At 48.4% G+C, this 222,545-nt stretch carries 214 protein-coding genes and 1 pseudogene (1 of these 215 running past the window's edge); 167 read left to right on the top strand and 48 right to left on the bottom strand.

Annotated features, from left to right (window positions below; translation table 11 throughout):
- Positions 1 to 256: 256 nt before the first annotated feature.
- Positions 257 to 1,639: a YheC/YheD family endospore coat-associated protein gene (locus V8F51_RS10885; protein WP_337100226.1), complete on the bottom strand. Its 1,383-nt coding sequence runs from the start codon at positions 1,637 to 1,639 to the stop codon at positions 257 to 259.
- A 91-nt stretch (positions 1,640 to 1,730) separates the two neighbouring features.
- The gene (locus tag V8F51_RS10880) at positions 1,731 to 2,483 is read right to left on the bottom strand and encodes a YheC/YheD family protein (RefSeq protein ID WP_337100225.1); all 753 of its coding nucleotides are present in this window, start codon (positions 2,481 to 2,483) and stop codon (positions 1,731 to 1,733) included.
- A gap of 243 nt (positions 2,484 to 2,726) precedes the next feature.
- Here V8F51_RS10880 and V8F51_RS10875 point away from each other — a divergent pair, with 243 nt between their 5' ends.
- The 3 genes from V8F51_RS10875 to V8F51_RS10865 all read left to right on the top strand — a co-directional run bounded on the left by V8F51_RS10875 (position 2,727) and on the right by V8F51_RS10865 (position 6,474).
- On the top strand, positions 2,727 to 3,767 hold the full coding sequence (locus V8F51_RS10875; RefSeq protein ID WP_337100224.1) for a YheC/YheD family endospore coat-associated protein: 1,041 nt from the start codon (positions 2,727 to 2,729) through the stop codon (positions 3,765 to 3,767).
- Between the two features lie 160 nt (positions 3,768 to 3,927).
- Positions 3,928 to 5,184: a C40 family peptidase gene (locus tag V8F51_RS10870; protein ID WP_337100223.1), complete on the top strand. Its 1,257-nt coding sequence runs from the start codon at positions 3,928 to 3,930 to the stop codon at positions 5,182 to 5,184.
- Positions 5,185 to 5,391: 207 nt separating this feature from the next.
- Positions 5,392 to 6,474 (top strand): CapA family protein, encoded by a 1,083-nt coding sequence (locus V8F51_RS10865; RefSeq protein ID WP_337100222.1) that lies wholly within the window; start codon positions 5,392 to 5,394, stop codon positions 6,472 to 6,474.
- 101 nt (positions 6,475 to 6,575) lie between these two features.
- On the opposite strand, the gene V8F51_RS10860 is transcribed toward V8F51_RS10865, so the two are convergent.
- Positions 6,576 to 7,097 (bottom strand): C40 family peptidase, encoded by a 522-nt coding sequence (locus V8F51_RS10860; RefSeq protein ID WP_337100221.1) that lies wholly within the window; start codon positions 7,095 to 7,097, stop codon positions 6,576 to 6,578.
- A 331-nt stretch (positions 7,098 to 7,428) separates the two neighbouring features.
- On the opposite strand from V8F51_RS10860, the gene map reads away from it, so the two are divergent.
- Positions 7,429 to 8,172: a type I methionyl aminopeptidase gene (map, locus tag V8F51_RS10855; protein WP_337100220.1), complete on the top strand. Its 744-nt coding sequence runs from the start codon at positions 7,429 to 7,431 to the stop codon at positions 8,170 to 8,172.
- An 82-nt stretch (positions 8,173 to 8,254) separates the two neighbouring features.
- Here the strand turns inward: map and V8F51_RS10850 are convergent, their stop codons facing one another.
- On the bottom strand, positions 8,255 to 10,051 hold the full coding sequence (locus tag V8F51_RS10850) for an ABC transporter substrate-binding protein (protein WP_337100219.1): 1,797 nt from the start codon (positions 10,049 to 10,051) through the stop codon (positions 8,255 to 8,257).
- A 126-nt stretch (positions 10,052 to 10,177) separates the two neighbouring features.
- On the opposite strand from V8F51_RS10850, the gene V8F51_RS10845 reads away from it, so the two are divergent.
- Positions 10,178 to 11,674, top strand: coding sequence for a DUF4153 domain-containing protein (locus V8F51_RS10845; protein WP_337100218.1), 1,497 nt, complete (start codon positions 10,178 to 10,180; stop codon positions 11,672 to 11,674).
- A gap of 51 nt (positions 11,675 to 11,725) precedes the next feature.
- A complete protein-coding gene (locus tag V8F51_RS10840) occupies positions 11,726 to 12,589 on the top strand; it encodes a metallophosphoesterase (protein ID WP_337100241.1) in 864 nt (287 codons plus the stop codon).
- Positions 12,590 to 12,750: 161 nt separating this feature from the next.
- Here the strand turns inward: V8F51_RS10840 and V8F51_RS10835 are convergent, their stop codons facing one another.
- Entirely contained in the window at positions 12,751 to 13,782 is a 1,032-nt protein-coding gene (locus tag V8F51_RS10835) for a ParB/RepB/Spo0J family partition protein (protein WP_337100217.1), read from the bottom strand.
- A 68-nt stretch (positions 13,783 to 13,850) separates the two neighbouring features.
- Positions 13,851 to 14,678 carry a hypothetical protein gene (locus V8F51_RS10830; protein WP_337100216.1) on the bottom strand — a complete coding sequence of 276 codons (828 nt, stop codon included), beginning with the start codon at positions 14,676 to 14,678 and terminating at the stop codon, positions 13,851 to 13,853.
- A 276-nt stretch (positions 14,679 to 14,954) separates the two neighbouring features.
- On the opposite strand from V8F51_RS10830, the gene V8F51_RS10825 reads away from it, so the two are divergent.
- From V8F51_RS10825 to V8F51_RS10810, 4 genes are all read left to right on the top strand, one after another.
- Positions 14,955 to 15,863, top strand: a complete 909-nt coding sequence (locus V8F51_RS10825; RefSeq protein WP_337100215.1) for an aldo/keto reductase — start codon at positions 14,955 to 14,957, stop codon at positions 15,861 to 15,863.
- A 287-nt stretch (positions 15,864 to 16,150) separates the two neighbouring features.
- On the top strand, positions 16,151 to 16,549 hold the full coding sequence (locus V8F51_RS10820; protein WP_337100214.1) for a VOC family protein: 399 nt from the start codon (positions 16,151 to 16,153) through the stop codon (positions 16,547 to 16,549).
- A gap of 87 nt (positions 16,550 to 16,636) precedes the next feature.
- A complete protein-coding gene (locus V8F51_RS10815) occupies positions 16,637 to 17,095 on the top strand; it encodes an RrF2 family transcriptional regulator (protein WP_337100213.1) in 459 nt (152 codons plus the stop codon).
- Between the two features lie 122 nt (positions 17,096 to 17,217).
- Positions 17,218 to 18,240, top strand: a complete 1,023-nt coding sequence (locus tag V8F51_RS10810; RefSeq protein WP_442956416.1) for an LLM class flavin-dependent oxidoreductase — start codon at positions 17,218 to 17,220, stop codon at positions 18,238 to 18,240.
- A 317-nt stretch (positions 18,241 to 18,557) separates the two neighbouring features.
- Here the strand turns inward: V8F51_RS10810 and V8F51_RS10805 are convergent, their stop codons facing one another.
- On the bottom strand, positions 18,558 to 19,187 hold the full coding sequence (locus V8F51_RS10805; RefSeq protein WP_337100211.1) for a M15 family metallopeptidase: 630 nt from the start codon (positions 19,185 to 19,187) through the stop codon (positions 18,558 to 18,560).
- Between the two features lie 218 nt (positions 19,188 to 19,405).
- Between V8F51_RS10805 and V8F51_RS10800 the strand changes: the two genes are divergently transcribed.
- The 5 genes from V8F51_RS10800 (at position 19,406) to V8F51_RS10780 (ending at position 23,674) form a co-directional block, all read left to right on the top strand.
- Complete coding sequence (locus V8F51_RS10800; protein WP_337100210.1) at positions 19,406 to 19,849, top strand: MarR family winged helix-turn-helix transcriptional regulator; 444 nt, start codon at positions 19,406 to 19,408, stop codon at positions 19,847 to 19,849.
- Between the two features lie 30 nt (positions 19,850 to 19,879).
- Positions 19,880 to 20,854, top strand: a complete 975-nt coding sequence (locus tag V8F51_RS10795) for a ring-cleaving dioxygenase (protein ID WP_337100209.1) — start codon at positions 19,880 to 19,882, stop codon at positions 20,852 to 20,854.
- A gap of 49 nt (positions 20,855 to 20,903) precedes the next feature.
- Positions 20,904 to 21,518, top strand: coding sequence for an alpha/beta hydrolase (locus V8F51_RS10790; RefSeq protein ID WP_337100208.1), 615 nt, complete (start codon positions 20,904 to 20,906; stop codon positions 21,516 to 21,518).
- A 156-nt stretch (positions 21,519 to 21,674) separates the two neighbouring features.
- Complete coding sequence (locus V8F51_RS10785; protein WP_337100207.1) at positions 21,675 to 22,139, top strand: hypothetical protein; 465 nt, start codon at positions 21,675 to 21,677, stop codon at positions 22,137 to 22,139.
- 89 nt (positions 22,140 to 22,228) lie between these two features.
- On the top strand, positions 22,229 to 23,674 hold the full coding sequence (locus V8F51_RS10780; RefSeq protein ID WP_337100206.1) for an amidase family protein: 1,446 nt from the start codon (positions 22,229 to 22,231) through the stop codon (positions 23,672 to 23,674).
- 12 nt (positions 23,675 to 23,686) lie between these two features.
- Here the strand turns inward: V8F51_RS10780 and V8F51_RS10775 are convergent, their stop codons facing one another.
- The gene (locus V8F51_RS10775) at positions 23,687 to 24,586 is read right to left on the bottom strand and encodes a DUF6999 family protein (RefSeq protein WP_337100205.1); all 900 of its coding nucleotides are present in this window, start codon (positions 24,584 to 24,586) and stop codon (positions 23,687 to 23,689) included.
- Positions 24,583 to 26,448 (bottom strand): 3-oxoacyl-[acyl-carrier-protein] synthase III C-terminal domain-containing protein, encoded by a 1,866-nt coding sequence (locus V8F51_RS10770; RefSeq protein WP_337100204.1) that lies wholly within the window; start codon positions 26,446 to 26,448, stop codon positions 24,583 to 24,585. The genes V8F51_RS10775 and V8F51_RS10770 overlap by 4 nt, the downstream gene beginning before the upstream one ends.
- Before the next feature lie 162 nt (positions 26,449 to 26,610).
- Between V8F51_RS10770 and V8F51_RS10765 the strand changes: the two genes are divergently transcribed.
- The 3 genes from V8F51_RS10765 to V8F51_RS10755 all read left to right on the top strand — a co-directional run bounded on the left by V8F51_RS10765 (position 26,611) and on the right by V8F51_RS10755 (position 28,779).
- The gene (locus V8F51_RS10765; RefSeq protein ID WP_337100203.1) at positions 26,611 to 27,156 is read left to right on the top strand and encodes an RNA polymerase sigma factor; all 546 of its coding nucleotides are present in this window, start codon (positions 26,611 to 26,613) and stop codon (positions 27,154 to 27,156) included.
- Complete coding sequence (locus tag V8F51_RS10760) at positions 27,104 to 28,201, top strand: DUF4179 domain-containing protein (protein ID WP_337100202.1); 1,098 nt, start codon at positions 27,104 to 27,106, stop codon at positions 28,199 to 28,201. Before V8F51_RS10765 ends, V8F51_RS10760 begins: the two co-directional genes overlap by 53 nt.
- Before the next feature lie 137 nt (positions 28,202 to 28,338).
- A complete protein-coding gene (locus tag V8F51_RS10755) occupies positions 28,339 to 28,779 on the top strand; it encodes a disulfide oxidoreductase (protein WP_337100201.1) in 441 nt (146 codons plus the stop codon).
- Positions 28,780 to 28,845: 66 nt separating this feature from the next.
- Here V8F51_RS10755 and V8F51_RS10750 read toward each other — a convergent pair whose 3' ends face one another.
- Entirely contained in the window at positions 28,846 to 31,263 is a 2,418-nt protein-coding gene (locus tag V8F51_RS10750; RefSeq protein WP_337100200.1) for a hypothetical protein, read from the bottom strand.
- Between the two features lie 90 nt (positions 31,264 to 31,353).
- A complete protein-coding gene (locus V8F51_RS10745; RefSeq protein ID WP_337100199.1) occupies positions 31,354 to 32,409 on the bottom strand; it encodes a M42 family metallopeptidase in 1,056 nt (351 codons plus the stop codon).
- Positions 32,410 to 32,546: 137 nt separating this feature from the next.
- On the opposite strand from V8F51_RS10745, the gene V8F51_RS10740 reads away from it, so the two are divergent.
- Entirely contained in the window at positions 32,547 to 33,410 is an 864-nt protein-coding gene (locus V8F51_RS10740) for a DUF4362 domain-containing protein (RefSeq protein ID WP_337100198.1), read from the top strand.
- A 6-nt stretch (positions 33,411 to 33,416) separates the two neighbouring features.
- Here V8F51_RS10740 and V8F51_RS10735 read toward each other — a convergent pair whose 3' ends face one another.
- The gene (locus V8F51_RS10735) at positions 33,417 to 33,725 is read right to left on the bottom strand and encodes a thioredoxin family protein (RefSeq protein ID WP_337100197.1); all 309 of its coding nucleotides are present in this window, start codon (positions 33,723 to 33,725) and stop codon (positions 33,417 to 33,419) included.
- 97 nt (positions 33,726 to 33,822) lie between these two features.
- Between V8F51_RS10735 and V8F51_RS10730 the strand changes: the two genes are divergently transcribed.
- Entirely contained in the window at positions 33,823 to 34,119 is a 297-nt protein-coding gene (locus V8F51_RS10730; protein ID WP_337100196.1) for a hypothetical protein, read from the top strand.
- 89 nt (positions 34,120 to 34,208) lie between these two features.
- Positions 34,209 to 34,727 (top strand): hypothetical protein, encoded by a 519-nt coding sequence (locus V8F51_RS10725; RefSeq protein ID WP_337100195.1) that lies wholly within the window; start codon positions 34,209 to 34,211, stop codon positions 34,725 to 34,727.
- Between the two features lie 230 nt (positions 34,728 to 34,957).
- Here the strand turns inward: V8F51_RS10725 and V8F51_RS10720 are convergent, their stop codons facing one another.
- Both V8F51_RS10720 and V8F51_RS10715 read right to left on the bottom strand, forming a co-directional pair.
- On the bottom strand, positions 34,958 to 36,592 hold the full coding sequence (locus V8F51_RS10720) for a response regulator transcription factor (RefSeq protein WP_337100194.1): 1,635 nt from the start codon (positions 36,590 to 36,592) through the stop codon (positions 34,958 to 34,960).
- Positions 36,582 to 38,387 carry a sensor histidine kinase gene (locus V8F51_RS10715; RefSeq protein WP_337100193.1) on the bottom strand — a complete coding sequence of 602 codons (1,806 nt, stop codon included), beginning with the start codon at positions 38,385 to 38,387 and terminating at the stop codon, positions 36,582 to 36,584. The genes V8F51_RS10720 and V8F51_RS10715 overlap by 11 nt, the downstream gene beginning before the upstream one ends.
- Positions 38,388 to 38,615: 228 nt before the next feature.
- Here V8F51_RS10715 and V8F51_RS10710 point away from each other — a divergent pair, with 228 nt between their 5' ends.
- The 15 genes from V8F51_RS10710 to V8F51_RS31555 all read left to right on the top strand — a co-directional run bounded on the left by V8F51_RS10710 (position 38,616) and on the right by V8F51_RS31555 (position 59,334).
- Entirely contained in the window at positions 38,616 to 39,983 is a 1,368-nt protein-coding gene (locus V8F51_RS10710; protein ID WP_337100192.1) for an ABC transporter substrate-binding protein, read from the top strand.
- 98 nt (positions 39,984 to 40,081) lie between these two features.
- The gene (locus tag V8F51_RS10705; RefSeq protein WP_337100191.1) at positions 40,082 to 40,966 is read left to right on the top strand and encodes a carbohydrate ABC transporter permease; all 885 of its coding nucleotides are present in this window, start codon (positions 40,082 to 40,084) and stop codon (positions 40,964 to 40,966) included.
- Positions 40,967 to 40,994: 28 nt separating this feature from the next.
- Complete coding sequence (locus V8F51_RS10700) at positions 40,995 to 41,888, top strand: carbohydrate ABC transporter permease (protein ID WP_337100190.1); 894 nt, start codon at positions 40,995 to 40,997, stop codon at positions 41,886 to 41,888.
- A gap of 495 nt (positions 41,889 to 42,383) precedes the next feature.
- The gene (locus tag V8F51_RS10695; protein WP_337100240.1) at positions 42,384 to 43,268 is read left to right on the top strand and encodes an ABC transporter permease; all 885 of its coding nucleotides are present in this window, start codon (positions 42,384 to 42,386) and stop codon (positions 43,266 to 43,268) included.
- Between the two features lie 49 nt (positions 43,269 to 43,317).
- Positions 43,318 to 44,220 (top strand): carbohydrate ABC transporter permease, encoded by a 903-nt coding sequence (locus V8F51_RS10690; RefSeq protein WP_337100189.1) that lies wholly within the window; start codon positions 43,318 to 43,320, stop codon positions 44,218 to 44,220.
- A gap of 101 nt (positions 44,221 to 44,321) precedes the next feature.
- Positions 44,322 to 45,989, top strand: coding sequence for an extracellular solute-binding protein (locus V8F51_RS10685; RefSeq protein WP_337100188.1), 1,668 nt, complete (start codon positions 44,322 to 44,324; stop codon positions 45,987 to 45,989).
- Positions 45,990 to 46,081: 92 nt separating this feature from the next.
- The gene (locus V8F51_RS10680; protein WP_337100187.1) at positions 46,082 to 47,224 is read left to right on the top strand and encodes a response regulator transcription factor; all 1,143 of its coding nucleotides are present in this window, start codon (positions 46,082 to 46,084) and stop codon (positions 47,222 to 47,224) included.
- A 42-nt stretch (positions 47,225 to 47,266) separates the two neighbouring features.
- Complete coding sequence (locus V8F51_RS10675) at positions 47,267 to 49,057, top strand: sensor histidine kinase (protein ID WP_337100186.1); 1,791 nt, start codon at positions 47,267 to 47,269, stop codon at positions 49,055 to 49,057.
- Between the two features lie 224 nt (positions 49,058 to 49,281).
- Positions 49,282 to 50,082 carry a TerC family protein gene (locus V8F51_RS10670; RefSeq protein ID WP_337100185.1) on the top strand — a complete coding sequence of 267 codons (801 nt, stop codon included), beginning with the start codon at positions 49,282 to 49,284 and terminating at the stop codon, positions 50,080 to 50,082.
- A gap of 110 nt (positions 50,083 to 50,192) precedes the next feature.
- The gene (locus V8F51_RS10665) at positions 50,193 to 50,798 is read left to right on the top strand and encodes a thymidine kinase (RefSeq protein ID WP_337100184.1); all 606 of its coding nucleotides are present in this window, start codon (positions 50,193 to 50,195) and stop codon (positions 50,796 to 50,798) included.
- Complete coding sequence (locus tag V8F51_RS10660; RefSeq protein ID WP_337100183.1) at positions 50,791 to 51,270, top strand: MEKHLA domain-containing protein; 480 nt, start codon at positions 50,791 to 50,793, stop codon at positions 51,268 to 51,270. The genes V8F51_RS10665 and V8F51_RS10660 overlap by 8 nt, the downstream gene beginning before the upstream one ends.
- A gap of 360 nt (positions 51,271 to 51,630) precedes the next feature.
- Positions 51,631 to 52,347 (top strand): hypothetical protein, encoded by a 717-nt coding sequence (locus tag V8F51_RS10655; protein WP_337100182.1) that lies wholly within the window; start codon positions 51,631 to 51,633, stop codon positions 52,345 to 52,347.
- Complete coding sequence (locus V8F51_RS10650) at positions 52,340 to 53,080, top strand: hypothetical protein (protein ID WP_337100181.1); 741 nt, start codon at positions 52,340 to 52,342, stop codon at positions 53,078 to 53,080. Before V8F51_RS10655 ends, V8F51_RS10650 begins: the two co-directional genes overlap by 8 nt.
- 199 nt (positions 53,081 to 53,279) lie before the next feature.
- Positions 53,280 to 55,928: an NPCBM/NEW2 domain-containing protein gene (locus V8F51_RS10645; protein WP_337100180.1), complete on the top strand. Its 2,649-nt coding sequence runs from the start codon at positions 53,280 to 53,282 to the stop codon at positions 55,926 to 55,928.
- A 232-nt stretch (positions 55,929 to 56,160) separates the two neighbouring features.
- Positions 56,161 to 59,334, top strand: a complete 3,174-nt coding sequence (locus tag V8F51_RS31555) for a fibronectin type III domain-containing protein (RefSeq protein ID WP_442956415.1) — start codon at positions 56,161 to 56,163, stop codon at positions 59,332 to 59,334.
- Positions 59,335 to 59,412: 78 nt separating this feature from the next.
- Here V8F51_RS31555 and V8F51_RS10625 read toward each other — a convergent pair whose 3' ends face one another.
- The 7 genes from V8F51_RS10625 to V8F51_RS10595 form a co-directional block, all read right to left on the bottom strand.
- Positions 59,413 to 59,949, bottom strand: a complete 537-nt coding sequence (locus V8F51_RS10625; protein WP_337100179.1) for a superoxide dismutase family protein — start codon at positions 59,947 to 59,949, stop codon at positions 59,413 to 59,415.
- Positions 59,950 to 60,060: 111 nt separating this feature from the next.
- Positions 60,061 to 62,331 carry an arylsulfatase gene (locus V8F51_RS10620; RefSeq protein WP_337100178.1) on the bottom strand — a complete coding sequence of 757 codons (2,271 nt, stop codon included), beginning with the start codon at positions 62,329 to 62,331 and terminating at the stop codon, positions 60,061 to 60,063.
- Positions 62,332 to 62,380: 49 nt separating this feature from the next.
- Positions 62,381 to 63,166 (bottom strand): ABC transporter permease, encoded by a 786-nt coding sequence (locus V8F51_RS10615; RefSeq protein WP_337100177.1) that lies wholly within the window; start codon positions 63,164 to 63,166, stop codon positions 62,381 to 62,383.
- Positions 63,167 to 63,193: 27 nt separating this feature from the next.
- Positions 63,194 to 63,982 (bottom strand): ABC transporter ATP-binding protein, encoded by a 789-nt coding sequence (locus V8F51_RS10610; protein ID WP_337100176.1) that lies wholly within the window; start codon positions 63,980 to 63,982, stop codon positions 63,194 to 63,196.
- Positions 63,983 to 63,986: 4 nt separating this feature from the next.
- A complete protein-coding gene (locus V8F51_RS10605; protein WP_337100175.1) occupies positions 63,987 to 65,027 on the bottom strand; it encodes an ABC transporter substrate-binding protein in 1,041 nt (346 codons plus the stop codon).
- Positions 65,028 to 65,060: 33 nt separating this feature from the next.
- Positions 65,061 to 65,999 (bottom strand): formylglycine-generating enzyme family protein, encoded by a 939-nt coding sequence (locus tag V8F51_RS10600; protein WP_337100174.1) that lies wholly within the window; start codon positions 65,997 to 65,999, stop codon positions 65,061 to 65,063.
- Positions 65,986 to 66,486: a MarR family winged helix-turn-helix transcriptional regulator gene (locus tag V8F51_RS10595; RefSeq protein ID WP_337100173.1), complete on the bottom strand. Its 501-nt coding sequence runs from the start codon at positions 66,484 to 66,486 to the stop codon at positions 65,986 to 65,988. Before V8F51_RS10595 ends, V8F51_RS10600 begins: the two co-directional genes overlap by 14 nt.
- Before the next feature lie 236 nt (positions 66,487 to 66,722).
- Between V8F51_RS10595 and V8F51_RS10590 the strand changes: the two genes are divergently transcribed.
- Positions 66,723 to 67,676, top strand: a complete 954-nt coding sequence (locus V8F51_RS10590) for a DUF72 domain-containing protein (protein WP_337100172.1) — start codon at positions 66,723 to 66,725, stop codon at positions 67,674 to 67,676.
- A 280-nt stretch (positions 67,677 to 67,956) separates the two neighbouring features.
- Positions 67,957 to 68,277: a MazG-like protein gene (locus V8F51_RS10585; RefSeq protein WP_337100171.1), complete on the top strand. Its 321-nt coding sequence runs from the start codon at positions 67,957 to 67,959 to the stop codon at positions 68,275 to 68,277.
- 58 nt (positions 68,278 to 68,335) lie between these two features.
- Here the strand turns inward: V8F51_RS10585 and V8F51_RS10580 are convergent, their stop codons facing one another.
- Positions 68,336 to 69,205 (bottom strand): AraC family transcriptional regulator, encoded by an 870-nt coding sequence (locus V8F51_RS10580; RefSeq protein WP_337100170.1) that lies wholly within the window; start codon positions 69,203 to 69,205, stop codon positions 68,336 to 68,338.
- A gap of 157 nt (positions 69,206 to 69,362) precedes the next feature.
- On the opposite strand from V8F51_RS10580, the gene V8F51_RS10575 reads away from it, so the two are divergent.
- The 3 genes from V8F51_RS10575 (at position 69,363) to V8F51_RS10565 (ending at position 75,797) form a co-directional block, all read left to right on the top strand.
- Entirely contained in the window at positions 69,363 to 71,696 is a 2,334-nt protein-coding gene (locus V8F51_RS10575) for a glycoside hydrolase family 95 protein (protein ID WP_337100169.1), read from the top strand.
- Between the two features lie 170 nt (positions 71,697 to 71,866).
- A complete protein-coding gene (locus tag V8F51_RS10570; protein WP_337100168.1) occupies positions 71,867 to 74,926 on the top strand; it encodes a CBM35 domain-containing protein in 3,060 nt (1,019 codons plus the stop codon).
- A gap of 382 nt (positions 74,927 to 75,308) precedes the next feature.
- A complete protein-coding gene (locus V8F51_RS10565) occupies positions 75,309 to 75,797 on the top strand; it encodes a hypothetical protein (RefSeq protein WP_337100167.1) in 489 nt (162 codons plus the stop codon).
- Between the two features lie 87 nt (positions 75,798 to 75,884).
- Here V8F51_RS10565 and V8F51_RS10560 read toward each other — a convergent pair whose 3' ends face one another.
- From V8F51_RS10560 to V8F51_RS10535, 6 genes are all read right to left on the bottom strand, one after another.
- Positions 75,885 to 76,652: an ABC transporter permease gene (locus V8F51_RS10560; RefSeq protein ID WP_337100166.1), complete on the bottom strand. Its 768-nt coding sequence runs from the start codon at positions 76,650 to 76,652 to the stop codon at positions 75,885 to 75,887.
- On the bottom strand, positions 76,653 to 77,414 hold the full coding sequence (locus V8F51_RS10555; protein WP_337100165.1) for an ABC transporter ATP-binding protein: 762 nt from the start codon (positions 77,412 to 77,414) through the stop codon (positions 76,653 to 76,655).
- A gap of 12 nt (positions 77,415 to 77,426) precedes the next feature.
- A complete protein-coding gene (locus V8F51_RS10550) occupies positions 77,427 to 78,296 on the bottom strand; it encodes a pentapeptide repeat-containing protein (RefSeq protein WP_337100164.1) in 870 nt (289 codons plus the stop codon).
- A 15-nt stretch (positions 78,297 to 78,311) separates the two neighbouring features.
- Positions 78,312 to 78,641 carry a PadR family transcriptional regulator gene (locus tag V8F51_RS10545; protein WP_337100163.1) on the bottom strand — a complete coding sequence of 110 codons (330 nt, stop codon included), beginning with the start codon at positions 78,639 to 78,641 and terminating at the stop codon, positions 78,312 to 78,314.
- Positions 78,642 to 78,841: 200 nt separating this feature from the next.
- Entirely contained in the window at positions 78,842 to 80,587 is a 1,746-nt protein-coding gene (locus V8F51_RS10540) for a sensor histidine kinase (RefSeq protein ID WP_337100162.1), read from the bottom strand.
- 21 nt (positions 80,588 to 80,608) lie between these two features.
- Positions 80,609 to 82,234, bottom strand: coding sequence for a response regulator (locus V8F51_RS10535; RefSeq protein ID WP_337100161.1), 1,626 nt, complete (start codon positions 82,232 to 82,234; stop codon positions 80,609 to 80,611).
- A gap of 198 nt (positions 82,235 to 82,432) precedes the next feature.
- On the opposite strand from V8F51_RS10535, the gene V8F51_RS10530 reads away from it, so the two are divergent.
- The 4 genes from V8F51_RS10530 (at position 82,433) to V8F51_RS10515 (ending at position 88,588) form a co-directional block, all read left to right on the top strand.
- On the top strand, positions 82,433 to 83,419 hold the full coding sequence (locus V8F51_RS10530) for an ABC transporter permease (protein WP_337100160.1): 987 nt from the start codon (positions 82,433 to 82,435) through the stop codon (positions 83,417 to 83,419).
- A gap of 24 nt (positions 83,420 to 83,443) precedes the next feature.
- Positions 83,444 to 84,331, top strand: coding sequence for a carbohydrate ABC transporter permease (locus V8F51_RS10525; RefSeq protein WP_337100159.1), 888 nt, complete (start codon positions 83,444 to 83,446; stop codon positions 84,329 to 84,331).
- Between the two features lie 218 nt (positions 84,332 to 84,549).
- Complete coding sequence (locus tag V8F51_RS10520; RefSeq protein ID WP_337100158.1) at positions 84,550 to 86,172, top strand: ABC transporter substrate-binding protein; 1,623 nt, start codon at positions 84,550 to 84,552, stop codon at positions 86,170 to 86,172.
- Between the two features lie 358 nt (positions 86,173 to 86,530).
- The gene (locus V8F51_RS10515; RefSeq protein ID WP_337100157.1) at positions 86,531 to 88,588 is read left to right on the top strand and encodes an alpha-galactosidase; all 2,058 of its coding nucleotides are present in this window, start codon (positions 86,531 to 86,533) and stop codon (positions 88,586 to 88,588) included.
- A 741-nt stretch (positions 88,589 to 89,329) separates the two neighbouring features.
- On the opposite strand, the gene V8F51_RS10510 is transcribed toward V8F51_RS10515, so the two are convergent.
- The 3 genes from V8F51_RS10510 to V8F51_RS10500 are packed head-to-tail and all read right to left on the bottom strand — an operon-like array spanning position 89,330 to position 92,414.
- A complete protein-coding gene (locus tag V8F51_RS10510) occupies positions 89,330 to 90,475 on the bottom strand; it encodes a DHHW family protein (protein WP_337100156.1) in 1,146 nt (381 codons plus the stop codon).
- A gap of 14 nt (positions 90,476 to 90,489) precedes the next feature.
- Positions 90,490 to 91,872 carry an MBOAT family O-acyltransferase gene (locus tag V8F51_RS10505; protein WP_337100155.1) on the bottom strand — a complete coding sequence of 461 codons (1,383 nt, stop codon included), beginning with the start codon at positions 91,870 to 91,872 and terminating at the stop codon, positions 90,490 to 90,492.
- 5 nt (positions 91,873 to 91,877) lie between these two features.
- Complete coding sequence (locus tag V8F51_RS10500; RefSeq protein ID WP_337100154.1) at positions 91,878 to 92,414, bottom strand: DUF4358 domain-containing protein; 537 nt, start codon at positions 92,412 to 92,414, stop codon at positions 91,878 to 91,880.
- 236 nt (positions 92,415 to 92,650) lie between these two features.
- On the opposite strand from V8F51_RS10500, the gene V8F51_RS10495 reads away from it, so the two are divergent.
- The 5 genes from V8F51_RS10495 (at position 92,651) to V8F51_RS10475 (ending at position 99,424) form a co-directional block, all read left to right on the top strand.
- Positions 92,651 to 94,447 (top strand): cache domain-containing sensor histidine kinase, encoded by a 1,797-nt coding sequence (locus tag V8F51_RS10495; RefSeq protein ID WP_337100153.1) that lies wholly within the window; start codon positions 92,651 to 92,653, stop codon positions 94,445 to 94,447.
- A 5-nt stretch (positions 94,448 to 94,452) separates the two neighbouring features.
- Positions 94,453 to 96,042, top strand: a complete 1,590-nt coding sequence (locus V8F51_RS10490; RefSeq protein ID WP_337100152.1) for a response regulator — start codon at positions 94,453 to 94,455, stop codon at positions 96,040 to 96,042.
- Between the two features lie 143 nt (positions 96,043 to 96,185).
- Entirely contained in the window at positions 96,186 to 97,538 is a 1,353-nt protein-coding gene (locus V8F51_RS10485) for an ABC transporter substrate-binding protein (protein WP_337100151.1), read from the top strand.
- Positions 97,539 to 97,684: 146 nt separating this feature from the next.
- Positions 97,685 to 98,566, top strand: a complete 882-nt coding sequence (locus V8F51_RS10480; protein ID WP_337100150.1) for a carbohydrate ABC transporter permease — start codon at positions 97,685 to 97,687, stop codon at positions 98,564 to 98,566.
- 15 nt (positions 98,567 to 98,581) lie between these two features.
- Entirely contained in the window at positions 98,582 to 99,424 is an 843-nt protein-coding gene (locus V8F51_RS10475; RefSeq protein WP_337100149.1) for a carbohydrate ABC transporter permease, read from the top strand.
- Positions 99,425 to 99,427: 3 nt separating this feature from the next.
- Here the strand turns inward: V8F51_RS10475 and V8F51_RS10470 are convergent, their stop codons facing one another.
- Positions 99,428 to 100,591, bottom strand: coding sequence for a hypothetical protein (locus tag V8F51_RS10470; RefSeq protein ID WP_337100148.1), 1,164 nt, complete (start codon positions 100,589 to 100,591; stop codon positions 99,428 to 99,430).
- Positions 100,592 to 100,718: 127 nt separating this feature from the next.
- Here V8F51_RS10470 and V8F51_RS10465 point away from each other — a divergent pair, with 127 nt between their 5' ends.
- From V8F51_RS10465 to V8F51_RS10445, 5 genes are all read left to right on the top strand, one after another.
- On the top strand, positions 100,719 to 101,372 hold the full coding sequence (locus tag V8F51_RS10465; RefSeq protein ID WP_337100147.1) for a pentapeptide repeat-containing protein: 654 nt from the start codon (positions 100,719 to 100,721) through the stop codon (positions 101,370 to 101,372).
- A gap of 128 nt (positions 101,373 to 101,500) precedes the next feature.
- Positions 101,501 to 102,895: a threonine synthase gene (gene thrC / locus V8F51_RS10460; protein WP_337100146.1), complete on the top strand. Its 1,395-nt coding sequence runs from the start codon at positions 101,501 to 101,503 to the stop codon at positions 102,893 to 102,895.
- A 440-nt stretch (positions 102,896 to 103,335) separates the two neighbouring features.
- Positions 103,336 to 103,815, top strand: coding sequence for a DUF2975 domain-containing protein (locus V8F51_RS10455; protein WP_337100145.1), 480 nt, complete (start codon positions 103,336 to 103,338; stop codon positions 103,813 to 103,815).
- 35 nt (positions 103,816 to 103,850) lie between these two features.
- Positions 103,851 to 104,333 (top strand): DUF2975 domain-containing protein, encoded by a 483-nt coding sequence (locus tag V8F51_RS10450; protein ID WP_337100144.1) that lies wholly within the window; start codon positions 103,851 to 103,853, stop codon positions 104,331 to 104,333.
- Between the two features lie 10 nt (positions 104,334 to 104,343).
- Positions 104,344 to 104,565, top strand: a complete 222-nt coding sequence (locus V8F51_RS10445; RefSeq protein ID WP_337100143.1) for a helix-turn-helix domain-containing protein — start codon at positions 104,344 to 104,346, stop codon at positions 104,563 to 104,565.
- 296 nt (positions 104,566 to 104,861) lie between these two features.
- Here V8F51_RS10445 and V8F51_RS10440 read toward each other — a convergent pair.
- A pseudogene (locus V8F51_RS10440) lies at positions 104,862 to 106,388 on the bottom strand (ABC transporter transmembrane domain-containing protein); the annotation flags it as partial.
- A 59-nt stretch (positions 106,389 to 106,447) separates the two neighbouring features.
- Complete coding sequence (locus V8F51_RS10435) at positions 106,448 to 108,220, bottom strand: ABC transporter ATP-binding protein (protein WP_337100141.1); 1,773 nt, start codon at positions 108,218 to 108,220, stop codon at positions 106,448 to 106,450.
- A gap of 140 nt (positions 108,221 to 108,360) precedes the next feature.
- Between V8F51_RS10435 and V8F51_RS10430 the strand changes: the two genes are divergently transcribed.
- Positions 108,361 to 110,793: a UTP--glucose-1-phosphate uridylyltransferase gene (locus V8F51_RS10430; RefSeq protein WP_337100140.1), complete on the top strand. Its 2,433-nt coding sequence runs from the start codon at positions 108,361 to 108,363 to the stop codon at positions 110,791 to 110,793.
- 351 nt (positions 110,794 to 111,144) lie between these two features.
- On the opposite strand, the gene uvrA is transcribed toward V8F51_RS10430, so the two are convergent.
- Complete coding sequence (uvrA, locus tag V8F51_RS10425; RefSeq protein WP_337100139.1) at positions 111,145 to 114,003, bottom strand: excinuclease ABC subunit UvrA; 2,859 nt, start codon at positions 114,001 to 114,003, stop codon at positions 111,145 to 111,147.
- Positions 114,004 to 114,010: 7 nt separating this feature from the next.
- The gene (locus V8F51_RS10420) at positions 114,011 to 114,967 is read right to left on the bottom strand and encodes a nucleotidyltransferase domain-containing protein (protein WP_337100138.1); all 957 of its coding nucleotides are present in this window, start codon (positions 114,965 to 114,967) and stop codon (positions 114,011 to 114,013) included.
- A 160-nt stretch (positions 114,968 to 115,127) separates the two neighbouring features.
- On the opposite strand from V8F51_RS10420, the gene V8F51_RS10415 reads away from it, so the two are divergent.
- From V8F51_RS10415 to V8F51_RS10335, 17 genes are all read left to right on the top strand, one after another.
- On the top strand, positions 115,128 to 115,790 hold the full coding sequence (locus V8F51_RS10415) for a lysoplasmalogenase (protein WP_337100137.1): 663 nt from the start codon (positions 115,128 to 115,130) through the stop codon (positions 115,788 to 115,790).
- A 104-nt stretch (positions 115,791 to 115,894) separates the two neighbouring features.
- Entirely contained in the window at positions 115,895 to 117,502 is a 1,608-nt protein-coding gene (locus tag V8F51_RS10410) for a response regulator transcription factor (protein ID WP_337100136.1), read from the top strand.
- 19 nt (positions 117,503 to 117,521) lie between these two features.
- Positions 117,522 to 119,378: a sensor histidine kinase gene (locus V8F51_RS10405; RefSeq protein WP_337100135.1), complete on the top strand. Its 1,857-nt coding sequence runs from the start codon at positions 117,522 to 117,524 to the stop codon at positions 119,376 to 119,378.
- A 42-nt stretch (positions 119,379 to 119,420) separates the two neighbouring features.
- A complete protein-coding gene (locus V8F51_RS10400; RefSeq protein WP_337100134.1) occupies positions 119,421 to 120,821 on the top strand; it encodes an ABC transporter substrate-binding protein in 1,401 nt (466 codons plus the stop codon).
- Positions 120,822 to 121,217: 396 nt separating this feature from the next.
- A complete protein-coding gene (locus tag V8F51_RS10395; RefSeq protein WP_337100133.1) occupies positions 121,218 to 122,849 on the top strand; it encodes an ABC transporter substrate-binding protein in 1,632 nt (543 codons plus the stop codon).
- A gap of 194 nt (positions 122,850 to 123,043) precedes the next feature.
- A complete protein-coding gene (locus V8F51_RS10390) occupies positions 123,044 to 123,901 on the top strand; it encodes an ABC transporter permease (protein ID WP_337100238.1) in 858 nt (285 codons plus the stop codon).
- 49 nt (positions 123,902 to 123,950) lie between these two features.
- Positions 123,951 to 124,811, top strand: coding sequence for a carbohydrate ABC transporter permease (locus V8F51_RS10385; RefSeq protein ID WP_442956419.1), 861 nt, complete (start codon positions 123,951 to 123,953; stop codon positions 124,809 to 124,811).
- A gap of 236 nt (positions 124,812 to 125,047) precedes the next feature.
- The gene (locus V8F51_RS10380; RefSeq protein ID WP_337100131.1) at positions 125,048 to 125,986 is read left to right on the top strand and encodes a 5'-nucleotidase; all 939 of its coding nucleotides are present in this window, start codon (positions 125,048 to 125,050) and stop codon (positions 125,984 to 125,986) included.
- 247 nt (positions 125,987 to 126,233) lie between these two features.
- The gene (locus V8F51_RS10375; protein ID WP_337100130.1) at positions 126,234 to 126,635 is read left to right on the top strand and encodes a contact-dependent growth inhibition system immunity protein; all 402 of its coding nucleotides are present in this window, start codon (positions 126,234 to 126,236) and stop codon (positions 126,633 to 126,635) included.
- A gap of 175 nt (positions 126,636 to 126,810) precedes the next feature.
- A complete protein-coding gene (locus V8F51_RS10370) occupies positions 126,811 to 127,815 on the top strand; it encodes a DUF4062 domain-containing protein (protein WP_337100129.1) in 1,005 nt (334 codons plus the stop codon).
- Positions 127,816 to 128,052: 237 nt separating this feature from the next.
- Complete coding sequence (locus V8F51_RS10365; RefSeq protein WP_337100128.1) at positions 128,053 to 128,700, top strand: YEATS-associated helix-containing protein; 648 nt, start codon at positions 128,053 to 128,055, stop codon at positions 128,698 to 128,700.
- Positions 128,701 to 128,934: 234 nt separating this feature from the next.
- A complete protein-coding gene (locus tag V8F51_RS10360) occupies positions 128,935 to 129,408 on the top strand; it encodes a hypothetical protein (RefSeq protein WP_337100127.1) in 474 nt (157 codons plus the stop codon).
- 253 nt (positions 129,409 to 129,661) lie between these two features.
- On the top strand, positions 129,662 to 130,765 hold the full coding sequence (locus V8F51_RS10355; protein ID WP_337100126.1) for a GTP pyrophosphokinase: 1,104 nt from the start codon (positions 129,662 to 129,664) through the stop codon (positions 130,763 to 130,765).
- A 229-nt stretch (positions 130,766 to 130,994) separates the two neighbouring features.
- Complete coding sequence (locus V8F51_RS10350; protein WP_337100125.1) at positions 130,995 to 131,627, top strand: hypothetical protein; 633 nt, start codon at positions 130,995 to 130,997, stop codon at positions 131,625 to 131,627.
- Positions 131,628 to 131,843: 216 nt separating this feature from the next.
- Positions 131,844 to 132,134, top strand: coding sequence for a hypothetical protein (locus tag V8F51_RS10345; protein ID WP_337100124.1), 291 nt, complete (start codon positions 131,844 to 131,846; stop codon positions 132,132 to 132,134).
- Between the two features lie 898 nt (positions 132,135 to 133,032).
- Entirely contained in the window at positions 133,033 to 133,755 is a 723-nt protein-coding gene (locus tag V8F51_RS10340) for a hypothetical protein (RefSeq protein WP_337100123.1), read from the top strand.
- 266 nt (positions 133,756 to 134,021) lie between these two features.
- Positions 134,022 to 134,681, top strand: a complete 660-nt coding sequence (locus V8F51_RS10335; protein WP_337100122.1) for a hypothetical protein — start codon at positions 134,022 to 134,024, stop codon at positions 134,679 to 134,681.
- A gap of 39 nt (positions 134,682 to 134,720) precedes the next feature.
- On the opposite strand, the gene V8F51_RS10330 is transcribed toward V8F51_RS10335, so the two are convergent.
- Entirely contained in the window at positions 134,721 to 134,897 is a 177-nt protein-coding gene (locus tag V8F51_RS10330) for a hypothetical protein (RefSeq protein WP_337100121.1), read from the bottom strand.
- A 112-nt stretch (positions 134,898 to 135,009) separates the two neighbouring features.
- On the opposite strand from V8F51_RS10330, the gene V8F51_RS10325 reads away from it, so the two are divergent.
- From V8F51_RS10325 to V8F51_RS10200, 26 genes are all read left to right on the top strand, one after another.
- Positions 135,010 to 135,219, top strand: coding sequence for a hypothetical protein (locus V8F51_RS10325; RefSeq protein ID WP_337100120.1), 210 nt, complete (start codon positions 135,010 to 135,012; stop codon positions 135,217 to 135,219).
- 422 nt (positions 135,220 to 135,641) lie between these two features.
- A complete protein-coding gene (locus V8F51_RS10320) occupies positions 135,642 to 136,079 on the top strand; it encodes a hypothetical protein (protein ID WP_337100119.1) in 438 nt (145 codons plus the stop codon).
- A gap of 256 nt (positions 136,080 to 136,335) precedes the next feature.
- Positions 136,336 to 136,665 carry a hypothetical protein gene (locus V8F51_RS10315; RefSeq protein WP_337100118.1) on the top strand — a complete coding sequence of 110 codons (330 nt, stop codon included), beginning with the start codon at positions 136,336 to 136,338 and terminating at the stop codon, positions 136,663 to 136,665.
- A gap of 219 nt (positions 136,666 to 136,884) precedes the next feature.
- Positions 136,885 to 137,691 carry a DUF5984 family protein gene (locus V8F51_RS10310; RefSeq protein WP_337100117.1) on the top strand — a complete coding sequence of 269 codons (807 nt, stop codon included), beginning with the start codon at positions 136,885 to 136,887 and terminating at the stop codon, positions 137,689 to 137,691.
- 818 nt (positions 137,692 to 138,509) lie between these two features.
- Complete coding sequence (locus V8F51_RS10305) at positions 138,510 to 138,959, top strand: hypothetical protein (protein ID WP_337100116.1); 450 nt, start codon at positions 138,510 to 138,512, stop codon at positions 138,957 to 138,959.
- 217 nt (positions 138,960 to 139,176) lie between these two features.
- A complete protein-coding gene (locus V8F51_RS10300; RefSeq protein WP_337100115.1) occupies positions 139,177 to 139,593 on the top strand; it encodes a hypothetical protein in 417 nt (138 codons plus the stop codon).
- Positions 139,594 to 139,835: 242 nt separating this feature from the next.
- On the top strand, positions 139,836 to 140,366 hold the full coding sequence (locus tag V8F51_RS10295) for a hypothetical protein (RefSeq protein ID WP_337100113.1): 531 nt from the start codon (positions 139,836 to 139,838) through the stop codon (positions 140,364 to 140,366).
- Positions 140,367 to 140,527: 161 nt separating this feature from the next.
- Positions 140,528 to 141,100, top strand: coding sequence for a hypothetical protein (locus V8F51_RS10290; protein ID WP_337100111.1), 573 nt, complete (start codon positions 140,528 to 140,530; stop codon positions 141,098 to 141,100).
- Positions 141,101 to 141,397: 297 nt separating this feature from the next.
- Positions 141,398 to 142,093, top strand: a complete 696-nt coding sequence (locus V8F51_RS10285) for a hypothetical protein (RefSeq protein WP_337100110.1) — start codon at positions 141,398 to 141,400, stop codon at positions 142,091 to 142,093.
- 330 nt (positions 142,094 to 142,423) lie between these two features.
- Entirely contained in the window at positions 142,424 to 142,945 is a 522-nt protein-coding gene (locus tag V8F51_RS10280; protein WP_337100109.1) for a hypothetical protein, read from the top strand.
- Between the two features lie 213 nt (positions 142,946 to 143,158).
- The gene (locus V8F51_RS10275; protein ID WP_337100108.1) at positions 143,159 to 143,440 is read left to right on the top strand and encodes a hypothetical protein; all 282 of its coding nucleotides are present in this window, start codon (positions 143,159 to 143,161) and stop codon (positions 143,438 to 143,440) included.
- Positions 143,441 to 143,450: 10 nt separating this feature from the next.
- Positions 143,451 to 143,708 carry a hypothetical protein gene (locus V8F51_RS10270; protein ID WP_337100107.1) on the top strand — a complete coding sequence of 86 codons (258 nt, stop codon included), beginning with the start codon at positions 143,451 to 143,453 and terminating at the stop codon, positions 143,706 to 143,708.
- 250 nt (positions 143,709 to 143,958) lie between these two features.
- Complete coding sequence (locus V8F51_RS10265) at positions 143,959 to 144,375, top strand: DUF7674 family protein (protein WP_337100106.1); 417 nt, start codon at positions 143,959 to 143,961, stop codon at positions 144,373 to 144,375.
- 259 nt (positions 144,376 to 144,634) lie between these two features.
- The gene (locus tag V8F51_RS10260) at positions 144,635 to 145,402 is read left to right on the top strand and encodes a nucleotidyltransferase domain-containing protein (RefSeq protein WP_337100105.1); all 768 of its coding nucleotides are present in this window, start codon (positions 144,635 to 144,637) and stop codon (positions 145,400 to 145,402) included.
- Between the two features lie 169 nt (positions 145,403 to 145,571).
- Positions 145,572 to 146,045 (top strand): DUF6882 domain-containing protein, encoded by a 474-nt coding sequence (locus V8F51_RS10255; RefSeq protein WP_337100104.1) that lies wholly within the window; start codon positions 145,572 to 145,574, stop codon positions 146,043 to 146,045.
- 602 nt (positions 146,046 to 146,647) lie between these two features.
- Positions 146,648 to 146,980 carry a DUF3024 domain-containing protein gene (locus V8F51_RS10250; RefSeq protein WP_337100103.1) on the top strand — a complete coding sequence of 111 codons (333 nt, stop codon included), beginning with the start codon at positions 146,648 to 146,650 and terminating at the stop codon, positions 146,978 to 146,980.
- Positions 146,981 to 147,216: 236 nt separating this feature from the next.
- Entirely contained in the window at positions 147,217 to 147,714 is a 498-nt protein-coding gene (locus V8F51_RS10245) for a hypothetical protein (protein WP_337100102.1), read from the top strand.
- Between the two features lie 162 nt (positions 147,715 to 147,876).
- Complete coding sequence (locus V8F51_RS10240) at positions 147,877 to 148,521, top strand: hypothetical protein (protein WP_337100101.1); 645 nt, start codon at positions 147,877 to 147,879, stop codon at positions 148,519 to 148,521.
- 113 nt (positions 148,522 to 148,634) lie between these two features.
- On the top strand, positions 148,635 to 149,087 hold the full coding sequence (locus V8F51_RS10235) for an SRPBCC family protein (RefSeq protein ID WP_337100100.1): 453 nt from the start codon (positions 148,635 to 148,637) through the stop codon (positions 149,085 to 149,087).
- 159 nt (positions 149,088 to 149,246) lie between these two features.
- Positions 149,247 to 149,792, top strand: a complete 546-nt coding sequence (locus V8F51_RS10230) for a GNAT family N-acetyltransferase (protein ID WP_337100099.1) — start codon at positions 149,247 to 149,249, stop codon at positions 149,790 to 149,792.
- Between the two features lie 227 nt (positions 149,793 to 150,019).
- Positions 150,020 to 150,646, top strand: a complete 627-nt coding sequence (locus V8F51_RS10225; RefSeq protein WP_337100098.1) for a DUF3885 domain-containing protein — start codon at positions 150,020 to 150,022, stop codon at positions 150,644 to 150,646.
- Positions 150,643 to 151,209 (top strand): histidine phosphatase family protein, encoded by a 567-nt coding sequence (locus tag V8F51_RS10220; RefSeq protein ID WP_337100096.1) that lies wholly within the window; start codon positions 150,643 to 150,645, stop codon positions 151,207 to 151,209. The genes V8F51_RS10225 and V8F51_RS10220 overlap by 4 nt, the downstream gene beginning before the upstream one ends.
- A gap of 45 nt (positions 151,210 to 151,254) precedes the next feature.
- Positions 151,255 to 151,704 (top strand): GNAT family N-acetyltransferase, encoded by a 450-nt coding sequence (locus tag V8F51_RS10215; protein ID WP_337100095.1) that lies wholly within the window; start codon positions 151,255 to 151,257, stop codon positions 151,702 to 151,704.
- A gap of 152 nt (positions 151,705 to 151,856) precedes the next feature.
- Positions 151,857 to 152,369: an 8-oxo-dGTP diphosphatase gene (locus V8F51_RS10210; protein ID WP_337100094.1), complete on the top strand. Its 513-nt coding sequence runs from the start codon at positions 151,857 to 151,859 to the stop codon at positions 152,367 to 152,369.
- 192 nt (positions 152,370 to 152,561) lie between these two features.
- Positions 152,562 to 154,385, top strand: coding sequence for a histidine kinase (locus V8F51_RS10205; RefSeq protein WP_337100093.1), 1,824 nt, complete (start codon positions 152,562 to 152,564; stop codon positions 154,383 to 154,385).
- The gene (locus tag V8F51_RS10200; RefSeq protein ID WP_337100092.1) at positions 154,382 to 155,311 is read left to right on the top strand and encodes a response regulator; all 930 of its coding nucleotides are present in this window, start codon (positions 154,382 to 154,384) and stop codon (positions 155,309 to 155,311) included. The genes V8F51_RS10205 and V8F51_RS10200 overlap by 4 nt, the downstream gene beginning before the upstream one ends.
- A gap of 83 nt (positions 155,312 to 155,394) precedes the next feature.
- Here the strand turns inward: V8F51_RS10200 and V8F51_RS10195 are convergent, their stop codons facing one another.
- Positions 155,395 to 160,509, bottom strand: coding sequence for an S-layer homology domain-containing protein (locus tag V8F51_RS10195; protein WP_337100091.1), 5,115 nt, complete (start codon positions 160,507 to 160,509; stop codon positions 155,395 to 155,397).
- 409 nt (positions 160,510 to 160,918) lie between these two features.
- On the opposite strand from V8F51_RS10195, the gene V8F51_RS10190 reads away from it, so the two are divergent.
- The 13 genes from V8F51_RS10190 to V8F51_RS10130 all read left to right on the top strand — a co-directional run bounded on the left by V8F51_RS10190 (position 160,919) and on the right by V8F51_RS10130 (position 168,614).
- Positions 160,919 to 161,743, top strand: coding sequence for a YwqG family protein (locus V8F51_RS10190; protein ID WP_337100090.1), 825 nt, complete (start codon positions 160,919 to 160,921; stop codon positions 161,741 to 161,743).
- A gap of 81 nt (positions 161,744 to 161,824) precedes the next feature.
- Positions 161,825 to 162,208 (top strand): DUF5071 domain-containing protein, encoded by a 384-nt coding sequence (locus tag V8F51_RS10185; RefSeq protein ID WP_337100089.1) that lies wholly within the window; start codon positions 161,825 to 161,827, stop codon positions 162,206 to 162,208.
- Positions 162,209 to 162,248: 40 nt separating this feature from the next.
- Entirely contained in the window at positions 162,249 to 162,674 is a 426-nt protein-coding gene (locus V8F51_RS10180; RefSeq protein WP_337100088.1) for an NUDIX hydrolase, read from the top strand.
- A gap of 17 nt (positions 162,675 to 162,691) precedes the next feature.
- A complete protein-coding gene (locus V8F51_RS10175) occupies positions 162,692 to 163,165 on the top strand; it encodes a GNAT family N-acetyltransferase (protein WP_337100087.1) in 474 nt (157 codons plus the stop codon).
- 47 nt (positions 163,166 to 163,212) lie between these two features.
- On the top strand, positions 163,213 to 163,863 hold the full coding sequence (locus V8F51_RS10170; protein WP_337100086.1) for a cysteine peptidase family C39 domain-containing protein: 651 nt from the start codon (positions 163,213 to 163,215) through the stop codon (positions 163,861 to 163,863).
- Positions 163,860 to 164,525, top strand: a complete 666-nt coding sequence (locus V8F51_RS10165; protein WP_337100085.1) for a hypothetical protein — start codon at positions 163,860 to 163,862, stop codon at positions 164,523 to 164,525. The genes V8F51_RS10170 and V8F51_RS10165 overlap by 4 nt, the downstream gene beginning before the upstream one ends.
- Positions 164,526 to 164,544: 19 nt before the next feature.
- Positions 164,545 to 165,024 (top strand): arsenate reductase/protein-tyrosine-phosphatase family protein, encoded by a 480-nt coding sequence (locus V8F51_RS10160; protein ID WP_337100084.1) that lies wholly within the window; start codon positions 164,545 to 164,547, stop codon positions 165,022 to 165,024.
- Between the two features lie 55 nt (positions 165,025 to 165,079).
- Positions 165,080 to 165,550: a GNAT family N-acetyltransferase gene (locus V8F51_RS10155; protein ID WP_337100083.1), complete on the top strand. Its 471-nt coding sequence runs from the start codon at positions 165,080 to 165,082 to the stop codon at positions 165,548 to 165,550.
- A gap of 246 nt (positions 165,551 to 165,796) precedes the next feature.
- A complete protein-coding gene (locus V8F51_RS10150) occupies positions 165,797 to 166,276 on the top strand; it encodes a DinB family protein (RefSeq protein WP_337100082.1) in 480 nt (159 codons plus the stop codon).
- A gap of 78 nt (positions 166,277 to 166,354) precedes the next feature.
- A complete protein-coding gene (locus V8F51_RS10145; protein ID WP_337100081.1) occupies positions 166,355 to 166,900 on the top strand; it encodes a GrpB family protein in 546 nt (181 codons plus the stop codon).
- 54 nt (positions 166,901 to 166,954) lie between these two features.
- Positions 166,955 to 167,239 carry an NUDIX hydrolase gene (locus V8F51_RS10140; protein WP_337100080.1) on the top strand — a complete coding sequence of 95 codons (285 nt, stop codon included), beginning with the start codon at positions 166,955 to 166,957 and terminating at the stop codon, positions 167,237 to 167,239.
- A 30-nt stretch (positions 167,240 to 167,269) separates the two neighbouring features.
- The gene (locus tag V8F51_RS10135) at positions 167,270 to 167,749 is read left to right on the top strand and encodes a DinB family protein (protein ID WP_337100079.1); all 480 of its coding nucleotides are present in this window, start codon (positions 167,270 to 167,272) and stop codon (positions 167,747 to 167,749) included.
- Between the two features lie 205 nt (positions 167,750 to 167,954).
- Positions 167,955 to 168,614: an SGNH/GDSL hydrolase family protein gene (locus tag V8F51_RS10130; RefSeq protein WP_337100078.1), complete on the top strand. Its 660-nt coding sequence runs from the start codon at positions 167,955 to 167,957 to the stop codon at positions 168,612 to 168,614.
- Positions 168,615 to 168,724: 110 nt separating this feature from the next.
- Here V8F51_RS10130 and V8F51_RS10125 read toward each other — a convergent pair whose 3' ends face one another.
- The gene (locus tag V8F51_RS10125; protein WP_337100077.1) at positions 168,725 to 169,378 is read right to left on the bottom strand and encodes a suppressor of fused domain protein; all 654 of its coding nucleotides are present in this window, start codon (positions 169,376 to 169,378) and stop codon (positions 168,725 to 168,727) included.
- A 102-nt stretch (positions 169,379 to 169,480) separates the two neighbouring features.
- Between V8F51_RS10125 and V8F51_RS10120 the strand changes: the two genes are divergently transcribed.
- The 6 genes from V8F51_RS10120 (at position 169,481) to V8F51_RS10095 (ending at position 172,915) form a co-directional block, all read left to right on the top strand.
- The gene (locus tag V8F51_RS10120) at positions 169,481 to 169,885 is read left to right on the top strand and encodes a VOC family protein (RefSeq protein WP_337100076.1); all 405 of its coding nucleotides are present in this window, start codon (positions 169,481 to 169,483) and stop codon (positions 169,883 to 169,885) included.
- Positions 169,882 to 170,517 carry a histidine phosphatase family protein gene (locus V8F51_RS10115; RefSeq protein ID WP_337100075.1) on the top strand — a complete coding sequence of 212 codons (636 nt, stop codon included), beginning with the start codon at positions 169,882 to 169,884 and terminating at the stop codon, positions 170,515 to 170,517. The genes V8F51_RS10120 and V8F51_RS10115 overlap by 4 nt, the downstream gene beginning before the upstream one ends.
- A 25-nt stretch (positions 170,518 to 170,542) precedes the next feature.
- A complete protein-coding gene (locus V8F51_RS10110) occupies positions 170,543 to 170,839 on the top strand; it encodes an antibiotic biosynthesis monooxygenase family protein (protein WP_337100074.1) in 297 nt (98 codons plus the stop codon).
- A gap of 318 nt (positions 170,840 to 171,157) precedes the next feature.
- A complete protein-coding gene (locus V8F51_RS10105) occupies positions 171,158 to 171,688 on the top strand; it encodes a nucleoside-triphosphatase (protein WP_337100073.1) in 531 nt (176 codons plus the stop codon).
- A complete protein-coding gene (locus V8F51_RS10100) occupies positions 171,685 to 172,245 on the top strand; it encodes an AAA family ATPase (protein ID WP_337100072.1) in 561 nt (186 codons plus the stop codon). The genes V8F51_RS10105 and V8F51_RS10100 overlap by 4 nt, the downstream gene beginning before the upstream one ends.
- Before the next feature lie 25 nt (positions 172,246 to 172,270).
- A complete protein-coding gene (locus V8F51_RS10095) occupies positions 172,271 to 172,915 on the top strand; it encodes a pyridoxamine 5'-phosphate oxidase family protein (protein WP_442956418.1) in 645 nt (214 codons plus the stop codon).
- Positions 172,916 to 172,983: 68 nt separating this feature from the next.
- Here V8F51_RS10095 and V8F51_RS10090 read toward each other — a convergent pair whose 3' ends face one another.
- Together V8F51_RS10090 and V8F51_RS10085 are read right to left on the bottom strand one after the other, a co-directional pair.
- Entirely contained in the window at positions 172,984 to 173,757 is a 774-nt protein-coding gene (locus tag V8F51_RS10090) for a VWA domain-containing protein (RefSeq protein ID WP_337100070.1), read from the bottom strand.
- Between the two features lie 347 nt (positions 173,758 to 174,104).
- Positions 174,105 to 175,064 (bottom strand): helix-turn-helix domain-containing protein, encoded by a 960-nt coding sequence (locus V8F51_RS10085; protein ID WP_442956414.1) that lies wholly within the window; start codon positions 175,062 to 175,064, stop codon positions 174,105 to 174,107.
- Between the two features lie 79 nt (positions 175,065 to 175,143).
- Between V8F51_RS10085 and V8F51_RS10080 the strand changes: the two genes are divergently transcribed.
- The 8 genes from V8F51_RS10080 (at position 175,144) to V8F51_RS10045 (ending at position 183,062) form a co-directional block, all read left to right on the top strand.
- The gene (locus V8F51_RS10080; RefSeq protein ID WP_337100069.1) at positions 175,144 to 176,202 is read left to right on the top strand and encodes a Gfo/Idh/MocA family protein; all 1,059 of its coding nucleotides are present in this window, start codon (positions 175,144 to 175,146) and stop codon (positions 176,200 to 176,202) included.
- Positions 176,199 to 177,056: a sugar phosphate isomerase/epimerase family protein gene (locus V8F51_RS10075; RefSeq protein ID WP_337100068.1), complete on the top strand. Its 858-nt coding sequence runs from the start codon at positions 176,199 to 176,201 to the stop codon at positions 177,054 to 177,056. The genes V8F51_RS10080 and V8F51_RS10075 overlap by 4 nt, the downstream gene beginning before the upstream one ends.
- Before the next feature lie 27 nt (positions 177,057 to 177,083).
- Positions 177,084 to 177,974: a sugar phosphate isomerase/epimerase family protein gene (locus tag V8F51_RS10070; protein WP_337100067.1), complete on the top strand. Its 891-nt coding sequence runs from the start codon at positions 177,084 to 177,086 to the stop codon at positions 177,972 to 177,974.
- A gap of 161 nt (positions 177,975 to 178,135) precedes the next feature.
- The gene (locus V8F51_RS10065) at positions 178,136 to 179,860 is read left to right on the top strand and encodes a methyl-accepting chemotaxis protein (protein WP_337100066.1); all 1,725 of its coding nucleotides are present in this window, start codon (positions 178,136 to 178,138) and stop codon (positions 179,858 to 179,860) included.
- 183 nt (positions 179,861 to 180,043) lie between these two features.
- Positions 180,044 to 180,976 (top strand): manganese-dependent inorganic pyrophosphatase, encoded by a 933-nt coding sequence (locus tag V8F51_RS10060; protein ID WP_337100065.1) that lies wholly within the window; start codon positions 180,044 to 180,046, stop codon positions 180,974 to 180,976.
- A gap of 96 nt (positions 180,977 to 181,072) precedes the next feature.
- Positions 181,073 to 181,381 carry a DUF6509 family protein gene (locus V8F51_RS10055; protein ID WP_337100064.1) on the top strand — a complete coding sequence of 103 codons (309 nt, stop codon included), beginning with the start codon at positions 181,073 to 181,075 and terminating at the stop codon, positions 181,379 to 181,381.
- Between the two features lie 187 nt (positions 181,382 to 181,568).
- Positions 181,569 to 182,537, top strand: a complete 969-nt coding sequence (locus V8F51_RS10050) for a phosphotransferase family protein (protein WP_337100063.1) — start codon at positions 181,569 to 181,571, stop codon at positions 182,535 to 182,537.
- Between the two features lie 30 nt (positions 182,538 to 182,567).
- Positions 182,568 to 183,062, top strand: a complete 495-nt coding sequence (locus tag V8F51_RS10045) for an SRPBCC family protein (protein ID WP_337100062.1) — start codon at positions 182,568 to 182,570, stop codon at positions 183,060 to 183,062.
- Positions 183,063 to 183,161: 99 nt separating this feature from the next.
- Here V8F51_RS10045 and V8F51_RS10040 read toward each other — a convergent pair whose 3' ends face one another.
- Positions 183,162 to 187,271, bottom strand: coding sequence for an S-layer homology domain-containing protein (locus tag V8F51_RS10040; RefSeq protein WP_337100061.1), 4,110 nt, complete (start codon positions 187,269 to 187,271; stop codon positions 183,162 to 183,164).
- 420 nt (positions 187,272 to 187,691) lie between these two features.
- On the opposite strand from V8F51_RS10040, the gene V8F51_RS10035 reads away from it, so the two are divergent.
- The 3 genes from V8F51_RS10035 to pruA are packed head-to-tail and all read left to right on the top strand — an operon-like array spanning position 187,692 to position 191,416.
- Entirely contained in the window at positions 187,692 to 188,921 is a 1,230-nt protein-coding gene (locus V8F51_RS10035; protein WP_337100060.1) for an ornithine--oxo-acid transaminase, read from the top strand.
- Positions 188,918 to 189,832: an arginase gene (gene rocF, locus V8F51_RS10030; RefSeq protein WP_337100059.1), complete on the top strand. Its 915-nt coding sequence runs from the start codon at positions 188,918 to 188,920 to the stop codon at positions 189,830 to 189,832. The genes V8F51_RS10035 and rocF overlap by 4 nt, the downstream gene beginning before the upstream one ends.
- A 36-nt stretch (positions 189,833 to 189,868) precedes the next feature.
- The gene (gene pruA / locus V8F51_RS10025) at positions 189,869 to 191,416 is read left to right on the top strand and encodes an L-glutamate gamma-semialdehyde dehydrogenase (RefSeq protein WP_337100058.1); all 1,548 of its coding nucleotides are present in this window, start codon (positions 189,869 to 189,871) and stop codon (positions 191,414 to 191,416) included.
- 224 nt (positions 191,417 to 191,640) lie between these two features.
- On the opposite strand, the gene V8F51_RS10020 is transcribed toward pruA, so the two are convergent.
- Both V8F51_RS10020 and V8F51_RS10015 read right to left on the bottom strand, forming a co-directional pair.
- Entirely contained in the window at positions 191,641 to 192,285 is a 645-nt protein-coding gene (locus V8F51_RS10020; protein ID WP_337100057.1) for a metal-dependent hydrolase, read from the bottom strand.
- A 36-nt stretch (positions 192,286 to 192,321) separates the two neighbouring features.
- The gene (locus V8F51_RS10015) at positions 192,322 to 192,483 is read right to left on the bottom strand and encodes a hypothetical protein (RefSeq protein ID WP_337100056.1); all 162 of its coding nucleotides are present in this window, start codon (positions 192,481 to 192,483) and stop codon (positions 192,322 to 192,324) included.
- A gap of 148 nt (positions 192,484 to 192,631) precedes the next feature.
- On the opposite strand from V8F51_RS10015, the gene V8F51_RS10010 reads away from it, so the two are divergent.
- From V8F51_RS10010 to V8F51_RS09985, 6 genes are all read left to right on the top strand, one after another.
- Positions 192,632 to 192,997 carry an ArsR/SmtB family transcription factor gene (locus V8F51_RS10010; protein WP_337100055.1) on the top strand — a complete coding sequence of 122 codons (366 nt, stop codon included), beginning with the start codon at positions 192,632 to 192,634 and terminating at the stop codon, positions 192,995 to 192,997.
- 198 nt (positions 192,998 to 193,195) lie between these two features.
- Complete coding sequence (locus V8F51_RS10005; protein ID WP_337100054.1) at positions 193,196 to 194,227, top strand: LacI family DNA-binding transcriptional regulator; 1,032 nt, start codon at positions 193,196 to 193,198, stop codon at positions 194,225 to 194,227.
- A gap of 30 nt (positions 194,228 to 194,257) precedes the next feature.
- Entirely contained in the window at positions 194,258 to 194,833 is a 576-nt protein-coding gene (locus V8F51_RS10000; protein ID WP_337100053.1) for a glycerol-3-phosphate responsive antiterminator, read from the top strand.
- Between the two features lie 24 nt (positions 194,834 to 194,857).
- Positions 194,858 to 196,348, top strand: a complete 1,491-nt coding sequence (gene glpK, locus V8F51_RS09995) for a glycerol kinase GlpK (protein WP_337100052.1) — start codon at positions 194,858 to 194,860, stop codon at positions 196,346 to 196,348.
- A gap of 181 nt (positions 196,349 to 196,529) precedes the next feature.
- A complete protein-coding gene (locus V8F51_RS09990; protein WP_337100051.1) occupies positions 196,530 to 198,221 on the top strand; it encodes a glycerol-3-phosphate dehydrogenase/oxidase in 1,692 nt (563 codons plus the stop codon).
- 162 nt (positions 198,222 to 198,383) lie between these two features.
- Positions 198,384 to 199,490 (top strand): cation diffusion facilitator family transporter, encoded by a 1,107-nt coding sequence (locus V8F51_RS09985; RefSeq protein ID WP_337100050.1) that lies wholly within the window; start codon positions 198,384 to 198,386, stop codon positions 199,488 to 199,490.
- Positions 199,491 to 199,650: 160 nt separating this feature from the next.
- Here the strand turns inward: V8F51_RS09985 and V8F51_RS09980 are convergent, their stop codons facing one another.
- Positions 199,651 to 200,781, bottom strand: coding sequence for an ABC transporter permease (locus V8F51_RS09980; RefSeq protein WP_337100049.1), 1,131 nt, complete (start codon positions 200,779 to 200,781; stop codon positions 199,651 to 199,653).
- A 1-nt stretch (position 200,782) separates the two neighbouring features.
- On the bottom strand, positions 200,783 to 201,712 hold the full coding sequence (locus V8F51_RS09975; RefSeq protein ID WP_337100048.1) for an ABC transporter ATP-binding protein: 930 nt from the start codon (positions 201,710 to 201,712) through the stop codon (positions 200,783 to 200,785).
- Positions 201,713 to 202,090: 378 nt separating this feature from the next.
- Here V8F51_RS09975 and V8F51_RS09970 point away from each other — a divergent pair, with 378 nt between their 5' ends.
- The 32 genes from V8F51_RS09970 to V8F51_RS09815 all read left to right on the top strand — a co-directional run bounded on the left by V8F51_RS09970 (position 202,091) and on the right by V8F51_RS09815 (position 220,998).
- Positions 202,091 to 202,684, top strand: a complete 594-nt coding sequence (locus V8F51_RS09970) for a hypothetical protein (RefSeq protein ID WP_337100047.1) — start codon at positions 202,091 to 202,093, stop codon at positions 202,682 to 202,684.
- Positions 202,685 to 202,718: 34 nt separating this feature from the next.
- Positions 202,719 to 203,225 (top strand): HIT family protein, encoded by a 507-nt coding sequence (locus tag V8F51_RS09965; RefSeq protein ID WP_337100046.1) that lies wholly within the window; start codon positions 202,719 to 202,721, stop codon positions 203,223 to 203,225.
- A gap of 426 nt (positions 203,226 to 203,651) precedes the next feature.
- Positions 203,652 to 203,963 carry a hypothetical protein gene (locus tag V8F51_RS09960; RefSeq protein ID WP_337100045.1) on the top strand — a complete coding sequence of 104 codons (312 nt, stop codon included), beginning with the start codon at positions 203,652 to 203,654 and terminating at the stop codon, positions 203,961 to 203,963.
- Between the two features lie 36 nt (positions 203,964 to 203,999).
- The gene (locus V8F51_RS09955; RefSeq protein WP_337100044.1) at positions 204,000 to 204,539 is read left to right on the top strand and encodes a hypothetical protein; all 540 of its coding nucleotides are present in this window, start codon (positions 204,000 to 204,002) and stop codon (positions 204,537 to 204,539) included.
- Between the two features lie 97 nt (positions 204,540 to 204,636).
- Positions 204,637 to 205,110 carry a VanZ family protein gene (locus V8F51_RS09950; protein WP_337100043.1) on the top strand — a complete coding sequence of 158 codons (474 nt, stop codon included), beginning with the start codon at positions 204,637 to 204,639 and terminating at the stop codon, positions 205,108 to 205,110.
- A 21-nt stretch (positions 205,111 to 205,131) separates the two neighbouring features.
- Complete coding sequence (locus V8F51_RS09945) at positions 205,132 to 205,542, top strand: DUF1801 domain-containing protein (protein ID WP_337100042.1); 411 nt, start codon at positions 205,132 to 205,134, stop codon at positions 205,540 to 205,542.
- A gap of 23 nt (positions 205,543 to 205,565) precedes the next feature.
- Positions 205,566 to 206,093: a GNAT family N-acetyltransferase gene (locus V8F51_RS09940; protein WP_337100041.1), complete on the top strand. Its 528-nt coding sequence runs from the start codon at positions 205,566 to 205,568 to the stop codon at positions 206,091 to 206,093.
- 59 nt (positions 206,094 to 206,152) lie between these two features.
- Positions 206,153 to 206,581, top strand: a complete 429-nt coding sequence (locus V8F51_RS09935) for a GNAT family N-acetyltransferase (protein ID WP_337100040.1) — start codon at positions 206,153 to 206,155, stop codon at positions 206,579 to 206,581.
- 45 nt (positions 206,582 to 206,626) lie between these two features.
- The gene (locus V8F51_RS09930) at positions 206,627 to 207,469 is read left to right on the top strand and encodes an aminoglycoside phosphotransferase family protein (protein ID WP_337100039.1); all 843 of its coding nucleotides are present in this window, start codon (positions 206,627 to 206,629) and stop codon (positions 207,467 to 207,469) included.
- Positions 207,470 to 207,486: 17 nt separating this feature from the next.
- Positions 207,487 to 208,002, top strand: a complete 516-nt coding sequence (locus tag V8F51_RS09925; protein WP_337100038.1) for a GNAT family N-acetyltransferase — start codon at positions 207,487 to 207,489, stop codon at positions 208,000 to 208,002.
- A 33-nt stretch (positions 208,003 to 208,035) separates the two neighbouring features.
- Complete coding sequence (locus V8F51_RS09920; protein WP_337100037.1) at positions 208,036 to 208,524, top strand: GNAT family N-acetyltransferase; 489 nt, start codon at positions 208,036 to 208,038, stop codon at positions 208,522 to 208,524.
- Positions 208,521 to 209,102, top strand: coding sequence for a histidine phosphatase family protein (locus tag V8F51_RS09915; protein WP_337100036.1), 582 nt, complete (start codon positions 208,521 to 208,523; stop codon positions 209,100 to 209,102). Before V8F51_RS09920 ends, V8F51_RS09915 begins: the two co-directional genes overlap by 4 nt.
- An 81-nt stretch (positions 209,103 to 209,183) precedes the next feature.
- The gene (locus tag V8F51_RS09910) at positions 209,184 to 209,660 is read left to right on the top strand and encodes a hypothetical protein (protein WP_337100035.1); all 477 of its coding nucleotides are present in this window, start codon (positions 209,184 to 209,186) and stop codon (positions 209,658 to 209,660) included.
- Positions 209,661 to 209,774: 114 nt separating this feature from the next.
- A complete protein-coding gene (locus V8F51_RS09905; protein ID WP_337100034.1) occupies positions 209,775 to 210,281 on the top strand; it encodes a hypothetical protein in 507 nt (168 codons plus the stop codon).
- 17 nt (positions 210,282 to 210,298) lie between these two features.
- Complete coding sequence (locus V8F51_RS09900; RefSeq protein ID WP_337100033.1) at positions 210,299 to 210,703, top strand: GNAT family N-acetyltransferase; 405 nt, start codon at positions 210,299 to 210,301, stop codon at positions 210,701 to 210,703.
- Positions 210,704 to 210,727: 24 nt separating this feature from the next.
- Positions 210,728 to 211,051, top strand: coding sequence for a hypothetical protein (locus V8F51_RS09895; RefSeq protein WP_337100032.1), 324 nt, complete (start codon positions 210,728 to 210,730; stop codon positions 211,049 to 211,051).
- Positions 211,052 to 211,072: 21 nt separating this feature from the next.
- Positions 211,073 to 211,624 (top strand): nucleotidyltransferase family protein, encoded by a 552-nt coding sequence (locus V8F51_RS09890; RefSeq protein WP_337100031.1) that lies wholly within the window; start codon positions 211,073 to 211,075, stop codon positions 211,622 to 211,624.
- Between the two features lie 55 nt (positions 211,625 to 211,679).
- The gene (locus V8F51_RS09885; protein WP_337100030.1) at positions 211,680 to 212,267 is read left to right on the top strand and encodes a hypothetical protein; all 588 of its coding nucleotides are present in this window, start codon (positions 211,680 to 211,682) and stop codon (positions 212,265 to 212,267) included.
- Between the two features lie 17 nt (positions 212,268 to 212,284).
- The gene (locus tag V8F51_RS09880) at positions 212,285 to 212,869 is read left to right on the top strand and encodes a hypothetical protein (RefSeq protein ID WP_337100029.1); all 585 of its coding nucleotides are present in this window, start codon (positions 212,285 to 212,287) and stop codon (positions 212,867 to 212,869) included.
- A gap of 41 nt (positions 212,870 to 212,910) precedes the next feature.
- A complete protein-coding gene (locus V8F51_RS09875; RefSeq protein ID WP_337100028.1) occupies positions 212,911 to 213,567 on the top strand; it encodes an HAD family hydrolase in 657 nt (218 codons plus the stop codon).
- 21 nt (positions 213,568 to 213,588) lie between these two features.
- The gene (locus V8F51_RS09870; protein WP_337100027.1) at positions 213,589 to 214,089 is read left to right on the top strand and encodes a GNAT family N-acetyltransferase; all 501 of its coding nucleotides are present in this window, start codon (positions 213,589 to 213,591) and stop codon (positions 214,087 to 214,089) included.
- A gap of 27 nt (positions 214,090 to 214,116) precedes the next feature.
- Entirely contained in the window at positions 214,117 to 214,698 is a 582-nt protein-coding gene (locus V8F51_RS09865; RefSeq protein ID WP_337100026.1) for a DJ-1/PfpI family protein, read from the top strand.
- Between the two features lie 21 nt (positions 214,699 to 214,719).
- The gene (locus V8F51_RS09860) at positions 214,720 to 215,232 is read left to right on the top strand and encodes a hypothetical protein (RefSeq protein ID WP_337100025.1); all 513 of its coding nucleotides are present in this window, start codon (positions 214,720 to 214,722) and stop codon (positions 215,230 to 215,232) included.
- A 21-nt stretch (positions 215,233 to 215,253) separates the two neighbouring features.
- The gene (gene pgsA / locus V8F51_RS09855; RefSeq protein ID WP_337100024.1) at positions 215,254 to 215,847 is read left to right on the top strand and encodes a CDP-diacylglycerol--glycerol-3-phosphate 3-phosphatidyltransferase; all 594 of its coding nucleotides are present in this window, start codon (positions 215,254 to 215,256) and stop codon (positions 215,845 to 215,847) included.
- Between the two features lie 47 nt (positions 215,848 to 215,894).
- Positions 215,895 to 216,611: a class I SAM-dependent methyltransferase gene (locus V8F51_RS09850; RefSeq protein WP_337100023.1), complete on the top strand. Its 717-nt coding sequence runs from the start codon at positions 215,895 to 215,897 to the stop codon at positions 216,609 to 216,611.
- Between the two features lie 4 nt (positions 216,612 to 216,615).
- Positions 216,616 to 217,161 (top strand): GNAT family N-acetyltransferase, encoded by a 546-nt coding sequence (locus V8F51_RS09845; RefSeq protein ID WP_337100022.1) that lies wholly within the window; start codon positions 216,616 to 216,618, stop codon positions 217,159 to 217,161.
- A 37-nt stretch (positions 217,162 to 217,198) separates the two neighbouring features.
- Positions 217,199 to 218,080 carry a class I SAM-dependent methyltransferase gene (locus tag V8F51_RS09840; protein WP_337100236.1) on the top strand — a complete coding sequence of 294 codons (882 nt, stop codon included), beginning with the start codon at positions 217,199 to 217,201 and terminating at the stop codon, positions 218,078 to 218,080.
- Positions 218,081 to 218,152: 72 nt separating this feature from the next.
- The gene (locus V8F51_RS09835; protein WP_337100021.1) at positions 218,153 to 218,527 is read left to right on the top strand and encodes an NUDIX domain-containing protein; all 375 of its coding nucleotides are present in this window, start codon (positions 218,153 to 218,155) and stop codon (positions 218,525 to 218,527) included.
- Between the two features lie 25 nt (positions 218,528 to 218,552).
- Positions 218,553 to 219,488: an acetamidase/formamidase family protein gene (locus V8F51_RS09830; RefSeq protein ID WP_337100020.1), complete on the top strand. Its 936-nt coding sequence runs from the start codon at positions 218,553 to 218,555 to the stop codon at positions 219,486 to 219,488.
- Positions 219,489 to 219,520: 32 nt separating this feature from the next.
- Complete coding sequence (locus tag V8F51_RS09825; protein WP_337100019.1) at positions 219,521 to 219,931, top strand: NUDIX hydrolase; 411 nt, start codon at positions 219,521 to 219,523, stop codon at positions 219,929 to 219,931.
- A 12-nt stretch (positions 219,932 to 219,943) separates the two neighbouring features.
- Positions 219,944 to 220,537 (top strand): GNAT family N-acetyltransferase, encoded by a 594-nt coding sequence (locus tag V8F51_RS09820; RefSeq protein ID WP_337100018.1) that lies wholly within the window; start codon positions 219,944 to 219,946, stop codon positions 220,535 to 220,537.
- Positions 220,538 to 220,581: 44 nt separating this feature from the next.
- Positions 220,582 to 220,998: a hypothetical protein gene (locus V8F51_RS09815; RefSeq protein ID WP_337100017.1), complete on the top strand. Its 417-nt coding sequence runs from the start codon at positions 220,582 to 220,584 to the stop codon at positions 220,996 to 220,998.
- Between the two features lie 79 nt (positions 220,999 to 221,077).
- Here the strand turns inward: V8F51_RS09815 and V8F51_RS09810 are convergent, their stop codons facing one another.
- Both V8F51_RS09810 and V8F51_RS09805 read right to left on the bottom strand, forming a co-directional pair.
- The gene (locus V8F51_RS09810; RefSeq protein ID WP_337100016.1) at positions 221,078 to 221,971 is read right to left on the bottom strand and encodes a hypothetical protein; all 894 of its coding nucleotides are present in this window, start codon (positions 221,969 to 221,971) and stop codon (positions 221,078 to 221,080) included.
- Positions 221,972 to 222,122: 151 nt separating this feature from the next.
- On the bottom strand, positions 222,123 to 222,545 hold the 3' portion of the coding sequence (locus tag V8F51_RS09805) for a ribose-phosphate diphosphokinase (protein ID WP_337100015.1). The gene runs 519 nt beyond the window's last position; the window shows 423 of its 942 coding nt (coding positions 520-942); the start codon falls outside the window, past its right edge; it ends in the stop codon at positions 222,123 to 222,125.

Below are 222,545 nucleotides of genomic sequence, written 5' to 3'. Positions count from 1 at the left end.
TTGAGACAGATAGAGATAAAAAGTATCTCTATCTTCCAAGGTTGGCGGCGAAAGTGAGCATACGATGGTGCTGCTGAGCGGAATAGAGCTAGAATATAGCTCTATCCAACAAACTGTGGTGTGTTGAAGACAGATAGAGATAGAAAGTATCTCTATCTGCCAAGATGGGCGGCGAAAGTGTGCATTCGCATACGGGAGCGGCAATCGAACGCAATAAAAAGGAGCGTGCCCATATCGGCACGTTCCTTTCCCCGCTCTACCCCTTGAAACCGGAGACGAAGAAGGCGTATTGGACGAACTTCTTCACTGACGGGCGGGCTTTGCCGCTGTCCGGGTCAAGAGGGGTGGTGTCCTCCTTGGACGGCTTGGCGTTGACCTCGATCAGCCATACCCTGCCCTGCGTGTCGATCGCCAGGTCGATACCGAGCTCGGCATAGTGGCCGACGATCTGCGATTCAATCCCTTTGGCGATCAGCAGCGAGGCGCGCCGCAGCTTCGTCAAGCCGCCTGCCGCCGAGGACGAGCCCGTTCGCGCCAAAGCGGCCTTGACGGTGCTGATCGTTCCGCCCCGTGCTACGTTCGAGACGAATTGATTATTGTCGGCAATCCGCGCAACGATCGAAGTAACGGTCCATTGCCCGGTCTCGCCCCGCTGGACGAGCGACCGGAAGTCGAGCGGCCGGCCGCCCACCGACAGCAGCTTCAGTCCGCGCTGGATCTGATGCTCGCTCTTCTTCAGCTTGGCGGCAAGCGAGCCGTACAGCTGATCCAACGTTGCGAAGGTTTGCGCACGAATGCCGGTCACATTGTTCATATTGCTCGTATAACCAGTCTCGGGAAATTCGCTCCGGTACACCTTCACGATGCCTTTGCCCAGGCTTCCGTTAATCGGCTTGATAAAGACAACATCGTGTTTGCTGCACATCGACTTCAGCAGCTTAGCCCCCTTCAGCGGATAAGACTCAGGCAGGTAGGCGCGCAGCGAAGGCTCCTTGATTAGAGCTCCGAATACTTCCGTCTTATTCAAATATTTCTCATTGAAAAATACGGCATTATGCCGTTTCTTCGCATTTCTCACGAACCTCTGCACGACCGGCAGCTTCTCTTTCTTACGGGACGTAATTCGGTTATAGATGACATGGGGGACGGGAAAGCGCCCTCGCACCCATTTATCCGTGTAATGCCACCCCTTAACTGCATCGCCCGTGCTGACGATATCTTCCCCTGTGAAGAAGAAGATGGAGGCTCCATAGCTTTTGCACAGCTCGGATAGCTCTTGGCAGAAAGTCGTATTGGGACCGAACGGCAATACGGTCGAGTGCCGGTTAAAGCGGCTGACAATGACCCCGATAAGCGGACCCAGCTGCACCGTCTTAGAGGAGCTTTTATAGTTGAAGCTTAGCACCTGGTCATGTACGACGCCCCATCTGGCGGCAAGCGCTGCATCGATTTGCAAGAAGCTGCCGTCAGGCGATGGCTCAGCCGTTATCTCTTGCCTGGCCGAGCCGAACGATAATGTCAGGGGCGTGCGAAAGGGGATGCTCCATTTCTTGGCATGTGCTTCGCAAAGCAACAGTATGGGCTCGCCTGCTGCGAACTCTTCCTGAGTGATGCGCAGCGTTACCTTTGTACTATTCATGAATACTCCTTCCCAGCACCGACTTGTTCAAACGATTCCTCTGCAAGACAGCGGAGTCGTTTAAGGCCGATATAGCAGCCGGCAGGTGCTGTTAGGCGGATGTAGATCGGATAGCGCGAACGGACGCCGCGATCTGACCGTACAAACGCGGGTTTGAATGATAGCGGAACAGCTGGTATTGAGGCTTCGTATTGGCTTCTACCAGCCATATTTTGCGTTCCGTGTCGATAGCGATATCTAGCCCAAGCTCGGCAATCTTCGGAAAATGCTCCTTCATCGCAGATGCGATCAACAGCGATATATCCTTAATTCGCAAATACCACTCCTTGCCTTCTTCCTTCGATACGCCAAGCGCGTCGTATAGCCGAATGGCTTTGCCGCCATTGCTATGGTTAGTCACGAAGCTGTTCGGTGCGGCAACCTTGCCCATAATGCCGAAGAAACGCCAATCTCCTTCCGACTTAAGATGCAGCAGAGCGCGAAAGTCGATCGGTTTGTCTTCAATCTTAATTAGTTCTATGCCTTGCTGAACGATATAGCGCTTATCGCCGATAAGATGCTTTAGCTTCAGCGCAGCCAGCTTCTTGCTTGGATATTTATGTGTGTAGGAAGCGGTTCGGATAATATAGTCTTCTTCCTCGTGCGATACCTTCATTACGCCTTGCCCTTTCATCCCTAGATCCGGCTTGAGGAAGAGGACGGTATATTTATCGATCATTTGGATAAAATTTTTCGGCGTGAACAGCATCGTGTCGGGCAAATATTCCCTAAGCAGCGGTTCACTCCAAAGCGACTCATGCTTTAGCCACTTTCTTCCGGGATACCTGATCTGTTTGGCCTTCATGGTGAAATCTCCTCCGTGCTTCGCGTAAAAGCGACTGTACGAGCGTGCAATAGGCTTCGATCGACGTCCTTTATGTTATTCGCACAGCTCCCAATGCGTACCTATCCACTGTCGCATTCATGAATTGGGTTATCGCCTAAGGCTCGCCGGGGGGCGAATCTCATAGGATAATGTACGGCTCCAAGCTGCAAGCCATTAGCTTCCAAGCAGAAGAGCAGATTGAGACAGGAGAGCGAATCCATCATGACAAAAATATTAGGCATAATGACGCATCGGGTGTCCCGTCCGCAAGTGTTCAGCCGCCATGCCAAGTCGGCAATCGCGGAGAAGTTCGACGGCTTGCTGATGTACACGCCAAAAGACGTGAATATGAAAAAACGGCAGATTAGCGGCAGTCTATATAAGAACGGCATTTGGTCAAGAGCGAAGGTCCCTTTTCCGCCAATAAATCTTGACATCGGCTTCTACTCGCCTGAGGATATGCACAGAGCAACGATCGTGAAGAAGAGCAGTCAACTGCCTTTCACGGGCTATGGTCTCGGCAACAAGTGCAAAATTCAGAGTCATCTGGTGCAGTCCTCCTATTTGAAGCCCTATTTGCTTCCAACAGAACAAGTGAAGACAGCCGAAGCATTCGTCGCCTTCGCGAAGAAGCATGAGAGTGTCATGCTGAAGCCGATCAACGGGTGGGGAGGAAGAGGGATCATTCGCGTCACCCTTCATAAAGATCATTTCACCGTACAGCGGGACGGCAAGGACAATCAGCAGCTGCCGCGCGCGGAGCTAGCGAAATATGTTCGAGGCGTGCTGGGGAGCGGCAGGCATCTCATGCAGAAGTGGATTGATATTCGCAATACGAAGGGAAGCGTATTTGATATTCGCGCTCTTTTGCAGAAGGATGGGGCGGGAGATTGGCAGACGAGCGGTATGGCGGTACGTGAAGGGAAACGAGGCAAGATTACATCGAACATCAAAAGCGGCGGCGACGCCTACGGCGTTTCCCAGTATCTCACAAATGAATTCGGTGCTGAGATGGGGGAAAAGCTTACGGAAACGGTGACGGAGATCGCAGAGTACATCCCTTCGTTCTTGGAAAAATCGTACAAATCAAGACTGTCAGAATTAGGGATCGACCTTGCGGTCGACAGGAGCGGCAAGCCGTGGCTGATCGAGGTTAACATAAAGCCCGGGAAGATGATCATGAAGCGGGTTTACGGGCAGAAGGCATGGGAGCAAAGCCTGCATATCGGTTATCAATACGCTCGTCAATTATTAGAAAAATAAGAAAATTTTCGCCCGAAATCGCTTTCATTAGGAGACGATGGACGGCTTACATATGGAATAGGCTTACAGGAATAAGGCCGTTGGTTAGATATACCAAGGAAAAGGAGGCGTAAATCTTGCTATTATAGGGATACATCTCAACGAGGGAGCTGATAGATGGATGAAGAAGAAGATTATCGTATTATCGTTGGCACTATCTCTAAGCGCGACGGGCGTTGCATTCGGCGCAGCAAGTTCAACGAAGGCGGACGCTGTAGCCAAATACAATAAGTATATTAATGCTGACAGTTATGTAAAAGATGAATTGTATAACGTAGCAGACTTCCGAGCCAAATACGCAGGACAATCGGGCACGCTAGCATATAAGCTTGTAGAGCGGGCAATATGGTATATGGAAAACGGATATTTCGTTTATGGTCATGGAAGCAAGGCGTATGCTAAATACGGCTACGAGGATTGCTCTGGATTCACAAGTCTCGTATACGGCGACTTCGGCTATAGCATTACCGAAACGTCCAAAAATTATGACAGCGTCGGCACCAAAGTAGCAGGCGTAGGCAAGAAAAAAGTGAACGGCAAATGGCAGCTGACTGGTATTGAAAATTTAAGAATTGGCGATTTGCTGACATGGCAAACAACCGACCATATTATGCACGTAGCGATCTATATGGGTACGAATCGTGATGGACAGCCTGTCGTAATCGGTACGCGCAGCGATGGCAACCCAACCGCGCTTGGAACGGTAGACAGCTGGTCCTACTGGTGGGGAGAGAACTTCCATTCGGCAAGACGCGTTCTGCCTGACGCCGCCTTCACAGGCATGGCAGGCAAGACAGAGCAGGCGCCAGTAATACCGAAGTCCTACATACTTCCGCCCCAAAAATCGATCCCAAAGTGGGATAGCCCTATCGTACAACAACCGGACCCGACACCGCAACAGCCGGAAATTGTCAATCCAGGGGAAGAGCAGTCGGACAAGCAGTATGTGGTAACAAAGAACGGCTGGGTTTCGCTGAAAGCGTCGGCAAGCTCAAGCTCGGCAACGGTAGGGCGACTGGAACTAGGACAAAAGGCTGAACTTGTGAAAAAGGTGAACAGCTACTGGTATCAGGTCAAAGTGGACGGGAAAACGGTCTACATTACGACGAGCAGCACGTATACGGACGTCATCGGAGGGTCGTCATCCGGTTCCACAACGCCGCAAGCGCAGAAGAAGGATTATGTGACGACCGTCAAAGGGTGGGTTTCGCTGAAAGCGTCAGCAAGTTCGAGCTCGGCTGCGGTCGGCCGTCTTGAGCTAGGACAGAAAGCGGAGCTAGTGAAGAAAGTGAATAGCTATTGGTACGAGGTCAAAGTGGACGGCAAGAGCGTCTATATTACGACAAGCGCTACGTATACGAAAGTAATCAACGAGTAGAGCAACAAGAGGAAGTGATGATGTTTCCGCCGATATCAGCGGGGCTTCATCCCTTCCTTATTTTTTTTTGACGGACAAATTATGATCTAGGCACTTATCCATACGGAGTCATTCGCCTATTCATATACTGTGTTGTGTTGCGGTCTCGACCCCGTGGGGGACCGCTCACTTTCACTTTAGGCAAAGGTCATAGAACGGAGATGAATCATGAGCACGGACATTACGATTGCCGCGGTCGGGGATTTTCTAATGAAGACGAGAATTATTAATTCAGCGAAGGTGTCAGGCGATAAGGGATACTCCTTCGATCCGATATTCGAGCCTGTCGCTTCCCACCTGTGGAGCGCGGACTTTACGATCGGCAACCTGGAGACGAACTTCGGCGGACCGAAGGCCAGCGACTATTCCATTGTTAAGCGGCATCCGAAGACGAATTGGCCGATGTTCAATTGTCCCGATCCGTTCGCCGATACGCTTAAGAACCTGGGCTTCGATGTGCTAACGACGGCCAACAACCATTGCATGGATTGCGGGATAAGCGGACTTAGGCGCACATTGAACGTTTTGGATAAGGTAGGCATCGCTCATACGGGAACGTTCCGTTCACAGAGTGAGTCGCAAGAAATGCTTATTCATGAGGTCAAGGGTATTAAGATCGGCGTACTCGCTTATACGAAGACAACGAATCAAATTCCCGTTCCAGCCGATCATAGCTGGGCAGTCAATCTCATTGACAATGCCAAGATCGTAGCCGATCTGAAGAAGCTGAGAGCGGCGGGCGCGGAGCTTATTATTGTATGTATGCATTTCGGCAAAGAATACGGCATGTATCCGATCGAACAGCAGAAGACTCTCGTTCCGTTATTATTTAAGAACGGAGCCGATATTATTCTGGGCGCGCATTCGCATGTCATTCAACCGGCTTTATTTGATGAATCACGAGATATATGGGGCGCGAGCAAACGCAGATTCGCGATCTATTCCCTGGGCAACTTTATTTCGACGAGGCTGTATTACAATGACCATACGCTGACGGGTCTTATTACGCACATTCAAGTTCGTAAGAACGACAAAGGCAAGATCGAGATCAGAGGCGTAGAATTCATACCGACGTGGACACGAATTACGCGAAATGGGGCGAGAAGCAAGTTTCGCATATTGCCGCTGGCTGAGACGATTAAAGCGCAGTCAGGAGGCAGCAGCGAGCTGATCCGGATGAAGAAGATGCATGAGCATGTGAAGCGGCATCTGAAGCGCAGCTCCGACGCGCCAGAGCTGAAGGTTATTTAAAAATAATATTACCCTATTAAAGCATGGTCTTATTTACCGCGCTTAATAGGGTAATATCGTTTTATGCCCTTAATGGCTATGATTGCGTTTTCGGAGAACGTTTACTTAATGACGCGTCTCGCAACGACGAATCTGTCTTTGTAGTAGCTGCCGCTGTAAATGTTGGAGATGACAACGTCTTGGCTGACACTTGCGTTGTGGATCATTTTACCGTCGCCGATGTAGATGCCTACATGACCAACGTCGCTTTTGTTTTTCGAGCCGCTATTCCATGTGAAGATCAGATCGCCTTTCTCGAATTTGCCCCATGAGACCTTCGTTCCAACCTTTGCTTGAGCGTCGTCGTCTCGATTAACGAGTGTTACGCCGACATTCGCAAGTCTGTATGCCAAGTATGTGAAACCGGAACAGTCCGTTTTGTATGGAGGCTTGCTCTCTTGACGCTGATTCCAGTGTACGTAATCCACTTTGTTTTTAAGGGAAATAGCTGTTTGGACAACTTTGTTTCGTTTTGCCTCCACGGATGCAGATGCTGCGAAGCTCACATCGTGTAACAATGCCGCAGCAGGAATGCTAACCGCCATCATGAGTACCGCAAGTTTTGTTTTGAATCCTTGTTTCATTAGGGTATCGCTCCTCTTCAGTAGTGTCTCACGTATTATAAATTTAAAAAATAAGCCGCGAAAACCCTGCAAAAATTGGCATGGAAACCTACTCTATTCCTGTTGCCTTGGTGCAAGACGAGCGCTGGCGCAGGTTTGACGCGTTATGCCCAATGAAGATGAGATTGTATGAATAATTTTTTACTTGTTATCGAGCTAGCGCTATGTTAGAATGCCGCATTTCCGTTTTTTGACGGGTCAGATCAGGTAGTAAGCAGCTGTAATCAGTGATACGATTAGATAAGAAAGAGAAAATTGAAGCCAACAACTAGAGATGGGAGTGGAAGGAAATATGACAGCAGACACACAGAAAGATATAGATGGACTTAAGGAGATCGGACGCATTGTTGCGATTACGTTGAATGAGATGAAGCGGCAAGCGCAAGCGGGAATGACGACGAGAGAGCTGGATGAGCTTGGCGGACAGTTGCTGGGGAGCCACGGTGCTTTCTCCGCGCCGAAGAAGGCGTTCCAATTCCCAGGACACACTTGTATTAGCATCAATAATGAAGTGGCGCATGGCATACCGGGCAGCCGCAGAATCGAACCTGGCGATCTGGTCAATGTCGATGTATGTGCGGAGAAGGACGGATATGTAGCGGATACAGGCACATCTTTTCAAATAGCGCCTTATACGGAGGAAATCCAGAGGCTCTGCAGCTTCACGCATGAGACGATGATGAAGGTCATTTCTTCGCTCAAGCACGGGGTAAAGGTGAATCAGATTGGCAAAATGTTCGAGCAGCAGGCGAAGCTAGGCGGCTATCAGATCATCGGCGATCTGTGCAGCCATGGCGTGGGCCGAGCGGTGCATGAATGGCCGCAAATTTCGCCTCTCTATAATAAGAGAGATAAGCGGGTGCTTCGCGAAGGGCTTGTTATTACGATTGAGCCGTTCCTTTCCACCGGCGCGGATTACGTCGTTCAGCAGGCGGACGGTTGGACATTATGTTCGCCGGACAACAGCGTTGCGGCCCAGCACGAGCATACGATCATTATAACGAAGGAAGCTCCGATTATTTTGACGGTGGCTTAGCATATTGCGGGAAATGATGAAGAAGCTGTTCCAGGGCAAGTATGGTCGCCCTCGGCAGCTTCTTTTTTTTGGTTGCCAACTGTCACGTAAACCAAATGTCGCGAAAACGAACCCAGCCGAGCGACTCGAGCGAAATTCCTCGTATGGATGGGTGGAAAGCTGTCTTCAAATGCTTCCTGTATAGAAACAATAGGCTATGCGTGTTCTTTAGCTCATCCTCGATCGCCAGAAACAGCTCTTTTCGCTTCTTCGGATCGGCCTCTGACAAAATCGACTGAAGCTGCTCGCCGAGCGTTGCGTACATGGCCGGCAGCATATGCTGCTGAATGCTTTTGTACAGGTCGACGAGCCGAAGCTCCCTATGCTCGTCCAGCATGACGGCGAACAAGAGCAGATCGGCTTCGAGCCTTGCTTTCCCCTTGAAATGTTCGGCAGCAATAAGTGTTATTTCAATGGAGACACCTGCTTCCGCGCATACTTGCTGGATAAGCGCGGCATCCGCTTCATACTGCGGGATCGTCGCCAGCACAAGCGTTTCCCCGTTATAGCCGGCCTCGGCTAGCCGTACGCGAATATTGGCAGCAGTCAAGGCGGGTTTGAGTTCGACATTCGAAGCAGCTGCAGACTGCTGCGGCCAGAAACTATCCCCTTCCTCAATGACATCGCCGGAGAGCAGCTCTAATAATCGTTCACGGCTGATGGCCTCATCGATTGTTTCACGGATCGCGGGATTCGCAAGCGGACCATGCTTTAGCTCATTAACCGTTATGAACTTGCAAGTCATGCCGGACTGGCGAACCTGCTGCCACTGCTCGCTCGCCGCTTCGCTCATTCGCACATTATGCATGAGCTGGAAGCTCTCCAGCTCGGGCTCCATCAATCCGCGTTCTGTCGTCACCTCTACCGTCCATATTTCTACCCGATCGAGAAAGGCTCTCCCCTGGAAATAAGGAGCGAACGCCTCCAGTACCCATACGCCTTGTTCTTGGCCAGCCAGCTTGAAAGGTCCGGTGCCTATAGGGCTGCCGAGGAATTGCCCGCTCTCCGGGTCGCATCCGTTTTGCGGTACGATAGCGGCGCGATTCGTTGCGAGGAATGCCAAAAATGCTTCGTTCCGTTCGGATAACCGAATGCGAATTGTCGTATCATCCGGCGTCTCCATCGAAGCAATCCCGGCGTAGACCCATCCGTGAAGCCCGCTCGGGGCGAGTGCGCGGAGACGCTCCAGCGAATATTTCACATCGGATGAAGACAGCTCCCTTCCATTATGGAACAATACTCCCTTCCGCAAGTAGAAGGTCCACAACGTTCGACTCTCATCAACGTCCCACGCATGCGCGAGATGCGGCAGAATCGACTCGCCCTTCGCATCCATGCGGACAAGTCCGTCGAACAACTGATTAACAAGATGCGATTCACTCGTATAATGAATAGCCGCAGGGTCAAGGGAATGGATGCGCTGCGGAAGCGGGAAGCGAAGGATGTCGGTACGACGATTGCCCTGCACCTCGGAGTGAAAGCCGAACTGTCCAGTAAGCCATTGTTGGAAGCGGTCTTGTACGCTTGTGGATTGCTGCGCCGACTGCACGATCGCAAGCGCGCCTTGCAGATCCTGCTTATGGACAAGCTCTTGCGCCTCTTGGAGCAGCAGGGCATCAGCGCCTGCTAAGAAGGTGAGCAGAGAGCGGTTGCCCCGGCCGCGCTTCGGCTGCCATTGCAGCCAATTCTCCTGCTGCATCCGCTGCAGCAGCATGACCATATTGCGGTGCGTGCATTCCAGCAATTCGGCGAGCTCCTGCGTCGTGGCCTCTACCTCTGCTCCCTCTTGCACATGAGCGTATGCGCGCCTTAACGTTATGTAATGACGGCGTATTTTCACCAGTGAAACACTCCCGTTCTTAAAATATGAAATTTCCAGTTTCGAACTTGCACTTTTTGTTCTTGTTTTCTAGGTTACAATAAAAGGAGCTTCATCACAAATTGTGCAAAAGTAGAGGTGTAACCAATGAGAGATCCGGCGCCTTGGCAGAAGAAATACGATAGAATGGTCGTACTAGCCTGTGTATTCGGACTTCTGAGTCAATATTTGTTCATAGATACGAGAGCAGGTCTGTCCATGCTGCTGGTTGTTGCCGCTTTTTATGGACTGTTTTTCTATGCAGTGAAAGGACGAATTGGCGGCTTCGAGAAGTGGAGGGGACAATTCAGCTCAGCGTGGATTTTATTTGTGCCGATTGGCTTGCTGACATTGACCTACAGCTTGTTCGCAAATGACATTTTCCGTGTATTAAATCGATTTGTTCTATTCGCGCTCATTATCTCGCAAACGGTGCTGCTGACGAAGAGCAGCGCCCTTCCTTGGTATCGCGGGAAATTTTACAGCGAGCTGCTGTTCTTGAGCCTCATAAAACCATTCTCCTATGTGAAAGTGCCATTCGGCTTGATTGTCAGCCGGCTGAAGGATCAGGAGAAGGGTGATGCGAAGCATGCCGCGTTCAAAAAAGTCATCATCGGACTGCTGCTCGCCGCACCGCTGCTTATTGTCGTCATTACGCTGCTGGCGTCGGCAGATTCGATATTTCAGTCGTGGCTGAACAAGATTCCCGAGCTGTTCCAGCTAAGCTCTGTAGACGAATTAATCGGCCGCAGTCTGTATGGCGCAGTTGTCGCCCTTTACGCTTTTTGTTACATATGGGTGCTGCTGTTCCGTAAGTCCAGCGGAGATTCGAAGGATGCTCCGCTGCAAGCTGCAGGCGCAGGCGATCGGGGGAAAATCATGCTCGATCCCGTGACCGCAGGTACATTTCTTCTAAGTATTAATGCGGTATACTTATTGTTTGTGAGCATCCAATTCTCTTATTTGTTCGGCGCGGCAGGCGGGATGCTTCCCGGAGGTTCTGCTTATGCCGAGTACGCCCGCAGAGGCTTTGTCGAGCTTGTTGTCGTGTCTGTTATTAATGTATGCCTGCTTCTAGGAGGTCTTCATCGAATACGCCGAGCTGGCCGAGGCGCGGAGTTGGTACGGAAGCTGTCGTTGACATCGCTTATCGGCTGCACGCTCGTTATGCTCATTTCTGCTTACAGCCGCCTGTCCTTATATGAAGAAGCATACGGATATACGCAGGTTAGGCTACTCGTACACGGCTTCATGATCTATTTGACGGTGCTATGTGTCATAGCCGTGTTCCGTATTTGGAAGGAACGCTTCTCACTCGCCAAAGCATACATCGGCGTATCGATCGCGGCGTACGTACTCATGAACTATTTGAATATCGATGCGAGAATCGCGGGCAACAACATAGAACGATTCCAACAATCAGGCATTATTGATATGACGTATTTAAGCACGCTTTCCTTGGACGCAGCTCCTGCGATCTATCGATTGGAGAAGCAGCATCCTGAGCTGGAAGGCATAGACGCGGCTGTATTGAATTGGAGGCGCGAGGCAAGCTCGCATGGCAAGTGGCAGTCATGGAGCGTGGCGATACAGAGGGCTAAATAAGAGTTGGGTAAGAAAGGAGACGAGGGACCTATGCGTTTTGCAAGGCTGCGAATGACGAAGAAGAAATGGTTGATTGCAGTTATTGTCGTCATTGGATTAGGAATTCCGTTCCTATATTTCGAAAATAACGCGATCACGACGACGACATTCCGTATGCAATCGGATAAGTTGCCCAGCGGCTTCGATCGATACCGCATCGTACAGTTATCAGATTTGCATAGCAAAATGTTCGGCGATAATCAAAGCCAATTAGTCCGCAAGGTGGCAAAGCTGAAGCCTGATCTCATTGTCGTGACCGGCGACTTGGTGGACGCGAGGCGGTATAACGCGGAGACTAGTTTGACGGCGATGCGCGAGATGATGAAGCTTGCCCCTGTCTATTACGTGACCGGCAACCATGAATGGGGTTCGGGACGCTACGGCGAGCTTGAGGATGGTCTGATTGAGCTCGGCGTTCAAGTGATGCGAAATGCAGGCGAAACCATTAAGCTGGGAGATGGAAGTTTCCGCTTAATCGGCATAGATGATCCGACGTTCGACGGTAGAACATATCGGGGGAGTATAGGCGCTGACGAGAGAATACGGAAGGTGCTGGATTCATTCGATGAAAAGACAAACAACACGCAGGAGGGACCTTTCACGGTTCTGCTGTCCCACAGGCCTGAGATGTTCGCCGTCTACTCCAACAACCGAATCGATCTGACATTCTCCGGCCACGCGCATGGCGGACAGATTAGGCTGCCGTTCATAGGCGGACTGCTTGCTCCCAACCAAGGTTTGTTTCCCCGTTACGACGCGGGCAAGTACGTGAGTGAATCATCAACGATGATCGTTAGCCGCGGATTAGGAAACAGCACCTTTCCGCAAAGGGTATTCAACCGTCCGGAAATTATTATGGTTGAGCTGACACGATAGGTGGAAAAGGGCAAAAAGAGCCCCGCAGCAACGGGCTGCGGGGCTTAAAGTATTTCTATATTTCAAAAGGGGGTTGAGACTTATTATAGCCCTCTATTATTAAAGAGGGATGAAAGAAATATTTCAATACGATTACAAATTATTGCTAATGTACTGTAATGTTAGGCTTGAACTTCATTCGCAGCCGATATAAGCTGCTTCACGGCGTTCCATTCGGCGAGATGCTTCTCCAGCGTGTCGATCAACTGATCGAGCATATGCGAGAAGCCAAGCTGATCCGCGGCATCGATGTTCTGCACGGAGGCTAGCAACGAGCTGCTAAGCGGGCTATGGCTCGGTATGGACGAAATAAGCTTGTAAAGCTTCGCTTCAATTGGAGCGGCAGCAGCGGTGGCGGTCTGTGCGCTGCCTTCATGGAAGGTGATGTCCGCAGCCCCGGCCACAGCAGGGGCAGGCTTAGACTCGGCGGGCTTAGCGCGTTCCGCCTTGTTCTGCTCATGGGTCGCCCAAGTCTCGAGTAAGCCGCTGCCTGTCTTGAACAGAAGCTTCGCTTTCGTGCTTTCCGAGATCGTCTTGTCCTTGAACAGCTTTGCGATCTTCTTCACATCGCTGACCGGCAGCTCATCGCGCGCCGCGATGAGCGCAATCGGATCGCGATGCTCCATCGGCAAGTCCTTAAGCGGTAGAAGCTGATCCTCGGTCAGCTTGTCTTTCCGAATTTCTGTTCCGCTTACGATAAGCTTCTTCACGGCATTGCTGAACTTCAGCAGCTCGCACTTGTTCTTAATATACGATTCCGGCTTGCCAAGCTTGCCTGACAAATATTTGGTAGAGCTGCGGAATTTTGGGTCGTTCAGCAGCTTGTTGAACGCTTCCGCCTCTTCGATCGGAGAGAACCCTTCCCGTGTTAAGTTCTCCGCGATTTGCTCCAAATAAATTTCCAGCTCGTCCGTCACGGTGGACACGATACACGGCATAGTAGGCAGTCCAAGCATTTTGCAAGCTTTGTATCTTCTATTGCCGTAAATAATTTTGTAACGTCCGTCGTCGGTCGTTCTCACTTTAATAGGAGACAACAGACCGATTTCCCCGATGCTCTTCATAAGCTCCTGCAACGCTTCATCATCGAATTGGTATCTAGGCTGATCTTTATCCTCGTCAATTAAATCCGTAGCTATTTGTATAATATCCATATCATTTCTCCTATCGTTAAGTTAGGCTAACCTATTATAACCTACATAACGACATCTGGAAATTAAACTCAAACGATTTGCTTGCCGGTTGCCGCGATAATTGCCGCTATTTGTCCCTCGTAGCCATAGATTTTTGTTTTGTTGTCATTGATTTGCTTCGAGTAGCTCAGCAGCTTCGCGAACGAATCAAGCGTCCATTTCAATTCGCCTCTCTTAATCGCGTCCTTTACAATTCGAGTCTCCGCGTCGAACAGCTTCTTGGTGCTGCTGTTCGTGCTTTTGGCCGCCTTGATCTTCGCTTCATAAGGCTCGATACCCGAAAGCGTCTTTTTGTAGGCTGCGATCTTCTTCGCGGCAGCCGCTTTCGCTGTCTTATAGGCGGCGTCCTTGCCGCGAATTTCCTCGCGAGCGATGGCGACGGCAATCTTAAGACTGTCCACCTGGGGCTTCAGCAGCGCGACAGCCGTTTTGCTGTCGATGGACTTCGCCAGTCGCATCTGGCTGTTCTTCTTCTCGTACAGCGCGAATAAGTCAGCGTATTTGTCGCGAGTTTGGTCTGCTTCGGCCTTCAGCTTCGCAAGCTTGGAGGCGTCTACCTGCTTGATCTTTTCCTTCACGGCAGTCTCGGCTGCCGTGTTGCGGTCATGCAGCCCGATTATAAGCTTGTCCCATGACACCTCTTGCTTCTGAGTTGCCAGCAGGTCGGTATATTGCTGCTTAAGCTTGGCAGCGGTTGTCTTGTCGGCGCTCGCGGTCATTTTGTCAAAGGCGGTTTTGTACGTGACGGTGAGCTCGAACGGGGCGGCGAATGCAGCTGGTACAGCTGTGGTAACTGCGACGACAATCGCAAGCAGCATCGTGGCAAGCAGAATCGGCCATCTTGAATTCATAATCATTAATGTTAACCTCCTCGGAATTTGACCCGCGGCAGAACGCCAAAAAAAGCACCAACAAGAAAGGGCGCGAGCGCGCCTTCTCTTACGGGTGCTTCCATCGTAAGCGGGTCGGTATTTGGTTAATTTCCACCAATATACAGGACGGGCAGGAGATTCGTCAAGCGAAATAGAAATGGATTTTAAGCGGTCAACCGTCTAAAATTAAGTTCTATCGTTTGGTATATACGGGATGTCATTTAGGCTTCTATAAGAAGCTACTAGAGGAGGGAATTACGGGTGAGAAAAAATCAATTAGGAAGCTCGGATCTGCTTGTTAGCGAGATCGGTCTCGGCTGCATGTCGCTTGGAACGGACAAGCAAGCGGCAATGAGGCTGGTCGAGCAAGCGCTGGAACTTGGCGTCAACTTCTTCGATACGGCAGATCTGTATGATGACGGCTTGAACGAGTCGATCGTAGGCGAGGCCATTCGCAGCAGACGGCAGGACGTCGTTCTGGCTACGAAGGTTGGCAATCGGCGCGTGCCGGGGCAGGAGGGCTGGGTATGGGATCCTTCCAAGGCATACATCAAGGATTCGGTAAAGGGGAGCTTGCAGAGGCTTCAAACGGACTATATCGATTTGTATCAGCTACATGGAGGGACATTGGACGACCCGATCGATGAGACGATTGAGGCGTTCGAAGAGCTGAAGCAGGAAGGACTCATCCGTTATTACGGCATATCGTCGATCCGTCCGAATGTTATTCGAGAGTATGCGAAGCGTTCGAATATGGTGAGCGTGATGAGCCAGTACAGCATTTTAGATAGACGGCCTGAGGAAGAAGTACTGCCGCTGCTTGCCGAGAAAGGGATTAGTCTGATCGCCAGAGGACCGGTCGCGAAAGGGATATTGACCGGCAACGGAAGAGCCAAGGCGGACAAAGGTTATTTGGACTACGGCAAGGATGAGGCGATTCACGTTCGGGAACAGCTCTTGGAGCTGGACTTGCAGGAGCGCAGCCTGTCGCAGTCAGCGATTCGTTATGCGCTGTCGCCTCCGGCGGTCGCTATCGCTATACCGGGCGCAAGCTCGTTCGAGCAACTGCGGCTTAATGTTGAGGCTGGCAACGCTGCGCCGCTATCGGATCTTGAGCTTGAAGCGATTCGTCGCATCTCGCGCGCTAATCGTTACGAGCAACACCGTTAATAAGCAAGGCTTTCAGGCAGAAAAATGGGGCAAATCTCGTTAAAGAGATTTGCTCTTTTTTGTTGTTTACAGAACAAATGTTCTGCGTTAATATGATTTTGTGGTTATCTTTTCCAATACTTACAATCGGCTGAGAATAGGCTATCGCATGGCAGAAGCAGGCGCAAACAGCCGAGACGCGAGGCGTCGCTATATTGGAACGTTTGCTTCATTTTATGAAAGGATATCATTCGGAGACTTGGGTGAACTGATTCGCTGATTCGCCTAAGCTATGAGGAGAGAATAAGATGATTAAACGAATTGAATGCGCGTATGTCCCTGTATCGGATGTGGAGAGATCGGCCAAATGGTATGAAGAAGTGCTCGGCATGAAGCTTCGGTCAGCGATCGAGCCAGGCAGAGGGGCGATTATGATTATGGGTGACGGCGGATGGTTGTTTCTGCAGCCAAGCCCGAATATGACGCCGCTTACTTTTGCGACAACAGGCTGGACGGAAGTGGGCGAGACGTTCGAAATGTTCCCGATCTGCTTCGAAACGGACAATATTCAGAAGTTGTATGAATCGCTGCGGCAAGCTGGCTTATGGCTCGAAGCTGAGGTTCGTGATGAAGGAGTCTGCGGGCATCAGCTTAACTTCAAGGACCCGGATGGGAACAAATATCAGGTGTGGCAGCAGCCGGAGTAATCGGAAGGCAAGCGTAAGACAAGAAGATTGACTTCATTAACTGTATGAAATAGAATTACAGTATCCTTCATAGGAGGCGTTGCATCGATGAATAGTGAATTCACAGTCGCTGTTCACAGCCTTGTGCTGCTGGCTTACTTGCCGGAGCATATGGCGAGCAGCGAGACGATTGCGCGGAATGTATCGACGAATCCGACTCGTATTCGCAAGATTATGGGCATATTGCGCAAGCATGGATTTGTGAGCACGAAGGAAGGCATTGGCGGCGGATATATTCTGAATTGCGAGCCGCAGCAGGTCACGCTTGCGGAAGTATACAGAGCTTTCGGCGGCGGCGCGCTTAAGCCGCACTGGTGCTCGGGCAATCCGGACGAGGAATGTCTCGTGTCCGCGAATATCGAAGGCGTAATGGATCATTTCTTCCATGAAGCGGAGCAATATTACGTATCGTATTTGGAACAGAATACGATCCAAACGGTGCTTGAACGAATCCGGCTTTGTCAACAGAGTCAGAAGAAGTTATCCGAGCAGCCGCAGCAATCGTAACTGGAGCAGGCATAACGAAGCGGGCGCAACCGCAGCCGGTTATGGCCTACTCCCGGATATAATGTATTTTTATTTCATACAGTTACTGTATCTACAACCAATACAATAAAGCAGGTGAACGTATGTCCATAGGTAATGAACAAATGCAACACAGATCGATTCCGTTGTCAGTATTGGACGTCTCCCCCATTATAGAGGGCGGCACAGTAGCCAATTCGCTGCATAATACGCTGGATCTTGCCCGCCATGCGGAGCAATGGGGCTATAACCGCTTTTGGCTCGCGGAGCATCATAATTCGCCGAGTATCGCAAGCTCGGCAACCTCTGTCGTAATCGGCCATGTAGCTGCCGGCACATCTACGATTCGCGTCGGTGCAGGCGGCATTATGCTGCCCAATCATGCGCCGCTCGTTATTGCCGAGCAATTCGGTACGCTTGAGGCGCTATTTCCAGGGCGCATCGACCTTGGCTTAGGACGAGCGCCAGGCACTGATCAACTGACTGCGGCAGCGCTTCGCGGCGGTCGACGCAGCAATGGGCTCGACTTCCCGGATCAGTTGGAAGAGCTGCGCGCCTTCTTAGAGCCGGGCGGCTCCACGGTTAATCGCGGCGTAAGAGCGATTCCCGGCGAAGGACAAGACATCCCGATCTGGCTGCTAGGTTCCAGCGATTTTAGCGCGAATCTAGCCGGACAGCTTGGATTGCCTTTCGCTTTCGCAGGACATTTCTCTCCGGGCTTCACGGTACCGGCGATGAATCTGTATCGAAGCAGCTTCCAGCCTTCCGAAGTGCTGGTGAAGCCTCATGGCATGGTGGCGGTCAACGTAATTGCCGCCGATACGGATGAGGAAGCGATTCGACTATCGACGTCCATGCAGCAGCTATTCCTGTCCTTCGTCCGCAACCGTCCAGGCCCGCTTAAACCGCCGGTCGACAATATGGATGAAGTATGGAGCGAACAAGAGAAGGCTGCTATCCAGCAGCAGCTTGGATCGTCCATCATCGGCAGTCCCGATACGGTTAAGCGAAAGCTGGATGACTTCATAGCCGCGACAGGCGCGGATGAAATCATGATAGCGGCTCATATTTACGATCATCAGGCTAGATTGCGTTCGTACGAAATCGTCTCGAGCTTGTACCAATAAGTGAGAAAGAAACCTCCAAGTGGGCTGCAGCTGCGCAGTCGCTTGGAGGTTTCTTTTGATGTAATTGAAAAATTTCAACGACCAACCATTAGGAGAATGGATTTCATCCAATCAAAAAGAGCAATTGGCGGCGGGAGCGGTGTTTGCATGGAATAAGTACAGCCTAATGCGGGTGTGTAGGCTGAAACGAGTACAAATGACGAATTAGACTGTATTGTTTCCACTCAAAAGTAACTTTTTTACCAAAGTGACCTATTTGATTGTACAAAATCCACTCTACCTCGCCTCAATGTGCCATTCATGCCAAACCGGTTGTTCTATTCCACCAGAGGACGCTTGCCTCGCAGCAATTCGCGAATGGAGTAGCCGAAGTCCATCTGTAGATGGGGATAGTCCTTGAAGTTGTCCCAGTCTCCGCCCCAAGTGAAGCCAAGCTTCTTCGCGATCGCGACAACCTCCATCCAGTCGGATTTACTGTTCCCGTTTCCATCATATTTCATATCCCACACGACATCGCCTTCCTTCGTTCGAAGCGCGAAGTCGATCGCAAGGCCGTAATTATGGTACGAATGACCGCCGCGAACTTGCGTCACGACAAGTCCATCCAATGATCTTCCTTGCTCGTACAGCGCATTTTGCTCCTCAGTGGAACGGAAGCCGTCTGTAATCAATATCGTAATGCCAGCCGCGGCAGTCTGCGTGATTAGCTCTTGCTGTTTGGCTGCAACAATCGGATGTAATTCCGTAACGGGAGGCACATTAATTTCAGGTGTGAAAGGCAGCTCTGCGCCTGATCGTTGAAGCAGCTTCCAAGCTGTAACTGCTATAAGGAAAGTAATGATGAATATAAGGAACTGATTGCGTCTGCGCCTGCTTGCCGACTTCCGACTAGAGGGAAGCGGAGGCTGAGGCATCGTGCCGGGCGTAAAGGAAGTGCGTTCAATCATTCGTGTTCTCCTTCAAATGTTGCCGATAAATATCGGAATTATGGCTGTATAAGTATGCTGCAAAAGTGGGATAAGTTATCCGCTAATATTATCATACGAGCTATGTTTGCGCCCTAGTCTTAAGTCTAAAGTAAGAAATGATAATGAATAGTTAAGTAGTTGACAAATTATCAGTTTAGATCTAAACTGAGTACAAGAAGAAGAAACGAGGTGATAAGTTGGAGCCAAACGATACAGCGTCTGATTACAGCAAGCAAGACGAACGGTTAGGGTTGTTGATCTGGTACCGCTTGTCCCGGGTATACGGTCATAACGTTCGCGAGACACAGCAGCATTTGAAAAAATGGGATATGACGGTTGCTCAATTCGATGTGATCGCGCAGATTGGCGAACAAGGAAAGCTTACGCAACAGCAGCTTGCGGATAAGCTGTTCGTTACTAAAGGGAATATTACGCAGCTGTTAGTGAAGCTGGAGGAGCAAGGGCTCATTACTCGCGAGCAGCAATGGAAGATCAAGCTCGTATCGCTAACCGACAAAGGCAAAGCGCTATATGCCGAAGTTGTTCCTAAGCAGGAGCGGTTCCAAGTATCGCAATTCGATGCTTTGACGCGGGATGAGAAGAAGCAGCTCGTACGACTATTGAGAAAAATTCAGAAGTAAAAAATACATCCATTTCGGGAGGTCCATATTATGCAATTAAAAGGTATCCACCACGTATCGGCAATTACTGGCAAAGGGTCTGCGAACTTCGATTTTTATACAAGAATATTAGGCCTTCGTCTTGTAAAGAAAACCGTCAATCAGGACGACACTTCGGTGTACCACTTGTTCTATGGAGATGAGAAAGGCAATCCGGGAACGGAATTGACGTTCTTTGAATTTCCGGGTGTACCGCAGAACCGCGCAGGCGTGAGCAGTATCTCGACAACTTCATTGCGAGTTTCAAGCGATGCGGCACTTACGTACTGGAAAGAACGTTTCACCGAGTTCGGCGTCGAGCATGACGATATTATCGAACGCGCCGGCCGTCAGACATTAGCTTTCCGCGACTTCGAGCGTCAGCGTCTCGTGCTTGTCTCCGACGAGAACAACGTAGGCGTCGCAGGCGGCATACCGTGGGAGAAAAGCCCTGTCCCAGCGCAGTATGGCATTATCGGCTTAGGTCCGGTTCAACTGACGGTCCACAATGCAGAACAGACCGCTCTCGTGTTGACCCAGCTTATGGGCTTCCGTCAGAAAGGCCAATACGCATCGACTGTCGCGGGACAAAAGGATATTGTCGTCTATGAGACCGGAGAAGGCGGTAGCGGCGCAGAGATCCATATCGAGGAGCGGAACGATCTGCCTCGCGAGGTGCAGGGCGTCGGCGGTGTCCATCACGTTGCCTTCCGCGTCGACAATGACGATGAGCTGCGCGAGTGGATTGAGCACATCCGCGGCGTAAGAATTCCAAACTCGGGCTTCGTGGATCGGTTCTACTTCCGTTCGTTGTACTTCCGCGAGCCAAACGGCATCTTGTTCGAGCTTGCGACTGACGGACCAGGCTTCGATACGGACGAGGACATTCATCATCTCGGCGAAACGCTTTCCTTGCCTCCATTCTTAGAAGGCAGAAGAGCACAGATCGAAGCGGGCTTGCAGCCGCTCAGCACGCCAATTGGCTAACGATTAGAATAGCAATCAAAGATTGAAAATATAGAAAGGTGTGAGGAGTATGAAACATATTTTTGAGCAAGGCGATAATCCGAATGCGCCGACGCTGCTGCTGCTGCATGGAACGGGAGGCAGCGAACAGGATTTGCTAGGAATCGGGCGAATGATCTCTCCCGGCTCATCGATGCTAGGCGTGAAGGGCAACGTATCCGAGAACGGCGCTGCGCGTTTCTTCCGCCGGCTGGCAGAAGGCATCTTCGATGAGGAAGACCTGATCTTCCGTACGGAGGAGCTGAAGTCGTTCGTCGACGAGAGCGCGGAGCAATACAAGTTCGACCGGAACAACGTTATCGCTATCGGCTATTCGAATGGCGCAAATATCGCAGGCAGCTTGTTATTCCACTATAAAGACGTGCTGAATGGCGCGATTCTTTTCCATCCGATGGTGCCGCGAAGAGGCATTACACTGCCCGATCTTGGCGGAACCGCAATCTTCATCGGAGCAGGCGACAACGATCCGATCTGCCCGCCGAGCGAAACGACTGACTTGGCTGCTTTGTTGCAGGGCGCATCGGCTGAGGTGACGCTGCACTGGGAAAGCTACGGCCATCAACTGACGCGCGGCGAAGTGCTCGAAGCGGCAAAATGGTTCAATACGAACTATGTTACTAACTAAATAGTGTTCACAAGTGGGAGCCCGATGCTGCAATAGAGCATTGGGCTATTTTACATTTATGGTAAGTTCTATAAAAGATAGAACTGCGACAATCTGCTCTTAGGGATTATACTGAACCTATTAAACAATATTCGGGAACCTGAGAGGAGCATGAATATGGTTCAGTCATGGCAAGGGAAGCACATTCCTCAATATGCTGCTTCGAAGCTGATAGGTTCAGGCGTGCTTTATTTGGTGACGATTCTCATCACGAATGGTCTCCACTTCGACAAGTGGCCGGAGACGGCCACCAGGCCGTATTATTGGATTATATACTACGGATATGCAACGATCATTTCGCTAATCGTCGATTATTTAACGCGCAAAACGATCCCCGAAGATAAGATTCTGTATAAGCTTCCTCTTTATTTTTTAGGCGGTGCACTGCCATTCCTTTATTTCATCATAATGAGCGGGTTTAATGGATTTGTTATTCTGGCCAGTCTGTTTGGAATAGTTGGTGCCAGTCTCTATTACGGTGTCTCGAACTATGCTTATCATGCTAAGAAATTATGGCCGTATTCGGGCATCCTGTCGCTTGCGACGACTGTTTTTCTCATTGTGTTGGTTTTTCTGAAATAAAGTATTTTTTGATTTGAATCAAATTTTATCTTCTTCTCTGCCACTCTGTTTTCTATGATTAAAATAGTAGTCAAGAGAGGATGCGTCTTATGTGTGAAAACGTCAAGTTGGAACAATGGATAATTGAAGCAGATATAGGGAGTATGAGGCTCGCTATGGAAGATGGAAGGATAAGCTCAGAGCGGTTGACTGAGGCTTATTTGAATCGGATTAAGAAGTTCGACGGCAAGCTTAGGTCGGTGCTGGAAGTGAACCCGGATGCGCTAGAGATTGCTAGAGAGCTTGACCGGGAGCGGATAGAGAAAGGCAGCAGAGGGCCGCTTCATGGCATACCGATTCTGCTCAAGGACAATATTGCAACCAAGGATCGGATGCATACAAGCGCTGGATCGCTGGCATTAGCCGAATCTGTAGCCGGTGCGGATGCCGCACTGGTCGAACGATTGCGCCATACCGGCGCTGTCTTACTCGGGAAGACGAATATGACGGAATGGGCGAACTTTATGGCGGACGGAATGTGGTCGGGCTATAGCGCAAGAGGCGGGCAGACGCTGCATCCGTACGGCCCGGGCGAGCTGTTCGTCGGCGGATCAAGCTCCGGGTCGGCTGTTGCTGTTGCGGCTAATTTGGCTGCGGCTGCAATCGGAACGGAAACGGACGGCTCGATCATTGAGCCGGCTAGTCAGAACATGGTCGTCGGCATCAAGCCGACGATCGGCCTTATTAGCCGCAGCGGCATCATTCCGATCTCTCATAGACAAGATACGGCAGGACCCATTGCGCGGACGGTGACGGATGCGGCAATATTACTAGGGACATTAACCGAAATTGACTATACGCCGTACTTGGATGCGACGTACTTGAAGCAAGCGCGCATAGGCATTCCGCGTTTCTACTATCGTCGTCTGCATAAAGAAAGACTTGCGATTATGGAAGAAGCGATCGCAATGTTGAAGGAGCAGGGGGCGACAATCATTGACGATGTGAAGCTGCCTTGCGAGGACGCTGAATGGGAGGATGAGCTGCTCGCGATTGAATTCAAGCAAGGCGTGAATGATTATTTGTCTGCGTTGCCGATAACACCAGATGTGTCCGTAAGAAGTTTGCGTGACGTGATCGCCTTCAATAAGGAGCATGCGGAAGCCGCATTGAAGTACGGACAAGGCGTGCTTGAATGGTCGGAAACGATGACCTTAACGACGAATGACCCTGCTTACTTGGCAAGAGCAGCCCGCACGAAAGAGAGAGCTCGGGAGCAAGGGATCGATTATGCGCTGAATGAGCATCGGCTGGATGCGCTGCTGCTGCCGGCGATGCATGACGAGCAAGATCCTGCTGCTAAAGCAGGTTATCCGCTCATAACCGTTCCTGCAGGCTGGTCCGAGAATGGCTATCGCCATCCGAACGAATTCTCGACGAGAGGACCGTTCGGCATTGCCTTCGCTGGAACGGCATATAGCGAGCCGACATTAATTCGGCTCGCCTACAGCTTCGAGCAAGCGACGAAAAGCCGCTTCCCGCCTGATCTGGAATAATCGCGCTCCGCGTTAAGCTGGAAGCTCCGATCCCGGCTTTTGCTCCTGCTTATGCTTCAGCTCGACGAGCAGCGCGTGCAGCTGCTCCGTCGCGAGGCCGTGCAGGACGAGCCGGAAACCGGCTCTTAGCGTCGTCAGCGGCACCATCGGATGCTTGTTATTAATGAGCGCAAGCCTATCGTTGCTGCCGATAATTTTCGAAGCGAGAATGCCGATCGTTTCATCCAATTGCAATGAATTAGTAGCCCGCCAGAAATCGTTGTCAGTCAGGAATAGCTGATACACGGGAGTGAAGCATTCAATCGCCGTCGTCAAATCCATGAAGTTCGTCCATCGCCTCGGCATGGGTTCGATGGGCAGCGGACTTGCTGTAATGGCCGCAAAGTTAAGCCGATCCTGCTTCGTCACCTCAAGCTTGTTGTCGCGCAATTCCTTGTTCAGATTGATGACGAAGTTGTATAAGTTGAGGTCATGGATGAGGAACAGATCATCCTTCACCGGTTCCAAATTCGTTGGCTTGAGCGGATTCATTGTGATGTTCACGCCCGGCACATTGTCGCGAATGAACTGCAGCACCTCCGATCCGAGGTAGAAGTGGCGCAGGATCATATAGTTGGCGCTCGGGCTGACGAATGTTTTCATGCCCCAATGCAGCACACGGTGAAGCAAGCGTGAGGACGTGAGCGCCTTCGGTACGATGATCTTGTAGATTTGCAGCAAAATAATCAATAGACGGGCAAGCGGGCGAAGCAGCGGAAGCAGAAACTGCCGCGACCTGCTGGAACAGTCCTTCAAATAGGCGGCCTTCGCCTCTTCATTGAAAGGAATGCTCTGATCGAGATAGATCGCGAGAAAAGGATTCGGATCATTCCGGTCATGCTTCATATTGCGGAAATAGTCGGCCTCGCTCATACATTATTCAGCTCCTCTAACTGCAGCAAATATAACCGTGCCGTTGTCTTGGCCGTCTTCACGATACGTGCTGCAATGTCCGCTGTCAGCAGCGGATGCTGAACGACCGTCTCCAGCCGCTCGAAGTGCAGCTCGTCGGAGTCGCTATGATACAGCAAGAAAGACACCTGCTCGTCGTTCAGCCCAAGCTGGTCGCGAATCATTTCACCCCAATAACGCGCCATCCGGCAGCCGAGTCCCTCGATAATCCACATCGCGCCGATGAGGTCGACGGGATTGTCGCGGCTCGCGCGCTGGAACAGGTAGGCAGACAACGCCTCGCTGCCGATATTTTTCTCCCCTGATTGAATAGCTCCCAGATCGCCCCCCACCGCCACATAATTACGCTCCAATATTTGAAAATCGCGGTGCTCATCGCGGGCATGCGCTATGAACGTCGAGCGAAGGTCGATATGTTCGATGGGGATGTAAGACGCTGCCCGCGCGATCCATTGCGAGCCGTCGATGACCTGCTGGCGAATATTTTCCATTAATGCTTTGTAGTCATTCATCGTGAACTTGCCCTCGTACAGCTTGCGGATAACGGGTACGCGGGCCAGCTTCTGCTCGAAGTCGATCCATACGCGTACAAGCTGGCGAACGAGCTGCGCCTGCACATCAATGGACGCGTCATACGCAAGCTGCGGGGCTTCGGGCATGCGTTCCTCGAACGGAGCTTTACTTGCTGCGTCCTTCGAACCGACAACCGTCATCAGCATATACGAGGTTTGGAATCGGCCGCTCTCCGGCACCATGCACAGCACCTTTTCGCCTGGCGACAAATTGCCGCTGCTAAGCAGCTCCTCCAGCATAATGTAGATCGATGCTGCTCCCGTATTGCCCCTCGTGTATAGATTCGTGAACCATTTCTCCTCGGGAATCGTTAAGCCGCCGAGCTTCAACAGCCGGAATATTTCGTCGCGGAAGAAATGCGAGGAATAGTGGCATACCATCCAGTCAATCGAGGAAGGATCGACGGCGCCTTCCTCCACAAGCTCGAAGAAACGATCGACGCCAACCTTGGGCATTTCATTCACAAGCCGAATGTCTTGCTTCAGATTCATCGCCCCGTCGTCGGATGCTTCATGTACCGAAGGATAATCCTTCCAGCCGGTATGCTCTTTGTTGTCCTTGTTAGATCCGGCGTACATGCACACGTCATAGCTGTTCGCATACGACTTGTTGTCGATCCATTCGATGCGCAGCGACAGGCCGCTCGCAGCAGGCGCGTTCTGCAGGACGGCCGCGCCTGCGCCGTCCGACAGCATGAAGCGCAGGAAATCGGTATCGAACGGGACGGCGCTATCGCGATACGTCTGCTGCGCCTCGAACCGTGTATGCTTGAAGACGCGGCTCGGAAATTCGCTTGCGCACGATATGGCAATGCGGCTCTCGCCGGACAGCACTTGCAGATAGGCGTTCTTCATCGCCTGCATACCGCTGGCGCAAACACCGTGATGCGTAGCGATTTCCATGACGGGCAAGCCGGTCTCGGCATGAACCATACTTGCGAAGCCGGGCACGAGCAAATCGCCCTGCGTTGTGCCGACGGCGAGGAAGTCGATCCCTTCATCCAGCGCGTTCGAATTGCGCGCTAGTGCATCGTGAATAGCTAAAGCCGCCATCTCGGCGTTGCTGTACAAGCTCCGCTGCTGCTTATCGATTGCATAATGACGGTAGCGTATTTTATTTTGCTCGAGGATGCGGCGCTTTGACTTGGAGCTCTTGCCGTTGATTCGGCCAAGATAGTCTTCAATCTCTTCATTGCCGACAGGCTCTCCCGGCAGAAATTTTCCCATGCTCGTTACATAGACGTGATTCATCCTGTACACCTCCTGAAGGATATGGTATATATCCCATAATCGCTTAAGGGGCTAGTAACGGATAGTTCCAACTTTTTATGGTACTGGTGCGTTACCCTAATTTTTGATGAAACCATTTCGGTTCTCATGTGTCATTGTAGTAGGGAAGAGGGTGAGAGACAGTTGGAGATTGATAAGCAATTAAAGGAATGGATGGAGCAATATTATGATCGGCTCTGCTATGTAGCCTATACGTATGTGCGGGATCGGAGCAGAGCGGAGGATGTCGTGCAGGAGGCATTCGTAAATGCGTATCTCAAAGTGCGGCAATTGAAGGAAACGGATCGGCCGTACCCGTGGCTCGTTCGAATTGTCATTAATCAATGCCTGAACACGATCCGGAATCAGAAGCGGGAGAAGCTGGCTGAGCATGTTCCGGACATAAGTATTGCCAGCACGGAGGACGTGTACATGCAGCGCAGCAGAGATAAGGAAGTGTACGCAGGCATTATGGGCTTGGCAGACAAATTCCGGATACCGATAATTTTGTATTATTTTGAGGAGATGTCTGTCAAAGAAATTGCTTATGCGCTGAATATGGGTGAAGGTGCGGCGAAAACGCGACTGGCAAGAGGACGGAAACAGTTAGAGAACCTACTAAGAAGAGGTGATAGCGATGAATTTGGAGAGTCGTATTCGTCAGGCCAAACCGGCTTATCTCCGCGCTAACAGTGATCAAGCGGTAGAGGCTGTATGGGATAAACTGCAGCAACGGGAGACAGCCCCGGTTCAAAAGAGAAGCCGCATAGGCAGAGGCAGTATCGCTGTTGCAGCCGCGGCGGCGGTCATCATTTGCCTCATAGGTTCAGGCTTCGTGTCGCCAATGATGGCGAGCGCGCTTAACCAGCTGCCGCTGATCGGCGGGTTGTTTGGTCAGGCAGGCGATGCCGGGCTGAAGACGGCGGCCGAGCAAGGGATGATTCAGAATGTGAATACGAGCGTAACCCATGACGGTGTGACGTTCACGATATCGGATATGATGTATGACGGCACTCGCATTTCGATGGTGCTGACGAGAGAGACGAGTGACGGCAAGAACCCGCCGCTTAAGAAGTGGGTGGACAAATCGAGGGATGTGTATATTGCTGCCCTGAAAAAAGGCGAGACGCCAAGCGATGTCATCGAGGTCCGCGCGAATGGAGAAAAGCTTGTGGTTACGCGCCATTTGGCCTCTGATATTGCGTATCATCATTCCTCCATTCTAACGATACAGCCGGACGTAGGAGCAACCGGGTCATCGTCGTTCGATTTGCCGGAGACATTCGAATTCGAGGTTAAGATTCAGGATGCGACGATTGATCAAGAGTTCAAGCTGACGTTCCCTGTCGAGAGGACGACGAATCAATATATCGTGCTTGCTTCGGAGGACGTGAAGTCGCATGGCGATTTCGAGATGAGCATCAACAAGCTGGAAATGACTAATGCCACGATGCAGTTGGAGGTTCTGCTGCACTTCCAAGCAGGCCATGAGATGGATCCGATCGGCGATCGCATCAGCTACGACATCGAGAATGAAAGAGGAGAGGTCGTAACAGAGCTTGGAGGCAGCACTGGCCCGGGAGCGGACGAGAACACATATGTGAACGTACGGATGTTCGAGCCGTTCAAGGAATTGCCAAAGACGCTTATCGTTAAGCCTTACAAATCGGAGAACACAAGGGAGAAACACTACTTAAAAGATTTAGAATTTACCCTTCACGTCATCGCAAAATAATGAGATGCCAGTATGAGCAGCATGTGGCGGGATGATGTCTGCTTCTGGCTGCGGATAGCTCGATCGAGTCATGTGCGGAAGCGGCTTTTTAAGCGAAAATAGGAGAGAGTTCGTTTAGAGAACAAGGAGGGCTTGGCTTGACCGAAGAGCAGGAGAAGAAAGTATCGTTTTGGCTGTTTACCGCTTGGGCAGTTGCCGTATTGGCTACGGCGGGAAGCTTGTATTTCAGCGAGGTGCAACATTTCGTGCCTTGCAGCTTATGCTGGTTCCAACGCATATTCATGTATCCGCTGACGCTGCTGTTCATAGTCGCGTATGCCAAGGGGGATAAAGGCATCGTGTCGTATGCGCTGCCCCTCGTCGCGATCGGAGGGGGTTTCTCGCTGTACCACACGATTTTGCAGAAGCTTCCTCATGATTCCACGCTTAATGCATGCGGTCCGGTTTCGTGCAAAGGCGATTATCTGAACTGGTTCGGCTTTATTACGATACCGATGCTTGCGCTAACTGCGTTCATCATCATCTTGGTCGCGCTGCTTCGTATCAGAGCAGTTGTGAAACAATCGGAACAAATATGAGATTGTCTAAGAAACCCAACGTTCGCAAGAACGCTGGGTTTCTTTGTTTTTATGGATGCCTATTGATTAGTTATAGCCTGTTAAAACGAAAGAAGGCTCATCGCCGGCGTTGCCTTCCATTTCGAAGGTGCTATAGTAGCCATCGACGACAGACCGGCTGACCGCCTGAGTTTGCATATCGATTTTCACGACTTCGGTATATAGAGGTCTGCTAGTCTCTTCTTGTTGCACAAGCTGGCGATAGCGCTCTTCCAGGTCGCTATGCAGCACGAAGTAAATGTTGTTCCCATGCCTCATAAGCGGACCTATATCGGCATAGTTTTGACGGAACACCGTATTCACCTCATTATGAGCCAAATCAATGGCCAAAATCTTATAGCCTTGAATTAAATAATGCAATTGCGATGCTTCATCGACCATCAAGTTGCCTTCCCCCCGCGTTGTCATACCGTAGAGGCCGTCAGGAATGGAACGCGGATACGCGAGGGTGCTTAACCAATTTCCTTGTCGATCGAACCGTTCGAGCCGATGGTCAAGCATTACAATGATCTCATCCTTGTAAGGGACGATCTTCACTTGCGCTTGCGCGTTGATCGTGTAGCCTATATAAAGGGAGCGTGACTTCTGTTTCTTGGCTTCATATTGATAGAGGGAACCGTCCAAATAGTACCAAGTAAGCCCTGATGATGTATCCTCGTACAATTGATGCGGCATGAAACCCTCGAACATCGTTTTTTTCTTGTTCGCGGTGGATTCGAATTGTAATGATTTCGTATTCAGAAGCTTGAATTGATCATCAACCGTAGATCGGCCGGCGATCGATGTAATATGCAATTGTTCGCCATCCGCGGTTAAATGATAAGGAGTATGAATCGGGAATTCGGCTTCAAGCTCCAGCTTGTCATTCAGCTTGATGACGCGTGAAGCTTCGGTATCCGCGATCCACCAAGCCTCTTTCCAACGAACGAAGTCCATCGCTCCCCGTCCGCTAAACGCTTCTCCGGTCGAAACCGTAACTGTGACTGGAAGCTCTCCAATCTCGCTTAACTCCCCATCTATATATTTATAGAAATAACGATCGTATAACATGAACCATTGTGCCCCAAGCTTGCGAAATACTTTTGCATAACCGTAATCTTCTCCTGGTCTTACTTCTCGCATTGTATCAATCAGCTCTTCCGGAACCGGCTTGTTCGTATTGTAGTCCTGATAGCTCCATTCGGGAATCTCGTAGCTGAAGTGTGCGGGTGTATAAGCGGGACGCTCTTCATTCTTGACGGCGAACTTTTTTAATGGCGAAATCCATAGATGGCCGGGAGACGCCTCTTCCGTGTTCACGAAATCATATAAGGAAATATATTCGGTCTTTCCTCGCACGTTGTACTCCGCAAGCGCTCCTTTCGTCGTGATCAAACGGGCTTCTCCCGTTGGAAAGGCGGCATACGTCGGCGTATTGGCATCAAAAGGCGTCTGTTCTTTATACTGAATGACTTCAATTTTCTCTGACGCAGCACGGGTGAAAGTATAGTTGTTCAAGGTTTGCCACGCGCCTTCCCATAGCCTCGGCTCATAGGGCATATACTCAAACGATAGGTCGAGAAAGGAGAGCGCCTCATCGCCAACTTCATTGCTGAAGCGCCCTACGAGGCGGTTCCCATGTTCATTGAGAGAGAATACCTGTCTTACATCGGTTAGGCTATAGTCTATATAACGCAGTGCATAAGGATGAGCGGATTGAAAATAGAGAAGACTGCTGTAATCATCGGCAAAGCTATAGATGCTCGAGCCTTCAGGTAAAGGAAAGACATGGACATTAGAGAAATAACGAAGCTGATTGTTTGTCCCAGGCTCATTCGGATCTGGGGTAAACGATATTCGTCTGTCGTTCGAGATCCATTCTTTATGGGAGGGTGCGACGATATATTCGGAGAAGTTGGATACGCCGTTGCGCGCCATGACAAGAAAGATACGAGGTTCATTGGCGGCCGTGACGGCTAGCACCTGCTGTGGTCCGAAGTAGATGTTGTCCAGCTCCGTAATTGCAGGCGCAGGTTGCGTCTGCACCGAGATCCATGCGCCGCGATGTCCTTCTTGCTCGGAGCTGCTGTCGATAAGCTGAGTGCCAATAAGCAGAGCACTCTCGCTAACCCACGCTTGCGTGGGGAGAGCCTTCTCCCAAACATAGAGAACTTGCTCGTCTACTCCGTCCGATGAGTAATAGAGTTGCGAGTTCTGTACGTAAATGCTGCTTTGTTCCTTCCTCCAAAGTACAAGCGGCTCCGCCGTATCGGGAGCAAACGGTTCGGCGGGAGGGCTCCAGTCCGGCGTTGCGTCAGCAAGGGGCTTTACCTGGACAGGAGGTGTTGCGGCAGGAATAACTGACTCGCTCTTCGTATCGGATGCCCATACAAGATAAAATATAACCGCCAGCACCGGAATACCGATGCTGACGATCGTTATAATACGCCGTCTGCGCAGCTTCATAATAGCCACTCCCTCATTCGATCACATAATTTATTCCATTTATAGACGAATGATGCAGATCGAATGTTGCTGTCGGCGGTGTTATATTTTCTATTCCGACTCCATCACATAAGCAAGCAGCAGCGCCGCCGTGTTGACGACCGCGTCGGCATGTGTCCGTTCCATGCCGTGCGAGGCATGAACGCCTGGACCGATGAGAGCGGCACGGATATTGCTTCCTCCGCGCAGCGCGGCGGAAGCGTCCGAGCCGTAGTGCGGATAGATGTCGACGGCGTATGGGATCTGCTCGCGCTTCGCCAGCTCGATCAGACGGCTCGTCATATTATAATCGTACGGGCCGGAGGAGTCTTTGGCGCAGATCGATACATCCTGCTCTGTCGTGGTTAGATCGTCGCCGATCGCCCCCATATCGACGGCGATCATTTCCGTAATGTCGCTCGGAATGTGGGAGCTGCCGTGCCCAACCTCTTCATAGGTGGACAGTATGAGCTTGAGCGTATGGGCCGGAGTCTGGCCGGTCCGCTTCAGCCATTCCAGCAAGCCGAATAACGCAGCTACGCTAGCTTTATCATCGAGATGGCGCGACTTGATCCAGCCGTTAGGCAATACGCGCGTTCGAGGGTCCCACGAAATGAAATCGCCGACGGCGATGCCCAGCTTCTCGGTATCTTCCTTGGATTTCACGGATTCGTCGATCCGAATCTCCATATTCGCTTCCTCGCGTTTCCAATCGCGCGCATCGGTATACACATGAACGGAGGTTTTGGATGATAATACCGTTCCTTCGTATGTGCGGCCGTCACGGGTATGAATCAGACAGTACTCTCCCTCAACGGTATGCATATTGTATCCTCCAACAGGCGTGAAGCGGATCATGCCGTTCGGTTTGATGGAGCGAACCATAGCCCCGAGCGTATCGACATGGGCCGATAATCCGATGACTCGTTCGGTACCCGGTCCTGGCAGTGTAATGATTGCATTGCCTTTTGGCGTCATTTCGAGCGCGTAACCGAGCCTTTCGATCTCCTCTTGCACGTATTTCATAATGTCCATGCAGTACCCGCTAGGACTCGGAATTTGCAGCAGTGCCTCCAGCTGGTCAACGATATAAGGTCGGTCAAGCTGTGTTGCATAGGTCTCAGACATAGTCAGCGCTCCCCTTTCTGCTTTCTGAAATTCAATATACTGTAACAATTGCCTGCAAAGCAACGTCTAGCCTAGTAAAGATAATGTTCGAAGGGATGAGAAGGATGCGAAGCTTGAAAATGACATGTATTGCGATAATGATGCTTCTACCGCTCGCATTAGCTGGCTGTGGAAAGTCGGGTAAAGAGTCAGGGACGGATTCTACTCAGCCGCAAGCCGAGACAGGAACAAAGAGCGGTGGCTTAGAGTGGAGAGACGATTACGATATCAATGAATCAGATGATGTGGTTGCGATGCATAACAGCGTCAGCAATTGGGAGAAGCTTGATTCGTTCACGAGCGGCAAGGAGGGCATGCAGCGGATCGTACATTACACGATCGAAGGAGACCCTATCTTTTATGATTTAAAATATAGCAAAAGCGGCTTCCAGCTTCGTTACGATACGAGCGAAGACAAGTTCGGCTCGCCACTCGTGAAGGTATACGATTGCAAAGGCTTCGAGAAGCGCGAATCGGAAGTCGATCTTCGATATACATTAACCGGCTGCAAAGGCGAAAGCAACGAAATTGACGTGTTAACGCTAGACTATGACGTTGCAGAGCAGGATTTGTTCGAATTCACGCTGCTGTACGGCATAACGGAGAAGAACGAGATCCATACGGCAGAGAAGAAGCTCGTCAAAGATCTTCAGAATGGAGAGGTAGCAGAGCTATCTGACTTCAAGCTTACGCGTGAAGAACGCGGTCTCATCTATAAGGATATGGTTCTTGCTAATTATTTGGAAGAGAAGAAGCTGTCGGCCGCATGCGACGTGAAGCCTCATGCCAGCTACAACTTGACCGTTCGCATTAATGGCGGCGAGAGGCACTATGAATGGTCGGAATGTAACAGCGGCGAGGATAATGAGGCGATGACGAAGATGGTGCAGAAGGTTATCGCCATCGTAGAAGGGAAGGATGAGTACAAAGCGCTGCCGGAGGTTAAAGGGGGTTACGATTAAGGCATGTTAGCGAAGAAGCGAATACAGATGCTGAGTGGATTGCATCGCATATTCCTTGCGTATAGGGGAGCCGCCCTCTAGCACCACGAGGCAAGGGACGCTAGCAATCTGCCAACGGTCGCGCAACTTCGGCGCATAGTTGATGTTTATTTTGTAGAGCGGGGTCTTAACGCCCGTAGCTTCGGCAATTTCGAGCATCCGCTCGCCGACCATGCAGGTACCGCATAACGGCGTGAAGAAAAAGACGCCAGCCTGGCCGCCGTTTTGTTGGATTCGATCTAATAATGCAGCCTCTTCGAGCTCTTGGATAGCCATGTTTACGCACCTCTTTACTTCACTTATTACTTGTAATTTACGCTATTCTGTCCAGATATTCAATCTATTCGAGCCATAATAAGGGGAGTAGAGCTTCATGAAGATGAGGAAAAGAACGATCGGAATCGCGGTTGCAGCGGTTATTGTACTATTATGGGCAGCGAGCTTCCTGTCGCCGGAATGGACGATCAGAAGGCATATTTTGGAGAGTCTGCAGCCAATCAACAGCTTGAAGGCGAATATTTCGACGACGGGCAGGGTGGATCCGAAGTATGGGTACTTATATAGTGTGGACGGCTTTATGCATAGGGCAACAGGCGACGAGCTTGGAGCGGTTTATTTGAAAAAAGCGGGCATCTTCTGGTACGTGGCTAGCGCAGGCACAGGGCCTTGATGTTATAGGATGCTTAGAATAGGGACATGAATGGAAAGTGAAGTGAGCCGCAGCGGTTCTCGAAAATGATTAGATGAGGTGATGAAATCGTGGTATCCCGAACTCGGAAATTCGTATGGCTTGGCATCATTGCGGCGGTACTATGCGCAGCTCTTCTCACATGGCTGTTGCTGCAAAAGGGGAGACAGGTTGAAACTCTCGCTCATCTAAATGAGAACCTATCCGCTGCGAGTGTGCATTTAGCTCAAACCGAGGAGAAAATAATCGCTTCGTTCGGTGAAGGCGATTATGTGGAAGGCTTCGGCGGACATCTTCGGACATACGAGGGGAAAGGCATCCGTATCGGATTCTCCGGAGATAAGGACAATGATCTTTATGGCCAAGTTAGCTCCATCGCCTTCTGGGAACCAGCCTATGCCGTGTATGGCATTAACATTGGAGATGATAGGCGGACTGCGATCGAGATGCTGTTGTCGCAAGACTATGAACATCTGACGGAGGGATTATATCGCAATGGCGAATACGTCATTTCTCTGAGCGGCGCCGCTACGGTAGAGCTCATCCAAATTTGGTTCGACGATAAGGATCTGAGAGATAGGCAGTATTAGCGTGAGCTAGTGGACTAGTTAGCTTTGGAATCGTAGAGACGCTATTCGTGTTCTCCGAGTCTACTTTGGAATGTTGCGAATCGTAGTAGCGCTATTTGTGCAAAATAGCGCTTTTTTCGTTGAATCGATGGAAATAAGGCGTCCTAGATTCGCAACTGCTCCAAATGGAGGGGATTCGGCAATATAGCGATGCTGGAATTCCTAACGGCAGGCGTACGGGCGGACCGATTCTAAGCCTGCTTCGAGGCGTAGTTTTTCTGGTACTGCCGTGGCGTCAGCCCGGTCCACTTCTTGAAGGTGGAGCTGAAGTGGCGCTCCTCCTGGTAGCCGACGAGCTTGGCGACGGCGTATATTTTGTAGCTCTCGCGGAGCAGCTCCTTCGATTTCTCGACGCGGAACTGATGCAAGTAATCGAGGAAGCCGACGCCGAGCTCTTGCTTGAACAGCGAGCTTAAGTAGCTGTTGCTGACGAATGTCTCCTTCGCGGCTAGCTCCAGCGTCAGGTTCGTATTGTACTTCGCTTTTATAAGTTCAATCGTGGCTTGCACGGTGCGATGAACCGTCTTCTGCTTGGAGACGGCTTCCACGATGCTTTGGACGATCTTCTGCAGAATCGCCGCGCACTCATCTAAAGTCTCCATCCTCGGAATGCTGTCTACGCCATTTACCACACTATCTTGCCATTCGATCGACGGGGCGCTCCGCTCTTGGGCGAACTTCTGGAGCTCCAGCAGGAGGCCAGTCGCCCGCAACACAACATCTGCCTTCGTATAGCGTGTATTGTCCCTAATGTAGCCGAAGATGGCTTCGATTACGTCGACCGCGGCGCCGTATTGTTCATTCTGCAGAAAGGTAAGCAGCTCCTTCTCCACACGGTGCAAGTAAGCGTCGTCGAGAATGGACGTCCGTGAGGTCGACTTTTCCGGAGATTCGTTATACAGATAGATGCCGCCCTTGCCTTGGTAGAATCGTCCCTCCATCGCAGACAACGCTTGTTGATAGCCGGTATGCGCATAGTCGACGGAAGCTTGGATAGAGCTAAGCGACAAAGAGATGGACAGCTTTAAGAAAGCTTCCAGATTCGCTTGCAGCGTGCGCAACGACTGCTCAACCTGCCAAGCAGGCATGTCAGGCCCGCAATTGCCGATCCATAACATCTCATCGTCATGGCGGAATACTTCAATCTTGCCGCCATATAGAGGAGCTAACGATTCGCCGGTTATATTCAGCATGGCGTAACGAATGAGCTCAAGATCCTGCATCGTCTCGAACGCTCTTGTGCTGCCGCCCGAATCGATCTGGAGCATGCCGATCTGGATGGGTCCATTGCCGAGAGAGAGGGATACCTCCTGCATGGCAATGGAGCGGTTCTCAAGCGGCATTAGCGGCTGTTGAACCCATTGGGACAGAATTTGATTTTTGAGCAGATGGACATTTCGCTTCCACGTCCGGTTGAGCGCCTTCACCTCGTTGCCGCTCGATTCCATCGCCTCGATCTTGCCCTTCACGTCAAGAATTACGCGTATAATATCTGCCGGCATGCACGGCTTGAGCAAGTAGTCGGAAACGCCAAGCTTGATCGCTTCCTTCGCGTATTCGAATTCGTTGTAGCCGGTAAGCAGCACCGTATGGAACTGGGCGCCGGTCGCCCGCGCCTCGCGAATAAGATCTAGTCCGTTCAAGTACGGCATCCGTATATCCGTCAACAGGAGGTCGGGCGGATCGGAAATAATCATATCCAGCGCTTCGCGGCCATTCGCCGCTTCGCCCGAAATCTCAATGCCGTAGAGCTGCCAATCGATTAAACGAACGATTCCTTCGCGGAATGACTGCTCATCCTCCGCCACGATCATTTTAAGCGACATGTCCGTCGACCCCCTGTTTAATTCGAACTTGAACTCTCGTACCGATGCCTTCCTTGCTCTCGATATCGAATACCGACTGCTCATAGAACAATGCAAGCCGCTCCTTAATGTTGGACAACGCCATCCCCGAATGCGAGACGACCGTGTTGCTGTTGCGGACTGGTATGCCTCCCTTGCCAAGCAGCCTATTCACCTGCTCCTCAGGCATGCCCGGTCCGTTGTCCGTCACCTCGAGAACAGCCCACTCCTGCTCGGCATACGCCCGAACATAGATGACGCCGTTGCCTTCCGACGGCTCGATGCCATGAATAATGGCATTCTCGACGAGCGGCTGCAGCAGCAGCTTCGGCATTTGCAATCCGGCAATAACGGGATCCATCTCGATCTCGAAGCTGAACCGGCTCGTATACCTTTTTTTCTGAAGGAACAAATAGTGGCGGACAAGCTCCATCTCCTGCTCCAGCATGGCGTATTCATTGCCGCTGTTAAGACTTAACCGGAACACCTGCGACAGCGATACGACCATCTCCGATATTTCGTTATCGCCCTTCTGAACGGCGCTCCAGTTAATCAGATTTAAAGTGTTGTATAGAAAATGCGGGTTAATCTGCGATTGCAGCGCTTTAAGCTCCGCTTCCCGCTGCTTAAGGCTGGATGCGTACACATCGTCGATAAGCATCTTGATCTGGCTGACCATTGAATTATACAAGTAGCCGAGCCGCCCGATCTCGTCATTGCCGGTAAAGCTGACGCGCTGCGAGAAGTCGCCGATCTGAAGCGCTTTCATCGAATGCATCAGCTTTTTCATCGGATTTGTTACAACGCGGGCGATCACCCAGGAAAGCAAGATCGCGATGATGCTCACGATCGCCATGATCGTTACGGTAGCCGATCCGATATGGTTCAGCTCGGCGACGAGCGTGCTGCGGTCTTGTATGACGACCGTATGCCAGCCGGTTATCTCGGAATAAGAGTCGGATACGATGAAGCTGTCGTTCCGCTGCAGCGCATCCAGCGCCATGCCCGGCTCGATATCATCGCTGAGCTCCTGCTTGACGAGAGGCAGGCTCGTAATCGGCTTGCCGATCCACGATATATCGGTAGCGGCAAGCACGATCCCTCGCTCGTTCACGATGAACTGCGCGCCATCGCCATCGCTTTGGCCGTAACCTTTGTCGTGGAACAGACTTCGGCTGAGCTTATCGGCGTCGAGGCCGAGGATGAGCACGCCGTTTTGCTTATAGTCGTAGAAGCTCTTGAAGTTCTTAATAAGGACAAGCTTGTAATGGTTGTCGCCCGTCAATATATTGTCGGAGGGGATCAGCATATCCCATATCACTTTGCTCTTCGATGCGTTCAGTCGTTCGTAGTAGGAGGTCAGCTGGAAGGATGGCAAGCTAATGGCGCTTGCAATGCCGGTCTGCGTAATGGTGAACGGCTGTCCGTTGGAATCGTCGCCGGGTACGGGGTACAAGATGAGCGATTGTATCGTCTCGCCCGTTACCATAAGCGGCAGCAGGCTCTTGTAGACCAGGTCGCGGCGCTGCGGCGTGTCGCCGTTCATGACCATGCCCTGCACGGTCGGATTGAGAAACAGGTAGTTCGCGAAGCTGAGCGTATTGTTCGCTACGAAGTCGAGCTGGTCCTTCGTCTTGAGGGCCATGCTCATCTGGGCTTGTCGAATCTTATCGACAACCTCGCCGGAGGCGATCGTATACGAGTAGAAGCCTGTAATGCCGACAGTGACGATCAGCAGCGGGATGACAAGCGCCAGCAGCTTGCGCTGCAGCGGCATATTTCGCAGGGAGGGAGACAGTAGCTTCATACGCTTCACCTTTTTTAATAGAAATGTAAGAGTAAAATCAGTATAGCAACAATTTTCCTTCATGCGTCGGTTTTTTCCAATCATCCAAAAAATGAAGCATCTCTTCTAAATTATGAAGCATATTTTGCCGAAACTTAACACGATATAATGAGTGCAGAACAGGGCATGCCTGGTCAAACAAATGAAGGTGGGGTTTGGATGAAAAGATTACTGCTCGTATTCGCAGCCGTTATTCTCGTGTTCACGATGGCGGCCTGCAGCTCAGGCAAAGAAAACAACGAAGGCAATAACAAGAGCACGAACGCTCCGAAAGCGACCGACAAGCCGGCGGCTACCGAAGAGGCCAAAGAGCCGGAGCCGGAACAAATTACGCTGAAGTTTTTCACGGCGCTTGCCGATCGCGCAAGCGGTTCAGGCAAGATCGAACAGGACATTATCGATGCCTATATGAAAGAAAATCCGAACGTGAAGATCGAAGTAGAGGCGCTGCAGGATGAGCCCTACAAAGCGAAGGTGAAAGTGTACGCTTCGACGGATGCGTTGCCAGATATTATTCAATCTTGGGGTCAGTCCTCCTTCATCAAGCCGCTCATCGACAGTAACATGCTGCTTGAGCTGAACCCTGGCGATTTCACGGAAAACAACTTTGTAGCGGGCGCTACCGACGGCTTCTCGCAAGGCGGCAAGCTGTACGGATTGCCAAGAAGCACGGACTTCCTGGTCATCTACTACAATAAGAAGCTGTTCGCCGATAATGGCCTTAACCCGCCGACAACGAAAGAAGAGCTGATCGAAGTATCGAAGCAATTCAAGGCGAAAGGCATCAACCCGATCACGACAAACGCGATGGAAGGCTGGTCGCTGCCGATCTGGTTCGAATATGCGGCTCAGCGCGCAACGGGCGATTTCAACAAGATCGACCAAGTTCTTGAAGGCACTGGCAAGTTCGCAGGCGATGCGGACTTCCTGACCGCAGCACAAGATTTGCTTGCGCTTGCGGAGAATAAAGCGCTTGCCGACGGCTTCCTGACGGCAGACTACGGCACGTCCCGCAACTTGTTCGGCCAAGGCCAAGCCGCGATGTACGTCATGGGCAACTGGGAAGCGGGCCTCGCGCTTGACGAGAACTTCCCGGAAGACTTCCGCAATAACGTAGGCGCTCTTCCTTATCCTGCATCCGATAAAGGCAAAGCATCCGATGTAGCGGCGTGGTTCGGCGGCGGTTACTCCGTATCGAGCGCATCCAAGCATCCGGAAGCGGCAGTCGCTTTCCTGAAATATTTCTTCAAGCCCGAGAACTGGGCGAAGCAAGTATGGCAGACAGGCGCAGGCACGCCGGCGCAGCAATTCGAAGCGTTCCTCACCGGCACGGAGACTTCGCTTCAGAAGGAGCTCGTCTCGATATTCAGCTCGATCTCTTCCTCCAGCGGCACGCCAGTGCTCGATAAAGGAACAGAGGAGTTTAAGACGAAGGTGATTGAGGCGCACCAGCAGCTGTTCGGCAAGCAAATAACGCCAGAGCAGTTCCTTGATCAGATGGATGCGGCAGTAGCCGTATTGAAATAGCAAGCCGGATAAGGGGCAGGCGAATTCAGGTTCGACTGCTCCTTTCCTTGTCTTTACTACATTTTCTCATTAAGTAAGGTAAGGGAGTAGGAGAGGCCATGCATAAGCTGCTGAGCAATCGATTGACGATATTATGGCTTGTAGCGCCTGGATTATTGTTGTTTCTGTTCATGGTTTGTTTTCCGATCGCCATGAGCGCTTATTACGGTACGACCAATTGGACGGGGCTTGGCGATTACGAATTCGTCGGCTTTAAGAACTATTCCAATATTTTGTTCCATGATCCTGTCTTCTGGCGTTCATTACGGAACGCTCTGCTGCTGCTCGCTGCGACACTGCTTATTCAGCATCCGATCGCGCTGCTGTTCTCCATTCTCGTTACGCATGCCGGGAGGCTGGAGAAGCTGTTCCGGACCGTATTCTTCATTCCGGCCGTTATTTCCGTTGTTGTTACTTCGAAAATGTGGGTTAGCGTATTCCATCCGAACTACGGGATGTTAAATAAAGCACTCGACGGGGTAGGGCTCTCTGCCTGGAAGCAGGATTGGCTCGGCGACCCTCAGCTAGCTATCTGGTGCATTATCGTTGTCGTCATGTGGCAAGGATTCGGTTATGCGCTGCTGCTCTATTACGCAGGCTTGCAAGGCATTCCGAAGGATTTATTCGAGGCGGCAGAGCTGGATGGAGCAGGACCGGTGAAGCTGTACACGAAGGTGGTCATTCCCCTGCTGACGCCAATGGTCCGCGTCGCGGTCGTTATAGCAGTAACCGCTTGTCTCAAGCAGATGGAGACGGTCTTCCTAATGACGAACGGCGGACCGGCCAATACGACCCAGTTCATCGGAAACTATTTGTATAAGTCTGCTTTCACGTCATCTTTGTACGGCTACGGCAACGCCATATCCGTCGTATTCGTAATCATCTGTTTATTAATAACCGTCGCGATGAACAAAGCGTTCAAGAAGGATGTCGGCGAATTCTAACTAGACTAGCTAAGGAGAGAGTATGTCTATGGAAGCTATTAAACCAATCACGGCGACTCCGCGGCATCCTAAGAAGTTGAGACAGCGGTTGACCGTAGGTGCGCTGCTCGGTCGAACGACTCTTCATGCCGCATTGTGGATCGTCGCGCTGATACAGATTTTTCCCCTCGTATGGCTCATCAACTATTCGTTTCTAAAGAGCGGCGACTTCTTCGGCAACAGTCTGCTGAAGTGGCCGAAGTCGCTCGAGTGGCAGAACTATCATAATGCGTTTACCTACGGCAGCGTACCGCGCTTTCTGCTGAACAGCTTCATCATTACAACGATTACGATACTCGTAGCCGCCGTGCTATCGCTAATGTTAAGTTATGCCTTCTCGCGAATGGAATGGAAGCTGCGCGGCACGACGCTTTCTTTCATCATGCTGGGCATGATCGTCCCGATCCATGCGACGCTGCTGCCCAACTTCATCCTGTTCGATCAGCTTAGTCTCATCGATAATCCATTGTCGCTTATTTTGCCGTATATCGCCTTCTCTCTGCCGATCAGCACGCTTATTATATCGGGCTTTCTGGAGACGATTCCGAGGAGCATCGAGGAGTCCGCCGTCATGGACGGCTGCTCGGTGTTCGGCGTGATCTTCCGCATTATATTGCCGATGACGAAGCCGGCGATTGCTACCGTGTGCATTATGAATTTCATCAGCTGGTGGAATGAATTCATTATGGCGAATACGTTCCTGACGTCGGAGAGCTTCAAGACGCTGCCGTTCTCGATCATGAAGTTCGCCGGGCAATACTCGTCTAATTACGGCGCCCAGTTCGCTGTTATGACGATGATCGCGCTGCCGACAGTCATTACGTATCTGCTGTTTACCGAGCAAATGTCGCGCGGGATTACGGCGGGAGCGGTCAAAGGTTAACAAATAGAGAAACGGCCGTGCAGGCACTTGTCCCTGCGCTGCCGTTTTTTTGTATGTTCGGATTATCCTTCTTGTTTGCCTGTATTTCATACAGTCTAATCGACCCAAAACACATAAAAATCACTTTTGAGTGGAAATTATACAACCAAAACCGGCAATTCAGCCGTCAACAACCTTTTCCCGTCCATTTTGCTGTACAAAATCCAACCAAACTCTGAAATCTTCTCATTCCTAGTCATTTGATTGGATCAAATCCATCCAAAAGGCTAGTGAGCCTCTAAGAGATCCCCTTCAAAAGCTGACTTGACCATAAAAATGAAAGCGTTGTATTTCGATACATTCCGTTGTTTTGTTGAGTAGAATGAGGGCGCTTACAATATTAGAATTACAGTATCAAATAGAAATGGGGGGTAATCATCCTTGCAGTCACCTGTCTCCGTTAACACGCCTGTTAAGGCAGCCAGAACGGAAAAGCCGGCTTGGAAGCGATTTCTGATGCAATGGCAAGTTCAAGTCATGATCTTTCCGGCGCTTCTATTCATACTCGTATTCAACTACATTCCGATGTACGGCGTGCTGATGGCGTTCCAGGATTACAACTTGTACAAAGGCTTCCTGAATAGTCCCTGGGCAGGGTTCAAGCATTTCGAGATGTTCTTCAACTCCCCTGACTTTTTCCGGGTTATCCGCAACACGATCGTAATCAGCGCCCTGAAGCTAGTCATCAACTTCCCGGCTCCGATCGTTCTTGCGCTCATGCTTAACGAAGTGAAGAACATGGTATTTAAGCGGATCGTTCAGACGATCAGCTACTTGCCGCACTTCCTGTCGTGGGTAATCGTATCGGGCTTTACGATTTCGATGCTGTCCGTCGATAACGGCAGCTTGAACATTTTGCTCCAAGCGCTCGGCATTATCGATAAGCCGATCAACTTCTTGTCGATGCCGGAGAACTTCTGGGTCATCATCATCACGACGAACTTGTGGAAGGAAGTCGGATTCGCGACGATCGTCTACTTGGCTGCGATTGCGGGGGTCGATCAGAGCATGTATGAAGCAGCTTCCATAGACGGCGCGAATAAGTTCAAGCAAATTTTTCTCATTACGCTTCCGTCGATTACGCCGGTCATTATCATCTTCTTAATTCTTAGCATCGGCAACCTGCTTAACGCGGGTTTCGACGATCTGCTCCTGCTCGGCTCAAGCCCGATGCTCCGCGACGTCGCGGATGTAATCGACACCTATGCTTATCGAACCGGCATTATTAACAACCGATTCAGCTATGCAGCCGCGGTCGGATTGTTCAAGGCCATTATAAGCGTCGGCCTTCTTACAGGCGCGAACTATATCGCAAGAAAAGCAGGATCGAGCCTATGGTAAGCGCAAGTGTGAACGACGTTATTTATTTTCAGAAAAGTGGTGAATCCTTGTGAAACTAAGCAGCGGAGACAAAACCTTGCATACCTTCATCTATATATTCCTCGTCCTGCTTGGAATCGCAACGCTGTATCCGTTCTGGAACGCGGCAGTCATTTCCTTCAACGTCGGTATGGATACCTCGAGAGGGGGCGTCACGTTCTGGCCCAGGGCGTTCACTCTGGACAACTATCGAATCGTATTCCAAGACGGCAGAATCGTAACTGCCTTCTATATCTCGGTGCTGCGGACGATCTCCGGCACGATTCTATCGATTTTTATGACGGCGATATTCGCTTACGGCATGTCGGTCAAAGGCGTCATGGGCAAGAAGTTCTACATGGTGTTCGCCGTCATTACGATGTATTTCAGCGGCGGCCTCATCCCTTACTACCTGCTTAACGTCGAGCTTGGCCTTATGAACAAGTTCATGGTTATGGTTATACCGACCGCCGTCAGCGTCTTCAATATGATTATATTCCGCACATTCTTCATGGGCTTGCCTTCGGGCCTTGAGGAATCGGCGCGAATCGACGGGGCCAGCACGTTCGGCATCTTCTTCAAGATTGTGCTGCCGCTGTCCGGACCCGTGTTGGCTACTCTATCATTATTCACGGCTGTCTATCACTGGAACGATTGGTTCACGCCGACGATCTTCATTACGAAGACGGAGCTGTTCCCGGTACAGACGATGCTGCAGCAAATTCTGAACTCGAACATCATGTCGGAGCAGCTTTCCATTGCAACGAAGGGCAACGCTTCCGCAGCCGACGCGCTCAGCCGGATGCAGAGCGTAACGACCAAATCGCTGACGATGGCGACAATGATGGTTGCAACAATCCCGATTATTATGGTATATCCGTTCGTACAGAAATATTTTGTGAAAGGCGTGCTCGTCGGCTCGCTGAAGGAATAGGCGCTGGAATGGGAGTATTCAATCCTGCCGCCTAGCTACCGGCGGGTTATGAATAGATAAATGAAAGTTAAGAGTACAAACATAACGGGAGGGTTTAAAAGATGAAAGGAAAACAGCTGCTCGTTCTACTTACGGCGCTAACTGTTACTGCAAGCATGACCTTGGCTGGATGCTCGTCGAACAACGACAAGCCTGCTAACGACCGGAAGCCTGCGCAAGGCAGCAACAACGGCGGCAACAAGGAAGGCGACAAGAAGGAAGAAAGCGGTTTTGTATTCGGCGATGAGCCATTCACTTTCACATATTATGTTAACTACGATTGGTGGACAACCGAGCCGTGGGGTGCTAATCCGAACAGTAAATGGGTTCAAGAGAATAAGAAAGTGACGGTTGAGCCGATTCAATCCGGCGGCGCAGCTGCACAGAAGCTAAGCACGATGATCGCATCCAAAGAGCTTCCTGACGCAATGATGATGGATCGCGGTCCGGACGTTGAGCGTCTAAGATCAGCAGGCGTGCTCGTTCCGTTAGATGACTTCATCGATAAATATCCGAACCTGAAGAAGTGGGCAGGCGAAGAGACGCTGAACATGCTTCGTTCCAGCGACGGCAAAATCTATCAGTTCCCGAACTGGTTCACGGCTGCTCCAACGGGCAACGGCGGCTGGTTCGTCAACTCGAAAATTTACAAAGAGCTTGGTTCTCCGAAACTTGAAACGACGGATGACCTGTACAGCTACTTGAAACAAGTGAAAGCTAGCTATCCGGACGTTGTGCCTCTCGAAGTAGGAAGAACGGCAGAGGGCGTGGAAGTCATGTTCCCAGGCTTCGGCGAAGGCAATACGACGACTTACAGCCATATGAAATCTTATCCGGACGGAGACAAATTCCGCACGATCTATGATAATGAAGCTTGGAAAGAAAATATGGTATACGCTAGCAAGCTTTTCAGAGAAGGACTTATTACGCAAGACGCAATGACGCAGAAGGAAGATCAAGTGAAAGAGAAGCTGGCTACAGGCCGCGTAGCGGTATATGTAGGCGGCAATGCAACGAACGTCGGCAGAGAAGGCCACAATACGTGGAAAAATGCCGACCCAAGCGGCGGCTATGAATTCATCTGGCCAATCGTTAAGCCGGGCGTAGACAAAAACAATGTATTCCCGAACGGCTACAACGCGCTCGGCTGGAACGTCAACGTCATTACAACGAACGCGAAAAACCCTGAAGCGATCTTCGCATACCTCGACTGGATGGCGGGCGAAGAGGGGCAACGCATTATGTTCTTCGGTCCGCAAGGCTTGTATTGGGATGAGTTCGACGCAGACGGCGCTCCGATTCCGAACGACAAGTGGTACAGCACGCCGCAAGAGCAGAAGGATAAAGAGAAACTCGAAGCATACGTATGGGCAGGCAATGCGACTTATGTAGATACTTCGAAAACGAAGATCGAAATGATGCTTCCTAAGGAACAGCAAAACTGGGGTGCGATCGCCCAATTCAATGTCGCTTGGAAGACGTCGCACAACAACACGGAGTACAACAATATCGATCCGGCTCCGGAAACAGAGGAAGGCATTATCAATCAACAAGTAACCGAGCTTGCGGCTGAATACTTCGGTAAAATGCTGTTTGCGAAGAGCGACGATGAAGTGCTTAGCTTGATCGAGCAAGCGAAAAAAGAGACGGACGGTCTCGGCTTCCAAAAGGTTCTTGATTACCGCACGACGAAATGGCAAGAAAACGTTGCGAAAATTAACGGCAAGTAATATTTTCATGTAGGCTTCAAGGTCAAGAGGGTGTACGCCGCCAGGCGTATGTCCTCTTCTTTGGGCTTAACGGCGCTTGAGGAGGCGGGACCATGTACAAAGTGTTGCTAGTGGACGACGAGGAGCTAGAGTTGAAAGGCATACGTATGCTCGTCCCATGGAACGAGCTGCAGATGGAGGTTGTCGGCGCATGCAACGACGGATTCTCGGCGCTTCAATTTCTTAACGAGAACGAGGTCGATGTGCTCGTATCCGATATTCGGATGCCGATCATGACCGGCATCGAGCTGGCAGGCAAGGCGCAGACGATACGTCCGGGCCTTAAGATTGTATTCGTAAGCGGGCATGAGGATTTCAATTATGCAAAAGGGGCCATTGCGGTCAATGCGAGCAGCTATGTGCTCAAGCCGGTCGGCGATGCGGAAATATTCGAGGCGTTATCTGGCGTGCGCAGCACGCTTATCCGCGAGCGCAATCAGCAGCAGTGGGAGCAATCGCTTAAGCAATCGATGTCGTATTTCCTATTCAGAGGAAAGAACAGCGGTACAGGCTTCGCTCCGACATTCGATATTGCGCAAGCAAGCCCCGCTAATTTGGATGCCATCGTAGAGAGCCTGCTTGTTGCGATGGCCAACCATGAACTGGAGCGGGTGAAAGATTTTCTTGATGAGCTGCTCTTTAATGTAAAGCAGATTGGCAACGACAAGGCGGCATTGCAAGGTTATGTGACGTATATCGTATCGAAGCTCGATATGTTCTTGAGCGATTTGAACGAGGATTTGAGCGTAATTCTGGAACGTGACGCTATGCAGGTGGATCAGCTGTTTCAATATGACGACATTCACGCCTTCCATGGTTGGCTGACGACGACGGTAAGCCTTCTAGCCGACAAGCTGCAAAGCAAGCAGCAGCGCAAAAATATGAAACTAATCCGAGAAATCGAATTATATATAGATACTAGATTGCATCAGAACGTGACATTGAAGGAGCTGGCAACCGCATTCAGCTTCTCGCCCAATTATTTAGGGCAGCTCTTCAAGGAGGAGATGGATGAGCATTTCAGCGACTTCATGACGCGCAAGCGCGTGGAGAAGGCGAAGCTGCTGCTTAAGGATACGAGTCTCAAGGTGTACGAGGTTGCCGATCAGATCGGCTGCGGCAGTCTTGCCTATTTCAGTAAGCTGTTCAAGGATGCAACCGGCATGACGCCGGGCGATTATCGCAAACGAAGCTAACTTAAGGCGATCAGCCCGCAGAGGGGACGAGGAGACGAAGCAATGGCAGCAGCCAGCAAGAGACAGAGACGAATGATTCCTTTCGGTTACAAGCTTATGGCATCGTATGTCGTTATTGTACTTATACCCGTTATTCTGATCGGTTACTTTGCCTATACGACTTCCGTGAAAGCGATTACGGAGCATGCGAAGTCGACCATTCAAGGCACTCTCACGCAGACGAAGGAAAATATGATGTATCAGATTGATCAGCTTCAGCGAACGTCCGATCAGTTGTACTGGGACTATGCGCTGCAGGATGACCTTCGGCTCAATGAATACAACTGGACAATTTACGACAAGACAATGAAATCGATCGTGCCGAAGCTGCAGAACGCCATTAACTTAACGCCGAACCGGGCGCTGCTTAAGTTTTATATTACGAACAAGACGTATCCGGAAATATACGCCGTGCCGACGAAGGGGAGCGACCCGCTGCTATTGGTCGATTCCTTCGAGCTGTTCCATATGGATCGGATCATGAATACGTATTGGTTTAAATCGTTTCAGACGAGCGAAGTCGACGGGGAAAAAATTGAGAGCCGATCCTACTGGCGCCAGATCGAGGAGGATGCGAGGTACGACAATATTTCGTTGCTTCGTCCGATGTTCGACTACAAGAAGCAGAAGCAGATCGGCTTCATGCGCATTATCGCTCGGATGAAGGATATTGCCGGCAGCGCGGATTATCGGAAATTCGGCGACAAGAGCAGCGTTATTATTTTGAACGAAAACGATCGGATCATTCATGCCTCCTCCAAGGAAACCTCCTACCCGGCATACGCGACATGGACGGAGGAGCTGACACGCGGGCATCTGACTGTTGTGGAGAAGCTTCCGAATGTCGATTGGACGATTATTGCCTTAATTCCGCATAAGGATCTGTCGAAGGAAGCCGATAAGGTGAAATGGCTGACCGTTTTAATATGCTTAGGCAGTTTCATCGTGCTCTCGAGCATCAGCCTGTTCATTTCGCGTTTCTTCTCCGTTCGCGTAACGAAGATCATTCGCTCGCTTAATGCCTTCCGCGAAGGTCGCTTCGATAAACGAATTCAATATTCGGGCAATGACGAGTTCTTCCAAATCGCTGAAGCGTTCAACGATATGGGACGGCATATCAACTCGCTCATCAAGGAAGTGTACGAAGTTCGGCTGGAGAAGAAAGAGGCGGAGCTTGAAGCGCTTCAAGCGCAGATCAATCCTCATTTTCTCTACAACACGCTGTCGTCGATTAGCCGCCTAGGCAAGTTCGGCGAGATCGACAAGCTCGATCAGATGGTAACGGGCCTCGCTAAGTTTTACCGGCTGACGCTCAATCAGGGGAAGTTCATTATTCCGGTGGAGAAGGAAATTGAGCAGGCAAAGACGTACATCGAAATTCAGAAGATCAAGTACGGCAGCCGGGTTGAGGTTATGTATGACATAGAAGCGGACGTCTACGGGTATGATACGGTTAAGCTTGTTTTGCAGCCTTTTATCGAAAATATTTTGGAGCATGCCCTATTTCAAAGCTGCATAACGATCAAATTATGCGCATATCGGGAGAAGGACGCGATTGTGTTTAAAATAATCGATGACGGCGTCGGCATGAAGCCGCAGCATGTTCATGCAATCAATCAGCGCAGCGGCGGAGATCAAGCAGGCTATGGCATTCGCAACGTCGATGAGCGAATCAAGCTGCAGTTCGGTCCGCAATATGGCGTCGAGATCGGTAGTCGATTTGGCGCAGGCACAACCGTCCTTATCCGCATTCCGTTATATAAGGAAAAAAAATTTAAAAAAACTGAAACCTAAATATTCTGGGCTTCGTAACTATACGGTAATCAGAATGCTACACAATTGCATAGCGTACTGAACACTCCAAAGGGGAGTAGCTTTTACAGTAAAGTCGTCATTACGAGAATGACCTTCTCCGGCTTTATTGGCAACGTCAACGTTGTTAGCCAGACCTTTGCCTATTTAGGCAGAGGTTTTTTTTATGCCTCGGGAGATACTACAAACTAAATGGAGGGATCAGCATGGAATTATCACTGTTGTTGGAGTACGGTTGGGTATTGCTAGTATTGATCGTACTGGAAGGCTTACTTGCGGCGGATAACGCGCTCGTATTGGCGATTATGGTTAAACACTTGCCTGATGAGCAGCGCAAAAAAGCATTGTTCTACGGTTTGGTCGGAGCATTCGTGCTTCGTTTCGGTTCCTTGTTCGCCATCTCGTTCTTGGTGGACGTATGGCAAGTTCAAGCAATAGGCGCTTTGTATCTGTTGTTCATTGCGTGTAACCACATCTTCCGAAAGCTTCTCATCAAGAAAGCCGAGGACGAAGCTGACGAGGCGGCAGGCAAGCCTGCTAAGCAGAAAAAAGGCAGCAGCTTCTGGATGACGGTCGTTAAGGTCGAGATTGCCGACATCGCTTTCGCCGTTGACTCGATTCTTGCGGCAGTTGCGCTTGCGGTTGCGCTTCCGGCAACCGGATTAGGTACATTCGGCGGTATGGACGTTGGTCAGTTCACCGTTATTTTCCTAGGCGGATTTATCGGACTTCTGATTATGCGTTTCGCGGCATCTGCATTCGTTAAGTTGCTGGAGCGTAAACCAGGTCTTGAATTGGCAGCTTTCTTCATCGTAGGCTGGGTAGGCGTTAAGCTGGCTGTTATTACGCTTGCACATCCGTCCATCGGCGTTGTTTCCGAGCACTTCGCGCATTCGACGGGCTGGAAGCTGACGTTCTACATCGTGCTCATCATCATCGCGGCACTTGGCTGGTTCTTGTCGAGCGACAAAGAGGAAGAAGAAGGAAAATCGAAAGCTACTGCTTAAGTTAGAAGCAGTATTGGAATAAGAAGAGCAACCGAATAAAGTTGTTGTCCGTTGCGCCGTTATCTTCCTGTATAATAGTTCTACTGATACGTTAAGTGGAGGAGATACGCGTGGCACAGCTTTATTACAAATACGGAACGATGAACAGCGGCAAGTCTTTCGAGATTATTAAGGTCGCCCACAACTACGAAGAGCAGGGCAAGCCGGTCCTTATATTCTCGCCGTCAGTCAGTGCCAGAGGCGAGGTAGACCGAGTTGGTTCGCGCGTAGGCTTCGAGCGTGATGCGATACCGGTTCACGACGAAACGGATCTGTTCGAAAGCGTGAAGTCGTTCCTGAATCCGGGCACGCAGCACAAGCAAATTTATTGCGTTCTTATTGACGAAGCTCAATTTCTGAAGAAACATCATATATTGGAGCTGACGAGGGTTGTAGACGATCTGAACATACCCGTCATGGCTTTCGGGCTGAAGAACGACTTTCAGAATCAGCTGTTCGAGGGAAGCTACTATTTGCTCGTGCAAGCGGACAAGATTGAGGAGATCAAGACGATCTGCTGGTATTGCGACCGCAAGGCGACGATGGTCATTCGCTTCCGCGACGGCCAGCCGGTCAATGCGGGTGAGCAGATTCAAGTTGGCGGCAACGAGGATTATAAGCCGGTATGCAGACGCTGCTATAACAATGCTTTCCGCGGAGGCGCTAGCAATGAATGATTCGCTGCGGACAGGCGTTGGAGCAACGGAGGCACATGCGCTGTTGCTAATGGACAGCTACTTGCGCTGGACAGGCAGGGAACTCGTCGACCGAGAGTCGCTAAGCGGTATGACGTCAGCAGCGGACTTGTTGTTTCAAGCCCCAAGAGTAATTTTGTCGCATGGCACAGAGGCCGACCCTGTATTAAACTTCGGCAATGCGCTTGCGCTTAAGCTGTGGGAAATGGAGTGGGACAAGCTGACGAGCATACCTTCGCGCTTGACTGCGGAACCGCTGGAGCGGGAGGAACGCGACCGATTCTTCACTTTGGTGACGGCAAACGGTTATGTTGATGATTACACCGGTGTGCGCATTTCCAGCTCGGGGCGGCGCTTCTATATGAAGCAAGCTACCGTCTGGAATCTGATTGACGAAGCAGGCGTCTACAGAGGACAAGCCGCTACGTTCACGGACTATAGTTACATCGAGTAAGATGGGCAAGAGGAGATAGGCTGTACCGAGAGTGACGAAAGTTGCCGACGGTACGGCCTTTTTTTTGGCTGTAGGCTATATTGGATTTCTGCAACAACTTTCATCGTTTTTGGGCGTTCAAACAGGCTACATTGGATTTTGGCAGTAACTTTGGTCCACTAAGCCATGGAAACACGAGATTCGGATAAAGTTGATGCAGAAATCCAACATAGCTCTCCATGCTTCCTTTTATTGAAGGAAGTTAGTGCAGATATCCAACATAGCCGATGACCCCCGTGCACAAAAAGGATTACATTCCCAAAACAGGCGTGTTAGAGTAAAAAGAGGGGTTGTGAGCGACTGCCAGGAAGGGGAGATCAAGTGCTGTTATTTCGAATGGAGTGGTTTGATAACGTTGTAGCGGTTATCGGATTATTGCTTGGATGGTCAATCATATTGGCGCTAGTCTGGCAAAAGTATCGGCGAGCGATCGAGAAACCACGTTTATGGAGGGCTTTGATCGTTTTTTTCATAAGCATCATTGCTTTCAGTATTCAGGTGACAATAGGGGGAACGACGGCGAAGTTTGCGGTCCTGCCGCTCGGTGTGTGGGTAGTCTATCTCGTTACGGCAAAGACGACTTGGAAGCGGTATCGTGCGATAGCTTGGATTGGCTTTTTGGCAAATTATATTTTTATGGCGTTGCACTTGGCTTCTTATTATAGTCATGAAGTTGTTTATCCGAAACGCGAGGTTGCTACCTATATTGCGAATGTGGAATCCGCTGGCATTGCATCCGTCCACCCGTCAGCTCCGGAAGCTGTCTTCGATCGGTCCTTATTCCAGTCGAAGCTTAGTTCCTTGCGGCCGGAGGAAATGAATCTAAGCATGGACTGGTATTATGAATCCAGGGACAGCGGACGGGAGCGGTTTCCATACGCATTAATAGGCGTGGAACCGAGATGGGGAAGCGGCATTCATGCTGAAATTTTTATCCAGTCTGACGGCAAAGCTTTATTAGTCTCCAGGGGAGATCAGTATTATTACTACGTCTCTGAGGAGCCGCTCATTGAGCTAGGGGGGCGTGCCGATGAATAAGAAAATCGTACTGGCGACGCTGCTGGCCGTTATTGCCGGGGTTGTCTTGTTTTTACAGATTGGAGTAAAACCGAAGGAACTGCCGAGTGTCGAGCAGGCTGCGGCAGCCATTCTCAAACATTATCCAGAGGCTAGCGTGAAGAGCATTCAAGACATCGTCAAGCTGGACGCTCGACATGCTTTCGTTCCCTTCGTAACCGATCAAAGCGAGCATGGCATGAGCTTTTGGGTTTGGGGCGGATTCAAGTGGGAGATCAGCGCGATTCAGATTAATGTTTATCCGCATATATGGGAGCTGCGGGAGAACGATCCGTCCAGCCAATACATCGTATGGAACATGAGTCCGGGATCGACGATTCAAGACCTGACCTTTTATTTAATACGGGATCGGAACGGCGGACGGACGAACGGAATGGACTACTATAACCCGCGCATTCAGATGGAATGGAAAGCTAGTCTTGCGGAACGGTCGTATGGCGCCGTGAAAATCCCAAAGGAATGGGCGGCTATGCTTGAGACCGATGGGCGTATGCAAAGCGCTAAGCTGCGGAGACCGTTCATGTTCGAAGTTAACCCTCGGATTTCTTCGTATTATATCGGATATATACCCTCCTTATCGGGGGAGAAGGCGACGCCTTTCGCCCATAACGTTAGCGGAGGCTGGAACAACGGCTCCATTAATTTGGAATTCGTACGTATTCTGAATGAGGCGGAGCTGGAGTACCCCCGTTGATTGCTCGACAAGCCTCGACAGCGGGAATGGAAATAATACAGCTATTAGCCATATGTACAGCCTGCAAGTAAAGTAAATCGAGAATTGAACAGTTTCGAAGCGTTATGCCGATAGTGCAAGATAGAAGGGCGGAAGCAAAGTACCCGGGCAGGGTACTGCGTTCCCGCCCTATTCTATTGGCAAGGGAGAGATAGTAGTGATGAAATCCAAACGAGCGCGGGTCGGCCTATTGTTGTCGCTGTCGCTGCTGTTGACGGCAGGACCGCTGCCGGGGGTACAAGCATCGCCAGGCTCTGCGGGAACGGTAAGGTCCATCGCCGAGTACGGCGCGAACGGCAAGGATACGTTGGACGACAAGGCAGCCATACAAGCAGCCGTCGATGCCGCATCGCCAGGAGACACGGTTCTCATTCCTAAAGGTACGTATTATTTGTCTGGCACGGTGTATGGCAAGTCAGGGGTTGCTATTAAAGGCGCGAAGCAGAATCAGTCGATTGTGAAGTTCACCTCAGAGTCGGATACATACATGATCTATTTGCAAAATGTAACGAATGCTTCCGTATCGGATATGACGCTTGACGGCAATAGCAGCTTAATCGCGATGTCGGCCGTCGCGGTGTCGGGCGGCAGCGACAATAGCATGAAGAACCTTCGGGTGAAGGACTTTACCGCCACCGAAGGATTCGGCCCGCATGCGCTGTTCGTTGATAACTCGACGTACGTAACGATTTCAGGCAATCACATCACTAATATTGGAATCGCTTCCATATGGGGGGCTGGCATTCGTGCCGGCTGGGGCTCTTCGCATGCCACGATTGAAGATAACGTCATTGCCGATACGGGCCGCGGCGGTATTCTCGTGAACGACAACAGCCCGTGGGCCGTCGTTCGCAGCAATAAGATTACGGGTTCCGGGCTGAAGGAGCATGGTCTCGCCATTGAATTGCACACAAACGTGGACAATTCCATTATTGAAGACAACCAAGTCGACTTCTGGATCAGCGCGGTTCGCTCCAGCAAGATCGCGGTTCGGCGAAATATCGTTCAGCCGAAGGACGGCCGAGTCGGCAACATCGGCTTGGAGATTATGGCAGACGACGCGATTACGACCGATAACCTCGTGAACGGCGGGCAGCAGGTCGGGATTCAGCAATCGCCGGGAACCGGGCATCAATATTGGGGCTATAACATCGTGAAGGACATGATCATGTGGGGCATGCAGCTCCAAGGAGAAGGCTCCGGACAGACGGAGCAGTTCCAATACTTCTATAAGAACAGCTTCATTAATACGCAAGCAGGCAATCCGAAAGCGAATTATCCGGGGTATGACGGCAGCGGCGTCCGGATTCACGGAAGCTCGCAGAACTTATCGTTCGACAGCAATCTGATTGCGGGTAACGGTCGCAAAGCGATTGAAATAACGGGTGCCGCCGGGGTTGATCGGCTGAGCTTCACGAATAACCTCATTACCGGGAACAAAGGGATAACGATGGATCCGTATCCTGCTGCAGCCGGGCATCTGGAATGGTCCGGCAATATCGTGCTCCGCAACGGCAGCAATGTGCAGCCGCAGTCGCGCGGCTTCCAAAATAAGAAACCGGCGGCCGACTTCTCTGCTCCTGTTCTGATCCGCGTAGGAGAACCCGTAAAGTTCGCTGACAGCTCGATCGACAGCGACGGTACGATCGCACATCGTCTATGGGACTTCGGCGACGGTCTGCCAAGCACAGCCGTCTCGCCGACCTATGTGTATGATAAAGCGGGTATTTACCGCGTAACGCTGGTCGTATGGGATAACGAAGGGCGATCCCACCTGAAGGAGAAGAGCTTGCTCGTTAGGCCGGGAATGCCGGATCGCCAAGCACCGGCTGTGCCGACAGGCCTGGCATCGCCGTCGCAGACCGATGAGACGGCAGAGCTGAGCTGGCAAGCGGCATCTGATAATGTAGGCGTCGTTCGCTACGACGTGTATGTCAACGGAGCGCTTGCAGGCTATACGGCACCTGGCGAAATATCGTATACGGTGACAGGTCTAGCGCCATTAACGACTTATAACGTGACCGTACGTGCAAGAGATGCGGCGGGTAATGTATCGGGAGCAAGCTCGGCGCTTTCCGTGACGACGGAGGCACCTGACTCGTCACCGCCTACGGCGCCCGAGAACCTGACGGCTGCTGCAGCGAGCGCAACAAGTGCCGCCCTCACATGGTCGGCAGCTGCGGATAACAAAGCCGTAACGGGTTACGAAATTTACCGAGGCGGGAGTCTGATCGGATCAACGTCGGGAGCCTCCGCTACATCCTTTACGGCTAAAGGGTTGCTGCCGGGCACGACGAGCAGCTTCACCGTGAAGGCGAAGGACGCGGCCGGCAACCGCTCGGATTCGAGCGCACCGGCATCGGCCACGATGGACGCGCCGACATCGGCTGTTTATCTGAGCGATTATGCTTGGGATTCCGGTACGGCAGGCTGGGGCAACATCCAGCTCGATAAGTCTTCGGATGGCCGGCCTATTACGTTGAACGGCGTTGTCTATGCGAAAGGTTTTGGAACGCATGCCGCTTCTGAGATTGTATACACGGTAGGCGGTGCGTATGAGAAGTTCCAAGCAAGCGTAGGTGTCGATGATGAGACGTATGGCAACGGCTCTGTCTCCTTCGAGGTATGGCTGGACGGGGTGCTTGCTTACGACAGCGGCGTCATGGATGCGAATTCGGAGACGATCGATATCGATGTCGATATTAGCGGCGCGCAGCAGTTGAAGCTCGTCGTCACGAACGGCGGCAACGGAACGGATTGGGATCACGCGGATTGGGGCGACGCCCGGATCCTATTTCAAGCGGAGTAAGCAGGAATCAGATACTTAAAGCGAACGGGCCGCCCGTTGATCGAGTGGCCTGACGTTTGTTGAATAATCGGCGGGATATAAGTTAAGGAGGTGAGGCTTAAGGACATGTCATGCAGATCTACCAAGGGGTAATCGCATCATGACAGGGATAAAGACAGAAACCATTCTGTAACAAATCCAATTTAATTGAAGCGAGGGATTACTAATGACCAAATCAAGCAAGCGACCGAGGATGAAGACACGCGTATTCAGCGCTTTGTGCGCATTGTCTATGCTGCTTCCGATCTTGCCCGTACCGGCCGCATTCGCCGCAACGCTCGATATCACTTCTTATGGAGCCGCCGGCAATGACACGGTATCCGACAGCGCCGCCATACAAGCCGCCGTTGACGCCGCATCCAGCGGCGATACCGTCCTTATTCCCGCAGGCACCTTTTACTTAACGAGTACGGTTAACGGCAAGTCTGGCGTAAAAATAACGGGTGCGAACCGCGATACGTCGATCGTTAAATTTAATTCGTCTTCGGCGCTAACCTTCTTCTCCATGTACAATCTAACAGGCGCGGAAGTGTCCAACATGACGCTGGACGCGAACAATAGCACGGTTCCGCAGTCCGTAGTCATTTCGGATAACGGCAGCGGCAACAAAATGTTGAATCTCAAAGTGAAGGATATAGGCACGTCATCGGGCTTCGGTCCGTTCGCCCTATACGGCGTCAATACCGATAATCTGACCATTTCGGGCAATGTCGTCTCGAATATCGGCGTCAACTCCGACTGGGGCGGCGGCGTCCGCGTCGGCTGGGGGTCGGACAATGCGTTGATCGAGAACAACGTTATTCATCTTACAGGCCGCGGCGGTATTTTCGTAAACGACAACAGTCCGGGGGCGATCGTCCGCGGCAACACCATTACCGGTACAGGCAAAAAGATGGAAGGTCTCGGCATCGAGCTTCATACGAACGTAGACAACTCCATCATCGAGAACAATAACGTCGATCACTGGATCAGCGCGGTACGTTCCGCGTATGTCGCGGTACGCAACAATATCGTGAAGGCAACGGACGGAACGGTAGGCAACATGGGGCTGGAAGTCATGGTTGACCACGGCATAACGAGCAACAACCTCGTCGACGGCGGTCAGCAGGTCGGCATGCAGCAATCGCCGGGCACGGGCTATCAGCTCTGGAACTACAACACCGTCAAAAACATCGTCATGTGGGGGATGCAGCTGCAGGGCGAAGGAACGGGACAAACGGAGCAGTTCCAATATTTTTATAAAAACGTTTGGGAGAACGGACCGATCGGTCATCCTTCGGCAGCCTATCAGGGCTATGACGGGAATGCGGTCCGTATCCACGGCAATACGAAGAACATTACGTTCGACAGCAACCAAATCATTAACAATGGGCGAAAAGCGATCGAGATTACGACGGCAGGCGGAACGGATCGCCTCAGCTTCGTGAACAATACGATTACGGGCAACGGCGGCCCTTCCATCGATCAATATCCGTCCTCGGCGGCGGATCTCGAGTGGAGCGGCAACACGGTCAGCGGCAACGGAACGAATACGCAGCTTACGAGCCGCGGATTCAGTGATCCGAAGCCGGTAGCGAACTTCACGGCGCCAATGACGGTTCAACTCGGTCAGTCGGTGACGTTCACGAATACGTCCACGGACAATGGTACGATCGTCGAGCATTTATGGGATCTGGGCGAAGGTCTGCCGATTACGACGGTCAGTCCGACGTACACGTATCAGAAGCCGGGTACGTATCAAGTTATTCTTGGCGTATGGGATAACGGCGGCAGAGCGCATGTGAAGGAGCAGACGATTACAGTTGTAGCCGGACCGCCGGATACGACGGCACCATCCACGCCTGCTAATCTGACATCGCCTGCGAAGACGAACACGAGCGTAACGCTTACGTGGAACGCTTCTAGCGATAATGTCGGCATCGCAGGTTATGAGGTTTACGCGAACGGCGGGCTTGCCGGTACGACGATCGGCGGCAGCTCGACTTCGTATACCGTGACGGGTCTGACTCCGAACACGGCATACAGCTTCACCGTGAAGGCGAAGGATACATCCGGCAATATGTCATCAGCAAGCAGCGCGCTAAGCGTTACAACAGACCAAACGCCGGTTGCAAATTGGGAGCTGTGCGCGGGCGAGAACAATATGTGCAGCTTCACCGGCACGAAGGAAGTCCGCTACGGAGCGGGCAGCAGCTTCAATTACGGCACATACACGAACGGCGTTATGTGCTCCAACAATACGTTCGGTGATCCTGCGCCGGGGCAATATAAATCCTGCTTCGTGAATACGGCATCAAGCGGCGGCGGTGGCGGAGATACGCAAGCTCCGACGGCTCCAACCGGATTAACTTCACCGGCTAAGACCTCGACAAGCGTAGACTTATCGTGGACGGCATCCACGGATAATGTAGGCGTAACGGGCTACGAGATTTATAGAGGTACGACATTGGCCGGCACAACGACCGGGGCTACGACCTTTGCGGCTACAGGGCTCTCGCCTAGCACGGCATACAGCTTTACGGTGAAAGCGAAGGATGCGGCTGGCAACGTATCGGCGGCAAGCTCCGCGCTTAGCGTAACGACGAATGCGCCTGCAGGCGATACGCAAGCTCCTACAGCGCCGACAGGTTTAACATCGACGTCAACAACAGCATCGAGCGTAAGCCTTTCGTGGACGGCATCGACGGACAATGTAGGTGTGACAGGTTACGAGATTTACAATGGATCCTCGCTCGCGGGTACGACGACAGGAGCTACGACTTATACGGTAACAGGCCTGTCGGCAAGCACAGCCTATAGCTTCACGTTAAAAGCGAAGGATGCGGCGGGCAACGTATCGGCTGCAAGCAGTTCCGTTAACGCAACGACTAGCGCATCGGGCGGCCAAACGCCGACGGGATCGATTACGCGCGAATACTGGACGAATATAACGGGACCGACGATTGGCAGCATTCCGGTATCGACAACGCCATCAGGCACATCCTCGCTAACGAGCTTCCAGGCGCCTTCGAACTGGGGCGACAATTACGGTACGCGCATTCGAGGCTATATCGTTCCGACAGTAACGGGAACATACCAGTTCTCGATCGCTGGCGACAACAACAGCGTGCTTTACTTAAGCACCGACAATACGGCGGGGAACAAAGTACAGATCGGCGAAGTCGTGGATTGGGTGGGCGAGCTGAGCTTTACATCCTACACGAACCAGCAATCCGGCCAGATTACGCTAACGGCAGGGCAACGCTACTATGTAGAAGTGCTGCATAAGGAAGAGAGCGGCGGCGACCATGTAGCGGTAGGCTGGAAAACGCCGGTCAGCTCCACGTACTCGGTCATTGATGGTGCGCATCTTGCTCCGATTCAATAAGCTTTAGCTGCATACAAAAAAGCATCTCCTCCTAGCCGTGATGGCAGGGGAGATGCTTTTTTTACTGTAAGCCTACAATTACTTCACAACGCCGCAAGCAATTCGTGCACCTGAATTGCCGGATGGATCGGTTACGTAGTCATCCGCTTTCTCATGGATGACAAGCGCTGCGCCGTCGGCCTTAATGATCGAATTCGGCTGTCCCTGCTTGAGGGTAACGACAGCCGTCTCCAGATCCGCCGTTACTTTGCCGTCAGCGCCGACTTCGATATTCGGCAGGTCGCCTCCGTGGAAGCCCTTCGGATTATTGAAGCCATGCTGCTTTTGCGTCGGGTTGAAATGGTCGCCCGCCGTCTTGAAGTCCGGAGCCTCGCATTTGCCGACCGCGTGAATGTGGATGCCATGCTTGCCCGGCGAAAGCTTCTCCGCTTCAAGGTGGATGAGCACCTTATCGTCTTTCTGAGTCAGCGTCGCTTTGCCGATCGCCTGATTGTCGGCATTGACGATCGTTATCGAAGCGCCGTGCGCCTCGTTGCCTTCATGTGCGGATGCGGCTCCGAACGCTTGCGTTTGAAGCAGGAGCAGCAGTGCCGCCGTAATCGCGAAAATTCTCATCGTAATCGTTCCCCTTCACATACGGATCATGATATGCCAGCCGTTTGGATAAGCAGAGCATCTCTAGTATGTGTATAAATATGGAAACTATTCACGGAGACATACTAATTCTTATTCAGTAGCGAGCTCCACGGCCAGAAGCGATTCCAGGTCGGCGGAATAGCCGCCAAGCGTATATACGACGTTGTTCAGCTTACCGCTGAAGCGGAACGGCGATGCATAGGTCGGGCTGACCGGTGTCGGGTTGTTCTCGCCGACGTGGAATTGCTCGTTCGAGAAGCCGAGATAGCCCGTATGGCCAACATGGCCTTCGCCGATTTTGGCGCCGTTCGCATACAGTGTCGCCACGCCTTCATTGTCTCCGGTCTTGGCGAAACGGAACGACACGGTAACGGCGCCGGCAGGCAGCTCCGAGTCCGAAGTAACGACATACTGGACACCGTAGGAATGATTGTAGAAGAACGTTAGCCGATTATGCTGCACATATAGCGAGTAACCTCCAAAGCGGCCGCCTTGGGCAACGATTACTCCCTCGTCCCGGGTGCTGGATCGATTCAGGCTGGCGTTGATTTCGAAAGGCTTATTGCGAATATCCGGCGCCTTGGCGAACGGCAATCCGAATGATGTTGGATAGAACGTGCGCGATACGACATCTTGCTTAGCCGGACGTGCGGACTCGATGCTTCTAACCTTCGCGATAATCGAACGGCCGTCAAGCGGCAGCACGCCGTTGCGGCCGGCTTCCGCCCACCATAGGTCGACAAGCTCGCGCAGTCTTTCCGGCTGCTCGGCAGCTAAATTGCGCGATTCGGTGAAATCCTCCGCGACATGGTACAGCTCCCATTCATCTTGGGCAAATGGCGTATTCGGCTTATGGATAGCGACAGCCTTCCAGCCGTCCTTCCAAATGCCGCGGTTGCCGATCATTTCGAAATATTGGGCAGGCTTGCGCGACGGGCCGTCCGCATCCTCGAACGTGTAAGCTAGACTGGTGCCGTGAATCGGCTGCTGGCTTACGCCTTTGTACGTATCCGGCGCTTCGATGCCAAGCAGTTCCAGCACGGTAGGCACGATGTCCGTCACGAAGTGGAATTGGCTGCGAACCGTGCCGCCTTTCTTGATGACGTTCGGATAATGGATGATGAGCGGGTCCTGCACGCCGCCGGCATGGACGAATGATTTGTACCATTTCAGCGGCGTGTTGCCTACTTGCGCCCAGCCTGCCGGGTAATGGTTGTTAGCGAGATGGGTGCCGATCTCGTCGATCCTCTGCAGCTTCTCCTCGAACGATTCCTTTAGTCCGAATCCTTCCGCCCAACTATGAACGGTTCCTTCGTCGCCGCCCATGGCGCATGCGCCGTTGTCGGAGAGCAGCACGAGCAGCGTATTGTCGAGCTGCTCGATTTCCTTCAAGAAATCGACAAGCCGGCCGATATGCTCATCCGTATGCTCGAGGAAGCCGGCGAACGCCTCTTGTTGACGCGCGAACAGCTTCTGTTCGTCGGCCGTTAGATCGGCCCATGCCTTCACGCCTGGATTGCGCGGCGGCAATACCGCATCCTGCGGAATAATGCCAAGAGACTTCTGACGCTCGAACCATTCCGTACGGGCAACGTCCCAGCCCTTGTCGTATTTGCCTTTGTACTTGTCGACATACGCCTTAGGCGCATGATGAGGGGCATGAGTCGCACCGTACGCGACGTAGGCGAAGAACGGTTTATCCGGAGCGGCCGACTTCTGATCCCGGATGTACTGAATCGCGCGATCGGTCAAATCCTCGGTCAAATGATAACCTTCTTCGACGGTCTTCGGCTGCTGGACGGGACGGTTATCCTCGACCAGATCCGGATTCCATTGGCTCGTAGCGCCTTCCAGGAAACCGTAGTAGCGCTCGAAGCCGCGTCCGAGCGGCCAATTGTCGAATGGTCCGGCGGCGGAATGCTCGGCTGCCGGAACGAGATGCCATTTGCCCACGGCGAACGTATTGTAGCCTTCTTCGACTAATATTTCGCTCAGAAGCGCCGTTTCTTTGCTTACTTTGCCGCGCGTGTTCGGGAAGCCGCTGTCGAAGCCGGATACGAAGGAGACGCCGGTCGCGTGCGGGTTCCGTCCGGTCAGCAGCGCCGCTCTCGTCGGGGAGCAGACGGCTGTCGTATGGAAGTTGTTGTATCGGAGGCCGCCATGAGCGAGCGCGTCGATGTGCGGCGTGGCAATGTCGGAGCCGTATGAGCCTAGATGGGCGAAGCCAAGATCGTCAAGCAAGATGACGACGATATTGGGAGCTCCCTCTTGCGGCTTCGCGGGCTGCGGCCAATGGGGGACGGAGTCTTCGACGGCTGCGCTGATGCGGCCTTGAAATTTTTCTTTTTTCCAGTTGGACATGATGGATTCCTCCTAAAGGATAATACGAGCCTAAGGTGTGCGGGATAGATTAGAATTGGCGAACGCGGGAGCCGCCCGTATTGACGATGCCGTAGCGGCCAAGAAGTTTCCGTCCGGTCAAGCCGAGCAAACGGTCGGTCAAGAAGCCCATCAGGCCAAGGATGATTAAGCCGACGAAGATCCAGTCGGTCTTGAAGTACAGGCGCGAATTCCAGATCAGGAAGCCGACGCCTTCGTTCGCCGCAACCATTTCGGCTCCGATAATAGCCATATAGGAAGTGCTCATCGCAAGGCGGACGCCCGTGAAGATATATGGAATAGTTGCCGGAATGACGACATGGAACATAATCTGCGTCTCCGATGCGCCCATGCTTCGGGCGGAGCGGATTTTATCCTCTTCAATTGCCATTACCCCGGTCAAGGTGTTAAGGATAACGGTAAATATCGTGCCGTACATGATTAGAATGATTTTGGACTGCTCGCCGATGCCGAACCAAAGCATGAACAGCGTAATGAACGCGAGCGGCGGTATGAATCGGATGAAATTCAAGATCGGCTCGGTAACGGCGCGGATGCCTCGAATTCGTCCCATCAGCAAGCCGATCGGAATCGCGATCAGACTGCCGAGCAGCCAGCCAACGAGCACGCGGTAGAAGCTGTAGGCGATATAAGTGAACAGCGAGCCGTCCTGTGAAAGCTCGACGGCCGCCTTCAGCGTACGATACGGCCCAGGTAAAAAATCAGGATTGGAGGCCATCGCCGCCAGCTGCCAAATAAGCAGCGCTCCGAGCCATGGCAGAATGCCCAGCTTCAGCAGTTGTTTGAATATTGTCATCGTCATGCAGCTCCTTGGGAAAGAACGTTATTCGTCAAAATGATTTTGTATCGTGCCGAGCAGCTCCAGCACCTTCGGGTCGGACAGATCTCTCGGGTATTCAAGCGGAATGTCGTGCAGGTCGGTAATCTGCGAGGAAGGACCGACGGACATGACGCCGACCCGCTGGCCGAGCAGAATCGCCTCCTGAATGTCGTGCGTGACGAAAATAACCGTCTTGTTCGTCTGCCTCCAGATGCGGATCAATTCCTTCTGCATCGTGCGCCGCGTCATCGCATCGAGAGCGCCGAACGGTTCATCCATGAGCAGGATCGCGGGATCATTCGCGAGCACCCTTGCGAGCTGCACGCGCTGCTTCATGCCGCCGGACAGCTCCTTCGGTAATTTGTCGGCATGGCCTCCGAGTCCGACGAGCTCGATATAGCGGCTCGAGATTTCATGGCGTTCAGCCTTCTTGAGCTTTTTCATTTTCAGGCCGAATTCGACGTTCTCGCGTACCGTCAGCCAAGGGAAAAGCGAGGCGTCGGCTTGCTGGAACACCATCGCCCGCTCGCTGCCCGGACGCTGGATTTCCTTGCCGCCCAGCGCGATCTTCCCTTCCGTCTTGCCGATAAAGCCGGCAATCAGATTAAGCAGCGTCGACTTGCCGCAGCCGCTCGGGCCGAGCAGAATGAAGAACTCGCCGCCCTTGATCGTCAGATTGATGTCTTTGATAATATAATGCGGCTCCTTGTTGGCGACGGGAGCATGGAACGATTTGCGCAGGTTTTCGATATGAATCGGTTCGGACTGTCTTAATGGCTGCACGTTGATCATCCTCTCACGGTTTGTAGGTAACGGAGTCAGGGAATGCTTGCTTAAGCGGCTCCAGAGACAGCTTTGTTTTTAGATCGAAATCCTGCTGCAGGATGCCTTTGTCTTTGATGAACTGCTTCATTTCCTCCAAATGGGCGAAATCCTCCTGCGTAAATCCGATCGTATAGGTGAGCTGCTCCAAATCTTTCAAGACGCCTTCCTTAGGCAGCTTCAGCTCCTTGAATGCGAGCTCGGCCGTTTCTTCTTTGTGGCCTTCAACGTAACCAATAGCTTCGGATACCGCTTTTAAAATGTTTTCGACCGCTTCCGGATGCTCCTCGATAAATTTCGTCTGCAGAACGAAGTAGGATGAGATATTGGCTTCGGCGGAAGACAAGTCACCGATCTTCTTAGCACCGTCGAGCGCAAGGAACTTGTCGATGAAGATGCTTGCCGCCCATACGGCGTCGATCTGTCCTTTCTGTACCCCGATAAGCGCTTCGTCCGGCGTGCTGTACGGAACGAACTTGATATCATCGGGATTGATGCCTTCTTTTTCTAGGAATTTGTACCAAATGTACTCGTATACCGTACCTTTGGCCACGCCGAGCTTCTTGCCGACTAAGTCCTTTGGCTCGTTAATGTCGTCGCCCTTGGCGATTAGAACGGTAGCTGCAGCTTGATTCTCGGTCTCGCGGGTCAACGTGCTTACGACCTTGAAGTCGCCTTTGCTGAGCGAGTTGAGGAGAGCGTAATCGGCGGCCGTTCCCGTGTCCGAGCGTTCTACGAGCATGGCGTTGATTGTATCGATGCCGTAAGCGAAGTTGGCTATTTCCGCGTCGATGCCGTATTTGTCGAAGAGGCCTTGCTCCTCGGCAACCCGGAATTGCAGCGAGCCGCCTGCCGCCGTGTCAAGCGCGAAGCGCACTTTGATTGGTTTGTCGTCTGCGGCACCACCGCTTGCAGAATTGGCATTATTGCCGCAAGCTGCCGCGACGAGTGTTACGGACGCCAGTAGGATAGCTGCAGCCGTTTGTTTCCATTTGAATCGGTTAAATGGTTTCATCATCAATCACTCCGTTTATTTGTTATATAAAAATTAGACATCCCGCACGCAGCGGAAGCCCATATGCCCAGTCGAGCTGTCAGGCGTATTAGACGTTCTCGCCGCGACCCTGTACCGGTTGCAATACGATTCGTGGCAGAGATAGGAACCGCCGCGAACCGCCTTCTGCTGATTGCTATTATCGAACCAATTCGAGCACCATTCCCAGACGTTTCCCGACATATTGTAGAGACCGTAACCGTTCGGCAAGTAGGAACGGGCAGGCGCGGTCGTTGCATACCCATCCTCGGCGGTATTGTTGACCGGGAATTGCCCCTGCCAAATGTTGCAGCGATGTTCGCCGCCCGGGGTAAGCTCGTCGCCCCATGGGTATCGTTTCTGCTCGAGTCCGCCGCGGGCGGCGTATTCCCATTCTTCTTCGGTGGGAAGACGCTTGCCGGCCCATTCGCAATAGGCAGTCGCGTCATTCCAAGAAAGATGAACGGCGGGATGGTCTTGCCTCGATTCGATATCCGAATCGGGACCCTCCGGATGGCGCCAATCGGCGCCGTCGACCTTCCACCACCAAGTCGCTCCAGGCACGGCCGCGTCTACCTTCGCTGCCGTTGTCTTCGATACGAATAGATGGAAGACGAACGACCAGCCGTATTGCTCTGCTTCCGTGATATAACCTGTCGCGTCCGTAAATGCCGCGAATTGTTCGTTAGTTACTGCCGTTGCATCGATGTAGAACGGTTTAACCGTTACTTCGCGGACAGGACCTTCGGCGTCGGCGGGAAAACCCTCCTTGCTGTCGGTACCCATTAGGAAGCTTCCCTCAGGGAGATAGATCATGGATTGCGATGGCTCGGGCATGATGGCGGGCGAGGCAGTCGGCGTGCCAGAGGAAGCGGAGAGCTTCTTAATCAGCGGAGCGGCGTTGTCCCGCTTGGCCCCGCAGCAGGATGGGCTGAGCTGCTTAATCTCCTTCACGCACGGCCGCCTCCTTGTAGATTTCATTGAAATGGGTCATCAGCACGTCGGAATAGCCGTGCAGTTGTTCGACGACCCTCCCGCAAAAATCGAGCATCAGAAGTTTCTCGTCCTCTGAAAAATGTTTGAACAAACGGCCTCTCGAATCCGATTTGCTGCCATGCAACTGTTCGATGAAGGCGATTCCGCGATCCGTCAGTTGCAGCATCATGACGCGTCGGTCGCTGTCGGGCCGAGTGCGGAAGACATATCCGCCGTCAACGAGCTTGTCGCAAAGCGCGGTCGTCGCTCCGGGCGAGAAGTCGAGCGCCTCAGACAGCGCGCCGGCCTTCTGCGGTCCTTCCGTGTACAGCTTCGATAGTACGATAAGCTGCGGCGGCGATATTTCGCCGTTGATGAGTACCTTATCGCGCTCGACAACGAATTTTCGGATCATTTTGCGGAATGTCTCGTCCAGTTCTATGTCCAACGGTAGCTTAGCGGTCATTGTCCCTCCTCCAGAAAAGCCCAACAAAAAAGGCTTCCGAACGCATCGGGTATAGGAAGCAGCGCTTTGTGCGCAAGCCAAGCCTCATACCGATATCTGTTCGGAAGCCATTGGTGGTCCAGTAGGCGTTCCTGTTTCCAAATTTATTTTGATGTAAAAATAAAATATCATAATAATTCCTACCTGTAAAGTGGGGAATTAGAAATTTGATTGCGTCCGTATTTCCATTTATAGTAATGGGAAAAGAAAAAACGGTTGAGGTGAAGGGAATGCCGATTGAAATCGGACTGGCCGGATGGGGCGATCAGGATCGGCTGTACAAGTCCGGAACGAGAGTCAATGAGAAGCTGGGCGTATATGCGAAGCATTTTTCGGTAGTCGAGGTGGATAGTACTTTCTACGCGATTCAGCCTAGGGAGCGGTTCGCCAAGTGGGTGGCCGATACGCCGGAGACGCTTCGCTTCGTGGTGAAGGCGTATCAGGGGATGACGGGGCATCTGCGCGGAGCGGGTGCGGCGGCAGCCGTCGCCAAGAACGGAGCGCTGCAGGACGGCATGTTCGGCGCGTTCCGTCATATGCTGGAGCCGGCGATTGAGGCTGGGCGGCTAAGGGCAGCGCTATTTCAGTATCCGCCGTGGTTCGATTGCACGCGCGAGAACGTACAGCTGCTTCGTGAGGCGAAGCGTCGGATGGAGGGCATTCCATGCGCGCTCGAGTTCCGCCATCAAAGCTGGTTCACGCCGGAGATGCGAGCGAAGACGATTGAATTCATGCAGAAGGAGCAGTGGATTCATAGCGTGTGCGATGAGCCGCAGGTGCATCCGGGCTCGGTGCCGACCGTCCTTGAGACGACGGATGAAGAAGTGACGATTGTGCGGATGCACGGGCGCAACGCGTCCGGCTGGAAGCAGAGCAGCGCGCCGAATTGGCGGGACGTAAGATATTTGTACTGCTATAACGAGGCCGAGCTTTCGGAGTGGGCGGAGCGACTTCTTCTTTTGGAGAAGGGCAGCCGTCACGTTAGCGTTATCTTCAACAACAATTCCGGCGGGGATGCCGCCGATAACGCCAAGCAGCTCATGGCGATGCTGGGCCAGCGCCGTCCCGACGGCGGCGATCCGCTCGAGCCGAAGGAGCGGGAGCAGCCAGCCGCGGAGCAGCTTGATTTGTTCGACCTAAATAATTCGTAATCCGGCAAATCGTGAAACATTGGACAAGCTTATCCAACATTGCGCTGCGGTTAAGGACTGAGGAGACCCTAATAGAGCGGAAGTGCGCGTAGTGGGCCGGATTGCGGACACAGAAGACTCTTACGGCTTGAGATTAGGCTGTAGAAGCCGAATTTCTCGTTATTAACGTAATTAAGGCATCTGGTGTCCGCAGCTTGCCTCAAGCCGCGATTAGGACACAGATAAGGGTATCTGTGTCCGTAAACTGAGGTCAGAGTCGTAACGGAAGGAGATGAGAATCATGGAAATGAGCACCGCAGTTGAACGTTCCATTCGGATAAGAAAGCTGTATCACGAATTAGAAAAGCAGCACCATGAAAAGGAATGGTCGGTAGAAGAGGACGCGTTAGCGTTCTTGACGGATGCCGGATTGGTCGGTCGTCTGACCATGTCTCAACAGGGGCGTTGGCCGGCAAAGGGGAAAACCGATTCCGATCTTGAGCATAAGCTGGGAGAGTGTATGTGGTGGCTCATGGTTTTGGCTGAAAGAATGAATTTGGATGCGGAAGCGATGTTAGAAAAGTTTTTAACCAAAACGGAAGAACAGTTAGCGAATAAGTAAAAATAGATCAGCGGCAGCTCGGGACTTATTTCGTCCTCACTGCCGCTTTTTTATTTGGCTACCTATCCGGGCCGGACTGAAGTCTGTAAGCGCGCGGGCTGGCGCCGTGGAAAGAGCCGAACTGACGAGTGAACGGATGGATAGATGTGTAACCGAGCTTGTCCGCGATGTCGGTTACGGAGAGGCTTGTCTCGATGAGCAGATGAGCGGCCCTCTTCATGAGCAGTCGATGCCGGTAGGCGCTTGGCGAGTAGCCTGTCTCACGCTGGAACAGTGAATGGAAATACGAGCGCTTCAACCCGCACATGGCCGACCATGCATCAACGGATGAGCGTTCTTCAGGATGCGCGTCCAGATGGGCGAGCAGCTTGACGATTCGGTAATCGCTCGGCTGACGGGTATGAACGGCGTTATACCAGCTCAGCATCCATGCGTACAGCAAGCTGTTCGCCAGTTCGGCGCGATAGTAACGCGTCTCTTCGAATAGCTTGGCAAGCGTGACGAATGAATCGTACAGCCATGGGAACGGCTGAAGCGAGAAGCGGCTTGGCAGCGTGGCAAGCTCGGGGCAATCCTCCTCGGTGGAGACGGTCTCGAACACGAACGGCTCGGGGGCATGAATGAAATGCCGGTTAAGCGAGACGGGACTCGCCCCATCCGTTGTCCACATATCGCAATACAAATTATAAGAAGAGAGCGGCTGTCCTGCTTTTACGTGGAAGGCATGGGGCTCGCCGGGACGCAAAAAAACAAGTGTTTTCCGCTCGATCGGGTACAGCTTGCCGTTCACTTCCATCTCGCCAGGGCCGTCCTCGAATAAATGAAAAGCATAGACGCTGCATACGCGCAGCTTCTCATTCCAGCTGCCGTCATACAGATAGCGCATGGAATCCCCGAGAAAAGGCTTCAATTCGTTCAATTTTTTCATCAAACGTCTCCTCATGATAGCGGATTATTCGTCAACTTATAGGATGTGCGGTCAAATACGTAATCGCTTTCTCAATGGTACAATAATGGCGAATTTTGCGATAGTGGCTGATTCATGGCAAAGGACGATCAATCAAATGGAAGAGGGGATATGAGCTATGAAATTACTATACAACGGACCGGCAACAGGGTGGTCGCAAGGGCTGCCGCTTGGCAATGGACAATTGGGAGCTGTTTTGCACGGCGGAATTGGCAGCGAAACGTGGAATATGACGGAGATCACGTTCTGGTCGGGCAAAAGCGAGCGTTTCGGCGGCACGCCGGACGCCAAAGAGAAGCTGTCGCAAATGAGGGATGCTTTCTTTCGCGGCGATTACGCCGAAGGAGACAAGCTGGCCAAGGAGACGCTGCAGCCGAAGAAAGGAAACTTCGGAACGAACCTGTCGCTGTGTGACGTCCTCATTACTTATGGGCATGAGGGTGAGGACGTGGTAAGAGAGTTGGACCTGGATACGGCTGTTGCTTCAGTAACCTATCGAGACCAGGAAGGTGCGTCAATACAACGCGAATATATCGCTTCCCATGCCGATGGCATCGTAGCTGCTCGCGTTACGGGTGAGCGGAAGGCAAGCGTATCCTTTTCTTTGCGATTGCAGGGACGGTCGGATACGTTCGCGGTGTGGAGCGGCGAAGACGGAGAGAGCATCGGCTTCCGCTCCCAGGCGACGGAAAATATTCATAGCGACGGAACATGCGGCGTATGGGCGCAAGGGTTGGTGAGTGTTGCCATCGAAGGCGGAAGGCTGCGCAGCGAAGACGGGCAATTGACGGTGGAGGAAGCCGATGCGGCAGTCATTTATTTTGCGGTTGCAACGGATTATGGACGCGATGACGATGAAGGCTGGCTCAAGGAGAGCGAGGAGAAGGTCGATGCCGCGATACATTTAGGCTTCGACAAGCTGAAGGAAAGACATATCGCCGACTATCAGGCGTTATACGGCCGCGTAAGCTTGGAGCTTGGCGGATCGAAAGAGGCTGCCGCGCTGCCTACAGATGAGCGGGTTCGCCGACTGCGGAACGGGCAGACGGACGATCAGGCGCTTATTGCGCTGTACCATCAATATGGACGTTACTTGACGATCGCGGGATCGCGCGAAGATTCGCGGCTGCCGCTTAATCTTCAAGGTATTTGGAACGACGGTGAGGCGAACCGGATGGCTTGGAGCTGCGACTATCATCTCGACGTGAATACGCAGATGAACTATTATCCGACTGAAATAAGCAATCTGGCCGAATGCCATGTTCCGTTGATGAATTATATCGAACGCCTGTCGGTGGCGGGACGGGCAGCGGCTGAAGACTTCTATGGCGCCGAGGGCTGGGTCGCGCATGTGTTCTCGAACGCATGGGGCTTCGCGTCCCCAGGTTGGGAAACGTCGTGGGGGCTTAACGTAACCGGCGGTCTATGGATCGCGATGCACATGAAGGAGCATTACGAGTACGGACAGGATCGTACGTTTCTCGCTCGGCAGGCTTATCCGGTCATGAAGCAGGCGGCTTTATTCTTCCTCGACTATATGACCGTGCATCCCGAGTATGGCTGGCTCGTTACCGGGCCTTCGAATTCGCCGGAGAACAGCTTCTACCCGGGCGCGCAGGAGAATGGAGCGCAGCAGTTGTCGATGGGCAGCACAATGGATCAAATGCTGGTGCATTACCTGTTCGTCTTCTGTCTGGAATCAGCAGAGCTCCTGCAAGTCGATACTGGGCTTCGCACGCAACTGAGGGAAGCAATCCGCCAGTTGCCGCCGCTTATGATCGGCAAGCGGGGACAGCTGCAGGAATGGCTGGAGGACTACGAGGAAGCGCAGCCGGAGCATCGCCATTTGTCCCATTTGTACGGCTTGTACCCGGGCAACCAGATCGATCCGCTGCAGACGCCGGAGCTTGCCGCCGCTACTCGCAACACGCTGATTGGGCGCATGCAGCAAGGAGAGCTGGAGGATATCGAGTTCACGGCGGCTTTGTTCGCGTCGGGCTTCTCGCGTCTGTATGACGGCGACCGCGCCGCGAGCCATGTCCGCCATCTGATCGGCGAGCTGTGCTTCGACAACCTACTCTCGTACTCGAAGGCGGGCGTGGCCGGGGCGGAGACGAACATCTTCGTTATCGACGGCAATTTCGGCGGCGCGGCAGCTATCGCCGATATGCTGCTGCAAAGCCATACGGGAGAGGTTCATCTGCTGCCGGCGCTTCCTCAAGATTGGGCTGGCGGCTCCTATCGCGGTCTACGCGCGAAGGGCGGTATAGAGGTGAATGCGGCTTGGGAGAACGGCAGGCTCACTGAGGCTACCCTTACGGCAAACCAAGCATGCGAGTTGAGCGTAAGATACGGCGGCCAAGTCGTTAAGCTGACGCTTGAAGCTGGAATAAGCCGCAGAGTGGATGGCGGACTTGAAGTCATTATGGATATAGCAGCAAAGATCGACTGAATGGATGGTGCGCTGAGTCTGGGGGCATAAGAGGTATTGCCCCCAAATACGGCGGTTTGAGTTATTGATCGTTAAATATTGGGATTGTTCGGGCCTGTCCGCTGTTTTACATTGGAAGTGCGATTGAAAGCGCTTTACCAATTAACGCGGCGAATAGGAGGAAATGATGAATGATTAAGAACGATAGGGTGCGTTTCACGCGAAGCTGGCTCGTACTGCTCGCGGTTGTATTGCTTATGCAGACAGTTTATCTGTCTCCGTGGAAGAGTGCCGATTCGAATGTTGAAGCTGCTGCTCCGATTGCCGAGGAAACGCAAGACTTGTCGGCAGCGCTGGCTACTGACGGTTACTCGTTCGAAGCAGAGGCGGAAGGCAATGTGCTGTCCGGGAGAGCGGAGCGCAAAACATGCGCGGAAGCTACCGGATGTTCGGGCGGCGGGGTCGTTGGAGGGCTATGGGACAGCTCGTCGGTAACGATGAACGGCATTACGGTGGAGGAAGCAGGCATCTATACGATGACGGTGCATTACATCTCGGGCGATCCGAGGTCGTTCGCCGTCAGCGTGAACGGCGGCGCAGGCGATCATTACGATCTACCGCGCACGGCGGATTGGGAGACGCTTGGGACGTATGCGATCGAGATTGAGCTTCAGGCGGGCAGCAATACGATTCGTTTCGATGACGAGGGCGGTTACTCGCCGGATATCGATCGAATCGTACTCAGCGAATCCGGTACGGGTGAGCCTGGAGGACCGGCCGCCGGCTATGAAGCGGAAGCTGCCGTGAACGTGCGGACGGGCAACGCCGCAGTATCCGGCTGTCAACCTGCTACCGGATGTTCGGGAGGCCTTAAGGTAGGCAATCTATGGGGCGGATCGACGCTGCAATTCCGAGATATAGCCGCAGAGGAAGCTGGCATCTATGCGCTCAGCGTCTCGTATGTATCCGGCGATCCTCGTCCGGTTTCCATCAAGGTGAACGAAGGACAGTCCGAGAACTATGCGCTGCCGAAGACCGCGGATTGGGACACGCTTGGCGTATTTACCGTCGAAGTGGAGCTGCAGGCCGGCATGAATACGATCACGTTCGATGACGACGGTGGCTGGTCGCCGGACATCGACAAGATCGAGCTCGCGAAGACGGGCGGATCGGGAGAGGATCCGGGACCGATCGACGATATAGGACTCATCGGTGCTGTTATCGGTTCGGCAAAGCACGGATCGATTAAAGTGAGCGCGCATGAGAAAGGAGCCGTATTCTCGACCAAGTCGTACAGCATTACGTACAATACGGAATCGGGCTTATCCGCTTATGCATGGGGAGGCAAGACGCTTGTTAAGGGCGCTTATGCAACCGCGCAGTTGAATGAACAACTGCTCGACAGCCGCAAGTACGGCGAGCATCGCTTCAAGCTTAGCGAGGTCGCGAAGATCAAGGATGGACACGGCAAAGGCGTTCGCATCACGGTAGAGAACCGCAGCGAAGGGCTGCCGACGATGAAGCAGACGTATCAGCTGTACGAGGATCAGCCTTATTTCCTCGTTTCGCAGCAGGTTGTCAGCGGTACGACGATAAGCGCTAGCGACATAGCGCCAATCGTTGTTAACGCGAAGGGCGGCGTGGACATCGGCAGCTATGGCGACAACCGCGTGCTCATCACGCCGTTCGACAACGATATGTGGTCCCGTTACCAAGCGCGGACGATCAATACGCCGTTGAATAACAACAATTACGTAAGCTCGGAGATGACGGCGATCTATGACAACGTCAGCCGCGGCGGTCTCGTTATCGGCTCGGTGACGCATGATACGTGGAAGACCGGCATTTACTGGAGCGGGTCGAATGATCGTTTAAACAAGCTGAAGGTATACGGCGGATTTACTTCGCAGACTTCTACTCACGACACGCTGCCCCATGGCCAAGTGTCTGGCAAGACGATAACGTCGCCGCAGATCGCGGTCGGCTATTACAGCGATTATCGCAGCGGTCTGACGAGCTACGGACAGGCGAATGCTGCTGTAGCGCCTCCGCTGGGGTTCGACCGCGGCGTTCCATCGGGCGTACCGGTTGGCTGGAACAGCTGGGGCGCGTATGAGAGCTCGCTGAGCTACGACAAGGTCGTCAGCGTTTCGAATTTCTTCAAGGCTAATTTGCAGAAGACGTTCTCCAACAAAGGGACGGTCTACATCAATATGGATTCGTATTGGGACAATCTGACCGAGCAGCAGCTTCGCGACGCGGTGAAGGTCATCCGCAAGAACGGTCAGAAGGCCGGCATCTATTATGGACCGTTCGTCTATTGGGGCGATAATATGGCGCAGCCGGTCGAAGGAACGGACGGCAAGTATACGTATGGCGACATCATCCTCCGGGATGCGAACGGCAATCCGCTGCCGAAGGTTGACGGCGCATATGCCATCGATCCGACGCATCCGGGCTCGAAGCTGCGCGTCGAATATATTTTCAAAAAGTTCATCGACTACGGCTTCGAATATATTAAGATCGACTTCCTGAGCCATGGATCGTTCGAAGGGCAGCACTACGATCCGAAGGTGCAGACCGGTATTCAAGCGTACAATCAAGGCATGGCGCACATCAACAAAGTGCTCGGAGGCCGCATGTTCATCAGCGCGTCGATCGCGCCTCTGTTCCCAAGCCAATACGCTCATGCGAGACGCATCTCCTGCGATATCGACGGATCGCTTGGACGCACGGAATATCAGTTGAACAACCTGACGTACGGCTGGTGGCAAAATGATACGATCTACCGCTACACCGATCCGGATTATATGACGCTTGTAAAAGGCGGTTCGTATAACGCCGCGCAGACGAGAGTGAACGCCGCCGCGATCTCGGGAACGATCTTCATGAGCTCAGACGACGTTAATGATCCGAATGCGCAGCAGCTTATGAAGTCGCTGCTTACGAACAAGCGCGTGAACGACATTGCGACGATAGGCAAGGCATTCCAGCCGGTCGAAGGCAATACGGGCTCGGCAGCAGCCGACGTATTCGTCATGAAGGATAAGGACGAATCCTATATCGCAATCTTCAACTACACGAACGAAGCGGCAGTGAAGTCCATTGATCTGACGCGCGCGCTCGGCGTCAAGTTGGCGGCGAAGCTGCAGCTGACGGATGCGTGGACAGGCGCGAAGCTGGAAGCGAAGGGAACACTTGAAGTCAGCTTAGAAGGCGCGCAATCGAAGTTGTACAAAGTATCGAGATGAGATCCTTCGCTAGAATGGGTCAACCAGTTTTTACTGGTTGGCCTGTTTTAGTATGCGAACCCTGGTTACGGACTTAGGTGACGCTAATAGGCACAAAATGCTTTGGTTACAGATTTAACGGACCGAGGAGACCTTTACTGCGCCATACTAGTCTTCGAAGTGCCAAAAAACATACTTATAAGACTCTGGAGTCCGTAACGGAACAAACAAGAGGTATATTTCACTTATAAGGTCCATACAGTCCGTAAGATCGTTCAAATCCAATGGTTGAATAAGCTGGATTAAGTCTGATGCTAAGCAAAGGGGAGTGTAAGATAGAGTGTTCGAAAGCGAAGGATCGGCATAAGCTACATAAATGTTAAAAAGGAGGCGAATTTACCCTATGAGATATACAGTAAGGTATATACCTCTCAACCGAATAAAAGAAGGCGGCATCTCGTCTAAGCTTTCCAGGCGGATCAAGGAATTGCGTAAAACAGCCCAGGATTGCATGCACATGCTCATTGTTCGCAAAAGCAAATCAGAAGGCGGGTATATTGTAGTAAGCGGGCACAGTAACTTGGATTACCTCAAAAAGCATACGAAAAAAATAAATGCAGCATGTCTGGTTGATGAAAGCAAGGTATCCTCAAGGCTATTTCCGTTTATGGAACACTTCCGGAAGCAAAAGCTGATTGATCAAGTTCCCCCTATTAAACCCGAACGGTTCGTCGGAAGCAGCTGGTTGATTATAAAAAGATTCCTCAAACAAGATCCTCGCTTCAAAAACTTATCCCGGTCGCAGCAAATCAAAGTTCTCCGATTGGGACTCCAATATAAAAAAACGACAATATCCTCAATGAGAGCCAAAGTCGACGAGTTGCTAAAATAATGTTGGGACTGACAAGGAACCGCTATGGGCGGTTCCTTTGTCATATTGCATAGAGATACTGCGATAGTTAGCTGTAAACCATATTTTTTAAATCCGGTTTTTATACGCCCTCATTGCGAAGAAATAGGCTACGAGCAATATGCCGACGCACCATGCAAGAGCGATCCAAATATCATTGCCTACCGGCTGATCAGACAGCAGCGCACGGATGGCTTCCACGATCGAAGTTACCGGCTGGTTCTCGGCAAAGGCGCGAACGACTGACGGCATTGAATCGGTCGGCACGAACGCCGAGCTGATGAATGGCAGGAAGATGATCGGATAGGAAAAGGCGCTTGCGCCCTCCACCGAACTTGCGGTCAGTCCGGCAATTGCTGCGACCCAAGTTAATGCCAGCGTAAACAGCATGAGGATGCCGGCCACTGCAAGCCACGGCAATATCCCCGCCGGGGAACGAAAGCCCATAATCAACGCTACGAGGATGATGACGACAACCGAGATGGCGTTGGATACCAGTGAGGTCAGCACATGCCCCCACAGTAAGGTGGAACGTGAAATCGGCATGGTGTGAAACCGCTCGAATATGCCTCGTTGCTTATCCAAAAATAGTCGGTAAGCCGTATAGGATATACCGCTAGCAATCGCAATCAGCAGGATACCGGGCAACAGGTAGTTCACATAGTTATCCGTACCGGTTTGGATTGCGCCGCCGAACACATAGACGAACAGCAGCATCATTGCAATCGGAGTAATGCAGACCGTGACGATGGTGTCCATACTGCGGGTAATATGGCGCATAGAACGTCCAAGCATAACGCCCATATCACTGAAAAAATGTTTCTCTATCCGCTCCATTTACTTTCCCTCCTTGTTGCCGATGATCGCGAGGAATATTTCCTCTAAGGTCGGCTGTTTCTCGACATACTCCACCTTTGCGGACGGGAACAACTTTTTAAGATCCGAGAGCGTGCCGTTGGCGATGATTCTGCCCTCGTGCAGAATGGCGATTCGGTCGGCAAGCTGCTCGGCTTCCTCCAAATACTGCGTCGTTAGAAGGACCGTCGTGCCGCCGTCGGCGAGCTCCTTGACTACCTTCCAAACCTCTATGCGCGCCTCTGGGTCAAGCCCGGTGGTCGGCTCGTCGAGGAAAATGATCTGCGGTTTGCCCACAAGGCTCAACGCGATGTCGAGCCTGCGGCGCATGCCGCCCGAATAAGTGGAAGCCCTGCGGTCGGCGGCTTCCGTCAAGCCGAAGCGTTGAAGCAAGTCGTCCGCAACTTGACGCGGATTGCCCAGGTGTCGCAGCTTGGCAATCATGATCAGATTTTCCCGACCGGTCAGTATCTCGTCTACGGCGGCGAATTGTCCGGTCAGACTGATCGCCTGCTTCACATGGTCGGGCTTTGACGCAACATCGAATCCGCCCACGGTGGCGGTGCCGCCGTCTTGTTTGAGCAGCGTGGTGAGGATTTTGACAACGGTTGTCTTGCCAGCCCCATTGGAGCCGAGCAGGGCGAAGATGCTGCCCTTTTCCACCTCGAAATCTACGCCCTTTAGCACTTGAAGCTGCTTGTAGGACTTTTGCAGTCCCTTCACTTGAATCGACTTCGTTTGCATAGGATCTCCTCCTTATTTAATAATGGTAACCTTCGATAAATCGGCTCCCATGCCTTTAAGCCCGGCGTAGGTCAGTTTATCCATCAATGCGCCGTCAAAGCAGATCGTTTTGATAGTACGGTAATACTTATTGGTCAACGAAAAATACGCTTGAAAAGATACATTCTTGAGTGTAGCGCCCCTAAACGAGACGTCGTTTACTGCCGACTTGTCAAATTTAACGCCGGTAAAGGTCTGACCGTCAAAACGGAGCCCGCTAAGATCGGATTTTTCGAAGTCCACGCCGTCAAAGGAACAACCTTCAAAGATCGTTTTTCTAAGGTCGATCATGCTTAGCGTGACGTCGGTCAGTTTGACGCCAGTGAATGTTGTTCCGTCCATTCCCGACTTATTGAAGTTGGTGCGTACAAGGATCGATTTATTGAAGCTTGCATTCGCAAGGTCAACGACGGATAGGCTGCAGTCCGTCAGATTCGCGCCGTCAAAATTGGCTTCGCGTACGTCGCTGGCCTTGAACGAGCTGCCGGTTAAGTCTGCGCCCGCGAAGTAGGAACCGCGTAAGGCGCTAGCGTTAAATTGTCCTTTATGGGCCGTAACGCCGGCAAAATCGCTCTCTGACAGATCGCTCGCGTTAAAGTTCGTCACGAGCTGCCGCTCCAGCGAGCGGGAGAGGTTAGCGACCTCCAGCACCGTTTGCTCAATGTCGCCTATGCTGTCAACGGTCATCTCAAAAGCCGTTTCATCGTCCTTGCCCTCGGCTTTGAGATCACGGTAACGCTCCTGTAAATCGGAGTGCAGGTCGGCCTTTAATTCGGTGACGCTTTTGACCCCATCGTATGGTGCGAAAACGCCGTTCAAGTAGCTAGTCAATTTCTCATTCATAACAATTCAATCCCCCTATAGTAAGTTTTCGAGCACTCGCTTTGCGTACTCCCAATTGCTTTTGTTGCGGACGTAAGCATCTTTGCCTTTCCCGGTAATCCTAAAATATTTACGCCGGCCGCCCTGTGATTCATCGCCCCAATACCACTCGATATCACCGTCGGCTTCAAGCCGCCGGACGCTCGAGTACATGGTGGCTTCTTTTAATTCATACTCGCCTTCGGAACGTTCTGCAATCAGCTTTACAATCTCGTAGCCGTAGCGGTCAGCTTCGGATAAGAGTCGTAAAATCATCGTATCGGTATGCCCTCGCAGCAAGTCGGATGTTATTTTGTTCTCGCTCATGTAATCAACCTCCATGTCTGTATAATACGGCATACTACTATGACTGTCAAGGTAATGTTTTAAATAAAATACTTTGCTTGAAAAATGTTTGTTTTTGACCATGAAAAAGCTCCCCTTGCAGCAGCAGGTTCATTGATTTCACCTGTCTGCCCTAAGGGGAGCCTATGGGACTTGCACAACTTAACTTCTTAGCTTATTGCTCATCTGCCCGGAATGCGAATCATCACGGTCGTACCGATGCCGAGCCTGCTGTAGATCGAGACGCCGTAGGATTCGCCATACAGCAGCTTGATCCGGTTGTCGACGTTGCGAATGCCGTAGCCGGACAGCTTGTCGCCGCTTTGCGGCAGCTCGCTATCGCCTCTAAGGCGCATGCCCATGCCGTCGTCGATCACTTTAAGCACGATATCGCTGCCGTCGCGGCAGACGCGGATCGTAATGTTCACGCCAAGCTCATGATCCCATATCGCGTGATTGATGCAATTTTCGACGAAGGGCTGGAGGGTGAGCTTAATGATCGGACATGGCAGCACCGCTTCATCGATGTCGAAGTGAACGCGAAGCAGGTTGCCGAACCGCACTTGCTGGATCGAAATATAATAACGGGTCAACTGCAGCTCTTCGTGAATGGATAACGTGTTCTTTCCCTTGTTCAATGAAATGCGGTAAAACTTCGCCAGATCGGTCACCATCTTGTTCATGCGCGGGTCCGTGTTGCGAATGGCGAGAGACGAGATCGACGCGAGCGAGTTGTACAGAAAATGCGGATTAATCTGCGCTTGCAGCACGTTTAGCTCCGCTTCCCGCTTGTCGATCTCCTTCTTGTAGACGTCGGAGATGAGCGAGCTTAGCCTTTGGCCCATCTTGCGCAGCGCATTGCCGATCTGGCCGATCTCGTCGCGGCCGAGCGGCCGGATGTCGGCGAGCTCGAATTCTTCCTTCTCGATGCGCCTCATCATGCCGACGAGCGTCTCTACCCGTTTCGTGAACAGCCGTGCCGTAAAATAAATCAGCACCGCCATAACGGCGAGACTGGCGATCGCGTAGATGAAGATTCGCTTGGCGGCCAAGTTTGCTTTGGACAGGAAGCTGCTGTAAGGGATGAGCGATACGCTTTTCCACCCGTATTTGGTCGTGTTATAGACGACGAGCACATTCTGGCCGTTATACGTACTGTCGAATCTCCCTCCGCTACCTTCCGGGAAGGAGTCCGGCAGTGCGAGCGGCTGGTTCAGCAGGCTCTTGTCCTTGGCGGACATGATGATGTCTTGCTCGTTAATGATGAGGACCGTCTTGTCCGACGATTCCTTCTCCATAAGCCGGAAAATATCAGATTCCAATATATTAATCGTCAGTACGCCGTACGCGTTGTTCATACTGTTGATATTCAGCATGCGCGAGAGCGTGAATATAGGCGGCCTATCCGGCTCGGAGGGCGACGTCACGAAGCGAACGTTGCCGAAGCTGCCGCTGAGCGACTTATAGGCAAGCGATTCGCGAAACGGTTTGTCCATTTTTTTGATAAAAAGGTCGTCAGCAGGCAAGGTGTCATTATTAATATAGATGGTCATGGAATCAATATCGGGATTCGTCGTCAGCATATTAACGAACGAGTTATTGATGTATTTGTAAGCATCGACGAACAGGGACGGGTCCTTCGAATAGTCGTTCGTCAGATAGGCGCGCATATTGCTGTCCAAATAAAACGTGGCGGACAGCTTCGTATACGTGTCGAGCTTGTTCTCAAGGTTCGAATTAATCTGTGCCACGGTAGAGGCGCTATTCGTCACCATCTGATCGGACAGCTCGCCGCGAATCGTCGTATAGGAATACAGGACGAAGAACAACAGAGGCAGAATGCCGCCGAGCAGGAACATGACGAACAGCTTCTCGCGGAGCCGCCAGTTGTATAAAGGCTTTATTAGCCAGCCGGACAGTTTTCTCATGCTCGTTCACTCCACTCCAGCCTATAGATGCATTTTGCGATATTCGTTTGGGGTGCTGCCCTTATGCTTCTGGAACACCGAGCAGAAATAGGATACGTTCTCGTAACCGACCTTATTAGCGATCTCGCGTACCTTGAGCGACCGGTCCTTAAGCAGCTCGGAGGCATGCCCCATGCGAATGCGGGTCAGGTAATCGAGAATCGTTTCGCCCGTCTTATCCTTAAAAATAGAGCGAACATAGTTCGGCGACAAGAACACCTCCTTCGCAATGTCCTCGACCGTTATCGGCAGATGATAACGATCGGCAATGAGCTTCGCGATCTGGTCGGCGACCGATTGATTGCGGTCGAGATCGCGTTCGCTGGCCGCCTTCAGAAGCTCTCCGCAGAAGCGCAGCGTATAGGCATGGAAGTGGGCGATCGTCGGAAGCTGCGACAGCTCCTTCCAATGGTCGGCAAGCAGATGGTCGCGGAACGTTCCGGCCATCAGCGTCGTGAAGTGCTGTTCCAAAGCGGTAAGCAGCTGAATATTAGCTCTGACGGCGTAGTTGCGCTCGATTCGCTCTTGCCGCATGGCGGCGAACCAGTCGCCGAGCACCTGTCCGGTCCGATCCGAATCGGACGCTTGAATCGCTCCGATGAGAGCGGCGGCGGCATGCTCCGCGCTCAGCTCCTCCGATTGCTTCACGGGCGTCACCGTTCCCGGGTTGATGACGGCGCCTGCTTGCCGATACAGCTTCTCGTCGTTGCAACGCTTCGACTCCTCGTAAGCTTCCTTGAGCAGGTTGAAGCCTCTGTATGGACTGGACAAGCCGATCGACAAGTCTGCCTTGCCGCCGATTGCTTGCGACAGCTCTTCTCGCAGAAGCTCCCAATAAGCGTGCTCCCATTGCTGGGGCTTGCCTTGGAACAGGACGAACAGCGTATTCGGACTGGTCTCCAGCACAATGGAGGCGTCGAGGCGGGGCCCAAGTACGGCTCGCGCATATTCAGCCGCATCGTAAGCTAGCTCGTAGGCTGCATTTGCTAATTCCGTGTCGGTATCGCCAGCTGCATCACGAATGGCAGCGACGGCGGCTCTCATGCCGTCAGGGAAAGCTGGCGGCTCGAACGTTATATAGGCAGCGCCGTAAGGCAGGTGAGCCGTGAAGCCCGTTGCCTGGCTTTCCCACTGGCGAGTCCATTCGATTCTTCGCTCCGCAAGCGGCTCTCGCACAATGCGAAGCAGCAGCTTCTCCAGCAGCCATCCGCCGCCTTGCCCGGCAAGCTGCTCCTCGTCGCATTTCTTCTTCACCTTCTCAAGGAGGGCTAGCAGCTCCTCCATATCAATCGGCTTCAGCACGTAGCCGGCTGCTTCAATGTTCAGCGCCGACTTAATATATTGAAATTCATTATGACCGCTTAGGTAGATAAGCTTGACGCTCTTGTCGACCTGCTTCGCCCGGCGTCCGAATTCAAGACCGTCCATAATCGGCATACGGACATCGGTAACGATGATGTCGGGCTTGAGCTCGGCGAGCTTGCCGAGCGCCTCCTTGCCGTTGCGCGCCGTTCCGGCTACCCGAATGCCCGCTTGCTCCCAAGGAACGTATTGAACCATCGTTTCCAGCTCGATCGCTTCGTCGTCGACCAGCAGCACACTGTACATCTAGCCACCGCCTTTCTGTGCAAATGATGCTCTTTCCTCCAGTGTAACGGCAATGCCGTTATTCAACAACGGAAGGAGAGGAAGTGTGTGCTTTTGGAGCACGAATTGTTAAATCCTTATATAGAACGGCTCTAGTACCGGACCTATAATGAGGACACGAAGCAAAGAAAGCGCAATCAATTTACGGGAGGCAACACGATGAACATGCTATCGAAAGCGCAACCTAACCAGCGCAGCGCACCTGCCGTCCGTAAGCCCGAAGGGGGCGGACTGCTTGGCAGACTGAAGGAGCAGCGGTTGCTGTACGTGCTCATGCTGCCGGCGATCATTCTGACTTTAATGTTCTCCTACGTGCCGATGTTCGGGCTGTATATGGCATTCATTAATTATCAGCCGGGCGGCGGGTCGTTCTTCAAACAGTTCTTTACAACCGACTTCGTCGGGCTGCAATGGTTCGAATATTTCTTCACGAACGGCGACTTCGTTCGAATCATGCGCAATACGATCGCCCAGAGCTTCCTGTCGCTCTTGTTCGGATTCCCGATGCCGATCATACTGGCGCTCATGATTAATGAATTGCGCAATGGATGGTTCAAGCGGACATTCCAGACCGTCTCCTACATGCCGCACTTCATCTCATGGGTCATCGCGGCGAACATTATCGTTACGATGCTGTCCTCCGGCGGTGTTATCAACAACCTGCTTACGGGACTAGGAATCGTCGACGAGCCGATTCAATTCATGCAGAAGGGGCCGTTGTTCTGGTGGATCATCGCCTTCTCGAATACGTGGAAGGACATGGGCTTCAATGCGATTATGTATTTGGCCGCGATCTCGGCGATCAACCCCGAACTGTATGAGGTAGCCAAGGTGGACGGAGCGAGCAGGCTGAAGCAAATGCTGCACATTACGCTTCCGTCGATCCGGCCGACGATCATTATCCTGGCCATCCTAGCGGTTGGCGGCATTCTGAATGCCGGGTTCGATCAGCAATATTTGCTCCAAAACAATACGGTACTGCAATATTCCGAAGTCATCGATACGTACACGTACAAGTATGGTTTGCAGAATGGCATGTTCTCCTACGGGGCGGCCGTCGGCTTATTCAAATCAGTCGTCGCTTTCATACTCGTCATCAGCGTCAATCAGATGGCCAAAAAAATGAACGAACAGTCACTGTTCTAGCAAAAACGAAGAGGAGAACGCGCCATGGTGAAAGACAAAAAAGATTTTCTCTTTATGACCGCCGTTTATGCGTTTATCGTTTCGGTGTTCGTCGTGACCTTCTATCCATTCTGGAATATATTCATTATTTCGCTGAACAGCGCTGAGGATACGCTGCGGGGCAACTTGTACTTATGGCCGAGGGAATTCAGCTTGGCAAGCTACGCGCAGATCCTGACCGACAGCGAAATATGGACGGCGATCAAGGTGACGGTGATGCGGACGGCAGTCGGTACGCCGCTGGCTGTCATGACGATCAGCATGCTGTCGTTCGCGCTGAGTAAGAGGGAGCTGGTCGCGAACCGCTTCTGGACGCTGTACTTCGTGTTTACGATGTATTTTGGCGGCGGCCTGATCCCTTATTATATGGTGCTCAAAAACTATGGTCTTATCGATAACTTCATGGTTTTCATCGTACCTGGGCTGATGAACGTGTTCTATATGATCATCGTTCGGACGTTCATGCAGGGACTGCCGCAGGAGCTGGACGAATCGGCGAAAATCGACGGTGCGAACTATTTGCAAATTTTTTTCCGCATCATCCTTCCGCTCACGACACCTGTACTGGCAACGATCGGTCTGTTCACCGCTATCAGCCATTGGAACTCGTGGTTCGATTCGTACGTCTTCACTTACGATCCGGAGCTGAAGACGCTGCAGGCCGTGCTCGTGAAGATTTTGAACCAATACCAGACGGGCTCGATGGTTGGAGACGCGCAGCAGATGGCCAACTCCGCTAAGCGGCTTGCCGTATCGCCGGATACGATCCGGATGGCGGCTACGATGGTCGCTACGCTGCCTATCATTATGGTGTACCCGTTCTTGCAGAAATATTTTGTCAAAGGCATGACGCTAGGTGCGGTTAAGAGCTAATCAATCTGCTTTAGACATAGGCTGGCGAATTTCTTTTGGGAGGTGTTGCGGCTACTCGTATTAGGAGTACGGAACGTTTTTCTGCAAATATAGGAAAGTATATAATTCAAGCTATACTAGTCCTATATTTCATCCGCGAAACGATTGCTTACGCCGCCAAAAGACGGCATAGCCGTTTACGCTTGTAAAATGACGACAACGAATAAGGGGGATTTTGCATGAACGCAAAGAAATGGCTGCTCTCGATGCTTACGGCTGTCATGTTGGTATCCGTATTGTCCGCATGCGCTTCGAACTCAACTAATAAACCTAGCAACGGCAACAACACGGAGAACGGTGCCGAAGGAACGAAGGAACCGGGTACCGATCCGATCACGATTACGTACTTCGATAAAAACACGGGCGACAAGTTCGATAACCTGATTGCCAAAGAGATTACGAAACAGACCGGCGTAACGATCGAAATTCAGCAGCCTACCGGCAACCCGACAGAAAAGCTGAACCTGATGCTGGCGAGCGAGGATTTACCGGATATGATCATGTTCGACCGCTCCAGCGATCTGGTAGCGAAGTATATCGAGGCAGGCGCTATCATTCCTCTTAATAAACTAATCGAAGATTACGGCCATGACGTATCCGAAATGTACGGTGATGTGCTGAACAAGACGCGTTACAAGGACGGCAACAACTACTACTTGTCCAACTGGTACGGACTTGAGCATGAGCCGGTATTCGGCTTCAATATGCGCAAAGATATCGTGAAGGAGCTTGCTCCGGACAAAGCCGACGGCGGCGTGCCGTTCACGGCGACGGAATTCAAGCAGCTGCTGAGCGACTTCAAAGCAAAATATCCGCAAATCGAAGGCAAAGATACGATTGCCCTGACGATGGACGGCGAGAACTTCGGCGGCACGATGGGAACGTTCAAAGGCATGTTCGGTCTGACTAACTACTATGAGACGGACGGCAAGCTGCAATATGACGTGAAAAATCCGAAATACCGCGAAATGATTCTGTACATGAACGATTTGTACCGCTCGGGCTTGATGGATAAAGAATGGGCGATCAACAAGCGTCAAGTATGGGAGCAGAAGATTGCGACAGGCACGATTTTCTCCTCGACAGGCGCGTACTGGGATCTTGGCAACTCTAATACAATTATTAAAAAGGACATTGGCGAGGAATCACAGCTGTTCGCTTACAAAGTCGTTGCAGACGGTCTCGATCCGTCGAAAACAACGTACGGCGGCCGCAGCTCCCTTGGCTGGGACGCGATCGCGATTACGAAAAAGAACAAAAATCCGGAACGCACCATGCAGTTCATCAACTTCCTGGCTAGCGAAGCAGGCCAATACTTGCTTATGTGGGGCATTGAAGGCACGCACTGGGATATGAAGGACGGCAAACATACGCCGCGTCCGGAAGTGCTGCAAAGCTTCAAGGACGACTGGGCTGCTTATACGAAAGAAACAGGCATTCGCAAATGGACTTGGTTCATCAAGAACGGACCTGGCGCCGACGGTACGCCGTACGATCTTCCTGGCCGTTACGAGCGTTCCCCGATCGACCAAATGGCGATCAAGAACTTGTCGGACTCGGTGTTCGACACGGCGATCTATGACGGCTTAAGCCCGCAAGGGGGCACGCCGGAAGCGCTGAACGAGCAGAAGATCAACGACATTACGAAGCAGGCGATCACGAAAGCGATCATGGCGCCTTCCGCTGAGGAAGCAGGAGCGATCTTCGACAAAATGTTGTCCGATATGAAAGCAGCCGGCGACGAGAAAGTAGAAGCGGTCTATACGACGAACTTCGCAGCTCGTTCGGAGCTGTGGAACTAAGCAAGCAGTAAGGAGCAAACGTTCGAATGGGGAGGCCAGCATTGCTGGCCTTTTCTATTAGAAGCTTATATTCTGCCTTCGCCTGCTTCTCCTGCCTCTCCTGCCTCCGAAAGGAATCAAGAAGCGCTTATTTGTGACTATCGGGGAGCGGGGAGCTTGCTTAGGAACTTAGGTATTCTTATTTAATCGAAATAGCGTTCGAATGTATGGATAAGAGTGAAATAAGGTGTACTGGATTCGTTAAAATTCGGATTACAGCGTGAAATAGCAAATAAGATTTCTACGATTCCTTACTGCGATTCTACTACGATGAAACATCACAGCTGAGCGAATACAGGTAACGAGGAGAGGATTACACATGGCAACGGTTATTGGGCAAATCAAGCTGGAGAAGGACGGTAACGCTTACGTGGCGGATAACGGCATCGTAAAAGTAACGGCGAATGTTGCGGATGGTACGCTTTCGTATGCATGGAAGGACGGACAGTCGCTAGGCGCTACTTACGCTGAAGCACGTTATGGTTGGGAGACGGCGCGTTCTTCGCTGTATGGCAAGCATGACGTGCCTGCCGAATCGGTGAAGCCGATTGCGGACGGCTTTGGCGAAGGCGTGCGCTTCAACTTCGTGCACGAGGAGCCGGGCAAGCCGCTGCTTCGTCAACATATTCGTTTGTATGAGGGAGTTCCGTATGCGCTCGTCGAGCTGGAAGCGGTGAGTGAGCAAGAATGGGAGACGAACGAGCTGACTCCGATTGCCGCATACTTGAATGACGGCGGCGTGCTGGACTTCGGCGATGAAGCCGGAGAGGCAGAAGTACGGGCGTTGTTCATCCCGTACGATAACGACAAGTGGGTACGCTTTGCTTCGCATGCGAATCAGAACAGCGTACGCAGCTATGAAGTGACGGCGGTCTACCGTTCGGAATCGCGCCGCGGCTTCGTGTTCGGTTCGGTGACGCATGATACTTGGAAAACGGCGATCGACGTGGAGGGCACCTTCACTTCGACGGTTGGCAGGGTGCGAGTGCAAGCCGGTGCCGCGGACCTGCAGACTCGCGATACCGTGCCGCACGGCTCGCTGCGCGGAACGAGCATCGTCTCGCCGACGATATTCGTTGGCGCGTATCTCGATTACCGCGAAGGCATGGAAGCCTACGGCAAGGCGAACGCGATCGTGAAGCCGGCGCTCGGCTGGTCCGGCGGCGTGCCGATGGGCTGGAACAGCTGGTCGGCCGTTATGGCTAAGCTGGATTACGACGTATACACGCATACGTCGGACTTCTTCGCATCGGCGCTTCAAGGCGAAGGCTTCGCCGACGACAACGGCAGCCTGTACGTCAACTTCGACGCCTTCTCGGACAATTTGCCGGCGGAGCAGCTTACGGATGCGGTGCGCCGGGTGAAGGCGAACAGCCAGAAGCCGGGTACGTATTATACGCCATTCGCGTTCTGGGGAAGCAATCCGGATACGCCGGTTGAAGGAACGGACGGCGCTGTGCTGTACCGCGAAATACTGCTCAAGGACGCTGGCGGCAACCCGCTGCCGAAGTTGGATGGCGCATTCCCCATCGATCCGTCGCATCCAGAAGCGATTGCTCGGATTATGCGCAAGCTGGACGAGGTTGTCGCTGCGGGCTTCGACTATTTGAAAATGGACTTCCTCGCGCATGGAGCGATGGAAGGCGTTCATTACGATTCGGCTGTGCGGACCGGCATTCAAGCGTACAACTTGGGCATGGCTGCCATTGCAGATGCGCTCAGCCCAGAGCGGATTGGCCGCGAATTCCTTATCAACTTGTCGATTGCTCCGCTGTTCCCGCATGGTTATGCGCATAGCAGACGCGTATCCTGCGATGCGTTCGGAACAATCGATGATACGGAATATATGCTGAACGCGGTGACGTATGGCTGGTGGATTAGCGACAACTTATATCGCTTCAACGATCCGGACCATATCGTATTGTACAAGAGCGACAACCAGCGAGCCACCTCGGAGCATGAGGGTCGCAGCCGCTTGAATGCGGGCGTCATCGCCGGTACGTCGCTGCTGCTTGGCGATGACTATCGCATGGAGGAGGCCGCTCGCCGCGCGAAGGAATGGATGACGAATACGGCAGTCATGACGCTCGCCCGCCGCGGCGAGACATTCCGTCCTGCGGAAGGCCGCAGCGGCACGAAGGGCGAGGACCTGTTCACGCTGGCCGGCGACGGCGGCGTATACGTAGCCGTGTTCAACTTCGACGCTGAGAACGGTCAATCGAAGACGATCGATCTCGCTCGCGTCGGTATTGACGCCGCTAATGGCGCTGTCGTGCGCGACCTATGGTCGGGCGGCAAATACAGCCTGACGCTAGGCACGGCCGAGCACGTCGTTGCGCTGGAAGCAGCCGAATCCAAGCTGCTGTTCTACAAATAAACATAAGGAGGGCTGTGCCATTAACTGGCACAGCTCTTTATTTCATATGAGAGCTCAATTGCATGGAAATAGCGAAAACTTGTTACGCTATTTGAGAGAAGAGGTGGCGAATGGTGCAAATAGCGAACGGTTTTTTCGCTATTGTGGCGCGGGAGGGTGCTAGGATAGCGGTTGGAGCTCGGTTGGAGAGAAATAGCGAAAATTTGTTACGCTATTTTAGAGAAGAGGCGGCGAATTGTGCAAATAGCGAAAGGTTTTTTCGCTATTGTGGCGCGTGAGAGTGCTCGGATAGAGGTTGGAGCTCGGTTGGAGGGAAATAGCGAAAATTTGTTACGCTATTTTAGAGAAGAGGCGGCGAATGGTGCAAATAGCGAAAGGTTTTTTCGCTATTGTGGCGCGGGAGGGTGCTCGGATAGCGGTTGGAGCTCGGTTGGAGGGAAATAGCGAAAATTTGTTACGCTATTTGAGAGAAGAGGCAGCGAATGGTGCGAATAGCGAAAGGATTTTTTGCTATTGTGGCGTGGGCGGGTGCTTGGATAGCGGTTGGAGCTCGGTTGGAGGGAAATAGCGAAAATTTGTTACGCTATTTCAGAGAAGAGGCGGCGAATGGTGCAAATAGCGAACGGTTTTTTCGCTATGGTGGCGCTGTAGAGTGCTAGGATAGCGGTTGGAGCTCGATTGGAGGGCAATAGGTATAGAAAATATACCTATCGCCCATGAAAGTGACCGTACCAGCCAGCATCAATACTTCAGCTTCAGCATGTTGCGCTCGGTGATGAAGGTTGAGGTGTTGAACAGCAGCAGGACATCCTTGATTCCGTTTTGCTCCATGTAGTCGGCGATGCTGCCGTTGTAGTAACGAATGTCGATGACATGGATTTCGGAGACATGCTGCGTCAGGAATGGCAGCATGCTGTGCGCGTACGAATCTTTGATCACGAGCAGCTTCTCTTTGTCTGCATAGGCCGGATCAATATTCGTTGTCAGCGTCATAAGCGCGTGGACGCCGCCTTGGAAGTAGGAATACTTGTCTTTCTTCTCCAAGTAACTTGCATCGTACATGCTATCGAACGTCTCTTCTGAATCGGCGACATACATTTGCGTAGATGCCTCATTGAGCGGTTTATACACTTCAATCGAGTCCGGCTTCAGGCCGCTGAACTGGCTGCGCGTGTGGTAGCTTCCGAGAAAATCGGTAGTGGCGATCTCGATGCGGAATTCGGATTCCGGCAGCGGTGCCCAGCCCATCTGTTCCGCATATGAAGCATAAGCCAAGTAAGCGCCGTACGAAGTCCAGTGGTGATCAGTCCGGTAATAGATCGGCTTCTCGTCGGCAGCATGCGGCTTTAGAATATCAAAGCCGTTCATGAAATGTAAGCTGTCTGCCAGTTGCTTCTCGACGTAGCCGTTAACGATCGTCTGCGGGTACGCCTCGGCTAGCCAAGGCAACTTCTTTCCGTACATGCCGACAGAATTCGGAGCAAGCAGGAACGACATATTCGCATCGGGATGCGCCTCAGCGAATGCCTTTACAGCGGCCGTCAGCTCGTCGATTTGCTCGAAGTCAGGTTTGTCGAACTTCTCGAACAAGTAGCCGTCCTTGCCTTTGTATATGCCGTTGTTCTCCTGCTGCAGACGAAGCTGCTCCATTGCAGACTTGACGGATACCCAATTGTCCCTGTATGGAAAATGGTCGGTGATGTAGCTTTCCGTCTGCTCCGAAAACTTTTTGTTCCAAATATTGTCCCAAGTAAGCTCAGGCTTGCCTTGCAGACTCCGATTCTCCATGTCGGAGAAAGCTTGCATCGGCAGGGAGAAGAACAGGACCGACATGACGAGCAAGCTGCCGGTGAAGCCCCATACGTAAGCGGCATTTGTCTTCTTCATTGCTGTAACAACTCCTAGAAGCGGAAATATAAAAACGGATTAAACGTTGCATCGACCAAATAAGCGACGGACAAGAAGAACAAAATGCCGTGCCAGACGAGACGAACGCCACCGCCGCTGCTGCTTTCTCTTTTTCTTGCAGGCAGCGATGCTGCGACGAGCAGTATCAATAAAATCGCATTCGTGTACAACAAGTACAAGCTGTTGTTAGTAAGCAGCGGCTGCCCATTGGCGCCGGCCATGGCGGCGAAATAAGCACCCATCTCCCCCAAATCCTCGAAGGCGAAGAACACCCATCCGATTAGGATCAATAGAAGCGCGTACGTATGCCGAACCCAGGCAGGCACGCGTTGCAATAAGCGAAGGCCGATCCATTTTTCGAAAATAAGCACGACCCCGAAGTACAGACCCCACAGCAGGAAGTTCCAGCTTGCGCCATGCCAGATACCCGTCAGCAGCCATACGATCATAATGTTGCGAAGCTGTTTCCAGATGCCGTGGCGATTGCCGCCGAGCGGGATGTACACGTAATCGCGGAACCAGGTGCTGAGCGAGATATGCCAGCGCCGCCAAAAGTCGGTAATGCTTGTCGCCGTATACGGCTTGTTAAAGTTCTCGTTGAAGCGGAAGCCGAACATAAGGCCGAGGCCGATCGCCATATCGGAATAACCGCTAAAGTCGAAGTAGATCTGGAACGCGAAGGCGATAATGCCGATCCAAGCGGTTAATGCGGGCAGCGAGCCCGGACTGCTGCTGGAGATTCCGTCCCAGAGCAGGCCGATATTGTTCGCAAGCAATACTTTTTTGGCAAGACCGATAATGAACCGCTGAACGCCTTCGGCGAACATGTCCATCGTGACGGTACGATGCTGGAGCTGCTCGGCGACCGTCTTGTAATGAACGATTGGGCCGGCGACGAGCTGCGGGAACAAAGCGACGAACGTGCCGAAGTCGAGCCAGTTGCGCTGCGCTTTCGCCGTGCCGCGATAAATGTCGATAATATAGGACATCGACTGGAACGTATAGAACGAGATGCCGATCGGCAGCGGCAGGTCGGTCGGCGGAATGCTCGTGCCCAGCAAGGCGTTCACATTATGAATCAGGAAGTCGGCGTATTTGAAAAAGCCGAGCAGCGCCAGGTTGATAATGATCGAGAATACGACGATGCCTTTGCGCTTTCCTGCGCTCATGTTCGGTCTGCTCAGCAGCAGGCCGAAGCAGTAGTCGGTGACTGTCGACAGCAGCATGATCGCAATGTAGATCGGCTCGCCCCATGCGTAGAAGATAAGGCTTGTCGCGAACAGAACTAAATTTTTGATGCGCCATGGCGAGCTGAAGTAGAGCAGCAATACCGCAGGCAGGAAGATGAATAGGAATAATAGGCTGCTAAATACCATAACGGTTATTTTTGCGCGAAGAAGGTTTCGTATTCAGTTGTTAGCTTATCTGCATCCGCGCTATCGGCGATCACGAAGAAGATGTAATTGCCTTTCGTGATCAGCTTATAGTTTTTGGCATTCTCGTATTGGTCTGGGAGATAAGTCTCGAATTGCTTCTGTACGTCGCCGGCACGTTTCTTGATTGCTTCCTCTACCGTTGCAACGTCTTTGGCATCCTTCACTTTAATTATCGCAATCTCGTTCGTTTTCACATTCATCATCGGCGTCATTATCGTGAATTGGTCAAGCAATGCGGCGTCGAGGTAATACAACTGAGTTAGCATGTCGCCTTGCAGCTCCATCAGTGCCGGTTGCTCGACCTTCGCCAGCAATGCATCCATCATTTCTTTCGTCGTTTGCGTAGTCGTCACTGCAGCCTGTTCTTTATTCGCGGTATTGCCGGAGTTTGCTCCATTATTCGTGTCGGCGTTAGTGCCGCAAGCCGTAAGCATCAATCCCAGCGCGATAACAAGCAAAAAAGCAAAATATTGTTTTTTCATTCTGTTCCATCTCCTTGATGTCTTTTATTTTGTTTTTCAAAGTATTGAAACGAAAATGAATCCGGTAATGTTGCAGTGCGCGTTAGAGTGGAAAAAAGTAACTGCTATAATCCGTAATAGCCAATATACTGTTCAAGTTATAAAAGGAGATTGATTAAGCGCTCCTATTCCCCGTATATTATTTAGTAACATTAACATGAACCCCAATTAGCATACGTTGTTCAGGAGGATAAAGGGTGCTTGCATACGATAGACTGAAACGGCTCTTTCGAAATCGATTAATTCGCAACAAAATTACGCTTGTCTACGTTCCGCTCATTATTATCCCTTTATTCGTGCTGGGCTTCGCCTCCAACCATATTTATACGAATGCGATCGTAGAGAAAACGGTGAAAAACGTATCGGACAACTCCTCGTTGATCATTACGCAAATTAACGGCATCCTGGCGAATGCGACGAGCACGGCGAACATGCTGACGCTTAACTTGAACAAGGTATTGGTCGAGGATTATGCGGAAGCCGGGGGACAAATGTCGGAGCTTCAGCTGTATACGAAAATGACGAACCAGCTGAGCTACGCGCTGGTCGTATTCCGCGACGTGGAATCGGCGGCATTCGTAGATCCGGACAACCGCGTCTATGGATCCAATACGAGCATGGAAAACAACCAGGAGCTGGTCGCCGGAAGCGAGCTGCTGCACCGCTTGCAGCAATCGAACGGGGCCGTTATATGGTTCCCGATGCAGAAGCGGAGCTTCCTCGTTAACGACGCGGAGCAGCCGGTTCTTACGCTTGGCAAGCGCATCGTGAATATTAATACGGGCGTGCCTCTGGGCTATTTGTTCCTGAATGTTCGCGAAAGCGCCCTATCCGCCGTATACGAGGATATCGGCTCGATTAAGGAAGGGTCTTACTTCATCGCGGACGCGGAAGGCCAAGTCGTCTCTTCGCAGCATGCCGAAGAGGTGCTGCAGCCGATTACGGAGCAAGCTCTGCTGCAATGGGTGAAAGGGAGCGCTCCGGGCGGGCGGGTTCAGACCTCGCGGGACGGGGATAGGCTGCTCATCAGCAGCGATATGGACGGACTTGGCTGGAAGCTTATTTCACAGGTGCCCTATGATCTGCTGACGGAGGATACGAGAAAGATCACGCTGCTTATTCTGCTGATCGGTCTTGTATGCTTCGTGATGGCCTTGTTCGTCGCAAGGCTGCTCTCGAATGTCATATCGAAGCCGATCGTTCAATTGTCGCGCCATATGAAGAGAGTGAAGGAAGGCAATCTCGACCAGCAGATCGAGGTCGTATCCGGCGATGAAATCGGCTTGCTGGCGTCCGGCTTTAATACGATGATGGGCAGGGTCAAGGAGCTTCTGGCGAACATTAGCGCGGAGCAGCGAAAGAAACGGGAGTATGAGCTGGCATTAATGCAAGCGCAGATTAAGCCGCATTTCTTGTACAACACGCTGGACGTTATTTATACGCTGTCAGAGATGGGGCGGGCAAGGGACGTGCAGCGAACGACGAAGGCGCTGGCCGATTTCTATCGGGCGGCTCTCAGCCAGGGCAAGGACCAGATTCGACTGGAGGAGGAAATGCGGAGCGTCATGGATTATTTGTCGATTCAGCGAATCCGATACTCCGATGTCTTCGACTTCGAGATCGAGATCGAGCCGGAGGTGCTGCACTGCATGATTCCGAAGCTGACCGTACAGCCGCTGGTGGAGAATGCCATTTATCACGGGCTCAAAAATAAGGCGTCGTTCGGGCGGCTTGTGATTACTGCCAGACGCGAGGATCGGAAGGTTGTCCTAACCGTGAAGGATGACGGGGCGGGCATTTCGGAGGAACGGCTTCATGCGATCAAGGCAAGCATGAACGATCCGCAGCAGCAGGTGGGATATGGCCTGAGCAGCGTACATGAGCGGTTGAAGCTTTACTTCGGAGAAACGTACGGCATACAAATCGAGAGCAAGATCGGACTAGGCACGACGGTAACGGCCGAGCTTCCCTATCTAGCGGAACAGGAGCGATAGATACGATGCAGAAGGTTATGATAGTGGACGACGAGCTTATCTTCCGCGATTATTTGCGAACGGTGCTGGATTGGGAGACGCTCGGCTTCAGCATCTCGCAGGAAGCGAGACATGGGCTGGAGGCGCTGGAGCTGGCCGCCGCAGAGCAGCCGGATATCGCGCTCGTCGATATTACGATGCCGTTCATGGACGGATTGCAGCTGGCGGAGAAGCTGCGGGAGGATTACCCGGATGTAAGTATCGTATTGATTACGGGACATAATGAATTCGAATATGCCCGCAAGGCGCTTAAGCTTGGGGTCGAGGACTATATTCTGAAGCCCTTCTCCAAGGATGAGCTACTGCTTACGCTCGTGAAGCTGAGGCAGCGGCATCAGAAGGCGCAGGAGGAGAAGCTTACGTTGCGCGAGAATACGGAGCTGATGAAGGAGAGCTTCCTGAGCCAACTGATCAGCCGCGAATACGCGCTCTCCGAGCCGGATACGATGAAGCGGCTGCAGCAGCTCGGCATTCAAGCCGAGCCGGGTTATTATGTCGCGGCTTGCATCGAGATTGACCAAATGGATCGCAAGTGGAGCAAGGCCAGCGACCGCCTGCTCATGAAATACGCGGTAACGAACGTGCTGAACGAAGCGATGGAGGAGAGCCGCGATTATTTGATCTTCAACGGTCCGGAGGGGCGGATTATTGCTCTTGCCCGCCACCCTGAGGAGCAGGAGAACGAACTGCCGCAGCTGGAGAGCTATAAGAAGCTGTGCTTTCTGATCAAAAAATATTTGAATTTCACGATTACGGTTGGCGTTGGCCGAAGCAAACACGGCTTCAAGGGTATCGCGGCCTCCTATGGGGAAGCGCTTGAAGCGCTGCAAAACAAATTCGTGCTGGGCAACGACCGGGTCATCGCCTACGGCGAGCAGCTGCCCAGCGGCGGGAACCAGCCCTTCTATCCGACGGAGGCGAATGACGAGCTGCTCGTGCTGCTGCGGCTGAACGTCTGGGAGCCGATCGAAAGGAAGCTTGACGACATTTTTCAGACGATTCGCGAGCGGCGGCTTCCCATCGACTATATTTATGTCATTTGCATGGGGCTCGTATCGGTGAATCTCTCTTATTTCGAAGAGTCCGGCCATCCCGTGGAGGACTGCTTCGGGGATCATTTTTTCCCGTATAACGAAATTCGCAAGCTGGACACGGCGGAGCTGACCTTCGATTGGCTGAAGGAGCTGTTCCGCAAGTCGGTCATTTATAACGGCAAGCATCGCAATACGAGGTCCTCCAAAATCGCCAAATCGGCCAAAGCGTATATGGAGCAGCATTATGCGGATCCGGGACTGCAGCTGGAGCAGATTGCCGCGCATGTCTTTATTAACGCCAGCTATTTGCGCGCCGTATTCAAGAAGGAGATCGGCATTACGGTCAGCGATTATTTGACGCAATACCGGATGCAGAAGGCCAAGGAGCTGCTCGCCCGCAATAGCGCCAGGTTGACCGATATCGCGGAGAAGGTCGGGTACAACGATCCGGGTTATTTCAGCAAAAGCTTCAAGAAGTTCTACGGATATTCCCCCAGCGAATACGAGAAGAGCCGCAGCTAGCGGCTCTTTGTCGTTAAAAACTGCGGATTTTACCAAAAGCACGCAGTTTTTTCATTATCAAAGGCAGGCGCATTCCGTATACTCAGACTTGTAAAGAGCAGGCAGAACGAGATAGGCGAGAACAAATTTTAGGGGGTCAAACAATGAAGAAGCTGGCAATCGCAATGATGAGTTTTTGCATGATATTCATGGCGGCATGCGGTTCTGCGGACAATAACGGCGCTGCAAGCAACGAAGCGGCCAATGAAGGCAATAAGGAAGCGGCGACAAACGCGCCGAAGGAAGAGACGAAGACCGAGGAGGCGAAGCCGGTTAAGCTGCGGATCTACGCGCAATATGCCGACGACGACACGAAGCTTCCTTACGATTACGCGGTGGCGGAATTGAAGAAGGAAATGCCGAACGTCGAGCTGGAGTTGGAAGTGCAGGCGCAGGATGACGGACAGAAGCTTAAGACGTATGCGGCGACGGGCAACCTGCCCGATATTTTCCAAGCGGGCCTTGATATTATTACGACCTTCAAAAAATCCGGCAACATTCTGGAGCTGGACTCCTACGTCGACGAGCTTGGCTTCAAAGACAAAATGTATCCAAGCACGATGAACACGCTGGTAGCCGACGACGGCCACACTTACGCATTCCCTTATGCCGGCAACGAGTTCGTGCTGCTCTACTACAACAAAGAGCTGTTCGAACAAAACGGCGTTAAAGTTCCGACGACCTACGACGAGCTGATGGCGGCGGTTAAAGCGTTTAACGCGGCAGGCATTACGCCGTTGTCGCTGTTCGCGAAAGAGAAATGGCCGACGGTTGCGTTGTTCGACATGTTCGTTACCCGCAACGAGCCGCAAGGCATTCTAAAGCTGGATAAAGGCTTGGCGAGCGCAAGCGACCCTGCTTACAAGGATGCTGCCGAGAAAATTATTGAGCTTGTGAAGGCGGGAATGCTGCCTAAGGGAGCGACAAACCTGAACTATGACCAAGCGGCAGCGTTGTTCCACGAAGGCAAAGCGGCAATGTTCCTCAACGGCCAATGGGAAATCGCGGAGTCCACGAAGCAGCTTGGAGACAAAGCGGGCTGGATGTACTTCCCGGGCACGGACGCGGCGAATTACGAAGCGAGCAAGTTCGCGTTCAGCGGCGGCGGCGGTCCTGGCGGCTACGCCGTCAATCCGGACACGAAGGATAAGGCTTTGACAGCGAAGGTAGCGGCGTTCCTCTCATTGAAATACGCGGAATACAAATATACGGAGCGCGGCAACCCGCTCGTAGCGACGAAAGTGGATAAAGCGATCATTACCGAATATCCGCCGATGATGAAGCAGCTCTCCGAGGATATCGCGAAAATTACGAGCACGACCTCGTTCGCATGGGGACTTGCGGATGCCAAGTTCAAGGCAGCGCTTGAAGACGCATCGCAAAGCTTGATGACCGGCTCGTACAGCGCGGAGCAGTTTATCGAGGACGTTAACAAAGCCCTTCCGGCTGCGAAGTAGCACCGGCGAATCGGCATAGCAGCGAATGAAATAGAGCGTGCATGAGGCGGAACCCACTCCAATCGGAACAGCGGAGTGGGTTCCGGCTCTCTACAAAGGAAAATCGACAATGGATAGTTCGACAGACTTGCAGAGGAAGTGATGAAATGAACAAATTTCTGGGGAACAAGACAGCGATACTTTTGTTTATCATGCCAGCTCTCCTACTTTATACCGTCATGGTATTTTATCCGATCGTCCAGACGTTTTTTCGCAGCATGTACGAGTGGGACGGCCTTTCGGAGGGTACTTTCATTTGGTTCGACAACTATACGAGACTGTTTCAAGACAGCTTGTTTTTCACTTCGGTCAAAAACGGCCTGATCTTTGCCCTTATCATTACCGTAACCCAGATCGGGATCGGCTCGCTTCTTGCCTTTGCGGTTGCCGACGCGAAGTTCAAAGGCCGCAAAATATTGCGGATCAGCTTTTTTATACCGGTAGTGCTTTCGATTACGGTCGTATGCCAGCTGTGGCTGTCGATTTATAACGGGGAATACGGACTTATAAACAAGATTTTTGAATTAATTGGACTCGAATACAAGCAGGACTGGCTAACGAGCAGCAAATCGGCGATTATCGCGATTGCGTTCGTGAATGCCTGGCAGTACATGGGCTATCACTTCGCCCTGCTGCTCGCGGGAGTCAAGTCCGTGCCTGAACAATATATGGAGGCTGCCCGCATCGACGGCGCAACGAAGCTGCAGGCGATTCTGAAGATCAACATTCCGATGATGGCGGAAACGTACAAATTTTGTCTCGTGTTCGCGATTACGGGCGGGCTGAACGCCTTTGCCAACATGTTTATTATGACGAGCGGCGGCCCAGGCACCTCGACCTATACGCTTACTTACCTTATGTATCGTTCGGCGTTCCGAGTAGGAGAGTTTGGTTACGGCAGCGCGGCGGCGGCGATTCTCGTCATCGAATGCCTCATTGCAACGCTCATAATCAACCGACTGATTGCTAGAGAACGCATATCATACTAGAGGAGGCGTGCCAAGATGGCCTGGATGACGAAGCTTAGAAAAAACAACCCCGGCATGCAAATCTTTTTGTGGCTGTATGCGCTGCTGTCGGTATATCCGCTATTATGGATGATCTTTTATTCATTGAAAAACAATGATGAAATCTTCGTGACGAATCCGTTCGGTCCGCCCGTGCATCTGCGGTTCGAGAATTATGTATCGGCGTGGTCGAAATACAATGTTCCGTCTTATTTCTTTAACAGCTTGCTCGTTGCGGCGGCTACGGTGGCGGGGGCGATTCTGCTCGCGGTCATGTTCTCGTATGCGGCGGCGCGGATGCGGTGGCGCTTCAGCAAATTCGCCCATACGTACATTTTGATCGGGATGTTTATTCCGATTCAAGTCATCATGATTCCGCTGGCGATTCTGGTGAGGGATTTGAACCTTGCGAACACGTACGGGGCATTGATCGTGCCTTATATCGCTTTTAATATTTCATTTGCGTCGATGGTGTTCTACGGCTTCTTCCGCAGCATTCCGATCGAGATGGAGGAATCCGCCTGCATCGACGGCGCGAGCATCTACCGGACCTTCTTCAGCATCATGCTGCCGATCATTAAGCCGGCGCTTGCCACGATGGTCATCTTTATTTTTCTTAATTCATGGAACGAGTTCACGATGGCCGTCATTCTGATTACGAAAGAAAGTTTAAAGACGCTGCCGCTTGGCCTGCTGTTCTTCCAGGGGCAGTTCACGACGGACTGGGGCGCGATGGGGGCGGCGATGACGATCGCCAGCTTGCCGACGGTGCTCATCTATATTCTGTTCAGCGAACAGGTTGAGAACGCGCTTACCGTCGGCTCGGCCGTGAAGGGTTAAGCTTTATTTCTTCATATAACTGCGATCCTCGGCATTGCCGAATACAAGCTCGCATTGTCCCATGCCTGCAAGTTTGTCCATGTAGGCGGCAACGGCGATATAGATGGCCGGCTTGCCGGTGGACATCCGCGTATCCTGCACGAGCTTCTGCTCGATGAGAAAGTTGGAAATCGCAAGCGTGCTGATGCGGCCGTATTGAAGAGCGTTATCGACAACGCTTTGCGCAGCGGGCGGCAGGTAGAAGGGGCTTGAGCGCTTGGCGCTTGAGCTGCCGCTTTCCTGCTCGCGAAGCAGCGCTGCCCCGAGCTGCCAGCCTGCTTCCTCGAAGTCGAAGGCATCCTGACGGGGATCGGCAGGTCGCTCTGCCTTCTCTTCCTCGAAGACGAAGGCGCCTTGGCTGCCAAACGTCTCATCAAACACGAAAGCAGCTTGTCCGTTGTCGGCATCCTCGAAGCTGAAAGCGGCCTGCTCCGCATCATTTCCCATTGGCGGGACAAGGTCATCGTCGTTCGGGAAGCCGTCTGCTGCGGGTGGCGGTTGAACATCGACATAAGACATAGCGGCTGCGAGCCGCTTTTTTCTATTTACGGTTTCAAGCTCGCTCAGCCTTCTTCGAATGCGGGCTAACTGACGGCCAAGCAGCGGCAGGTCGGCATCGATCTGAGCCTGGATATCGGGAGGCATATCAAGCTCCTCCGGCAACGGAAGGAATAGATGCTGGCCGAGCTGCCAGCCGTCCCGGTATTTGCTTAACACCTCGTTCATCTCGCCGTCGAGCACGTCGAAGCCTTTCATAATATCGGCTACCGCCTTGGCATCAATGCCCGTATGGAGCTGCAAATGTTCGATGCCGAAATATCGGATCGTATTCGACGGCACATGAAGCACCTTGTGCTGATAGCGCAGCGATCTGCCGCATTCGCATTTGGTCTCGGGCGACACTTCGCCGCTGTCGGTGAAGCCTTGGTAGTCCCACTCTTCTATAAAAGCTTTAATTTCCTCGAATTCGGCATCCTCGGGAATGAATTGGCATTTCACGCGGGCTAATTGCCTGGCGAACAACGTTCTTCTTCCCCTCACGAGCTCGTGGTGGATGAATTGCCGCTGCTCCTCCGTGAGCCGGGCCATAATGGCATCGCGCTGCTCGATCGTTAATTCGTAGTTCATCGCTCTTGCTGCACCCCTTCCTCGTAAAATGATTATCGGATATGTGCTTAGTCTCTTCATCCATTATATAATAAGGGTTGGCACAGCAATCAAGAGGGTTGCCGCTGTGAGAGGAGATTGATAACAAATGTCAGGGTCAAAAGTGAAGGTAGAGGCGCCGAAATTGTCTGCAGCGCTGGAGTCTCGAACGATTGATGCTTATGAGCTATGCGATGAATATGCGATCAGCGATTGTGTCATTCGCGATTGCGATGTGGAGAATCAGACCGGCTATCGGGTATGCTTTGATCGTATTTTATTCCAAAATGTAGCGTTCCGAGGTAATAGTCTGCCGAAGTCGGAATGGACGGACGTCCGGTTCGATAATTGCGATTTGTCGAACATCGATTTGAACGGAGCTATTATGCATAGAGTGTCTTTTCATGAATGCAAGCTGCTCGGGATGGACTTGACCGAAGCAACGCTGCGAAACGTCTTGTTCGATGAGTGTTACGGGGATTACGCGGTGCTGCGCTTCTCGAATGCGAAGCAAGTGAAGTTTGAAACATGCTCGCTGGCCAAAGCGGATTTGTCCAATATGACGCATGCCCAAACCTCGCTCCACGAATGCAATATTGATGGCGTCCAATTCGCTCAAACGAAGCTTCGCGGCGTCGATCTCAGCAATTGCGATTTTGCCAGCTTGAGCGTGAATATCGAGGATTTGCAAGGCTGCATCATTTCGCCGCTTCAGGCGTCGTCGTTCGCCGCGATGTTCGGGTTAGTTGTGAAAGAGGACTAGAAAGCTTACAATACAAAGAAAAAGACGGGGATATTTACGAATAAGCTTGAGATGAAGGGCCTGTCTTACATATAATGATTAAAGCTAATATGTTAACGTTGCATTATGATGTAGGAGGATATAGACAGATGGAATATGTAAGCACGAGGGGTAAGATTGGCAAAATCGGCTTTTTGGACGCGTTCCTAATGGGACTGGCCGATGACGGAGGTTTGCTCGTACCTAGCGAGATTCCGGTCGTTCCGGCAAGCACGCTTGAACAATGGGAAAAGCTTAGCTACCAAGAGCTGGTACTTGCTATTTTCTCATATTACACGAATGGAGAAATTCCAGAGCAGGACTTGAAGGAAATGGTGTACGCCAGCTATGCAACGTTCCGCGATCCGGAAGTGACGCCGGTGCGCAAGCTGTCGGACGAGCTGTACTTGCTGGAGCTGTTCCACGGTCCGACATTCGCGTTTAAGGATATTGCTTTGCAATTCATGGGGCAGCTGTACACGTACGTGTCCCGCAAGCAGGGCAAGAAGATTCACATTCTCGGCGCGACATCCGGCGACACGGGAGCATCGGCGATCGAGGGCGTGAAAGGCAAGGAAGGTATCAAAATTTGTATCCTTCACCCGCATGGCAAAGTAAGCAAGGTGCAAGAGCTGCAAATGACGACGGTATTGGACAGCAACGTGCTCAACTTGTCTGTTGAAGGCAACTTCGATGATTGCCAAGGCATGATCAAGGAGCTGTTCGCCGATCTGGACTTCAAAGCGAACAACCATTTGGCGGCGATCAACTCGATCAACTTCATTCGGATCATGGCGCAGATTGTTTACTACTTCTACGCTTACTTCCAAGTGAAGAAGGAGACGGGTGCAGCTGTTGTGAACTTCAGCGTGCCGACAGGCAACTTCGGCGATATTTTCGCCGGTTACGTAGCGAAGCGGATGGGACTGCCGGTAGGCAAGCTGATCTTGGCGACGAACGAAAACAATATTTTGGAGCGTTTCGTGCTGGAGGGCGTATACAAGCCAGGCGATTTCCGCATGACGTACAGCCCGTCGATGGACATTCAAGTAGCAAGCAACTTCGAACGCTACTTGTATTATGTGCTGGGCGAAGACTCGGCGAAGATCGGCGAGCTCATGAACCAGTTCAAGTCGGAAGGGCAAATCGTCATTTCTGGCGACGCTCTTGCGAAGGTGCAATCGGAGTTCGGCGCTCATGGCGTGCAAGGGCAGGAATGCCTGGATACGATATCGACGTACAAAGCGGATACCGGTTATTTGCTTGATCCGCACTCGGCATGCGGCGTTGCTGCAGCCAACAAATACAACGGCGACGGCGTAGTGACGATCTCGCTGGCTACCGCGCATCCTGCGAAGTTCGACGAGGCGATCCGCCTCTGCGGCATCGAGCAGCAATATCCGGAGCAAATCTCGGCGTTGTTCGAGAAGGAGCAGCGTCAGACTAGGGTCGACGGCTCGCTGCCGGACGTTGTAAGTGAACTGGTTAAATTCTATAACGCATAAGCGCGAGACTGCGCCTATCATGGCCGCTACGTGGGGAGAAATTCCTATGTAGCGGTTTTTTGTGTTGTTGTTGTTGTTGTCGAATGCACAAGTTGATGCCGTAAGTGCACATATGCACTTACGGCACCGAAGCCATCAATGATACCTAGCTGTAAGAGCACATGTGCACTTACAGCGTTCATGAGACTGACCGCAAAGCGCCAAAGCATGCTGTAAGTGCACATATGTGCTTACAGCGCGGAGGTCACATTCGTTACCCGTCTGTAAGAGCACATATGTACTTACAGAGTCCATGAGACTGGCAGTAACATGCTAAATGATCATGGGGCTGAAAAGTGTGACTAACGATAATTATAATTCTAATATCGATTAAAATTTATTGTAAAACGATAAATAATGTGTTAAATTCAATATCGAGATATCGAAAGGAGGTGTGTTTGATGAAACGAGGTTCTACCTTTTTCCTGAAGGGGGTTGTCGTGTTTCTTGGCCTTGGGGCACTTGCGGTATGCATCTTCTTGTTGCCGTGGATTGCGAGCGGGGATGCGGAAGCCCACCCGGAGGACAGTTATTTGCAATATCCGTTTTTAGCGTGTTCGTATTTATTGTCTATCCCGTTTTTTGCCGCATTGGTTCAGACGTTGCAGCTTTTAAGCTGCATTGATCGGGGGTATGCCTTCTCGGAATCATCGATTAGAGCTTTGAGGACGATCAAGCGTTGCGGCATTACGATAAGTATCTTTATAACGCTCGGCGTGTTGTTCGTCATTCTGTTCATAGACGATGAGGTCACGCACATTATTACGCTGGGAGTCCTATTCATCTTTGCTTCAAGCGTCATCGCGTCTTTTGCTGCGCTTCTGCAGAAGGTTTTGCGAGATGTCATAAGGATCAAAATAGAAAATGACCTAACGGTCTGAAGTGAATAAAATTGACAATAAGCGAGGGACTTTTTATGGAACGGGGAACGACACTCTTTTTGAAGGCGGCTGTTATCGTTATAGGTCTGCCGATACTTGCTTTATGCATATTTGCAGTGCCGGAGATAGCGAACTACTTAGTAGAAATGTATCCGGAGCATTCTTATTTGAAATATCTTGTTTATATCGTTTTTTATGGAGCGGCGATCCCGTTTTACGTTGCCCTGTATCAAGCATTTAAGCTTTTGAACTATATCGACAAGAATAATGCTTTCTCGGAACTGTCCGTACGCGTACTAAAAAATATCAAATTCTGCGCTATTATCATCAGCTGCATCTTCGTGTTAGGTTTGCCGATCTTCTATCTTTTTGCGGAGAGGGACGACGCGCCGGGTGTCATCGTAATTGGAATGGTGCTGGTCTTTGCCTCCATGGTGATTGCCGTATTTGCCGCTGTTCTTCAAAGGCTTTTGAAAGAAGCTATCGATATCAAATCAGAAAACGACCTGACGGTCTGAGGTGAATGCTATGGCGATTATTATTAATATAGACGTGATGCTGGCTAAGCGGAAAATGAGCGTGACCGAGCTTGCCGAGCGGGTTGGAATTACGATGGCTAACCTTTCTATCCTGAAAAACGGAAAGGCAAAAGCGATTCGCATCTCCACTTTGGAGGCGATTTGCAAAGCTTTGGATTGCCAGCCGGGGGATATTTTAGAATACAGAAGCGACGAAGCTAGTACGATTTGAATTCAACTATAAATAAAAAGCGAAGCAGCCTGTTCTCAGCGAGAATGGGCTGCTTCTTCTTGTTCATGTTCCTGATTCCATAACAGGCGCATCTCCTGCGAGTGTGCGAGCAGCTCGGACAAAGTTCCTTCGGCCTCGATGCGGCCGTCCTTGAGGACGATTATGTGGTTGGCGCGCTGAAGTGCGGCCCTTCGGTGGGAGACGATAAGGCAGGCCGCATGCGGCGTACGGGCAACGCGCTCCCATAACAGCTGCTCGGTCGCCACGTCGAGCGCGCTCGACAGGTCGTCGAAGACGAGCAGCTCCGGCTCGCGAATGAACATGCGGGCCGCTGCCGTGCGCTGCGCTTGACCGCCGGACAGCTTCACGCCTCGTTGCCCGATTATGGTGTCCAGCCCGTGCTCCAAGCTTGGAATATCCTGATCGAGCACGGCCGTATGGATGGCGCGCTCCCGTTTATCCTCGTTCGCGGCAGGTAATCCAAGTAATATATTCGTTACTAGCGTTTCGCTGAACAGATTCGGAACCTGCGACGTATAGGCGCTTCGCGGCGGAACGAAGAAGGAAGCGGGATCCGTTACGATGCGGCCGTTCCAGCGAATGTCGCCGGCCTCTAGAGGCATAAGTCCGAGTATGGAGCGGAGCAGCGTTGTTTTGCCGGAGCCGATGCGTCCTGTAATGACGGTAATGCCGCCTCGTCGCAGTTCCAAGCTAATGTCTTCGATGCCTCTGCCGGAATCCGGGTAGCGGTAGCTAACATGGCTTACCGTTAATGACTGGAATGGAGCATCTCCGTCTATTCGGCCATTTGCAATGTCGATGGGCACGGCGGGCTCTTCCGACCATTCCCCCCTTAAGTGCAGGGGGCGATGCTCCGTCAGCGATTCGGACGGTGCGCCTTGCAGCAATGCGTACATTCGTTTGAACGATACGCCTGTCTGCTGCAGGTGCGACAGGAAGTTGCCGAAGAACGACGTAAAGTCCGTTACGAACGCCAAGTAATAGATGAACAAGGCGAAGTCGCCTACCGTCAACTCGGAGCTCTGCAACGAAGCTGCTCCAAGCAGCAGGATGAGCCCTGTTCCAACGTTGACGATGTTGGAGAAGACGGAAGCGAGCAGGGAGCTGAACAGTCGGTCCTTCAATGCGGCTTGCCTGCGCTTCAGGTTCAGGTCTCGGAATCGTTCGATGAATCGCTCTTCTGCTCCGGCAAGCTGAATCGCCTGTACAGAGCCGAACATTTCGCCGACATGTCCCGATACCCTGCTCGTCGCCTCACGGCTTTCGGCGCGGTAAGCTTGCACCCGTTTCGTTGCGATCTGAGTGACCGACACGATAAGAATGATCGGAAGGAAGACATAGCAGGTGATCATGGCATCGACACGGAGCAGAAGCACGATGGCTGCTGCTGCAAAGACGATTTTGCCGATGAGATCAAGCGTCCAGCTAATGGCATCCTCGGCTTGCCCGGCGTCGTCGCGGAACTGGGAGAGCGCCTCGCCCGGTGAACCGGGAATTGCCGCTGCTGCCGGCTGCTTCAGTATCTGGCGCAGCATATTCGTACGGAGCAGTGCCCCCATATGAAAGCGATGGAGTGAATCGGTCCAAGCGCCGCCGTATATATTGACGATCCGAGCGACGGATATGGCCATCAATAGCGCTGCCAAGCCGTAAGCGCTCAAGGTCCACGTAGATTGGCCGGTCAGCTTATCGAAAAACTGCTGTATAATTAACCCCGGAAATAGCGGGAATAAGTGAACGCCAATCCATAAAACGGCATTTGCCGAATAGAGAATGGGGCGATAGCGAATGAGCCGCCACATCGATTGCAGCGTTGAAGGTTGGATGTTATTGCCGTTCTTTTTCATACTTCTATTCATGCTCATGCAAGCACCTCCTCGGTCCCCGTTCTTAATAGTTGATAGAGACGCGAGCTGTTGTCTGCTGCCAGCTGAGTACGCGATCCGGCTTCAACTACCGTTCCAGCATCCAGGATGAGTATATCGTCAGCACGCTTGATCGTTGCTAGCCGGTGGGCAATAATAATTGCCGTTCGTCCGGCAAGCAGCTTATCGATGGCTCTCTCCATATGCGATTCCGTCGCTGGATCAAGCCTCGATGAAGCTTCATCCAGAATGACCAGACTTGGATCCGCTAGAAATGCGCGGGCGAACGCAAGCAGCTGCGCTTCTCCGGCCGAGAGGCCGCTGCCGCCCGAAGCGAGCGTAGTGTCGAGCCCGTTCTCAAGCGATGCCAGCCATGAAGCTAAGCCTAGATCGGTCAACACCTCGATAAGTCGGTCATCGGGGATGGAAGAGTCATATAAAGTAAGATTGTCGCGGACAGTCGCTTGGAATAACTGAATGTTTTGCGATACCATGGCGATCTTGCCGCGGAGCTGGGACAAGGCCACTTCTCTGACGTCCTTGCCGCCGATGCGCACAGTGCCTTCCGTTGCGTCGTAAAATCGTACAAGCAGGCGGGCAAGCGTGCTTTTGCCGCTTCCCGTTCTTCCTAACAAGCCGAGTACTCGGCCTGGAGCGAGCTCGAAGCTGACATTGCGCAGCACAGATGCAGAGCTAGTCTCGCTGCTCTCTTCGCCTCCGTAGTTGAAGCTGACGTCCTCGAACTTAACGGCCAGCGCGCCGTCTGCGAACTGCGAGGGGGAGTGCTTTTCCGCGAGTGCAGACTTCGTCGCGAACAACTGGCTGACCCTAACAATACTGGCGTCTGCACGCTGCAGGTCCTGAATTTGTGTCCGGATTTGCTCCAGCGGATGGTTTAAAAGCTCCGTATAGGTGAACACCAAATAGATCGTTCCGAGCGTCATGGCATCGGTAGCCCACAAATAACCGCAGTAAATAAGGGCAAGGGAACGGCTAAGCGCGAATACGAAAATAGTCGATACCCACATCGTGTAACCGCCGAAGCTTGCTTTCATATGGATGGGCAGCAGCTTGCGCAAAATGCCGTGAAAGCGCCGCATGACGAAAGAGCTCGCGCCGTTCGCGCGGGTGTCCTCGGTGCCTGCCATATGCTCGCCAAGGAAACCGTACATTTCGGCATAGGCCTCGCTTGATTTGACCCAAGCGGACGAGAACGAGGAACGGATGCGCTGCAGCACGATAACGGCAGCCATGACGAATACCGTCATTCCGAGCCCAAGGATCCAATCTTCAAGGAACATCATGACTAGCACGCCTGAGATGAGCAGTACATTGGCAGACAAAGAAAATACGAAGCTGGAGAAAAAGTTGGACAGCTCGTTCACGTCGCCGTCTATCCGCTGAATCATTTCGCCGCTCGTTCGTTCCTTATGGAACGACTGGTCGAGATGAAGGCAATGTTTGGCAAGATCGCCCCGCAGCGCATTCGTCGCCGTCCAACCGACCTGCTCGCCCACATATCCGGAGCAGACAGTAACGAGCTGATAGAAAAGAGCGAGCACGATGAACAGGACTGCCCCGCCGATAAGACTGCCGAGCGAGACGCCCGGCTTCGTCGCATCGTCGATAAATTGGCGCATGATTTGGGGATTCCAGAGCTGCAGGCCGATTCCGGCTATAAGCAATAGCGCGAGTGCTGCCAGCTTACCTCGTTCATGCCGCAAGTAGGAGCTGAGCAAGCGCCAATATTGTTTGATAGGTATGTTCAACGTGTTTTCCTCCAAAGAAGACAAATTCATCCAAGTTATGTTCTAATAGTAGGGGGAGACCTATGGAAGGCGCAAGGTAAAAGTTAGATATAAAGTTTAATCTACATACCCTAGCGGAACGATGCCGAAGAGGTGATAAAATGGACCATTTGTTGCAGCAGGCGGAGGCCGTGCTTACCCAGCATAAGCAGGAGCATGTGCTTCATGTTATGAAAAGCTTGGACACGCCGGAGCGTGAGCGATTGTGCGAGCAAGTGCTTCGCGCGGATGTGGATCGGTTAAAAAAAATAGTGGATCAGCATCGCTCTTCCGATAACGAAGACATCGGAACGCTTGCTCCAATCGGCTATGAGCAATGGGACAGCTTCAGCCAAGCGGAGCGCGATGACTATATACAGCTAGGCTGGGAGCAATTACAGCAGGGCAAAATAGCCGCGCTCGTCGTAGCGGGCGGACAAGGCAGCAGGTTAGGCCATGACGGTCCGAAAGGGACAATCGACATCGGACTGCCATCGGGCAAGTCGCTGTTCGAGCTGCAAGCGGATCGGTTGGCGGAACTCTCGCGCAGGGCAGGCGTCACTATTCCCTGGTATATCATGACAAGTCCCGATAATGATGCGGAGACGAGAGCTTTTTTCGAAGAAGCGGAATTCTTTGGTTATCCGAGTCAGGATTGCTGCTTCTTCCAGCAGCATACGATGCCTGCGGTTGATTACAGCGGCAAGCTGCTGTTCTCGTCGGAGTCCGAGCTGAACTTCGCGCCGAGCGGCAACGGGGAATGCTTCTCTTCCTTGCGAAGCTCCGGGGCGCTTGAAGATATGAAGCGGAGGGGCATTGAATGGGCGTTTTATTATAACGTCGATAACGCGCTCATCCAGATCGCGGATCCGGCCTTCATCGGCGTAGCGGCTGCCGGCCGTCATCCGATTGCCACGAAGGTTATTGAAAAAACGAATCCCGATGAGAAAATCGGTATTTTATGCACGAGGGATGGCAGACCGGCGGTCATCGAGTATACCGAAATTCCGCAAGGCATGCTCGAAGCGCGAGAGCTGGACGGCAGTCTTACGTATCATTTAGGCAACATTTCGATTCATCTGTTCCGGCTTGATTTCATCGAGAAGCATGCCGATACCGACCTTCCCTACCATGTCGCGAGGAAGAAAATCGACTATGTCGACGCGGAAGGGCGTTATGTGGAGCCAACCGAGCCTAACGCTTATAAGCTGGAGCGGTTTATATTCGATTTCTTCCCGATGTCGGACGGAATGACGGTGTTGAAGGCAGGGAGGGAAGGGGAGTTCGCCCCCGTCAAAAATAAAGAGGGCGAGGACAGCCCGGCGAGCGCGCGCGAGCTCGTGCTTCGGGCAATGGCGGCGGCGGAGGAGCTGGCGTTCGTGAACGGTCCTTATTTGCAATGGCCGACCGAGCGCGGAATGACGATGATGTGGGAGACGTCGCAGCCGGCGGCCGGGAAGCTCGAGATTTATGAGGCAGAGCGCATACATAGCGGGGAGCGGGGCAATTACGTGCTCCATAATGAACCTATGTTGACCGTGCATAGCGAAGATGGATCCAGTCAGCGAATTCAGAGGCTTACGGTGGATGGTTTGACGCCGGGAATGACTTATTTCTATAAGGCGTATGCGGATACTGCCGAGGGGAGGAGCGTGGAGGAAGGGCCGTACCCGTTCCGTACAGCTGCGCCGATCGGCGTTCCTTGCTCGTTCGTCGTGACGAGCGAAACGGGAGGGTATCATTATTTTGACAAGAGCGGTGGGAGCTTAAATAGGTCGCTGTTCAGTGCGATGAGCCGATATCGGCCCGACTTCGCGCTATTCGTCGGCGATATGGTGGACGATGGACGTAGGCAGGAGGATTGGCATACGTACTTGTTCGGGCCGGGAAAGGAATTGCTCGGGTCGACGCCGTTCTATAGCTGCTTAGGTAATCATGAGTTTAGCAGCTCGCTGTTTCACGAGTATTCCGCTTATCCTCAGCCGGGCAATTATTATTCCTTCAATTACGGAGACGTTCATATTACGGCGCTCGACAGCACCGATTTCATTACGGATGAGCATTATCCGGACGGCGACGGATCGATTGGCTCGGGACATCCGCAATACGATTTTTTGGAACGCGATTTGCAAGAGGCTGCAGAGAATAAGGCTTTGAAATGGCGGATCGTGTTCATCCATTACTCGCCTTACGTATCTGGAGGTTATGAGGTTGAGGCGTTGCGGAAGCTCGCGCCGGTCATGGAGAAGTACGGCGTCGATGTCGTATTAAGCTCGCATACGATCGTGTACGAGCGAAGCCATCCGCTGCGGGAAGGGAAGCTGGATTTCGACAACGGCATTGTCTATGTCGTGGCCGGAGGAGCAGGGGCCATGCCGAGCTGGCAGCTCCCGAAGCGGGAATGGCATACGTCGCAGTCGCTCGCCGTGCCGCATTTTGTACAGGTGACGGCGGCGGGCGACTGCCTGGAGCTTCGGGCAATCGATATCGAAGGCAGGTTGTTCGACACGCTTAAGATCAAGAAGGGGAGCGGCGGGGCGAAGCAGTTCATATAGTAGAGCTGCTGTGTCAGCGGCAGAATTAGTTGCGCGTAATAATAAGCGGCGAAATCCATCTTAAAACAGCCTATCTAGTAAAAGTAGAACGGATAAGATGGATTCCTCAGCTTATTCTTGAACTTATGAGGTGTCAGAAACTCCGAGAGAGATGCGTCATGCAGAATAAGCAGGAGAATCCATCCTATTAGATGCCGAATAGCTAGATTATAATAATAGGATGAATTACGCTGCCTATTATCCCACCATACGGCATCCAAAAAAATAAATCCGACCCGATCCAAGCAAACCTAGCGATAGGTGACTTGGAAAAGGACGGATTTTTTTGGTTACTAGGTTAATATTAGTACCCTATCGAGCGTAAGTATGCTGAGGGGCAAGCATCTCGCGCAAATAGCGGCCTGTTAAGGAGTCGGTGCTTGCCGCAACCTCTTCCGGCGTACCGGAGGCGACGACCGTACCGCCCTTATGTCCGCCGTCCGGACCCATATCGATAATATGGTCGGCGATCTTAATCATATCGAGATGATGCTCGATGATGACGACCGTGTGGCCGGCATCGACGAGCTGGTTCAAGCAGTCGATGAGCCGCTGAATGTCGCGCAGATGGAGGCCAGTTGTCGGCTCGTCGAGCACGTACAGGTTATGCGAGCCGCGCTTCACCTTGCTTAACTCTGTTGCGAGCTTGATACGCTGCGCCTCGCCACCGGACAAAGTAGCCGATGATTGGCCGATCTGCAAATAGCCAAGACCGAGATCGTTCAGCACCGCCAGCTTGCGTGCGATATAAGGCTGATCGTCGAAGAAGGCGACGGCATCCTCAATGCTCATATCGAGCACGCTTTCGTTGAAGCGGGCGCCTTTGCATACCGGACATACGGCTTCGACGTCGGGCATGAACTGCAGCTGCGTCGTGACCGTTCCTTCGCCTTGGCAATGCTCGCAGCGGCCCCCGTTCTTCTGATTGAAGCTGAAGTCATGCTTCGTAAGCGGACTGCCTTCCGCGCTTGCCGCCTCGGCATACATCTCGCGAACGCGGTCGAAGAAGCCGACGTAAGTGGCCGGATTGGAGCGGGAGCTGCGGCCGATCGGCGATTGATCGATCGTGATAATGCCGCTAAGCTGCTCATGTCCTTCCAGCGCGTCATGCTCGCCGGGTACGATACGAGCGTCATGGAACGTCGCATAGAGCTGCTTGCACATGACCTCGTTAATGAGCGTACTTTTGCCCGAGCCCGATACGCCGGTAATGCACACCATAACGCCGAGTGGAATATCGACACTGATGTTCCGCAGATTGTTCGCCCGCGCACCGCGGATGGTGAGCTTCATCCCTTGCGGCTGCCTGCGCTGAGCTGGCACCTCGATCTTGCGAGTTCCTGTCAGGAACGCGCCGGTAATGGAGTTCGGCTCGGCGCGAAGCTGCTCCACCTTGCCTTCGGCGATAATACGTCCGCCGCGCCGGCCCGGTCCAGGCCCGACCTCGATAATATGGTCGGCGCTGCAGATCGTATCGATGTCGTGCTCGACGACGATGATCGTATTGCCGATATCGCGCAGTTTCTTCAGCGTGTCGATGATGCGCATGCTGTCGCGGGCATGGAGGCCGATGCTCGGCTCATCGAGCACGTAAAGCATGCCCATAAGACCCGAGCTGATCTGTGTCGACAAGCGAATACGCTGCGCTTCGCCGCCGGAGATCGAGTCCGAGCGTCTGCCGAGGCTTAAGTAGTCGAGTCCAATATCAAGCAACAGCACGAGCCGCGACTGAATCTCCGCCGTGATCTGACGGCCGATGACTGCGGTCTCTTCCTTGAACCTCAGCCCAGCGAGGAACGAATGCAGCTCTTGAAGAGACATTTGGCATAGCTCATGTATGTCGGCGCCGCCGACTTTGACATGAAAGCGCTGCGGCTTCAGTTTGCGGCCTTCGCAGTCCGGGCATGTGTGCTCGATCATGACGCGCTTGTAGAATTCTTCCTCGGCGGGACTCGCCGCCTTGCGCTTCAAGTACAGATTATACCACCAGTTGATCATATGGACGAGTCCGCCGTAGCTCATCGGCTTGCCGATATGGCGGGCTTGCGTTTTGCTAATTTCATCGCCGGGCGTGAACGGGAATTTCTCACCTCTCGACCCGTAGAAAATAAGGCTATGCGCCCAATCCGGCAGCTCCTTGAGCGGCGTATCGAGGCTGAATCCGTAATGCTTCGCCAAGCTGTTCAGCATCGCCCAGTTCCATGTCGTATTGTTCGTTCCGAGCATCTTCGGATCGAGCGCGCCTTTGTTAATGCTTTTGTCGGCGTTCTTCACAAGAAACCTCGCTTCCGCGCGCATGAACGTTCCGATGCCGCCGCAGGTGCGGCAGGCGCTGTCCGGGTCGTTGAAGGAGAAGTAGTTCGGCTGCAGCTCGCCGAGCGTCAGATGATGCTCCGGACAGGCGAAGCCTCGGTAGAAGTCATCGGCGTTTACTTGCTTGCCTTCAGGAACACCGGTAATCTCGAAGCGGATGAAGCCTTCACCCACGAGCTTCAAGCTGTTCTCGATCGTTTTGGTGAGCGCCTTGAACACGTTTGGCTGCACGACCACTTTATCGATGACGACCTCGATCTGATGCTCGATTTCCTCGTCTAGAGCAATCGGATCGCCTAGGCTGAACCGCGAACCATCAATGATAACATTACGGAAGCCTTTGGAGCGAATCTCGTCGAACGTCGTTTCAAAGTTCTCGCCGTAAATTTTGTAGATCGGCGCGAGCACCTCCAGCTCCGTGCCCATCGGCAACTGTTGAATACGATCGATCATTTGGCCGGGGGTCCGAGCCGGAACTTTGTGATCGCAGAACGGGCAGCCCGCATCGCTTGCGGAGGCGAACAGCAGCCGCAGGAAGTCGTAGATGTCGGTCATCGTGCCGACCGTCGAACGCGGATTGACGATCCCTTTTCTCTGCTCGATCGCAATGACGGGAGATAGACCGAAGACGAAGTCGACATCCGGTTTCTTAAGCTGATTCATTCGGCTCTTCGCGAAGGTGGACAGCGATTCGAGGAATCGCCGTTGTCCTTCGCCGTAAATGACTTCGAACGCGAGCGACGACTTGCCGGAGCCGCTGACACCTGTAATGACCGTCAGCTTGTCGCGCGGAATGTTAACATCGATATTTTGCAAATTGTTCTGCCTTGCTCCGCGTACTTCAATAAATTGCTTCATACGTAGATCACATCCCCCATTGCGGTTCGTCCATATTATCAAATAAATAGGCAGGCTCGCTTAAGCTCACCCGGCTAGCAGGCGTCGCCTTCGTGTCTGACTCCAGCTTAGCGATCAAGCCCAGTTCAGCCAGCCAGTCACAGCCCGTCGTAATCGCTCCCGTATCGAGATCGATGACCGGTTTGAACTTATGCATGATGTCGATGGCGGTACGAGCGTCGGCTTCCTCCTTCAAATAGGCAATCACCGGAGCGAATAGCCGCTCGGCTCGCTCGCTCAAATACGCGTTAATGCTCTTTAGAGCATCGTTCACTTTCTCCTCGTGGGCATTGGTCGCAACGAGCTCTGAATACACCGTCCGGAAAAAATCCGGGTTGTACGTCAGCGCCTGCTGCACGCATTCGCGCATCGGAATATCGCCATTCAGCAGCACCTCGATCTGGGACAGCGTATCAACCATCTTAATGATCCAAAAAGCGCTGTACGTGAAGTCGCGCTTCACGTATTGCCACTTCTCGGCCTTTGCCAGCAGCGCGAGGGAGAAGCAGCTAAGCTGCAGCAGCCGAAGCTGTCTGTCGCGTTCGCCAACATAACGAATCTGCTCGAAATACGACTCGATGGACGAGTCCTTCGTGAACAGCAGTGTGCTGCGCACGAGCATCGAATGACCGAACGAGCCTTGGACGGTGCGTTCCATATCGCGCTTGAAGTCATTCCTTGTCGTAATGCTTGCGTTGATCGGCACATCGTTCTCGACGAAGGTCCGATAGCCGTACTTTAGCTTCTGATCGTGCACGATCAGCTTCAGGTCGATGTCCGACTTCTCCCATACCTGATCGTAGGATAGGCTGCCGAACAAGATGACGGCGATCACTTGATCATCCTGCTTGACCTTATCGACGAAGCTTTGCAATGATGCCCGGAAGACGGCAGTCATGGCTTCCGCTTGCGTGTATTGGTCCATATAATTACCTCCACCCTATAGATGCCGCTGCACCTGGAATGCTATCATTTATATAAGACTTTTTTTCCAAAATAGCGATTTGCTCGTTTCTTGAATTCGTTGCAAGAAATGGAAATCCTGTTTTTCAATACAACACATTTCTGGGAGGTATAAATGATCTATGGCTGGCAAATGGCTCATAGCACTCATTATCTTAATCGGACTTATTCACTTGGCAACGCTGTCGGTAGACAGCACGCCGCTGCACTGGGTATTGAAGCTGACTCCGATGCTGCTTATTATCGCGCTCGCGGTCACTTCCCCGCCTGAGGGAAAGTCGGCCCGCACTTACAAAACCCTCATTGTAATTGGGCTTGTGTTCGGTATCGCAGGCGATGCTTTCCTCCTTGTACCGGGCGATACTTGGTTCATGTTGGGGCTTGCCTCGTTTTTGATTGGCCATTTGTTCTACGTCATCGCGCTGTTGCCGCGCATGCGCTATTCGCTGCTTGGCCTGCTCGCAGGGCTGACGATTGCAGCGTATCTCATCTTCATGATCATCCGATTGCATGAAAGCATCATGGCGGACAGCTCCCAAAGCGGTTTGTGGATTCCGGTTCTCGTCTACGTTCTCGTCATCGGCACGATGTTCTGGGTCGCGATATTGTCGCGTAACGGACACGCGGCAATCGGCTCGCTCCTTTTTGTCGTATCGGACTCGATTCTGGCTTGGAATAAGTTCATTGGTGAAGTCACAATGTCCGACATTCTGATCATGGCGACTTACTTCGCAGCCCAGTTGCTGCTGGCTGGCAGTATTGCGAATGTGTTCAAAAGCAAATAATAATCTCCTTTTCCAATTATTTTCGCCGATTACGCCGTTCTCAAAGGATGTCAGACAACTTACAATGAAGGTACGAGCCTAATCGGCGACGGAGGGGGATACGAATGGATTCGGACAAAATGGAAGTATTGATTGTCGATGACGAGCCCAGACAACGCCGCGGACTTGCCGCGATGGTTCGTTCCTTGCGTCCGGCCTATAAGGTCGGCGAGGCGAAGAACGGTAAGGAAGCGCTCGAATATGCGCGAGGCAGGAAGCTTGACATCGTCTTCACCGATATTCAGATGCCGATCATGAACGGTCTTGAATTCGCAGAGGCGCTTCATGGGTCGTGCCCGAAAGAACCTAAAATTGTTTTTGTAAGCGTATACCACGAATTCGATTATGCCAGAAAAGCAATCCGCCTCGGAGCTAAGGACTACTTGGTGAAGCCGGTGAGCGCGGAAAGCTTGGACGGCGTATTAATAGAACTGGAGAGTCAGCTCTTACGGGAAAATTCAGCACGGGAAGAGACGCAGCTTCTGACCGAGGAGCTTGCCCATACGAAGCCGATCTATCTTGAATACTTATTGCTGAAGTGGATGACCGGTGAGCTGAAGCCTGCGGAAACGAAGGAAATGGAGCAGCATTTCGACATTCGCGGACACGGAACGGTGTTGATCCTGGAGACGCAGTGCGCGCTGTCCTCTGATTCTGTCTTGGAATGGAGAAGCATTCTGAAGCGTGCGGCGGCACAGGCGCTTAGCAAGTGGGCAATCGCCTATATGGTCTCGCCGGAGCATGAACGCGATAAGCTGTATGCGATCATCCAATGGAAGCCGGGCGTCCAAGCGGCCGATGGACTGAAGCAGCTGCAGCAAGCGCTTGCCGGATTGATGACGATACACGAGAAGTCAATCGGCGCGGGCATCGGTCATGAGACCTTTTGCCTGGAGAAAGATGTGAAGTCCTGTTATGAGAGCGCGGCGACGGCTCTTGAATACTTGTATTATTTTCGAGAAGGCAGATGGATGTCCGCTGAGCGGCTCAGGGCCGAGATCGACAGCGGCACTTCCGTTAATGTGAGTTTGAAGGACAACGGACGGTTGGAGCAGGCGGTAGCCGGCGGCCAAGTCGAGCTGTCCATTCATGAATGCATGGCGATTTTGGACAAAATGGCTGCGGCGAGGCCGTCTCCGTTCCGCATGAAATGTAATGCGATCCAGCTGCTGCTCGCCTGCTTGAAGCAAGCCGAGCCCGTCATGGACGATCGTCATTACGCCACACTGGCACAGCAGATCGACGATCAACTGCTGCGGACCGACTCGCTTCCGGCGACGAAGACGGCAGCGGCAAGCCTGCTTGGCGACATTGTCAATCAGATGAAAAAGGATAAGGGATCGCGCAGCGAGCTGATTATGCAGAAGTGCCGCGAATATATCGAGGACAACCTTCATGACGATCTCGGGCTGGAGGTCGTCGCTCAGCATTTCTTCTATAACGCTTCTTACTTCAGCATTCTGTTCAAAAACCACTTCGGCATATCATTCACCGACTTCCTCGTGAAGCAGCGCATGCAGCGGGCCCGCAGCCTGCTGCTGGAATCGGATAAGCGGGTGGCCGATATTGCCAAGCAAGTCGGGTACAAGGATATAAAGTACTTCAACAAAGTGTTCAAAAAAACATTCCTCTACTCGCCGGAGGAATTCCGTCGAATGTTCGCCACTACCTAAGCGCAAATGAGGCCGGCCTATGCTCTTGATTAGAAAGCTCGCAGCCCTGATCGCCAATGCCAAGTTCCGCATTAAGCTGATCGTATCGTATTGTCTGCTCGTAAGCGTCATTATTCTCATTCTCGGATTCACTTATTATCAGATCAGCGCCAGCAATATGCTCAAGAATGTGAGGAGCAGCTTAGGCAATGTCGTCCTGAACAATAACCAATTGCTCGACGAGAAGCTGGAAGCGATTCGCAGCAAAAGCGACGTGCTGCCCGTCGACAGCGATCTCTATGAAGTCATGATCGGCACGAAGATGAACGACAATGAATCGTTATTAAAGGCGGATCGCCGGCTGACGGAAATTTTGTTCCAATATTTCGGCGGGAATGACGACATCTATGCTTCCTTCATTGTCACGAGGGACTACAGCTTCGGCAATGGCGCGAGAATGTATGTGCCGTCCGCGGGCTTCTTCAATTCCGAGCTTCACCTGCTCGCAGAGCGTGCCCAGGGTGATCTCGCTTGGATTCCGACGTATGATTACGCGAGTACGTTCAAGGAGCGGGGCATGGAGGGGCTGAACTTCGAATACAGCCGTCTCGTATCCGCCGTTAAGGAGCTGAATCTCACCTATATCGACGAGGAAGGTCTCTTCCATACGCTTCCACCGGGAATAGAGCATCCGGTGCTGATGATTAATTTTACGACGGATGATTTCGGCAAGCTGTTCGAGGACTATGCGCTTAACAACGAATACCGTAATCTCACCTATGGTATCATTAGCGCGAAAGGCGACGTCATTGTTCATTCCGAGGGAAGCCTGGAGGCAAGCCGCGAAGCGCCGCCATGGCTCGTTGAGGCATACAGGCAAGGAGAAGGAAGCTTCGAGAAAGTGATCGACGGCAAGGAGATGCTCATCAGCTTCGACAAGATGGAGAGCACGGGCTGGATGTCTTATATCGAAATTCCGGTCGAGGATGCGCTTCACGGCTTGAAGGCGCTGCAATCGGTATCGGTACTGTTCCTTGCGGTTATGCTGCTGGTATCGGCGCTGCTTGCCTATCTCATGTCGATCTTCATTACGAAGCCGATCATTCGGATTAAGAAAGCGATGAAGATGGTCGAGCGCGGCAACTTCGATATCCGCATTCCGGAGAAGGGGCGCGACGAGCTCGGACAGTTGACCCGAATGTTCAATCATATGAATGGACGAATCCAAACGCTGATTGAAGAGAACTACGCTTCCCGGCTAAGAGAGAAGGAAGCCGAGCTGATGGCGCTTAATCTGCAGCTTAACCCCCATTTCCTGTACAATACACTGACGACGATGTATTGGATCGCCGTAGAGAACGATCAGCACGAAATTAGTACGATTATGCGCAATTTGGCCGAAATGCTGCAGACGTCGACGCGCAACAAGAACGAGACATGGCCGCTCAAGACGGATCTTGATTGGTTGGAGAAATACATTTACATTATGGCAAGCCGATTCCAAAATCAGTTCGAGGTCATCTTCGAGGTGGACGATCGGCTGCAGGAACTGATGGTGCCGAAGCTGTTCCTTCAGCCCTTCGTCGAGAATGCCATTATTCACGGCTTCGCCGAGATAGATGAGGGCGGTTTAATCGTCATTAAGGGCATCTATGAAGATGGAGAAGTGACATTCTCGGTAGAGGATAACGGCATGGGATTCGGCAAGGACGTCATCGACCGAATTCATTCCGGAGAAATGAGATCGACGGGGATGTCCAACGTCGAGAAACGAATTAAGCTGCTCTACGGAACGAAGCAAGGCATCGATATGTATTCGAGCAACGGAAACGGCGCGAGAATCGTTATTCGCATGGGGCATATTCCGATACCGAATGACAGCAGCCCGGCAGGGTAGGTGCAGCACCGAGAAGATTCGCGATCAAGGAGGGCAACGGAAATGAGAGCAATCAGCGGGAGATTGGCACTAATGCTGCTGCTCTGCGCCGTGCTGGCGACGGCAGGCTGCAGCTTCTATGGCGGGGACAATAGCGGCAGCCGGAGCGATGACGAGGCGACGGATAACCAGCCTTTTACGATCGATGGTCATGAGCGGGTGACGCTTACTTATGCGACTTGGGGATCGCCGAACGAGAAGCAAGTGCAGGAGCGCATCGTGAAAGGATTTATGGAAAAATATCCTTGGATTACGGTGCAATACTTGTTCGTGCCCGGTGATTATGTGAAGCGAATGACGACGTTGTATGCGGCCAATAAAGCGCCTGACGTCTATATGTTGTACAAGCATACCGCGCTTCAATGGGCTGAGCAGGGGAAGATATATAATCTGAACGAATTTCTGAGCCAGGACACAGAAATAAATGAGGCTGATTTCATTCCTAACTCGGTTATGTACTGGGCGCCTGGCAAGGTCGCGGGGATCAAGGTGACAGAAGAGTCGTTCGCGCTCTATTACAATAAGGAAATGTTCGATGAAGCGGGCGTTGATCTTCCGCCTTCGAGGGCGGAGGATGCTTGGACGTGGGAGGAGTTCGTCTACTATGCGAAGCGGTTGACGCTGGACGAGGAAGGCAACAACGCTCTGTCTGCGAGCTTCAATCCGAATGAGATCAAGCAATACGGCGTTAGGTTCAACTCATGGGCATGGCATCTGTTCGTGCCGTCCAACGAGACAAGCGTCGTCAAGCCGGATCAAAGCGGTCTGAATCTAGAGGACCCGGCTGTTATCGAAGCTGTCCAGCGACTGTCTGATCTGATCTATGTTCATCATGTTGCGCCTTCGCCGATTCAGGAGAAGAGCCTGCCTACGCCCGATATTGCGATGCAGAGCAAGAAGATCGCGATGGATATGAACGGTCAGTGGGTACAGCTCGATCTGGCGGCGACAGGCATCGAATATGGAGTCGGCGTGCTGCCGAAGTTGAAGAAGAGCGTTACGGTTCAATTCGGTGAGCCTGTCGTGATGTCCCAGACGACTAAACATCCGAAGGAGGCGTGGCTGTTCTACAAATGGTTGCTTGATGCGGAGAGCGCGCTTGATATGCATGCGAGCGGACTATGGATGCCGACGATGAAAGATTATTATACGAAGCCGGAACTCATCGACAAATGGGCTACCGTAGCGCCCGGACATGCCGAGGGCTACGAGGATGCGGTCATGCGGCAGACGCTGGAGAACGGCGTCAATTCCTTCGACTACTATGTGAAGAACATTGAGAAGATCAACGGAATCTTAATCCCGGCGTTAGACCAAATCTGGCTCGGCCAAAAAAACGTCAAGGAAGCGTTCGAAGCGATCATGCCGAAAATCAACGCGGAGTTCAAGGGAACGTATCCGTAGACAGAAGGCGTAATGGAGTGGAGTTGCTGCGTGCGATATGAGGGACCTCACGAAGGAGTGAGGAGAACCTCAATATATATGGCGATATTCACCCTTCTTGCGAAAATAATGAGGCAAACCTCACTGCTCATGAACCTAGGTTCACGACTAGTGAGGTTTGCCTCATTTATTTGTACAGGAGCTTCGATTGCTCACAATTGTATGAGGGCAGCCTCATAATTAATGAGATGTGCCTCACTTCGTACCCTGCCCCAAACCCAATAAAAACCCCCTAATCCAATGATTTTCCGAATTGTTGTAAATGAAAGCGTTTGCTAATCTAAGGTTGTCATTCGCTGCAGCGTGACGTTTCGTTTCTGAAGGCGGTCCTATAACCGAAAAACTGGAGGAACTTTAATGAAAAAAGCAGTTGCGGGTTTACTTAGCTTTTGTCTCGTAGCGACGACAATAATAGCGGGGTGCAGTTCGAACAATACAGATAATAATTCAGGCACGAATGCAGGCACGGATGGAGCTTCCGGCAGCAAAGTGAAGCTGACGGCGATCATTACGAAGCATCCGCTGACGCAGGAGCTGTCGAAGATGAAGTGGCTCCAAGATGCAGAGGATAGAGCGGGCGTTGACATCGAATGGCAGGAGGTTACGGCTGACTGGGATCAGAAGAAAGGCGCGCTGCTTGCAAGCGGCGATGTTCCGGATCTGATTGTCGGTCCGAACGCGATTACCGATGCGGACTTCGCTCAGTTCCCTGGCTTGTTCCAAGATCTGACGGAGCTCGTGGAGAAGAACGCGCCGAACGTGCAGACGATGTTCTCCGAGAAGCCGGAAACGAAGGTTATCGCAACGCAGCTTGACGACAAAATCTACGGACTTCCGAAGTACCAGCGATTCTGGCCGGGAACGGCAACGAGACAGTTCATTAACCAAAAGTGGCTCGATAATCTCGGCCTGCAAATGCCGACGACATGGGATGAGCTGTACGACGTGCTAATCGCCTTCAAAGAGAAGGACGCGAACGGCAACGGCGATCCGAACGACGAGATTCCGATGGACTTCGCGCCAACGGGAACGGTAGCCTTCGGATTCTTCATGCCGACGGTGCTGCTCGGAAGTCTCGGTATTACATTGACGGACGCGAGCGGCTTCGGGTATTTCGTCGAGGACGGCAAAGTGAAGAACTTCCTCGTAGACGATCGCTATAAGCAGGTTGTGACATTCCTGAACAAGCTGTATAGCGCGGGTCTTATTAGCAAGGAAGCATTCACGCAAGACTATACGAAGTACCAATCCGTTGCTCGCGGCAATGGCGATACGGCGGCCGTCGGCTTCACATGGGGCTGGGAAATAACGGACCGCGTAGGCAATACGCTTGCTCCGCAGTATTCGTTCATGTCGCCGCTTAAGGCAACAGCGAATCAAACGGAACAAGTATCATGGGACTATGATTTCAACGCGCTCAACTATGGCACGAACATGGTTACGATGTCGGCTAGCACGAAGAACAAAGAGGCAGCGATGAAATTCATCAATGAGCTGTATGATCCGAAGGTGAGTATGCAAGTATTGTTCGGCTCGCTCGGCACGAATATTGAAGACAAGGGCGACGGCAGCTACGCTATTCTGCCTCCTGCCGATGCGGCAATGGATCCGGGCACATGGAAGTGGACGTCTTCATGGGCCGACAATGGTCCGATGTACATCTCCGACTCTCTTGACCTGACGCTTGGCACCGATATGCAATCCGTTGGCAAACAGACCGAGCCGTTGCAAGCCGCGCTTGACGCCGTCGACAAGGAGAACGACGTATTGCCGAGCATGTTCATCAAGTACAGCACGGCAGACAACAGCACGCTTGGCATTAACAATACGAATCTGATGAACTTGGCTCTCGCTAAGTGGGCGCAATGGATTACGGCTGGCGGTATCGAGTCCGAGTGGGATGCTTACCTGAGCAACGTGAAGAAAACGGGGCTAGAAGATAATCTTGTAATTATGCAGAAGTATTACGACGAATACATGAGCAAGTAATCAAACGACGGCGTCGCCGAATGCTTCGTTCCGATTTTTATAGCGATGGTCGGGGCATTCGGTTCAGGCGTTAAAGGGAGTAGGGAATGATGGCCGCTCAAACGAAAGTACTCACTCGCAAAAACGTAAGCAACGGCCTCGGAAGGAAGCCGTCGATCGTCCTGGAGCTCGTTCGAGACTACCAGCTATGGCTCATGATACTGCCGGCTATCGTCGTCATTATCCTCTTCAACTACATTCCGATGTACGGCATTCAGCTTGCCTTCCGCGATTATGATTTTACGAAGGGGCTTACGGGCGGCGAATGGCGGGGACTGTTCTACTTCAAGCAATTCATAGACAGCTATATGTTTACCGACTTGATGAAAAATACGATTATCATCAGCTTAGCTACAATCGTGCTCGGATTCCCCGCGCCAATATTGCTTGCCCTGCTTATTAATCAGGTCAAATGGAAACGGGCGAAAAAGACACTGCAGACGACCGTTTATTTGCCCCATTTTATATCGATAGTCGTTATGGTCGGTCTGATGAACGTGCTGCTCTCGCCTAGTTCGGGTATCATCGGCCACCTGCTGTCCTCGCTCGGGATGGGGGAGACGAATGTTCTTGCTTCAACGAATACGTTCGTGCCCGTCTATGTCTTGTCCGATATATGGCAGCATTGCGGCTGGAACAGCATTATTTATTTGGCTGCGCTATCGACGGTAGATCCGCAATTATACGATTCCTCGAAGATTGACGGCGCGAACAGATGGCAAACGATTCGGCACATTGATCTGCCGGCGATATTGCCGACGATTATTATATTGCTCGTGCTAAGCATGGGCAGCGTTCTTGGTACAGGATTCGAGAAAGTATTTCTGATGCAAAATGCGCTCAACCTGCCGGTATCGGAAGTTATCGCAACGTACGTATACAAGATAGGTATTATTTCGAACCAGATCAGTTACTCCTCAGCCATCGGTTTGTTTAATACACTAATTAACTTTGTTTTCTTATTCGCTGCCAATGCGATCTCGCGGCGAGTTGCGAATATAAGCTTATGGTAATGGGGGCAACGCTATGGGATTCACGCGCAAGATTAACATAGGCGATAAAATGTTCGATACAGCCGTCATCGTGTTAGGCCTTTTCGTTTTCCTGATCGTCGCTTACCCGCTATACTTTGTCATTATCGCCTCCGTCAGCGACTCGACGCTTGTGGCTACAGGCAAGGTTACGTTATTCCCGAAGGGGTTCAGCACGTTCGGCTATAACGAGATTATGGGCGATTCGCGAGTATGGACAGGGTACAAAAATACGATTTTGTATACGACGCTCGGCACGTTCGTGAACTTATTGTTCACCCTGCCTGCGGCCTACGTGTTGTCGCGGAAGGAGTTCCGCGCACGGCGAGTGCTGATGCTCGTATTCGTTATTACGATGTTTTTTAGCGGGGGACTTATTCCGACTTACTTGCTAATGAAAGGCCTGCACATGACGAATACGATGTGGGTATTCATCTTTCCATTCTGCGTCAATGTGTACAATCTGATTATTACGCGCACATTCTTCGAGAGCTCCATTCCGAAGGAGCTGTACGAAGCGGCCGCGATGGACGGCTGCTCGCACTTCGGCTTCTTCATGAAGGTGGCACTGCCGCTCTCCAAGGCGGTTATCTCCGTCATCGGACTCTACTATATGGTCGCGCACTGGAATGATTTCTTTACAGCACTCATTTACGTCAGAAGCAACACGCTGCAGCCGCTTCAGATCGTATTGCGGGACATCTTGCTGTCCAACCAGGTATTCTCTGGCGGGGCAGGCGCTGGGGGAGCTTCAGGAGGTTATGCGCAGAAGTATGCGGACCAGATCAAATACGGCGTTATTATCGTATCGACGCTGCCGATCCTGTTCGTCTATCCGTTCATCCAGAAGTACTTTGAGAAGGGCGTTATGATCGGTTCGGTGAAGGGGTAAGAATAAAAACAACGTTTTATTACTTATTAAATAAGTAATCCGAAAGCATCGGAGGTTGCAGAGCCAGTCATGGCTCTGGAAACCTCTTTTTTATTTTCCAACAATTTCAAATATGATATGCTGATGGAGGAGTACTATGGAACTATTTATATCGAAACGAAGCAATCAGGAGCTTGAATTGAAGCTTCGAATTTTCATGGAAGCAGATAATGCAAATATAGAAGGGATAAAACAAAATGCCATATGATATTGATAGTAAGTTTGTAATAGCAGTAGCCTCAAGCGCACTCTTTGACCTTAAAGAGTCCGATCTCGTATTTAGAGAAAATGGAGAGGACGTTTATCGCAACTATCAGAGAGAACATGAAAATGTAATATTGGCTCCAGGTGTTGCTTACCCACTTATTAAAAGATTGTTGAGCATTAACACTTCTAATGATCAAATAGTAGAGGTTGTCTTACTCTCAAGGAATGATCCAGATACTGGATTGAGAGTGTTTAAGTCTATTGAAAATTACGGATTAACAATAAGTAGGGCAGCTTTTGTTACTGGAAATAATCCATTTAAGTATATGGCTGCATTCAATGCTTGTCTTTTCTTGTCTGGAAACCCAGATGATGTTAAGGACGCTGTTGAGCATGGCTATCCTGCAGGATGTATATATCCGTCTGATTATGTTGATAACGACGATGATAATGAAATACGATTAGCCTTTGATTTTGATGGGATTATTGCTGATGATTCAGCTGAATCTATTTTTCAAGGTGGCGCTTTAGATAAATTTCATTCTCATGAGAAAGAATTAGCGAGTCAACCATTACCAGGGGGACCACTACTAAGATTTTTTACGGAAATATCTAAACTTCAACAAAGAGAGGCTCAAAGGAATCAAATCGATCCTGTTTATAAACCAAGAATTAGATTAGCAATTGCTACAGCTAGAAATGCCCCTGCCCACGAAAGAGTGATTACTACACTTAGAAAACTTGATATTAGAGTTGATGAGGCATTTTTTCTTGGAGGAATCGAGAAGATAAGAGTATTAAGTGTTTTTATGCCACATATTTTCTTTGATGACCAAGTAGACCATATTGAGGGTGTTGCAAGAAAATTCCCTTCGGTTCATGTACCTTTTGGAGTCGTTAATAATAGGAGAAATAAAGAAAAGATTTAAAGTTGAGATACGAAAGTGGGGACAATCCATAACACCCACGCCTCGGACATTAGCCCGCGGTCGACAAGAAGTTAGAACTGGAATCGGCGGTGCATTTCAGCAACAGTGAAGTGGATTCAGCCGGACACATCCGCAGCAACTAAGCACATCGCGCCGGTCCACTTCGTCGCCTTATGTCAGTGGGACGTCGTGAATACAAGAACGGTATCTTAAATACTGGTAAACAGAAATAAGACAGGAGACAGTTATGACTGAGAATCATGATTTCAATAGGACATTAGAAGATCTTGAAGGAGAAGTATGGGGCGAAGCTGATTTTAAGTCTTCATTAGTCTTAAAGTCTCATGCTTTAAGAAAGAAGCCAATCAATTCATTAACAAATGAAGACTTACGACTACTTATTTCTCAAGATCTTGGATTAACATACGTGATCTCAATTGCTATTGAAAGATTGTCTATGAACCCCTTCAATTCTGGAGATCTTTTCGTAGGTGATCTTCTAGCAACTATATTGAAATTGAATAAAAAGTTCTTAAGTGATAACCCAGAAATTGCGACCGAAATAGATTTAATAGTGAAAAACGCAAAAGAGATAATTAAAGAAATGGAAACTCGATTGGAGAATCATAATACAACTCAAGAATATTAAGTTCCTAGTAAGTAATTCAAGAGGGCCGGTATTTCAGACAATACCATATTCACGCATCGGGCATTCGCCCTCGGTCCGGCAGGGAAGAATTTGCAGCCGGACACATCCGACTTTGTCAGACGTCATGAATACAAGAACGTTATGCCAAATACCATGAGAAAGGAAGTTTCAGTATATGATCCCTAATATTTTTATAAGTTCAACTATATTAGATCTACATCACTTAAGAGATGCTGTAAGAGATTCTATACAAGAACTTGAATATAATCCAGTTATGAGTGAGTATGGTGATATTGGGTACCTCCCCAATATTTCTGCAGAAGATGCCTGTTATCAAACTCTAAAAGATTGTCAATTAGCAATTATTATAATTGCGAAAAGGTATGGAAGCTTATCGCAAAATGGTTACAGTGTGACTCATAATGAATTTAGGACTGCTAAGCAAAGCAATAAACCTGTTGTTTGTTTAGTTGAAAAGGAAGTTTTGTCGTATAAACAAGTTTTTGACCTAAACTATTCGTCATCTATCCTGAATTTTCCTGGAATGGATAACCCCGAAAAGTCTTTTGAATTTTTAGATGAATTTATTAAGTCGCCAGTTAACAATGGATTTTTAGAGTTTTCGAATGTTGCGGATGTCAGACGTAATCTCAAAAGACAAATGGCTCATATTTTTGGTGATTTTTTAAGAAATCATTACGACAGTATAAAAGTTGAAATTCACGATATCCTCTCCGAAGTCAAAACTTTAAGGTATGAACTGTTGAAAGGTCAGAAAAGTAATTACGAGCCAATGTTAAAAACATATAGATTTTTGCTCAAAGAACGAAACAGTGAGTTGAAAGAACTCTTAGTAAAATTAGCGAGTGATATTGATAACGCCGTTCCGTACATCGTGGCGTCAACTTCTTTTAAAGATTTCTTGGATAAACTTGGGGTTGAACTAGTGGTAGAAGTAGATGACTTCTTTGCGGAACATTTAAAAAGGAATAAACAGTATGATTACATGACATCTTTCACCCCCGATAATTATGAAGATTTGTACCTTGATGATGAGAAGAAGAAGCTAAACTATTATCAATATATTATTGGGCAACAAAATCTTTTAATAAATCAAAATACCTATATGTATTTTGATAAGAGATTTTTTCAATTACTAGAAGTTATTAAATCAAAATAGACCCTCTAGTAATTTCGGAGAAGCCATGGCACTTCGCATAACACCGCATTCACACTGAGGGGCTGTCGCCCCTTGGTCCAACCGAGGTTATTCGAGGAAGAGGTATCAGGCGGACAACCCTGCACTGCCTAACCGCATCGCGGCCGCTCCTGTTGGTCGCTTAAGGCAGTGAGGGTTTGTGAATGCCTAAACGTTATGCGAAAGACTGCAAATATTCTATAAAGAGAGGTTAAGTGTATGGATCACATTTTTTTAATTTTTGTAATATTAATTATGTCAGGTTCCTTTGGTGGGTACATTAGTTTCTTATCAACGAAAGCTAATAAGGAGCCTCTTTTTTTAAGTATGGAAGTATTTAAATCAATATTTGTTGGTGTCGCTGCTTCATTACTTGTACCTTTATTTTTGAATACAATTTCAAGTAATTTAATAGCAGAAAGCGAAAATGACAAGTACAAACTCTTGATTATTATTGGATTTTGTTTACTGGCTTCAATTTCGTCAAAGTCTTTTATTCAGATCATGACTAACAAGGTAATGAAAGACTTAAATGAAGTAAAATCTAACCTTAATGAGGTAAAAGAAGAAATGAATGTAATAGTATCCAACGAGACAGAATCTGAGGACGAATTGAGTGACCAAACAATAGTAAGCATTGAGAATCAAAATGATGAAAGGTTCATTATTTTAAAGGCATTATCAGAAAGTGCATATATATATAGATCTGTTGCAGGAATACATAAGCAGGTTGGCCTAAGTAAAGAGACTATTCATAAAGTAATAAATATATTAATACTTGAAGGATATGTTGAACAAACAACAAGAGCTAAAGGTATAAGATTTTATATAACCTCTAAAGGAAGACAAGTATTATTCAAACTATGATTTCCTAGTAAATTCGTGGGAGACACTCCTTCGCATAACACCATATTCACGCTGCGAGCCTGACGGATCTTGGTCTGCAGAGGGTTTTCGAGGAAGTGGAAGCAGCAGACAACCCTGAACTGGCTAAGTCAATCTGTCCCTGGACTGGCGCCCCTTAAGCCAGTGAGGGTTCGTGAATACAAAGAGGTTAGATGAAAGCCCCGTTAATACTTATTGGGAATGGAGTGCTTTGGAGTGGATATTCAATTGTTCGAGGAAGCGTTAGAAGGAATAGAAAACTCAAAAACTATTGAAACAGTATCATTAAACACACACAGATTCTTTGTGGATCATAATATGCCTAATTACGTTATAGAGTTTTATGGAAAATTTTCATTCACAGAGCCTCTAAGGTTCGGTCGTAACTTATTTTACAAGACTAACGATCTATTAGAAGAGAATCAAGACATACCAAACAGTAAATGTATTGATTCAGGGTTACTTATTGTTGGGCATGGATTGAATGGGGATTATATCGTTTTAAATATGAAGACCAATTCAATTGGGTATATTTTTCATGATGAATTATATGAGAATGAAGATATAAGAATTGAAGACATCTATATTGATATGTGTATGAATTTAGGCGAGTTTTTCAACAGATCTGTCTTTGAAGAGGGCTTCCCAGTGGATGGATATCAAGCCGAGGAATATAGAAATTCAAGATAAGCATACTCGAAGAAGTAGGGGCCATCATCTAACATCATATTCACGCATCGGGCATTCGCCCTCGGTCCGGCAGGAGTTAGAAGTTGAATCAGTGAGGCGTTTTCAATAGCGGGGAAGTGGATCCAGCCAGACACATCCACACCGACTAAGCGCATCGCGCCCGGCCACTTTGTGGTCTTAAGTCGGTAGGACGTCGTGAACAAAACAACGTTAGACGAAAATACGAAGAAATATATTCTATGAGGTGATCTCCATGAAGAAGAAGTCAAAAATCATAAATGAATCTTTGAAATGGTATAAAGAGAATCGTGATCTATACCTTAGATTAGCCAAGCGCGTAGAAAATATTATAAAAGATATATTAGAAGCAGAAAAAATTCCTTTTCATACTGTTAATAGTAGGGCAAAGGAAATAGATAGTTTTGAGAAAAAAGCTTCTAATGATAAATATGCTGACCCAACCAATGAGATAAAGGATTTTGCCGGTATCAGGGTTATTACCTATGTAGAGTCTGATGTCCGAAAAATTTGTGATATTGTCGAGAAAAACTTCAATATAGATAAAGAACATTATAATGATAAATCAACAAATAAATTTGGTTATCGTTCAATTCATTATGTTGCATCATTGCCTGATAGCAGAGTTGATTTTCCTGAATTAAGAATCTACAAAGGATTATTTTTTGAAGTTCAAGTTCGTACAATCTTACAACATGCATGGGCAGAAATTGAACATGATAGAAATTATAAGTTACATGGAGTTCTTCCAGAGCAGAACGATATCAAGAATAGATTTGCTGTATTGTCGGGGATCTTGAAGATGGTAGACACAGAATTTGACTCTATAGTCACAGATATAGATCAATATATCTCTCATGTAGAAACGGATACTAAGGAAGGGAAATTGGATATTTTAATCGATTCAATATCACTCAAAGAATTTATGACTAATAAATTCACAAATCAAATAGAATATGCAGGATTAGTACCAACCTTTGGGCATAATAGCGGAAATGGTGGGGAAGTTATCATTTCAGAACTGAAAAACTTTGGGATTGAAACGTTAGAACAGCTAGATTCAATTATTCCTGAAGATTTCTCAATTAAAGCAACAAAAGAGTTTCAAGATTCCAATTTCATGGGAGTCTTGAGATCAATAATGATATTAAATGATATAAATAAGTACTTTGAGAGATCATGGAATCATGGTTGGGCAAGTACTGATATAGATAGCATTGCTACTCTAAATAACTATAAAGTCGATTATCAGAGTGTTTTTCAGAAATATGACATCGATATCTTTTCCAGAAATGATGAATTCTATGAGTTTGAAGAAGAGATTGAAGAAGAGACTTGAGTGTGTATCAAAGTAACTTCGCCTAACACCGTGTTCACGCATCGGGCATTCGCCCTCGGTCTGGCAGAAGGATTTCAGGGAGGCTGTGGCAGCCAGACACATCCGCACCGACTAAGCGCATCGCGCCCGGCCATGTTGTGGCCTTAAGTCGGTGGGACGTCGTGAATACAAGAACGTTATGTGAAATCATCTATAATGCTTAATAAAGAAAGAGAGGAGAGACAATAAGATGCCTCCATATTTTTCAGTCCATTATTCTTTTCCTCATTCATCATTTTCTGAAGAATTTGTAGAGGAAGTATATAAATCATTTTTTCATTACTTTCCTTATAAATCAGGATATTGGGAAGCAGAAGATAACTCACTTGAAGAGATTATTAGATGGAATACCAATCTTTTAGGTAAGAAGTTCCGATTAGGATTCAATGAGCATGTAAAGAACAACTACAAACAAATACTATTAGATTCTGGATTACATAATCACCTGAGATTAATTTGGAGCTGTGACTCCAAAGAAATAACATTACATATGATCACTCCTGAACGAGATGTAGTTCTAGATGATAATACTTGGAGATTCAACGGGAATCAGATCAAATCTTTTATAAATCTATCTGTAGATGTATGGGAAAACCACATAACCAATAATATTCAAACCTATCATGAATTAGATGCTCCAATACCCATAAATAGAATATTGAAAGGCGAACACCCAGCAATAGACCCGTTTTGTATTATTGGTTCAAAAACTTTTGCGAAAATAAAAGATAAAATTGAAAATCGGTATTTTCTTAAAACCATTAAAGATGGAGTTCTTATTTTAGACAAAATATATGCGAGTTTACTCGAAGAAGATAAATGACTTCACATAACAACGTATTCACGCTTCGGGGCATTCGCTCCTCGGTCCGGCCGAGGCAATTCAGGGAAGTGCAATTAGCCGGACACATCCGACTTCGTCGGACGTCGTGAATACAACAACGTTATGTGAAATGATTGTAGTGCGAATAAAAGCAACGAGGGATATACCAGGAAGAATTTATAAGAGATCAGAGCTAATTAAAAAGGGAGATTCATTATGGGATTTAAAGGACGAGATTGGACAGAGCTCGCTATTAGATGGTCAATTCCAATTGATCAGAACGAGGAAATTACATTAAATAAAGTTGATCAAATAATATCAAGTGTAATGGTTGATTTTGAAGTAATAAATAAAGAAGTTCTGATGGATATGAGAGAATTTTTGAGAGAGTTTATTAAATATGAATCATATAAACAGCCAATCTTTGAGGGATTAATGAAGGTTGAGGAACCAAATACATTCATTAAGTATTACAGATACTTATTAAGTCAAATGTGGAATGTTTGAGTTAATTCAAGGAGTCAATCACTTCACATAACACCATGTTCACGCATCGGGCATTCGCCCTCGGTCTGGCAGAGGGATTTCGGGGTAGAGGAAGCAGCCAGACACATCCGCACCGACTAAGCGCATCGCGCCCGGCCACGTTGTGGCCTTAAGTCGGTGGGACGTCGTGAACACAACAACGTTATGTGAAACTCCCGTAAAACTCAATAACAAACCATTAACCGAGGAGTGATCTATTATATTTCAAAGGATAATAAACTTCTTTCTAATTCGAAAACTGAAAAATGAATTAAAAATTGTTAAACCAATATACTCCATTCTTAATGACAACAAAAATATCTTTGAAGAACATTGGCAAGCGCGGTCGGAATCGTATGAATATCTAGTAGAAGAAGATATTCGAAGTGTACTGATTTATACAAAGCAGAAGGTGTCTGAATTGATGGTCTATTTAGATTCCGTAATATCAGATAGAAGATCAAAGGACATCTTATACTTTTACACAGAATACGTGGAACTTTTATCTAAGTACAATAAGAATCAATTCGATATGAAATATCACATGCAGTATATGTATTTATATAGTGAATTACTATTAGGATCAGAAAGATATTTAACAATAAAGAATAGATTAATAGAACTCGGAAGCAGGTTCGAAGAAGACGGGAGCATCACATAACACCATATTCACGCATCGGGCTTTCGCCCTCGGTCCGGCCGAAGTTAGGAGTGAATCGGGGAAGCAGTTTCAGCAGCAAGGAAGCAGAATCAGCTGGACACATCCACACCGACTAAGCGCATCGTGCCCGGCGACATTCGTCGCTTTAAGTCGGTGGGACGTCGTGAATACACGAACGTTAGGCGAAATCTTTGATAAGACAATCTGGAGGTATTAAACGTGAGCATAAAAAAAGAAATTAAAGATCAACTTAAAGCACTCATCGACGAAAGAAAGGATATGTTCAACTTAATAGATGAAGATAAAGTTATAGAATTTGGAACTAAATTTCAAATGTGGTATTCAAAGTCGTTAAGAATATTACAAACACTAGGAAAAGATAGATTAGTAGAATTTATCTCATTGTATCAGGCGGATGCAAAGAGAAAAGCTCTTACAACTATGACTTATAGTATTCAGGATTATATCAGAGGAGTTAGTCCTGTTAGTAGAAATTTTGAACCAAGTGATGTAGCCCAAATTCGATTAATCAATCAATTTCAAATACTGAGTTCATTGTCTTCAAGAATAGATTCAGTCTTAGAAGATGTGGAAGGACATCTGTTTACAGATCTACAAGACTCAGAATTAAAAGCAGCTTCTGAGTTAGTAAAAATAAACCTTCGAGCAGCTGGCGCTCTTGCAGGTGTTGTATTAGAAAGACATCTTCAGAGAGTTGCAATTAATCATGAAATAAAAATTACCAAGAAGAATCCCACCATATCTGATCTAAATGATCCATTAAAGTCAGAGGGGATATATGATGTTCCAACATGGAGGAAGATTCAATTATTAGCCGATATTAGAAATGTATGTAGCCACCAAAAAGAAAAGGATCCTAGTAAAGACCAAGTGACCGAATTAATTGACGGAGTAAATACAATAATTAAATCCGTATTTTAATAATAATGTTATTGTGATTCGGTGAAGTCAAAGACTTCGCCTAACACCATATTCACGCATCGGGTCGACTCCGTCGCCCCTCGGTCCGGCCGAAGTCTGAAGTTAACTCAAAGAGGTATTTCAGTAGCAGTGAAGCGGAATCAGCCGGACACATCCACCACCTAAGCTCATCGCGGTCGCCCTTCGGGCTTAGGGTGGTAGGACGTCGTGAATACAATAACGTTAGGTGATATCGGAGCAAAGTATATTTTAGAAGGTGATCTTCAATGAAGCGCGAGGTAGACCAAATAGTTAGATTGGTTTATGAAATTGCTAACCAATGGATAGATGAAAGTAAATATAAGAGTACATACAATACATTAAGAAGATTAACAAAGAAAGTTTGGTCTCAATACCATAAGGATCTTCTTGACGAACTCAGAAGATTGGATAATCCAAGGGCTGATTATCAATTATTTTGGTTAGAGTGTTTAGGGTATCCACGAAAGAGTCCCAATCTAATTGGTTTGGATAGAATGCCATTATCGTTGCCATATCATGCTTTGCCTTCAGATTTTAATAGTAGTTTAGGTTTGCATGATTCTCGAATAAGTGAAGTGATTTTTTCTGAGAACGATATGATTTTCAATTTAAAATTAGATTCTTGGGAGTACGAATCAGGAGAGTTAACATTCCATAATGTATCTGATTATTGCGTATTAATTGACGACAAAATAGTTGTCGAGGATATGAGTGAAATTATTGACTTCACTGTTATGTCTGACGGTGAGGCACCTAATATTGAATATTGTATAAGTCATTTAAAAATCCCTGATAAATATTCTAAAAATAATAACAGATTATTTTACATCTTCGGAGCTAATAGATCGGATAGAAACGATTCAATCTATATATTTGCAGAAAGTTGGAGTTGGAAGACTTTTTAGCAATTTCGATGAAGTCTCCAACATCACCTAACACCGTGTTCACGCATCGGGGGACAAGCCCCCTCGGTCTGGCAGAGGGATTTCGGGGAAGTAATAGCAGCCAGACACATCCGCACCGACTAACTGCGCAATCGCAGCCGGCGACTTTGTCGCCTTAAGCCGGTGGGACGTCGTGAACACACCAACGTTAAGCGAAAGCACCGGAATAATTATCAATACTTATAGTTCAAAAACTAGATGTACAGATCATAAACTGCATTTACATGTCGGAGGATTAACCGATCATTGTTCTAAAAGAGTCAGTATAAAAAAATGAGGAGAATAAAAAATGAAATGTGAGAATTGTGGTTCAGGTAATGTTATCGAAGGTAAGCTTTCGACTGGCTTTTCTGGCGTAGTATTTACAACTAAAACCTCACAAAAAAAATTGCCATTCACTAAGAATTATTCCGTCATACAGGCTAATGCATGTAAAGACTGTGGACATATTTTTTCTTTGAAATTGGTTACACCTAATAATTTGAATTCCAAAAAATAAGAATTATGCTGGCCGCTGTCTGATCAGGACTAACAATTATACAGAGACTTATATGTACAGAACATAAACAACAAGGTCAAAGCCCATATGGTAAGATTATCGACTTTTAATTACAATGATTTGTTTAGTGAATCGAAGAAGTCGGTGCCATCGCTTAACACCATATTTACACATCGGGTCGACTTCGTCGCCCCTCGGTCCGGCAGATGCTCGAAGTGATTCGGAGAGGCATTTCAGTATACGAGGAAGTATAATCAGCCGGCCACATCCGCACCGACTAACCGCATCGCGGCCGGCTCCTGGCGGAGCCTTAAGTCGGTGGGACGTCGTGAATACAATAACGTTATACAACATGTCTGTAGAATCTATTGAGGAGGCACATGCGAAGAAGTAATCACAAATTGGATGAATATCTTAAACCTATGACCAAATCAAAGTTCAATGAAAGTACTGTACTAATCAATATCGTTTGGCCAACATTTATTGAAGTAGAAGATTGCATATTAATTCAAGACGATCAAGAATCACCAAGAACAGTAAACATTGAGTTTGTTTTAGAGCAGTTTGGAGACCGTTCAGGATTTGAGGCTGCAGAGAGTCATGTACATATGATGGATGTGTCCAGATATTTTATGAAGCACCCTAAAGAAGGATTTAGCTTTGCTCAGAAGATTATGAATATGTGGGCTGTGAAGCTAAAGTTTGATTTTCCTAATTACAATTTTTTGATTATTCTAAGTTTTGATGGAGAGGATAGTATTGTTAGATTTCATAGAATAAGAGAAGAAGAGAATCTTTGGATTGATATAGATAGAATTGAAGATTTCAAGAATGAAGGAATATGTATTGTGAAAGTGTAATCATAGATGTCAGACACGTCGTATAACATCATATTCACGCATCGGGCATACGCCCTCGGTCCGGCACGAAGTTAGAAGTGGGTACGGTGAGGCATTTCAGCTGCAGGGAAGAGGAATCAGCCGGACACATCCGCACCACCTAACCGCATCGCGGCCGCCCTTCGGGCTTAAGGTGGTGGGACGTCGTGAATACAACAACGTTATGTGAAATCATCGAAAGAGATATAAAAAACAAATCTATTGATTGGAGCAATTCATGGAGAAGACTGAAAGGGAAAGACTAAAGAAACGTTATTCTAGTTATTTTAACAATGTGAGAACCATAATTAACGAATATGACCCAGTTGGTTTAATAGCTTCAGGGGCTCCTATCGATGAACATGATACTTTGACTGAGCGTGTGTTGATCTTATTAGTTAATAATGAGATGGATAAAGTTAGACAGCTACTAATTGATTGTTATGAATGGTATGGAATGGGAGGAGAAATAAAAGAAGAATATAAAGAGAAATTCAATAGAAAAGTCGATAATACCTACCAAAAGTTATATGAAATATATAAAGAATATCGAAATTCAAATGAATGATTTGACAGTAATTCATGAAGTCGAAGACTTCACATAACATCGCATTCACGCATCGGGCTTCCGCCCTCGGTCGCCAGGAGTAATTACGAGGAAGAGGAATCAGGCGACAACCCGCACCGGCTAAGATAAGAGCTATCTAAGCCGGTGGGGTTCGTGAATGTACAAACGTTATAAGAAATTGCAACAATAACAAAACTAAAACGTCTGGGACGTGATATTTTGATTCATTTTAAATTGAAAGAGATCAAAGATATTTCCCCATGGGGTAGTGAAGGTAAGTTAATGCTACATTGGTTTGCACTTACTGATTCATACTATTGGTTTAAATTTGGGGATACTGAATTCCCTAAATATACTAAAGAAATCAATATTGAATTTAATCAAGCTAATAAACCTCTTTATATAGATTACCAATTCGCAAGATTTTTTTGGGATATTAGTGAGATCCTTAGACATGTTGAAAGCCCAGTACCGGATGAGATATTTGAATTTATCAATTCGGTAGATAAATTAGAGCTATTTCAACAGTCACTAAAGGATTGGTTAGAAATTTCTTGGGACGAAAGCGAAGAACTAAATGAAGAGATATACGATGAAGCACGAGAATGGCTGTATGTTAGAAAGCTGGATTTCGGATATTTAGTAGGTGGTCCTGAACTGTATTTTATAAGAAACAATGATCGAATTCATATATATTGGATAGCAAATTATAAGACTGAAAATGGCGTGTCCTTCTGGCAAGAAGCAAGAGGGGAATATAGTTGTAATTACTATGAATTTATAGAGGGGTTAATAACAAGCTTTAAATCTTTTGGTATTGGGATGCATAAGCAGATATCACGAATATTCGAGAAAGAAACTGAAAATGTAGAGATTAATAGAGAACAGATATTAATTAATCAGAATCAATTTGACGATCTTGTCAGTTCAATTGAAAGCAAAAAGATGCTATATGCAGAAGAACCGGATTGGAAAAATATCCTGAATAGGATGAAGAGAGTATTAGGGTCCAATTACAACCTGTAGGTTATTCAGGGCTGGCTGCAACTTCTTATAACACCACATTCACGCTGCGTCGCTGACGCTCCTTGGTCCGGCAGAAGTAATGAAGCCAGGAAGCCGAATCAGCCGGACAATCCTCACTGCCTAACCGCATCGCGGCCGCTCCCTTTGGTCGCTTAAGGCAGTGAGGATTCGTGAATCCCAAACGTTAGACGAAACCTGTGAAAATGTAATAAAAACAAATGATAGTAAAATACAAAGAATAAAAAGAAAACTATCAAGAAAACTATCATTTAGAAATGAAGGTTTAATATGAAGAAAGCAATGAATATCTTCTTATTTGTTTTAGGTGGAATTCCTTTGATAGCTTACCCTTTTGTAATGATAGCTAATCTAATGCAAATTGCAGGGGACTATAGTGATCAGAGTCTATGGTCTATAGTATGGATTATTATTTTTATCGCCATTACAACCTCATACCCAATAACCTACATATTATGTTTAATATTTTACTTCTCAAAAAAAAGAAAAAAAATTTATTTTCCTGTATTACCATTACTTCAAATTATTGTAGCAGTATTCTTATTTAATATAGGGCAGTTGTTCGAGAAACACTAAGAAACGAGAAGAAAGAGATATTTTGAATGAGATGTCGAGAAGTCACAGGCATCGTCTAACACCATATTCACACATCGGGCATTCGCCATCGGTCCGGCACGAAGTTAGATGTGGAATCGGAGAGGCATTTCAGCAGTAGGGAAGTAGTAGCAGCCGGACACACTCGACTTCGTCGAGCGTCGTGAATACAAAAACGTTATAGGAAATCGGGGAATGGAGACAATATGAAACTTAGCAAAGCTTTTATAATATTAATTCTTATCATCATATGTAGTACAGGATGTGGAACAAAAGAAATAATAGAAGTCAATTATAACGTGCAGAAAGTACCTAATGAAAATTTTAAAGACACTGTTAATAACTATTTTCAAAACTTTGATGATATTAGGGGATGGAAAGATTATTCGACAGAAACGTTTGTAAATAGAGCCTATTCATGGTGTACGGGAGACTATACGGGAGAAGCAACAATGGATGAGATGGTTGAAATCTATTATGAATTAAATAAAGATTCTCTAAGGTTAAAATCGGTAGATATAAATAACATTGAAGTAAGTGGTAATGATGAGATATTAATTGAAGTAACAAGAACATGGGAAAATGATCAAAAAGATGAATCTACTTATTCATTAGTATTAGAAAATGAGGAATGGAAATTTGACAATAGGATGTGAAAGTAAATTCAATGAAGTCCCCGACATCCTATAACACCATGTTCACGCATCGAGCATTCGCCCTCGGTCCAGAAGAGAAATTTCGGGGAAGTGTAAGCTGCTGGACACATCCGCACCGACTAAGCGCATCGCGCCCAGCGACATTCGTCGCCTTAAGTCGGTAGTACGTCGTGAACACAACAACGTTAGATGAAATCACTCTTAAAGCGAGGTAAAGATGAAAAAAATTGAACCAGACATCGGGATCGACCAGTTTATCCTAGATGCTACTAAAGAAGAACTACTTCAATTAATTGATAATGGCAATTGGTCGGAAGAATATAGAAGTAATGTATCTGTAATAACATATCAGAATTATAAATTTTGGATACATAATGAGACGAAGAAAGTTAATCAGATATTGGTTTTTGGTGATTATTCAGGGAAGTTTTTAGATCAAATTGGAATTGGGGACACTTTAAGCGATATTAAAAATCAGATTGGCACTTATTATTACGAGGAATATGTATATAAATTAGAAAAATATCCAGGTATTTGTTTTGAATTGTTTGATTGTGATATGGAAGAAGAATGGGGTGAGAATAATGCGCCAATTGAATATATCACTGTATATAAAGTAGAAAGTAATATGTGAGGGTAATCGAAGAAGAGAGTGACTTCATCTAACACTATATTCACGCATCGGGCATTCGCTCTCTGTCCGGCAGGAGTTAGAAGAGATTCAGAGACGCCGCACAGTGATCTCGGAAGCGGAATCAGCCGGACACATCCGCACCACCTAACCGCATCGCGGCCAGTCGCTGCGCTCCTTTAAGGTGGTGGGACGTCATGAATACAAGAACGTTAGCTGAAATTTATGCAGGTAGGTGATTGAGGTTGAATCTAGAAGAATATGACGAAAGTGAGCATAGTAAAGAAAGCTACGCGCATTTCGGTTTAGCGGTATATTATTCTCAAGTTTTAGAACATCAGTTAGTTAATATGATTGTTTTACTAAAGCGTTCTCAGGGACTTCTCCCTACAGAAAGTGACTTTGAAACTCTTTATGAAAGAAAGTTTTCGAATACAATGGGGCAATTAATAAATGAAATAAAACAGTTGTTCCAGCTTCATGAAGATGAAATCAATGAATTAAAAGAAGTATTAATACAAAGAAATTTTTTAGTTCATGACTTCTTTAAAGAGAAGATTACTCTCACTTTTACACGAACCGGTAGAGATGAAATGATCAATGACCTCCAAAGATTTGTTAAACGAGTAAGAGAGTTGGACTCTCAGCTTGTATTCTACTCTAATGAGACTATGGGGAATTTAGGAATAACAGAAGAAACATTAGAAGATGAATTAATAAAAATTCGGGAAGAAGATCAGTTGAAGGAATTTGAACGCAAATTCAAGAAGGCCTAGACTTCATCTAACACCGCATTCACGCATCGGGCTGTCGCCCTCGGTCCGGACCGAAGTGGTGAAGCCTGGAAGTGGAATCAGCAGGACACATCCGACTCCGTCGGGCGTCGAGAATGCAACAACGTTATCGGAAATCGGAGTGAAAGCAGGAGGAATAGTTCATGGGAATGAATTTTCATGCATATCTAAGTCATTCTTTGAATCAACAAGACTTATTAAATTATTGTAATGAACTGAATTGTAAAAATCATAAATTTATTGAGACTTTTATTGAAGAACTACTACCATATAATCCTGAGGATATAAATAAAGAGTGGAAATTACGGTTTGATGATTTTAATGGAACCTATGAACTAGATGGTCCATGTGGTCTTGGTTTTACTTTTTCTGAGAAGGTTTGTATGGTTTCGCACTATACAAGATGGCTTACATTTTTACTAAATGATTTAGACTTTGATTTCCAAAAACAATTAAGAAACGTATCGTATGAATTAATGAATAAGATGGAATCTGATTATGTAATATACGTTCCAGATAGCGGGGCAATTGAATCCGCAATCATGGATTTTATGTGGGAAGATGAGAATAAAGATATAGAGTATATGAAAGATTGGCTATTAAGAAAGTGTGGAGAACCTAAAGAGCATATAATAGATATTTATAATGACTTAGGCGATTCTTGGGATTCTAAGGGGTATTATATTGATTTATTTACTGATTATAGGAATGTGTGAGTTTTATCAATGAAGTCTCCGACATCCGATAACACCATATACACGCGTCGGGCCATTCGGCCCTCGGTCCGGCAGAAGTTAGAAGTGCATTCGGAGAGGCATTTCAGTTACGGGGAAGTGGATTCAGCCAGACACATCCTTCCCCCTAAGATAAAAGCTATCTAAGGGGGGAGGACGTCGTGAATACAACAACGTTATGCGAAACCTCGGAAAACATGAAGGCACGGTGCACAATACATAATTATAGAAGAGCTATAAAAGACATAAATCCACATGATTAGTTTGGAGTTGAGAGTTATGTCACAAATTAATGTTGCATATTCAGATGAATATCAGGAACATTTGAAAAAGCTTGATTATATTTTTAATAATAAGTTTATGTCTGAAGATACCGATGAAATTCAATTACCAGACGGGAAGCATATACTTAAAACATGTTATTACTCTGATGATAGCCATCAAGTATTGGAATACAACGTAAGAGCTTCAAAAACTGATGTGTTGGACCTAAAGGGAAATAAAGTAACAGAGTTGAGGAATATTGACTACCATGTCGATTTCTTTTCAATGATTGAGCATTTCGATGGTAAGCATTATCTGTTCTTTTCTACTGGTCTATATGGCTATAGTGTTTTAGATTTGTCTGATTTAAGTACATTTCATTTCATCCCAGCCGAAAGTTTCAAGGAACATAAAGAAACTTTTATTTGGACGAGTGTTTTATACTGTGCACAGAATAATATTTTGGCAGTTGATGGATGTTTTTGGGCGTGCCCTTCAAGTACATACTTTTTTGACTTCTCTCATCCTACAAAATTACCACTTAAAGAATTGTATAATTCCTACGATATGGACGGGGAAGTGAATATTGATACTGATGTAATTCCTTTACGTTGGAATGAGGATGGAAATATAGTTTTAAAATGTTGTATTGATGAGCAAGGCGAGATAGAAGTTGAGAAAACAGTAGATATAGTATCACGTATTAAATAAGTAGTTCTTGTTTATTTGAATAACTTTTAGTCGATTCAGAGAAGTCCGAGGCATCGCATAACACCGTGTTCACGCATCGGGGGACAAGCCCCCTCGGTCTGGTAGTTGGATTTCGGGGAAGTAATGGCAGCCAGAAACATCCCGCACCGACTAAGCGCATCGCGCCCGGTCACTTCGTGACCTTAAGTCGGTGGGACGTCGTGAACACACCAACGTTAGATGAAAGTCCTGTAATCCTTGAAAGAGGGGTGAAAGAATGTTTAAGTGGTTCAAGTGGAAAAAATCAATTTCAGGAGATGAACAATACAGTAAGCTTAAAGAGATAGGATTATGCTTATAAAACAAGGATATATTGATCTGAGTAAATCGGAGTACAAGAAAAATCCCTACATACAATTATTAATTTCAATGGGTTCAGAAGTTGAAAATAGTAATAATTTTATGTATCCAAGCAATAACGTTTGGTATTTCGATAGAGAGTGTATTGAGGATCATGGTGATTACGTAAGCATAGTTGAAAGAATAGCTGAAATAATAAAAGAAGAAGTTGTTATTTCTAATATTCGAGATTATGTAGATATAGAAAATAAAAAAGCTAGAATCTCATTTCTATTGAATGATGTTAATTATGAATACGAACTCAATGTTATCAACGACTGGGTAGATCTAAGTATTCTCGAATATTTCTCTAAGTTGCTAGCAGAGAATGGGAGTGAATACAGATTCTTTTTCTCAGATATAGATCAAAGTGTATTGGTCGTATTCATAAAGAAAGGATACTATTATCAACTAAACAAACTGCTCAACATCTTTATTCCATCGTATCTCAGAGAAGGCAGGCCCATCATCTAACAACGCATTCATACATCGGGGCATTCGCCCCTCGGTCCGCAGAAGTATTTTCTAAAGTAGCAAAATCAGCGGACAACCCTGCACCGGCTAAGTCTGACGACCCGCGCTTAGGCGCTTAAGCCGGTGAGGGTTCGTGAATGCAGAAACGTTAGATGAAATCATTGCAAATAACATAAGACCTCTCAAAACCAAACCCTTTTAAGGAGCATATTTGTGAATTGGTTATTTAAAGATCCACCCAATGTTGCAGTAATTACAACAACAAAGATCGTTAACATGGGATTTCCAATTCTGCATGTTTCACACGATGAAGACGATGGAATGTGGCAGTTCCACGATGGTAGTGAACTTAATGTAGAAGATGGAAGAGTAGTATCTCTCCAAGAAATTGTAGCTATAGATCCTGGATTAATGGAGTTACATGATCTACCAGAAGGGTGGATTGCATGGAGAAATAATACAGGAGAAGAATGGAATAAAATCAAATTAGAATAAATCCAAAAACATGAGTGGGGATGTATTTTTGATAATTGAAATTGATGGTTATTTCCATCAAGCATTAATATATACTTCTCAAGATTATTCCATGATGCGAATAAGTGAGATGTACATAGAGATAAAGAGAAAAATTGAATTGTTAAATGAACTACCAAGAGCATTTTGCACTACATACAATATGACTGAAATAGAAAGTACGAATGAAACAAAAGCAGACATAGTAATAGACATTGATACAGATAGAATTTATAAACCTCAATACTGAATTATGCGGGAAAGTCAAAGAAGGCAATGACATCATCTAACACCGTGTTCACGCATCGGGGGACGAGCCTCCTCGGTCCGGCTAAGTATCTTCGAGGGGAGCATTAGCCGGACACATCCGCACCGACTAAGCGTATCGCGCCCGGCGACATTATTCGCCTTAAGTCGGTGGGACGTCGTGAACACAAGAACGTTAGTTGAAATCACCGAGTGCAGAAAAAAAGACTCATTCATGAAAGGTGTTCTCAAAGATGATTCAGAAAGAACAAGTAATGGATATGATTTTAAACTCTTGTCCATCTTATAAAAATAGATATTCAAATTATCTTAAGGAGAATTATAAGCTTGGAGAAGAAAGGCTTCTTTATGTAGAAATATTTGATTTTATACATCATTTAGTCGAAAGATATCAGAAGAAAAATCTCGAAGAATTTGATAAGTTGTTTGACTGTATAGAAGAATTACATCTATATGGAGACGATTATGTTAAGGAATGGGCAACCGTTGGATTTTTAGAAGATCTTCAGAATAAATTACTACAAGAGAATATTGAGCTTAATGAATTTGAAATTTATTTAAGATCTGAATCACGAATTTGGTGGAACAATTTAATCGATCTCTGGAATGGAAAGACCAAATACTTAGGAGGGCCTGATAGGGATAACTAAGAACATCTTTAGATTATTCAGTGAGTCGGTTACTTCATCTAACACCATATTCACGCATAGGGCATTCGCCCTCGATTCGGACAGGAGTTAGAAGTGGATTCGGAGAGGTGACTTCAGTAGCAATAGAGTAAACTCAGCCGGACACATCCGCACCACCTAAACGCATCGCGGCCGCCACTTCGTGGCTTAATGTGGCGGGACGTCGAGAATTCAACAACGTTAGCCGAAAGAAGTTCTTACATGTTTAGGAGGAGTCTATATGATATTAGAAAAAGTTATAAATAGAATTGTAATACAAAGTGAATATAAGGATTTTGTTGAAAAGTATAAAGATAATATACTTACCGAATTTAAAGGTAAGATTCATAGCATTTATATGTGTGGCTCGATTCCAAAAGGAACTGCTAAACCTTTTAAGTCAGATGCAGACTTTACTATTGTATGTGTAAATCCCAAAGATATTGATTACGAAAGATTGTCAAATATTAAAGACAGAATTTTGGAAGAATATCCAGTAGTAACTAAGATTGATACGATAATTTGCTCGATTGACGATGTATTAAGTAAACCAAATGAGTGGGGTTTTTGGGTTAAGATAATTTGTGTTTGCATATATGGTCATGACGTTGGTGAAAAAGTACCACCTATAATTATTTCTCCAGATTTCATTATAGACTTAAATACAGAGACCAAGGAGGAAGTAGATCGTATACATAGTTTACTTTCTAATGTTAGTGATAGCACAATGAAAACTAGATATATTAAAGGTTACTCTAAGAGATTAATTCGTGCATTATACTCTTTGGTTTTAGAAGATACAGGTGTATGGCAAGATGACATTATTAAGATGAAGAATGCCATATTAAACTATTGTAAGATTGACACCGCTTTAGTTGATTATCTGTATGCTTGTTACTTGGATAGTAATGTACTTGTTGAAGAGTTTCTGGAAATTGCAGATGAAGTATATAGCTATTTTGAGAACGCCTTAAATGCAATGGCTGCTTCCAGAACTTCCTTCGGCTAACAACGAGTTCAATGCTGCGCGGCATCCGCCGCTTGGTCCGGACCGGAGCTGAGAAACCAGGAAGTGGAATCAGCCGGACACATCCGACTTCGTCGGACGTCATGAACCCTGAACGTTTTACGAAATCCTTCTAGATTACTTTAATTACTAATGAATGAGGCGGTCAAAGATGACTGACGATCAATTTGATGAATTTGTTGATTCATGTTATGAAGAGCTTGAAAAGAAACAAGTAAATTTGATGGATCAGTACGATTTGGGAAGATATGAACGTTATTGGCTTAACGGTGATGAAAGAACGCTAGATTTTATTGAAAATGATATTACTGAAGTTATATTCAAGATTAATTATATTGGAACATGGTCTCATAAGAATGATAACTGGATGTGGGCATGGGCCAACGAAAGTATGTCAGATCAAATTCGAAATGAATCTAATATATTGAAAGAACTTAAAGACCTTATATTCACGCATCGGGCATACGCCCTCGGTCCGGCAGTAGTTAGAAGAGAATTCAGAGAGGCATTTCAGTTTCGAGGAAGCTGGATCAGCCGGACACATCCGCACATACTAAGCGCATCGCGCCCGGCGACATTCGTCGCCTTAAGTCTGTGGGACGTCGTGAATACAACAACGGTATAAGAAATTGGCGCAATAATATAAAACCTCATATAATCTCTAATCTGCAATATTGATGCCTTAGTATCAAATATATCGAAGAAGCGAAAATTAATCATATAAGTAAATAGAACGGAGTGACGATCTTGACTAGAAAAAAACAAAGCTTAATTTCAATTAGTATTGCGATAGTAACATTAATAATAGTATACGGAATTATGTCAATTTTCTATGATCAAGCTCAATGGATAAGTTCACTAGTATCATCGATAACAGTGTCATTTATTTCGGGGACATTAAGCTATAGAACACTAAAAAAGGGTGTTTGATTTTGACATTATAAATCAGGAACAAAACTGACATTAAAGTTAATCTATTAGATTCTTATAGTTTAACAATGAATAACTATAGAACAAACAGGACTTAAAAAGGATTAATTTAGCAAGTAAACTCAAAGAATGCGCCGACATCTTATAACACCATATTCACGCATCGGGCTTCGCCCTGGGTCGTGACAGATGATACTGGCCAGGAGGCTGGTTCAACCGGACACACCCGGCATTCGCCGGGCGTCGTGAATACAAAAACGTTATGTGAAATCATAGCAACGACATTAATAAGACGGAGTGATAGAAGTGCTAGATGCTTTTACAAGAAAGAGAATAGAAAAAATACTTGAAAACTATATAGACCAAAAAATACCTGAAGATCTCAAAAATGAAGTTAAAATTCATTATAAATTTAGAGGAAATACAGTTACATTAAGTCAAGAAAGACCAGGGTATATGGGAAGACGTTTTGAGTATCCAATAGCTCAATTAAGATTAGATGATACATTCTGGAAGGTATATTGGCGAGATAGTAAGAATAAATGGCATTTTGTCGATGACATAAAACCAGATAAACAATTTGAAAAACAACTAATGGAAGTAGATAATAACGATATTTTTTGGGTCTAATCAGTGATGGCAATGACTTCAAATAACACCATATTCACGCTTCGGGCCATTCGGCCCTCGGTCCGGCAGGAGTTAGAAGAGGATTCAGGGAGGCATTTCAGTAGCGGGGAAGCGGGATCAGCCGGACACATCCGCACCACCTAACCGCATTGAGGCCGTCCTTCGGGCTTAAGGTGGTGGGACGTCGTGAATACAAGAACGATATCTAAAATCCTCGAAGAGCGAGGTAATAATTAATGAGTATAGTTCAATTTGATACGAATGTACTGTTCTATAGAATTTATAAAAGCGTTATAAGTCCAGAAGATTACTTGAATTGGTCATATTCAATGCTTAGAAGTGGAATAGAATCTAAATCTTTATTAATGCTTTCATCGATGAATTCCTCAGATAACATTTTTTCATTTGAAGATTACTTCAATAAATCATTTTCAGAAGTAGAGCTTCACAAACCCACATTTATGGAATCAGCTAGGTCATATATTACTCTCCTATGTACTGAAATTGTAAATAGCAAAAGGGATGTATTTGAAGTAACCAAAGAGATTTTTAAAATATCAGTTGATCTAGAATATCCAGAAGATCTCTCAGTTTGGCTAGAACTAGATGATAATGTGGATTGGATCGTATATGACAACAAAGCATTAAAACAGGACGAATCAGTTGTAAGGCAAATGATAATTAAAGAGGCAAAGCGATATTTGGCAACTCAAGAAGTCGAGGACTACAGATAACAACATATTCACGCATCGGGCATTCGCCCTCGGTCCGGCAGAAGTTAGAAGTGGAATCGAAGTGGTAATTCAGTAGCGGGGAAGCGGAATCAGCAGGACACATTCGCACCACCTAACCGCATCGCTGCTGCCCTTCGGGCTTAAGGTGGTGGGACGTCGTGAATGCAAGAACGTTATACGAAACCCAAGAAGAGAGGCAAAACAATGATTTTAAAATTACTCAAGAAAAGTAATCAATATGAGTCTTTTTGGAAGTGGTTTGTAAAACAAGAGTCAAATATAAATATGAATTTTGAGTCAAACAAAGAAGGCTTTATGGATGAGTTAAGTTCAAGGCTTAAAGGGATAGATAATAATTTGACATTTGAAATTAGCCATACTCAGGAAGAAAAGAAGAGAGAGCTAGTAATTTCAGCTGATGGAATAGCTGATTCATTCCAACATGTTATTAATTTGTGTGATGCTGCACCTGAATTTCTTAATTGGATAATAATTGCATTTAGACCTCGGATGAATTCTGATGAAATTGAAATTAAGATGGGTGATATTTCATTGTCCTATCAAGATGTACATTTTCGATTTATTGATAATGGTCACTATATTGATTTGGATATATATATCGAAGATCTTGAATCAAACAGAGACCAATTTATTAATATGTATTTTATTCTATTAGATTCATTGATAGGAGAATATGATGCAGTATCGAAGATAGGGAACACAAATTTGTTTGATCGAAATTCCTATAATGAAACGGAGTTAAGACGATTTATTGAACTTATTGAAATAATAGATGCTCTTGAGTAACTCAGAGGTGCCTTGGGCTTCGTATAACACCATATTCACGCTGCCGGCTAACGCCCTTAGGACGGATTGAAATAAAGATATAAACCATAAGTTACTTAACGAGGTGTCGTCGTTTGGTTATTGTTACTACAGAAGTCCTCATTGATGCGCCAATACAGTATTGTTTTGACTTGGCGAGAAACATCGATATACATACACAAACTGTATGGAAACATACAAATGAAAGAGCGGTCGAGGGAACGACATCAGGCTTGATAGGTATAGGAGATTATGTAACATTTCAAGCTAGACATTTTCTAATTAAACAGAAGCTAACGTCCAAGATCACAGAATACAAAGAACCCTATTATTTTGTAGACGAAATGGTAAAGGGAGCATTCAAGAGTCTAAGACATGAACATAAATTTGAAGAACAAAACGGTAAAACATTAATGAGGGACAAACTAACATTTGAAGCCCCTTTGGGGATCTTTGGATGGACTGCAGAAAGAATCGTACTGAAACAATATATGAAGCGCTTCTTAGACCATAGAAATCATCAATTAAAAGCACTGGCAGAAGTGTAAGAAGAGAGCTGATTGAAAGCTAATTCAAGAGGGCAATGACTTCGACTAACACCATATTCACGAATCCGGCATTGGCTCTCGTTCCGGCACTAAGTTAGAAGTGGATGTCGTGAATACAACAACGTTAGACGAAATGTCCTTAAAGCGAGGTAAACCTAAATGATTTTTCCAAAACTTGATACCGAAAGACTTACACTTCGACAGTTACGCCTCACGGATGCAACTGATTTATTCGAATATTTTTCTAGGGAAGAGGTTACTGAGTACTATGATTTAGACAGATTTACAGAAGTGAAACAAGCAGAAGAATTAATAGAAAATTGGAATGAGAAGTTTAATGATTTATTCTCCATTAGATGGGGAATAGCACTTAAATCAGAAGATAGAATCATTGGGACTTGTGGTTATCATAAATGGGCAAAGAAACATTATAAAGCTGAAATAGGATATGAGTTATCTCCAAGATATTGGGGTCAAGGTTATATGACAGAAGTAATTGAATCAGTAATGAAATATGGATTTGAAGTGCTTGAATTAAATCGGATAGAGGCATTAATACACCGGGAGAATGCTAGTTCAAGAAGAATATTAGAGAAATCAGGATTTAGGGAAGAGGGAGTATTAGAGGAATTCTTTTATAAGAAAAAGAGATTTGTTGATGCTGTAATCTTTTCTAAACTTCAGAAGAATAAGAGTGAATTTTGAAAGTGAATCAATGATGAAAATCACTTCGTCTAACACTGTGTTCACGCATCGTGGGGACTCCCTACGGTCTGGCAGATGGATTTCGAGGAAGCGTAAGCAGTCAGACACATCCGCACTGACTAAGCGTATCGTTCCCGGCCACTGTGTGGCCTTAAGTCGGTGGGACGTCGTGAACACACCAACGTTAGACGAAAGATCACTTGAATAAGACAAAATGAGGAGATCAGATGCTAAAGCAAATACAAGATTACTTAAATGATAAGTTTCCTGAATATTGGAACGATATCAACATTCGATTTGAGTTAGGTGAACCTTATCGAAACGGATCAAAGCGTAGAATTATTCAAGTAAACAAAAGATTAAATACAATATTCGAAGAGCTTTTCAAACCCACAGACTTAATATATCTAATAATCAAAGACTGGGGATCTTATGAGGACCCCATGTTTGGCAATACAACACCCGAATATCTCTATGAATTACTCCAAGGAAAGATAGGGGAAGAAGGAGTATTATTTGATATTGATGAAGATGAGGATGAAGAGGGAAATAGCATAGAAGTTAAAATTGAATATAGCTTCAAAGTCTTTGAGGGTTTGGTTTCTTCAATTCCATATAAAAAAATTTTTGAAGGAATTTCTCATTATGAGCAGGGAAGAGAACCATCCATTGGACAGAGAGTTTACATTTTAAGCAAAGAGAAGAGCATTTTATTTCATATGTACGATGATAGAGGCTGCATTGCTCACGCTACTTCAACGGAACAATTAAAGCCGCTATATGTGAAGTATAACGATTGGATTGTGGATTACTGGAGAGAATACTTTGAGGGCATTTTCAAGGAGGATATATGAAGACCATCATCTATATGGTTAGGCATGCTGAATCACCATACACTGAAGGAACCGAAAGAACAAGAGGACTCACCACTAAGGGCAAGGGCGATGTTGAAAAAGTTACAGAAATTCTTAAAGAAGAAGGAATAGATGTTATTATATCTAGCCCGTATAACCGAGCAATCCTGAGTGTTGAGGGATTGGCACAATACTTAGGAATAGAAATCAAAACATTTGAAGATCTCAGAGAAAGGTATTTTGCTGGAGAAATTATTGAAAATGCTGAGTTAATGTCAGTTATTAGAGAGAAATTTAACGATTTTGATTATTCTTTACCGGGTGGGGAGTCTAATTCTGATTGCCAGAATAGAGCGATATCAGTGATAAAAGACATATTAATAGAACACTCTGGGAAAAAAGTAGCTATTGGAACACATGGACTTGTAATGACTTTGATGATGAATTATTTTGATTCAAGTTATGGTTTGGATTTTTTAAATCAATTAAAGAAACCAGATATTTATAAATTACGTTTTGAAAATTTAGAATTAAAAGAAGTAATAAGTCTGTGGAATGAATAGAGATAATGTGAGATTGGCTAAACCCTAAACAAAGGAGTGTTCACTTTGATTGTTTCAAAAGCGGAAATATCTGATTTACCTAATATTCTTAAGCTTCAATATGAAGCCTATCAGAGTGAGGCGGAGATTTATCAAGAGATTATTCCGCCATTAAAGCAAAGTTTAAGTGAATTAGTGGAAGAGTATAACGAAGGAACAATATTGAAGGTCACTAATAATGATGAAATTGTAGGGTCTGTAAGGGCGATTACACATGATGGAGTTTGCATAATAGGCAAACTAATAGTGAAACCTGAGTTTCAAAACCAAGGGATCGGGAAGAAACTAATGAAGGAAATTGAAGAGTCTTATAGTCAAGTGAAGAGAATGGAACTGTTTACAGGGCATAAAAGTATAAAAAACTTAGAACTATATAAAAGACTAGGGTACCAGAAATATAAAGAAAAAGAAGTTAATGAGAACCTCACAATGATTTATTTGTATAAAGAAGTGTGAGAGTAACTTGAGAAGAGGCTCCTTCAGATAACACCATATAGCAGTGAAGCAGAATCGACCGGACACATCCGACTATATCGGACGTCATGAACACAACTACGTTATCTGAAAGAACTGATCAACATTTAAACAACGGGAAGTGAGGAGTCAGGATGACAATAGAAGTACAGTATAAGGTCTTAACCCTATGTATGATTCAAGATGGTAATCAAATATTACTTATGAATCGACCTAAAGACTTAGGGTTTCCAGGTTACATCGCTCCTGGAGGAAAGGTAGAATTTCCAGAGAGTATTGTTGATGGTGCTATCAGAGAAGTAAGAGAAGAAACAGGATTGATAGTCAAAGAAATAATATATAAAGGTTTGAATGAATTTTGTGAGATAAATTCCGGCCTTAGATACATGGTCTTTAACTATCTTGTTACCTCCTTCGAAGGTGAATTATTGGAGAATCCCCCAGAAGGAGAATTACTGTGGGTCGATAGAAATCAAATTGATGATCTTCCAATGCAAGATTGGTTTCGAAAGAGAATACCATTGTTCTTTAAACCTGGAGTGTTTGAACAATCTACGATCTGGGATGAAAACAAAAATATAGAATTGAATAAAACGGAGAAATACTATAGTGAGGGTCGAATTGCAGAAGCTAGTTCCTTCAGATAACACCATATTCACGCATCGTGCGTCTCCCTCGCATCGTGCCCGGCGACTTCGTCGCCCAGGAATTTGAGGCAGCATAAAAAGATGAATTAAACCTGATCCGTCGTGCCTGCAGGACAGATTGATGGATGGATGGAACCATGGTAGAATTGCTCCAAGAGTCGACACCATCCGAGTTTACTGGGGAGTCTATTAATGAGATCGGAATCTACTACATTTTTAATAAAAATAATGACCATTATTTTAGCTATATCGCTTTGCACCGCATTCGTTTTCGTCATTTACTTTCAGGATGCGAACAAATCCAAAGATGATATCAGTATGGAGATTCTAAAAGACCGTTCAGGAAACATGACCTTATCCGATGTTAAAGTAAGCGATCAATTCGTAGCTTTGCCTGATAACTATTCCAAGGTTGGCTATTCTCCGGTCCGATTATGGTTCAAAATAAAATTAAACCGGTATAACGCGGATGAAATCAATTACCTTTCAATAAACAACCCGCTTTTTGAAGATGTAACGATTTACCTCCCGACAAGTAACGATTACATAACAGAGCATTTCGGGTACGCGTATAAGAGCAATTCCGATGAGATCGGCTATGTCTACCCCGCATTCCAAATCCCGCCTCACTTTGATCATAATCAATACATATACATGACAAGCCAATCGTTATACGGACAGAACTTTATTGTCGGGCTCGTAAATTACGATCTCTTTAGGAAAACAAGCATGATAAACGTCTGGGTAGGGGGCATCTTATTCGGCGTTCTAGCTGCATTGTTTTTTTATCACTTGATCACGGGCTTAGCCATAAAAAACAAAACGTTTATAAAATACTGCTTTTTTGTTTTCACCACCTTGTTATGGAACGCGGCAACGACGGGACTATTAAACATTACGGGCTTCAAGTACGCCTATTGGATTGCAGAATATTCTGCGGGCATCGGCATTCTCATGTCGCTGGCCATCGTTATTTTTATGAGAGCGATTTTTCAGACCCAAACGAGGTTCCCCAAGATCGATTTTTGTTTGAAGTTGCTCATCGTTTATTTCCCCATCAATTTATTGCTGTTTCTATTTATCAATAAAGAGCTGGGAGCATTTGGTGCGGGCGCATCTTCTGTGGTGTATGTATTGTATTTTATCATTATGTTTAAAGGATTAAGGAACAAAACCATTCGTTCGCCGCAGCTCATAACGGCATGGCTATTATTTATTTTGTCGATCATCTTGTTTGATTTGATGGTGTTCGGAGTGCTGCCTCAAAGCTACATTATTATTTATTACTTATTTTTTCTTTCAGGTGTCTCGGCTACCGCCTTTGCCCTATCTCTCGCAGAAATCATAAATAATTTAAATGAAGAGAAGCAACGCAATCAAATTAGATTTGAAAATTCCGAAATTCAATCCAGGCAGTTCGAACTTGCTTTTATACGGGCGCAAATGGATCCGCATTTTGTGCACAACACATTGAACGTGATCGAAGGGGTTATTGCTGATAACCAAGAAAAAGCGGGAAACTTGGTAAACGATTTATCGCATTATCTCAGAAATATATTCGATTACAGCAATTCGGAAAGATATATTTCTATCCATGATGAGCTGGATGCAGTCAAGTTTTATGTTCGCATTGAGCAAGCCAGATTCCCGGACAAAATAGTTGCCAATTATGATATTGATCCAGGCATACAATTGAAGGTGCCGCGCTTCGTTATTCAACCCTTGGTAGAAAATGCGATTAAACACGGTATACGCAAAAGGAAAATCGCAGGAACAGTCACAATCACGGTTAAAGAGCTTGAAAAGGGCTACTTCATTGCGGTAGAAGATGACGGCATCGGCATTGAAGACGCGAATAAATATAAACTGCTAGAATATTCGCCGGGCAAGGGCATTGGGCTTGCCAGTATAAACGCGCGGCTCAAGGCCGAGTATGGAACGCAGCTTCAAATCGTCAGCGAGAAGGGTAAAGGAACTTCGGTTCGTTTTGATATACCCATTAAGGAGCAGCTATGAAAGTTATTATTGTAGACGACGAATATTATGCGCTGCGGAACTTGAAAAGCAAGTTGGAGAAAATCGCGGATGTCGAGGTCGTTGCGATGTATGAAGATCCTGCAACAGCCTTGGAAGAAATAAACAGCATACAGCCCGACGTTGCTTTTCTGGATATCGAAATGCCCGAGATTGATGGCATAACCTTGCTCGGGATGATGTTCAAAAAAAGACCGGAAATGGACTTTGTTTTCACAAGTGCTCACCATGCCTATGTGTCGGACACGCTTGAAACGAAGGCGTTGGATTTTCTCGTTAAGCCGGTGAAGTACGAACAGCTTTATGTCACATTGGAAAAAGTAAAGAAGATTAGAAGCAAAAGCAGCATGGGACGCAAAATCGAGATGAAGTGTTTTGGCGATTTTTCCGTATTGATCGACGGGAAATTGATGGACGACAATTGGCGAACCAAAAAAACGGAAGAGCTTCTAGCCTATTTGCTATGCATGAACGGCAAATACGTATCCAGAGAACGAATCATTAATGACTTGTGGCCCGATTTGGAGATGGATAAAGGTTATGCAAATTTATATACGACGCAATATAACTTAAAGAAGCGATTCGATGCTTACGGAATCCAACATTTGATCAAGAGCAGACTCGGGAACATTTGGCTCAATATGGAAGACATGAAAGCGGATTTGTTGGAGTTCGATCGCATCAGTAGAAGTTATAATGAAGATAAGAGTAAAATGGAAATTCTCGAGCAATTGGTGGAGCTGTACAAAGGCATGTTATTTGAAAATAAGCTTTATTCATGGACGTTAAGCATACAGCAATCTTACGAGGTGAGGTTCGACAATGCTTTAAATATTCTGATCCAGTTTCATAGGGAACGCGGCGACGAGAAAAAAGCCAAGTACTATGAAATGAAAAAAATGCTATGAACCTGAAGTAGCTTCCGCAAAAAAAGATCGCCCGCAGCTGTAACAAGCTGCGGGCGATCTGATTATTACGAGCTATCATTTTCTCAAGGAATTGCTCTCACGACAAAGGTATACGTCTTCTGAGTGCCATCCTGTGCGGTTACGATTAACTTGTCTCCGCTCTGTATAAGATATCCATGTGAAATTTCCGTGTTGTTCTGCTTGTAGACTTTATAGCTCCCATTCGGTGGAGCAGTTACAGATAATGTCATGCCATAAGTATATGAAGGTACGGAAATCGTCCCTGCGACCGGATCAATTTGAAAACTCGGATTTGCCGTGGTCAAGGTTACGTCGTTAAACAGAATCACATAATCCGCAGTCGTCGAATTTTGAGCGGTAACGCGTACGATCATGCTTGAAGAAATAATGGCCGTCTGATCGGCTACAGGTGCCAAGTCTTGATCCAACACATTGGCGGTAGCGTGCCGGGATACCTTCAACCCACTCAACAACTGACCTACGGTCAGGGTGCTCGGAGCCGAAAGGCTGCTCCCGCTCACCTTCCCGTTCACATTGGACAGAACCGACTTGGCGCCGCTAAGCGCCGGTGTCGTCGGTGGACAATTCCATTGTGCGGAATAGGTTGTGTCTTGGGTCGGCATTGTGCTTGCCAGCGCGGGCGACCAACCTGTTAACGTACACCCTGACTTCGTTACGGTTGGCGCTTGTATGGCAGCGCCGTATTGAACTAGAGCTGTAGAACCGCCGTTGCCTCCGTTTGCATCAAACGTCAAGTTGTAGCTGTTACGCGAGTAGTAACGTACGATCGTGAGGCTTCCATCGGCTGCAATCGTGCTCGATGCCAATGTTTTACCGCTGCTGTCATAGGCCGTGCTATGGTCATAGGTGAAGCCGGCATACAGCTGGATTGCTGGCGCAGCAAGCGCGCCGGTTGTCCCTTGGAAGCTTCCCATGTCGGCTTCAACGTAAAGCGAAGGGCTTCCGACACCTTGGAGCCTGTTCGAAACCCGGTAAGGCGTATCGGTTCGTAATTTCCAGGTCGCGGTGTAAGCGGTGTCCGTTGTCGGCATTGTGTCTGGAATGGCTTGTGACCAGCCCGTAAAGGCATAGCCGGGTTTGGTAAAAATCGGCACTGCGCCGTCGGGTATCTTCGATAAGCTGCTGGCCGAATAAACGGTCGGAGTACCGCCCGGATCAGAATAGAAAGTCATTTTGCGTTTGGTTGGCAGGTATTCGTATATCATTTTCGAACGGCTTGCAGAAATTGTATAGGATTGCGTTGGCGGTGTATCATAACCTTCGATCTTGATAGGTACCGGCGAAACGGAATCGCCTGCTGTACCATAATAGTCATCATGTTTCTTGGAAGTACGTTTCCCTGTATCAGGATCAACCATCACGTAATCGACCGTGTATTGTACGTTTTTGTGCGGTGTCCATTGTGCATAGAGCGTTAAATTCTGTGCCGGCATGAGATCGGGAATGAGGTAAGGTTTCGTTCCTTCGGGATCCAATGTCCAACCCTTGAATGTATATCCGGCTCTTGTACGCGTATTAGTTAGATATTTTTTTTTCGTTTTGAGTGATGCGTTGACCTGCTCAACAACCGGGCCGTACTGGTTCAACTGAACTTCATCGTTTGGATCTTTACCGTTTACTAATCGGACATTAGGATTCAAGGTTATCGTGCGATATCCGCTCTTGTACCAGGTCAAATGAATGGTGCGCGAGTGAGGAATGGAATTCAATCCCGTCGTTGACCCCTTCCACGTGACGGTCATTTTGCTGGTGAGAGTTTCATCCGTCGTATTCGGCGATACGGTGACGCTCATTTTATTCGGATCGTACTTAAACTTATTGTTATCAAAGGTGAATGTGTAACTCTGTGGACGATCTTTACCTGTAATGATTTCGCCCGTTACCAAATTCAAATCGTTCAGTATCAAGGCGTCCCCGATCGATGGGAACAATGTCTGCTCTAAGGCGACGAATGAAGGCGCATTTTCTTCTTCATAGGCGAAACCGATGAAATGACCGGTGGGCGTGCCGGCTCTATAAAGCGGCCAATACTCGCTATAGAAGGGTTCGGAATACGAGAACGACCCGCCGAACACCTGCGCCCCCCATTCTGCCTCCACATACATGCCGATCTCCAGGAACAGCGCTCCTAACGTTTTGGTCGGCGCCGAAGATGAGATTTCGTAATAGAAATACCCGTAGAGCTGGAGGTAGGCGCCGCCTTCTGCCGTGATCCCGATACTATCCAATTCGACATGGAACAAACCAGCCGCCAGTTCGAGACGAATTCCCGCCTTTAGGCCCAGTGTTCCCATGACATAGAAATAGAAATTATAGGTGCCATCGCCTGGCAAATCTACGGTGCCAAAGGAAGGCGAGCCTTCACTAAGCTTAAAGCTGGCCGTATATCTCTTCGCGGATTCATAGCTGAAGCCGATTCCCAGGGCAATATTCGGATTCATGCTGATGACGAAATTTCCTGTAAAGTTAATATGGAGAAGACCCATTAACAGGTGTCGGTCGTATTCGAAGATTTCTTCCTCCACCAGATCAACCCAATCGGTCTCGTTCTCCAGCATGGATTGATAGCTTTCCACCAACGTATCGGCGTTTACCTTGGCCGGAGTGGAAGGTGTTTGCTCCAGAACCGCTTTCAGCTGCGCCTTGATGTCTACTTTATTTTTGGCGGTATTCCAAATATTCGTCCAGCGATCAAGCGGAGTATTCGCCGGCACGGTGCCGATCTGCGCGGACGCGTCAATGCTCGTGAACGTGAAGGCGTCCAGGTTGGCGCTTGCTTGATAGTCTTTGGGATACGGGAGATCGAAGAGCCCCAGATCGATATATCCCCAAACCGTATTGCCGTCTACACCCACGCTCAAAGAGATTTCTTCCGTAAATGCAGCATTCATATGAATAAGGATATCGTTGTCCGCGCCTGTCGAAACTTGAATATCGCTTGAAACTGCGAGATTCAGCCGCAAACCGGACTTCCCTTGGAAGTGGGATAACGCCGTGCCTATGTCTGCCGAAACCTGCAAGTTGTGCAGGGTGACTTCAGCATTCTCTGCTGCAGGTTCCGCGGAGAGGATACGTACTGCCGGTTTTATGCCATTCCCCAAAGCTGTTGGTGCGCTGGCCGCGATAAACGTTTTGAAGCTATCGGTTTGCAAAGCGGCAGTTGACAAATAGTTTGCAGCTTCATCGACAAATCCGCTTGCCAGCGCTTGCCGTTTGATTTGATTCTCCAAAACAGCAATATCGGCTTGCGACAACAGGTCGTCTCCGTCAATCGTTTCCTGCTTATAGAAATCGAAGGCGTGGGTAATGTCATCTTGTGTCGCATCGGAATAAGCAATGACATAATGATTCCCTGAGCTAGAGACGGACGTCACTTTCCCGTAGCCTGAAGAGGCTCCCGTAACCATATTGACGAGCGCCAGGAAGTCTCCGACTCTGGCAACGGTAGCCGCGTTAAGCCCCATAGGCGCATATTTGGCGTCGGAATAATCCATTGACGCCGGAGCGACCGTGATGGAGCGGTTCGTCCTGTCCCCGTCGGTATCCGACGCAGGGTCGACCGGCAGCACATGCGGTTTAAGCAGAACGTCCATCGGATTTGCGCCGGTGTAGGAATAGATATTCCCGTTGATCCCAGTGATCGCTACATAGGCGACATCGCCATCATCGGAAGTATCCAAAGTACGCAGATCGGGGCGGGTCCCTTCATAAACCGAGACGGTATCGCCCATTTTTAAGCGCGTATTTCCGTCATATCGAAAGGTGCCGCTCGCAACAGGGGACGGGTTCGAATCCGATCCACCACCAACGATCGCGCTCATTACAGCGATTGAGGGGGAAGAAACGGATACGCCATTCTGGGTCATCTGAGAGATATCGGAAAAACTCAAATAAATCATGTAAGGATTTAGAGGCAACTGCATGACCTCTTGTTTCGCAATACTAAAAATATAATTTCTAGTTGTTGCGTCTTTGCCTGTGAAGGCAAGGCTTGTATCATTCAAAGTGATTTGGTAGGTGCTACCCTCTTCGAATACACCGTTTTTTGCAGCTACAGTAAAGTTGCCGTTCGAGCCGGATACCGTAATTCCTGCAAAATCAGGATTGGACGGAGATTTGAATGTCATGCCGGCTTGAACGGCCGCCGCCGTCATTTTACCAGTAGAATCTTTCACGGTGATCCTAAAGTTCGGCGACTGGTCCATTGCGTATGCATTCGGAGTAATGTTCACAGCATCATCAGGCGATGCAATATAATTGGCATACAAGGTCATGTCGCTCTTGACGGTATCGTGATTCATTACCGGTTGTGTAAATGCACGATCTTTATACCAGCCATTGAAAATGGAGCCTTGCTTGTATGCGAGTGGAAGCTGATTCAGCGATTCGCCTCGATTCATACTCAAGCTGTCGATCGGCGAGCCGCCATTCGGGTTAAACGTAACCGTGTAGGTTATGCTGTCGCTGGCCCTCGCGACTTTGTCCGCACGCATAAAAAGAACGGCCGCTTCAGCGCGAGTCGCCTTTGAATGCGGTTGGAAATTGCCGTTTGCATCTCCGGCAAACAAGCCGGCTTGCCAAAGCTTTACGGCCGCATCAACCGCCCATGGAGAAATGGCGGATATGTCGTTAGGCGTAGAGGTGCTGTCGTTTGTTTGATAAGGTATACCATCGCTTTCAAAATACTTCAATGTCAGCGTTGCCATCTGCTCTCTTGATATAGCGGCGTTCGGCGAAAATCTGTTGCCGCCGGTTCCGCTAGTAATGCCGCGTTCGATTGCCCATTGCACATAAGGCGCATACCAATCGCCCGGCTGCACATCTGTAAATGCGGAAGTTTTGTATTGACTTACATCCACTTTGGCTATTCGCCCAAGCACAGTAACAAACATGGCACGACTCATGGTTGCGTTAGGCGAAAAGCGATCTTTACTTGTGCCGCTGAATATGCCATTGTGCTTGACATACATGACCGCATCGTAGAACCAGGCCGTTGGTGCCACGTCTTCAAACCAGCTTTGAGGAACGGGCTGAGCAGTCGTTTGGTTTGCTGCCGCATGTTCGACAGAAGCCGGTGAAGCGGCATGAATCCCAGGAGGCATTAAGGTTACGAGTATACAAGATAATAGCAAAAGACTTAATAGGCGTTTATACAAGTTCAATTTCCCTCCTCATAATCTATCAACTTGCAGTCAATTACTGATCTTACCAGACGGATCTAAATGGAATCTGAACACAGTGGATGTAGTGAAGGCAGTCTTGAAAAGCGCTCTGGCGTCTGTGTGTTCAAACCCGATTTTCCGGATCGTAGATTTTTTCTGAGAGGTAAATGGAGGGTTGGAACACATATCTTGCACATTTAAGAATAAGAAGGTAAAATTTGGATAAAGAACATTTTATATGATCGTGCAGCCTATACAGAGGGAAAGTAAGACTTTATTTGAAGAGGTATTTCAGTCATTGGGGAGCAGAATCAGAATCTTTCTATTTCTATTATTGATATTTATTCTATCTGGATGTGGCAAGAAATACGCAATTAATAATAATGAAGAGGTGAGCTCAGTAATGGAAGCAAAAGCAGACATTTTATCTATGTTTCATAAAGCAGGACTAGAAGATTATTCAGAACAATTTCAAAGCATGATCAAGCCATCTATCCGTTTAATAACGGAAAGAGAGTCAGAGAAAAAATTAGCAATAGGTCAAACAAAATTAGGGGGTCAACCAGATTTGCCTGCAAATGTTGAATGGCCGTATTGGAAAGAGTACCCCATGTCATTTATTGCACAGATCAATTTGCAAGAAATGCCTATCATTCAGACTGATAACGATAAATATCCAGCTAAAGGAATCATTTATTTCTTTTATACAACATATCCCGAAGCGATGTATGAAGAAATCGATTTTGAGAATAACCCTATGACTTCAAAAGTTCTATTTTACGACGGAGAAATAAATGATTTGGTAAGAACTCAACCACCTAAACAACTATCGAAGGAATTGCAGTTTTTTAGTGCGAGTGTTTTCCCTCAAATTGAATGGAGTGTTCCTGAGGTAGAATCTTATGAAGTAAATGAAGTGCTCGGGTTATCATGGGGTGAAGAAAATAATGATAAGTACTGGGAAATATTCAAAGAAAATTTTTCGAAGAAATATATAAAGGGCTATACTTTGGAAACCCATGTAGGAATGAATAGACTTTATGGGTATCATGATGCTGTTCAGGGTGAATTTAAAGGTGAGGGTTGGAGGCTCCTTCTTCAAATAGACTCAGAAGACAGTACTAACATGGAATGGGGTGACACTGGGAGACTATACTTTTGGATTAAAGATTATGATTTGAGGAATTTACAGTTTGATAGTGTAACCACTATACAAGAAGGAAGCTAGGGATCGCGGAAGGGTATATCTGTATATTCATACCTTAATGAGCGATAAACACTACAACGATGAAAGTGGTGAAACCATGATATGAATCCAAGTGAATTAATTCCTCAAAACAAACACGATCACGAAAGAGTGAATATTCTTAGAACTCTGGAGTTAATTGAAATTAAACCGATTCTTCCCGATCTGCTTGTTTGGCTGCAAGATGCCAATTGGCCAATTGCTCAGGGTGTTGAGGATATTGTAATTAATTTTCAAGATGAATTAATTCCTTATGTGAAAGACATTTTTCAAACCAATGATGGAACATGGAAATACTTCTTACTACATGGACTAATTAAAAGGCTCCCTGATAGAGTATTAATTCTTTTGAAGCCGGATCTGGAAAGAATGAAAAACACGCCAACACCTGATGAAGAATATGAAGAACTAGAAGATGTTTTAACTGAACTGTTATTAAGGATTTGAAGTTATATTAGTGACACATGAACATTAGGGAGAGACTGTTATGAACCCACCTAAGCATATTGTTTCTGCTGCTGCTATTGTAATAAATGAAAAAAACGAGTTGTTGCTTATTAAAGGACCAAGAAGAGGCTGGGAGATGCCTGGCGGTCAAGTTGAAGAAAGAGAATCCTTAAGTCATGCAGCCATAAGAGAAACGAAAGAGGAGTCCGGAATCGATATAGAGATTATTAAATTCTGCGGAATCTTTCAGAACGTAGGGAATTCAGTTTGCAACGCACTGTTTTTAGCGAAGCCTGTAGGCGGACAATTAATACGTTCGGAAGAGAGCTTGGATTCAGGGTTTTTTCCAATAGAAGAAGCACTAGAAAAAGTGGATTGGAAAGATTTTAGACAAAGAATAGAGTACTGTTTGAGACCTGAAATGCAACCGTTTTGTATTGAATTTCATGACGATAACAATATTTGAGCGTAAGGGGTAATCAAATGGATATTACTTTATTCAAGTCAGGTCTTAATGAAGCATCGGCTATTCACGAAATGCAAATCAAGGCGTTCAAACCTTTACTAAATAAATATCAAGATTATGATACCAGTCCTGCTAATGAATCTTTGGAACGAATAATTGATCGATTAAAGCAGTCATTCGCGGACTATTACATTATAAAAAGCTCAAATCTATCAGTAGGTGCAATTAGGATCGTAAGGAAAGAGAATCAAACCTACCGCGTCAGCCCAATCTTTATTTTGCCTGATTATCAAGGGAAAGGAATTGCTCAAAAGGTATTTTCGATTATCGAAGAAACATATAACGATGCGAGGCTATGGGAGCTGGATACATTCGTACAAGAGCAGGGGAATTGTTATCTCTATGAAAAATTAGGTTATCAAAAGACAGGGGAACTAAAACAAATTAACGACAAAATGACTATTGTGTTTTATGAGAAACGCATGATGTAGCTGCTCTTAGTCGATATTCATGTCATTCAGATTTGGTAGGAGGTCCAATGGCGATTATTGCTAACTGGCTGCTAATCATCGTATTCGTGTTTGCAGTACTTTCATATTTTTATAAATTCCCCAAGAAAGATAAGATAAATATAAGCGAGATACCTAGTTCATATTGTATTCAAACTGTGAATAGGATGGATATCCAGCAAAACAATGAATGTGCTGCATATTCATCTGCTTTTATTCTGAGACATCTTGGGAATGAAGCCGATGGTAACAAACTTTATAGTAAGTATCCTCGAAAGTTGCTTGATGGAACAGTCAGTCCTAGGGGGATAACCGTATTTTTCAAGAAACTTGATTTTGATGTGTCTTATTATTTTGGTAATGCAAATACGTTAAAGAAACAAATAAGTCAGGGGATGCCAGTTATTGCGTTCATAAAGGTTTTTCCCGATAAAAGATATTTACACTTTGTTCCGGTTGTAGGTTATGACGATGAATATTTTTATTTGGCAGACTCATTAAAACACACAATAAACTGCGACGAAAAGCACTACAACCGCAAAATACTGATTAGCGATTTAGAAGCTGTATGGAAAACCTGGATGCCTTTTTGCAAAAACTCGTACATCGTCATACACCAAAAGCAATCAAATATGACGACGAGTCAAGATCAGAATAAGAGGGTGAATTCAAGCAGATGATTTCTTTTCTATTATCGATTTTGTTATATTCATCTCCTAAAATTGTATTTTCCAATGATGAAATTGTTCAATTCGAACAATTAGCCTTAACTATTAAAGAGGGGCGTTTGATTAATGATCAGTTACCATTTCAAAAGTCTCGATTCTTAATGTATTTATCTTTGAAAGGTAACTATGTTTTTCATGGCTCTAATAATCATAACATTGAATGCTTTGAACCCCGCGAACAAACTCTATATAACGGTAAAATGACGAAAGCCGTTTTTGCATCCTCAGACCCGATTTGGTCCATTTTTTACGCAATATTCAATCGAAGCCGGTTAATCGGAAGCTTTAGGAACGGCTGTCTCGTAGGCCGAAGCAAGAAATATCATTTTTATTCAATAAACGAATCCACCATGAAGAACAAGCCATGGACAGAAGGGATGGTATACATCCTTCCTAAAGATAAATTCGTAATGTCAGGTCACGGGATAATTCAATTTGATGAATGGATCTCTCATGAGCCAGTTGTACCAACCGGTAAGCTGAAAGGTTCATTGGAAGATTTCCATTATCGGAATAGAATAGCAACACATAAGGATAAAGAATCATTGTTAAAGACATGGATATTTTATAAGGCAAGAGCCTCTAGGCGTCGTAAAGACACAACAACGTTATAAGAAGGTCGAAGCAACTAACGTGAAAGGGCTGATTCGTATGAAAATCTTGTTCTTATGCACGGATAATTTTACTCGTAGCGTGATTGCTGAGTTTTGCGCGAAGAGTTATTTAAAGCAGAACAATATTACCGATGTTTATATTGCTTCTTCAGGAATAAGAGCTAGCAGTGATATCAGCAACTACTCTAATCTTCATTTTCAAATCATGAATGAAATGGGTATAGATACATCGGAATTTAAGAGAACGCAGTTCAGCGAAGATTCATTTATTAACTATGAGTACATCATTGGGATGAGCGATTTACATAAGGACTATGTAAGTGAAGAGTACAACAAGGAAATTTTTTTGTTCAATGAAATCTATAATGGGCGGAATACTCCTGTAAACATTGGAGCTCCGGATAGCGATGATTTTGAAGATAAGATGAAAGAACTAATTCTCTATTTTTATTATGCGATACCAGTAATAATGAACAATTTAAATAAGTTAAGAGCATGATGAGATCTTCATACAAGCAATAAAGGTAGCCGACTAAAGTTTAAGGGTGATGCTCATGGAAGATGTCCAATACAGTAAACTTAGCGATCAGTTTATTATTCAGATCATGAATATGGATTGTTCCCCGTTTCCCAAGGAAAGGGATTCAATATACTTATCTTTCTATCGCTTTTTTAGAGATACATGTTGGGTGGCTACTGTTAATAATGAGGTCATTGGATTTGCTCTTGGATTTATTGATCAAACGAAAACCACACATGGTTATCTGAACTATTTATTTGTAAAATCCGAATATCGAAGGTTAGGTATAGGGGAGAGACTGCTATGTTATTTTGAGAATAGTCTTAAAGCTAAGGGCTGTGAGCTCGCCACCTTACTTACTGGTAAGCAGGAAAACATAAAATATTATAATAAGCTTGGCTATAGTGTTAATCATGACTTAGAGGGTTGGACAGAAAAAGATGCCGTTTATGATTATTATTACAATACGAAGAAAGTATCGTTGTTGATAAAGGAACTGGCATAAATGACGATTCAATTAGTGCCGCTTAGAATTCCATTGGGCTGGACAGTTGAGTGGAACGTGTTAACCCAAGTATCTCCCGAACATTTTATAAATGAAGATCATGAACACCGATGGGAATACAATGAAGACTTATTCCAATGCCTATAATCAAGTATGAAACACGAAGCATCATTGAAGTCATAAATAAAATAGAAGAATTAATGATTCAAGTAAGTGAAGGGGCAACTCTTTGAAAGGATTGAAATAATGATAAGTCTAATCCTATACAACTGGGAAGTTCGAGATGAATATATGAAGGTTTTTGAAACAGTATCATATGAAGAACTTGTTAAGGAGCGTAACGCAGGACTAGGGACAATATGGAAGACATTGTTACATATCACGGATGTTGAATACAGTTGGATTAGAGCAATATTTAATAAACCCGATGTACCTTTAAATTTCGATAGCTATCCAGATCTTCAATCCTTATCACTCCTATCTAGTCAATTGAGAGAAGAGATAAAAGAGTATTTGAAACTTTGGACGGATGAAGAAGCCGCTGACAAGATAAATCCTTCATGGATGCAAGAGTCGTATAGCAAAGAGGAAATATTAAAACATGTTGTCGTTCATGAGGTTCATCATATTGGTCAATTATCAATTTGGGCAAGAGAACTTGGCATTGTGCCAGCAAGTTCGAATTTTATTGGAAGAAATCTCATTAGTAGAGCAAGGAATATTTAAGAAGACCCATAAGAACTATATAGAAGGTTTCAGATCTAGACATCCGTAAACATATCCCCTAAGTAGGTGAACACTAAAATGAAGGATCCAGTAATTATTCAGCAATATAATGATGAATGGCCTGTTATTTACGCGGAGCTGCGCAGAAAAATTATTGAACAAGTAGGAACTATGGTTAAAAGGATCGATCATATTGGCTCTACAGCCGTAGTCGGATTAGCTGCGAAGCCAATTATAGATGTTCAAATATCGGTATTTGATCTAAATAAAATCGATGGGATAAAAGCAGGACTTGAAGTGCTGGGCTATCATCATCGCAAAGATAATGATGATTTGACAAAAAGATATTTTAGAGAGTCGCCCGAAATGAGAAGGACTCATATTCATGTGCGGCAGCTAGGCAGCTGGTCAGAACAATTCAATTTATTATTCCCGGATTATTTAAGAGAACATGAATTTGAAAGAAATGAATATGCTCGAGTCAAGTTTGATCTTGCAGATCAGTATAGAGACCAAAGGGAACGATATGTGGATGGAAAAACAGAAATAGTATGGAACATCATGTTAAAGGCAAATAAATGGAGCCAAGAGATCGGATGGCAACCAAGTAAATCGGACTTGTAAAATAAGATATCCTTATGGGCAGATGGAAATAACGACACAGAGAGGTTGATTATTATGTTTTATGTGAATACAAGAGCAATCATTGAAAGACGTATTGATGGCCATATAGAAATAGTGGTTCAAAATAGAGTGAAACCGAATGAGCCAGTAACAATTGAACTTCCAGGCGGGCGCATTGAACCGTTCGAATCATTAATACAAGCTTTGAGAAGAGAAGTGAAAGAAGAAACCGGCTTAGATCTTTCTGAAATTGAAGGAGAAGAATTAAGAATCGTTACTGAAGGAAATTACTTCGAGGTAGAATGTGTTAAACCATTTGTAGCATTTCAGACCAAATAACTCTTAATGAATAGTTAAGGAGGCAGCAGCATGTTGAAACTATTCGAGTATAACTGGCAAGTTCGCAAAGATTGGTTCAAATGGTGCGATACGGTGAGCGAAGAAGAATTGCTGAAGAAACGTACAGGCGGCGTAGGGGCCATCCTTCCTACGCTGTATCACATTGTTGCGGTCGAGTACGGCTGGATATGCGGTGGAATACAAGAAAAAGCGATTGAAATTCCACCGTTCGAGGAAGTGGCCAGTGTGCAGCATATAATAGATTTCTCTGACCGTTGCCACGCGAAAGTCGCCCCATTTGTCTATGCTTGGAATGACAGCATGGAAGACCGCATTATGATTGATATCACGGATGCAGGGGAACGTGAGGCCCATAAATACGGCGAAGTCATGCGACATGTGATTGCCCACGAAATCCATCACATCGGCCAATTATCTATATGGGCACGAGAAATCGGAAAGAAACCAATTACTGCAAACTTTATTGGCAGAGGGTTATTTGATAATTAAGATTTTTTGGAAGAACATATTCATTACTATACAAGAGTACATGGTGAGGAGTTCTTGAAAGATAAACATGAATTATTTATAAATTTTTATCCCTACAACTAATTCGTATGTGTATCATGGAAAGAGAGTGGCCTTAAAAAAGGTTACGACTTGAAGAATTTATGGAACAAAACTATCGGCAAACCAAAAGGAGGCATTTATAACGATGTTATTACAACCAAAATCAAAGCTCGTTATGATTGGAGATTCGATTACGGATTGCGACCGGGCTAGACCGCGTGGGGAAGGACTATTTGGAGCTATCGGGAAAGGTTATGTATCACTTGTTGATGCGCTGCTGACGGCGGCTTATCCGGAGTTTGGAATTCGTGTTGTGAATATGGGGACGGGCGGCAATACGGTGCGTGATTTGAATGAGCGCTGGCAGACGGACGTGCTGGATTTAAAGCCGGACTGGCTGTCGATCATGATCGGTATCAATGATGTGTGGCGTCAATACGATCTGCCTGCACAGACGGAGCAGCATGTCTATATCAATGAATATGAAGACACGCTTGAACAATTGGTCTCTAGCACGAGAACACAACTGCAAGGGCTTGTATTGATGACTCCTTTCTATATCGAGCCGAACGAGGCAGACGCGATGCGCAGCACGATGGATCAGTACGGTAAGGTTGTCAAAAAGATCGCAGATAAGTATGATGCTCATTTCGTTGATACGCAGGCGGCATTTAACCAAGTGCTAAACCATATTTATCCGGGAACACTTGCTTGGGATCGCGTGCACCCGAACATGGCGGGACATGCGGTGATCGCACGAGCTTTCTTAAGGGCGATCGGTTACGACTATAACCGTACTCTTTAAGAAGGTTAGGTTAAGTTTTTTATATGATGGGAAGGCAGCGGTAGTTAGGAGATTTTTATTCTCGTCCATAACTACCGCTGTTGTGATAAAGGGGAACGTCTAAATGAGTTCTAGAAGAGACCAAAAACTTTTTTACAAGTATTCTTGCGGTTTAGATTAACGACATCGTCCGTAGCTGCTTTTATTAGCTTCCCAAACAAAGCCTCCATACCATGTTTCAGCTTGTAGTCCATTTCCTCTTGGTAGATTGGGATCAAGGTGAAGAAGTGCACGACTTTTCCATTGGATATATCCAAATTGAAAAAACCTTGTTTATCTTCAACGTCTGGTAGTGAAAGCAGCATACCTTGAAACTTCGAGTCTTCGCTATATGGTTTTATCGGATTACCGTTCGCGAGTGTATGCCCCAAGTATAGCCAGGTGTTATGTTCATGCGGGAATTTCGCAAGTGTTTTGAGCGCGCGAATAGGCCAGTAATTGCGTTCATCTTTAAAGGCTTCGTCCGATATTTTCCAAGTAGGCGGCAAGCAGATCATAAGCTCGGAATAACGGAATTCCTCCGCCCCGTCAGGAACAGTCATAGGCAATTCGCTCATCCCATAAGTCACCAGAGTATAATAATTCCGTTTTGAAGTAGGGGCCGCTACTATAATATCAATCGATACCAAATCCGATACGATTTCCCGAAAAACACCTTCGATAGGGCCAATATATTTTTCAACATGGTTACACAATATTTCATAGTTTTCTGTAGAACGAACCATAAGAATACCTCCACATTCAATATCATACTTATATGCTAAGTTTCGACAATATAATTGATTATCCTTCCTTATTATAGAAAACAGTACGAAGGGGTGATTAGGATGAAAGATGCTTTTCTAACAAAGTTAGAACACATGCAAATTCCAGTCAAAAACTTAAGCGAATCTATCGATTGGTATGTATCGAATCTCGGCTTCCAATTAGAAGGAAGGTCTGATGAACATCATCATGCTTTTTTGACATTGGATGAAGGCCCGATGTTAATGCTGTGGGAAACCAAGGAAGAAACAAATGCTAACTTTATATTCAAAGGACAATTAATGCCTGTGTTGCTCTACAGCACCAATCACATACATAAATTACATGATCATTTGAAAGAAATTGGGGTAGAAATAACGTTTTATCAAGATGAAGGATTTGGATGGGTTCTTAAATTCATTGATCTAAATGGGAACATGTGGGGAGTCATTCAAATTACTAATTCCATGAAAGAGGCAAACACATGAATGAAGTAACTACTATATATCTCACTAGACATGGTCAAACGGAGTGGAATATTCAACATAGATTTCAAGGACATAATGATTCCCCCCTCACCGAACTTGGAATTCAACAAGCCAAATGGTTAGGGGAGTCCCTTATTAATGACAGAATAGACGTAATCTTCTCGAGTTCAAGTCCAAGAGCAGTTAGAACGGCAGAGATAATCGCTGATGAAAGAGAAATCCAAATTCATACTAACGATGAACTTAAGGAAATAAGTTTAGGGATATGGGAAGGCATAACCCAAGAAGAAGCAAAGAGCGGAGACCCCTTGCAATACAATAACTTTTGGGACGATCCTGAAGCCTTTAATGTGCAGGATAGTGAAAGGTTCTCTGATGTTTCTAGCCGTTCGATAAATCTATTACATGACATTATAAAAGAATATTCGGGCAAGTCCATACTAGTTGTAACTCACACTGTCGTAGTTAAACTCATCATGGCGTATTTTGAAAATCGGGCATTAAACAATCTGTGGAAGCCGCCATATATTCATCCAACCTGTTTAAGTAAAATTGAAATCCATAAAGATAAACATTCAATTATTCTTCATGGTGATGTTACGCATCTTAAGGATGAGTTGATTGAGAGTTGATATAAAATTTGAACGGAGAATGACTATGATACTTGAAGTAGCTACGCTGCAAGTTAAAGCTGGATTGACAGGAGATTTTGAAAACAATTTTAAGATAGCATCACTTATTATTTCTAAGATGAAGGGCTATATCAATCATGAATTACAGAAGTGTATTGAAGGTGAAAATAAATACATCTTATTGGTCAGATGGGAGAGCCTTGAAGACCATACCATTGGATTTCGAGGATCTGAAGAATATCAGGAGTGGAAGAAATTATTACACCACTTTTATGATCCCTTTCCTACAGTCGAACATTATGAAGAGATCCCAATTACCTAAAGCTGGCCATCTCAAGGAATTGTGGGATGTCGTGAATAGAAGATTAACTCGCAGTAGAGGAGAAAGAGGCTAGGATGGATTATAGAAAATCGATAGGTGACTTTGATTTTATTTTGTTTTCTATTGGAAAGAGCTCAAGTTTGCATTTCGCATTTGCAGACATAGAATCAGAATAATAAATTGTTGAATGAAACCTTATTGAGCGGATCATTTGAATATGATTCAGAATATTTATACGAATTGGAACATGATATACGAAACATAATGAAATTATTTAAATGACCATACGAATCCTTTTACAAAGGGCGGTGTTAATCGTTGAATGAACATGTATTCCTACTTACAGGGAAGCCTAGAATAGGCAAATCAACGATGATTAAAAAACTAATTCACGACATTGGACCTGATAGTTGCGGCGGGTTTTATACAGAAGAAATAAAGAATTCAAGTGATCGGATAGGTTTTCGTTGTGTGTCCATTAACGGTGAAAGTGTTGAGATTGCAAATGTAGACAGTCCGAGCCAAATTCGAGTTGGCAGATACGGAGTTAATATAGAAGCATTCGAAAAATTCGCTATAACATTATTAGAGGATGCTATGCATACGAAGAAAATAATTATTATCGATGAGATTGGCTTTATGCAGATCCTTTCTGCAACTTTTCAAAAAACAGTACAGCAAATTGTCGCTGATAATAGGATGGTTGTTGGGACAATTCCTGTGGACGGTCATCCTGAAATAGATAAAATTAAATCCGTAAAGCAAGTTAAACTAATAGAAATAAATGAATTCAATCGGAATGAGATATCCGAATCTATCTTAAAGGACATAAAGAAAGGATTATTATGAAATTAGTGATTATATTCGGGCCGCAAGCGGTCGGCAAAATGACCGTAGGACAAGAATTAGCCAAACGAACCGATTTGAAATTATTTCATAATCATATGACGATAGAGCTCGTTTCGCCGTTCTTCAGTTATGGGAGTCAGACTGGCAAACGGTTGGTTGGTCTTTTTCGAGAAGAAATTTTCAAGGAAGTAGCGGTTAGTGAATTGGAAGGCTTGATTTTCACATACGTATGGGGGTTAGATATTCCCGCAGACTGGGAGTATATTGAGGGCGTTTGCCGTATATTTGAATCTAAAGGCGGCTCTGTGTATATGGTCGAGCTTGAAGCAGACGTTGAAGTAAGGCTGGAACGGAACAAGAGTGAGAATCGCTTATTGCACAAGCCTACTAAACAAAACGTTGAGCGATCAGAACAGGATCTGTTAAGAACGATGGAATTGCATAGACTGAACTCGCATCCGGGTGAATTTGATGACCGCAATTATATGAAAATCAATAACACCGATCTTACCCCGGAAACGGTTGCTCAAATGATAGTTGAACGATTTGGATTATAAAGAATGGAGTAATGGGGTGGAGAAAATGAAAGCCGTATTTAGCAATCAAATAACGTCGATTGATGAACTGGAATCATTGCGTTCTGAAATTGGTTATCCCGGCACACTTGCTTCGAATAAGGTCATTCATGCTTTGGATTCTAATAGTGTAGAGTTCATTAACAAATCCTCTTTCATCGTATTGGCAACATCTAATCATGAAGGCTTATGCGATGCTTCGCCAAGAGGAGATGCACCTGGTTTTGTGCATGTGGTTGATGAGAAACATTTATTCATTCCAGAACGACCAGGAAATAAGAGGATGGATTCTATACAAAATATTTTGCAAAATCCCCACATCGGAATCATATTTATGATTCCAGGTATGGAAGAGACTTTTCGAATAAACGGCAAAGCTTGCGTTACTCGAGATCCGGCATTACTAAGTGAAACGGCTGTGAAAGGAAAACTACCGATAATGGGGATCGGAATTGAAATCGAAGAGTGTTATATGCACTGCGCCAAAGCATTTAAGCGCTCTGGATTATGGACGCCAGACAGCTGGCTATCAAAGAGTGAGTTGCCATCTGCTTCAAAAATAATTGCTGCTCATGTCAGGGGTAAAATGGAAGTTACAGAGGAGCAAGTTAAGGACTCGTTAGAGGAGACTTATACGAAACGTTTGTATTAGCAATATAACCGTAAACAAATCCCCTCGGTCGACTGTCGACTACAAGGGGATTTGTTCGTTTATTGTGTTTACTGAATAAGCTGCTTGCTTCGCGCCTCGTTGATCCATGAAGGGAATTCACCGAGCAGCTTGTCGTACAGCTCATCGTCGTTCATGCGGTCCAAGCTTTTGACGCTGAAGAAGTTGGCATTGTCGATGAAGCGGCCTGACAAGTTGTCGAGCTTGTCCAGGAACGCGAACCTCTCGTTGCCGACGCCGATGAATTGGAAGAAGAGTCCGAGCTCGGAGGCAAGTCGAATCATTTCTTCGGTGTCGGCGTCATCGAAGCAGTTGCCGTCCGTTACGAAGATGACATACACCGGAACCTGATTGCGATAGGCCGATGCGTCGATCGTGTAGTTCTGCTTGCCGCCGAGGCCGAAGAAGGAGCCGGTCTTGCCGCTCTTGCGGAGCGCCTTCGGGAAGTAGAAGTCAATGATGCGGCGAATGACGCCCGCATAGTTCGTGCCTGGTTCTAGCGGGTACTTGCGTATGATCTCACGGTCTACGAACTCGTAGAAATTACTTTTGGCAATCTCGCCTGCAGCATGGTCACGAACGCCGAATAGGAATACATCGGCTGCTTGATTGTCGTCGAAGTTCATCGCTAGTCCAAGCGTCCGCTCGCAGGTGCGCTGCACGACGCCTTTGCGGAACAGATCGCTCATCGAGCCTGAGATGTCGAGCGCTAGCGCCACGCGGGCGCGAACGTCGTTTAATCCTTTTTTGGTAAGAGAGATGGTAGCTTTCTTGGATAGGTCGATCAGACTTTCTTCTGCGCGTTTCCTTAGATCGATACTCATATGTGTCCTCCCTTGAAACGATTATGGTTCATCGTTACTGTACTACGGACAAACGATGATAGGGATGCAACAAATATGGAAAATGCAGAACACAATGGAGAAGAAATTGGAGTAGGGGGAGCAGATAGTGAGGGGGTTCACTGATTGGTGAGGCTAATCTCACTAAATGGGGCTGATATAAGCAGATCACGGAAAATAGTGAGCCAAACCTCACTCGCCGTGAAGCTAGGTTCATGGGGAATGAGGTTTAACTCACTATTAGGCTCGCTACACGCGAAAGCAGGGAGAAATAGTGAGGATGGGCTCATAGCAAGTGAGATTAGACTTACTATTTCACACTAGTCCTGCTAGTTGCGGCGAAGCGAAGATGGGGACACGTTCTTGTTGCGCTTGAACGTGCGGCTGAAGTAGTAGATATCGCTGAAGCCGGTCGCTGCCGCAATCTCGGACACGGTAAGCGACGTATGGCGCAGCAGATGGTCGGCTTGGTTCAATCGAGTAGCGGTCACATATTCGGTGACCGTTTTACCGCTAAGCTCTTTGAATAAGCGGCTGAAGTGATAGCGGCTGAGCCCTGCCATGGCGGAGAGCTGCTTTACGGTCAGCGTTTCCTGGTAATTGTCGTCGATGTAGCTGAAGATCGGAGCGAACCGCTCTATGTTCTTCAAGCGCTCGTCGGATTCGTTCTCGGTCAGCACCGTGGCGACATGGCTGCGAAGCAGCAGCGTCAGCAGCCGGTACAGCTCGGACTTGATCGCCAGCTCGTAGCCGAATTCATGATGCTCAAGCTCATCGATAATCGCAAGCATGCAGGCCGAAGCCTTCTTGTCGCCGCGGATATGATTGTGCAGCAGAAGCCTGTTCTGGATGATCGGGGTGATGAACTTCGTTTCGGCGTCGTCGACGGACTGGCTGTGCAGCAGCGAAGCATCGGCGATGAGAGCATAGTAGAACAAATGGTCAGACTTGCTGATCCCGGAGTGCAGTTCGTTGCTATTGACGACAATGAGGTCGCCTTCGGCAGCGTGAATGGCCGTCCCGCCGCATTCAATGATTGCTTCGCCCGATACAAAATAAAGAAACTCCAAATGCTCATGCCAATGGCTCGAAAACAGCGTTTCGCCATTTTCGTTGAACGTCGTTCGATGCACCTTGATTGGAAAATGGGGGTTCGGCATGTCCATAGGCTCTCGCAGCGATTCGAAAAGATCCGTCAAGGTTTCATTCCACTCCCTCATGATTATGTAGATAATGCCTGCAGTTATATCGGCAGCACGATTGTACAAAAAAACCGCACACGCTTGCATTGGTGAACTGCTATTTTTTCATTATAATACGAAATTATAAGCTAGTCATACTACACAACAATTAGAGGAGAGATTGGCAATGAAAGCGGTCAAAATTGGAGTTATCGGAACAGGCTCTATCTCATCATGTCATCTTCAATCTTATCAAAATAATCCAAACGCCGAGCTTTACGCGGTATGTGATCTGAACGAGGAGCGTGCACAGAAGGCTGCCGACAAATACGGCGCATCCAAAGTGTACACGGACTATCGCGAGCTGCTTGCCGATCCTGCGATTGAAGCGGTCAGCATCTGTACGTGGAACAACACGCATGCTGAGATCAGCATCGCAGCGCTTAATGCCGGCAAGCATGTGCTCGTTGAGAAGCCGCTCTGCCGCACGGTAGAAGACGCGCTTCTTGTCCAGGAGGCAGTTGCTTCGTCCGGCAAGCTGCTGCAGGTCGGCTTCGTCCGCCGCTACGACTCCAATGCGCAATTGCTGCGCTCGATGGTCGATAAAGGCGAGTTCGGCGAGCTGTATTATGCGAAAGCGACAACAATCAGACGTCTCGGTAACCCAGGGGGCTGGTTCGCGGACAAGGAACGCTCCGGCGGCGGCCCGCTGATCGACATCGGCGTCCATGTCATCGACCTTTGCTGGTACATGATGGGCAGACCGAAAGCTGTATCTGTCAGCGCCAATACGTATCGTAAGCTGGGCAACCGCTCCAACGTGAAGAACCTGAGCTTCTACAAAGCGGCTGACTATGATCCGACGCAAAACACGGTGGAAGATCTCGCGAATGCGCTTATCCGCTTCGAGAATGGCGCTTCGCTGCTTGTTGATGTCAGCTTCACGCTTCATGCGAAGGACAATGAAGGCGCAGTTAAGCTGTATGGCGACAAAGGCGGATTCGAGATCGATCCGGAGATGGTGATCGTTACCGAGAAGGACGATACGATTCTGAACATTTACCCGCAAACCGATCACAAAGGATTCAACTTCGATAGCGCGTTCCAAAACGAAATCAATCATTTCATCGATTGCGTGCAGCAAGGTAAAACCCCGATCAGCCCGGTTGAAGACGGCGTTGAAATTATGAAAATTTTGTGCGGCATCTACGAATCCGCAGCAAAAGGTGCGGAGGTTCGTCTATGAAGTTAGGAATTAGCACGTACAGTTTATACCAAGCGCTGGGCTCCGGTGCAATGTCGGTCACGGACGTGATCGATTATGTCGCCGATCTGGGAGCGGAGCATGTCGAGATCGTCCCTCTTGGCTTCGATCTGACCAATAATCCAGAGCTGGTCGATACGATCCGCAATCATGCGGAGTCACGCGGCATTGAGCTTTCCAACTACGCGATCGGCGCGAACTTCGCCGATCTGGACGACGAGGCATTCGCGGCCGAGGTGGAACGCGTGAAGCGCGAGGTGGATATCGCGGCTGCCCTCGGCGTGAAGCGGATGCGTCATGATGTCGCTTCGTCGCCCGACACTTCGATCGGACACTTCCTGCAGCAGCTTCCGCTTCTAACAGAAGCTTGCCGCCAAGTTGCCGACTATGCGTTACAATACGGCATCACAACAAGCGTTGAGAATCATGGCTATTTCATTCAACATAGCGACCGCGTGAAGGCGCTCGTGCAAGCGGTTGACCGTCCGAACTTCAAGACGACGCTTGATGTCGGCAACTTCCTATGCGTGGACGAGAATCCCGTTGTAGCGGTAGCGAGCAATATCGGCCTCGCATCGATGCTGCATGTGAAGGACTTCTATTACCGTCCCGCGTCTTACTCGGCGAGAGACGGCTGGTTCGGAACGTCCGGCGGCAATTGGCTGCGCGGCGCCATCTCCGGTCACGGCGATATTGATATTCCGCAGGCGCTACGCAAAGTGAAGGAAGCCGGTTATGATGGTTATATATCTATTGAGTTCGAGGGTATGGAAGAGTGTCGTCTTGGCACAAAACTCGGCTTCGAATATGTGAAGCGAATATGGAACGAGCTTTAATCCAATGAATAGCGAGGAGGAATCTTAATGGCTGCACCAATTATGACGAATAAAATTGGCGTTATCGTCGACAGCTTCCAGCTTGGCGTTAAGGAGGGCTTGCTTAAGGCGAAGCAGGTGGGAGCAGACGGCGTGCAAATGTATGCCGTATCGGGCGAGCTTGATCCTGCCAATCTATCTCCAGCTGCAAGACGCGAATGGCGTGCTTATATCGATTCGCTTGGCCTTGACGTATCGGCATTGGTCGGTGATCTTGGCGGCCACGGCTTCCAAGACCCGGCGGCGAATCCGGCGAAGATAGAGAAGTCGAAGCGTATTATGGAGCTGGCGCTGGAGTTCGGTACGAACATCGTGACCACTCATATCGGCATCGTACCTGATGATACGAACAGCCGCATCTACGAAACGATGCATAAGGCTTGTGTAGAGCTAAGCGAGTATGCCAATAGTATGAACAGCCATTTCGCTATTGAGACAGGTCCTGAGACGTCCGCGCAATTGAAGTCGTTCCTTGACAGTCTTGGTTCGAGAGGCGTTGCGGTCAACTTCGATCCTGCCAACATGGTCATGGTGACGGGAGACGATCCAGTTCAGGGCGTCTATACGCTTAAAGATTATATCGTGCATACGCATGCGAAGGACGGCGTAAAGCTGGGGGATATCGATCCGCGTGATGTGTACGGGCAATTCGGCTACGAGATGGAGCTCAATCACGAAGAGATCGCGAATATGGCCGAGTCAGGCTCTTCATTCCGCGAAGTTCCGCTCGGCGAGGGCGGAGTGAATTGGGACGGTTATTTGAAGGCGCTGCATGACATTGGATATGGCGGCTATCTGACGATCGAACGAGAGGTTGGCACGAATCCGGAAGCGGACATTAGCAAAGCTGTACAATTTCTCAAGCGCTACAGAGGGTAATAAGATTTTGTTCAAATAAAAGATATTCGGATGGCTTTCGATTGAGGGGCTGACTGAGTATCTTTTTTTTTGCTCAAATACTTTTTGGAAGAACGATAGCGTAAATGCCGTTGAATCTTGTAAAATAGTGTCAAACAGATAGAAAGAACGGGGGATCTTTGTTGAATCGGTTATTAACGAGAATGGTCTTATTTTTCTCAAGCTTGATCGTGTTAGCGGGCGCAATACTAGGTTATACGATTTATGGGTCGGCTTCGGGATTAGTAGAAAGTTCGTTAGGCGCACAGGCGCGGCTCGTAGCCGAGAGTGCGGCCCGTCTTGTCGATCCTGACGCCTATGCCGCCCTTAGTGCCGAGTCGGGTGAAACGGATTATTATTTCGAGCTTCGCGAGAAGATGAATGCGCTTAGAGAGACGAACGGACTAAAATATCTGTATACGCTTGCACAAACAGAGGGGGAGAACGGAGACAAGACGTATTATTATGTCGTCGATGGCGCACCGATGGATGTAGCGGACGATGACTTCTCGCCGCTCGGCGAGCCGGAGGATAATCATTATCCGGGTATGGTAAAGGCGTTTGCCGAAGGCAAGACGCAGGTTGGCGAACTGACGAATGATGAGGAATACGGCGCTACGATTACCGCTTATGTGCCGCTCTTGGCGAAGGACGGTACTATGCTCGGCATTGTAGGCGCGGACTTCGATGCCACGAATGTCTATGCTCTTATGGCTGACAATCGCCGGACGACCATCCTAGTGACGATCGGGATTATCGTTGCCGGTATCTTGCTCGTCGTCGTACTGGCCAGCTATTTGACAAGGCCGCTTATTCAATTGACTTCACATGTGGCCAAAGTAAGAGAAGGGGATATGACGGTAGAAATCCCAGTGAATCGCAAGGATGAGATCGGGCATCTGGCAAGCACCTTCCAGCAGCTCGTAACGAATACGCGTACCGTCATTCAGAGTATGCGCGACAGCTCGGAGCGGCTGCTGTCTGTCTCGGAGGACGTATCCAGCCATGCGCGCAGCACGGAGGAAGCAAGCCGCCTTATTTCGGCCAGCATCCATGAGGCGTCTGGCGGCGCCGACATTCAGGTTGTTCGCGCTGCCGACATGACCAAGGCCGTAGAGAGCATGACGCACAGCATGCTTCGCATTACGGAATCGTCGCAGGTCGTGGCGGACGTGGCCAGCGAGACGATGAAGCAGACGACGCGCGGCGGCGAATTGATCGTCGACGTGACGGAAGAGATGAATGAGCTGCATCAGTCTGCGACGAAGATGCTTGCCGCGACGAAGCATCTTGAGAGTCGATCGGGTGAGATCGGCGAGATTACTTCGGTCATGGCCGACATCGCGGCGCAGACGAACCTGCTCGCCTTGAATGCGGCGATTGAGGCTGCCCACGCAGGGGAGAACGGACGGGGATTCGCAGTTGTCGCAGAGCAAGTACGCAAGCTTGCGAATCAATCGCAGGATTTCGCAACGCAAATATCGGTAATGATCAGCGATATTCTTGAGCAGACGACAAGCTTGTCGTCGGATATGGAGACGAACGCGGCTCGCGTCGAGACGGGGCTACAGCTTGTGAAGGACGCAGGCGATGCATTCCGCTTCATCGTGGACGGACTGGAGACGGTGAACGAGCAGCTCCAGGAAGTGTCCGCTGCTTCGGAGGAAGTATCGGCGGAATCGCAGGAAGTTGCGGCCTCCGTCGAAGAGATGGAGCGCATCTCCCGTCAATCGGCGCAGCATTTCGGAGGCATTGCCGACAATTCCGGCAACCAGATCGTATCGATGGAGGAGGTTCGTTCTTCCACGGAATCAATGCGGGTGTTATCCGCTGAATTGACATCGCTTAACAAACGTTTTAGGGTATAATTGAGGCGATCAGTCCTCCGTATCGGGTTTGGATTGTTATTTTTCGGTCATAATTCTGTGTATAAGTATAGGAATAAGATGGACTTAGCGGTATAATGTTGGTTAAATGCAGATCAGGTCGGGTAATGCCTCTCAGTATGGGGCATCAGCCCGGCCTAATATAATGATTAAGGAGTATTCGAAATGACTAAAACGCTTATTTTCGGGCACAAAAACCCAGACACTGACACAATCACTTCGGCGATCGCTTACGCGGAACTGAAAGCAAAATTGGGTAAAGACGTTGAAGCTGTTCGCCTTGGCGAAGTTAACGGCGAAACGCAATACGCTCTGAACTACTTCGGTATCGAAGCACCGCGTCTTGTCGAGAACGTGGCTGACGAAGCGAAAGAAGTTATCTTGGTCGATCATAACGAGCGCCAACAAAGCGCGAATGACATTGATAAAGTACGTGTCGTAGAAGTTATCGATCACCACCGCATCGCTAACTTTGAGACAAGCGCACCGCTTTACTTCCGCGCTGAGCCTGTTGGCTGCACAGCTACAATCCTTAACAAATTGTATAAAGAGAACGGCGTAGCGATCCGCAAGGAAATCGCAGGCCTGATGCTTTCTGCTATCGTATCGGACTCCCTGTTGTTCAAGTCGCCGACTTGCACGGACGAGGACGTTGCGGCAGCTAACGAATTGGCGGCAATCGCTGGCGTTGACCCGCAAGTATATGGTCTTGCTATGTTGAAAGCCGGAGCTGACCTGAGCGACAAGTCGGTAGCGCAATTGATTTCCCTCGATGCGAAAGAATTCGCAATGGGCAGCTACAAAGTGGAGATCGCGCAAGTGAACGCGGTTGACGTGAACGATGTGCTTTCGAAACAAGCAGAAGTTGAAGCGGCTCTGAACGACATTATTGCGTCCAAAGGTCTTGACCTGTTCGTGTTCGTCGTTACAGACATCCTTAACAACGATTCCGTAGCGCTTGCGCTCGGCAACAAAGCTGGTGCGGTTGAGAAAGCTTACAATGTTACGCTTGCTGATAACAAAGCTGTACTTAAAGGCGTAGTATCCCGCAAATCGCAAATCGTTCCTGTGTTGACAGAAACGCTTAGCAACCTGTAATCGTTTCTTTTTTATTAGTGACAGTCCGATGCTTGCTTCGCAAGTATTGGACTGCTTTTCTTTTTTGGATCGTAGACACACCTAGGAGTGGATGAGATGTTCGAAGTAACGGAATATAGCGTGGAGTTATTGAAGGATCCATTCGGTATTTTGACAGGGCAGCGTTATGAGTTCGTGCTTGACTTAGATATCGATGAAGAAGATGAGTTGTATTCGGCGGAGGGCGTCAGTCTTCGCGTGATTTACGTGGTCGATGGGGAGCAGTCGCGTATTGCGAAATACGAGTTTTTGACGCTCACGACCAATACGTATATCGATTTCGAATTGGAAGAGGACGAGCATGCTTGGGTGGAAGCTTACTGCAAAGAATGCTTAGAAAATCCAGGCGAAGAGCAAAAGCAATAAGAGTATATAACGAGGACGTTTCATTCGTTAGCCTTCGGGCGGCAGATGGGGCGTTTTTTTGTGCTTTTTGGAAGGAATCCCACTTGCATTGGAGAATGAGTCAAGTAGCGCTAGTTACGGTATGAGCAGCAGACGATGGAGCCAGGCAGCCATGCGCAATTTTGAGCGAGGCAGGAGAGAGATCGCTATGGATAACGGAATGAAGCATAAGGTAACGAATGAACAATTGTCGCGCTTGATAGAGAGAACCTTCGGCGTTAACACTTTGCAAGTGGAGGAGCTATCGGACGGCTGGGCCAATACGGCTTACAGTATTGAGCTGTCGAACGGGAAAACGGTTATTATGAAGGTTGCGCCGCTAGCAAGCGTGAAGATGATGAGCTATGAGAAGGGCTTAATGAAGACGGAAGTCGAGACCTTAAGACGGATGAAGGAGCTTGGCGGCATACCGGTGCCTGAGGTGCTAGCTTATGGCGTGGATGACGACATTGTTGGCAGTGATTTTTTTGTCATGGAGAAGCTGGAGGGAACAACTTATAACAAGCTGAAGGAAGGCATGTCTGAGGCGGAGCGTTATAGGATTGAGTTCGAGCTTGGACAATATAATCGGCGGATTAATGAGTTGACGGGCGAATGGTTCGGTTTATATGCGGATGATCAGGAGGGCGAGAGACAGAATCGCTCTTGGCGGGAAACGTTTCATAAGCTGATCCTGGACGTGTTGAAGGACGGGCGTGCTGCGGGATTTGCGTTGCCTATCGCTTATGAGGTGATCGAACAAGAAATCGCTGCCCGCTTGGATTGTCTGGATGAGGTCACAGTGCCGCGTCTGGTCCACTGGGATCTATGGTCTGGCAATGTGTTCGTTCAGGATGGACGAATTACCGGCATTATCGATTTTGAACGGGCGTTATGGGGCGACCCGCTGATGGAGGTTTACTTTGGCCGCCTCAATCTATCTGAAGCTTTCCTGAAAGGGTATGGAAAGGACGGACTGACGGATGCCGAGAACAGCCGGAGAGCCCTGTACAGCCTATATTTGGACCTCATTCTAGCAATCGAATGCGCTTACCGTCTCTATGAAGACACCGGTCATGTGGAGTGGACGAGGAACAACTTCGCGCAGGGCTGGGAGCAATTTTTGAAGTCAACGTAGCTGCCATTACGTGAAGAGGAGAGATGTTGCGTGTTAGCTGTCATACAGAAAGCGGAAGCGGGTTATACGGCTAGATTCGAGCGTTACTGGACGCACTCCACGGAGGAGGTATGGTCCTGGCTGACGGACAACGATAAGCTGCCCATATGGTTTTCTGAGTTGCGGGTTGATGAACTGCGCGAAGGCGGAGTAATCAAGTTCGATATGCAGGACGGAACTTTCGAAGATATGGTTATTACGGAGCTGCGGACGGGCTCTGTGCTGGAGTATACGTGGGATACAGACCGCGTCCGCTTCGAACTATATGAAGATGGCGTTGGCGGGTGTAAGTTGGTTTTTACCGAGATCATAAAGGCGATTACGAACCATACGCCGCGAGATATTGCCGGTTGGGATGTTTGTCTGGATGTGATCGGTATGCTGCTGGACGGTGAAGGAGATGCTGTCACGCCCGAGTTCCGCAAAGGGAAATGGGAAGTCAGGTATGAGCAATACGTCCGGATGTTCGCAGAGCTGAACAATTGATTTAAATGCGTCGAATCGATTGAATGCTCAGGCTCAATATCAAAAAACGCCAGGATCTAAATAGATCCCGGCGTTTTTGTTATGAGCAGCTAGAAAGCTTTATTCGAATTTGTCTAGCATTCTAAGCAATAGAGTGACTGCCTCTGCGCGGCTCGTAAATTTGTTCGGAGCAAACAGGTTGCCAGGATAGCCGTTGATCAATTCATTTTGCTCTGCGATTGCAATGATCTCGATTGCCCAAGGTTGGAAGTCGCTTCGATCTGCAAAATGGCTGGTTGATGCATTATCTTTTGCTTCGAGTCCAAGTGCCCTTACGATCATGGCAACCATTTCCGTACGAGCTATTTCTCTGTTCGGCTGGAAACTTCCGTCTTCATATCCGCTTATAATACCGGCTCTGACCGAAATCGCAATCTCATCTTTCGCCCAATCGCCGATTTGCTCGGCATCGGTAAAGGTGAGCTGCGATTCCGATCCTTGAAGCTTCAAAGCGCGGACTAGCATAACCGCAAATTCAGCTCTAGTAACAGATTGTCCAGGCCGAAAAGTGCCATCCGAATTCCCTTCAATAATGCCTAGAGAAATGGCTTTCTCAATATTGTTCTGCGCCCAATGTCCAAGAACATCCTTCGGCGTTACAGGCGTTGTCGGTTCCGGTTCTTCTGGAGTAGGTGTTGGAGTTGGAGTAGGCGTAGGTGTAGGTGTAGTTCCACCGCTATTCCCATTCCCATTTCCGTTCTCGTTCCCGTTCGAATTCGAGTCTCCGGACGCTTTCGCCCTTTTGACAATTATGGTGTATGTCTTAGTTGTGCCGTCTTCGGCCGTTACGATCACTGTTACGGTATTATTGCCGACAGTGAGCTTCTCGCCGCCTGACAAGGTCACCGTTGCTCTTGCGTCTACAAGCTGGTAGGAAATATTGGCTACGGTCGTGCTGTGCGTAACCTGCAAGTTATATTTTATTTTGTCCGCTGCGAAGTTTGGTACAGCTTTTCCATTGACCTTCAGGTTAAGCAGATCGGCATTTGATGAAAGCGCGGCGCTCGCTCTGTTAACGGTGATCTGGTAATGCCTTTCTGCAGCATCGGGACCCGCTACATCTACTCTCACCAAATTATCACCAACCTCGAGATTGTCGCCTCCGGTGATCGTGACGATTGCTCTCGAATCTGCAAGCGTATAGGTGATTTCGGTTACTGTCGTGCTGTTAGGTACATTGACTGTATACATTAATTGATCGGTGGCAAAGCCCTCAATGGACGTGCCGTTAACCTTCAGATCAAGCAGGTCTGCGCCCGTAGGACGGTTTACTGTAATCGTAGTTGCTGCATGGAAGCCGCCTTCTGCTGTTGTAGCGGTGATCGTAGCGGTGCCAGCTGTGATTGCGGTAACAAATGCTTTGCCCGCTATTACTTCTACGGTTGCAACTTCAGCATCGCTTGTTGTCCAAACTACATTTTGATTGGTCGCATTGGAAGGAAGTACAGCTGCACTTAGCTCTGCCTTCTGGCCTTCAAGCAGGTCAAGCTGCTCGCTGCCCATATCGATGCCGGTAACAGGTACTTCCAGCTCTTCTTGAGCGTCATACTGGAAGTTGGGAAGCGACTCTTTCCCTAGTGAATCGGAAACCATAGCTTGAGAAAGCAGTAGTTCCGGGTTCGAACCGCTAGCTTCAACTTGTAAGTTAACGATCGGAGCATCCGGTTCAATAGCAGTAACGGACGAGAGAATGATTCTTGTGTTGCCGTTATCGGTTTCATTGCGCAGTACCGTTATGCCCTCTTGCGCAGGTTCGATTGCTGTAATCGCAAGCTCGGAGCTTGTAAGCTCTAGGTCAATTGCTTTGGTGTCCACGGCAAGTGCGTCCAGCGAAACAGCATAGCTTTGTACTTCTTTACTCGTCCGATCGATCATTTTCGTAAGCATTAGATTGGAAGCATCTGCTTTGTTCTGATCCTGTTGCGGAACGAACATGCCGGTAATGACTTTCGAATCGCCGATCGGTTTCTCCACACCGAGTGCGGTTAGAATGGTGGCAGCAAGATCCTTCGTCGCTCCGCCTTGGAGCAACTTTTCTTTACCCGAGTCATTAGCCACTGTGCGGCCGTTGGCAGCAAAGAAAATGGTTTTGGACAGCGGAGATTCAATAGCGTGATCGTATTGGTTGCCGCCTAATGTGTGATCGTCGTTTTCTACAGCGCCACCGTGGTCGGGAAGCATGACAATCAGTGTATCATCCAACAGATCATTAATTTTTAGCGAATTGTAGATTGAAGCTACATTTTTGTCTGTTTTGGTCCATTGCTCATAATATTTTTTGGTATAAAATCCGTAAGAATGCCCAGCATGATCGACGTCATCGAATTGGAAAAAAATGAGCGATGTATCTTTCGCTTTGCCGCTGGCTGCATATTCAGCGAAAGCTTCCACATTAGCTTCATCGTTAATAGAAGTGCCCTCAACGCCGACCGAAGGCTCGATATGGCCGTTGATGACGTTGTTCCACGTAGCGAAAGCCGCTTGTTTCGTCCCCGGAAGCGCTTCTCTCAATTTTTTGAAAACAGTAGGATAAGAGGAAGTTTCGCTGTAAGTATAATTGCCGCTTTCGTAATTGCCGATCTTATGCTTGCTGTAGTCGACGCCGGTCATCATAGAACCCCAGTTGGGAGATGATACGGTAGGAATCGTCGTTTGAGCCGTATAGCTGGCAGCTCCGTTTTCAATTAGGCTTCGAATCGTCGGAATCGATAGACGCGCTCCGACCTCTTCTTTGACAGAGGTGAACGTTTCCCAATAAGGGGCAGTTGGAGTAACCGATACGCCACCTCCGTCAATTCCAATAACAACAACACGTTTGTAAGGTTGATACGTTGCTTTGTCTGCAATAGCTTGAGCGCTGTCTTGGTCGCTGTCCCCTGCAAGGGCGACATCGCCGATCGTAACGTATCCGTCTTCGTTCAAATCCTCTGTATCCTTCGGGTGGATCTGGATGAGGGACGGCTGTGTGTTAAACGATTCAATTACGAGCGGAGTCGTGCCGTTCAAAAATTCCGCTTTGCTGATCTCGAACTCGCCTTGCCCTTCAGCTGCTTTGGTCACAAATTTGATCTCGGAAACGGTAGCATTTTTGAATTCCAGCGGGTTCGTCTGGTTGTAAACCTTGCCTGCAGTTAACTGCAGCTTGACTACCCCAGGCACGGAAGCATCAGCATCAATGGCGTTAGTCGCACTGTCAAATTCGAATAGATCGCTGTCATAGGCAAGCTCGACATTCACTTTATCGATTCTTGTACTCATAGCAGGGGTACGAAGGTCCAAGAGATAACGGAAAGTAGATCCTTGCACCGCATGCTGCGCTCCTTTCAAAATCATAGTGCCGTTGAATGGATCAAGCGCGACAGGAGGAGCCGAATTATAGATTTCCGCAACCTCAATGCTTGTAACGGCGCGCCGTAATATTTGCACATCGTCCAGCGATACGTCTAAGTTGGAGGCGTAATTGCCGGTACCGTCATTTCCGAGCATCGTGCTGAGGCCTGCATCGATTGTTCCTTTTAGCCCTTGAATATCCATCGTGCTTGGAATGCTGTTGTAGTTATTTCCTCGAACTTTGGTGACATTAACGGGGCTTCCATCTTTATAAAAGTCGACTCGACCGCTTGTCCGATCATGTGAAATAACAATATGATGCCAACTGCCATCAGCGACGTTAGGAATATCCGCGTCAAGTCGGCTTTCGCCAGCTGTTCTGTAATTCCAGCTCAATGTACTGTTTTTGAGGACAATGGCATAGCCGGTATTGCCGCCGGTGCTCCAGTTCTTGTTAGCGATAACGGCTGGGTCGGATGTAAGGCCGGGCGATTTGATCCAAAATGACAAGGAGAAGTTATCACTTGTGCCAAATTGGAGAGCGGATGGATTTCCCAAATTAACGTATTGTTTGATGGAATCTGTTTTTTTGAGATTGATCGCTTTTCCGTTTCGACCCGTAACGTAAGTTGGATTACCGACCGCTGTAGCAGTAAGTGGGCTGAACGAGTTGTCTGTCAGATTGTTCTCGAATGGCATGTTCAAAACGAAATCTGAATTTGGAATTGCGGCGTGCGCTGTCTGCAAATAGGATTGCGGCAGGTAGGGAAGGGTTGGCACTGTGAATGTAACTGCAGCGACTAGAGTAGCGGCAAGCAGCTTTTTTAGTGGTGCTTTCAAAACAAGATCACTCCTCGAAAACGTTATGGTTATCTAGAGTGATCATAGAGATGTTTTGTTAACTTAAGATTAAAAACACATTAAGATATTGTTTATTGTTGATATTTATTGGTTTTAGTTTGTTTTTAAGTAAGAAGCATCGAAATACTTATAGTGTCTAAGCATTGAAGCACCACTAGTGGGATGATTGGGGGGAATAGGGAGTATATGTTTTCAGGTTTGGAACCAAACTTTCTCATGTGGAAACAACTAGGCGCATAAAATGACAAAAAGAGCTCAAGGTGATTAGGTTTATGCTTACGAGGTGTGTTTGTCCCAGCAAACACTAAGCTTATGCTTACGAGGTGTGTTTGCTTCGCAAACACTAAGCTTATGCTTACGAAGTATGTTTGCTATGCAAACATTTGAGGAGAGTGGGAGATGAACAGGGCACATAATGGGATTGAACTGGCAGAGCGCTACGGAGCCCGCAATTATCACCCTTTACCGATTGTCATCAGCAGCGCGGAAGGCGTGTGGGTACAGGATACGAGCGGCGCTCGCTACTTGGATATGCTTAGCGCCTACTCTGCTCTGAACCAAGGCCATCGCCATCCGCGGATCATTGCGGCTCTGAAGGAGCAAGCCGATAAAGTCACGATCACTTCAAGGGCGTTCCATAACGAAACGCTCGGTTTATTTTATGAGAAGCTTGCCGCTTATACGGGCAAAGAGCGCATTCTGCCGATGAACACAGGGGCTGAGGCTGTGGAAACGGCGGTGAAGGCGGCTAGACGCTACGCCTATGATGTGAGAGGCATTGCCGACTCGAAGGCGGAAATTATCGTCTTCGAAGGCAACTTCCACGGAAGAACGCTGACGGCAACCTCATTCTCGTCAACGCCGGAGTACCAGCGAGCGTTCGGGCCTTTCACCCCCGGCTTCCGAATCGTTCCTTACGGCGACCTGGATGCGCTAGCCGCTGCCGTAGGAGAGAATACGGCGGCTGTGCTCATCGAGCCGATCCAAGGCGAGGCGGGGATTCGAATCCCGCCGGCCGGCTACTTGCGGCATGCCGCGAGGTTATGCGCGGAGCATGGCGCGCTGCTGATCGCCGACGAGATCCAGACGGGCTTCGGCAGAACCGGGCAACGGTTCGCCTGCGACTGGGAGCAAGTCGTGCCGGACATTTATGTGCTCGGCAAAGCGCTAGGCGGCGGCGTGACGCCAATCTCTGCAATCGCAGCGGATGCGGCGATTATGGATGTGTTCGAGCCCGGCTCGCATGGCTCGACGTTCGGCGGTAATCCGCTCAGCTGCGCAGTCGCAACCGCGGCAATCAGCGTCATCGAGGAGGAGAAGCTTGCCGATCGTTCAGCCGAGCTTGGCGATTATATGCTGCAGCAGCTGAGCAGCCTGTCCCACCCGGACATTAAGGATATTAGAGGACGGGGGCTGTTTATAGGCATCGAGCTTCACACATCCGCGCGTCCTTATTGCGAGAAGCTGATGCAGCTGGGCTTGTTATGCAAGGAGACGCATGACTCGGTGATTCGCCTTGCTCCGCCGCTCATCATTACCGAAGCTGAGCTGAATTATGCGATTGAAAGATTGAAATCCGTATTTGTAAACGATTCTCGGTCCGAGGCGGGAGGTGACGAAGCGTCATGACGCTGTCCCGCGTTGCCATTATTAAAGCTCCGTTCGATCTAGGCGCTGGCACGAGAGGGGCATCGTTCGGCCCTGATTGTCTGCTGCAGGAGGGGGGACTAACCGAGAAGCTGAATTCGCTCTCGATTCCGTATGAAATCGCCGCAGAGGTCGTCGCGAGCATGGCCCCGGATGCATTCGACCCGGCTCAGCTACCGCCTAATATGAAGCACACGGCCGAAGTGTATGCGATGAGCGACAGCCTTGCGGGGCAGGTGTCGGCCGCTGTCGCAAGCGGCGCGTTCCCGTTAGTGCTTGGGGGCGATCATAGTATCGCGATCGGCACGATTGCCGGGCTAGCCGAGCATTACGCCAATATGGGCGTAATCTGGTTCGATGCCCACTCGGACATGAACACGGAGCATACGAGTCCGTCGGGCAATATCCACGGGATGTCGCTTGGCATCAGCTTAGGGAGAGGGTTCGATCCGCTTACGAAGCTTAGGGGCATCTGTCCGAAAATAAAACCGGAGCATGTCGCGATCGTCGGGGCCAGATCGCTTGATCCGGACGAGAAGCAGTTCATACGGTCGCTTGGCATCGCATGTTATACGATGCATGATATTGACCGGATGGGCATTGCCAGAGTAATGGATGAAGTCATCCGCCGCATGCAGCGCGAGACGGACGGCGTGCATATCAGCTTTGACATCGACAGCGTAGATCCGAGAGAAGCGCCCGGAACGGGTACTCCGGTCAAGGGGGGCTTAAGCTACCGGGAAGCGCATCTGGCGATGGAGCTGCTGTACCAAGCAGGGATCGCAACATCGGCCGAGCTGGTCGAGGTGAATCCGAGCCTTGATCAAGGGCTCAAAACAGCAACGCTTGCAGTAGAATTAATCGGATCCTTACTCGGTGATCAGATTTTGTAAGAAGATTAGATTCTGTCCAGCAAGGGGGAAATGCTGATGCGGGAGCCTTATCAGAACGAACCGTTTACCGATTTCACAATTAGCGACCGAATTGACGAATTTCAAGAGGCGCTCCGCAAAGTAGAGTCGGAGCTAGGCAAGGAATATTTGATTAAGATCGGTGCCGACCGGATCGAGACGACTACGAAGCGTCGTTCGATCAATCCGTCCCAGACGACCCAGCTCGTCGGCATCGTATCGCAGGCCGATCAAGCACTTGCTCATAAAGCCATTCTCGCGGCGGCGGCGGCGTTCGATAACTGGAAACGCGTCGCGCCTTCGACCCGTTCGAGAATGCTCTACAAAGCAGCCGCCAGCTTGCGCCGCCGCAAGCACGAGTTCTCCGCATGGCTTGTCTATGAGGCGGGCAAAAGCTGGGCCGAGGCGGATGCGGATACGGCAGAAACGATCGACTTCATGGAATATTACGGCCGTGAGATGGAGCGGCTGTCGGAACGGCAACCGCTCGTTCCGTATCCTGGGGAGGATAATGAGGTTTTCTATATACCGTTAGGCGTGGGCGTTATTATCCCGCCGTGGAATTTTCCGCTGGCGATTATGGCCGGCATGACGATGGCGGCGATCGTGGCCGGCAACACGGTCGTATTGAAGCCGGCGAGCGCAACGGCAGTCGTTGCGGCGAAGTTCATTGAGCTGCTGGAGGAAGCGGGACTTCCGGACGGAGTCGTTAATTTTTTGCCGGGATCAGGCACGGAAATTGGCGATTACTTGGTGGAGCATCCGCTGACCAGATTTATTTGCTTCACCGGCTCGCGCGAGGTCGGGCTGCGCATTAATGAAAGGGCGGCAACCGTGCAGCAGGATCAGAAGTGGATTAAGCGTGTCGTCGCCGAGATGGGCGGTAAGGATACGATCATCGTCGACGAGGACTGCGATCTCGACTTGGCGGCGGAGGCTATAACGGTGTCGGCGTTCGGCTATGCCGGGCAGAAATGCTCTGCTTGCTCAAGGGCAGTCGTCCTCGAAGCGGTGTATGATGCGGTCATCGCCAAAGTTATCGAACGGACGAAGCAGCTTAAAGTCGGCAAGGCTAATGAACTTACTTCGCATATTGGACCTGTCATAGACGAGCGGGCTTACTTCAGTATCCTGAAATATATCGAAGTTGGGCGCAGCGAAGGCACTGTTGTCTACGGAGGAAGCAAAGGCGGGAACGGCGGATACTTTATCGAGCCGACGATTATTAAGGATGTTGAGCCGTATGCGCGCATCGCGCAGGAGGAGATATTCGGACCGGTGCTGGCTTTCATCCGTGCCGCCAACTTCGAGGCCGCGATCGATATCGCCAACAATACGGAATACGGGCTGACGGGAGCGATCATCTCCCGCAATCGAAGCAAGCTGGAGCAAGCGCGGGAACAGTTCCATGTCGGCAATCTCTACTTCAACCGCAAATGTACCGGTGCGCTCGTCGGTGTCCAGCCCTTCGGCGGCTTCAATATGTCGGGAACCAATTCGAAGGCGGGAGGACGCGATTACTTGCTGCTGTTCATGCAGTCGAAGGTCGTGACGGAACGGTTCTAGCTGGCGGAATCATACGTTGGCGGTTGCGGTCAGGCTGAGGAGAGTGAGTGAGTGAGGTAAATCTCATGCAGAGTGAGGCTAACCTCACTCTTTATGGAGGTTCTGATGTGTATATAAACAAATAGTGAGGCGAATCTCACTTGCCATGATGGTAGGTTCATGGGTAATGAGGTTTGCCTCACTATTTGGCTTACGCACGCCGAGCCGCCTAAGTCCTAAGTACGCTACACGCGCAGCTTGATCGATTTCTTATATAACGGATACAGCCATTTTACTCCGCTTGGCGTGAGAGAGTCCGCAACGAGATGGGACAAATAGCCGAGCGTGGCAACGACGGCGATCCCTTCTATCTGCAGCTGCTGTTCCAAGCCCCAACCGATCGCAGCCCAGATGAGCGTCGCCCAAACGGTATGCGTCATGCCGCGATGCTTCAGCCAAGGAACCCAAGCGACAAACAAACCGAAGCCGATGAGCCAATTCATCTGATAGGTGAAGCCGACATACATCAGGATACAGCCGACTACACTCACAAGCGCGTTACGGATGGCGCCTTGTTTCATAACGAGGCCGAGCAGAAGCGCAGCAGCGCTGCTTCCAATGAGGATTGGGGAAACGGGATGCCCTGTAAAAAATAAGTAAGCGATAATGCCGATAAACACGACGCCGCCCCATAACATAAGCTCGCGAATGAGCTTCGACAGCTTGCCAAGCTTGCTGCTCAGCATGCTTGTGCCGTCAAGATCGGCAGCTAGCGCTGAGAAGCCCGCAATGCCAATGAATAACGCGGCATGCTGAAGCGTGAACGGATAATAGATAGATGCGGCTCCGCCAATCGCCGCTCCGATGGTTAGATGTGTTTTACCTGTCATAATTCCTCCTGTGACTGACTAGTCGCTGCTTGCTGTTCATAAATGTTCGTGGTTGACGCGTTCATTGCGTACCATCTGCTCCAGCTTCTCTACAATTTGGTCATGCAGCGGATCGCGCTTCAATAAGCCGAAGAACCGCCTGCGCTTTTGCTTTTTGAGAAGCTGCAGCAAATAGAGCTTTTCTTTAAGCGTGAACATAGGTCCACTTCCTTTCGCCTTGCTCGGCTAGGAATAGCCGATTACGCTCAATTATAGAGGAAAGATAAGCCGTAATGGAAGCGGTACACGGTACGAAACGAAACATGGTATAATAGCCTCACGATATGATGGAGCGGGTGGGATGAAAATGGATAATCAATTAGCCGCTGCCTGCGAGGATACATGCGCCGGGACGGAAGCCGATATTGCGGACGTAAAAAGCAAGCTCGTGAGCGACGGGACAGCCGTAGAGCTGGCTGATCTGTTCAAGGCGCTTGGCGACCCTACGCGGGTGAAGATCATTCATGCGCTGCTGCAGTCGGAGCTATGCGTCCATGATTTGACCGAGGTGCTGGAGATGGGGCAGTCCGCGATCTCCCATCAGCTTAGGCTGCTGCGGAATATGCGAATTGTGAAACGCAGAAAAGTAGGGAAAACGGTATTTTACTCGTTGGATGACGATCATGTGGAGCAAGTTTTCACGCTAACGCTACAACATTTAAAGCATGAATAAACAAAGAGGCGGCCCGAAGGTAAGGGGTTTGCCTCTTTTTAGTGTTTAGTGTTTGTTAGTGTGAACGCACCAGGTCGGCAAGTGGGTAAAATTACGAGTGATAATTTTACTTGATTTTTAGTAAAATAACCGTATATTTGTAGGTAGAGAAGTAGAGATGGCTGCGAACTGAACCGAAATGCAGGAAGGAAAGTTAGCATGGCTACCATAAAAGATATTGCACAGCAAGCGAATGTGTCTATCGCAACCGTATCGCGCGTGCTCAATTATGATCCGGGTATATCCGTTACGGATGAGACGCGGAAGCGGATTTTCGAGGTTGCGCAGAAGCTGAACTATAAGACGCTCCGAGAGCGAAACGGAATTGGACAGCCGGCGCCCAAGGAGCGTTACCGGATCGGTCTTGTAAGCTGGTACTCGGAGCAAGAGGAGATGCTTGATCCTTATTACTTGGCGATCCGGCTTGGCGCGGAGAAGGAATGCTTCCAGCGGCAGATCGAGATGGTGAAGCTGTTCGTCCAAGGCGGCGACTCGACCTCTGATTGGTCGGGTGAACCGCTCGACGGTATCGTGGCGATCGGCCGTTTTGAAAAGGACGACCTGGAGCGTTTTCCCGAAGGAATGACGGACATCGTGTTCGTTGATTCGTCGCCGGAGGAGAATCGATTCGATTCGGTTGTTATCGACCTCCGCAAATCAGTATCCGAGGTGCTCGACTATTTGATTGGGTTAGGCCATACGGAAATTGGTTATATTGGCGGGCATAATAAGGTGAACAACAAGCGGGTCCAGGATGAGCGGGAGCTTGCATTCGTAGAGCGGCTAACCGTACAAGGTATATATGATCCGGCATTTGTTTACACCGGCGACAATCTTTATGCCGAAGAAGGCTATAAGCTGATGAAAGCTGCGATTGAAGGCGGCAAGCTGCCGACGGCTTTTTTTATCGAAAACGATTCGATGGCTGTTGGCGCGCTGAGAGCGCTGCACGAGGCCAAGCTGCAAGCTCCGCATGATATCTCGATCGTAGGCTGCAACGACATTCCCATCTCCGCTTATATGCAGCCGCCGCTGACGACCGTTAAGGTGCATATGGAGCATATGGGCGAGACGGCGGTGGAATTGCTTGCGGATCGGATGGCGGGCGGCAGGGATATCGCGAGAAAAATCGTATTGCCTGCCAAGTTGCTGGAGCGGGAGAGCAGCGGTCGTCCGAGGCGGAATGACTAACGTATATCGCATAAGAACGGAGTCGATTACATGCCATTATTGTCAATAGGCCAGAGTGTTCTGCCGGCTGTGCGCAAGCAGAAGGATGTGGAGGCGGTTCTCGCCACTCCTTATACGTATATGGTGCTTCTTGGCGGCCATCTGGGCCAATTGAAGCCGCTCGTTGACCTAGCTGGTCAGCATGGCAAGAAGGTTCTGCTGCACGCCGATCTAATCGATGGACTGAAAAACGATGAGTATGCGGCGGAATTTCTATGCCAATCCATTAGACCGGCGGGTCTGATCTCTACGCGTTCCACCGTCATCGGAAGGACGAAAAAAAACGGACTGATTGCCATACAGCGGCTGTTTCTCATTGATTCGGATGCGATCGAGCACAGCTATACGCTGCTCGAGAAGACGCAGCCCGACTACATTGAGGTGCTGCCGGGCATTATGCCCGATATGATACGCGAGGTTAAGGAGCGAAGCGGGATTCCGATCATTGCCGGCGGGCTTATTCGGACTGCAGGCGACGTATCGAATGCGCTTGCTGCAGGCGCTTCCGCGATTACGACTTCACGCAAGGAGCTTTGGCAAAATTTCAGTACAGGCAATGAACTATAGATACTTCATGGGGAGGAATATCGAATGGACAAATACATGCTGGCGCTCGATCAAGGCACGACGAGCACAAGGGCGCTGCTGGTCGATCACAGCGGCCATATTGTCGATATGGTGCGCGAGGAGCTTCCGCTCGTATACCCGGAGCCCGGCTCCGTTGAAGCCGATGCGTCATTTATATGGGAATCAGCGAAAAAAGTAATTGCAAGCTTGCTTGCGAAGACAGGCATTGCAGTGGGACAGATTGCCGGTATCGGCATTACGAATCAGCGGGAGACAACCGTCGTATGGGATAAGGCGACAGGCGAGCCGATTCATCATGCCATTGTATGGCAATCTCGCCAAACGACGCCGATATGCGAGCAGCTCAAGGCAGACGGCCATGAGCGTGTGTTCCATACGCGGACTGGCTTGCTGATCGACGCCTACTTCTCCGGCACGAAGGTGAAGTGGCTGCTTGATCAAGTGAATGGAGCGAGAGCGCGCGCGGAACGCGGAGAGCTGCTGTTCGGCACAATCGATAGCTGGCTGGTCTGGAAGTTGACAGGCGGAGCAGTGCATGTGACGGATGTGACGAATGCGTCCCGGACGATGGTGTTCAATATACATGAGCGCCGCTGGGACGATGAGCTGCTGCGCATACTGGATATTCCGGCTTCCATGCTGCCTGAGGTTCGCTCCTCCTCGGAAGTTTATGGTCATGTTGCCCCTGAGCTATTCGGAGCGCCAATTCCAATTGCGGGCATGGCTGGGGATCAGCAAGCGGCTTTGTTCGGACAGACGGCGTTCGATAAAGGCTGCACGAAAAATACGTACGGAACAGGCTGCTTCATGCTGATGAACACGGGCGAGCAAGCGATCGTGTCCGATCGCGGCTTGCTTACGACTATCGCATGGGAAGTGGACGGCAAGCTGGAATACGCGCTTGAAGGCAGCGTATTCGTAGCGGGCGCGGCCATCCAATGGCTGCGTGACGGGCTCGAGTTAATTGAATCGGCAAGCGAGACCGAGTCGCTGGCCGAGCAGGTTGAATCGACGGACGGGGTCTACGTCGTACCGGCCTTTGTTGGACTTGGCACGCCGTATTGGAACAGCGATGTTCGCGGTGCGGCATTCGGGCTGACGCGCGGGACGTCGAAGGCTCATTTTGTACGCGCCGTGCTGGAATCGCTCGCATATCAGACAAAGGATGTGCTCTCTGTCATGATCGAGGAGTCGGGCCTTAAGCTGCAAGCGTTGTCCGTCGATGGCGGCGCGATCGGCAACAGCTTGCTCATGCAGTTCCAAAGCGATCTGCTCGGCGTACCGGTGGAGCGTCCGCTCGTGAGCGAGTCGACGGCGCTTGGCGCAGCTTACTTGGCAGGACTCGCTACCGGCTTCTGGAGCAGTAAGGAGGAACTCGCTGCGCTTCGTCAAGTGGAGCGGGTATTCGAACCGAGCATGGAAGACTCGAGAAGACAAGAGCTATACGAGGGCTGGCACCGTGCGGTAAAGGCTGCCATGGCATTTGCCAAGTAATCATGTTATAATAACGACAAGTTAATAACGGTTGGAGACACGGAGAAACCATGATAGCCGCTTTCGCACCTCATTTTGAGGGGGAGAGCGGTTAACGTGGTTTCTTTTTTTGTTGCTTTACGAGTAACGAAATACGATCAACAGAACAATAATAGATATAGAGCGCTGGGAGGCTGCGGAAATGATGAATACGGATACGAACGAAACGGCTTTTGCCGCACAAAATAGGGAAGTTCGATTAGAAGAGATGACACGCATGGAGTTAGACCTGCTCGTCATTGGCGGCGGCATTACAGGCGCCGGCATCGCGCTCGATGCGGTAACGAGAGGGCTTCGCGTTGCCGTCGTAGAAATGCAGGATTTTGCGGCAGGCACATCGAGCCGTTCGACGAAGCTTGTGCATGGCGGTCTTCGCTACTTGAAGCAATTGGAGATTAACGTCGTGGCCGAGGTGGGCAAGGAGCGGGCGATCGTATATGAGAACGGGCCGCATGTGACGACGCCGGAGTGGATGCTGCTTCCTCTATACAAAGGGGGCACGTTCGGCAAGTTCTCGACGTCCATTGGACTGCGGGTCTATGATTTTTTAGCTGGCGTAAAGAGACAAGAGCGCCGCAAAATGCTGAGTGCCGAGGAAGCTCTGCGCAGAGAGCCGCTATTGAAGCGCGATGGATTAAAGGGCGGCGGCTATTATGTGGAATATAGAACGGACGATGCTCGCCTGACGATAGAAGTGATGAAAAGAGCGGTCGAGCTAGGGGCGCTTGCCGTTAACTATGCCAAAGTGGATAATCTGCTCTACAATAGCGGCGGTGTCGTAGAAGGCGCTGCGGTACGGGATATGATCAGCGGCAAGACGTATGACGTTCGGGCAGCGAAAGTGATCAATGCGACAGGCCCGTGGGTGGATGAGCTTCGCGAAAAGGACGGCTCCAAACAAGGCAAGACGCTGCGGCTGACGAAAGGCGTCCATCTTGTATTCGACGGCAAACGATTCCCGCTTAAGCAAGCCGTGTACTTCGATACGCCGGACGGACGCATGGTATTCGCGATTCCACGCGAGGGCAAGACGTACTTCGGTACTACCGATACGAACTATAAAGGCGATACGGCAACACCTGTCATGACGATGGAGGATCGCGACTACTTGCTGCAAGCGGCGAACTTCATGTTCCCGCAAATGAAGCTAGTCGTTGCCGACGTGGAATCAAGCTGGGCGGGTCTAAGGCCGTTAATTCAGCAAGAAGGCAAGTCGCCTTCGGAAATATCGCGCCGCGACGAGATCTTCGTCTCGAACTCGGGCTTCATCTCGATAGCGGGCGGCAAGCTGACCGGCTACCGTAAGATGGCTGAGACGGTCGTCGATAAAGCGGTCGAGCTGCTGCGCAAGGACGGCGGGGCTATCGGCATTGGCCGCAGCGATACGAAGGAGCTGCGCATGTCGGGCGGCGATACGGGCGGATCGGCTGGCTTCGCAGCTTATGTAGCTGCTCAGACGAAGAAAGGGATGACTGCGGGCTTGAAGGAGAACGAGGCGCGTGCGATTGCGGAAAAATACGGCTCAAACGCCGAGAAGCTATACGCACTCGCTGATGTAGTTACGGCGAAATGGGCAGCTTCCCACAAGCTGCCGCTAGCGCTTGCCGTACAGCTCCGTTATTCGATGGAGGCAGAAATGACGGTGAAGCCGGAGGATTTCTTCATCCGCAGAACCGGCGATCTGTTCTTCCGTATTGGAGAAGTACGCAAGTGGAAAGGCGCTGTTATTCCCGCAATGGCCCAGCAATTGGGATGGACGGCAGAGCAGCAGGCTCAGTACAGCAAGGATCTGGAGCGGAAGCTGGCTGAGGCAGTGGAAGCGCCGAAGCAATAACAATAGGGGAGAGGCTCGCGTATGAGAACGCAGGCCTCTTTTTTTTGCTCTCAATTGGGCAATATAAGTTGCAGAACAAGCAAATTATTCATATAATACATATGAGCATGTATTCATATATAAATATTCGTATTGATTAGCGGCAAAATGGGGGAGATTAACATGGGCGATAAACCGAATGAACGACTAAGCAGTAAGGCCGGCAATAAAGAGGAGGATTGTGCAGAGAGCCACAAGCACTCTCATGAGTCTCATGAACATGGCGATGGATGCAATCATAGCGCTGATCATGATCATAAACCTAGTAAGGACCGTAGTCATAACCACAGCCATGGTCACGGCGGGCATAGCCATCACGGCCACAGCCACCATGGACATAGTCACCATGGTCATTCCCATGGACCGAACAATAAAGCCGGGCTGCTGTTCGCCTTCGTCATAACGGCGGGCATTATGGTGCTGGAGTTCGTCGGCGGACTCGTGACGAATTCGCTGGCGCTGCTCTCCGATTCCGGGCATATGCTTAGCGATGCGGCTGCTCTTGCGCTTAGTCTCGCAGCGATGTGGTTCGCGGCAAGACCGTCTTCTGCCAAGCGAACATTCGGCTTCCATCGCTTCGAAATATTAGCTGCCTTACTCAACGGCGTATCACTGTTCGTAATCTCCGGCTTCATTATCGCGGAAGCGATCAAGCGTTTCTGGGAACCGCCGACTGTAGCGAGCGGATCGATGATGATCATCGCTGGTATCGGCTTGCTGGCGAACCTTGCGAGCGCATGGTTTCTCATGCGCAAAGGCGACGTGAAGGATAATCTGAACGTTCGCAGCGCCTACTTGCATGTCATCGGCGACGCGATTGGCTCCGTAGGAGCCATTATTGCGGGACTGCTTATGCTGCTGTTCTCGTGGTACATTGCGGATCCGATTATAAGCGTTATTGTCGCGCTGCTTATTCTGAAGAGCGCATGGGGCATCATCAACTCAACGGTTCATATTCTGATGGAAGGCACGCCGCATGCTATTGACGCCGATGAGGTCAAAGCGACATTGCTCGAGGTAGCAGGCGTTACTGATGTGCATGATCTTCATATTTGGACCATTACGTCGGGCATCGATTCGCTTAGCTGCCATCTTATCATTCGCGACGATGCAGACAGTCAGACCGTCCTGCGCGAGGCGTTGAAGCTCATCGAGGAGCAATACGGCATCGACCACGCCACGATTCAGGTGGAGAATTCTTCCTTACGGCATGCCGATCTGCGTGTATAAAAAGAAAAACGCCCTCTTCCCATCGCATTGAGGCGATGAGGAAGAGAGGGCGTTTTTGGTATGGGCAAGTTTAACTGGAATTCCTACCGTTAAATATACCGATTTTTAGTTTCGTGAAGAAATAACTGGCATTTCCAATGGATCGACTCGGCTATGCAATTTATCGCGCTTCCTCGCTAATCGATTTCGTTCGGTACAACTGAGCGCCGACAAGGAAGGAGACGACGCCCCATAGCGCCATAATGCCCATGCCCAGCCAGAAGGCGCCGTTCGTAACGCTCTCCGCGTAGATGAGACCGTCGCGTATGCCGTCCACAAAGTAAGTAAGCGGAAGCACCTGCGTCACCGGCTGCAGCCATTGCGGCAATTGCTCTAGCGGGAAGAAGACGCCGCTTAGGAACATCATCAGCATGCTGGCGATATTCGCCAAGCCCATATAAGCTTCGATCGTCTTGCTGAACGACGAGAATAAGTAGCCCATCGCATTAAAGACGAGAGCTCCGGCGAAGAAGGCGACAGCAAGACTGAAAATATTAATATGCAAGGAAGCGCCGAAGCCGTATACACCGATCAGTGACAAAATGACGATCTGCACGATGCCGAGCATCAAGCGCACAAGCATGCTGGCTAGTCCGTATAGTCCCATCTTGGCCGGTGTCATCCGAAGCCGCTTCAATAATCCGCGCCGGCGCAGGTCGACGAGCTCGACCATGCCGAACAATCCGCCCTGCGCGATGGATAAGCCGATCATTCCCGTAAGCAGGAAGTCCTCGTATTTCAAGTCTACTGCGCCGGAAGTGACAGAAGAAACCGTCATGCCGATTACTGGCTCAGCTCCCGCTGCCTCTAGATTGGCTTGTTGAATGAATTTATCCAATACGCTGGAAACGACCTGTGTGGTTACGCTTCGTTCGTTCTTCGTATTAACGATAAGCTCCAGGTTGGAAGCATCCTGCGATTCCGGTAATATGATCAATGCGTCTACATCCTCATTTTTCAACCAATCCAGTCCTTGCTCCTTGCTGACCGGTGCTTCTTCCTTCAGCTCGAGCACGGGAACTTGGCGCAGCTGTTCGAGCAATTGCTCGGATTCGGTATTTTGAGCGGGCTGAGATACAGCGATGGTCGCTTTGAAGTCATCGTCTCCGCCGCCCGTGAAGATAATCATGAACAGCACCATCAGAATAATGGGGAAGAAAATATTCCAAAACCACACCTGCTTCTCGCGGAACATCATCTTAATCTGAGCAACGAACATTTTGTTGAATTGCTTCACGCCGTTACCGTTCAACTCAATCCCTCCATTCCTTGCCGGTGAAGGCGATGAATACGTCCTCCAGGCTCATCTCCCGAATGGAGATTTGCTGAGTGCGATAGCCGCGATCCTTCGTGAAGCCGAACAGATCGTACAGCGTCTCCTCCGGCTGCGCCGTCCAAATGCACAATGTTGAACCTTCCCTACTCACCCGTGCGACGGCAGGATGCAAGAGTGCCATCTGCTCGGTCACCGCCGCTGCCTTCTCCCCGTCTAATAGCGACAGCCGCACCTCACGTTCCTTCGTCAGCCGATCGATCAGCGCCGATGGCGTATCGAGAGATACGATCTTCCCTTGGTCGACGATACAGACTCGGTCGCTAAGCTTCTCGGCCTCTTCCATGTAGTGAGTAGTAAGGATAGTCGTCTTGCCAAGCTCCTTCAGCTTCAGGATGATGTCCCAAATATTTCGCCGTGCCTGCGGATCAAGCCCCGTTGTCGGTTCATCGAGGAAAATGACAGTCGGATCGTTGATCATAGCGAGGCCGATCGCGAGCCTCTGCCGCTGTCCGCCGGACAGTTTCTTCACATGTTTATTGCGTTGGTCGGTCAAGTTAATCATTTCGAGCACTTCTGCGGTAGGAGTCGCTTTGGGGTAAAAGGAGGCGAATAAATCGAGGTTTTCCTGGACGGTCAATAGATCAAATAGAGCCCCGGACTGCGGCTGAACGCCGATCGTCATTTTGATCTGGTCGCTATTGCGCTTCCAGTCGAGCGAGCCGAAGGCAATACTGCCTCTATCGGGCGTCTGCAGCCCTTCAATCATTTCGAGCGTCGTCGTCTTGCCTGCGCCGTTCGGTCCGATAATCGTAAATATTTCCCCGGTCTCGACCGAGAAGCTAATGTCCTCGACCGCCGTTACCGCCCCAAATGTTTTGTGCAGGTGGTTCACTTCCAATACGGGCATAAGGCCTACCTCTCCTTCATGTTCGATTGGCTATACAGAACGATTGTAAAATAACCCAGCACTTCCTCCCAGCGTCCGCAGGACGTTATTTGACTCCGTCTGTAGGAGGAGAGGGTGCGCTTGAAGCGCGGGAATGCGTTTTTTTGCTGCTGACTCTAACATCACAATTGCTTCACGATCGAATCGAAGCGGCTTGTCGGTATCGGCAGTGCTATTTATTGTGTTCCAAAAATTTCTTAACTGGTATACTGGAAGAAAAATACCATGGAACTAACTGTAACCTAAAAGATGGTTTTGCTATTGAAGTGAAGTTTTGTTTTCATGATTCCATTGTGACAAAAGGAGGCAGTTGTGAGGATAAAAACAAGATACATTGTGTTGGTCGTCGTATTGCTGGTCACTGTGACGTTTATTATTTTTCTGCTATCGTCCAAGCAAGATAAGCTTTTTCATCAATCGGTTGTCAACGAGAACATCATTCACACTAAGCCCTTTAGCTTGAGTGCAGACTCGACAGACTATATCACCTCGTCCAAGGGAGTTGTGTTTGTTAAAGGAGACGGTGAAAAAGTTGAAGGTATGCAGATTGTTGCGCAGGTCGAGATTGACCCTGATGATTGGGGCGGCGTTTCTTTTTTATTGCCTCCTCACTGGGTTGTTTCGAACATCACGAGCAGTTATCCCGAAAATGTAACCAACAACGCGCCTTATGAACACATAGCTACTTTGACAACGGCAGACACGGATGTTGAATGGTCCACGAGCATTGAAATAGGCAGAGATCCCAGCAATTTACCAACGTCAGGGGGTAGCGGAACGATTGTAATTGATATCGTACCCGATCAAAATGTAAATCCGAATGAGACCATTCAATTAGGAGTAGCTGTTGGATCGGCCATTAGAAATGGTTACAAAGTTGTGGGTACTGATCATATTAAAATACCTATATCCATTGCCCAAAAGGAAGATTGATTAGAAGTGAGCGAAAAGGAGATTACAGTATACAATGCCGAGACAAATTACATTGGCTGATGGAAGATTAGTTGAGGTTGAATGTTTGAGCTGCGCTTTGACCAGCGGCTTGATTGCTCCTACGGGTGGAGTGATCTATGAATCGAGTAATTTCCACGTTCATCAGGATGTAGCTTATCCGATTAGAGGGTTAGTTATTTTGGCCTCAAAGAGACATTTCTACTGCATGGATGAATTAACAGATGAAGAGCAGCACGAGTATATAGCGTTGATTCACAAGATCAGGAAGGAACAACGAAACCGACTGGGGATCGAGAAGGTCTACTACTTCTATAATGAAGACACCACGCACCATTTTCATTTATGGATGGTTCCCAGATATGATTGGATGTATCAGTTTGGAAATTCAGTGGAATCATTAAGACCTGTTTTGCTGCATGCAAGGAATCATATGAATGACGAAGAGAATATGAAGCGCGTTACGGAAGGAATAGATATTTTAAGAGCAGGCATAAACGATTTTGAAATTAGATCCAGGTAAGTTCAAAATCAGACAGTACTATAAAAAGATAGTACTAGGAAGTTTATGTAAAATCGCTACTCTAGAGTTAGAGCTTCTACATAGCTTGAATTTGTAGGGGTCAACTTTGACAAGGTAGGCGATGTTATATGAAATTAAAGTCGAAGATAATTATTTATATTATATTTGCCATTGCTATTGGAGTCGCTTGTTTTAATTCAGTTGTAATCTTTGTATTCAATTATGGTGACGGGTTTTTGAGTAACAATAACAATCCATTGGCCATTTCCGTTGCGATCTTTACGATTACCGGAGTAGCCTTATTCCTTATTATTGGTTATGTCATATTTAGAAACAAAGATATTATTATTGCGGCATTATTTATTATAATTGGAACTTCATTCTTAACGATGCCCGTAGGAGAAGTAATTTACAATATAATAGACTTTGGTAGACAACATTACAGATAAATTAATACGGCTTGAATTTGAGAAAAATGGCGACGATGCACTATCACATAAGGAAATTGAAAATCTTATTTCGATTTTACCAGTAAATAAACATGGTTATAGGATATCCATTTCATTTGGAAAGGATCATTCAGAATATCCGCGAAAGGTTTCTACTATAGGTATAATTTTAGATCAAAATAAATGGCCTGGTTATTGTCATGTTGACTTTGATTACGATTATTTATGTGATCCATATAGAGGTAAGAGACATGAGGCCAGAACTAGTATCATTGAAGAGTCACAATAACGGCTCAACTTTGTATAAGTCCTAGTGAGGTGAATAATGAAGAAGATCTTATTGGCACTCGCTGTCATTATTGGAATCAGCTTAATCGTCTATTTGGTATATGTGTTTTACCCTAAAGAGGTTGATTTAAATGCCCAAGGGATCAAATATCAATTAGGAAATCAATCGGATGCATTGGAACAGCCCGTTACGATTCATATAATGGGTAAAATGTATAGAAGCTTTTCTGGGAACAGAACGTTTAAAGGGACAGTGGACATCGAGGGCGAGGAATTGCCTGTTCCGGAGAACCAAAGGGAAATAGTTATAAATTTTTATAAAGGACGTAATGGTGTATTAGCCTATCCATATAATAAAGACGCTATGCCTTACATCTATATGGTAGGTCAAATATACATTAACCGTGATTTTAGTAGAGCAGCTATTGCTGTTCTTGATAAACAACAGGGCGATCAAGGTCAATGGAGTGGAGAGAATGGTCTAATGATTGCTGTTCCCGCCGCCAACAGAAGTGATGCATTGAATATTTCAAATGAACTAATGAATAAATATTTAGATGGATACAATCTAGAATGAGCGAGGCCCCTTCATAAGACAAGCAATAGATTTGTTCTCCATATTCACAACGGCTTTCATAATACAGATCCCAATTTTGATCGTTTTCAACGTACTCATGAAAAACAGACTATTAACTCATATTAGATTTATAGCCATTACAGCGTATGTTGTTGTCATTATAAATCTAACGATGTGGCCGCCCATCACAGGTCAAACTCCGGTAGGTTGGTCTGATATTGCTTATAATTTTAAGCCCTTTGATAGTATCCTTGGATCGTTAAATCATCCTTATTTTCTTGTTGGAGTTAGAAATGTATTTGGTAACTTTGTGATTCTCTTACCGCTTGCACTCCTCATTCATTCAAAAGGGTCAATGAGAAATATAGGGCTAGGATTTTCCGTTTCTCTAAGTATAGAAGTCGTTCAAGCTATATTGAGCATGTCGGGATTCATCATGAGAAGATCGTTTGATATCGATGATTTAATTCTTAATACATCTGGTTTCTATGCGGGGTATCTAATTAGAGCAATAGCTACTTTGCTAATTGGCAAGGTTAATCAGTCCTTACATCGAAATCATGCAAGCTAAGTCAAGGAAGGATGAACAATAATGGCTGCTAATAAACGTTCTGGTCAGGAGAAAGTAGCTGAGTTTATGAATGCGCTCGAGCATCCTATGAAGGATGTCATTGAGGAAGTTCGCGCATTGATTCTAGGTGTGGATGACCAAATTACAGAACAAATCAAATGGAATGCGCCTAGTTTTTGTTTCAATAATGACGATCGAATCACCTTTAACCTTCAGGGAAAAGGTTTTATTCGGCTTGTTTTGCATACAAGGGCTAAGGTACAACAGCGTATAGACATTAAGTCTCAATTAGAGGATACGTCTAGGCTGCTAGAGTGGGCAACTGCCGACAGAGCCATAATTAAATTAACAAGTATGAATGATGTTGAGTCCCAAAGAGCAGAACTTGTAGAAACGGTCGCCAAATGGCTGGAAGCAACGGCTACTAAGTAGAGCTAATGAAAGGGGGACAGGGTATGCACATCGAAACAGAAAGACTAATACTTCGTGATTTCGTATATGAGGATTGGAAGCAAGTGCACGAATACGCGTCCAAAGAAGAGGTTACGCAGTATACTATTTGGGGACCGAATACAGAAGAGGACACTAAACGATACGTAGAGGAGCAAATATGCAAGCAACAAGCAGAGGTCAGAACCGACTATGAATTCGCTGTTGTTCTAAGAGATACTAACCTTCTCATAGGCGGCTGCGGTATTTATGTGGCGGATCATAACGCTGAAGTCGGCTATAGCTTTAACCCGGATTATTGGGGAAAAGGGTATGCGACAGAAGCGGCGCATGCGATATTGAAGCTAGGATTTGAAACCTTTCATGTTCATCGGATATATGCAACTTGCCGCCCTGGAAATAGTCCTTCCGCGAATGTAATGAAGAGATTAGGTATGAAGCAAGAAGGTCATTTAAGAGAACATCTGTGGTTCAAAGGAAGGTTTCATGATTCGTATTTGTTCTCCATTCTAAAAAATGAATTCGGTTCTTAGTCATTCATCTCATGGTGAAGGCAGAAAACAATATTAACGGAAATTAGAGGGTGAATGGAATGAGCAACGAGTACATTACATTAAACAGAATACCTACATTGGCAGAATATAAAGCGCTATGTGTTTCGGTTGGCTGGGAAGAGTACATGAACTTTGATGTGGCAGACGACTCATTAAAGCAATCTTTATTCGGTGTTGTCATTCAATATGAGGATGAGATCGTTGGGATGGGGAGAGTAGTGGGAGACGGCAAAATCTACTTCTACATTCAAGATATAGCTGTCAAACCTGAGCATCAGGGCAAGGGTATCGGTAATAAAATAATGGCTGCTATCCAACAGTTTCTCAAGGAAAATGCACCAGATAAATCATTTGTTGGCTTGTTTGCGGCTAGCGGGAAAGAGTCGTTTTACAATAAATTCGGGATCAATAAGCATGACGGCATGACGGGTATGTTCGGAGTCGTTCATAGCGGAGAACTGATGTGAAAGGTAGTGAAGCCAATGCATAACCGATTAAGAAACGTGGATTGGATGGAAAAGAGCGAGGTTGTGGATTCACTGTTAGACGATAGCAGCTCGATTACTTTCGTACCGTTGGATGCTGGTCTTGAAGCAGAAGTAACAAAGATTTGTTCGAATGAGTCTAGCTATGTCCTTAAGGTATGGAATCGATCCTCGAAGCCAAATGTAGGTAATCAGTATAGGTTGTTAGAGGCACTGCATAATCAAGGATTGTCTGTCTCGCAACCTATTGGCTGGGGCATCGATAAAGAGATGAATCAGGTATTATTGACGAGTTATGATGGGATTCCCGTTAGGAAAGTAAATCAATCTTCTATCAAAAAACTTGTCAAAATATTAACCGGCATACATAGATATCCTTTAGAAAAGCTGGATTCATCGATACTTCAGAAGCATGACTTTGTCGGCTATTTCTACCCGTCGATAGAAGAACATATGGATATTAAGGATGTACTGCTTAAGCTCTTAGAAAACAGTGACATCAAACAGAATAACATCATTCACGGTGATTATAACTTAGGCAATATACTCGAGATTGATGGTAAATATACGATTATTGATTGGACCAATGGCCAACTCGGCGACCCAAGATACGATATGGGGTGGTCCACTGTTTTAATAAGGATTTATGTTGGGGAGAGGTATGGCTCAGTCTTTCAATCGGCCTGTCTTGCTGAAAGTCATTACACCAAAGAAGAGCTGGAGCTATTAGAGGCCATTGCTTGCCTCCGGTGGGTGTTGCTTAATCGGATTGCCGATCTTCCTAGAGGGAAGGATACGATTGCAAGGGTGAGGAGCATTTTGCAGAACAGCCAGTACTTAGATGAAAGCTTGCTAGAGAATTTAAGTTAGTGAGGTGTCCTATGACTATGAGGATTCGAACGGAAAATCAGGCTGACTATGCTCAGGTGCATCAAGTTAATTTTGCTGCTTTTGGCAATCGGGAAGACGAAGCGAAATTGGTGGAACGTATAAGAGAAACTTCTTATTTTGTACCGGAGCTCTCGATCGTTGCTGAAGAAGATGGGGTTATCATTGGACATATTCTGCTCAGTAAGGCTGATGTTGTTGACGGAGAGCAGCATTACGAAGTACTTGCTCTTGCGCCAGTAGCTGTCGATCCTAATCACCAGAAGCAAGGTGTAGGAAAACAATTAATACATGAAGCGCTGCAGCGAGGCAAAGAGCTCGGCTATGCCATTGTACTGTTGATCGGGCATCCGACATACTACCCCAAGTTTGGATTTCAACCAGCTCGGTCATATGGCTTAGAGTTAAAGCAGTTTGAAGTTTCAGATGATGTTTTCATGGTATGCGAGCTGCAGGAGAATGCATTGAAGAGAATTAAAGGAGAGTTAATATATCCAAGCGCATTTTTCGGATAAAACAAATATGAAGATACGTTTAGGAGTGCTCTTATGGATGTTTCATTAGAAATGATCGGGGAAGATGGCGTGACTGCGCTTAATAAGCTCGTCGAATTGGCTGCTTATGATTTGTCCGAGTTAAGCGGCAGCGACATCCATGAGAACGGTATGTTCGTGATGGACTTTGATTCGAGAAATTGGTTTGAAGATAGCAACATGGACTTATATTTTATTAGATATGATGGGAAAATTGCAGGTTTCGCCGTGGTTAGAATAATTCCGGAGGAAGAAATCAATTATTTCAATCATTTTTTTGTTTTGCGGAAATACCGAAATAAGAAAATAGGCAAGGATGCGGCTATTAAAGTATTTAATCGTTACTTAGGTAAATGGCGAGTTAGTCAATTCGATTGGAACTTGCCTGCGCAGCAGTTTTGGAGAAAGACGCTTAAAGAGTACGTCGGCGATAACTATGTGGAGACAAGAAGAAAAGACAATAAAGGCCCAATGCAAGAGTTTGAGAGGGAGACATGCACATGACTACGACTATCTATATGGTCAGACATGCTGAATCGCCTTATGCGGAAGGCAGCGAACGGACGCGAGGGCTTTCGGTTGAGGGAAAGAGGAAAGCCGAGCAAGCTTCAAAGTTGTTATTTAATGAAGGAATCAGCCTAATCTTGTCCAGTCCGTATGCCAGGGCCAGTCTCACGGTCGAAGGATTAGCTCATAAACTTAATTTGGATATTATCGAGATTGAAGATTTGAGAGAGCGGCGTTTCGCAGACGATGATTATAAGATTTTGGATGAGGAATTCGTGCCGGCAGTACGGCGAATGTTCGAAGATCCAAGTTATGCGCTGCCTGGCGGAGAATCGAATTTGATATGTCAGAACAGAGCTGTTGCAGTACTGAAGCCCCTTTTGGAACAACATAACGGCAGCAAAATTGCGATTGGAACTCACGGTAACGTGATGACGCTGATGATGGGATATTTTGACCCGTATTATGGATTTGAGTTCTGGACGCGAACCGACAAACCCGATGTGTACAAGCTAGAGTTTGAAGGATTGGAATTAAAAACAGTCACACGACTATGGGATGTTCAAAAAGTGTGATTTGGTGGTTAGAAAGTGTTAGGAGATTAATTTTTAAGCATTACATGGCTACTGGCGAGTACCTACAGAAGGGCGGCTATTATGCATAAAAGGAAAAATAATCTAACAACTTATTTAATTGTTTTGCTTATCATTTTGATTTTGGTCATTGCGGCATTGTTTAATAAACCAGATGCTAACGAATCGGCCAACAATGTCGTGCACCTTACGTTGTCCGAACAGGATGAGCCAATTGTTTGGAACAATCTCAAACTAAGCGTCGGCCAACAGGATGGTCCTGGAGATTATGTTAGCATACCTAATCATTCGGAGATAACAGCCACGGAATCGATCAGCTTGCCAACAGGGGAGGCTACAATGATTCGATTCGTACATGGCGGATCGGCCGTCAATCCTGTCCCGGACGTAGTCATGTATTGGATCTACATCCAGAAGCCGATTCAGGGCAAGCCGGATATGATGAGAACCTATTACCTGGAGGGACAAGTGATAGGTGGCAATGAACAGCAGGCAAGAGAACAATTGATTCAAATCGCACAATCTTGGAAAGTTGATTAGCGGAATAATTGTTAATGATATTCGCCTTTGAATGGGTTACAATTCCATTTGAGGGCTGTTTTTATTTATCTGAAAAGGGCGATATTGGATGCGGTTCTAGGAGGATGGGATGCCTTGAAAGCTACATTAACGAAAGCGGATCTTGAGTCGCCACAGCTCAGTTGGAAGTGTATTGAACCGATGCTGCTCTCTGTTCGGGCAAAGGATTTGGCTACTAAAGCAGCAGTGTATAACGAGTTGAACGAGGGCCAGCGTGCGCTATTTTTGTTTTACGCGTTTCATAACCATGTTCATTCCGTTGCGGAATTTTATTGGTTCACGGCTTACTCTATGATTGAACTGAGATCTTGGGACGGACTTAAGAATGGATTGCGGTATTTCAACAATGATGACCTAGCGGGATTACTCGAGCGTATAGAGCATCTAATTAAAAATATGAACAAGACTGGTGAGCAAGGACGCATGGTCTCTCCGACTGATGTAGAGGAAGACAAGGTCTTGTTCCAAAGCGTGGAGGAGTTGTACGTCGAATATAATTCGGCTGCTCCAAAAGCGATTGCTAAGATGAACGAAATTATACTTAACAACACGGTTGACTATATAGAGTTAGAAAACGATTAGCATAATTAGAAAAGGGGATGGCAGCATTGATTACTTATTTAGTAAACAAGCCGCTTCAGGCTTCGGAGGTTGCAGAAGTATTTAAAGCATCAGGGATTAAGAGACCGCATGAGGACCTGGAACGAATCCAAAGGATGATAGACAACGCCGATATTACGATTAGCGCATGGGACAATGACAAGCTGATTGGAATTGCGCGAGCACTGACGGATTACTCTTATTGCTGCTACTTGTCCGATCTAGCCGTAGATCTGAACTATCAACATCAAGGAATCGGTAAGGCTTTAGTTCAAAAACTGCAAGATGTTTTAGGTGATGAGACCTCGCTTGTATTGCTTTCCGCGCCAGGGGCGGTAGATTTCTATCCTCGAATCGGTTTCGAAAAGTCAGAAAGAGCTTTCGTAATCGCTAGAAAGAAATAAGCATATCTAGGGGTGCTGGCTAAGTTGGATATTGCAACATATGGTTTGTGGATATATTTGTTGTACCTAATACTTCCTTGGTTGTTTGGTTATAAAATGATCTCCATGCTTTATATCAAATACGGCGGCAAAGGAATGAGTATAGCCTCTGGAATTATATTTATTATTATCTTTTATACTGTAGGTATCGTATTGTGGCTGACCTTTTGTTTTACAGCGGGGATAGGCTGGTCCATAGAAACGCTGCCTTTAGGAGGAATTATTCTAAGTGGTTTTTCTTCCATAATAGCTGTAGTTATTATGTTGGGTATATTCCTTTGGCGGTATAGAGAAAGAAAGGCTGTTTAATAAGAGCTGGAGTTGATCGTCTTGCAAAAAGATAAGTTGATTCAGATCCTGCTGACGAAAGAAAACCTACTCAGAGATCTGCGTATCGTTCAACAATTGGAGCTACCTAGTTGGTGCATATCAGCCGGGTATGTACGTAATTATGTGTGGGATCACATGCATGGCTATGAGCAATCAACTCCATTAAACGATGTTGATATTGTTTACTATGATCCTAATGATATTGAGGAACAAACGGAGAAGAGATGGGAATCCATCTTAATCGATAGCTATCCACATTACAATTGGTCGGTGAAAAACCAAGCTAGAATGCATCTCCGCAATCTAGCAGAGCCGTACCATTCAGTAGAGGATGCCATGAAAAGATGGCCCGAGACGGTTACGGTTCTAGGAATCTATCTGAATGCCGACGATCAGATCGAGATTATTTCACCGCATGGGCTGGGTGACTTATTCAATCTAGCAATAAGAAAAAGTCCGTATTTTCACGATAAGGATTATTTCTACCAAAGAGTTGCGAGCAAGGGATGGCTTAAGACTTGGCCGCAACTGAAGCTTATAGAAGAGACATAGGTTAAGGTGAGTGAAGCAAATGAGAACGTTATATCGACCAGTAGGATTATACGAGATGAAATTAATGTTAGATGGAGATTTGAAAGGTTTTCCGCCACGGCTGCCAGAGCAGCCTATTTTCTATCCGGTCTTGAATAAGCCCTACGCTGATCAAATCGCTCGATCCTGGAACACAAAGGATAAATTTTCAGGGTATGTGGGGTTCGTGACAGAGTTTAAAGTTGCGAGTCCATTCATTGATCAGTTTGAAGAACAAGTGGTTGGAGCGGGCATGCATAATGAACTATGGATTCCATCGGAGCAGGTGGAAGAGCTTAACCAAAACATTTTAGGGCGCATCCAACTTGTTGACGTGTTCTATGGAAATGACTATATGGGACTCGAGCAGGAAGGGAACACGCTCGATAATAAATCGTTAGTTGAGCAATTTATATATTTGAAAGATAAGATGAGTATCAACATGAATGATAGTAAGCTGCTTATAAGAGAGCATTGGCAACAGATCTTTATGAACGCATGTTACTGGAATTTTGCGGAATTGGGCATTACCGAACAGGTTAAAGCAGATACGCTGTCGTCTATGATACATTGCTGGGATGAGATTTTCCCAGATTTCAATTTATTCCTAGGCACAATTGAATGATGACATGGAGGTCTATTTTGAGACAGTTAGCATTTGTTTGTGTAATCGTTTGTTGTACTCTCATTATCCAGGGATGCGGAAGGCAGTATTCCAAAGAGCCGATTGTCGTTGATTTACCTCCGACATATGACCTTCACACGGAGCAGTTCGATCCGAGTGAGCCGTTTACTCCAGTACCCTTGACTTTAGAAAAAATGAAGGGTCAGTCTTCGTACAGGTACAATAATGATCACGAGGCTAGGGATGAAATGCTAGGGATTGATATGAACTGGAACGATTCGAAATTCGATATTGTGTATTTCAAAAATCTAGATGTCCAAATGCTTGAGCAGCTTTATATCAATAATTTTTTAAATCCTGAAGACCGACAAAACAATTCGCCTTCGGTAGCAGAAATATTCGAATTCATGATGTTGCATCCTCAAGTTACGGCTAGCGGCTACATTGTGAGTCCTAATCGGGATGATCACAGAGTATCAATTGATTCGTTAGCTGTGTCGGAACAATATGTATCGAAGCGGCTCAAGAAGGAGTTTGAGAAGTTTTGTGAAAACGCTGATGAGCTATCGTTGACGAATGATCTTTTTAGCTGGTGGGACTAGCATTGTTGAATTGAACTTCATGGCGAGGTGAACGAGAGACGATGATCAAAGCGTTGATATTTGATTTTGACGGCACAATTATTGATACCGAGACACCATGGTACTTTGCGTTTCAAGAGGTATACGGCAGCTATGGGGTAGAGCTTCCTTTGGAGCTATGGGGCAAATGTATAGGTACTACATTCGCAGAGTTTGATCCGTATGAGTATCTCGGTCAATGCTTGAATACACCGATTGATCGCGACGACATTACGGCCAAGTCCAAAGAGTACTACAAGAAGCACATGGATAAGCAGGTACTTCGCGAGGGAGTTATAGACTACCTGTCGCTCGCTAGGAACAAGGGGCTTCGTACGGCAATTGCTTCGAGCTCATCCCTAGAATGGATTCATAAATATATGGACAAATATGATCTGATCGATAAGTTTGACTTTGTTGTTGGCAGAGATCATGTTAATCAGGTGAAGCCTAGTCCCGAACTGTATTTGAAGGCAATCGAATTGCTGGGTATTGAGCCGACGGAAGCGATTGCGATTGAGGATTCATTGAACGGACTTAGGGCGGCAAAGGCTGCGGGGCTATATTGCGTCGTTACTCCCAATGAAGTCACCAAAGCTATGAAGTTTGAAAGTTATGATATGCGCGTTGATTCACTGAGTCAAATAAGTTTGGATCAATTACTTACGACATTTAGCTGATAGGGCAGGAGGCACGGGGATTTGATTGTAGATACTGATGTTGTTATTAGAGAGGCGATGCATGAGGATGCTGAGACCATTCTAAACCTATGGCAGTCCTCTGCGCGTTGGCTGCTGGCGAATGGGATTAAGCAGTGGCGGCCGGAGTATTTTCATCTTGAGCAGGTCATTGAATTTATGAACGATGGCTCGAATATGTATTTGGCAGAGCTGAACGGTGTTCCAGTAGGGACTTATGTGATTACTTGGTCGGATCCTTACATTTGGCAAGAGCTTGATAGCACGGATGCGGGATATATTCACAGATTTGCAGTTAATCGAGATTATAAAGGGTCAGGGATTGGCAGTTGTTTGATTCGTTCGGCTGAGGAGCAAATACGGCAAAGCGGCAAGTCACTCGTTAGACTGGACTGCATGGCGGCGAATCCGAGGCTGAATCAATATTATCGAGATCTGGGCTTCAAGTATGTAAGAAGATTGGATAGCGAAGGCTGGAGCGCGAACTTGTACGAGAAGAAGTAAAGAGGAACAATTAAGGGGGGCTTTTGTATGAAAATCGCTTTGGTTGTGTTCAACGGCATTACGTTTCTGGACCTCATAGGTTTTTATGATGTAATCTATCGATTAAATTTGTTCGAGCAGGCGAAGGGGACGACATGGGATTTCTGCGGACTGCAGGATGAGATTACTGACGAGCTGGGGCTTGTTATTAAAGTCAATAAGGTCAAGCCTGATCTTTCTGAATACGACATGTTATTCGTGCCGGGCGGCATGGGGACTCGCCAGCTTAGATTCGACGAGGAATTCATTACATGGCTGAAGGGAGCACAGGGAGCACAACACGTCATTTCCGTCTGCACGGGTGCGTTGCTGCTTGGTGCTGCTGGTTTCCTAGAAGGAAAGAGAGCAACGACGAATCCAAGCGCATATGAGCTTCTCGAGCCATATTGCAAGGAAGTCATCAAGTCCAGGATCGTAAAGGACGGTAATGTGATTACAGGCGGTGGTGTATCCACATCCATCGATCTCGCCTTGTATATCGTTGGACTGTTGGTTTCCGGAGAGGCTGTTCATATAATCAAGAAACAAATCGATTATCCGTATGAGACTGAGGGAATTGTTGAAGTGTAAATGATGTTAGGAGCTGGTTGCTTGAAAATACGTATCATTGGCTCTTGCGGCAGCGGGAAATCATTCATTGCAAAGCAGCTGTCTCAGAAGTATGGAATCCCTTATTGTGAACTGGATAATATCGTGTGGGATAGAAGCCAAGACGCCTTGAAGTATCCGGAAGAAGTTAGAGATGCGAAGCTGACTGAAGTTTTGAGCGGTGCGTCGTGGATCGTGGAAGGCGTTCACTATAAGTGGGGCCAAGACACGTTCAAGCAAGCAGATTTCATTTTTGTGTTAAGACCGAATAGGTTGGCTCGCGATTCGCGGGTCATTTGGCGGTTCGTGAAGATGAGAATCGGAATAGAGTCATGGAATTATAAGCAAACGTTTAGAAATCTGTTACAAATGATTTTTGAATGGAATAGAGGTTATGATCGTGAAGGCATCCATCAGGTGCTGAGTTTGACCGAAGAGCATGCTGGGAAGCGATTTATTGTGAAGCGGAATGACGAAATTCTGAACATACTGGAGCAGCGTACGGAAGCTTCCTAACAATTCCGAATTAGAAGGTGGATGCTTATGAATCTCGCTAACAAAATCACGCTAATACGAATATTCCTTATCCCACTGCTCATAATCGTCTTACAACCATACCCCCTTTGGTTAGAAAATAAAATGCCGCTGTTCGCCCATCTCAATGAATGGGGAATGATATATGCTGCAGTCCTATTCTTGCTTACGGCGGCAACGGATAAGCTGGATGGTTATATCGCGAGAAAGTACAGCATGGTTACTAATTTCGGCAAGCTGCTTGATCCGCTCGCTGACAAGCTGCTGATTTCAGTTGCGCTTATTATGCTTGTTTATTTGCAAATGGTGCCAAGCTGGATGGCTGTGGTTATTATCGGCAGAGAAGTTATCATTACAGCTATTCGAGTAGCAGCTTCGCACAAAGGCATCGCATTAGCAGCCGATAAGCATGGCAAGATCAAAATGGTATTTCAAGTTATTGCTATTGCTGCAGTCATGCTTAACAATTCCCCTTATATTTCTCTAACAAACTTTCCTATCGATATCGCTCTAATGCTCATTGCGGTGACGCTAACCATATACTCCGGGTACAATTATCTCAGAATGAATTACGATAGACTGGATTTGAAATTGTAATCCATATTTGATTTGGGGCAGCATGAAACTAACCATGAGGTGAGGCCGTGAATAGAGTCGAGAGAATACGAGACGAAGAGAAGAAGTACCATGATGCTTGCTACGAAGAGCATAAATTATTCGAACCGGGCTCATGGCTGCATAGACCGGTCCAGACGGTCCTTGAAGTGTTGGAACAGTTCAAGGATTATAAACAACTGAACGTGCTTGATCTAGGTGCGGGGATTGGACGGAACAGCATTCCTATTGCTCAATCGTTGGTTGGGAGACAAGGCAGGGTCGTATGTGTCGACTTGTTAGAATCCGCTATTGCTGGTCTACTGGAAAATAGCAAGCAATTCGGAGTAGAGTCGTATATCGACGCGAGGTTGTCTGATATTGAGCATTTCAACATAGCTTCTTCTGAGTATGACTTCATAGTAGCTGTATCTGCTCTTGAACATGTAAGCTCGGAAGCGGTACTCGCAGACAAGTTAGGCGAAATGGTCCGCGGGACGAAGCAGGGCGGTATCCATTGCATCATTATAGGCTCGAATATCCAAGAGCATGCGCTTTATACCAATGCGGAGCTGGATCCGATGTTTGAAGTGAACATATCCACGGAGCGTATGCTGCAATTGTTGGACGTACAATATGCAAGCTGGGACGTGCAGAGAAGACATGTCAGAACTCTTGTTTACGATATTGATAGAAACGGCATACCTGTTAAGCTGACGACTGATTGCATCACTTTCGTAGCTAGAGATAAGCGGGAGGAGGACTGAGGGAATGAAGATCGGATTGCAGCCGCTTGATCGATCGGAGTTGCCTATCATTGCGGATGCTGTGAGCGCTCAGGATAGAGATTTCATGTACCTATGGGCGGGAAGCACGTATACCTATCCGTTAACAATTGAACAGATGGAACAGCACTATAGCAAGGGAATTCACTCCATTGAAGCGGGCGTACTTATATACAAAATCGTTAATTGCGAGACACAGCGAATGATAGGGTCTGTTCAACTTGGTCGAATCGATTCCATCCGCAAGGAAGCGGTAGTTGGCAGATTCCTAATTCATTCGGAGCAAGACAGAGGTCTAGGCATAGGCACAAAAGTGCTTCAGGCATTAGTGCGCATCGGATTTGAGGAGCTTGATCTCGAGCGGATACTCCTTAATGTGTATCATATTAATGTACGAGCCATACGCTGCTATGAGAAAGTGGGCTTTCGCAAAACCTATTCCAAGAGGAAGCTGTATCAGGCGTTAAACGGCGAATATTGGAATGGCATGGAGATGACATTGGAAAAGCAAGCATGGATGGCTGTTGATTAGTTAGCTGATCTATTGTGTGGCGAGAGAGGTGGAAGCGATGTCAGATTACTACTGGGATAACCAAATTGAATATTTAAGTCAGACACGCTGGCTGTATTACAACGATGATTATCTTGCTTTTCTTGTTGAGAAGGTTTGGAAAATAAATCGTCCGATCAACATTGTCGATTACGGTTGCGGTTACGGTTATCTTGGACTTAAGCTGCTTCCAATGCTGCCGGAAGGCTCTACCTATACGGGCATCGACAAGGGCGAAGAACTGATTCGGCGTGCAGAGCAGCTATTTAACGGGTCGCCTTATCAAACTACATTTATTGTAGGCGATATTGAGGACGTCGGAGTGCAACGTAAGTATGACGTAGCATGGTGTCATGCCTTTCTGCTGCATATGACAGACCCTCAGGAAATCGTTAGGAAAATGATTGCGAGTGTAAAGGATAGTGGGAAAGTAATAGCCTTCGAGCCGCATTGGATTGGCAACATGTCGAATTACAGGCTAGAAGGAGCGGAACAATCGGATGTTATTCGTCTTGGTCTATTGCAGCAACTATTCGAGGCGGATGCGAGGCGAACGGGCAAGGACGGCAATATCGGGATGAAGCTGCCCATTCTTATGAGTCAGTTAGGATTAGCGGATGTAGAGTGCAGAATAAGCGACAGAGTCAACTTCTTGAATCCAAAGATGGAAACAGCAGCAAGGGATAAGCTGTATCAGTCGCTAAGAGATGAAGGTATTGGTCAACAGCCTGGTGATTTGCAGGCGCTCATCGCTAGCCTAACAGCGAGAGGGTTGAAAGAGGAAGAAGCCAAGGAGCAATACGAGGCAGAGCTGTCGTTCTCGCAACTGTTTCATGAAGAGTCATGGCTGACCTATGCGCCCAATATGAAAATTTCATTTGGAACGGTTAGGCATGTGTAAGAAAACAATGTGCAATTGAATTCATTTTGGTATGGTGTTAGCAGCCAAAGGTGCTCAAGGGGGCATATCAAATTGGGTTATATTATGGATCTTAGAAAAGTTGTTGGCACAAGGCCGCTGATTATGGCCGGAGCATGTGTCCTAGTCATAGACGAGCAAGAGAGAGTACTTATGCAGCTCCGTGTGGACAACGGCTTATGGGGACTGCCGGGTGGCGCACTTGAGCCCAGAGAAACGATGGAAGAGTACTATCGGTATCCTCACGGCGACGAAGTATACAATGTGGTGGCAGCGTACCTATGCAAAGAATACGAGGGGGATCTTCGGAAGGAAGAGGCTGAGGTGAAGGAACTTGCGTTTTTCCCTGCCCAGGCACTTCCAATGGAGATTAACCCTGCGGATAAGCCAATTATTCGTTCTTACCTCCGTAAGATATTGGAAGAGTAATCATTGATTATTTGGAGGCGACTGTATGGCCAAACATCACATCCAATTAGAACAAGCTGCGCTGATCGGTTCTTTTACTACAGAAGCAACACCGATTATTTCGGTGGCTTCAGGAGATTCTTTGCGATTTGAGACACTGGATGCAGGCTGGGGGAAAGGCCCAAGCAATAAGGACCGTTTTAAACCTTATTCAAGGAGAGAGAAGCTCGACGGCGGTCATGCGTTGATAGGTCCTATCTATGTGGAGCAGGCGAGAAAGGGCATGACGCTGGGTATCACGTTCAACGACATCATTCCTGGCTCATATGGATTCACCGCAGCTGGACAGTATCCGAATTGGCAAAATCAAAGGCTTCACTTGACCGAATATGAGGAAATAACGTTAGATTGGAAGCTGGATAATAAAAGGATGGAGGGCACATGCCGAATCAGAGACAACGCCTATACCGTTGGGCTTAAGCCTTTCATGGGAGTTATCGGCATGCCGCCTGATGAAGCGGACATTCATTCGACTTGGCCACCTCGATTCTGCGGAGGAAATCTCGATTGCAAAGAGCTGGTAGCGGGAAGCACTTTATATTTGCCGATTCCGGTTGACGGAGCATACCTTGCGATAGGAGATGGGCATGCCCGGCAGGGGGATGGCGAAGTAAGCTGCCAAGCTATTGAATGTCCTATGGAACTGGTTGATGTCACGGTTGAATTATTACAAAACCAGACCTTGAAAAACCCGAGAGCGAATACGCCGTCAGGTTGGATTACTTTTGGATCCCATGAGGACCTAAATGAAGCGACTGTACAGGCATTGGACGGCATGCTCGACTTAATGGGAGAGTTGTACGGCTTGAACCGAGTAGAAGCAATCGCTTTAGGCAGTGCTGTTATCGATCTTAGAATAACGCAGATTGTGAATGGCGTTAAGGGTGTTCACGCTGTTTTGCCACATGGTGTATTCAAATAAAACAAGGTAATTGAGAAGAGGGATTGGCGGCTATGAACGGGTGGCATGAATGGAATGAAATCGATCAGGGCCTCATGAAGTTCGCTGTTATAATCGCACGATTCAATGGGCAATTCGTGATTATCAAAAATCGTAAACGAGGCGGCTGGGAGATTCCGGGCGGAAACCGTGAGCCGGGAGAAGCGATATTGGATACCGCAAGACGGGAGCTGTACGAAGAAACGGGAGCGATTCAATTTGATATAGCACCGTTCGGAATTTATTTATGGAGAGGCAGCTATGGCATGGTGTTCGCTGCGGAGATCAAAGAGTTTGAAAGCTTGCCTAATTATGAAATAGAAGAAATGAAGTTCGTAGATTCGTTGCCGGAGGGCTTGAACTTCGGCGACATGTTCTATCTTTTCGTAGAGAAGTGGATAGCATACACAGAGCAACTGCAGTGAGGAGCAAACACAATGATTCTGTTCCAAAATCAAGAGCTAAGCATCCGGACGCTTGAGCCTAATGATGCGGTCTTGCTGGAGAAGTGGCTCTCTAACCCTGTTGTACTGGAGTATTACGAGGGGAGAGATCGTCCGCATGACCAGGCGCTCGTTCAGCAGCATTTCTACGATGAGGCGGATACTGCCACACGATGTGTCATCCTATATGAATCGGCAGCGATTGGGTACATACAGTTTTACGAGATTGATGAAGAAGAAAAAGAGGAATATGGCTACGTTGAATTCAGCGGCAACATATTAGGGATGGATCAATTCATTGGAGAACCGACGTACTGGAATCGAGGGATTGGCTCGCGATTAATCAAGGATATGGTTCAATACCTCATTGATCAACACCGTGCTGCTCGGATCGTAATGGACCCTCAGGCTTGGAACGAAAGGGCAATTAAGGTATATGAAAAGTGTGGTTTCGTTAAGAAAAAGCTGCTACCGAAGCATGAGCTTCATGAAGGCGAATATCGCGATTGCTGGTTGATTGAATACGATAGAGATAGAGATAGAGATAGAGATAGAGATAGAGATAAAGGATTATTGCAATTTAGATAGAATGGTTATAGTTAAAAATTGTATATATGAGGGAGGCACTCTCATTGTTTAAATTATTGAAAAGTATCGCAGTTTTGTCTCTGATATCCATGCTTCTAGTGCATCCGGTGTCGGCAGAAGCGAAAACAGTGAAGTTAAAGGTAACGTTAGTGAGCATGGAGTTAGTTGAAAATAACCATGTAGGCAATGAGTGGTATGCGGCTGCGTATGTGAATGGCAAGGAAGTCAAAACAGGAAGCACGGTTACGCTGACCTTGAAAACGACAGACAGCATCAAGCTTAAAGCGTACGCCGAGGAGCAGGATAAGATCCCTGAATCGGGTACTGCGACGTTGTCCGTCAAAGCGGCTAACGTAACGAAAACGATAAGCAAATCATTAAAGGTAACGGTAACGGAAAATAGAGGAAGATATTCGGGCAATAGCGCCGATTGGAAATTCACCTTCAAAATACAAAAATAAGAAAGAAAACCAACTCTGCTGTACCCGATCAGTAGAGTTGGTTTTTTTCCTAAAAGGATGATTACCCATCGAGGCCTCGTCAGCTCAGTCTTTGCTGCAACAACGCACCTAACTCATCCGTCGTTTCCCATACGATTGGGCGAATTAGGGAATGATGGACAATTTGACTGGTGTCTACGCGACTGTGGTTAATCGTCCATATGACGTTGATTTTTTTGCCGCCGGCATATCCCGCATCAAAAAACAGTTCAGGCGCATCGGCGTTAACGTCAGCAATAACGAGCTTGCTTTCCGCAATTTGCTGAGGCGTAGGATGGTCCGCGCGCCTGTGACCGGAATAATTGACTAGCCTTACTAAGTAACCGCACTGCTCCAGCTTAGGCAATAAGTTATCCGACCAATCGGCAAACTCATCCGGGCTGCCGGCGATCAGGACGAAGCAAGGCTTCATCTTTCTGCCTGCGGCTCTCGTCACTGCCTCGCTCCAGCCTTTCTCAGTCAGCTTGAACCTCATGCCTTCCCGATCGATGAGCTGCTCTTCTCTTAGCTTCTCGATGATATACACAAGCTCTTGCATGGTGGGCGAATACGTTAAATTAAAGTGTTGGCTTAGCGGATGGATTGTAACCGCATCTCCGGCTTTGTCGGAATGCCTATACAAATATTGGAGCAAGCGTGCGCCCTTCTCCTCTACGGAAACCGGTATGGCAGAGCTATTGCGAATCGAATCCAAGACTTCGAATGTCAGTGATACAGACTCGCCGCAATCGGTCATCTCACGAATATAGCCGGATATACTTGTATAGAGATGCATCTTAATCGGATTCGACAAGACATGGATTAGCTCATAGCTTTCTCTATGAAGACTGTAATTGCCGTCAGGCGCACAATAGCAGTCATTGTAAATGTCATAATCGCTCTCTGTTGCAACGTATACGAGAGCGCTGCAAAATAAACAACGTTTTTTCTCCATCATGTTGCCCCCTCTACGTTAAACTTTCGATCATCATAGCGGATATAGGGGGTAATGTCCGATTAATAATTTTTAACCTTCCACATTCTAGGTATAAAAAAACTGCCCCATAGCAGATTTTATCTGCTTAGGGACAGCTTATTCCGAACATTTACGAACCCGATTTAAACAACGTTGCTATCGATCCGCCTTCGGTAATAATCTTAATCGCTGTTGCGATAATCGGCGACATCGGAAGCACGATGAATTTATCGGAATGGTTCTCGTCAATGGCGATCGTGTCCGTAATGACGACCTCGCGAATATTCGGATGCGTCAGCTTTCCTATTGCGTTGTCTGAGAACACGCCATGGGTCGCGCATATGTAAGCATCGTGAGCGCCTTTTTTCTTAAGCGCCTCGACGACATTGACGATCGTGCTGCCTGTATCGATCAAATCTTCAATGATAATCGGCGTCATGCCTTCGACATCACCGATAATATGCGTAATCTCGGACTGATTGTGGGCAGGACGGTTTTTGATCATGATCGCAAACGGACAATTCAGGCGACCTGCCAGTTTCTCGGCGGTAGT

It is taken from the genome of Paenibacillus sp. YIM B09110, from assembly GCF_037167145.1.
Classification (GTDB): domain Bacteria; phylum Bacillota; class Bacilli; order Paenibacillales; family Paenibacillaceae; genus Pristimantibacillus.
Note: the sequence above shows the minus strand (reverse complement) of the source record. Positions and strands in the feature narration are given on the sequence as shown.

What these genes read in the sequence shown, in the direction of transcription:
- V8F51_RS10885 (WP_337100226.1), bottom strand. Translation starts at nt 1,639, where the DNA reads ATGAATAGTACAAAGGTAACGCTGCGCATCACTCAGGAAGAGTTCGCA.
- V8F51_RS10880 (WP_337100225.1), bottom strand. Translation starts at nt 2,483, where the DNA reads ATGAAGGCCAAACAGATCAGGTATCCCGGAAGAAAGTGGCTAAAGCAT.
- V8F51_RS10875 (WP_337100224.1), top strand. Translation starts at nt 2,727, where the DNA reads ATGACAAAAATATTAGGCATAATGACGCATCGGGTGTCCCGTCCGCAA.
- V8F51_RS10870 (WP_337100223.1), top strand. Translation starts at nt 3,928, where the DNA reads ATGAAGAAGAAGATTATCGTATTATCGTTGGCACTATCTCTAAGCGCG.
- V8F51_RS10865 (WP_337100222.1), top strand. Translation starts at nt 5,392, where the DNA reads ATGAGCACGGACATTACGATTGCCGCGGTCGGGGATTTTCTAATGAAG.
- V8F51_RS10860 (WP_337100221.1), bottom strand. Translation starts at nt 7,097, where the DNA reads ATGAAACAAGGATTCAAAACAAAACTTGCGGTACTCATGATGGCGGTT.
- map (WP_337100220.1), top strand. Translation starts at nt 7,429, where the DNA reads ATGACAGCAGACACACAGAAAGATATAGATGGACTTAAGGAGATCGGA.
- V8F51_RS10845 (WP_337100218.1), top strand. Translation starts at nt 10,178, where the DNA reads ATGAGAGATCCGGCGCCTTGGCAGAAGAAATACGATAGAATGGTCGTA.
- V8F51_RS10840 (WP_337100241.1), top strand. Translation starts at nt 11,726, where the DNA reads ATGACGAAGAAGAAATGGTTGATTGCAGTTATTGTCGTCATTGGATTA.
- V8F51_RS10835 (WP_337100217.1), bottom strand. Translation starts at nt 13,782, where the DNA reads ATGGATATTATACAAATAGCTACGGATTTAATTGACGAGGATAAAGAT.
- V8F51_RS10830 (WP_337100216.1), bottom strand. Translation starts at nt 14,678, where the DNA reads ATGATTATGAATTCAAGATGGCCGATTCTGCTTGCCACGATGCTGCTT.
- V8F51_RS10820 (WP_337100214.1), top strand. Translation starts at nt 16,151, where the DNA reads ATGATTAAACGAATTGAATGCGCGTATGTCCCTGTATCGGATGTGGAG.
- V8F51_RS10815 (WP_337100213.1), top strand. Translation starts at nt 16,637, where the DNA reads ATGAATAGTGAATTCACAGTCGCTGTTCACAGCCTTGTGCTGCTGGCT.
- V8F51_RS10810 (WP_442956416.1), top strand. Translation starts at nt 17,218, where the DNA reads ATGTCCATAGGTAATGAACAAATGCAACACAGATCGATTCCGTTGTCA.
- V8F51_RS10805 (WP_337100211.1), bottom strand. Translation starts at nt 19,187, where the DNA reads ATGATTGAACGCACTTCCTTTACGCCCGGCACGATGCCTCAGCCTCCG.
- V8F51_RS10795 (WP_337100209.1), top strand. Translation starts at nt 19,880, where the DNA reads ATGCAATTAAAAGGTATCCACCACGTATCGGCAATTACTGGCAAAGGG.
- V8F51_RS10790 (WP_337100208.1), top strand. Translation starts at nt 20,904, where the DNA reads ATGAAACATATTTTTGAGCAAGGCGATAATCCGAATGCGCCGACGCTG.
- V8F51_RS10785 (WP_337100207.1), top strand. Translation starts at nt 21,675, where the DNA reads ATGGTTCAGTCATGGCAAGGGAAGCACATTCCTCAATATGCTGCTTCG.
- V8F51_RS10780 (WP_337100206.1), top strand. Translation starts at nt 22,229, where the DNA reads ATGTGTGAAAACGTCAAGTTGGAACAATGGATAATTGAAGCAGATATA.
- V8F51_RS10775 (WP_337100205.1), bottom strand. Translation starts at nt 24,586, where the DNA reads ATGAGCGAGGCCGACTATTTCCGCAATATGAAGCATGACCGGAATGAT.
- V8F51_RS10770 (WP_337100204.1), bottom strand. Translation starts at nt 26,448, where the DNA reads ATGAATCACGTCTATGTAACGAGCATGGGAAAATTTCTGCCGGGAGAG.
- V8F51_RS10760 (WP_337100202.1), top strand. Translation starts at nt 27,104, where the DNA reads ATGAATTTGGAGAGTCGTATTCGTCAGGCCAAACCGGCTTATCTCCGC.
- V8F51_RS10750 (WP_337100200.1), bottom strand. Translation starts at nt 31,263, where the DNA reads ATGAAGCTGCGCAGACGGCGTATTATAACGATCGTCAGCATCGGTATT.
- V8F51_RS10745 (WP_337100199.1), bottom strand. Translation starts at nt 32,409, where the DNA reads ATGTCTGAGACCTATGCAACACAGCTTGACCGACCTTATATCGTTGAC.
- V8F51_RS10740 (WP_337100198.1), top strand. Translation starts at nt 32,547, where the DNA reads ATGATGCTTCTACCGCTCGCATTAGCTGGCTGTGGAAAGTCGGGTAAA.
- V8F51_RS10735 (WP_337100197.1), bottom strand. Translation starts at nt 33,725, where the DNA reads ATGGCTATCCAAGAGCTCGAAGAGGCTGCATTATTAGATCGAATCCAA.
- V8F51_RS10730 (WP_337100196.1), top strand. Translation starts at nt 33,823, where the DNA reads ATGAAGATGAGGAAAAGAACGATCGGAATCGCGGTTGCAGCGGTTATT.
- V8F51_RS10720 (WP_337100194.1), bottom strand. Translation starts at nt 36,592, where the DNA reads ATGTCGCTTAAAATGATCGTGGCGGAGGATGAGCAGTCATTCCGCGAA.
- V8F51_RS10715 (WP_337100193.1), bottom strand. Translation starts at nt 38,387, where the DNA reads ATGCCGCTGCAGCGCAAGCTGCTGGCGCTTGTCATCCCGCTGCTGATC.
- V8F51_RS10710 (WP_337100192.1), top strand. Translation starts at nt 38,616, where the DNA reads ATGAAAAGATTACTGCTCGTATTCGCAGCCGTTATTCTCGTGTTCACG.
- V8F51_RS10705 (WP_337100191.1), top strand. Translation starts at nt 40,082, where the DNA reads ATGCATAAGCTGCTGAGCAATCGATTGACGATATTATGGCTTGTAGCG.
- V8F51_RS10700 (WP_337100190.1), top strand. Translation starts at nt 40,995, where the DNA reads ATGGAAGCTATTAAACCAATCACGGCGACTCCGCGGCATCCTAAGAAG.
- V8F51_RS10695 (WP_337100240.1), top strand. Translation starts at nt 42,384, where the DNA reads ATGCAATGGCAAGTTCAAGTCATGATCTTTCCGGCGCTTCTATTCATA.
- V8F51_RS10685 (WP_337100188.1), top strand. Translation starts at nt 44,322, where the DNA reads ATGAAAGGAAAACAGCTGCTCGTTCTACTTACGGCGCTAACTGTTACT.
- V8F51_RS10680 (WP_337100187.1), top strand. Translation starts at nt 46,082, where the DNA reads ATGTACAAAGTGTTGCTAGTGGACGACGAGGAGCTAGAGTTGAAAGGC.
- V8F51_RS10675 (WP_337100186.1), top strand. Translation starts at nt 47,267, where the DNA reads ATGGCAGCAGCCAGCAAGAGACAGAGACGAATGATTCCTTTCGGTTAC.
- V8F51_RS10670 (WP_337100185.1), top strand. Translation starts at nt 49,282, where the DNA reads ATGGAATTATCACTGTTGTTGGAGTACGGTTGGGTATTGCTAGTATTG.
- V8F51_RS10660 (WP_337100183.1), top strand. Translation starts at nt 50,791, where the DNA reads ATGAATGATTCGCTGCGGACAGGCGTTGGAGCAACGGAGGCACATGCG.
- V8F51_RS10650 (WP_337100181.1), top strand. Translation starts at nt 52,340, where the DNA reads ATGAATAAGAAAATCGTACTGGCGACGCTGCTGGCCGTTATTGCCGGG.
- V8F51_RS10645 (WP_337100180.1), top strand. Translation starts at nt 53,280, where the DNA reads ATGAAATCCAAACGAGCGCGGGTCGGCCTATTGTTGTCGCTGTCGCTG.
- V8F51_RS31555 (WP_442956415.1), top strand. Translation starts at nt 56,161, where the DNA reads ATGAAGACACGCGTATTCAGCGCTTTGTGCGCATTGTCTATGCTGCTT.
- V8F51_RS10625 (WP_337100179.1), bottom strand. Translation starts at nt 59,949, where the DNA reads ATGAGAATTTTCGCGATTACGGCGGCACTGCTGCTCCTGCTTCAAACG.
- V8F51_RS10620 (WP_337100178.1), bottom strand. Translation starts at nt 62,331, where the DNA reads ATGTCCAACTGGAAAAAAGAAAAATTTCAAGGCCGCATCAGCGCAGCC.
- V8F51_RS10615 (WP_337100177.1), bottom strand. Translation starts at nt 63,166, where the DNA reads ATGACAATATTCAAACAACTGCTGAAGCTGGGCATTCTGCCATGGCTC.
- V8F51_RS10610 (WP_337100176.1), bottom strand. Translation starts at nt 63,982, where the DNA reads ATGATCAACGTGCAGCCATTAAGACAGTCCGAACCGATTCATATCGAA.
- V8F51_RS10605 (WP_337100175.1), bottom strand. Translation starts at nt 65,027, where the DNA reads ATGAAACCATTTAACCGATTCAAATGGAAACAAACGGCTGCAGCTATC.
- V8F51_RS10595 (WP_337100173.1), bottom strand. Translation starts at nt 66,486, where the DNA reads ATGACCGCTAAGCTACCGTTGGACATAGAACTGGACGAGACATTCCGC.
- V8F51_RS10590 (WP_337100172.1), top strand. Translation starts at nt 66,723, where the DNA reads ATGGGAAAAGAAAAAACGGTTGAGGTGAAGGGAATGCCGATTGAAATC.
- V8F51_RS10585 (WP_337100171.1), top strand. Translation starts at nt 67,957, where the DNA reads ATGGAAATGAGCACCGCAGTTGAACGTTCCATTCGGATAAGAAAGCTG.
- V8F51_RS10580 (WP_337100170.1), bottom strand. Translation starts at nt 69,205, where the DNA reads ATGAAAAAATTGAACGAATTGAAGCCTTTTCTCGGGGATTCCATGCGC.
- V8F51_RS10575 (WP_337100169.1), top strand. Translation starts at nt 69,363, where the DNA reads ATGAAATTACTATACAACGGACCGGCAACAGGGTGGTCGCAAGGGCTG.
- V8F51_RS10570 (WP_337100168.1), top strand. Translation starts at nt 71,867, where the DNA reads ATGATTAAGAACGATAGGGTGCGTTTCACGCGAAGCTGGCTCGTACTG.
- V8F51_RS10565 (WP_337100167.1), top strand. Translation starts at nt 75,309, where the DNA reads ATGAGATATACAGTAAGGTATATACCTCTCAACCGAATAAAAGAAGGC.
- V8F51_RS10560 (WP_337100166.1), bottom strand. Translation starts at nt 76,652, where the DNA reads ATGGAGCGGATAGAGAAACATTTTTTCAGTGATATGGGCGTTATGCTT.
- V8F51_RS10555 (WP_337100165.1), bottom strand. Translation starts at nt 77,414, where the DNA reads ATGCAAACGAAGTCGATTCAAGTGAAGGGACTGCAAAAGTCCTACAAG.
- V8F51_RS10550 (WP_337100164.1), bottom strand. Translation starts at nt 78,296, where the DNA reads ATGAATGAGAAATTGACTAGCTACTTGAACGGCGTTTTCGCACCATAC.
- V8F51_RS10545 (WP_337100163.1), bottom strand. Translation starts at nt 78,641, where the DNA reads ATGAGCGAGAACAAAATAACATCCGACTTGCTGCGAGGGCATACCGAT.
- V8F51_RS10540 (WP_337100162.1), bottom strand. Translation starts at nt 80,587, where the DNA reads ATGAGAAAACTGTCCGGCTGGCTAATAAAGCCTTTATACAACTGGCGG.
- V8F51_RS10535 (WP_337100161.1), bottom strand. Translation starts at nt 82,234, where the DNA reads ATGTACAGTGTGCTGCTGGTCGACGACGAAGCGATCGAGCTGGAAACG.
- V8F51_RS10530 (WP_337100160.1), top strand. Translation starts at nt 82,433, where the DNA reads ATGAACATGCTATCGAAAGCGCAACCTAACCAGCGCAGCGCACCTGCC.
- V8F51_RS10525 (WP_337100159.1), top strand. Translation starts at nt 83,444, where the DNA reads ATGGTGAAAGACAAAAAAGATTTTCTCTTTATGACCGCCGTTTATGCG.
- V8F51_RS10520 (WP_337100158.1), top strand. Translation starts at nt 84,550, where the DNA reads ATGAACGCAAAGAAATGGCTGCTCTCGATGCTTACGGCTGTCATGTTG.
- V8F51_RS10515 (WP_337100157.1), top strand. Translation starts at nt 86,531, where the DNA reads ATGGCAACGGTTATTGGGCAAATCAAGCTGGAGAAGGACGGTAACGCT.
- V8F51_RS10510 (WP_337100156.1), bottom strand. Translation starts at nt 90,475, where the DNA reads ATGAAGAAGACAAATGCCGCTTACGTATGGGGCTTCACCGGCAGCTTG.
- V8F51_RS10505 (WP_337100155.1), bottom strand. Translation starts at nt 91,872, where the DNA reads ATGGTATTTAGCAGCCTATTATTCCTATTCATCTTCCTGCCTGCGGTA.
- V8F51_RS10500 (WP_337100154.1), bottom strand. Translation starts at nt 92,414, where the DNA reads ATGAAAAAACAATATTTTGCTTTTTTGCTTGTTATCGCGCTGGGATTG.
- V8F51_RS10490 (WP_337100152.1), top strand. Translation starts at nt 94,453, where the DNA reads ATGCAGAAGGTTATGATAGTGGACGACGAGCTTATCTTCCGCGATTAT.
- V8F51_RS10485 (WP_337100151.1), top strand. Translation starts at nt 96,186, where the DNA reads ATGAAGAAGCTGGCAATCGCAATGATGAGTTTTTGCATGATATTCATG.
- V8F51_RS10480 (WP_337100150.1), top strand. Translation starts at nt 97,685, where the DNA reads ATGAACAAATTTCTGGGGAACAAGACAGCGATACTTTTGTTTATCATG.
- V8F51_RS10475 (WP_337100149.1), top strand. Translation starts at nt 98,582, where the DNA reads ATGGCCTGGATGACGAAGCTTAGAAAAAACAACCCCGGCATGCAAATC.
- V8F51_RS10470 (WP_337100148.1), bottom strand. Translation starts at nt 100,591, where the DNA reads ATGAACTACGAATTAACGATCGAGCAGCGCGATGCCATTATGGCCCGG.
- V8F51_RS10465 (WP_337100147.1), top strand. Translation starts at nt 100,719, where the DNA reads ATGTCAGGGTCAAAAGTGAAGGTAGAGGCGCCGAAATTGTCTGCAGCG.
- thrC (WP_337100146.1), top strand. Translation starts at nt 101,501, where the DNA reads ATGGAATATGTAAGCACGAGGGGTAAGATTGGCAAAATCGGCTTTTTG.
- V8F51_RS10455 (WP_337100145.1), top strand. Translation starts at nt 103,336, where the DNA reads ATGAAACGAGGTTCTACCTTTTTCCTGAAGGGGGTTGTCGTGTTTCTT.
- V8F51_RS10450 (WP_337100144.1), top strand. Translation starts at nt 103,851, where the DNA reads ATGGAACGGGGAACGACACTCTTTTTGAAGGCGGCTGTTATCGTTATA.
- V8F51_RS10445 (WP_337100143.1), top strand. Translation starts at nt 104,344, where the DNA reads ATGGCGATTATTATTAATATAGACGTGATGCTGGCTAAGCGGAAAATG.
- V8F51_RS10430 (WP_337100140.1), top strand. Translation starts at nt 108,361, where the DNA reads ATGGACCATTTGTTGCAGCAGGCGGAGGCCGTGCTTACCCAGCATAAG.
- uvrA (WP_337100139.1), bottom strand. Translation starts at nt 114,003, where the DNA reads ATGAAGCAATTTATTGAAGTACGCGGAGCAAGGCAGAACAATTTGCAA.
- V8F51_RS10420 (WP_337100138.1), bottom strand. Translation starts at nt 114,967, where the DNA reads ATGGACCAATACACGCAAGCGGAAGCCATGACTGCCGTCTTCCGGGCA.
- V8F51_RS10415 (WP_337100137.1), top strand. Translation starts at nt 115,128, where the DNA reads ATGGCTGGCAAATGGCTCATAGCACTCATTATCTTAATCGGACTTATT.
- V8F51_RS10410 (WP_337100136.1), top strand. Translation starts at nt 115,895, where the DNA reads ATGGATTCGGACAAAATGGAAGTATTGATTGTCGATGACGAGCCCAGA.
- V8F51_RS10405 (WP_337100135.1), top strand. Translation starts at nt 117,522, where the DNA reads ATGCTCTTGATTAGAAAGCTCGCAGCCCTGATCGCCAATGCCAAGTTC.
- V8F51_RS10400 (WP_337100134.1), top strand. Translation starts at nt 119,421, where the DNA reads ATGAGAGCAATCAGCGGGAGATTGGCACTAATGCTGCTGCTCTGCGCC.
- V8F51_RS10395 (WP_337100133.1), top strand. Translation starts at nt 121,218, where the DNA reads ATGAAAAAAGCAGTTGCGGGTTTACTTAGCTTTTGTCTCGTAGCGACG.
- V8F51_RS10390 (WP_337100238.1), top strand. Translation starts at nt 123,044, where the DNA reads ATGATACTGCCGGCTATCGTCGTCATTATCCTCTTCAACTACATTCCG.
- V8F51_RS10385 (WP_442956419.1), top strand. Translation starts at nt 123,951, where the DNA reads ATGTTCGATACAGCCGTCATCGTGTTAGGCCTTTTCGTTTTCCTGATC.
- V8F51_RS10380 (WP_337100131.1), top strand. Translation starts at nt 125,048, where the DNA reads ATGCCATATGATATTGATAGTAAGTTTGTAATAGCAGTAGCCTCAAGC.
- V8F51_RS10375 (WP_337100130.1), top strand. Translation starts at nt 126,234, where the DNA reads ATGACTGAGAATCATGATTTCAATAGGACATTAGAAGATCTTGAAGGA.
- V8F51_RS10370 (WP_337100129.1), top strand. Translation starts at nt 126,811, where the DNA reads ATGATCCCTAATATTTTTATAAGTTCAACTATATTAGATCTACATCAC.
- V8F51_RS10365 (WP_337100128.1), top strand. Translation starts at nt 128,053, where the DNA reads ATGGATCACATTTTTTTAATTTTTGTAATATTAATTATGTCAGGTTCC.
- V8F51_RS10355 (WP_337100126.1), top strand. Translation starts at nt 129,662, where the DNA reads ATGAAGAAGAAGTCAAAAATCATAAATGAATCTTTGAAATGGTATAAA.
- V8F51_RS10350 (WP_337100125.1), top strand. Translation starts at nt 130,995, where the DNA reads ATGCCTCCATATTTTTCAGTCCATTATTCTTTTCCTCATTCATCATTT.
- V8F51_RS10345 (WP_337100124.1), top strand. Translation starts at nt 131,844, where the DNA reads ATGGGATTTAAAGGACGAGATTGGACAGAGCTCGCTATTAGATGGTCA.
- V8F51_RS10335 (WP_337100122.1), top strand. Translation starts at nt 134,022, where the DNA reads ATGAAGCGCGAGGTAGACCAAATAGTTAGATTGGTTTATGAAATTGCT.
- V8F51_RS10325 (WP_337100120.1), top strand. Translation starts at nt 135,010, where the DNA reads ATGAAATGTGAGAATTGTGGTTCAGGTAATGTTATCGAAGGTAAGCTT.
- V8F51_RS10320 (WP_337100119.1), top strand. Translation starts at nt 135,642, where the DNA reads ATGACCAAATCAAAGTTCAATGAAAGTACTGTACTAATCAATATCGTT.
- V8F51_RS10315 (WP_337100118.1), top strand. Translation starts at nt 136,336, where the DNA reads ATGGAGAAGACTGAAAGGGAAAGACTAAAGAAACGTTATTCTAGTTAT.
- V8F51_RS10305 (WP_337100116.1), top strand. Translation starts at nt 138,510, where the DNA reads ATGAAACTTAGCAAAGCTTTTATAATATTAATTCTTATCATCATATGT.
- V8F51_RS10300 (WP_337100115.1), top strand. Translation starts at nt 139,177, where the DNA reads ATGAAAAAAATTGAACCAGACATCGGGATCGACCAGTTTATCCTAGAT.
- V8F51_RS10290 (WP_337100111.1), top strand. Translation starts at nt 140,528, where the DNA reads ATGGGAATGAATTTTCATGCATATCTAAGTCATTCTTTGAATCAACAA.
- V8F51_RS10285 (WP_337100110.1), top strand. Translation starts at nt 141,398, where the DNA reads ATGTCACAAATTAATGTTGCATATTCAGATGAATATCAGGAACATTTG.
- V8F51_RS10280 (WP_337100109.1), top strand. Translation starts at nt 142,424, where the DNA reads ATGCTTATAAAACAAGGATATATTGATCTGAGTAAATCGGAGTACAAG.
- V8F51_RS10270 (WP_337100107.1), top strand. Translation starts at nt 143,451, where the DNA reads ATGAGTGGGGATGTATTTTTGATAATTGAAATTGATGGTTATTTCCAT.
- V8F51_RS10265 (WP_337100106.1), top strand. Translation starts at nt 143,959, where the DNA reads ATGATTCAGAAAGAACAAGTAATGGATATGATTTTAAACTCTTGTCCA.
- V8F51_RS10260 (WP_337100105.1), top strand. Translation starts at nt 144,635, where the DNA reads ATGATATTAGAAAAAGTTATAAATAGAATTGTAATACAAAGTGAATAT.
- V8F51_RS10255 (WP_337100104.1), top strand. Translation starts at nt 145,572, where the DNA reads ATGACTGACGATCAATTTGATGAATTTGTTGATTCATGTTATGAAGAG.
- V8F51_RS10245 (WP_337100102.1), top strand. Translation starts at nt 147,217, where the DNA reads ATGAGTATAGTTCAATTTGATACGAATGTACTGTTCTATAGAATTTAT.
- V8F51_RS10240 (WP_337100101.1), top strand. Translation starts at nt 147,877, where the DNA reads ATGCAAGAACGTTATACGAAACCCAAGAAGAGAGGCAAAACAATGATT.
- V8F51_RS10230 (WP_337100099.1), top strand. Translation starts at nt 149,247, where the DNA reads ATGATTTTTCCAAAACTTGATACCGAAAGACTTACACTTCGACAGTTA.
- V8F51_RS10225 (WP_337100098.1), top strand. Translation starts at nt 150,020, where the DNA reads ATGCTAAAGCAAATACAAGATTACTTAAATGATAAGTTTCCTGAATAT.
- V8F51_RS10220 (WP_337100096.1), top strand. Translation starts at nt 150,643, where the DNA reads ATGAAGACCATCATCTATATGGTTAGGCATGCTGAATCACCATACACT.
- V8F51_RS10210 (WP_337100094.1), top strand. Translation starts at nt 151,857, where the DNA reads ATGACAATAGAAGTACAGTATAAGGTCTTAACCCTATGTATGATTCAA.
- V8F51_RS10205 (WP_337100093.1), top strand. Translation starts at nt 152,562, where the DNA reads ATGAGATCGGAATCTACTACATTTTTAATAAAAATAATGACCATTATT.
- V8F51_RS10200 (WP_337100092.1), top strand. Translation starts at nt 154,382, where the DNA reads ATGAAAGTTATTATTGTAGACGACGAATATTATGCGCTGCGGAACTTG.
- V8F51_RS10190 (WP_337100090.1), top strand. Translation starts at nt 160,919, where the DNA reads ATGGAAGCAAAAGCAGACATTTTATCTATGTTTCATAAAGCAGGACTA.
- V8F51_RS10185 (WP_337100089.1), top strand. Translation starts at nt 161,825, where the DNA reads ATGAATCCAAGTGAATTAATTCCTCAAAACAAACACGATCACGAAAGA.
- V8F51_RS10180 (WP_337100088.1), top strand. Translation starts at nt 162,249, where the DNA reads ATGAACCCACCTAAGCATATTGTTTCTGCTGCTGCTATTGTAATAAAT.
- V8F51_RS10175 (WP_337100087.1), top strand. Translation starts at nt 162,692, where the DNA reads ATGGATATTACTTTATTCAAGTCAGGTCTTAATGAAGCATCGGCTATT.
- V8F51_RS10170 (WP_337100086.1), top strand. Translation starts at nt 163,213, where the DNA reads ATGGCGATTATTGCTAACTGGCTGCTAATCATCGTATTCGTGTTTGCA.
- V8F51_RS10165 (WP_337100085.1), top strand. Translation starts at nt 163,860, where the DNA reads ATGATTTCTTTTCTATTATCGATTTTGTTATATTCATCTCCTAAAATT.
- V8F51_RS10155 (WP_337100083.1), top strand. Translation starts at nt 165,080, where the DNA reads ATGGAAGATGTCCAATACAGTAAACTTAGCGATCAGTTTATTATTCAG.
- V8F51_RS10150 (WP_337100082.1), top strand. Translation starts at nt 165,797, where the DNA reads ATGATAAGTCTAATCCTATACAACTGGGAAGTTCGAGATGAATATATG.
- V8F51_RS10145 (WP_337100081.1), top strand. Translation starts at nt 166,355, where the DNA reads ATGAAGGATCCAGTAATTATTCAGCAATATAATGATGAATGGCCTGTT.
- V8F51_RS10140 (WP_337100080.1), top strand. Translation starts at nt 166,955, where the DNA reads ATGTTTTATGTGAATACAAGAGCAATCATTGAAAGACGTATTGATGGC.
- V8F51_RS10135 (WP_337100079.1), top strand. Translation starts at nt 167,270, where the DNA reads ATGTTGAAACTATTCGAGTATAACTGGCAAGTTCGCAAAGATTGGTTC.
- V8F51_RS10130 (WP_337100078.1), top strand. Translation starts at nt 167,955, where the DNA reads ATGTTATTACAACCAAAATCAAAGCTCGTTATGATTGGAGATTCGATT.
- V8F51_RS10125 (WP_337100077.1), bottom strand. Translation starts at nt 169,378, where the DNA reads ATGGTTCGTTCTACAGAAAACTATGAAATATTGTGTAACCATGTTGAA.
- V8F51_RS10120 (WP_337100076.1), top strand. Translation starts at nt 169,481, where the DNA reads ATGAAAGATGCTTTTCTAACAAAGTTAGAACACATGCAAATTCCAGTC.
- V8F51_RS10115 (WP_337100075.1), top strand. Translation starts at nt 169,882, where the DNA reads ATGAATGAAGTAACTACTATATATCTCACTAGACATGGTCAAACGGAG.
- V8F51_RS10110 (WP_337100074.1), top strand. Translation starts at nt 170,543, where the DNA reads ATGATACTTGAAGTAGCTACGCTGCAAGTTAAAGCTGGATTGACAGGA.
- V8F51_RS10100 (WP_337100072.1), top strand. Translation starts at nt 171,685, where the DNA reads ATGAAATTAGTGATTATATTCGGGCCGCAAGCGGTCGGCAAAATGACC.
- V8F51_RS10095 (WP_442956418.1), top strand. Translation starts at nt 172,271, where the DNA reads ATGAAAGCCGTATTTAGCAATCAAATAACGTCGATTGATGAACTGGAA.
- V8F51_RS10090 (WP_337100070.1), bottom strand. Translation starts at nt 173,757, where the DNA reads ATGAGTATCGATCTAAGGAAACGCGCAGAAGAAAGTCTGATCGACCTA.
- V8F51_RS10085 (WP_442956414.1), bottom strand. Translation starts at nt 175,064, where the DNA reads ATGCAAGCGTGTGCGGTTTTTTTGTACAATCGTGCTGCCGATATAACT.
- V8F51_RS10080 (WP_337100069.1), top strand. Translation starts at nt 175,144, where the DNA reads ATGAAAGCGGTCAAAATTGGAGTTATCGGAACAGGCTCTATCTCATCA.
- V8F51_RS10075 (WP_337100068.1), top strand. Translation starts at nt 176,199, where the DNA reads ATGAAGTTAGGAATTAGCACGTACAGTTTATACCAAGCGCTGGGCTCC.
- V8F51_RS10070 (WP_337100067.1), top strand. Translation starts at nt 177,084, where the DNA reads ATGGCTGCACCAATTATGACGAATAAAATTGGCGTTATCGTCGACAGC.
- V8F51_RS10060 (WP_337100065.1), top strand. Translation starts at nt 180,044, where the DNA reads ATGACTAAAACGCTTATTTTCGGGCACAAAAACCCAGACACTGACACA.
- V8F51_RS10055 (WP_337100064.1), top strand. Translation starts at nt 181,073, where the DNA reads ATGTTCGAAGTAACGGAATATAGCGTGGAGTTATTGAAGGATCCATTC.
- V8F51_RS10050 (WP_337100063.1), top strand. Translation starts at nt 181,569, where the DNA reads ATGGATAACGGAATGAAGCATAAGGTAACGAATGAACAATTGTCGCGC.
- V8F51_RS10035 (WP_337100060.1), top strand. Translation starts at nt 187,692, where the DNA reads ATGAACAGGGCACATAATGGGATTGAACTGGCAGAGCGCTACGGAGCC.
- rocF (WP_337100059.1), top strand. Translation starts at nt 188,918, where the DNA reads ATGACGCTGTCCCGCGTTGCCATTATTAAAGCTCCGTTCGATCTAGGC.
- pruA (WP_337100058.1), top strand. Translation starts at nt 189,869, where the DNA reads ATGCGGGAGCCTTATCAGAACGAACCGTTTACCGATTTCACAATTAGC.
- V8F51_RS10020 (WP_337100057.1), bottom strand. Translation starts at nt 192,285, where the DNA reads ATGACAGGTAAAACACATCTAACCATCGGAGCGGCGATTGGCGGAGCC.
- V8F51_RS10015 (WP_337100056.1), bottom strand. Translation starts at nt 192,483, where the DNA reads ATGTTCACGCTTAAAGAAAAGCTCTATTTGCTGCAGCTTCTCAAAAAG.
- V8F51_RS10010 (WP_337100055.1), top strand. Translation starts at nt 192,632, where the DNA reads ATGGATAATCAATTAGCCGCTGCCTGCGAGGATACATGCGCCGGGACG.
- V8F51_RS10005 (WP_337100054.1), top strand. Translation starts at nt 193,196, where the DNA reads ATGGCTACCATAAAAGATATTGCACAGCAAGCGAATGTGTCTATCGCA.
- V8F51_RS10000 (WP_337100053.1), top strand. Translation starts at nt 194,258, where the DNA reads ATGCCATTATTGTCAATAGGCCAGAGTGTTCTGCCGGCTGTGCGCAAG.
- glpK (WP_337100052.1), top strand. Translation starts at nt 194,858, where the DNA reads ATGGACAAATACATGCTGGCGCTCGATCAAGGCACGACGAGCACAAGG.
- V8F51_RS09990 (WP_337100051.1), top strand. Translation starts at nt 196,530, where the DNA reads ATGATGAATACGGATACGAACGAAACGGCTTTTGCCGCACAAAATAGG.
- V8F51_RS09985 (WP_337100050.1), top strand. Translation starts at nt 198,384, where the DNA reads ATGGGCGATAAACCGAATGAACGACTAAGCAGTAAGGCCGGCAATAAA.
- V8F51_RS09975 (WP_337100048.1), bottom strand. Translation starts at nt 201,712, where the DNA reads ATGCCCGTATTGGAAGTGAACCACCTGCACAAAACATTTGGGGCGGTA.
- V8F51_RS09965 (WP_337100046.1), top strand. Translation starts at nt 202,719, where the DNA reads ATGCCGAGACAAATTACATTGGCTGATGGAAGATTAGTTGAGGTTGAA.
- V8F51_RS09955 (WP_337100044.1), top strand. Translation starts at nt 204,000, where the DNA reads ATGAAGAAGATCTTATTGGCACTCGCTGTCATTATTGGAATCAGCTTA.
- V8F51_RS09950 (WP_337100043.1), top strand. Translation starts at nt 204,637, where the DNA reads ATGAAAAACAGACTATTAACTCATATTAGATTTATAGCCATTACAGCG.
- V8F51_RS09945 (WP_337100042.1), top strand. Translation starts at nt 205,132, where the DNA reads ATGGCTGCTAATAAACGTTCTGGTCAGGAGAAAGTAGCTGAGTTTATG.
- V8F51_RS09940 (WP_337100041.1), top strand. Translation starts at nt 205,566, where the DNA reads ATGCACATCGAAACAGAAAGACTAATACTTCGTGATTTCGTATATGAG.
- V8F51_RS09935 (WP_337100040.1), top strand. Translation starts at nt 206,153, where the DNA reads ATGAGCAACGAGTACATTACATTAAACAGAATACCTACATTGGCAGAA.
- V8F51_RS09930 (WP_337100039.1), top strand. Translation starts at nt 206,627, where the DNA reads ATGGAAAAGAGCGAGGTTGTGGATTCACTGTTAGACGATAGCAGCTCG.
- V8F51_RS09925 (WP_337100038.1), top strand. Translation starts at nt 207,487, where the DNA reads ATGAGGATTCGAACGGAAAATCAGGCTGACTATGCTCAGGTGCATCAA.
- V8F51_RS09920 (WP_337100037.1), top strand. Translation starts at nt 208,036, where the DNA reads ATGGATGTTTCATTAGAAATGATCGGGGAAGATGGCGTGACTGCGCTT.
- V8F51_RS09915 (WP_337100036.1), top strand. Translation starts at nt 208,521, where the DNA reads ATGACTACGACTATCTATATGGTCAGACATGCTGAATCGCCTTATGCG.
- V8F51_RS09910 (WP_337100035.1), top strand. Translation starts at nt 209,184, where the DNA reads ATGCATAAAAGGAAAAATAATCTAACAACTTATTTAATTGTTTTGCTT.
- V8F51_RS09900 (WP_337100033.1), top strand. Translation starts at nt 210,299, where the DNA reads ATGGCAGCATTGATTACTTATTTAGTAAACAAGCCGCTTCAGGCTTCG.
- V8F51_RS09885 (WP_337100030.1), top strand. Translation starts at nt 211,680, where the DNA reads ATGAAATTAATGTTAGATGGAGATTTGAAAGGTTTTCCGCCACGGCTG.
- V8F51_RS09875 (WP_337100028.1), top strand. Translation starts at nt 212,911, where the DNA reads ATGATCAAAGCGTTGATATTTGATTTTGACGGCACAATTATTGATACC.
- V8F51_RS09865 (WP_337100026.1), top strand. Translation starts at nt 214,117, where the DNA reads ATGAAAATCGCTTTGGTTGTGTTCAACGGCATTACGTTTCTGGACCTC.
- pgsA (WP_337100024.1), top strand. Translation starts at nt 215,254, where the DNA reads ATGCTTATGAATCTCGCTAACAAAATCACGCTAATACGAATATTCCTT.
- V8F51_RS09845 (WP_337100022.1), top strand. Translation starts at nt 216,616, where the DNA reads ATGAAGATCGGATTGCAGCCGCTTGATCGATCGGAGTTGCCTATCATT.
- V8F51_RS09840 (WP_337100236.1), top strand. Translation starts at nt 217,199, where the DNA reads ATGTCAGATTACTACTGGGATAACCAAATTGAATATTTAAGTCAGACA.
- V8F51_RS09830 (WP_337100020.1), top strand. Translation starts at nt 218,553, where the DNA reads ATGGCCAAACATCACATCCAATTAGAACAAGCTGCGCTGATCGGTTCT.
- V8F51_RS09825 (WP_337100019.1), top strand. Translation starts at nt 219,521, where the DNA reads ATGAACGGGTGGCATGAATGGAATGAAATCGATCAGGGCCTCATGAAG.
- V8F51_RS09820 (WP_337100018.1), top strand. Translation starts at nt 219,944, where the DNA reads ATGATTCTGTTCCAAAATCAAGAGCTAAGCATCCGGACGCTTGAGCCT.
- V8F51_RS09810 (WP_337100016.1), bottom strand. Translation starts at nt 221,971, where the DNA reads ATGGAGAAAAAACGTTGTTTATTTTGCAGCGCTCTCGTATACGTTGCA.